General features: G+C 69.3%; 174 protein-coding genes and 10 pseudogenes. 98 read left to right on the forward strand and 86 right to left on the reverse strand.

The window, feature by feature from the left end; all coding sequences use genetic code 11:
* The first annotated feature begins 166 nt into the window (after positions 1-166).
* A complete protein-coding gene (locus G3I60_RS18555) occupies positions 167-796 on the forward strand; it encodes a hypothetical protein (protein WP_164294074.1) in 630 nt (209 codons plus the stop codon).
* 130 nt (positions 797-926) lie between these two features.
* Positions 927-1,490, forward strand: a complete 564-nt coding sequence (locus G3I60_RS18560; RefSeq protein ID WP_138355413.1) for a dihydrofolate reductase family protein — start codon at positions 927-929, stop codon at positions 1,488-1,490.
* 77 nt (positions 1,491-1,567) lie between these two features.
* Here the strand turns inward: G3I60_RS18560 and G3I60_RS18565 are convergent, their stop codons facing one another.
* Positions 1,568-1,738 carry a hydrophobic protein gene (locus G3I60_RS18565; protein WP_187145171.1) on the reverse strand — a complete coding sequence of 57 codons (171 nt, stop codon included), beginning with the start codon at positions 1,736-1,738 and terminating at the stop codon, positions 1,568-1,570.
* Between the two features lie 199 nt (positions 1,739-1,937).
* Between G3I60_RS18565 and G3I60_RS18570 the strand changes: the two genes are divergently transcribed.
* The 4 genes from G3I60_RS18570 (at position 1,938) to G3I60_RS18585 (ending at position 5,250) form a co-directional block, all read left to right on the forward strand.
* Positions 1,938-2,111 carry a CsbD family protein gene (locus G3I60_RS18570; protein ID WP_138355412.1) on the forward strand — a complete coding sequence of 58 codons (174 nt, stop codon included), beginning with the start codon at positions 1,938-1,940 and terminating at the stop codon, positions 2,109-2,111.
* Between the two features lie 346 nt (positions 2,112-2,457).
* Positions 2,458-2,937 carry a PadR family transcriptional regulator gene (locus G3I60_RS18575; RefSeq protein WP_244809688.1) on the forward strand — a complete coding sequence of 160 codons (480 nt, stop codon included), beginning with the start codon at positions 2,458-2,460 and terminating at the stop codon, positions 2,935-2,937.
* Positions 2,938-3,027: 90 nt separating this feature from the next.
* Complete coding sequence (locus tag G3I60_RS18580; protein WP_343241036.1) at positions 3,028-4,284, forward strand: DUF2306 domain-containing protein; 1,257 nt, start codon at positions 3,028-3,030, stop codon at positions 4,282-4,284.
* A 24-nt stretch (positions 4,285-4,308) separates the two neighbouring features.
* The gene (locus G3I60_RS18585) at positions 4,309-5,250 is read left to right on the forward strand and encodes a hypothetical protein (protein WP_164294075.1); all 942 of its coding nucleotides are present in this window, start codon (positions 4,309-4,311) and stop codon (positions 5,248-5,250) included.
* Between the two features lie 51 nt (positions 5,251-5,301).
* Here G3I60_RS18585 and G3I60_RS18590 read toward each other — a convergent pair whose 3' ends face one another.
* The 6 genes and pseudogenes from G3I60_RS18590 to G3I60_RS18615 form a co-directional block, all read right to left on the reverse strand.
* On the reverse strand, positions 5,302-5,625 hold the full coding sequence (locus G3I60_RS18590; protein ID WP_164294076.1) for a MerR family transcriptional regulator: 324 nt from the start codon (positions 5,623-5,625) through the stop codon (positions 5,302-5,304).
* Positions 5,626-6,234: 609 nt separating this feature from the next.
* Complete coding sequence (locus tag G3I60_RS18595) at positions 6,235-6,579, reverse strand: STAS domain-containing protein (protein ID WP_138355408.1); 345 nt, start codon at positions 6,577-6,579, stop codon at positions 6,235-6,237.
* On the reverse strand, positions 6,576-7,922 hold the full coding sequence (locus G3I60_RS18600) for a PP2C family protein-serine/threonine phosphatase (RefSeq protein ID WP_164294077.1): 1,347 nt from the start codon (positions 7,920-7,922) through the stop codon (positions 6,576-6,578). Before G3I60_RS18600 ends, G3I60_RS18595 begins: the two co-directional genes overlap by 4 nt.
* A complete protein-coding gene (locus G3I60_RS18605) occupies positions 7,922-8,731 on the reverse strand; it encodes an alpha/beta fold hydrolase (RefSeq protein WP_164294078.1) in 810 nt (269 codons plus the stop codon). The genes G3I60_RS18600 and G3I60_RS18605 overlap by 1 nt, the downstream gene beginning before the upstream one ends.
* 195 nt (positions 8,732-8,926) lie before the next feature.
* Positions 8,927-9,277 carry a PRC-barrel domain-containing protein gene (locus tag G3I60_RS18610; protein WP_164294079.1) on the reverse strand — a complete coding sequence of 117 codons (351 nt, stop codon included), beginning with the start codon at positions 9,275-9,277 and terminating at the stop codon, positions 8,927-8,929.
* A gap of 183 nt (positions 9,278-9,460) precedes the next feature.
* Positions 9,461-9,763: pseudogene (locus G3I60_RS18615) on the reverse strand (phosphotransferase); the annotation flags it as partial.
* A 315-nt stretch (positions 9,764-10,078) separates the two neighbouring features.
* Here G3I60_RS18615 and G3I60_RS18620 point away from each other — a divergent pair.
* The 5 genes and pseudogenes from G3I60_RS18620 to G3I60_RS18640 all read left to right on the forward strand — a co-directional run bounded on the left by G3I60_RS18620 (position 10,079) and on the right by G3I60_RS18640 (position 13,958).
* Positions 10,079-11,371, forward strand: a complete 1,293-nt coding sequence (locus G3I60_RS18620) for a serine/threonine-protein kinase (RefSeq protein WP_164294080.1) — start codon at positions 10,079-10,081, stop codon at positions 11,369-11,371.
* A gap of 251 nt (positions 11,372-11,622) precedes the next feature.
* Positions 11,623-11,853 (forward strand): annotated as a pseudogene (locus tag G3I60_RS18625) (thiamine pyrophosphate-requiring protein); the annotation flags it as partial.
* A complete protein-coding gene (locus G3I60_RS18630; RefSeq protein WP_239069975.1) occupies positions 11,850-12,392 on the forward strand; it encodes a DUF6328 family protein in 543 nt (180 codons plus the stop codon). The pseudogene G3I60_RS18625 and the gene G3I60_RS18630, both read left to right, overlap by 4 nt.
* Positions 12,393-12,530: 138 nt before the next feature.
* A complete protein-coding gene (locus tag G3I60_RS18635; RefSeq protein ID WP_164294081.1) occupies positions 12,531-12,797 on the forward strand; it encodes a WhiB family transcriptional regulator in 267 nt (88 codons plus the stop codon).
* A 180-nt stretch (positions 12,798-12,977) separates the two neighbouring features.
* Positions 12,978-13,958: an NADPH:quinone reductase gene (locus G3I60_RS18640; RefSeq protein WP_164294082.1), complete on the forward strand. Its 981-nt coding sequence runs from the start codon at positions 12,978-12,980 to the stop codon at positions 13,956-13,958.
* A 49-nt stretch (positions 13,959-14,007) separates the two neighbouring features.
* Here the strand turns inward: G3I60_RS18640 and G3I60_RS18645 are convergent, their stop codons facing one another.
* The gene (locus G3I60_RS18645) at positions 14,008-14,469 is read right to left on the reverse strand and encodes a MarR family winged helix-turn-helix transcriptional regulator (protein ID WP_138355400.1); all 462 of its coding nucleotides are present in this window, start codon (positions 14,467-14,469) and stop codon (positions 14,008-14,010) included.
* Positions 14,470-14,578: 109 nt separating this feature from the next.
* Here G3I60_RS18645 and G3I60_RS18650 point away from each other — a divergent pair, with 109 nt between their 5' ends.
* On the forward strand, positions 14,579-15,442 hold the full coding sequence (locus G3I60_RS18650; RefSeq protein WP_164294083.1) for an SDR family NAD(P)-dependent oxidoreductase: 864 nt from the start codon (positions 14,579-14,581) through the stop codon (positions 15,440-15,442).
* A gap of 73 nt (positions 15,443-15,515) precedes the next feature.
* On the opposite strand, the gene G3I60_RS18655 is transcribed toward G3I60_RS18650, so the two are convergent.
* The 4 genes from G3I60_RS18655 to G3I60_RS18670 all read right to left on the reverse strand — a co-directional run bounded on the left by G3I60_RS18655 (position 15,516) and on the right by G3I60_RS18670 (position 20,794).
* Complete coding sequence (locus G3I60_RS18655; protein ID WP_164294084.1) at positions 15,516-16,679, reverse strand: FAD-dependent monooxygenase; 1,164 nt, start codon at positions 16,677-16,679, stop codon at positions 15,516-15,518.
* A gap of 220 nt (positions 16,680-16,899) precedes the next feature.
* Positions 16,900-17,811: a DUF5829 family protein gene (locus G3I60_RS18660; protein WP_164294199.1), complete on the reverse strand. Its 912-nt coding sequence runs from the start codon at positions 17,809-17,811 to the stop codon at positions 16,900-16,902.
* Positions 17,812-18,035: 224 nt separating this feature from the next.
* Entirely contained in the window at positions 18,036-19,670 is a 1,635-nt protein-coding gene (locus G3I60_RS18665) for a hypothetical protein (RefSeq protein ID WP_164294085.1), read from the reverse strand.
* A 509-nt stretch (positions 19,671-20,179) separates the two neighbouring features.
* Entirely contained in the window at positions 20,180-20,794 is a 615-nt protein-coding gene (locus G3I60_RS18670) for a TetR/AcrR family transcriptional regulator (protein ID WP_164294086.1), read from the reverse strand.
* A 168-nt stretch (positions 20,795-20,962) separates the two neighbouring features.
* Between G3I60_RS18670 and G3I60_RS18675 the strand changes: the two genes are divergently transcribed.
* Positions 20,963-22,114, forward strand: coding sequence for an NAD(P)/FAD-dependent oxidoreductase (locus G3I60_RS18675; protein ID WP_164294087.1), 1,152 nt, complete (start codon positions 20,963-20,965; stop codon positions 22,112-22,114).
* Positions 22,115-22,213: 99 nt separating this feature from the next.
* Here G3I60_RS18675 and G3I60_RS18680 read toward each other — a convergent pair whose 3' ends face one another.
* On the reverse strand, positions 22,214-22,537 hold the full coding sequence (locus tag G3I60_RS18680) for a putative quinol monooxygenase (RefSeq protein WP_164294088.1): 324 nt from the start codon (positions 22,535-22,537) through the stop codon (positions 22,214-22,216).
* Between the two features lie 126 nt (positions 22,538-22,663).
* Positions 22,664-23,461 carry a DUF4232 domain-containing protein gene (locus G3I60_RS18685; protein ID WP_343241037.1) on the reverse strand — a complete coding sequence of 266 codons (798 nt, stop codon included), beginning with the start codon at positions 23,459-23,461 and terminating at the stop codon, positions 22,664-22,666.
* 438 nt (positions 23,462-23,899) lie between these two features.
* Here G3I60_RS18685 and pip point away from each other — a divergent pair, with 438 nt between their 5' ends.
* A complete protein-coding gene (gene pip, locus G3I60_RS18690; RefSeq protein ID WP_164294090.1) occupies positions 23,900-24,859 on the forward strand; it encodes a prolyl aminopeptidase in 960 nt (319 codons plus the stop codon).
* Positions 24,860-24,952: 93 nt separating this feature from the next.
* Here pip and G3I60_RS18695 read toward each other — a convergent pair whose 3' ends face one another.
* The 4 genes from G3I60_RS18695 to G3I60_RS18710 all read right to left on the reverse strand — a co-directional run bounded on the left by G3I60_RS18695 (position 24,953) and on the right by G3I60_RS18710 (position 28,795).
* Entirely contained in the window at positions 24,953-26,191 is a 1,239-nt protein-coding gene (locus G3I60_RS18695) for a cytochrome P450 (protein ID WP_164294091.1), read from the reverse strand.
* 53 nt (positions 26,192-26,244) lie between these two features.
* Positions 26,245-26,853, reverse strand: a complete 609-nt coding sequence (locus tag G3I60_RS18700; protein WP_164294092.1) for a hypothetical protein — start codon at positions 26,851-26,853, stop codon at positions 26,245-26,247.
* Positions 26,854-26,927: 74 nt separating this feature from the next.
* On the reverse strand, positions 26,928-27,608 hold the full coding sequence (locus G3I60_RS18705; RefSeq protein WP_138355385.1) for a response regulator transcription factor: 681 nt from the start codon (positions 27,606-27,608) through the stop codon (positions 26,928-26,930).
* The gene (locus tag G3I60_RS18710; RefSeq protein WP_164294093.1) at positions 27,605-28,795 is read right to left on the reverse strand and encodes a sensor histidine kinase; all 1,191 of its coding nucleotides are present in this window, start codon (positions 28,793-28,795) and stop codon (positions 27,605-27,607) included. The genes G3I60_RS18705 and G3I60_RS18710 overlap by 4 nt, the downstream gene beginning before the upstream one ends.
* Positions 28,796-29,047: 252 nt before the next feature.
* Between G3I60_RS18710 and G3I60_RS18715 the strand changes: the two genes are divergently transcribed.
* Complete coding sequence (locus G3I60_RS18715; protein ID WP_203673289.1) at positions 29,048-31,276, forward strand: MMPL family transporter; 2,229 nt, start codon at positions 29,048-29,050, stop codon at positions 31,274-31,276.
* Between the two features lie 189 nt (positions 31,277-31,465).
* Positions 31,466-32,326 carry a class I SAM-dependent methyltransferase gene (locus tag G3I60_RS18720; RefSeq protein WP_164294094.1) on the forward strand — a complete coding sequence of 287 codons (861 nt, stop codon included), beginning with the start codon at positions 31,466-31,468 and terminating at the stop codon, positions 32,324-32,326.
* Positions 32,327-32,458: 132 nt separating this feature from the next.
* Here the strand turns inward: G3I60_RS18720 and helR are convergent, their stop codons facing one another.
* Positions 32,459-34,615, reverse strand: a complete 2,157-nt coding sequence (helR, locus tag G3I60_RS18725; RefSeq protein ID WP_164294095.1) for an RNA polymerase recycling motor ATPase HelR — start codon at positions 34,613-34,615, stop codon at positions 32,459-32,461.
* A gap of 430 nt (positions 34,616-35,045) precedes the next feature.
* Between helR and G3I60_RS18730 the strand changes: the two genes are divergently transcribed.
* Complete coding sequence (locus G3I60_RS18730; protein ID WP_164294096.1) at positions 35,046-36,818, forward strand: serine/threonine protein kinase; 1,773 nt, start codon at positions 35,046-35,048, stop codon at positions 36,816-36,818.
* Positions 36,819-36,848: 30 nt separating this feature from the next.
* Here G3I60_RS18730 and G3I60_RS18735 read toward each other — a convergent pair whose 3' ends face one another.
* Positions 36,849-37,409, reverse strand: coding sequence for an isochorismatase family protein (locus tag G3I60_RS18735; RefSeq protein WP_164294097.1), 561 nt, complete (start codon positions 37,407-37,409; stop codon positions 36,849-36,851).
* Between the two features lie 293 nt (positions 37,410-37,702).
* On the opposite strand from G3I60_RS18735, the gene G3I60_RS18740 reads away from it, so the two are divergent.
* Positions 37,703-38,293: a hypothetical protein gene (locus tag G3I60_RS18740; protein WP_164294098.1), complete on the forward strand. Its 591-nt coding sequence runs from the start codon at positions 37,703-37,705 to the stop codon at positions 38,291-38,293.
* A gap of 199 nt (positions 38,294-38,492) precedes the next feature.
* Here the strand turns inward: G3I60_RS18740 and G3I60_RS18745 are convergent.
* From G3I60_RS18745 to G3I60_RS18765, 5 genes and pseudogenes are all read right to left on the reverse strand, one after another.
* Positions 38,493-38,717: pseudogene (locus tag G3I60_RS18745) on the reverse strand (alkene reductase); the annotation flags it as partial.
* An 83-nt stretch (positions 38,718-38,800) separates the two neighbouring features.
* Entirely contained in the window at positions 38,801-39,952 is a 1,152-nt protein-coding gene (locus G3I60_RS18750) for a CoA transferase (protein WP_164294099.1), read from the reverse strand.
* Between the two features lie 90 nt (positions 39,953-40,042).
* Positions 40,043-40,723, reverse strand: a complete 681-nt coding sequence (locus G3I60_RS18755) for a response regulator transcription factor (protein WP_138355377.1) — start codon at positions 40,721-40,723, stop codon at positions 40,043-40,045.
* Positions 40,720-41,871, reverse strand: coding sequence for a sensor histidine kinase (locus G3I60_RS18760; RefSeq protein ID WP_164294100.1), 1,152 nt, complete (start codon positions 41,869-41,871; stop codon positions 40,720-40,722). The genes G3I60_RS18755 and G3I60_RS18760 overlap by 4 nt, the downstream gene beginning before the upstream one ends.
* 119 nt (positions 41,872-41,990) lie before the next feature.
* Positions 41,991-42,644: a hypothetical protein gene (locus tag G3I60_RS18765; RefSeq protein ID WP_164294101.1), complete on the reverse strand. Its 654-nt coding sequence runs from the start codon at positions 42,642-42,644 to the stop codon at positions 41,991-41,993.
* A 284-nt stretch (positions 42,645-42,928) separates the two neighbouring features.
* Between G3I60_RS18765 and G3I60_RS18770 the strand changes: the two genes are divergently transcribed.
* Entirely contained in the window at positions 42,929-43,447 is a 519-nt protein-coding gene (locus G3I60_RS18770; protein ID WP_164294102.1) for a hypothetical protein, read from the forward strand.
* 156 nt (positions 43,448-43,603) lie between these two features.
* Here G3I60_RS18770 and G3I60_RS18775 read toward each other — a convergent pair whose 3' ends face one another.
* Complete coding sequence (locus G3I60_RS18775; RefSeq protein ID WP_138355445.1) at positions 43,604-43,942, reverse strand: DUF427 domain-containing protein; 339 nt, start codon at positions 43,940-43,942, stop codon at positions 43,604-43,606.
* A gap of 71 nt (positions 43,943-44,013) precedes the next feature.
* Positions 44,014-45,258 carry an MFS transporter gene (locus G3I60_RS18780; protein WP_239069977.1) on the reverse strand — a complete coding sequence of 415 codons (1,245 nt, stop codon included), beginning with the start codon at positions 45,256-45,258 and terminating at the stop codon, positions 44,014-44,016.
* 80 nt (positions 45,259-45,338) lie between these two features.
* On the opposite strand from G3I60_RS18780, the gene G3I60_RS18785 reads away from it, so the two are divergent.
* The 3 genes from G3I60_RS18785 (at position 45,339) to G3I60_RS18795 (ending at position 47,655) form a co-directional block, all read left to right on the forward strand.
* Complete coding sequence (locus G3I60_RS18785; RefSeq protein WP_244809682.1) at positions 45,339-45,917, forward strand: CGNR zinc finger domain-containing protein; 579 nt, start codon at positions 45,339-45,341, stop codon at positions 45,915-45,917.
* A 209-nt stretch (positions 45,918-46,126) separates the two neighbouring features.
* A complete protein-coding gene (locus G3I60_RS18790; protein ID WP_164294202.1) occupies positions 46,127-47,269 on the forward strand; it encodes a serine hydrolase in 1,143 nt (380 codons plus the stop codon).
* Positions 47,270-47,343: 74 nt separating this feature from the next.
* Entirely contained in the window at positions 47,344-47,655 is a 312-nt protein-coding gene (locus tag G3I60_RS18795) for a hypothetical protein (RefSeq protein WP_239069979.1), read from the forward strand.
* Here the strand turns inward: G3I60_RS18795 and G3I60_RS18800 are convergent.
* Positions 47,628-48,584, reverse strand: a complete 957-nt coding sequence (locus G3I60_RS18800; protein ID WP_138355374.1) for a GlxA family transcriptional regulator — start codon at positions 48,582-48,584, stop codon at positions 47,628-47,630. The genes G3I60_RS18795 and G3I60_RS18800 overlap by 28 nt on opposite strands.
* 125 nt (positions 48,585-48,709) lie before the next feature.
* Here G3I60_RS18800 and G3I60_RS18805 point away from each other — a divergent pair, with 125 nt between their 5' ends.
* Both G3I60_RS18805 and G3I60_RS18810 read left to right on the forward strand, forming a co-directional pair.
* Positions 48,710-49,642, forward strand: a complete 933-nt coding sequence (locus G3I60_RS18805; protein WP_138355441.1) for an NADP-dependent oxidoreductase — start codon at positions 48,710-48,712, stop codon at positions 49,640-49,642.
* Positions 49,643-49,682: 40 nt separating this feature from the next.
* Positions 49,683-50,357, forward strand: coding sequence for an alpha/beta fold hydrolase (locus tag G3I60_RS18810; RefSeq protein ID WP_164294103.1), 675 nt, complete (start codon positions 49,683-49,685; stop codon positions 50,355-50,357).
* Positions 50,358-50,389: 32 nt separating this feature from the next.
* On the opposite strand, the gene G3I60_RS18815 is transcribed toward G3I60_RS18810, so the two are convergent.
* From G3I60_RS18815 to G3I60_RS18825, 3 genes are all read right to left on the reverse strand, one after another.
* Positions 50,390-51,328 (reverse strand): AraC family transcriptional regulator, encoded by a 939-nt coding sequence (locus G3I60_RS18815; protein WP_164294104.1) that lies wholly within the window; start codon positions 51,326-51,328, stop codon positions 50,390-50,392.
* Positions 51,329-51,362: 34 nt separating this feature from the next.
* Positions 51,363-52,286 (reverse strand): NADP-dependent oxidoreductase, encoded by a 924-nt coding sequence (locus G3I60_RS18820; RefSeq protein WP_164294105.1) that lies wholly within the window; start codon positions 52,284-52,286, stop codon positions 51,363-51,365.
* A 170-nt stretch (positions 52,287-52,456) separates the two neighbouring features.
* Complete coding sequence (locus G3I60_RS18825; protein WP_239069981.1) at positions 52,457-53,383, reverse strand: DMT family transporter; 927 nt, start codon at positions 53,381-53,383, stop codon at positions 52,457-52,459.
* A gap of 83 nt (positions 53,384-53,466) precedes the next feature.
* Between G3I60_RS18825 and G3I60_RS18830 the strand changes: the two genes are divergently transcribed.
* Together G3I60_RS18830 and G3I60_RS18835 are read left to right on the forward strand one after the other, a co-directional pair.
* Entirely contained in the window at positions 53,467-54,405 is a 939-nt protein-coding gene (locus G3I60_RS18830; RefSeq protein ID WP_164294106.1) for a LysR family transcriptional regulator, read from the forward strand.
* Between the two features lie 103 nt (positions 54,406-54,508).
* The gene (locus G3I60_RS18835) at positions 54,509-55,027 is read left to right on the forward strand and encodes a GNAT family N-acetyltransferase (RefSeq protein ID WP_164294107.1); all 519 of its coding nucleotides are present in this window, start codon (positions 54,509-54,511) and stop codon (positions 55,025-55,027) included.
* A gap of 24 nt (positions 55,028-55,051) precedes the next feature.
* Here G3I60_RS18835 and G3I60_RS18840 read toward each other — a convergent pair whose 3' ends face one another.
* The 7 genes from G3I60_RS18840 to G3I60_RS18870 all read right to left on the reverse strand — a co-directional run bounded on the left by G3I60_RS18840 (position 55,052) and on the right by G3I60_RS18870 (position 63,885).
* Positions 55,052-56,341 (reverse strand): ATP-binding protein, encoded by a 1,290-nt coding sequence (locus tag G3I60_RS18840; protein ID WP_138355369.1) that lies wholly within the window; start codon positions 56,339-56,341, stop codon positions 55,052-55,054.
* 142 nt (positions 56,342-56,483) lie between these two features.
* Positions 56,484-57,422 (reverse strand): ATP-binding cassette domain-containing protein, encoded by a 939-nt coding sequence (locus G3I60_RS18845; protein WP_203673291.1) that lies wholly within the window; start codon positions 57,420-57,422, stop codon positions 56,484-56,486.
* Positions 57,419-58,465 carry an ABC transporter ATP-binding protein gene (locus G3I60_RS18850; protein ID WP_164294108.1) on the reverse strand — a complete coding sequence of 349 codons (1,047 nt, stop codon included), beginning with the start codon at positions 58,463-58,465 and terminating at the stop codon, positions 57,419-57,421. The genes G3I60_RS18845 and G3I60_RS18850 overlap by 4 nt, the downstream gene beginning before the upstream one ends.
* Positions 58,465-59,370: an ABC transporter permease gene (locus G3I60_RS18855; RefSeq protein ID WP_232485969.1), complete on the reverse strand. Its 906-nt coding sequence runs from the start codon at positions 59,368-59,370 to the stop codon at positions 58,465-58,467. The genes G3I60_RS18850 and G3I60_RS18855 overlap by 1 nt, the downstream gene beginning before the upstream one ends.
* Positions 59,367-60,383 (reverse strand): ABC transporter permease, encoded by a 1,017-nt coding sequence (locus G3I60_RS18860; RefSeq protein ID WP_198358903.1) that lies wholly within the window; start codon positions 60,381-60,383, stop codon positions 59,367-59,369. Before G3I60_RS18860 ends, G3I60_RS18855 begins: the two co-directional genes overlap by 4 nt.
* Entirely contained in the window at positions 60,380-62,077 is a 1,698-nt protein-coding gene (locus G3I60_RS18865; RefSeq protein WP_164294110.1) for an ABC transporter substrate-binding protein, read from the reverse strand. Before G3I60_RS18865 ends, G3I60_RS18860 begins: the two co-directional genes overlap by 4 nt.
* An 80-nt stretch (positions 62,078-62,157) precedes the next feature.
* The gene (locus G3I60_RS18870; protein WP_164607516.1) at positions 62,158-63,885 is read right to left on the reverse strand and encodes an amidohydrolase; all 1,728 of its coding nucleotides are present in this window, start codon (positions 63,883-63,885) and stop codon (positions 62,158-62,160) included.
* 129 nt (positions 63,886-64,014) lie between these two features.
* On the opposite strand from G3I60_RS18870, the gene G3I60_RS18875 reads away from it, so the two are divergent.
* Together G3I60_RS18875 and G3I60_RS18880 are read left to right on the forward strand one after the other, a co-directional pair.
* Positions 64,015-64,713, forward strand: coding sequence for a TetR/AcrR family transcriptional regulator (locus tag G3I60_RS18875; RefSeq protein ID WP_164294112.1), 699 nt, complete (start codon positions 64,015-64,017; stop codon positions 64,711-64,713).
* Positions 64,714-64,794: 81 nt separating this feature from the next.
* Positions 64,795-65,295 (forward strand): FAD-dependent oxidoreductase, encoded by a 501-nt coding sequence (locus tag G3I60_RS18880; protein ID WP_239069997.1) that lies wholly within the window; start codon positions 64,795-64,797, stop codon positions 65,293-65,295.
* A 225-nt stretch (positions 65,296-65,520) separates the two neighbouring features.
* On the opposite strand, the gene G3I60_RS18885 is transcribed toward G3I60_RS18880, so the two are convergent.
* On the reverse strand, positions 65,521-66,228 hold the full coding sequence (locus tag G3I60_RS18885; RefSeq protein ID WP_164294114.1) for an alpha/beta hydrolase: 708 nt from the start codon (positions 66,226-66,228) through the stop codon (positions 65,521-65,523).
* A 253-nt stretch (positions 66,229-66,481) separates the two neighbouring features.
* Here G3I60_RS18885 and G3I60_RS18890 point away from each other — a divergent pair, with 253 nt between their 5' ends.
* On the forward strand, positions 66,482-66,976 hold the full coding sequence (locus G3I60_RS18890) for a cupin domain-containing protein (protein WP_138355363.1): 495 nt from the start codon (positions 66,482-66,484) through the stop codon (positions 66,974-66,976).
* A 140-nt stretch (positions 66,977-67,116) separates the two neighbouring features.
* On the forward strand, positions 67,117-68,436 hold the full coding sequence (gene thrS / locus G3I60_RS18895; RefSeq protein ID WP_343241042.1) for a threonine--tRNA ligase: 1,320 nt from the start codon (positions 67,117-67,119) through the stop codon (positions 68,434-68,436).
* A gap of 131 nt (positions 68,437-68,567) precedes the next feature.
* Here the strand turns inward: thrS and G3I60_RS18900 are convergent, their stop codons facing one another.
* From G3I60_RS18900 to G3I60_RS18920, 5 genes are all read right to left on the reverse strand, one after another.
* On the reverse strand, positions 68,568-68,834 hold the full coding sequence (locus tag G3I60_RS18900) for a hypothetical protein (protein ID WP_164607518.1): 267 nt from the start codon (positions 68,832-68,834) through the stop codon (positions 68,568-68,570).
* 70 nt (positions 68,835-68,904) lie between these two features.
* Positions 68,905-69,876: a hypothetical protein gene (locus G3I60_RS18905; protein WP_164294116.1), complete on the reverse strand. Its 972-nt coding sequence runs from the start codon at positions 69,874-69,876 to the stop codon at positions 68,905-68,907.
* A gap of 71 nt (positions 69,877-69,947) precedes the next feature.
* The gene (locus tag G3I60_RS18910) at positions 69,948-70,766 is read right to left on the reverse strand and encodes a hypothetical protein (RefSeq protein ID WP_164294073.1); all 819 of its coding nucleotides are present in this window, start codon (positions 70,764-70,766) and stop codon (positions 69,948-69,950) included.
* A gap of 281 nt (positions 70,767-71,047) precedes the next feature.
* The gene (locus tag G3I60_RS18915) at positions 71,048-71,278 is read right to left on the reverse strand and encodes a hypothetical protein (RefSeq protein ID WP_164294117.1); all 231 of its coding nucleotides are present in this window, start codon (positions 71,276-71,278) and stop codon (positions 71,048-71,050) included.
* A gap of 39 nt (positions 71,279-71,317) precedes the next feature.
* Positions 71,318-72,085 (reverse strand): IclR family transcriptional regulator, encoded by a 768-nt coding sequence (locus tag G3I60_RS18920; RefSeq protein ID WP_138356638.1) that lies wholly within the window; start codon positions 72,083-72,085, stop codon positions 71,318-71,320.
* 318 nt (positions 72,086-72,403) lie between these two features.
* Between G3I60_RS18920 and G3I60_RS18925 the strand changes: the two genes are divergently transcribed.
* Positions 72,404-73,222, forward strand: a complete 819-nt coding sequence (locus tag G3I60_RS18925) for a DUF2785 domain-containing protein (protein ID WP_164294118.1) — start codon at positions 72,404-72,406, stop codon at positions 73,220-73,222.
* 68 nt (positions 73,223-73,290) lie between these two features.
* Here G3I60_RS18925 and G3I60_RS46815 read toward each other — a convergent pair whose 3' ends face one another.
* Positions 73,291-78,528: a neuraminidase-like domain-containing protein gene (locus tag G3I60_RS46815; protein WP_164294119.1), complete on the reverse strand. Its 5,238-nt coding sequence runs from the start codon at positions 78,526-78,528 to the stop codon at positions 73,291-73,293.
* A gap of 69 nt (positions 78,529-78,597) precedes the next feature.
* A complete protein-coding gene (locus G3I60_RS18935; protein ID WP_164294120.1) occupies positions 78,598-85,968 on the reverse strand; it encodes a SpvB/TcaC N-terminal domain-containing protein in 7,371 nt (2,456 codons plus the stop codon).
* A 228-nt stretch (positions 85,969-86,196) separates the two neighbouring features.
* On the opposite strand from G3I60_RS18935, the gene G3I60_RS18940 reads away from it, so the two are divergent.
* Positions 86,197-86,589, forward strand: a complete 393-nt coding sequence (locus tag G3I60_RS18940) for a molybdopterin-binding protein (protein ID WP_164294121.1) — start codon at positions 86,197-86,199, stop codon at positions 86,587-86,589.
* A 95-nt stretch (positions 86,590-86,684) separates the two neighbouring features.
* Positions 86,685-87,314, forward strand: a complete 630-nt coding sequence (locus G3I60_RS18945) for a dihydrofolate reductase family protein (protein ID WP_164607521.1) — start codon at positions 86,685-86,687, stop codon at positions 87,312-87,314.
* 19 nt (positions 87,315-87,333) lie between these two features.
* Here the strand turns inward: G3I60_RS18945 and G3I60_RS46430 are convergent, their stop codons facing one another.
* Both G3I60_RS46430 and G3I60_RS18950 read right to left on the reverse strand, forming a co-directional pair.
* Positions 87,334-87,465, reverse strand: a complete 132-nt coding sequence (locus G3I60_RS46430; protein ID WP_269285412.1) for a hypothetical protein — start codon at positions 87,463-87,465, stop codon at positions 87,334-87,336.
* Entirely contained in the window at positions 87,449-88,462 is a 1,014-nt protein-coding gene (locus G3I60_RS18950) for a hypothetical protein (protein WP_203673293.1), read from the reverse strand. Before G3I60_RS18950 ends, G3I60_RS46430 begins: the two co-directional genes overlap by 17 nt.
* A 29-nt stretch (positions 88,463-88,491) precedes the next feature.
* Between G3I60_RS18950 and G3I60_RS18955 the strand changes: the two genes are divergently transcribed.
* Positions 88,492-88,821, forward strand: coding sequence for a hypothetical protein (locus G3I60_RS18955; RefSeq protein WP_138356645.1), 330 nt, complete (start codon positions 88,492-88,494; stop codon positions 88,819-88,821).
* Positions 88,822-88,862: 41 nt separating this feature from the next.
* Here the strand turns inward: G3I60_RS18955 and G3I60_RS45530 are convergent.
* Positions 88,863-89,042, reverse strand: a pseudogene (locus G3I60_RS45530) (GNAT family N-acetyltransferase); the annotation flags it as partial.
* Positions 89,043-89,205: 163 nt separating this feature from the next.
* Between G3I60_RS45530 and G3I60_RS18960 the strand changes: the two are divergent.
* The 4 genes from G3I60_RS18960 to G3I60_RS18975 all read left to right on the forward strand — a co-directional run bounded on the left by G3I60_RS18960 (position 89,206) and on the right by G3I60_RS18975 (position 93,028).
* On the forward strand, positions 89,206-89,838 hold the full coding sequence (locus tag G3I60_RS18960) for an HAD domain-containing protein (protein WP_164294123.1): 633 nt from the start codon (positions 89,206-89,208) through the stop codon (positions 89,836-89,838).
* A gap of 82 nt (positions 89,839-89,920) precedes the next feature.
* The gene (locus tag G3I60_RS18965) at positions 89,921-90,484 is read left to right on the forward strand and encodes a hypothetical protein (protein WP_164607523.1); all 564 of its coding nucleotides are present in this window, start codon (positions 89,921-89,923) and stop codon (positions 90,482-90,484) included.
* A complete protein-coding gene (locus G3I60_RS18970) occupies positions 90,471-91,271 on the forward strand; it encodes a trypsin-like peptidase domain-containing protein (protein ID WP_164294125.1) in 801 nt (266 codons plus the stop codon). Before G3I60_RS18965 ends, G3I60_RS18970 begins: the two co-directional genes overlap by 14 nt.
* Before the next feature lie 41 nt (positions 91,272-91,312).
* Positions 91,313-93,028 carry a tetratricopeptide repeat protein gene (locus tag G3I60_RS18975; protein ID WP_164294126.1) on the forward strand — a complete coding sequence of 572 codons (1,716 nt, stop codon included), beginning with the start codon at positions 91,313-91,315 and terminating at the stop codon, positions 93,026-93,028.
* Here G3I60_RS18975 and G3I60_RS18980 read toward each other — a convergent pair.
* The gene (locus tag G3I60_RS18980; protein ID WP_164294127.1) at positions 93,000-93,410 is read right to left on the reverse strand and encodes an NUDIX domain-containing protein; all 411 of its coding nucleotides are present in this window, start codon (positions 93,408-93,410) and stop codon (positions 93,000-93,002) included. The two genes, G3I60_RS18975 and G3I60_RS18980, sit on opposite strands and share 29 nt — an antisense overlap.
* Positions 93,411-93,419: 9 nt before the next feature.
* Positions 93,420-94,310, reverse strand: coding sequence for a radical SAM protein (locus G3I60_RS18985; RefSeq protein ID WP_138356651.1), 891 nt, complete (start codon positions 94,308-94,310; stop codon positions 93,420-93,422).
* A gap of 266 nt (positions 94,311-94,576) precedes the next feature.
* Here G3I60_RS18985 and G3I60_RS18990 point away from each other — a divergent pair, with 266 nt between their 5' ends.
* Complete coding sequence (locus G3I60_RS18990) at positions 94,577-95,605, forward strand: phosphotransferase family protein (protein WP_164294128.1); 1,029 nt, start codon at positions 94,577-94,579, stop codon at positions 95,603-95,605.
* 63 nt (positions 95,606-95,668) lie between these two features.
* Here the strand turns inward: G3I60_RS18990 and G3I60_RS18995 are convergent, their stop codons facing one another.
* The gene (locus G3I60_RS18995; RefSeq protein ID WP_164607525.1) at positions 95,669-96,952 is read right to left on the reverse strand and encodes a glycoside hydrolase family 16 protein; all 1,284 of its coding nucleotides are present in this window, start codon (positions 96,950-96,952) and stop codon (positions 95,669-95,671) included.
* 709 nt (positions 96,953-97,661) lie between these two features.
* Between G3I60_RS18995 and G3I60_RS19000 the strand changes: the two genes are divergently transcribed.
* Entirely contained in the window at positions 97,662-99,218 is a 1,557-nt protein-coding gene (locus tag G3I60_RS19000) for a ThuA domain-containing protein (RefSeq protein WP_164294130.1), read from the forward strand.
* Positions 99,219-99,307: 89 nt separating this feature from the next.
* On the opposite strand, the gene G3I60_RS19005 is transcribed toward G3I60_RS19000, so the two are convergent.
* Positions 99,308-100,087 (reverse strand): hypothetical protein, encoded by a 780-nt coding sequence (locus G3I60_RS19005; RefSeq protein WP_164294131.1) that lies wholly within the window; start codon positions 100,085-100,087, stop codon positions 99,308-99,310.
* Positions 100,088-100,416: 329 nt separating this feature from the next.
* On the opposite strand from G3I60_RS19005, the gene G3I60_RS19010 reads away from it, so the two are divergent.
* Together G3I60_RS19010 and G3I60_RS19015 are read left to right on the forward strand one after the other, a co-directional pair.
* Positions 100,417-101,652, forward strand: coding sequence for a S8 family peptidase (locus tag G3I60_RS19010; protein ID WP_269285430.1), 1,236 nt, complete (start codon positions 100,417-100,419; stop codon positions 101,650-101,652).
* 229 nt (positions 101,653-101,881) lie between these two features.
* A complete protein-coding gene (locus G3I60_RS19015; RefSeq protein ID WP_138356657.1) occupies positions 101,882-102,661 on the forward strand; it encodes a VOC family protein in 780 nt (259 codons plus the stop codon).
* A 1,004-nt stretch (positions 102,662-103,665) separates the two neighbouring features.
* Here G3I60_RS19015 and G3I60_RS19020 read toward each other — a convergent pair.
* The 4 genes from G3I60_RS19020 to G3I60_RS19035 form a co-directional block, all read right to left on the reverse strand.
* Positions 103,666-104,457 carry a maleylpyruvate isomerase family mycothiol-dependent enzyme gene (locus tag G3I60_RS19020; RefSeq protein WP_164294133.1) on the reverse strand — a complete coding sequence of 264 codons (792 nt, stop codon included), beginning with the start codon at positions 104,455-104,457 and terminating at the stop codon, positions 103,666-103,668.
* 73 nt (positions 104,458-104,530) lie between these two features.
* Complete coding sequence (locus G3I60_RS19025; RefSeq protein WP_138356660.1) at positions 104,531-105,349, reverse strand: tyrosinase family protein; 819 nt, start codon at positions 105,347-105,349, stop codon at positions 104,531-104,533.
* Positions 105,350-105,447: 98 nt separating this feature from the next.
* Positions 105,448-105,858, reverse strand: a complete 411-nt coding sequence (locus tag G3I60_RS19030) for a tyrosinase cofactor (protein WP_164294134.1) — start codon at positions 105,856-105,858, stop codon at positions 105,448-105,450.
* A 572-nt stretch (positions 105,859-106,430) separates the two neighbouring features.
* Positions 106,431-106,715: a hypothetical protein gene (locus tag G3I60_RS19035; protein ID WP_138356662.1), complete on the reverse strand. Its 285-nt coding sequence runs from the start codon at positions 106,713-106,715 to the stop codon at positions 106,431-106,433.
* A gap of 215 nt (positions 106,716-106,930) precedes the next feature.
* Here G3I60_RS19035 and G3I60_RS19040 point away from each other — a divergent pair, with 215 nt between their 5' ends.
* The 4 genes from G3I60_RS19040 to G3I60_RS19055 all read left to right on the forward strand — a co-directional run bounded on the left by G3I60_RS19040 (position 106,931) and on the right by G3I60_RS19055 (position 111,917).
* Positions 106,931-108,124 (forward strand): EfeM/EfeO family lipoprotein, encoded by a 1,194-nt coding sequence (locus tag G3I60_RS19040; protein WP_343241958.1) that lies wholly within the window; start codon positions 106,931-106,933, stop codon positions 108,122-108,124.
* A complete protein-coding gene (gene efeB / locus G3I60_RS19045; protein ID WP_164294135.1) occupies positions 108,121-109,389 on the forward strand; it encodes an iron uptake transporter deferrochelatase/peroxidase subunit in 1,269 nt (422 codons plus the stop codon). Before G3I60_RS19040 ends, efeB begins: the two co-directional genes overlap by 4 nt.
* Before the next feature lie 184 nt (positions 109,390-109,573).
* Positions 109,574-111,448, forward strand: a complete 1,875-nt coding sequence (locus G3I60_RS19050) for a phospholipase C (RefSeq protein ID WP_164294136.1) — start codon at positions 109,574-109,576, stop codon at positions 111,446-111,448.
* Between the two features lie 124 nt (positions 111,449-111,572).
* Complete coding sequence (locus G3I60_RS19055; RefSeq protein ID WP_343241043.1) at positions 111,573-111,917, forward strand: hypothetical protein; 345 nt, start codon at positions 111,573-111,575, stop codon at positions 111,915-111,917.
* 32 nt (positions 111,918-111,949) lie between these two features.
* On the opposite strand, the gene G3I60_RS19060 is transcribed toward G3I60_RS19055, so the two are convergent.
* Positions 111,950-112,570 (reverse strand): TetR/AcrR family transcriptional regulator, encoded by a 621-nt coding sequence (locus G3I60_RS19060; protein WP_343241957.1) that lies wholly within the window; start codon positions 112,568-112,570, stop codon positions 111,950-111,952.
* Between the two features lie 53 nt (positions 112,571-112,623).
* Between G3I60_RS19060 and G3I60_RS19065 the strand changes: the two genes are divergently transcribed.
* From G3I60_RS19065 to G3I60_RS19075, 3 genes are all read left to right on the forward strand, one after another.
* Positions 112,624-113,952: an aldehyde dehydrogenase family protein gene (locus G3I60_RS19065; protein WP_164294137.1), complete on the forward strand. Its 1,329-nt coding sequence runs from the start codon at positions 112,624-112,626 to the stop codon at positions 113,950-113,952.
* Positions 113,953-114,079: 127 nt separating this feature from the next.
* Positions 114,080-115,228 (forward strand): serine hydrolase, encoded by a 1,149-nt coding sequence (locus G3I60_RS19070; RefSeq protein ID WP_164294138.1) that lies wholly within the window; start codon positions 114,080-114,082, stop codon positions 115,226-115,228.
* A 96-nt stretch (positions 115,229-115,324) separates the two neighbouring features.
* A complete protein-coding gene (locus G3I60_RS19075; protein ID WP_164294139.1) occupies positions 115,325-115,693 on the forward strand; it encodes a VOC family protein in 369 nt (122 codons plus the stop codon).
* Positions 115,694-115,758: 65 nt separating this feature from the next.
* Here G3I60_RS19075 and G3I60_RS19080 read toward each other — a convergent pair whose 3' ends face one another.
* Entirely contained in the window at positions 115,759-116,025 is a 267-nt protein-coding gene (locus G3I60_RS19080) for a DUF6295 family protein (protein ID WP_164294140.1), read from the reverse strand.
* A 2-nt stretch (positions 116,026-116,027) separates the two neighbouring features.
* On the reverse strand, positions 116,028-116,771 hold the full coding sequence (locus tag G3I60_RS19085) for a dienelactone hydrolase family protein (RefSeq protein WP_164294141.1): 744 nt from the start codon (positions 116,769-116,771) through the stop codon (positions 116,028-116,030).
* Between the two features lie 42 nt (positions 116,772-116,813).
* Here G3I60_RS19085 and G3I60_RS19090 point away from each other — a divergent pair, with 42 nt between their 5' ends.
* The 5 genes from G3I60_RS19090 to G3I60_RS19110 all read left to right on the forward strand — a co-directional run bounded on the left by G3I60_RS19090 (position 116,814) and on the right by G3I60_RS19110 (position 124,265).
* Positions 116,814-117,257, forward strand: coding sequence for a MarR family winged helix-turn-helix transcriptional regulator (locus G3I60_RS19090; RefSeq protein ID WP_138356671.1), 444 nt, complete (start codon positions 116,814-116,816; stop codon positions 117,255-117,257).
* A gap of 92 nt (positions 117,258-117,349) precedes the next feature.
* Positions 117,350-118,843, forward strand: coding sequence for a 3' terminal RNA ribose 2'-O-methyltransferase Hen1 (locus G3I60_RS19095; RefSeq protein WP_164294142.1), 1,494 nt, complete (start codon positions 117,350-117,352; stop codon positions 118,841-118,843).
* Positions 118,840-121,416: a polynucleotide kinase-phosphatase gene (locus tag G3I60_RS19100; RefSeq protein WP_164294143.1), complete on the forward strand. Its 2,577-nt coding sequence runs from the start codon at positions 118,840-118,842 to the stop codon at positions 121,414-121,416. The genes G3I60_RS19095 and G3I60_RS19100 overlap by 4 nt, the downstream gene beginning before the upstream one ends.
* Positions 121,417-121,666: 250 nt before the next feature.
* Entirely contained in the window at positions 121,667-122,035 is a 369-nt protein-coding gene (locus G3I60_RS19105; RefSeq protein ID WP_138356674.1) for a DUF805 domain-containing protein, read from the forward strand.
* A 232-nt stretch (positions 122,036-122,267) separates the two neighbouring features.
* Positions 122,268-124,265 carry a translation factor GTPase family protein gene (locus G3I60_RS19110; RefSeq protein ID WP_164294144.1) on the forward strand — a complete coding sequence of 666 codons (1,998 nt, stop codon included), beginning with the start codon at positions 122,268-122,270 and terminating at the stop codon, positions 124,263-124,265.
* A gap of 56 nt (positions 124,266-124,321) precedes the next feature.
* On the opposite strand, the gene G3I60_RS19115 is transcribed toward G3I60_RS19110, so the two are convergent.
* On the reverse strand, positions 124,322-124,915 hold the full coding sequence (locus G3I60_RS19115; RefSeq protein ID WP_164294145.1) for a TetR/AcrR family transcriptional regulator: 594 nt from the start codon (positions 124,913-124,915) through the stop codon (positions 124,322-124,324).
* Between the two features lie 92 nt (positions 124,916-125,007).
* Here G3I60_RS19115 and G3I60_RS19120 point away from each other — a divergent pair, with 92 nt between their 5' ends.
* Together G3I60_RS19120 and G3I60_RS19125 are read left to right on the forward strand one after the other, a co-directional pair.
* Positions 125,008-125,433: a nuclear transport factor 2 family protein gene (locus tag G3I60_RS19120; protein WP_164294146.1), complete on the forward strand. Its 426-nt coding sequence runs from the start codon at positions 125,008-125,010 to the stop codon at positions 125,431-125,433.
* The gene (locus tag G3I60_RS19125) at positions 125,430-126,284 is read left to right on the forward strand and encodes an NAD(P)H-binding protein (RefSeq protein ID WP_164607529.1); all 855 of its coding nucleotides are present in this window, start codon (positions 125,430-125,432) and stop codon (positions 126,282-126,284) included. The genes G3I60_RS19120 and G3I60_RS19125 overlap by 4 nt, the downstream gene beginning before the upstream one ends.
* 40 nt (positions 126,285-126,324) lie before the next feature.
* On the opposite strand, the gene G3I60_RS19130 is transcribed toward G3I60_RS19125, so the two are convergent.
* The gene (locus G3I60_RS19130) at positions 126,325-127,239 is read right to left on the reverse strand and encodes a S41 family peptidase (protein ID WP_164294148.1); all 915 of its coding nucleotides are present in this window, start codon (positions 127,237-127,239) and stop codon (positions 126,325-126,327) included.
* Between the two features lie 57 nt (positions 127,240-127,296).
* Here G3I60_RS19130 and G3I60_RS19135 point away from each other — a divergent pair, with 57 nt between their 5' ends.
* The gene (locus tag G3I60_RS19135) at positions 127,297-127,839 is read left to right on the forward strand and encodes a winged helix-turn-helix domain-containing protein (protein ID WP_164294149.1); all 543 of its coding nucleotides are present in this window, start codon (positions 127,297-127,299) and stop codon (positions 127,837-127,839) included.
* Here G3I60_RS19135 and G3I60_RS19140 read toward each other — a convergent pair.
* The gene (locus G3I60_RS19140) at positions 127,836-128,621 is read right to left on the reverse strand and encodes a VOC family protein (RefSeq protein ID WP_244809672.1); all 786 of its coding nucleotides are present in this window, start codon (positions 128,619-128,621) and stop codon (positions 127,836-127,838) included. The genes G3I60_RS19135 and G3I60_RS19140 overlap by 4 nt on opposite strands.
* Before the next feature lie 189 nt (positions 128,622-128,810).
* Positions 128,811-129,848, reverse strand: a complete 1,038-nt coding sequence (locus tag G3I60_RS19145) for a PHP domain-containing protein (protein WP_138356682.1) — start codon at positions 129,846-129,848, stop codon at positions 128,811-128,813.
* Between the two features lie 304 nt (positions 129,849-130,152).
* Here G3I60_RS19145 and asnB point away from each other — a divergent pair, with 304 nt between their 5' ends.
* Positions 130,153-131,976, forward strand: a complete 1,824-nt coding sequence (asnB, locus tag G3I60_RS19150; RefSeq protein WP_164607531.1) for an asparagine synthase (glutamine-hydrolyzing) — start codon at positions 130,153-130,155, stop codon at positions 131,974-131,976.
* Positions 131,977-132,077: 101 nt separating this feature from the next.
* Entirely contained in the window at positions 132,078-133,298 is a 1,221-nt protein-coding gene (locus G3I60_RS19155; protein ID WP_164607533.1) for an acetyl-CoA C-acyltransferase, read from the forward strand.
* A gap of 193 nt (positions 133,299-133,491) precedes the next feature.
* Here G3I60_RS19155 and G3I60_RS19160 read toward each other — a convergent pair whose 3' ends face one another.
* On the reverse strand, positions 133,492-134,706 hold the full coding sequence (locus G3I60_RS19160) for a site-specific integrase (protein ID WP_164294152.1): 1,215 nt from the start codon (positions 134,704-134,706) through the stop codon (positions 133,492-133,494).
* A 38-nt stretch (positions 134,707-134,744) separates the two neighbouring features.
* Positions 134,745-134,927, reverse strand: a complete 183-nt coding sequence (locus G3I60_RS19165) for a helix-turn-helix domain-containing protein (RefSeq protein ID WP_164294153.1) — start codon at positions 134,925-134,927, stop codon at positions 134,745-134,747.
* Positions 134,928-136,407: 1,480 nt separating this feature from the next.
* On the opposite strand from G3I60_RS19165, the gene G3I60_RS19170 reads away from it, so the two are divergent.
* Both G3I60_RS19170 and G3I60_RS19175 read left to right on the forward strand, forming a co-directional pair.
* Positions 136,408-137,028 (forward strand): hypothetical protein, encoded by a 621-nt coding sequence (locus tag G3I60_RS19170; RefSeq protein WP_164607534.1) that lies wholly within the window; start codon positions 136,408-136,410, stop codon positions 137,026-137,028.
* Between the two features lie 279 nt (positions 137,029-137,307).
* Positions 137,308-138,108 carry an IS5 family transposase gene (locus G3I60_RS19175; protein WP_164294208.1) on the forward strand — a complete coding sequence of 267 codons (801 nt, stop codon included), beginning with the start codon at positions 137,308-137,310 and terminating at the stop codon, positions 138,106-138,108.
* Between the two features lie 410 nt (positions 138,109-138,518).
* Here the strand turns inward: G3I60_RS19175 and G3I60_RS19180 are convergent, their stop codons facing one another.
* Entirely contained in the window at positions 138,519-139,142 is a 624-nt protein-coding gene (locus G3I60_RS19180) for a hypothetical protein (protein WP_164294155.1), read from the reverse strand.
* 569 nt (positions 139,143-139,711) lie between these two features.
* Between G3I60_RS19180 and G3I60_RS19185 the strand changes: the two genes are divergently transcribed.
* The 3 genes and pseudogenes from G3I60_RS19185 to G3I60_RS19195 all read left to right on the forward strand — a co-directional run bounded on the left by G3I60_RS19185 (position 139,712) and on the right by G3I60_RS19195 (position 144,143).
* Positions 139,712-140,077 carry a hypothetical protein gene (locus G3I60_RS19185; protein ID WP_164294156.1) on the forward strand — a complete coding sequence of 122 codons (366 nt, stop codon included), beginning with the start codon at positions 139,712-139,714 and terminating at the stop codon, positions 140,075-140,077.
* Positions 140,078-140,742: 665 nt separating this feature from the next.
* A complete protein-coding gene (locus tag G3I60_RS19190) occupies positions 140,743-142,917 on the forward strand; it encodes a discoidin domain-containing protein (RefSeq protein ID WP_164294157.1) in 2,175 nt (724 codons plus the stop codon).
* Between the two features lie 66 nt (positions 142,918-142,983).
* Positions 142,984-144,143, forward strand: a pseudogene (locus G3I60_RS19195) (IS3 family transposase).
* 530 nt (positions 144,144-144,673) lie between these two features.
* On the opposite strand, the gene G3I60_RS19200 reads toward G3I60_RS19195, so the two are convergent.
* Entirely contained in the window at positions 144,674-145,300 is a 627-nt protein-coding gene (locus tag G3I60_RS19200; protein WP_343241038.1) for a response regulator transcription factor, read from the reverse strand.
* Between the two features lie 252 nt (positions 145,301-145,552).
* Here G3I60_RS19200 and G3I60_RS19205 point away from each other — a divergent pair, with 252 nt between their 5' ends.
* Positions 145,553-145,882, forward strand: a complete 330-nt coding sequence (locus tag G3I60_RS19205) for a hypothetical protein (protein WP_164294159.1) — start codon at positions 145,553-145,555, stop codon at positions 145,880-145,882.
* Positions 145,883-145,898: 16 nt separating this feature from the next.
* The gene (locus G3I60_RS19210) at positions 145,899-146,057 is read left to right on the forward strand and encodes a hypothetical protein (protein ID WP_164294160.1); all 159 of its coding nucleotides are present in this window, start codon (positions 145,899-145,901) and stop codon (positions 146,055-146,057) included.
* A 376-nt stretch (positions 146,058-146,433) separates the two neighbouring features.
* Here G3I60_RS19210 and G3I60_RS19215 read toward each other — a convergent pair.
* Together G3I60_RS19215 and G3I60_RS19220 are read right to left on the reverse strand one after the other, a co-directional pair.
* A pseudogene (locus G3I60_RS19215) lies at positions 146,434-146,822 on the reverse strand (transposase); the annotation flags it as partial.
* 11 nt (positions 146,823-146,833) lie between these two features.
* The gene (locus G3I60_RS19220; RefSeq protein WP_239069984.1) at positions 146,834-147,337 is read right to left on the reverse strand and encodes a transposase; all 504 of its coding nucleotides are present in this window, start codon (positions 147,335-147,337) and stop codon (positions 146,834-146,836) included.
* Between the two features lie 191 nt (positions 147,338-147,528).
* Here G3I60_RS19220 and G3I60_RS19225 point away from each other — a divergent pair, with 191 nt between their 5' ends.
* On the forward strand, positions 147,529-148,068 hold the full coding sequence (locus G3I60_RS19225; protein WP_164294162.1) for a sensor histidine kinase: 540 nt from the start codon (positions 147,529-147,531) through the stop codon (positions 148,066-148,068).
* Between the two features lie 435 nt (positions 148,069-148,503).
* Here the strand turns inward: G3I60_RS19225 and G3I60_RS19230 are convergent, their stop codons facing one another.
* The 7 genes from G3I60_RS19230 to G3I60_RS19265 form a co-directional block, all read right to left on the reverse strand.
* Positions 148,504-148,743 (reverse strand): hypothetical protein, encoded by a 240-nt coding sequence (locus tag G3I60_RS19230; RefSeq protein WP_164294163.1) that lies wholly within the window; start codon positions 148,741-148,743, stop codon positions 148,504-148,506.
* Between the two features lie 94 nt (positions 148,744-148,837).
* Positions 148,838-150,187: a glycosyltransferase family 2 protein gene (locus G3I60_RS19235; RefSeq protein ID WP_164294164.1), complete on the reverse strand. Its 1,350-nt coding sequence runs from the start codon at positions 150,185-150,187 to the stop codon at positions 148,838-148,840.
* Position 150,188: 1 nt separating this feature from the next.
* Complete coding sequence (locus tag G3I60_RS19240; protein ID WP_164294165.1) at positions 150,189-152,309, reverse strand: ABC transporter transmembrane domain-containing protein; 2,121 nt, start codon at positions 152,307-152,309, stop codon at positions 150,189-150,191.
* A gap of 82 nt (positions 152,310-152,391) precedes the next feature.
* The gene (locus G3I60_RS19245) at positions 152,392-152,589 is read right to left on the reverse strand and encodes a hypothetical protein (RefSeq protein ID WP_164607537.1); all 198 of its coding nucleotides are present in this window, start codon (positions 152,587-152,589) and stop codon (positions 152,392-152,394) included.
* Between the two features lie 1,866 nt (positions 152,590-154,455).
* Positions 154,456-155,406 (reverse strand): hypothetical protein, encoded by a 951-nt coding sequence (locus G3I60_RS19255; RefSeq protein ID WP_343241039.1) that lies wholly within the window; start codon positions 155,404-155,406, stop codon positions 154,456-154,458.
* 231 nt (positions 155,407-155,637) lie between these two features.
* Complete coding sequence (locus G3I60_RS19260; protein ID WP_239069986.1) at positions 155,638-156,165, reverse strand: transposase; 528 nt, start codon at positions 156,163-156,165, stop codon at positions 155,638-155,640.
* Positions 156,162-156,701, reverse strand: coding sequence for a winged helix-turn-helix domain-containing protein (locus G3I60_RS19265; RefSeq protein ID WP_164294168.1), 540 nt, complete (start codon positions 156,699-156,701; stop codon positions 156,162-156,164). The genes G3I60_RS19260 and G3I60_RS19265 overlap by 4 nt, the downstream gene beginning before the upstream one ends.
* 544 nt (positions 156,702-157,245) lie before the next feature.
* Here G3I60_RS19265 and G3I60_RS19270 point away from each other — a divergent pair.
* Positions 157,246-158,262, forward strand: a complete 1,017-nt coding sequence (locus G3I60_RS19270; RefSeq protein ID WP_164607539.1) for an NAD-dependent epimerase/dehydratase family protein — start codon at positions 157,246-157,248, stop codon at positions 158,260-158,262.
* A gap of 6 nt (positions 158,263-158,268) precedes the next feature.
* Here G3I60_RS19270 and G3I60_RS19275 read toward each other — a convergent pair whose 3' ends face one another.
* Positions 158,269-159,597, reverse strand: coding sequence for a DNA-binding protein (locus tag G3I60_RS19275; RefSeq protein WP_164607541.1), 1,329 nt, complete (start codon positions 159,595-159,597; stop codon positions 158,269-158,271).
* A gap of 204 nt (positions 159,598-159,801) precedes the next feature.
* On the opposite strand from G3I60_RS19275, the gene G3I60_RS19280 reads away from it, so the two are divergent.
* From G3I60_RS19280 to G3I60_RS19290, 3 genes are all read left to right on the forward strand, one after another.
* Positions 159,802-160,353 (forward strand): ATP-binding protein, encoded by a 552-nt coding sequence (locus G3I60_RS19280; protein ID WP_164294171.1) that lies wholly within the window; start codon positions 159,802-159,804, stop codon positions 160,351-160,353.
* 126 nt (positions 160,354-160,479) lie between these two features.
* Positions 160,480-160,944: a hypothetical protein gene (locus G3I60_RS19285; protein WP_164294172.1), complete on the forward strand. Its 465-nt coding sequence runs from the start codon at positions 160,480-160,482 to the stop codon at positions 160,942-160,944.
* A 350-nt stretch (positions 160,945-161,294) separates the two neighbouring features.
* Positions 161,295-162,152: a Scr1 family TA system antitoxin-like transcriptional regulator gene (locus G3I60_RS19290; protein WP_164294173.1), complete on the forward strand. Its 858-nt coding sequence runs from the start codon at positions 161,295-161,297 to the stop codon at positions 162,150-162,152.
* 56 nt (positions 162,153-162,208) lie between these two features.
* Here G3I60_RS19290 and G3I60_RS44620 read toward each other — a convergent pair whose 3' ends face one another.
* Both G3I60_RS44620 and G3I60_RS19300 read right to left on the reverse strand, forming a co-directional pair.
* Positions 162,209-163,387 (reverse strand): helix-turn-helix domain-containing protein, encoded by a 1,179-nt coding sequence (locus G3I60_RS44620; protein WP_203673297.1) that lies wholly within the window; start codon positions 163,385-163,387, stop codon positions 162,209-162,211.
* A gap of 3 nt (positions 163,388-163,390) precedes the next feature.
* On the reverse strand, positions 163,391-163,852 hold the full coding sequence (locus G3I60_RS19300) for an NUDIX domain-containing protein (RefSeq protein ID WP_164294174.1): 462 nt from the start codon (positions 163,850-163,852) through the stop codon (positions 163,391-163,393).
* Positions 163,853-164,020: 168 nt separating this feature from the next.
* Here G3I60_RS19300 and G3I60_RS19305 point away from each other — a divergent pair, with 168 nt between their 5' ends.
* The 13 genes from G3I60_RS19305 to G3I60_RS19360 all read left to right on the forward strand — a co-directional run bounded on the left by G3I60_RS19305 (position 164,021) and on the right by G3I60_RS19360 (position 180,668).
* Positions 164,021-164,866, forward strand: a complete 846-nt coding sequence (locus tag G3I60_RS19305; protein ID WP_164294175.1) for a TauD/TfdA family dioxygenase — start codon at positions 164,021-164,023, stop codon at positions 164,864-164,866.
* 204 nt (positions 164,867-165,070) lie between these two features.
* A complete protein-coding gene (locus G3I60_RS19310; protein ID WP_164294176.1) occupies positions 165,071-165,253 on the forward strand; it encodes an FxLD family lanthipeptide in 183 nt (60 codons plus the stop codon).
* An 80-nt stretch (positions 165,254-165,333) separates the two neighbouring features.
* Positions 165,334-167,373 (forward strand): lantibiotic dehydratase family protein, encoded by a 2,040-nt coding sequence (locus tag G3I60_RS19315; protein ID WP_239069990.1) that lies wholly within the window; start codon positions 165,334-165,336, stop codon positions 167,371-167,373.
* Entirely contained in the window at positions 167,370-168,443 is a 1,074-nt protein-coding gene (locus tag G3I60_RS19320; RefSeq protein WP_164294177.1) for a lanthionine synthetase LanC family protein, read from the forward strand. The genes G3I60_RS19315 and G3I60_RS19320 overlap by 4 nt, the downstream gene beginning before the upstream one ends.
* 38 nt (positions 168,444-168,481) lie before the next feature.
* Complete coding sequence (gene fxlM, locus G3I60_RS19325; protein WP_164294178.1) at positions 168,482-170,530, forward strand: methyltransferase, FxLD system; 2,049 nt, start codon at positions 168,482-168,484, stop codon at positions 170,528-170,530.
* 134 nt (positions 170,531-170,664) lie between these two features.
* The gene (locus G3I60_RS19330) at positions 170,665-171,699 is read left to right on the forward strand and encodes a hypothetical protein (RefSeq protein WP_203673298.1); all 1,035 of its coding nucleotides are present in this window, start codon (positions 170,665-170,667) and stop codon (positions 171,697-171,699) included.
* Between the two features lie 354 nt (positions 171,700-172,053).
* Complete coding sequence (locus G3I60_RS19335) at positions 172,054-172,929, forward strand: aminoglycoside phosphotransferase family protein (RefSeq protein ID WP_164294179.1); 876 nt, start codon at positions 172,054-172,056, stop codon at positions 172,927-172,929.
* Positions 172,926-173,393, forward strand: a complete 468-nt coding sequence (locus G3I60_RS19340; RefSeq protein WP_164294180.1) for an NUDIX domain-containing protein — start codon at positions 172,926-172,928, stop codon at positions 173,391-173,393. The genes G3I60_RS19335 and G3I60_RS19340 overlap by 4 nt, the downstream gene beginning before the upstream one ends.
* A complete protein-coding gene (locus G3I60_RS19345; RefSeq protein ID WP_164294181.1) occupies positions 173,393-175,381 on the forward strand; it encodes an ABC transporter ATP-binding protein in 1,989 nt (662 codons plus the stop codon). The genes G3I60_RS19340 and G3I60_RS19345 overlap by 1 nt, the downstream gene beginning before the upstream one ends.
* A gap of 59 nt (positions 175,382-175,440) precedes the next feature.
* A complete protein-coding gene (gene fxlM / locus G3I60_RS19350; RefSeq protein ID WP_164294182.1) occupies positions 175,441-177,759 on the forward strand; it encodes a methyltransferase, FxLD system in 2,319 nt (772 codons plus the stop codon).
* A 180-nt stretch (positions 177,760-177,939) separates the two neighbouring features.
* A complete protein-coding gene (locus G3I60_RS46435) occupies positions 177,940-178,068 on the forward strand; it encodes a hypothetical protein (RefSeq protein WP_275405920.1) in 129 nt (42 codons plus the stop codon).
* A 113-nt stretch (positions 178,069-178,181) separates the two neighbouring features.
* Positions 178,182-178,955, forward strand: coding sequence for a PIG-L deacetylase family protein (locus tag G3I60_RS19355; protein ID WP_343241040.1), 774 nt, complete (start codon positions 178,182-178,184; stop codon positions 178,953-178,955).
* 60 nt (positions 178,956-179,015) lie between these two features.
* On the forward strand, positions 179,016-180,668 hold the full coding sequence (locus G3I60_RS19360; protein ID WP_239069991.1) for an NUDIX domain-containing protein: 1,653 nt from the start codon (positions 179,016-179,018) through the stop codon (positions 180,666-180,668).
* Between the two features lie 278 nt (positions 180,669-180,946).
* Here the strand turns inward: G3I60_RS19360 and G3I60_RS19370 are convergent.
* A pseudogene (locus G3I60_RS19370) lies at positions 180,947-181,756 on the reverse strand (IS5 family transposase).
* A 287-nt stretch (positions 181,757-182,043) separates the two neighbouring features.
* A complete protein-coding gene (locus G3I60_RS19375) occupies positions 182,044-183,396 on the reverse strand; it encodes an AfsR/SARP family transcriptional regulator (RefSeq protein ID WP_164294184.1) in 1,353 nt (450 codons plus the stop codon).
* Between the two features lie 327 nt (positions 183,397-183,723).
* On the opposite strand from G3I60_RS19375, the gene G3I60_RS19380 reads away from it, so the two are divergent.
* From G3I60_RS19380 to G3I60_RS19400, 5 genes and pseudogenes are all read left to right on the forward strand, one after another.
* Entirely contained in the window at positions 183,724-184,221 is a 498-nt protein-coding gene (locus tag G3I60_RS19380; protein WP_164294186.1) for a hypothetical protein, read from the forward strand.
* 75 nt (positions 184,222-184,296) lie between these two features.
* Positions 184,297-185,757 (forward strand): NlpC/P60 family protein, encoded by a 1,461-nt coding sequence (locus G3I60_RS19385; RefSeq protein WP_239069992.1) that lies wholly within the window; start codon positions 184,297-184,299, stop codon positions 185,755-185,757.
* Positions 185,758-185,787: 30 nt separating this feature from the next.
* Positions 185,788-186,171: a hypothetical protein gene (locus G3I60_RS19390; protein WP_164607543.1), complete on the forward strand. Its 384-nt coding sequence runs from the start codon at positions 185,788-185,790 to the stop codon at positions 186,169-186,171.
* A gap of 76 nt (positions 186,172-186,247) precedes the next feature.
* A pseudogene (locus G3I60_RS19395) lies at positions 186,248-186,718 on the forward strand (sigma-70 family RNA polymerase sigma factor); the annotation flags it as partial.
* A 563-nt stretch (positions 186,719-187,281) separates the two neighbouring features.
* Positions 187,282-187,623, forward strand: a complete 342-nt coding sequence (locus G3I60_RS19400; protein WP_164294188.1) for a hypothetical protein — start codon at positions 187,282-187,284, stop codon at positions 187,621-187,623.
* A gap of 135 nt (positions 187,624-187,758) precedes the next feature.
* On the opposite strand, the gene G3I60_RS19405 is transcribed toward G3I60_RS19400, so the two are convergent.
* The 3 genes and pseudogenes from G3I60_RS19405 to G3I60_RS19415 form a co-directional block, all read right to left on the reverse strand.
* Positions 187,759-187,947 (reverse strand): hypothetical protein, encoded by a 189-nt coding sequence (locus G3I60_RS19405; protein ID WP_164294189.1) that lies wholly within the window; start codon positions 187,945-187,947, stop codon positions 187,759-187,761.
* Positions 187,948-188,116: 169 nt separating this feature from the next.
* Positions 188,117-188,974, reverse strand: a pseudogene (locus G3I60_RS19410) (DUF4394 domain-containing protein).
* Between the two features lie 189 nt (positions 188,975-189,163).
* Positions 189,164-190,237 carry a HoxN/HupN/NixA family nickel/cobalt transporter gene (locus G3I60_RS19415; RefSeq protein WP_164294213.1) on the reverse strand — a complete coding sequence of 358 codons (1,074 nt, stop codon included), beginning with the start codon at positions 190,235-190,237 and terminating at the stop codon, positions 189,164-189,166.
* Between the two features lie 581 nt (positions 190,238-190,818).
* Between G3I60_RS19415 and G3I60_RS19420 the strand changes: the two genes are divergently transcribed.
* The 4 genes from G3I60_RS19420 to G3I60_RS19435 all read left to right on the forward strand — a co-directional run bounded on the left by G3I60_RS19420 (position 190,819) and on the right by G3I60_RS19435 (position 195,870).
* Entirely contained in the window at positions 190,819-192,264 is a 1,446-nt protein-coding gene (locus G3I60_RS19420) for a DUF4331 domain-containing protein (RefSeq protein WP_164294190.1), read from the forward strand.
* Positions 192,265-192,413: 149 nt separating this feature from the next.
* Positions 192,414-193,727 carry a tetratricopeptide repeat protein gene (locus G3I60_RS19425; protein ID WP_164294191.1) on the forward strand — a complete coding sequence of 438 codons (1,314 nt, stop codon included), beginning with the start codon at positions 192,414-192,416 and terminating at the stop codon, positions 193,725-193,727.
* Positions 193,724-195,505, forward strand: a complete 1,782-nt coding sequence (locus G3I60_RS19430; protein WP_164294192.1) for a nickel transporter — start codon at positions 193,724-193,726, stop codon at positions 195,503-195,505. The genes G3I60_RS19425 and G3I60_RS19430 overlap by 4 nt, the downstream gene beginning before the upstream one ends.
* 47 nt (positions 195,506-195,552) lie before the next feature.
* Entirely contained in the window at positions 195,553-195,870 is a 318-nt protein-coding gene (locus G3I60_RS19435) for a hypothetical protein (RefSeq protein ID WP_164294193.1), read from the forward strand.
* A 77-nt stretch (positions 195,871-195,947) separates the two neighbouring features.
* Here G3I60_RS19435 and G3I60_RS19440 read toward each other — a convergent pair whose 3' ends face one another.
* The gene (locus tag G3I60_RS19440; protein WP_164294194.1) at positions 195,948-196,529 is read right to left on the reverse strand and encodes a polysaccharide deacetylase family protein; all 582 of its coding nucleotides are present in this window, start codon (positions 196,527-196,529) and stop codon (positions 195,948-195,950) included.
* 768 nt (positions 196,530-197,297) lie between these two features.
* On the opposite strand from G3I60_RS19440, the gene G3I60_RS19445 reads away from it, so the two are divergent.
* The 5 genes and pseudogenes from G3I60_RS19445 to G3I60_RS45540 all read left to right on the forward strand — a co-directional run.
* Entirely contained in the window at positions 197,298-197,492 is a 195-nt protein-coding gene (locus G3I60_RS19445; protein ID WP_164294195.1) for a hypothetical protein, read from the forward strand.
* A 783-nt stretch (positions 197,493-198,275) separates the two neighbouring features.
* On the forward strand, positions 198,276-200,093 hold the full coding sequence (locus G3I60_RS19450) for a glycoside hydrolase family 15 protein (protein ID WP_164294196.1): 1,818 nt from the start codon (positions 198,276-198,278) through the stop codon (positions 200,091-200,093).
* 245 nt (positions 200,094-200,338) lie between these two features.
* Positions 200,339-201,835: a molybdopterin-dependent oxidoreductase gene (locus G3I60_RS19455; RefSeq protein ID WP_203673301.1), complete on the forward strand. Its 1,497-nt coding sequence runs from the start codon at positions 200,339-200,341 to the stop codon at positions 201,833-201,835.
* Complete coding sequence (locus G3I60_RS19460) at positions 201,832-202,410, forward strand: hypothetical protein (protein WP_343241041.1); 579 nt, start codon at positions 201,832-201,834, stop codon at positions 202,408-202,410. Before G3I60_RS19455 ends, G3I60_RS19460 begins: the two co-directional genes overlap by 4 nt.
* A 135-nt stretch (positions 202,411-202,545) precedes the next feature.
* Positions 202,546-202,650 (forward strand): annotated as a pseudogene (locus G3I60_RS45540) (glycosyltransferase); the annotation flags it as partial.

Consider the following 202,650-nt stretch of genomic DNA (forward strand, 5'->3'; position numbering starts at 1 on the left):
CATCGCCACACGCTTCGACAAGACACCCGAGAGCTACCTCGCCGGACTCGAACTCCGCGCCTCGATGATCTGGATCGACGACCTCCTACGAGCAACCCACTGATCACGACATCACACAGGCCCTAGTCCTCCTGCTGGTGCTCGGCCGAGGCCGCAGTGTGGGTGTATGAGCGACGATCAGCCGACTCCGCCACAGCAGCCCACGCCGCCTGAGCAGCCGTGGGGCTCCCCCAAAGGCGCCCAGACGGGGCCTCCCGAGCCTCCCTCAGGGGCCGGATGGCAGCATCGGAACCCTCCTCCCGGAGGGCAGGGCTGGCAGCAGCCGCCCGCCGGGCAGCCGCCGCACAACTACGGGCCGCCCGCCCCGCCGGAGAACAAGAGCAGATTCGGGCGGGGCTGCGTCTTCGGATGCCTGGGAGCGGTCGTCGCCGTCATCGCGCTCGTCGTCGTCCTGATCCTGGTGTTCGCCGGGACCAGCTCCAAGACCGATATCCCTTCGGTGACGAACAGCGACCACCCGCCTGCCGACGACGTCCGGATCACGGCCTGTGACGTGGACTCCACCGTGGGCCTCCCCACGGCCAGGTTGGAGATCACCAACCACTCCTCGAAGAGGTCGAGCTACGTCGTCACCGTGGAGTTCGACAAACCGGACGGCACCCGCGTCTCCGAGGGAATCACCGGCAGCACCAGCGTGGCTTCCGGCCAGAAGGTGCAGACGTCCGCGGCGGGCTCGGACCAGGTCAGCGGCACGATCACCTGCAAGGTCACCAACGTCAACCGGTTCGCCAGCTGAGCCACGTGCGGCGTGCCACGTGCCACGTGCGGGTGCGACAAGCCGCCGGCGGGGCTCCCAGCGATGACTTTCGGCGTTCGAGGCAGTCGTACAAGGGTCGGAACGAGCACCCTCGCAGGAGAGGCGAGACATGCGCACACTCGCGATCACCCAGAACATCACCGTCGACGGCTCGATCGAGATGCTCACGAACTGGTTCGACCCACAAGGCCAGGGCCAGATGGACATGGCCGACGTCCTGGAGGAGAGCCACCGGCAGGACCGCCGGGCCGACGCCCTGCTCCTGGGCCGGCAGACGTTCGAGGACTTTCGCGGCTACTGGCCGCGGCTGACCGACGACACCACGGGCATCTCCGACTACCTCAACCAGGTGCAGAAGTACGTCGTGTCCTCCTCCCTCACCGACCCGCAGTGGGAGAACTCGACCGTGCTGGCGGGCGACCCGATCAAGGAGGTGACCGCACTCAAGGCGCAGGAGGGCGGCAAGGACATCGTGCTCACCGGCAGCATCAGCCTGGCCCACTCGCTGATCAACGCGGGCCTTGTCGACGAGTACCGGCTATTCGTCTATCCGACGGTCCAGGGCCGCGGCCGCCGGCTCTTCCCCGAGGGGTACGAAGTCCCGCGACTGAAGCTGCTGGACTCGAAGGCATTTCGCAGCGGAATCACCCTGCAGCGCTACGCTCCGGCCTGAACGGAACCTGAACAGAAAAGGGTCGGGCCCCGGTAGTACCGGGGCCCGACCCTTTTCTGTGGTGTGCCGTGCGACCGCTACCAGCGGTACCAACGGCCGCGGCTACCGGAGGCACCGGAACCGCGCATGACGAAACCGAGCAGCCAGACCACCAGTACGACAACGGCAACCCACCACAGAATCTTCAGTGCGAAACCGGCACCGAAAAGAATCAGGGCGAGCAGTAGAACCAAAAGCAGTGGACCCATGGTTATCAACCTCCTGACCAGCGGATACCCCCGACTGAATCGTTCAGTCACCCGAATTTCCGCTCGTTGCGGCGCAGCGCCTCGGGCGGCGCGGACAGCAGGGTTCTGCTACCGATGGAATCGGAAAGAACGGGCATTGCCGTGGCCGACCTGGGTAGGCGGCCCAGTGCCACACCGGCACCGATCTTGGAGGAAACGCATGGGCACCGAAGACAAGGCCGAGAACACCGCGGACAAGGCCAAGGGCAAGATCAAGGAAGCCGCGGGCAAGACCGTCGGCAACGAACGCCTCGAAGCGGAAGGCAAGGCCGACCAGGCCAAGAGCGACGTCAAGCAGGCCGGCGAACACATCAAGGACGCCTTCAAGCACTGACCCACGAGCACCGCACGTCCCGGGGCCGCAGCCGTGAACGGTTGCGGCCCCGTGCGCTGTTCGGACGACCGGGCTACCGGCGGCGACCGCCCAACGGCCACCGCATTCCGCGCGCTGTACTACGCCGGGATCACGTCGGATGTCGACGGGAAGGCGTCGGAGGGCGCACGACTGCCCCCAGGCACACTGGAGTCGCGGCTCGGTCCCACTCTGAGCGCGACCGACCGTCCGGAGGACGACTCACCCGGCTACGGCGGCGCTTGAGCCGGCGCCGTACTCCCCCCGCCGGCCCCCGCGATACGGTCGTGACATGGCTGATGTGCGGTTGACTCCACCTTCGTTCCTCGTGCTCGGCATCATCGACAAGCTGGGCGAGGCCAGCCCGTACGACGTGAAGGTCGAGGCGGCCCGCACGGTGGCTCCGTTCTGGTCGATGCCCCATGCGCAGGTGTACGCGCAGTGCGACCGGCTGCTGGGAGCGGGCCTGTTGTCGGAGGTCCGGGACACCAACGCGCGGAACCGACGGGTGATGAAGGTGACGGCGGCCGGTAAGACCGCATTGGAGGAGTGGCTCGCCGACCCGGCCTTCGTACCGGTCGAGGCGCGCGAGCGCGGCATCCTGAAACTGTGGTTCGGCGCCAGACCGGAGGTCATCGCCCCGGTGCAGATCGCCGAGCACCATCGCACGCTCGCCGAGTACGAGGAACTCACCGGGAGCGTGGGCGACTTGCTCACGCGCGGGCAGCGCGAAGCGCTCGAGTTCGGGCTCCGCTACGAGCGCATGATGGTCGATTTCTGGCAGTGGGTGGATCAGCGCGGATCGTGATGCCGGGAAGGTTGACCACGACGGCGGATCGCCTCTACCTTCTCGATAGTCCAAAGAGGACTATCGAGGGTCGCGATCGAGGGAGCCGCCGTGCAGCGTCCGAGGAGCATCCCCTGGGCCCGCGTGGCCACGATCGCCCTCGTGGCCGTCTGCGTGGGCTACGCGCCGATGGCGATGACCGAGCTGTGGCCGTACGCGCGCCCCGGCGCCCCGGCCTTCGGGGAGTGGTTCCTGTCCCGCATGGTGTCCGGGCGCTATGTCGCCGACGCGGTCGCCACACGGGTCGGGCCGTACGGTCGCGTCCTGCTGCCGATGATCATCCACTCCGTCCTCGGCGGCGCGCTGATGCTGCTCGGGCCGGTCCAGTTCCTCACGGCGGTACGGCGGCGCACCCGTCTGCACCGTGCCACCGGGGTGGTGTTCGCGGTGACGGTCTACGTCTCGATGACCGGCGCGGCGATCTACCTGGTCCGTACGGCACCGGCTGACGCGTTCAGCGGGGCGGCGTTCTGGATCGATCTCACCACCATCCTGATCGGCACGGTGATGAGCGTGACGTTCGGCATCTTCGCGGCCGTCGGGAGCTTCCCCGACCTGCACCAACGGTGGATGCTGCTGTGCTACGGCTACCTCATGACCGCGCCGCTGCTGCGCTTCGAGTGGGGCGCGCTCCCCTGGTTCTTCCCGGGCCTGTCCATGGAGGAGATCAACCGGGTGGCGATCATGCATCTCGGTTCCGTGGTGGTGTTCGGTGCGCTGGTCGCGTCGCGGGCGATGGACCGGCGGACCTCCGTGACCGGGGTGACCGGGACCTGGGTGCCGACGCCCGTGCTCGTCGCGGCGCATCTCGCCGGCGCGGCCGCGATGGCCTGGATCGTCAGGTTCTACCTGAGCCGGGGCGCGGAAGGACATCGCCTTCTGGCGGCGTACCTGGTGCCGTATGCCGCGGCGTACACGGTCATGTTCGTGCGCCAGCGGAGCGCGGGCCGGAACCGGAGGAACTGGGCGCGTGAGGAGTGGCGCGTACATCTGGTGGGCCTGTGCCTGGCCCCGGCGTTCTCCGTCGCCGCGGCACTGCCCCTGGAGCGCTATCTGGATCTCGACCGGGCGACCGCCCTGTCGGCGGGAGTGGGCATCGGCTGCGGTGTGCTGGCCTTCGCGGCGACCGCCGTGGTCAGTCTGCGCGTCATGTACGGCCGCGAGCTGGTCAAGCGGCAGGGCCTGACCACCGCGCGCAGCACGCGCCAGGTCCCGTCGCCGACCGCGCACACCACCCTGGCCGTCGCACCGCACGCAGCACCGGTCGTCGCACCGCACGTAGCCCGGACCACCCGAGAGACGATCTGAGAGACGATCCGAGACGGAGTGCAGATGACCGAGGCAATGGATCTGTCCGGGACCACGGGTCCCGCTGTCACACCGGCGACGGATTCCGGTGGCCGTGAACTCACTCCGGCCGTAGCGATGCTGGCCGTCGCCGTGGCGATCGTCAGCCTCCTGGTCGGCGCGCTCATGGCCGCGGTCAGCCTCGCCGGCCACGCCTTCGGAGCCTGGAAGTCGCCCGAGGCGCTGACCCCCGGACTGATCGGTGCGGCGATGCTCGGCGTGTCGCCCGGCCTGCTGGTGATCGGCCGGGCCCGCGTCTGGGAGGAGGTCCGTACCCTCGTTCTCCCGCTTGCCGTGGTGCTCGTCGGCCTGCTCGGCGTGAGCCTGGGCAACGCCGGGAACCTCCAGTTGGCGGAAGGCGGGTCCGTGATCCTCGTCCTGTTCAGCCTCGGCTGGATCGTCGTGCTCGGCGTGCTCGCCGCAGCCGCGGTCGCGTGCGTCGGCTGGCAGTACACGAAGCCCGCCCTGCCGCTCAAGGAGCGGGTCACCCCGCTGCCGGGCTGGTCGAAGCCGCTCCTGGCCGTCCTTGGTTCATCATGGCTCGGCATCGGTGCGGGCCTGCTCGCCCGGCCGCGGTTCTGGGCCGACTTCGTTCCGTGGACGGTCAACCGGTCGGACGCGCAGGCACTCGGGGTCTGGGCCCTCGCGCTCGGCATCGGGGTCCTCGGCGCACTGGCCGAGGACGACCTGCACCGACTTCGCCCCGCGCTCCTCGCCGTCCCCGGCGTCGCGCTCGCCGCGGCTGTCGTGCTGGGCGTCCACGCATCCGACGTCGACTGGACATCGGGCCCCGGACTGTCCCTGACCTGCATGATCACCGGACTGCTGCTGACGGGCGCGACCGGAACCCGGCTCCTGTCCGCCGGCCCGGCTTCTCCGAGGGGGACCATCGAGGTGGCCACCGTGGAAGAGAGCGACCGGGGTTGAGCCGGACCGGTCATCGCACCGGATCGGCGCGCCCACCCGCCGGTGGAGGGATCAGTGGGAACGCCAGCGCAGTTCCTCGTTGAGCGCCAACGCCTCGTCGAGCTGGTCCTCGAGCGCCACGATGCCGCACGCTGTCTCGATCGTGGTGCCCTGGTCGACGAGCTCGCGGGCCCGGGCGGCGATGCGCAACTGGTAGCGGGAGTAGCGGCGGTGGCCGCCCTCGGACCGCAGTGGGGTGATCAGGCGGGCCTCACCGATCGCCCGCAGGAACGCGGCATTGGTGCCGATCATCTCGGCGGCCCGGCCCATGGTGTAGGCGGGGTAGTCCTCGTCGTCGAACCGGTCCGCTGGGGTCGCGGGCGGCTGCTCGCTCATCACACCTCTTCATGTCCGACGGTCATACGGCCTCCTGGAGAACACATGGAGGGGCCCCGGAAGCCGAACTCGGCTTCCGGGGCCCCAAAGGGCGGTTCAACACCATCTACATCTACCGGCGTCTGTACGCCGGTCCTGCCGTATCCGCACTGCCGCGCCGGGGGAACGCGGGGTGCGGGGATCGTGAATGCCTGACCGGGGACCACCTTCCAATCCGGGGCCTTGCGAGTGCCCACACGAACGCGACGTGTGAGCGATCCTGATGGCGTTGCTGCCGTACCTTCCTGCTCGAATCTGGACATCGGATCCTGCGGAACTGCTGGTACTCCAGAAACTGCGGTCCTGCACGGCGGCTCCTTGTCGAGCCGCCGGACCCGGCAACCAACCCTGCGACCATCCGCACTCACCGGCCGCCGGATTCCCTTGCCGTGCCCTGCACGCTGAGCGGCAGTTCGTGTCTGCCGCTCCTTGCTGTCTTCTTGGCTACGAGAGGAACATTACCCACACTCGGAATCGAATGTCTACCGCACCCACGGTAGATTTTCGTGTTGCCGAGAGTCAGGCATATTGCCCCAGGTCCAGGCCTTTGCGGGCGTCCGCAGGGGTCGGTCAGCCGACGGGGTCGGTGTCCGCGCCGGGCACGGGCTGGATGCGGAAGATCTGGTCCAGGCCGAGGAGGCGCAGGATGCGGACGGTGACCGCGGGGACCTCCGTCAGCACGATGTCGGCGCCTTGCTCATGGACCTGGTTGCGGGCGGCGATGAGCGCGGTGATGCCGCTGGAGTCGCAGAAGGTCAGGCCGCCGAAGTCCACGGTCAGCAGCTGGCCGGGCTGGAGGGCGATGAGGGCCACGGCGCCGCGGAACCGGCCGGCGCTGTCGTGGTCGAGATCGCCGGCCACCGCCAGGACCGAGCCCGCGGGTGTCCGTTGAGTGGTCAGGTGCAGATCGGTCATCGTGCCACGCCGGTGTGGGTGTCAGGGGCGGGAATACCGAGGGCGAGCAGGGCGGTGTCGTCGTCCAGACCGTCCCCGAAGCTCTCCAGCAGGCCGGTCATGGCGTTGACGGTCTGCTGCGCGCCGGCCGGCGCCAGGGTCCCGGCGAAGGCGTGCAGGGCGTCCTCGCTGTAGCGGGGGCCGTCGGCGGTGCGCGCCTCGGTCAGACCGTCGGTGTAGAGCAGCATCGTGTCGCCCGGGCGCAGGACGGTGGTGGCCGGGGTGAAGTGGGGGCGGGGCATGATGCCGACGAGCATGCCGCCGGGGGTGGGGAGGTAGTGCGCGGTGCCATCGGCGCGCAGCAGCAGTGCGGGTGGGTGGCCGCCGCTGGCCACCGTGACGTGGAGATCGCCGCCGCGCGGGGTGAGGGTGCCGGCGATGGTGGTGCAGTAGCGGGGATCGTTGCCGGTGTAGCGCTCGAGCAGCGCGGCGTTGAGGGTGTCCAGCGCCTGGGCCGGGTCGCCGGCGTGCAGGGACGCGGCGCGCAGCGTGTAGCGGATCAGCGAGGTGACCGCGGCGGCCTCGGGGCCCTTGCCGCAGACGTCGCCGAGGAAGAAGCCCCATCGGCCGTCGCCGAGTGCGAACAGGTCGTAGAAGTCGCCGCCGAGCTGGTCGGCGGAGGCGGTGTGGTAATACGCGGCGGCCTCCATGCCCGGCACCTCCGGCAGAGCCGGGGGCAGCAGGCTGTTCTGCAGGATGGCCAGGACCTGGTGCAGGCGCATCCGCTCGGCCTCGGCGATCTCCTGGGCCCGCTCGGCCTCCTTGCGGGCGCGCAGCAACTCCTGCTCGTAGGCGCGGCGGTCGCGGGCGTCGAAGACGGTGGTGCGGATCAGCAGCGGCTGCCCGTCCGTACCGGTCTTGACCACCGAGGTGACGAGGACCGGCAGACGGCTGCCGTCGGCGGCCTTGAGCTCCAGGGCGATTCCGGAGACCTGGCCCTGCATCGCCAGCAGTGGAGCGAAGTGGGTCTCGTGGTACAGCCGGCCGCCCACCGTCAGCAGATCCGCGAAGCGCTTGCGGCCGACCAGTTCGGCGCGGGTGTGGCCGAGCCAGTCCAGCAGCGTCGTGTTCACTTTGGCGATCCGGCCGTCGAGCAGCGTCGACAGGTATCCGCACGGAGCGTTGTCGTACAGGTCCTCGGCGCTGTCCTCCAACAGCGCCGAGAACTGCGCCCGCTCCGCGTCGTGCACGTCGTCGCCGGACGCGTCCGAGTCCTTGTCCTGCTCCCTGCCCTGCTCCTGGCCCTTGTCGTCGCGGGCGGAGCGGTCGGAGCGGTCGGATTCGCCGTCCGTGGTCCCGCACATCACCGGGCGGCGCCGGCGAACGCCGAGATCTCCCGGGCGGTGGCCTGCGGGGCGCTGAGCTGCGGACAGTGCCCGGTCGCCTCCAGCGTCACCAGTCGGCTGCCGGGCACGGCGGCATGCACGAACGCACCGACCTCTCGTGGGGCGATGGCGTCCTGCGCACACTCCAGCACCAGCGTGGGTACGCGGACCGACGCCAGCTCGGAGCGGGAGTCCGACAGGAACGTGGTGCGCGCGAACACCGCGGCCATGCCCGGATCGGTGGCACAGAAGCTGTTGGTCAGTTCCTGCCCGAGCTCGGGCCGGTCCGGGTTGCCCATGATGACCGGCGCCATCGCCGCCGACCAGCCCAGATAGTTGCTGTCCAACGACTCCAGCAGCTCATCGATGTCCGCGGCGCTGAACCCGCCGACGTAGTCGGTCCGCGGGTCGTCGATGTAGCAGGGCGAGGGCGCGACCATCACCAGCTTGCCGAACCGCTGCGGCTCGCGGGCCGCGGCGACCACCCCGACCATCGCGCTGACCGAGTGCCCCACGAACACCACGTCGGACAGCTCCAGCTCCGAACAGATCTCCAGCACGTCGGTCGCGTAACCGTCCAGCGAGCCGTAGCGCTGCTGGTCCCAGGCCGTCAGGTCCGAGCGCCCCGAGCCGACGTAGTCGAACAGCACCACCTGGAAGCGCTCGGCCAGCACCGGCACCACCAGACGCCACATGTTCTGGTCGCAGCCGAACCCGTGCGCCAGCATGATCACCGGCGCACCCGTTTGCCCGGTGACCGTCACGTTGTTCCTGCTGACCACGTCCATGCCCAACATCGTCCCACGGAAGGTCACACCGGCAACCGCCGCACGGCCGCACACAGGTCCGCGTACGAGACCACAGCGTGGTGTGAAGTGCGGCGGTGAACCAGGTGCGGGCGCAGCTGCGCCGGGTGGGTGACGCCGAGGGACGCCAAACCTTGGCGAGGCGAGGCGAGGCGCTGTGTCACGGCGGAACGTCGCTCAGGCTCGGTGGGTGGCGTAGTAGGCCTCGACCTGCTGGTGGTAGCCCGAGTGGCCGGTGTGCTTGTCCTTGTCGAACTCCGGGGCGTTCTTGATCTCGTCCTTGTCGCGGGCGACGTAGATCTTCCGCTCGGCGATGTCGATGGACTGGATCGTCCCCGCCGGGAGCAGGACGTGCTTGCCGAAGATCCACACTCCGGTGTCGACCACGATGTATGCGGCGCTGACCTCGTCGGAGTGCTTGTCGACCTTGCCGATGCTGCCGTTGGTCGCCTCGACCTTGAACCCGGTCAGGTCCGTTCCGGCCTGGTGACCCGACGCTGCCTGGTATCCCCACATGCTGTCAGTCACAAAGAGTCCTTCCGTCGTGGTGCAGTGGCGCGAGGGGACCCTTCCGGTCTGTTCGGTGGGTGACCCTCGAAAGGCGCCTGCCCTGCAACCTCCGGCACACACTCGCCCGATCCGCGGCGGGGCGAGACGGCCCGAAACGCGGCGCACACCCGCGCGGCGAGGTCGCTGGGGCGGCCCGCCGAGTCAGGCGCTGCCGAACCAGGTCTCGGCCAATGAGTCCAGCGTGTCCTCGGGCGGTGCCGGCAGCTCTCGGAAGTACCAGGGCAGGTTGCTGTAGACGTGCGGAAGCGTGTGCGCCATCAGCTCGTGAGGTGAGAAGGTCCGGCCGTAGGCAGCCATAACCCGGCCGAGCAGCCGCGGATCACCGCGCGAGACGAACAGGCCGACGGCGACGAATTCGTAGGCGCGGTCACCGAGCATGGCGGGCTCGATATCGAAGAGCCCGCTCAGCGTCCACCGGCTCGGATCCACCAGCAGGTGCTCCCGCGTCGCATGACCGCCTCGTCGCCGACAACGGCGTCCCACTCTTCGTCCGTACGCACGGCAGGCAGCATGTACCGGAGCGTAGGGGTCCCTGATCGCCCGCACGAATCGATTTCCCCGGGCCGACGCCGGACCATGCCGTGCTGCTCTCGTGGCCAACAGGCCCTGAACAGAAGGCCGGTGGGAATGCAAGTGGCCGGATGATGGCGGAACCGTGCGCCCCGGATCAGACTGATGTCGCACATCCCCGCCGTCCGCATGTGCCTCGAGGGGCCGGGTGGACGGCGGGCCACCGCAGGACGCAGTCAGGGAGATCGCATGACGGCCCACCCCCGCCGACCTCAGCACCCCGGCCCTCATGCCGGCGAGATCGTCGGCGGCCGCTACCGCCTGGACGAACTGCTGGGTGCGGGCGGCACCGCGGACGTCTTCCAGGGAACCGACCTGCAACTGCCGCGTGAGGTCGCGGTCAAGGTGTTCAGGCCCGGTGCGACCGCGGTGACAGCGGACGGATTCTGCAAGGAAGCGGTGCTCCTGGGCCAGCTCGCCCACCCTGCCCTCGTCCCTGTCTACGACATGGGACGGCACGAGGGCGGTGCCTACGTGGTGATGCATCTGGTCAAGGGCGTCACGTTGCGCGAACGGTTAACCGACGGCCCCCTCAGCGGCGAGCACGTGGCGCGCCTCGGCGTCCGACTGGCCTCCGCGCTGGCCCATGTACACGCGGCAGGCATCATCCACCGCGACGTGAAACCCTCCAACATCCTGATCGGCCCCGACGACGCCCCGTATCTGGCGGACTTCGGACTCTCCCGTCTCATCGACGAACCCACACGCGCCGAGCCGGGCACGATCGTCGGCACCATCCCATACCTGTCTCCCGAGCAGGTACTCGGCAAGGCTTCCGGACCCGCCAGTGACATCTACGGCCTGGGCCTGGTCCTGCTCGAAGCCCTCAAGGGCGAGCGGGAGTACCAGGGATCTTCCCCGGAGGTCGGCACCGCCCGACTGCTGCGCCCCCCGGAGATCTCCCGGTGCGTGCCCGAACCGCTGGCGTCCGTCATCGAAGCGATGACCCATGCCGATCCCGGCGCCCGGCCCGACGCCACCCGATGTGCCCAACTGCTCCAGGACGCGGCCGACCCGCCTCCCCTCGACACGGCGGACGCAACCGTCGTCGTGCCGTTGAGCGGCACGGCGCCCCACGGCACGCAATCCAGCTCCGGCCACCCCGCCCCTCCCCCGGGCCGGGCAGGTCTTCCGCGGCGACGGCGCGCTCTGCTCGCCGCGCTGGCGGCCGGTGTTCTCCTGGGCGCCGCCGGAGTCACCCTGTCGGCCCTGGATGATCGAACCGCCACCCCTGACGCGGCCGTCCGGCACCCCACACCCAGCAGCAGCCCTCCTGGCCTGTCGTCACCGTCGCACGGTGCTCCGCCCGCCCCGCCTTCCCCAGCGCCGCCCGAAACGGCGCCGGCGCACACCTCACGCCATCCATCGGCTTCATCGCGGGGCCCGGGAGCCTCCACCGCTGCAACCGGCAACGGCCACAAAAATGCCAAGGGGAAGGGCAAGGGGAAATCTCACGGCAAGGGTGGCAAATCCTCCGACTAGCACGCGCCTGGCGCGGTCGTTCGGCGGCCCGGCGCAACCTGGCGGCTCCGCCCTGAGGTTTGTCCCGGGCTGCGCGGGTTACGCGAACACCCTCATGACCCGCCGCGCGTCGAAGACCGACGCAGATCGAGGGGAGCCGCTCCATGAGCACAACGGTTTCGGACCGTCTGCTCGCCCGACTACGGGAGTGGGGTGTCGAGCAGGTCGGCCTCTACGACGCCAAGCTCGACCACGTCCCGGTGGTGGCCGCCGCCGCCTGGGACGCCGCGCTCACCGCCGATGGCCCCGTGGTGGTGGAGTTCCGCACGGATCCCGCCGTGCCGCCGATCCCGTCGCACGCCACCTGGGAGCAGATGGAGTCGACGGCGGCCGCGATCCTCAAGGGAGACAGCGACCGCGCCGATATGATCAAGCAAGGCGTCAAAGCCAAGATCCAGGAATTCCTCCCCGACAACCGCAAGAAGGCGGGCGAGCACGGATGACCCCACCCGCGGACCGCCCGCCGACACGCCACAACGAGGATCCGGATCAACGCGCCGACCGGCTATGGCTCGAACTGCTGCAGGAGGTGCGGGTCGCCGAGACCGGTGTGCAGATCCTGCTGGGGTTCCTGCTGACGGTGGCCTTCACGCCACGCTTCGCCGACCTGAACGGTTTCGACCGGAACATCTACATCACGACGGTCCTGCTGGGCGCCGCCGCGACGGGCGCTCTCATCGCACCCGTCTCCCTGCACCGCATCGTCGCGGGCCACCGGCTGAAGCCCGAGGCGGTGGTCTGGGGCTCCCGGTTCACCGTGGTCGGGCTGATTCTCCTGCTGGGCACGGTCGCCTCGGCGCTGCTGCTGATTCTGCGCGTGACCGCGTCCGGTACGACCGCCGTGGTGTGGGTGACCGTCATGGTGGCGTGGTTCGCGGTCTGCTGGTTCCTGCCGGCCGCCTGGCTGCGCCACCGGGAGCGGAGCGACTCGAACGGTCCGCGAGGACCCGAGGTGACGCAAGGATCCGAGCGGCCGTCGTAGGACGTGCCGGCAGTCCGTTGCATCCGGTGCCGCGGATCACTGAATGGATCACCGAAGTTGGGGCACGCGTGACCACACGGCATGGAGCGGGTCCGACCGGCGGATCCGCCGCCCGCGACACGCATCGGAGGGAATCCCATGAACTGGCGACACCGTGCGGCCTGTCGTGCAGAGGATCCCGAACTGTTCTTTCCCGTCGGCAGCTCCGGCCCGGCCCTGCTGCAGATCCAGCAGGCGAAGGCGGTGTGCCACCGCTGTCCGGTGCGGGAGGAGTGCCTGAGCTGGGCCCTCGAGGCCGGTCAGGACGCAGGCGTCTGGGGCGGGCTGAGCGAGGACGAACGACGTGCGGCGAAGCGCAGAGCGGCCCGCGGCCGTGCGATCGCCGCCCGCAAGGCCACGGACTGACCGGCTCGACACCCCCGGCACCCCTGCCGGCTCACCGGTGGGAGCCGATGGGCGCCCGACCGCGCCGTCCGAGAGCAGTGCACCTCCCCCACGCGGGATACGTGGTCTCTTGCACAGCACGCGCCGGGCACCACGCCTACTCTCGGAAGCACGCCCGCTCACCGGCCACGGAGGTTCCCCATGATCGCGTCCTGGTACGACCTGCAGGGCCCGGCCGCCGACGTCCTCCGGGTCGGTGAGCTGCCCGATCCGCAGCCCGGCCCCGGCGAGGTCCGGGTGCGTGTGCACGTGTCGGGCGTGAACCCCGGTGACACCAAGAAGCGCCAGGGCTGGCTCGGCTCGGCGATGCCCTACCCCCGGGTGATCCCGCACAGCGATGCCGCCGGTGTCGTCGACGCCGTCGGCGACGGAGTCGGCACCGTCCGCCCCGGCCAGCGGGTGTGGGTGTACGGCGCGCAGTCCTACCGGCCCTTCGGGACCGCCGCCCAGTACGCGGTCGTCCCGGAGCACTTGGCCGTGCCGCTGCCCGACCACCTCAGCGACGACCTGGGAGCGAGCCTGGGCATCCCCGGGATCACCGCCCACCGGGCCGTGTTCGGCGACGGTACGGTGGACGGCCGGATCGTCCTCGTGCAGGGCGTCCTCGGGGCCGTCGGCTCGGTGGCGGCCGTGCTGGCTCGCTGGGGCGGTGCGACCGTCATCGGCACCGTGACGCGCGGCAGCGACCTCCCCCACGTCGACCCGGCCGTGGTGTCCCACGCCGTCGCGCTGGACGAGGACGACCCGGCGAAGGCGATCCGCGCCCACGCACCGCAGGGCGTGCATCGCGTCATCGAGGTGGCCCTGTCCGACAACGCCGACCTGGACGCGGCGGTCGTCGCCGACCATGCCGTCATCGCCGCCTACGCCACCCGGACCGACCGGACCGAAGTGCCGTTCTGGCCGCTGCTGTTCGCCAACGTGACGCTGCGCCTGCTCGGCAGCGACGACTTCCCCCTGCCCGCCAAGCGGCAGGCCGTCCGCGACCTCACCGCCGCCGCTGCCGTCGGCGCTCTGACGGCGAACGTGAGCTGCCGCTACCCGCTGGAGGAGATCGCCAAGGCGCACGACCGCGTCGACGCCGGCGTACGCGGCCGCGTCCTGGTCACCCTCACCGACTGATTCCCCCTCGCGCGCAGGGCGACCGTCAGGCCGCGGAACCGGCGGGCGCTCAGTCGTCGCGGTGCTGTTTCAGCTTCTGCCAGACGGTCTCCAGTGACTGGATGTCGTCGTCGTCCAGGAGGTCGTTGAAGACCTCGGCCAGAGCCTGTCTGCGGGTGGCGTCGGCCGCCGCGAAGGCCTCTCGGCCGGCCGGAGTGAGGGTGATCCGCACCGAGCGGGCGTCGGATGGGGCGGTGCTGCGCTCGATCAGGCCACGGGCCTGCAGCGCGTCCGCGACGCGGGAGACCTGGCTGCGGCTGAGGAGGGTTTTCGCGCCGAGGTCGGACGCGGCCACCGGTTCGCTCTGGCCGTGCAGCCACAGCATCACCTCGAACCACGACAGCGGCAGGTCATGGGCGCGGACGAGGGCGCGGTCGACGCGCGCGGTGAGCGTGGTGCCGGCCCAGACCAGGCCGTAGAAGGCGTGATCCCGGGCGGCCAGATCACCCAGGTTTATGTCGGCTCGTGGCATGGCGCAATCCTACGCGATTTGCGTGCGTGCACACACAGACGTATGGTGTGTGTGCACGCACACTATATCCGGGGGTCATCTCCCGACCCCCGGCAGAGACGAGGCCCGCATGTCCGCCCAGCCCGCCCAGCCCCAGAAGACCGTCCTGATCACCGGCACCTCCTCCGGCATCGGCCTGGCGACCGCCGTGGCCGCGGCTCAGGCCGGATGGCTGACCGTCGCCACGATGCGCGACCCGGGCAAGGCCGACGCCCTGCGCAAGGCGGCCGCCGAGGCCGGAGTCACCGACCGCATCCAGATCAAGCGCCTGGACGTGGTCGACCCCGACTCCGTGGCCGACTGCCTGACCGAGGTCATCGCCGAGCACGGTCGGCTGGACGCGTTGGTCAACAACGCCGGAGCCGGACACGTGGGCACCATCGAACAGGGCACCGTCGCGGACGTCCGCGGGACGATGGAAGTGAACTTCTTCGGCGTCGTGGAGGTCACCCGGGCCGCGCTGCCCCACCTGCGGGCATCCCAGGGACGGGTGCTGACCGTCACCAGCGTCGGCGGCGTGGTCGGGCAGCCGTTCAACGAGGCCTACTGCGCTGCCAAGTTCGCGGTCGAAGGCTTCATGGAGTCCCTCGCCCCGGTGGCAGCCACCGTCGGCGTCTCGGTGACCGTGATCGAACCAGGCGCCGTGGCCAGCGAGTTCGTTGCCAGCCAGAGCCTCGACGTCCCGGCGCTGACCGCGGCAGCCGGACCGTACGGACCCGCCCTCCAGGCCTACATCGACCGGACCATGAAAGCCTTCGGCTCCGCGCAGACCCCGGCCCAGGCCGCCGCACCGATCATCGACGCCCTCACGGCGGACCGGCCGGCGTTCCGCGTCCAGACCTCCGACCGGGCCCGCGACTTCGTCGGCACCAAGCTCGCCGACCTCGACGGCTCCACCATCCAGAGCCTCACCGGCACCTGGGTGACCGGCTGACCCGGACGTCCCCGGTTCCACCGCGTCGACCGGCTGCGGAACGCCGGTCTCCGCCCCCCGGTAGCTGGTCCGATCAGTAGTCCTTCAGGACGAGGCCATTGACCACCTGGCCGAAGTCCTGGACCTCGATATCGGCGATGGCCTCACCTTGAGCAGCACCCGTCTCGGCCGCGATGCGGGCCATGTTGGTGAGGGCGAGCTGCTGGTTCTCCGCCACGTAGCCGCGCAGGGCGTCCTGATAGGCGGGGTAGGCGATCCGGTGGTCACCGTGGGCGGCCTTCAGTTCGCCCGCCAGCACGTAGGCACCGACCATGGCCATGCTGGTGCCCTGCCCCGACATGGGCGAACCGCAGTAACCGGCGTCACCGACCAGGACCACCCGCCCGCGCCACCACTGGTCCAGGTGGATCTGGCTCATCGAGTCGAAGTGGAAGTCGGGCGCGTCCCACATGTACTGCAGTGCACGGGGAAACTCCCAGCCGACATCGGACAGACGGTCGTGGACCAGCTTCTTCTGCGCCTCGGTGTCGCGGTAGTCGTAGTCGACAGGTTCCGGTGCCTCGAATCCCGCGAAGACCCGGATCTCGGCGTTGCCGCGGGCGGTCATGATCGCACCGCCTGCGGTGCCGCCCTGGTGCCAGACCTGCCAGCGGTCCAGCTCGAGGTAGTTGGGGGCGGTGAAGACCGACAGGTAGGTGCCGAGGTGGGTGATGTACTCGGACTCCGGGCCGAAGGCCAGCCGCCGGGTGTTGGAGTGCAGCCCGTCGGCGCCCACCACCAGGTCGAAGGTGCGCGGATCGGCGTTCTCAAAGGTGGCGTGGACCCCTTGCGCGTCCTGGGCAAGGGCGACGATGGAGTCGTCGAAGAGATACTCGACGCGGTCGACGGCGGCCCGGAAGAGCACCTGGCACAGGTCGTCGCGGAGGATCTCGACATCCGGGGTGGCGAATTCACCGCCGCTGATGGTGCCTTCCGTACTGCGGTAGAGCTCCTTACCGGTGGCGTCGACCATCGACATGCCTCGCATGTCGGTGGCCAGGCTCCGCAGCTCGTCCAGCACGCCCATCCGCTCGGCGACTTCCAGCGCCGGGCCGCGCACATCGACCGCCTGACCGCCCGGTCGAAAGGCAGGGGCGCGTTCCACGACGGTGACCTCGAAGCCGTACTCGGCCAGCCAGTAGGCGAGAGCCGGTCCGCCGATGCTGGCGCCGGAGATGAGGACGGTGCTGCTCTGCATGGTGTGCTCCTTGCGAGTGCCGCTCGGGCCGATCCCGTGCGCTGCTCAGAGACTCCCTGGGGCCGCGCACCGCGCGCTGACCGCTCGCTGACCATGGGTGGACGGACCTGGTGCGACTGGCTGGGCCACCGGCCTCATGAGGCCGGGCGACCCGCGCCGCAACGCGTAGGCGCCGTGCCGAAGCCGGCACGGCGCCTACAACGGATCCGCAGGATTCCGGTTACTTCGTGTCGCCGAAATTCCAGACGGCGCGGGGGCCGGGGCCGACGGTGAGCGTCGAGTGCCCGAGCCGCTCCTCGTGCCGGTACAGGACGGACCGGTTGAGCGACATCTCGACCTGGCGCAGACCCACCTTGTCGCGGGCGACAGCGTCGAGTCGGATCGTGGTGCCGCCGCCCTGCGCAACGACGCCGCCTGCCACGGAGTGCACGCGGAACCCGCCGGCCTTCAGCAACGGCACCGTACTGGCAAGGTCGCGTTCGGTGACCGCGAGACGGACCAGGGTCACATCGCGCATCAGATGGCTGCGGTAGTCGTCGGACAGGTACCGCTCCCGGCCGACGTCACCGGGGTAGCTGGCCGGCTCGGTCTTGCTGCGCGGGTCGGCGAAGTACTCCGGCAGGTACTCCATCCCCCAGGCGCCGAAAGTGTCGTACTGGTCGGTGGTGAACACCGCGTCGAACCACGGCACCGGCACGCCGTCGCCGAAGTCTCGCGTCTGGCGGAACCCGATCGGGTTGGGGGTCCCCTGATCCCGCAAGCGCTGGGTCACCGTCGCCAGGTCGCCGGCCCGCTCTGCTGAGACCCCCATCCCGGCGGAACCGAGAACAGAGTCCTGGCCGGGCAGATCGCCGATCCCGAACAGTTCGAGGTAGGTCTGGCGGCCCATCAGATAACGACCGGTCCAGGTCTCGCCGCCGGTACCCGTCGTGGTGCGGACCTGGAAGTTGGCGAAGTTCCGCAGGTATTCGGAGTGCTCGATGGCATCGGCCGTCTCGCGGTCGAACACGCCGTAGGCATGGTTGTAGAACAGCAACTGCCGATCGGACGACGTCCGGCTCTCCCCGGCCCACGCGGTCCCCACACCCCCCTGAACCACTCCGGTGAGAACCACAGCAAGAACCATGACCATGCGCAGCATTCGGCGAAGCAGCATGTAAATGATCGTAGGACGCAGGGGACCGCATTGGCTGCCGGTTCGAGCAAAGGCAGACCGCCATCGCGGAATCCGGCACAGGCCGCGGCATCGCCGTCCGGTGTCACCGCGGCCCCGCTCAGCGGTGACCGGGCGAGTTCCGCCAGGGGATCCCGCCCGGCCACGGGTGCGACAGGAGACCTGCCACAAGGGGCCGTCGATCAGGCGCTGCGTGTGGTCTTACGGCGGCGGGTGATGATCACGGCGCCGACGCCGAGCGCGAGCACGGTGGCTCCACCGGTAGCCGTCCAGGTCATCCCTTTGCCGCCACCGGATTCGGCGAGGCTGTCACCGGAATGGCTGCCGTCCGCTGACGGGCCGCCGTCCGCTGACGGGCCGCCGGACGACGCGGGCGTCTGTTCACCGGCCTTGCCCGCCTTGATGTAGAGCCGCGCAATGTTGTTCTCGTAGTCGGCGGTCGGATCCTCACGCGTGACGGCGACCATACCGGCGTACTGTCCGGAGACGGGCTGCAGCGGTGTGATGTGGAAGGCGAACTCCGCACGCTGACCGGGCTTGAGCGGCACGCGGCTGAAGCAGTGATAAATCATCACGTTCTGCGGAAGCGGATAGGCGGAGAGCCCTTCCGGACCTCCTTGGTTGCTGGTGCAGCCCTTCGGTGTTGCAGTCACCCGGACCGTCGACGGGAAGAGCACACTGATCCACACCGTGCCGTGGAAGTCGTCATCGACAGTGCTGAAGGCACTCGTTCCGGTGTTGCGTGCGACGAATGTCGCGACGGTGTCCTTGCCTGTCACGGAGCTGAGGGTGCCGCCCTCGGCGGAAATGTCCGTGACGTTTCCGGTGACCAAGTCGGTGTAGTAGAGGTTGTTGTAGGAGTCGATGTCGTGTGTCGCGTCCAGAGCGCGCGCACGGGACGCGGTGACCGGCACGAGGCTGAGCTCGTCGCCCGTACCCCGCTTGCCCTCCGGCTCACCGACCCAGTCGTCCCCCACGAGACCCGCGCCGTACTGGATCTGGTCCCCGTGCCCGCCGGCCGGGATGGCCAGCGTCAGAGGATCCTTGAGCTCCATCGTCTGGCCAGGCTTGATCACCGTGTCCTTGAAGGTGCAGTAGGCGCCGCTCTGACCGCGGTCGCTCTGCTCGTAGACGCAGTTGCTGTGGTTGCCCAGGACCGTGGCCACCTCGTACTGATCGTGCACGAACAACACGACGCCCTTGCCGTCCTGGCTGCCCAGGTTGGTGACACGCAAGGGGAGGGCGGTGTGCGCACCAGGGGCGGCCTTGATCGAGCGTCCCAGGTCGTTGAGGGCCAGATCCGGGCCGTCGCCCGCGGTCACCTTGACGGTGTCCTGTGGCACGTGCGGGTCGTGCGACTCCGTCGCATTCTTGGCGGTCACCTTGAAGATGACGTCGCCGCTCTCGCCGCCCTTCGCGCCGGCCGCGGCACGCACACCCACGGAGAAGCCACCTCTCGACTGTGCGTCGCTGAGAACGCAGAGCTCATGGAGGTGGTCGGTGGTGTATGAGCAACCTGCCGGGAGGGCGAGTTCTCCGAACCCACGCAGAGCGGATCCGTCGACCTCGACCTTGACGCCGCGCAGTAGGTCGCCGTTCGCAATCCAGCTCCGGAAGGTGAGACTCAACGGCCGGTAGCCGTCTCCGTGCCCGCCCGTGCGCAGCGGAACGGTCCGGGAGAAGCCGGTCTCGACAGAGAAAACGTCCTTGGAGGCGGCGTTGGCCGCAGTCGCGCCCGTGCCGATGGACACGCCGGCGAGGACTGCGAGGAACGCGGCGGCACCACTCAGGGCGCGCCGCGTGAATATTGGTGTCATCTCGTCCTTCAGTCACAGAAGTTTCACGGCGCATCGTAAGCCCCACCGGATTCCCCCTATTCTAAAGGCCGGACAAAGAAAGAAGGGAGGCAACTCCTCCGGATTGTCGAGGCGAACATTCCGCTTTTCGCTGATGAGCGGCATAGGCGACGCAAGAGAATGCCAGGACTGGTTCCGGCAAGGCATTGACGCGAAAGGTAGTGTCGTGATCGCTGTCACCGAGCGGCGGTTCGACGTACTGGTGCCACCACTCCGACCAGTGCCGCACCCGGCCGTGGCGCAGCAGGTGTTCCTCCAGTTCGGCGAACCGGGGCCGCAGGCACCGATCTCCACACCGATGGCGTTGCCGTGCAGTACGGCTTCCTCCTCGGCAGGCGCCGCCTCCGGCGCTCCTGGATCAGCGCCGGGCTCGGCCGGGTGGTCCGCGCGCGGGTCCCACTGGAAGACATCGCGGACGCACGGGGGGCGGTGCGGGCCGCAGCGAGAACGCGTTGACGCCGCGGAGTTGTTCAGTCGCCCGGCCGGCCGGCGTTCCACCCGTGTTCGAGGAGCTCGAAGGCGCGGATGAGCGCCTGGTAGGAGTCGGCCTGCCCGCGCACGGCGTGGGGGGCTTCGAGGGCGAAGTGGGCGAGGGCGGCGCACGTCGGATCGGCGGCTGGGGCTCCGGCCTCCTCGGCGATCGCGTGGGCGAGGGCGGTTTCGTGGCGCAGCCACATGCTCTGGCCGTAGTCGCGCAGGGCGGGGGTGCTGTCCACGAGGTTGCTGAAGGCGGCGAAACGGCCGTCGGTGTCGGCGGCGACGATCCGGTGGCGCAGGGCGTGCTCGCACAGCGCCGCGGGAATCGACTGGCCTTCGGCCCGTTGACGCACAGCGGCCAGCAGGAGTGCTTCCTGGTCGGTCTCCTCGTCGAAGACGAGGGCCTCCTTGACCGGGAAGTGCTTGAACAGCGTCGTGGTGGACACATCGGCCGCGTCCGCGATCTCCCGGATGCCGACCTGGTCGTATCCGCGCTCGAGGAACAGACGCAGGGCCGCATCGGCGAGCGCCTGACGGGTGGCGGCCTTCTTGCGCTCGCGGCGTCCTGCCGGCGCCTGCTGCGGAGTGCCGGTCGTCGTTTCGGTCATGCCGGCACTCTACTCCAAAGTTGAACAACTGCAAAAGTTGTACCGTTGCACTTATTGAGTTGATGTGCTCTTCTGAATGAGGGCCGCGGACGCTCCCCGGCTCATGAACCCCTCCTCCCGCGCTTCCCCACCCCTCGCACCCATCCGCACAGCGAACGGAGCACACCCATGAACACCACCACCCCTCGCATAGCGATCATCGGCGCCGGCCCCGGCGGCCTCGTCTGCGCCCGCATCCTCCAGCAGCACGGCCTGACCCCCACCGTCTACGACCTGGACGCCTCCCCCACCGCCCGCGACCAGGGCGGCACCCTCGACATGCACCCCGAATCCGGCCAGCACGCACTGCGCGCAGCCGGTCTCCTGGAGGAGTTCCTCACCCTGGCCCGCCCCGAGGGCCAGCAGGTGCGGCTGGTCAGCCGCGACGGACGCGTCCTGTTCGACGCCGCCCCGCCCGGGACCGACCCCGAAGTGGGCAACCCCGAGATCGACCGTGGCCAGTTGCGCGACCTTCTGCTCGACTCCCTCAAGCCGGACACCGTGCGATGGGGACACCAGCTCACCCGCGCCGCATCACTCGGCGACGAGGGCACCCACCGCCTGCACTTCACCGACGGCACCACCGCGGAAGTCGACCTCGTCATCGGCGCCGACGGCGCCTGGTCGAAGGTCCGCCGGCTCCTGTCCGACGCCCTGCCCGACTACACCGGCGTCACCTTCGTCGAGGCCGGCCTCGACGACGCCGACACCCGCCATCCCCAGCTCGCCGCCCTCACCGGCGACGGCACGATGCTGGCCCTCGACAACAACCAGGGGGTCATCGCCCAGCGCACCAGCGGCGGACACATCCGCACCTACCTCGGCATGCGCACCGACGAGAACTGGCACCAGCGGGCCGGACTCGACCTGACCGACGCCACCGCCGTACGCGAGGCCCTCCTCAAGGAGTTCGCCGGCTGGAGCCCCGACCTGCTCGCCTTCATCACCGACACCGACACCGGCTACGTCAACCGCCCTCTGTACGCCCTGCCCGTCCCCCACACCTGGCGCCACACCCCCGGCGTCACCCTGCTCGGCGACGCCGCCCACCTCATGTCCCCCTTCTCCGGCCTGGGCGCCAACCTCGCCATGCTCGACGGCGCCGACCTCGCCCGCGCCGTCATCAGGCACCCCACCATCGACGACGCGATCACCGCCTACGAGGACGTCCTGCTGCCCCGTTCCGTCGAAGCCGCCGAAGGAGCGGCGGAGGGCATCGACGGAGCCTTCGCTCCCGACAGCGCCGACCAGACGCTCGCCCACATGACCCAACACCACTGACGAACCAACCGAACCACAGCAGGAATCAGGCCGATGACCACCTTCGGCCATCATCGGACACGGCGGATCGCGGACTGATTCCGGCGGGAGAGCCCGCAGTCAGTCGATGGAGAGCTCGCCCATCGCACTCCAGCCGGTCGCGTCTTCGATCGTCGTGCTCACGATGTCGGGCGTACGGCGCAGCAGGGGGCGCATGCGCTCCAACGCCGCCCGGAAATGATCGGAGTTCACGTGCGCTGCGGCCGCGTCGTTCTGGAATGCCTCCACCAGAACGTAAGTGTTGGGCTCTTCGAGGCTACGCGACCACTCGAACCACAGATTGCCCGGCTCGGCCCGGGTGCCACTGGTGAAGGCGTCGACGTGCGTCGGCCACTCATCCGCATACTCGGGCTTCACGGGGAACTTGACGACAATAAAGATCATCCGGTGATTTTAGGCCATCCGGAACATCCTGCGCCGGGACACGCTCCTACCGGGAAACCCCAGGACATCCGGACAGTGGCAGAGCGGCGGAAGGACCCGGGCGCCTGAGCAGGCTGCTCTTCACGGTCACCTGGGGACGGCGGTCAGGGACGGCGGCGCCGGCCTGCCGGACGTGCCGCCGGTGACCGGCCCCATCGTGTCGTCCCTCTTCCAGGGGCCGACACCCAGCTTCCCTGTCGAGCCCAGGTCGAGTTCGGGGATCACCGTCATCGGGGCGGCACCGGGCTTCGCCCACACCCTCACGTACGGGGCGTTCACCGGATCGCCGGCGCCGGCTTCGTAGGTGTTGCGCCAGACCATATCGGCGTAAGCGCTCTCGCCCGGCTTCAGGACCAGTTGCTGGGGCACCCCGTCGGCTCCGGAGCTCGCGGTGATCGCGCTGCCGCCGTGGAGGACCTTCACGCTGCTGACGGGCTTGTGGCCCTCGTCGAGGATCTGAAGCTGCGGGTAGCCGTTGAGCCGGTAAGTCTGTGTACCGCAGTTCCGCAGGTGGAGACCAACGGCGCGCAGTCCCATGGCGGCGTCGCCCTTGTCGACGTACACACTCACTCCCGAGAGCGGACAGGCGCCACCCGCCGGGGCCGCTTCGGCGGTGGGGACGCTCCTGACCTTGGTGATCCGCACGCCTGCCTTACCCTTGGCCTTTCCGTCCGTATGCGAGTGCATCGCGTCGACAGCGAAGACCCGCTTCACGGACCGACCCGGTGCGACGGACGGAACCGTCTGCTCCATGGACGACGGTTCCCTGCCGGAGTCCGGCAGGAACGCGAAAGCGATCGTGTAGGTGAAGGGTTCGGCGCCGTGGTTGGTGACCTCGAACTCGGCGCAGGCGCTGGAACCGCTGCTGAATCCCGTGATCCTCACTCCGTCCTTCTCAAGACCGGAAGGGGATCCAGGCGGCGCCATATCGCTGGGCGCGACCCACGTGTCGGAGGACCGCGCGCCGCAGGATGCTGTGCCGGATGGATCCGCGGAGTCGGCTCCCTCCGCCCGTGGCGAGCCGCCGCCCGACGAGGCGACCCTCTGCGTTCCGCAAGCCGTGAGCACAAGAACGCCGGCCACGACGAGGGGAAGGGTGAGGGAGACGCTACGCATTCGGTGAGTCGATCAGGCTTGGACCGGGTCAGCCATGACGGGAGTCACAGCGGTGGTAACAGGCCTGTCACAGAAGGGAGGAGCCGTGCGGAGAGGGGCCTGACGAGGAGCCGGCCGTGCTCGCGGACCTGAGCTGAATCCGGTCGCGAAGGTAGTGTGAGCGGCTTGTGCCTGTTCGGGCGACCTCGTAGGAAAGAGAGTCAGACCATGGCCGCGCCTTACCCGCCGATCGAACCCTACGACCACGGCATGCTCCCCACCGGGGACGGCAACCTCGTCTACTGGGAGGCCTGCGGCAACCCCGACGGCAAGCCCGCCCTGGTCGTCCACGGGGGCCCCGGTTCGGGCTGCTCGACCGGCCGCCGCAGCTCCTTCGACCCGGAGCGCTACCGGATCATCCTCTTCGACCAGCGGGGATGTGGACGCAGCACACCCCACGCAAGCGATCCGGCCGCCGACATGGACCTCAACACCACCGAACACCTGATGGCCGACATGGAGCAGTTGCGCGAGCATCTCAATGTCGAACGGTGGCTGCTCTTCGGCAGCTCCTGGGGTTCCACGCTCAGCCTCGCCTACTCCGAGCGGTACCCGGAACGAGTTTCGGAGATCGTCCTCGTCGCCGTCACCAGCACTCGTCGCACCGAGATCGACTGGCTCTACCGGGGGGTGGGCCGCTTCTTCCCCGAGGCCTGGGAGCGGTTCCGCGACGGTGTTCCCACGGCCGACCGCGACGGTGACCTCGTCGGGGCGTACGCACGCCTCATGAACAACCCCGACCTAAACGTACGGACCAAGGCCGCGCTCGACTGGTGCGCCTGGGAGGACGCGGTCCTGTCCGCGGAACCCAACGGCGCACCCACCCCGTACAGCGACAGGCCGCCCCTCGCCATGCTCGCCTTCGTCCGGATCTGCGCGCACTACTTCGCACACGGAGCCTGGCTGGAGGAGGGCCAGCTGATCCGCGACGCGGGACGTCTGGCGAACATCCCCGGCGTCCTCATCCACGGCCGCCTCGACATGAGCGGACCGCTGGACACGGCCTGGGAACTCAGCCGCGCCTGGCCCGGCTCGGAATTGATCGTCATCGACGACTCGGGGCACAAGGGCAGCGCGACGATGAGCGCTGCACTGTACGAGACCTTCGAGCGGTTCGCGCCACGATGACCTCAACTGGCCCGGCTGGGCACGCCGGCCTGGCCGGGCCGGCGTGCATCGCGGCCAGGCCCCATGGTCAACGACCGGCGCTGTACGCGCCGTTCAGTACCGCACCGGGAGAGCGAGCAGTCCCCGGGCCCGCATCGAGGGCCGCCACCGCAGAGTGTCGGGTGGAACGTCGAGGGCGAGGTGGGGAAAGCGGTCGAGGAGCGCGATGAGGGCGATCTCGGTCTCCATGCGGGCCAGTGGCGCGCCGAGGCAGTAGTGGATGCCGTGCCCGAGGGCGAGGTGGCCGGTGGCGTCGCGGGTGATGTCGACGTGGTCGGGATCGGCGAACTGGCCGGGGTCACGGTTCGCCGCGGCCAGGGACAGCAGGACGGTCTCGCCGGCCGGGATCGTGACACCGCCGATGGCGATGTCCTCCAGTGGGAAGCGACGGATCGCCAGCGGTGCGGGCCCGTCGTGCCGGGCGAGCTCCGCGACCGCGCCGTCGACCCGGCCCGGTTCCGCCCGCAGCGCTTCGAGTTGGTCGGGGGCGGTCAGCAGGGCCAGGGTGGCGTTGCCGATGAGGTGGATGGTGTTTTCGTAGCCGGCGAACAGGATGAGGAAGACCAGTGACATCAACTCGTCCTCGCTGAGCCGGTCCTCGTCGCCCTCCCCGGCCCCGAAGCGGTCCTGATGGCTCTCGTCCCGTGCGGCGATCATCGCGGAGAGCAGGTCGTCGGCGGGGTGGGACCGCTTGTCGGCGATCAGGTGGGTGAAGTACCCCAGCATGCTCCCGACCGCTTCCTTGGCGCGCGAGGGCTGGGCGGGGTCCGGGGTGATGAGGGCATCGGTCCAGGACCGGAAGTCCTGGCGGTCGGCCGGAGCCACCCCGAGCAGGTCGCAGATGACGGTGATCGGCAGTGGGGCCGCGTACGAGGCGATCAGATCGGTACGACCGTGCGGGGCGATGGCGTCCAGCAGGTCGTCGGCGATCCGCCGGATCGGGGCGCGCAGCTCCTCGATCCGGCGGGGCGTGAACGCCTGCGAGACCAGTCGGCGGATACGGGTGTGGTCCGGCGGGTCCATGTTCAGCAGGTTCGCGTCCAACGCGGGCGGCAGGGCGAGTCCTTGGTAGCCGCCGGGCCGCGCGTTGCGCTTGTCCAGAGCGAGCCGCGGATCCGCCAGCGCCCGGCGCACATCGGCGTAGCGGGTGATCAGCCAGGCCGGCAGTCCGTCCGTACCGGTGATCCGGTGAACGGGCCCGGCCTCGCGCAACCGCGCGTACACGGCGTGCGGATCGTCGATCAGCTCGGCGGGGTCAAAGGACTGCGGAGGGCCGGACGTTGTGGTGGGCATGAACCCACCCTAGATTCCCCACCTCGCCATCTCACGTCCGGTAGCGCACCGAACTACCGCCTGCACAGGCGACCTGCGACGGCCCTGTGGACGGAGCAGTTCGGGATGTCCCGGAAACCCGACCGGCGGACGAGCGCTTCGTTCAAGACCGGGTGGCACCGTGCGATCGAGACTGCCCGCATGACCGAACGAACCTTCACCCCAGCACTGGGCCGTGTCGCCCGGGTGCGGGTGCGGGTGCGGGTGCGGGTGCGGGTGCGGCACCGCAATGGCGGGTCGGCATGGGGGACGCGCTGGTGGAGGTCATCGGCGCGGATGTGGCGAGCACCGTGGCCTCCAGCCTGGTCCTTCACCAATGTCCGGTCGTGATGAAGGGGCGAAGGCGCTGGGGTGACAGCCCGGCCGTCGCGGCGAGACCCGGCATCGGAACTGACCAGGGTCGTCATCGCCAGGATGCGATGCCGCGTCATCGGCGGCACGATCAGCGCCTTGGCGCGGTGGTGGGTGCCGTAAGCGTCCACCATGGTCACCTCGCCCTGGACGGCGATGGCGACTTGGAAGGCGGCGTGGGCATGCAGCGAGCCCGCCGCCGACGGGCCCCGGTACACGGCGTTGCCCTCGCGGATGGCGAATCCCGGCACCATCTCCGCCCCCACCTCCACACCCTCGATACTGCCAGGCAGACACGACACCAGCGGCCGGGTCCTGGAGATGGTGTCCTGTCCGGGGCCTGCCGCTAGTTCTGCTGGGTCTCCACGAGACCTGACTCGTAGGCGGCGATCACCGCTTGGGCTCGGTCCCGGACGCTGAGCTTGTCGAAGATGCTGGTGATGTAGTTCTTGACGGTGGAGACGGTGATGTCCAGCGCGCGGGCGATCTCCGCGTTGTCGAGGCCGGTGGCGATCAGGCGCCACACCTCGACCTCGCGGGGCGTGAGTTCATTGAGGCTGATCGGTGGCTTCTGCGGACGGTGCGGGGCTCTGACGTAGGTGGAGATGAGCCGGGTGAGCAGCCGGGGCGCGACGGTGGCCTCACCCGCGTGGACGATGTGGATCGCCGCGACGAGTTCCTCCGGGGAGATGTCCTTGGGCAGGAATCCGTAGGCGCCGGCGCGGAGCGCGCCCACGACGTACTCGTCCATGTCGAAGGTGCTCAGGGCCAGCACACGGCAGTCGGGGAGCGCGGCGGCGAGCTGCTCGGTCGCCTGGACACCGTCGAGGACGGGCATCCGGATGTCCATCACGACGACGTCCGGCCGGAAGCGGTGCGCGAGGGCGACGGCCTGTTCGCCGTCCTCAGCCTCGGCCACCACCTCGAACGCCGGGTCGGGGGAGAGGATGAGTGCCAGGCCGCGCCGTACCAGCGGCTGGTCGTCGGCGATCAGCACGCTGATCTTCTGCTGCGGGACTGCGCTCATCGGAGGAGTTCCGCTCTCTCATCCGCTGCCAGTGGCAGGCTGGCCGCCACCCTGAATCCGCCGCCGTCCAGCCCGCCGGTCTCCAGGGTGCCGCCCTGCAGGGCGACACGTTCGTGCATGCCGATCAGCCCGTAGCCGGTGCGGGACGCCGCTGCCGTTTCCAGCGCTCCCACGGGCACCAGCGCGCCCGCGCCGTCATCGAGGACCTCGACGTCAACGCGGTCCGGGAGATACGTCAGCTGTACCGACGCGCGGGCCCGGCCGGCGTGTTTGCGAGCGTTGGTGAGTGCTTCCTGTACGACCCGGAACACGGTGAGCCCGACGGTCGGCGGCAGTGGTCGCTCCTGGCCGCAGACCCGGAACTCGGTGGGCAGGCCGGCCAGCCGGGACTCGGTGACGATGCGGTCGATGTCATCGGCTCCGGGTTGGGGTGCGTGCGGCGCGAGCTCCGGTTCGTCGCCCGCGCGCAGGACGTCGAGGAGCTGGCGCATCTCGCCCAGGGCCATCCGCCCGGAGGACTCCAGGGTGAGCAGCGCGTCCCGCGCGGCTTCGGGGTTGCCCGCGAGGTTGGCTCGTGCCCCGCCGGCCATCAGCTGCATGGTGGTGATGTGGTGGGCCACGATGTCGTGCAGTTCCCGGGCGATGCGACGCCGTTCGTCGGCCACCGCTCGGTCGGCCAGCAACCTGCGGGTCGCCGCGACCTCCTGTTGCCAGCGCCTGACCACGATCGCCGTTATGACGACGATAAGGACGGCGAGGACATTGGCAAGGACGTCCGTCCTCGACGTGGTCCGCCCGAAACTCTGACTCAGCAGCGTCAGGAGCACCGTCACGATGGACACCACCGCTGTGATCGGACCGGAGCAGACCCGGGCCGCCGAGTACAGGCCCACCGTGATGACCGCTCCGAAGTGGCTCGGCAGCGACGAGGACAGATTCAGCACCGCGGTGAAGGCCAGCACGGCGATGAACGCCGGCATCGGATGGCTACGGCGGGCCAGCAGCGGCAGAGCGGACAGGACGACGAGAAGGACTCCAGGGACCGTGACGGAACCGTCCTCGGTCTGGCTGCCGATCAGGTAACCGAGAAGGTCCACGACTGCGGCCCCGACGGCAACGAGCCCGTCGTTGCGCGTCCACGGCAGCGCGCCGGGAATCAGTGGCGCGGTGTACCGGCGCGTTCGCATGGTGCCCCTCCCTGTTCTCGGCCCTCCGGGTGCTCCCCCGGGCGGACGACCTGCTGGCTGATCCATTCTCGCATCGGGCCGAGGGCCGTACATTCCCCCTGCGGCTGATCTTCGACCAGGACCACGGTCCTGGTCGGGGACCATTGCCGGACCCCGGACCCCTGATCGTGTTCATCCTCTGCTCGGACGATCTCCAGGGCCCCCGCGTGATGGTCTGGAAACCGGCCGGGATCCCCCGGCGATGAAGTCCATTTGCCGGAGGACACAGTGATCCGCGCCCTGACCGGATTCTCCACCAGAAACCCGTGGAAGGTCATCGCCGTCTGGGCGGTGCTGGGTATCGTTCTGACCGCTCTGAGTTCGACGTTGATCTATCGGGTCACCCAGAACCAGACCGGGGATTTCCTGCCCAAGACGTATGACTCGGCCGCCGCGCTGAAAATCGCCGAGGACCAATTCGGGGTGAAATCCGACGCCAATACGGTCACCGTGCTCGTCGCCCGACCGGACGGCAAGGCCCTCACCGCGGCGGACCAGCAGCGGGTCGGCGCCGAGGCCGAGAAACTCGGCCGGCACCGGGTCACCATGCCCAAACCCAAGGACGGCGGACCGTCCTTCCTGCTCAAGGACTATTCACAAACGCCCCGGGTCACCCCGGCAATGATGGCGCCCGACCGGAGTTTCGAGCTGCTCTCCGCAGAGCTGGTCGGCAATTCCACGGCCCCCGGAATGCAGGACCTCTACCGGGCCTTCCGGGATGACGCCCGCGCGCAATTCACCGACGCGGGAATGCGCACCGGATTCACCGGCGGCCTGGCCGACACCGTCGACACCACCGACGCCGGTGAGACCGCCTCGAAGATCACGTCGATGCTCGTCATCGGGCTCATCGTGCTGCTCAATGTGCTGGTCTTCCGCAGCGTTCTCGCGGCATTGCTGCCACTGCTCGCCGTCGTCTTCATCGGCGGTGCGGCGTCGGGTGCCGTCGTCGGCGCCGCGATGCTCACCGGAATCAAACTGGACCCGGGCACCCCCTCACTGATCAGTGTGGTCCTGCTCGGCATCGGCACCGACTACCTGCTGTTCCTGCTGTTCCGCTTCCGCGAACAGCTGCGGGCGCACCCGGAGCAGAACGCCCGCACGGTGGCCGGTGAGGTATCCGGCCGAGTGGGCAACGCCATCACCTCGGCGGCGCTGACCATCGTGGCCGCCTTCGCCACACTCGGGGTTGCGTCCTTCGGACAGTTCCGGGTGCTCGGTCCGGCCATCGCCGTCTCGGTCCTGGTCATGCTGCTGGGCAGTCTCACCTTGATGCCGGCCATGCTGGCGGCAGCCGGCCGCAAGATGTTCTGGCCCTCCCGGGCCCTCAAGCGCGAGCCCCGTCCGGGCTCTGCCGCCCGCTTGGGCGACCTGGTCGCACGCCGGCCGCTGATGATGCTCGTCGCCTCCGTCGTCATGCTGGGCGCGCTGTCCGCCGGGCTGGTCGGGATCCGGATGGACTACGGCCTGCACAACGGAGGACCGCAGACCGCGGCCGCGACCACCGCCACCGAGATCTCCCGTGCCCTGCCGGCCGGCGTATCGGACCCGACGAGCGTCTTCGTCACCGCCAAGGACGGCGGCACCCTGCGCTCGGACCGGCTCGACGCCCTCTCCCAGGCTCTCACCAAGGTCAAGGGCGTGGGCCAGGTGGGCAAGACCACCCTGAACCAGGACCACCGCGCCGCTCGGATCGACCTCTACCTGACAGCGGATCCGCAGAGCCAGCAGGCACGTGACCTGGTCTCCGGGCCGGTCCGGGATACGGTCGCCGCGCACACACCCACCGGTTTGACAGCACATGTCGGCGGGACGGCAGCGATCTTCGCCGACATATCGACCGCGGTCGACCATGACCTGAAGATCGTGTTCCCGGTCGCGGCCGTGCTGATCTCTCTGATCCTGCTCGTGCTGCTGCGAAGCCTGCTCGCGCCGATGATCCTCATGCTCTCCGTCGGCCTCGGCTTCGCCGCCACCCTCGGCGCCTCCACCCTGCTGTTCCAGCGCCTGTTGAACAAGCCGGGCGTCGCCTTCACCCTGCCCCTGGTGCTGTTCCTGTTCGTCGTCGCGCTGGGCACCGACTACAACATCCTGATCAGCGACCGCATACGGGAGGAGATGGAACGGCCGGGACCGGCCCGCGCAGCCGTGGCCCGTGCCGTACGGCACACCACGCCGGCCATCGCGACCGCGGGGCTGGTACTGGCCGGCTCCTTCGCGAGTCTCGCGGCCACTCCGTCGAGCCAGCAGGTCGGCTTCGCGACAGCCCTCGGCATCATGCTCTCCGCGTTCGTCCTGTCGATCGTGCTGGTGCCCGCACTGGCCGCCCTGCTCGGCCGCAGCATCTGGTGGCCGGTCCGCCCCGGCAAGCACGCAAGCCGTCACCCGCAACACCACACGAACGTGCCGACGCAGGAGCGTGACCGGATCCCGTCCTACTGACCGTGCAATCCACGGTGTCCCCGCTCACGAGCGGGGACACCCGCGCGCGGCCTGGTCAGCCGGCCTTGGACAGCGCCTGCGGTGCGTAGATCTCGACTGCATCCATCAGACGGCCCACCCTCCGAGTGGTCCCCGACCCGTCACCGACCGTCCCGGACGCCGGCCGCGCCGTGGAATCATCAGGATGTGATGGGCGACTGGGAGTGGGACGACACGCTGTTCCTCGGCACAGCCACCTACTACGGGCGCGGGAGGCTGCCCTACGCTCCCGGGCTCGCGGACCTGCTGGCCACGGCCGTACAGCTCGACGGGCGGGGGCGTTTGCTCGATGTGGGATGTGGTCCTGGCACCCTCGCCCTGAGCCTGGCGCACCTGTTCGGCGAGATCGTCGGTCTGGACCCGGACGGTGGAATGCTCGCCGAAGCCGAGCGCGGGGCCGCACGGGCGGGAGCGGCCCGAAAGGCGCGGTGGGTGCAGGCCCGGGCCGAGGAACTGCCCGTGGGTCTTGGAGAGTTCACCGTCGCGACGTTCGGCCAGTCCTTCCACTGGATGGATCGCGACCTGGTGGCGGCCACCGTCAGGGACATGCTCCGGCCCGGCGGGGCGCTGGTGCACATCTCCGACCTCAAGACGGAGATCCGAACCGTCAACGGACTTCCGTATCCAGCCGTGCCCTACGCCGCGATCGACACGCTGGTCAGGCACCACCTGGGACCGGTCCGACGAGCCGGGCGCGGGGTGCTGACGCACGGAACACCCGGTGATGAGGCGGCGGTGCTCACACGGGCCGGCTTCTCCGGCCCCCAACGCCATGTCGTCCCCGGCGGGCAAGCGCTGGAACGCACGTCCGACGACGTCGTCGCGTGGGCGTTCTCCATGTCGTCCTCGGCTCCCCATCTGTTCGGCCCGCACCGCGACGACTTCGAGGCGGATCTCCGTCGGCTACTGCGCGACGTGTCCCCGGCAGACCGGTTCTCCGAACGACAGCCGGGCACCGAGGTCTTCGTCTGGTGGAAGAGCCCCGCCGGGCCCGCACCGCTGCCGGCGTAACGCGGACCAACGGACCAGCGCGAACCAGCCGACCTGCGCGCCCACCCCGCGCGCAGGTCCGCTGCATCCGCACCGCGCATCGGCGGCGGCCTTCACCACCGCCGGGTGGCGCTCAGGTCGTCCTGGCCGAGGTCAGGAGCTCGTGAGGATGACGAGTTGCTGAGTCGCGCGGGTCATCGCGACATAGCGATCAACGGCTCCCTCGATGCCCGTGCCGAACGACTCCGGGTCGATGAGGACCACCAGGTCGAACTCGAGCCCCTTCGACAGCTCCGGGGTCAGCGACCGAACGCGGGATGTCGCCCGGAACGTGGGATCACCGATGACGCAGGCGATGCCTTCGTCATGGGCGGTGAGCCACGTGTCGAGGATCGAGTCCAGCTCCGCAACGGATCCATGGACGACGGGGAGATCGCTGCTGCGGATGGAGGTCGGCACATTGGCGTCCGGGAGTACGGTCCGGATGACCAGCTCGGCCTCCGTCATCACCTCTTCCGGCGTCCGGTAGTTGATGCTCAGGGAGGCCACGGTGATCCGGTCGAGCCCGACCCGCTCGAGCCGTTCCTGCCACGACTCCGTGAACCCGTGCCTGGCCTGGGCGCGGTCCCCGACGATGGTGAAGCTCCGGGACGGGCAGCGCAGCAGCAGCATCTGCCATTCGGCATCGGTCAGTTCCTGCGCCTCGTCCACGACGACGTGCGCGAACGGACCGGCCAGCACATCGGGTTCGGCGCCGACCAGTGCGCTCTCGTCGATCAGGGTGTCCTGCAGGTCCTGTCCGCGCAGCATCCCCACCGCGCCTTCGCTCTCGTCGATCAGCATGTTCTGCAGCAGGCTGTCGATGGCGGCGGCCCTGGTCGCGCGTTCGGCGGCGACGGCGGCCTCGTTCCGCCGCATGCGCCGGGACGCCTCCGGGTCGCCGAGCCGCTGCCGTGCCGCGTCCAGGAGCGGCAGGTCCGACACCGTCCAGGCCTCGGTCTGCGCGCGCTGCAGCTTGCGGACGTCATCGGGACCGAGCCAGGGCGCGCACTTGCGCAGATAGGCGGGCACCGACCACAGATCCGCGACGAGGTCGGTCGCCTCGACCAGGGGCCACGCCCGGTGGAGGGCCTTGAGCAGCGCCCTGTCCTGCAGCAGCGACCTCCGCAGCAGCTCGGGCGAGGCTTCGCTGTCGTCCTTGTCCATCAGGATCGTGAGCAGCTCCTCCATGATCTGTTCGTGTGCCTCGTTGTGCGGAGTGCCCTGCTCCACCGCTTCGAACGCGACGGCCCAATCACGGGGGCTCAGCCAGAGGTCGGACCAGTGGGTCGCGACCGTCATCCCCTTGGTGGGCGGCTCCTCGTAGATGCCGACGGCCGCCTCGATAGCCTTCACCAGGTCCGCGGACGACTTCAGACGGGCCACGTCCGGGTCGGGCTCGATCACTGCTCCGGCTCCCTCGGCGACGAGGTCCCGCAGGGTGCAGGTCTGCACGCCCTCCTCTCCGAGGCTGGGCAGGACATCGGCGACGTAGGCCAGGTAGGGCTGGTGCGGGCCGACGAACAGCACGCCGCCCCGACGGTGCCCGAGGCGGGGATCGGAGTAGAGGAGGTAGGCGGAGCGGTGCAGGGCGACGACGGTCTTCCCCGTACCCGGGCCGCCGTCGACGACGAGAGCGCCGCGGGATCCCGCCCTGATGACGGCGTCCTGGTCGGTCTGGATGGTGGAGAGCACGTCCCGCATCCGGGCCGACCGGTTGCTGCCCAGGCTGGCGATGAACGCGGACTGGTCGTCGAGCGCGGCGCGCCCTTCGAGCCCGTCGGCGGTGAACACCTCGTCCCAGTAGTCGCTGATCCGGCCGCGGGTCCAGCGGTACCTGCGGCGGCTCGCCAGACCCATCGGGTTGGCGTGGGTCGCCGCGAAGAACGGCTCAGCCGCAGGGGAACGCCAGTCGAGCAGCAGCCGGCGACCAGTGCTGTCGGTGAGGCCGAGTCGTCCGATGTACACCGGCTCGGAGTCTTCCGCACTGACGATGTGGCCCAGACACAGGTCGAGACCGAAGCGCCGCAGGGCGCGCAGCCGACCGGTCAGGCGGTGGATCTCCGTGTCGCGGTCCATCGCTCCGCGGCCGATGCCGCCGGGTGCCCTGCGCTCGGCGTCGAGGAGGGCGGACAGTTCGGCGATCGCCTGCTCGAGGCTCTCCGCGATGGCCGCGAAGTGCTGCTCGTCGCCGGCGATCATCGCCGGTTCCGCCTTGGGCGCGAGGCGGTCGGGAAGGTCGAACGCGCTGGTGGTGGTCAGAGGGTTCATGTTCATCGCCTCCGGTCCGAGGTCGCTGCCGCGACGGCCGGAGCGCACACCCGCATCCCGGTGCCGGGGACTCGCACCCGCAATGCGTATCCCATCACCACCGACTCGATGTCACCGCACGACCCGTAAACCGACAACAACACATGCACTTCGTGAATCTCCCATTTCTGCAGGTTATGACCTCGGCCCGTGATTGTGCCCCACGACCGGGGCCTTGCCGCAAGCCCCCCATTGCGCTATAAGTTGAAAGTGGCAAGGAGTGGGATTCCTCTCTGCCCTCCTCGCCCGCTCGGGCCGACAAGCCACCTGCAGCCGCCGAACGCGGCCTTCTCGTCCTCTTGAGCAAGTTCGCCGCATTTTCCTTGCTGCGCAAGCCAGTCCGGACGGGTTGGGTGCGTGATCGTCCCGCGTGTCTCGTAGGCTCCGGGCCATGAGTAACGGGGAATCCGGCAGACGGGTCATCGACGGGCGCTTCGAGCTGGAAGCGCGGCTCGGCAGCGGTGGCATGGGGCTGGTGTGGCGGGCACGCGATCTCGTGCTCGACCGGGCGGTGGCGCTCAAGGAAGTACGGCCGTCGGATCCCGGGCTGGCCGAGTACGACCCGCCCGCCGCAAGCCTGTTGCGGGCCCGGGTGCTGCGGGAGGCCCGTGCGCTGGCCCGGGTCGAGCATCCCAATGTGGTGACCATCCACCACGTCGTGGACGGCGGTGAGGGCACCTACCCTTGGCTCGTCATGGAGCTGGTGACCGGCGGATCGCTTCAGGACCGGCTCGCGCGCGGGCCGATGGAGCCGGTGGAGGCGGCTCTGCTGGGCCGCGAACTGCTGGCCGCGCTGCGGGCCGCGCACGCCGTGGGAATCCAGCACCGGGACGTCAAACCCCCCAACGTCCTGCTGCGCCCCGACGGGCGCCCGGTGCTCACCGACTTCGGCATTGCCGCGATCCGTGAGTCCACGGTCCTGACGGCCACCGGATCGATGATCGGTACCCCCGACTTCATGGCCCCCGAGCGGATCACCGGGGACGGCGGCGGGCCGAGTTCGGACCTGTGGTCCCTGGCGATGATGCTGTATGTGGCGGTGGAGGGCCATCACCCGCTGCGCAGGGCAACCACCCTGGCCACGCTGGCGGCCGTCCTCAGCGAGGAGCTTCCGCCACCGCGACAGGCCGGGCCGCTGACAGAATTCCTCAACGCCCTTCTGGTCAAGGACCCGGGCGACCGGCCGGACGCCGAGTCCCTGGACCGCATGCTGGCGGTCGCAGCCCAACAGCAGCCGACCGGACCGGTCTCCGGTCCTGGACCGGTGCAAGGACACGGACCCGTGCCCGAGGCAACGTCCTTCCGGCTGGGATCTCCCGTCGCCGAGCCCACGGCGGCCCGGCCGGGCGGTTTCGGGCCGCCCATGCCCCACGACGCCGTTCCCCACGGTGCCGGTTCCTCGGCCTATCCCTCACCCTATTCCTCGCACCCCTCCCCCTACGCCTCGCAGTACCCCTCGCCGGAGCCGGGCGCGACGCGCCCGTCCCTCGGCAACGAGCGGCGCAAGCTCCGTACGCGACGGGTGGCGATCGGCTCGGCGGTCTGCGGAACCGTGCTGACGGGCGTGCTGGTGTGGACGCTGCTCCCGGAGCAGAACGGCGACAACATCGTGTCCGGGAAGCCCGGCTCGGACGCCTCCACGTCACATTCGTCGGGTCCGGTACCGACCACCGCACCGTCCACGACGCAACCGGAGAAGGATCCGGTGAAGGTGAGCCTGCTGACGCCCGACGGCATCCGTGCGGCGATCAAGGAATTGAAGGCGCAGATGGGGACCGACAAGGTCGGCCGCTTCGTGGTCTACCCGGAGTACATCTCCGCCGAAGGCATGGTCAAGGGCAGCGCCACCCACTACGACAGCTACGACTACCGGGTCGGACAGGGCGTGACCCGCAGCACGATCAGCGGAACACTCATGGGCGGTGAACAGCCCGTCAGCCTGGACCTCTACAACTGGGACGCCCTGCCCGCCCTGCTCAGCCGGGCACAGAAGGACCTGAAAGTCCCCAAGCCCACGACGCGCTACCTCGTGCTCCGCCAGCCCAACGACATCTTCCACACCCCCGCGGGCATCGGCGTCTACCTTGCCGATGCCTACGACGGCGGTTACCTGGACGCAGATCCCAAGGGCAAGGTCACCAGGCTGATGCCCGCCGGTGACTAGCGGTCCTCCTCCGGGCCCCGTTCCCAGGCGTCAGGAGGTGCCACCGAAGTCGACGTCCTTGGTCGCGACCGTCCCGGCGGTCCGTCCCGGCGCCGTCTGGTAGGTCCAGTACAGGTTCGTGTGCGCGATGACTTGGTCCGGCGGCGGCGCGCCCCATTCCGACTGGTCCCCCGTCGTGTGGGCGTCACTGACGAGCGTCGCGTCGTACCCCCGCGCGAACGCGCCGTGGAGGGTCGAGCGGATGCATGCATCGGTCTCCGCACCGGCGACGACGAGCCGTCCGACTCCGAGGCCCGACAGCACGGTCTCCAGGGTGGTGTCCTCGAAGGCGTCGCCGTAGTTCTTCTCGACCAACGGCTCGGCCTCGCCCGGAGTCAGCTCGGGGACGATCCGCCAGCTGTCGCTCCCCCGCACCAGGTGCTCGTCGGAATGCTGGACCCAGACGACCGGGACGCGCTCCCCCCGCGCCTGCTCGACCAGGCTGCCGACATTGGCGACGACCGCGTCGCGCTCATGGGCTTCCTGGACGACGCCGACCTGCACATCGACGACGAGGAGTGCGGTGTTCGGTCGGTTCTCGAGTGTGGTCATGGGTCCTCCTGATCACGCTGGGTTCCTCGGGCCATCCACGGTAGACCCACCCACTGACAGCGAGGTCGATCACCGGCACGCGGCACCGGAACTCCGGCGGCATCGAGGAGACCTGTCGGCCCCCTCGCCACCTGCCGTCGCACGCCGGCCGGAACGTGTGCAGGGGGCCGCTCGGGTGTCGGAACTGCTCCATCCGGGCCCATGGGGCAGTAGAAGCCACCTCACTCGGGGCACAGCTCCTTCCGTGCCGGCGTCCCGCCGCACACCGCATCACGTCCCGATGGAGATCCCCCATGAAGTTGCGCACTGCCGCGTCAGCCGCCACGACCACGTTGGTTCTGCTCGCCCTGGCCTCCCCCGCCGTGGCACAGACCGCGCCGCCCGCCCCGACCGCCCCCGCCGCCGCCCCGGCCGCGTGTGCCAAGGAGCACCTGGCCTACCTCACAGCCGAGGACCAGGCGATGGCAGCCGCCATCCAGGCGGACACCGCACGGAAGGCGGCCGACGCGGCCGAGAAGGACGTCGCTGTCCTGAAGGAGAGCTCGCACGTGGCGGGCGACCTGGGAGCGCGGTACGGCTCGCAGGGGATGCAGGCCGGCATGGCGGTCTCCAAGGCCACCGACGCCCGGGATGCCGCGGCCACGGCCACGGCGCTCAAGAAGCTGGCGGAGCTCGCCAAGAGCAAGGGCGGCGCCGACGGCACCTACCAGTCCGACCGGCTGACGCGTCAGGCTGCCCTGGCGCAGAAGGCCACCAAGGCCAAGAACGCCATCACCCTCAACGCCACCGCCGACAAGGCCGAACTGGCCGCCATGACCGCGGTCAAGAACCTGGCAAAGCCCCGCACCCTGCTGGAAAGCTGCCTGAAGAAGGCCTCCGCCTGATCCTCCGGAGGGCACCACGGTGAGCAAGGCCCCTGGCAGTCCCGATGTCCCGGCGGAACCCACCGTCCGGAACTGCGCGGGACAGGTCCCGGCGACCTGGACCGATCACCGGCTGCCCTGACCGTCAGGTGCGGAGCGCCCATCCTGACGCCCCGCACCTGGCGGTTTCCCGCCCGGCTCGTTTCACACCCTGGTCCGCGGTGTCGCCCTCCTCGACGGCGTTGACACCGGATCCGGGCGAGATCCGCAGGCCGACCCGCTCCGGGCCGATGGCCTCGGCGACGGCCCGCACCACTTCGGTCGTGAAACGAATGCGTCCCTCCACCCCGCCGCCCCGCTCGTCGGTCCTGCGGTTGGTGTTCCGCGCCAGGAACTGGTGCAGCAGATGGCCGTTGGCGGAGTGCACCTCCACACCGGCGAAGCCTCGCGCGTCATGGCCCATGCGAGGACCGTAGTGCCCGCGGAATTCGGCTGTTCCCTCGGCCGGGACCGGTCCCGTCGCCTGGTTCACGAGTCCAGCCACGCACCGATCTCGTCGGTGTGCTCTCCCAGCCGGGGCGGCCGCCGGTCGTAACGGGGCGGGGTGCGGGACAGACCGATGGGGTTGGCCACGAGATGCATCGGCCGGTCGTCGGTGGCGATCGTGGCGCGCGGCGCGAGACCCAGGCGTTCAGCCAGCCCGAAGGCCTCCGCCAGGTCGTTCACCGGCCCGCACGGCACGCCCAGCGGTGTGAGGACCTCGAACCAGTCGGCTGCGGTGCGGCGTTCGAGCAGCCGGGAGAGCTGTCCGGCGAGCTCGTCGACGTGCGCGACCCGGCCGGTGTTGGTGGCGAACCGGGGGTCGGCCGCCAGCTCCGGTGCTTCCAGCCCGTGGCACAGGGCGGCGAACTGCCGGTCGTTGCCAACGGCGATCACCATCGGGCGGTCGGCGGCCGGGTAGACCTCGTACGGGGCGATCGAGGGATGCCGGTTCCCCATGATCCCCGGCACCGCGCCCGCCAGCGTGAAGCCGCCGGACTGGTTCACCAGACTGGACAGCAGGGACGACAGCAGATTGACCTCGACATGCTGTCCCTCGCCCGTCGCATCGCGGTGCCGCAGCGCGGCCAGCACGCCGATCGCGGCATGCAGGCCGGTGAGCACGTCCACGACGGCCACGCCCGTCTTCACCGGCTCCCCGGATTCCGGGCCCGTCACACTCATCAGTCCGCCGACCGCCTGCAGCAGCAGGTCGTAGCCGGGCAGGGCGGCGCCCTTGCCTGAACCGAAGCCGGTCACCGAGCAGTAGACGATGCCCGGGTTGACCGCGCGGGCCTGCTCGTAGGAGAGCCCGTACTTGGCCATGGTCCCCGGCCGGAAGTTCTCGAACACCACATCCGCCCGTCGGACCAGTTCCAGCGCCCGCCGACGGCCCGTCCCGTCGCGCAGATCGGCGGCGAAGGAGCGCTTGTTGCGGTTGACGGACAGGAAGTACGTGGCCTCCCCCTCGGCATGCGGCGGGCCCCACGCCCGGGTGTCGTCGCCGGTGTCGGGATGCTCGACCTTGACCACGTCCGCGCCGAGGTCGGCGAGGAGCATCGTGGCGTACGGGGCGGCCAGCACACGGCCGAAGTCGGCGATCAGAACGCCTGACAGCGGCAGTCGGACGGCATCGTTCACTGGGCACCTGCCTGGGAACTGGGGTGGTGGACGGGCGTTGCGCCGGTGGGGACTCCGCGCGAGGCCGCGGCAGGCCGAAGCGGAGTGCGGTCAGATCAGGCCGTGCTGCTGGGCGTAGCGGGTGGCCGCCGACCGGTCGCGGGAGCCGGTCTTGGCGAAGATCCGGTTGATGTGGGTCTTGACGGTGTTGCCGCTGAGGAAGAGCTCCGCGGCGATCTCGGTGTTGTTGCGACCGCGGCCGATCAGGGTGAGGATCTCCGCCTCGCGACGCGTCAGACCGTCCGGAAGTTCGGCGGGCGGTGCCTGCTCGGGCGGCTCCTCGGACTGCCGTGGGCCGGCCTGCGCGGCGGCCAGCAGGGTCGCCTGAACCTGAGGGTGGAGCACGCTGAGGCCGGCGGCGGCGCTGTGCAGGGTGTGGGCGATGTCCCGCCGGTCCGCGTCCTTCGTCAGGTAGCTGCGGGCGCCGGCCTGGAGCGTGTCGAGCACGGAGCGGTCGTCGGCATAGGTGGTCAGGACGACGATGGCCACCTCCGGGTGCTCGGCGGTCAGCCGCCGAGTGGCCTCGATGCCGTCCATCACGGGCATGTGCAGGTCGAGCAGGATCGCGTCCGGGTGGTGCCGGGCGACCAGGTCCAGAGCCTCCTGGCCGTCGGCGGCCGTGCCCACGACGTCGAGGTCCGGGAGCAGATCGAGCATGAGCGCGAGACCCTCCCGCACGCTGGCCTGGTCGTCGGCCACGATCACCCGCAGCGGCTTCTCCGGCGTGGTCATCGGGGAACCGTCGCGGTCACGGTCCAGCGCCTGCCGTCCGCGGCGTCCGCCGTGAGGGTGCCGCCGAGCAGCAGCAGGCGCTCCCGCATGCCTGTCAGGCCGTAACCGCCGTCGAGGGTCGCGAAGCCGTGCGCGGCCGCGGCTCCGAGCGGATTGGCGATACTCATGGTCACGTTGTCGTCCCCATAGGTCAGTGTGAGCGTCACCGGCTGGTGCGGCGCGTGCTTGGCGGCATTGACGAGGGACTCCTGGGCCGTACGCACCAGGGCCAGCGTCTGGTCCGGCGGCAGCGGTACCGGGCCGCCGTCCACCCGCAGGGCGACCGGTGTGCCGTGGCGCTGCTCGTGGGTGGCGGTCATCCGGGCCAGCTCCTCGTCAAGGGGGAGCGTGTCGGTGCGCAACGCGTGCACGGCACGGCGTGTTTCGGTCAGTCCGTCGGAGGCCATCCGCTGGGCCACCGCGAGCACGCCGTCCGCCCGTTCCACATCGGGGGTGTCGGCGAGGAGGGCGCGGGCGGCCTGGATCTGGATGCCGAGCGCGCCGATCGAGTGGGCCAGCACATCGTGGATCTCGCGGGCGATGCGTGTGCGTTCGTCGAGGACGGCACTGCGGCGCTGCTCGGCCCGCAGTTCCTCCGACCGGGCCCGCAGTTCCTCGGACTGGGCCAGCAGGGCCGCGCTCTGGTCCGCGCGGAGCCGGTAGGCCCGGCGGTTGAAGCCGGCCTGCAGGCCGAGCATCAGCAACAGCGGGATGCCGAGCGCCTTCGCCGGGCTCGCGTCGGTGATCAGGGCACCCGTCGCGGCCGCGACCACCCCGGCTCCGAAGACGGCCCAAGCGGCCGTCAACCGGGCCTCGGTGCCGGCGTCCATGACGGCGATCACGCCGAGCGCCACCAGGGAGGTGACGTCCTCCTGGGCGCACACCCCTGCGGCGACCACCGTGATCAGTCCGAGAAGCACCGGCAGCGCGGGTGCTGTGCCACTGCGGTTGATCACCGCCGCGCAGACCACCAGCAGGATCCCGCACAGGGCGTAAGCCGCGACGGTGACGGGAAGCGCCACCGGCCCGAGCGAGGCACGGAGGAAGATGTCGACCCCGATCAGGCCGTACGCCCCCGCCCTGATGAGCCAGGACACCGTGCGCAGCATGAGCTCACGATAGCGGTCACGATCACGGGGGGCCGTCACGCGGTCCGCGCCGCGGGGGCCGGCTGGCAGGACGGGGCGGCCGGACGCGACCGGGAGCTCCGCAGGGTGGAGTCCCATCACTACCTCCGGGTGGTCGGCCGGTCGTACGGGTTCGTCGGGTTCGACGGGTGTGAGGCGTTGGACGGGCCGGACGGGCTGGACGGGTGTGCAGAGTTGGACGGGCCGGACGGCTCGGAGGGGGTGCCCGTCAGTCCGTCAAGGCGCGAGTTGAGTTCCTGCAGACGGCCACCGAGGAAGACGGAACCGTCCTTCTCCTGGGCGAAGGGGATTCCGGACCGGTGAGCGCGCCGGGTGATCATGGCGGCCTGTGCCAGGCGGTTGATGCCGAGCATCAGCACGATGGGTGCGGAGGACGCGGCGACATGGGCTCCCATGGTGCTCGCGAGCAGCATCAGGGTGAGCCGGGAGCCGATCAGGGCCGCCCACAGCCACAGGCTGCGCGCCGGCATCTGGCCCCACAGGCCACCGTCGCGGTTGCGGAGCCGCATCATCGATCCCTGTCCGGTGCCGATCGCGGCGGCGATCACCGCGCCGACCACCAGCAGTGCCACGTCCGCGGGCTGCACCGCGCCGTGCCCGCCGAGCCGGGTCAGACCGACCACCGCCAGGACGGCCGGCAGCAGGATCACCCGCTTGCCCCGCAGCGGCTCTCCGAGCAGCTGGCGTCCGATCACGTAAGCCACGATCGCGATGACGGCAAGCACTTCCCACATGTCTGCGCCCTCCTTCTGTCGATGCGAGTGGCGGGCCGTCCAGCCCGACACCTGCGACGTTAGGGAGAGAGCCCCTGCTCGGGCGTCACACCGCGGGGTGAGGTCCGGGGTGACGTCCGGATCACCCCTGGAGCCGTATCGGGGCCCCGCAGGCTGCCTGGGTACTACGCGGGCCCGGACAGGTCGTACCCGATCTGGACCCGTGCTCCGATTCCGTCGGCGGCCGAACGGCCGAAGGTGAGGGCATCGCAGGAAATGCAGCCTTCACCCCCAGGGAGCACACCATGCTGTCGCAACTGACCGAGGCAATGATCGTCAACGGCGCCGTGCTGGTGGCCGTGCTGGAGAGCGACCTCGGCGGCCACCGCAAGATCGGCACGTTGCGGATCCTGCGGCCCGCGCTGATCGCCGGCGCTGTCATCCCGCTCTTCCTCGAGCGGCCGGCCACGCACGGCACCGGCCTGGTCCTCGAGATGGGCGCCATCGCCGTCGGATTCCTCTGCGGCCTGGCGGCCATCGGCCTGATGCGGGTCTACCGCAGCCCCCGGACGGGCCTGCCGGTCAGCGGCTCCGGAGCGCCGTACGCGCTTCTGTGGACCGCGGTCATCGGCGCCCGCGCCGCGTTCTCCTACGGATCGGCCCACTGGTTCCCGCGGCAGCTGACCGACTGGTGCGTGAGCCACGACGTCACCGGAGCGGCCATCACCGACGGGCTGATCTTCATGGCCGTGGCGATGCTGCTGACCCGCACCATCACGCTGGCGCACCGCGCCTACCGGCTGCCGGCCGTCGCCACCGCCTGAGCCGGACCACGTCCCCGGCCGACACACGCGAACCCCGGCTCCGTTCCGCCCTCAGGGCGGATCCGGAGCCGGGGTTCAGCGCGTCACGCCGGTGTACAAGCCCTGCCCGGCGGCCTCAGGAGCCTGACGGGCGGTCACGGACGCTGTGCGGAACGGTCATCCCGCCGTGACGACCTCGGTGTCGTAGAAGCAGAAGTGGTCCTTGATCGCGGCCACGTCGTCCTTCGGCTCCCGGTACGCCCAGACCAGGTCGGCCGCGCCGGGTACCGACCAGTACGACGCGTCCCCCTTGAACGGGCAGTGCGTGCTGGTGTCGGAGGCGGTGAGCAGCTCCGTGCGCACATCCTCGGGCGGCAGGTAGTAGCGCACCGGACAGCCCGTCTCGCGGAGCTCCAGCGGGCGACTGCTCTCCGCCAGGACCTGTCCGTCGCGCACGACACGTACCGGGGTCGTGCCCTCTTCGATGGTGATGCGGTGTCCATTCGTCATACCCAGTGCAGCGCCCGGGGGCGGTCGGTTCTTCCCTCTCCGGCCGCCCACCGGCACAACATTCGGCCTGCCGTTCCTCAAGAAATTCCGGGGACGGCGGCGAAATCCGCCACCCGCTGCTCCCGTCCCCGGGCGGCGAGCACCCGGGCGACCGACACCTGCCCGACGGCAAGCGCCACGGAGACGGCCGCCAGCCCCGACCACAGCACCGCCGGTCCCGCGTGTTCGAGGATCTGGGTGCTGACGATCGGCGCGGCGACGCCGGCGAAGCCCCAACTGATGCCGTAGACGGCCAAGTAGCGGCCGGTGCCACCGGGCGGGGCAAGGTCGGCGACAAGTGCGTAGGACCGTCCGAGGATCACCAGATCGCCCAGGCTCCAGACGACCGTGGCAGCCAGCGAGGCCGTCAAGGCGTGCGCTACCGCGTAACCGGCCATGCCGACCGCGAGCAGGACGTAGCCGAGCGCGACCGCCGCAGGCGCGGACAGGGCCGAGAGGCGCTGGACACGCAGCAGTGGCTGGGCGGCGACGATCGTCACCGCGGAGACCGTGAAGAGCACTCCCGCGTCCGCCGGTCGCATGCCGCGGCGCGCCAGGGACAGCGGAAGCGCCATCATCACCTGCAGGTACACCAGGGCGTACACGGTGCCGGACGCGAGCATGAGGAGCAGCACGCGATCGCGCCACGGCTTGATTCCGGCGGCAGGTTCGGGGGACGCCGGGCGGAGCGCGGCACGGCCACGTCGCACGGGACGGTCGGCGGGCAGAACGAACCGGATGATGACCGCGCAGACCAGACAGCTCAGTGCGTCGGCGACGAACAGCCAGCGCAGGTCCCACCGGCCCAGACCCGCCGCGATCAGACCGGCGCCCATCCCGCCGACGGCCAGGGCGGCGTTCAGCAGGCTGTAGGCGCGGACCCGGTCGGCGGGGCCGACGGAGTCGGCGATCATCGCCTGGCTCGGCGGTTCGTACAGCTCGAAGACCAGTCCCAGCAGCACGGCGAAGACCGCGACCTCCGCCAGCGAGCCCGCGGCGGCGATGCCGAGCTGGGCGACGGCGCAGCCGGCCAGGCCGAGGACGATGGTGCGACGCCGTCCGAGGTGGTCCGCGAGGCGGCCGCCCGCCAGGCGCGACGGGATCGTCGCGAGCCCGAAGGCGGCCGAGACCAGCCCGGCGGTGGCGACGCTCGCCCCGAAGTCCGTGCTGATGAGGACGGTGAGGAACGACAGGGAGAAAGCCCCGAGCCGGTTGATCGCCCGGGCGGCGAGCAGCAGCCAGACGGTGCGGGGCAGCCGGCCACCGCGCGCCATGAGTCCCATGCACGTCTCCGCATCCTCGTCACTGGTGAATCGACTATTGTCAGTGACGGACGTTAGGCCCGAAGGGAGTAACTGGTCAAGTGCTATTCGACAGTCACATGGCGATCCTGCTCGACGCGGCCGTTTCGCTCGTCAACGCGTTGACCGACGGCGAGGCGCGCGGCAAGCCGTTCACCGCACCGCGCGGTGCGGACCTCCCCGCCGCCGTCGATGCCGCGCTGACCGCGTCCAGCACCAGCCCGGGCACGATCGAACCGGCGCAGGCCGCGCACCTGGCCGGCACGGCGCAGAAACTGCGACTGGTCTTCGAGGGCGTGAGCGGCGGCCGCATGGATGACGCGGTCGCGGTGCTGAACGAGCTGCTGCTGTCGAACGGTGCCCGCCCGCAGCTGGACCGTGTCGAGGGCGAGCCCTGGCAGGTCCATTTCCATGGCGCGGACGACACCCTGGCGGTGGGGTGGAGCGCCGGCTGTGCGACCGGCCTGGCCATGGTCATCGGCGGCGACCTCGCCGGCCGCCTCGGCGTCTGCCAGGCGACCCAGTGCGATCGCGTCTACGTCGACACCTCACGCAACGCCGGCCGCCAGTTCTGCTCGACGGCCTGCCAGAACCGCTCCAAGACGGCCGCGTTCCGTGCGCGCCGGGCCACGAAGCCCTGAGCACACGTGATCCCGCGGGCAGGCTCCGTCGACGCGCTTGCACCCGGCCGAGGCAGATTCCTCGGCCGGATGGAGCACCGTGAAAGGTGCAGCCGGACGCGTCACCTGAAGCTGGGCACGTGAGTGCGAGGTCGGACCCCGCGCCACGCTCCCCGGGAGGTACGCACGTGCTGTCACGATCGTCCGGACGCCGCCACACCCGCCGCTTGATGCCGGTCGCCGTGGTGATCGCCGCCGCGGCAGCCGGCGGGCTCGTCCAGCCCGCGCACGCCGGGGACGAGGCCCGTCCCAACCCCGGCCAGGCGCTGCAGCGCAGCATCCAGAAGCTGGTCGACACCGCGGGCGGGCCGCCCGGAGTGATCGCCGTGCTCACGCGCGGTGACCGGACCGAGGTCTACCGGGCCGGAGTCGCCGACCTCAAGACCGGCAGCCCGCTGCACGCGACCGACCACATGCGGCTCGCGAGCGTCTCCAAGGCGTACAGCGGGGCGGTCGCCCTGCAGCTGGTGGACCAGGGGCGGCTCAAGCTCGACACCACGATCGGCGAGCGGCTTCCCTCGCTGCCCGCCGCCTGGTGCAAGGTGACGCTCCGCCAACTGCTCAACCACACCAGCGGACTGCCCGACTACACCGGCTCCGCCGAATTCCGGCGGCTCCTGGGCGTGGACCCGCACCACGTCTTCGATTCCCGTAAGTTGCTCGACTTCGTCGCCGACGAGCCGCTGGTCTTCCCGGCGGGCGCGCGGTACCAGTACTCCAACTCCGACAACATCGCCGTCGCGCTGATGGCCGAGGCAGCGACCGGCCGGCGCTACGAGGACCTCCTCAAGCAGCTCGTGTACCAGCCGCTGAACCTGCGGCGGACCAGCCTCCCGCAGGGCTTCCGGCTCCCCCGCCCCTACCTGCACGGCTACGCGGTCGACCCGCCCGCCCCGCCGGAGGACGTCACCGAGCTCTTCGGCTCCTCGGGCGTGTGGGCCTCCGGCGCCGTCGTGGCGACGCCGAACGACCTCACCGCGTTCATCCGCGGCTACGCCGGCGGCAGCCTCCTGTCACCGCAGACCCGCAAGCAGCAGCTGACCTTCGTCCCCGGCGGAGCGTCGGAACCGGCCGGCCCTGGAGTCAACGCGGCAGGTCTGTCGATCTTCCGCTACACCACCCGCTGCGGGATCCTCTACGGCCACACCGGCAACACCGCCGGCTACACCCAACTGGCCGCCGCCACCCCGGACGGCAAACGGTCCCTGACCTTCTCGATCACCACCCAGACCAGCAAGAGCATCAAGCCCGAGCTCCTCGCCCAGGTCCGCACCGTCCAGGAAGACTTCGCCTGCGCCCTGCTGCGTCACTGAGGTCCTGCGGCGACCGGCCGGGCGCGGCCGATGGGGCTGGTCCGGCCGGTCGTCCGTTCATACGAAATGGGGCCATGGATGCTGGAATCGCCGCGCTGCTCGGCGCCGCCGTAGGATCGCTCTCCACCCTCGGCGCCGCGATGGTGAACGGACGCTCTGCGGCACGCTCGCAGCTCGATCAGTGGCGCAGGCAGCATCGCCGGGACGCCTACGCGCACTGCCTCGCGGCTCTCCATCACCGTGACATCCCCATGGACGACGTGCTCGACGCACTCCGGTCACAAGGCTTCCTTCGGGAGTGTTCCGGCGACCGGGCGAACCGCGCCCGACACTTCGCACGGGACGTCGCGTACGCGCCTCAACGGGCGCGGAAGGCCTGGCGGTAGGCCGTCGGGGAGACGCCGATCGTGGTGGCGAGGTGTTGGCGGAGGGAGACGGCGGTGCCGAAGCCCGCGTGGGCGGCGACCTGGTCGACCGGCAGGTCGGTGGTTTCCAGCAGGCGTCGGGCGTGGCCGACGCGCTGTTGGGCGAGCCACTGGCCGGGGGGCATGCCGACCTCGTCGTGGAAGCGCCGGCAGAACGTCCGGACGCTCATGCGGGCGTGCTCCGCCAGTTCGGCAAGGGAGATGGGCCGCTGCAGCTGCTGCAGGGCCCAGTCGCGGGTCGCGGCGGTGGTGGCGGCCGAGGGCTGCGGCATCGGGCGCTCGATGTACTGGGCCTGGCCGCCCTCCCGCCAGGGGGGTACGACGCACAGCCGGGCCACCTGGTTGGCGATGTCACTGCCGTGGTCGCGGCGCACCAGGTGCAGGCAGAGGTCGATCCCGGCGGCCACACCGGCCGCCGTGAGGACCTGTCCGTCGTCGACGAACAGCACGTTCGCGTCGACCTGGATCTTCGGGAACGTGCGCTGGAAGTGGTCGGCCTCGTTCCAGTGGGTGGTCGCGGAGCGGCCGTCGAGCAGACCGGCCGCGGCCAGCACATAGGAGGCGGTGCAGATCGAGACGATGCGGGCTCCGGGCGGCAGAAGGGCAAGCGCCTGGGCCAACTCGTCGGGCAGCCAGTCCCGTTCCTCGTCGGGGCCGCAGGCGAAGGGCGGGATGACCAGTGTGTCGGCGCTCCGGAGCGCCTCGCTCCCATGGGCCACGGTGATGGTGAAGTCGGCGCTGGTGCTGACTGGTTCCCCGTCCAGACTGCAGGTGATGACCTCATACAGCGCTTCGCCGTCGCGCCCGGCGGCGGTGCCGAAGATTCTCATCGGAATGCTCAGTTCGAAGGGATAGACGCCTTCAAGGGCCAGGACCACGACACGATGCATGGCAAGATTCTTTCAGATGCTGGCAATCTTGCCACTCGTTCTTCATGGCGGAATGCGAAAACCTTGATCTCAACGGGCCACAGGGGCCCGGCGGAACAGGGGATCAGGGGATCAGGGGAATGACGATGCGTGCGATCGGCCAGGACGAGTTCGGCGGACCCGAGGTACTGAAGGTCATCGAGGTGGAGCGCCCGGAGCCCGGGCCGGCCGAGGTGCTGGTTCGGGTGCACGCGGCCGGGGTCAATCCGACCGACTCCTGGCACCGGGCCACCGGCGGCCTGGCCGGTACCGTGATCCGGCTCGGCTGGGACGTCTCCGGCGTCGTCGAGGCGGTCGGGTTCGGGGTGACCACACTCGCCCCCGGCGACGCGGTGTTCGGGATGCCGCGCCACCCCCTTCCGGCGGGCACCTACGCCGAGTACGTGACCTCCCCGGCCCGGCACCTGGTCCGCAAGCCCGCCGGACTGACCCATGTGCAGGCCGCCGCGCTGCCGCTGGCCGCGCTCACCGCCTGGCAGGCCCTGGTGGACGTCGCCGACGTGCGCCCCGGACAGCGCGTGCTGATCCACGCCGCGGCGGGCGGCGTCGGCCACCTCGCCGTCCAGATCGCCAAGGCCCGCGGCGCCCACGTCATCGGCACCGCCCGCTCGGCCAAACACGACTTCCTGCGCGGTCTCGGCGCGGACGAACTGGTCGACTACACCCAGGCCGACTTCGAGACCGCCCTCGAACCGGTCGACGTCGTGATCGACACGATCGGCGGCGAGTACGGGCCGCGCTCCCTGCGCACCCTGCGCGCGGGCGGCACCCTGGTCGCCCTCGCCTCCCCGGCCGAGGCGTACCTGGCGGACCAGGCCCGACCCCTCGGGCTGCGCGCCGCCTTCATGGTCGTCGAACCCGACCAGGCGGGCATGCGGGAGATCGCCGCCCTCGCCGAGACGGGCCTGCTGCGCCCCGAGATCGACACGGTGCTCCCGCTCGAACGGGCCGCCAAGGCCCATGAACTCGCCGACAGCCGCCGCACCACTGGCAAGATCGTCCTCACTGTCACCGACTGACCCGCATCGTCAACGACCGACCCGCATAAGGACTCGCCCGATGACCACGTTCGTCCTCATACCCGGCGCCTGGCACGGCGCATGGACCTTCGAACCGCTCGCCCGTCAGCTGCGCGCACACGGGCACCAGGCCTTCCCCCTGACCCTGACCGGGGTGGGCGACCGCAAGCACCTGCTCACCCACTCGGTCAATCTCGACACCCATATCGACGACGTCGTCAACCTTCTGACGGACCAGCAGATCACCGACGCCGTCCTCGTCGGGCACAGCTACGGCGGCATGGTGATCACCGGCGCCGCCGACCGCGTCCCCGAGCGGGTGGCCGGTCTGGTCTACGTCGACGCCATGGTCCCCGAGGACGGCGACTCGTGCTGGTCCCTGGTCACCGACCAGGAGCGCGAGTGGTATCTCAGCGGCGCGCACGAGACCGGCTTCACCAGTGCGCCACTCCCGTTCTTCGACCCCCGCGCCACTCCGCACCCGCTGGCCTCCCTGCTCCAGTCGGTCCGCCTGGCGGGCGGACTCGACCGGTTCCGGAGCAGGGACTACGTCTACGCCACCGGCTGGGACGGGCAATCCCCGTTCACCGGGCTCTACGAGCGACTGCTCGACGACCCCACCTGGCGCACGCACGCCCTGGCCTCCGGCCACAACGTGATGCGGGACGCTCCCGATGAGCTGCTGAAGGTCCTGTTGGCGAGCGCGGAGGACTGAGGAGCGGAGAGCAGAGGACGGGGCTACCGCCGTCAGGCCGCCCTGACCTGGCGGCGGTAGCCGCCCGGGGCCAGGCCGTACTCCCGCTTGAAGGCCTTGGCGAAGGCGAACTCCGAGCCGTAGCCGGTGCGGGCGGCGACCGTCGTGAGCGGAGCGTCGGACTCCCGCAGCAGACGGGCCGCGGTCGTCATGCGCCAGCGGGTCAGATACGCCATCGGCGGTTCGCCGACCAGCGCGGCGAACCGCCGGGCGAAGGCGGCACGGGACAGGCCCGCCCGTTCGGCCAGCGACTCGACCGTCCACTGGGCCGAGGGGTCGTCGTGCATCGCGGACAGGGCGGGCGCCACCGCCGAGTCGCCCAGGGCCGCCGCCCAGCCCTGGGCGGCAGCCGGTGGCTGGTCGTCGAGCCAGGCCCGCAGGATGTACAGGAGCAGCGAGTCGATCAGGGTGGGCACGATGCCGTCCGAGCCGATGCGCGGGTTCTCCAGCTCGTTGCCGAGCAGCTGGACGGCTGCGCTCAGCTCAGGGTGGCGGCCGTGCCGCGTCGCCAGATGGATCACCTCGGGCAGCTGCCGTACCAGGGGGTGCGGGCGGCCCTGGTCCAGGTGGTAGTTGCCGCACAGCAGGCTGGTCTCGGGGCCGTCGCCGCCGAGGGTGACCGAGCCGATCGGTGAACCGCCCTCGAACTGCTCGCCGTTGGGCTCCTCGGCCGGCGTCGAGGGATGGTCGGCGAGGATGTGGCCGCGTCCGTCCCGTAGGAAGACCACGTCGCCGGGGCTCAGCGGGATCGGCTTGAGACGCGACGACCCCTCGTCGAGCGGGATCAGCCAGCAGGTCCCGTACAGCACGACATGGAACCCGGCGCCCGCGACCGGCGGCAGCCGCAGGCCCCAGGGGGCGCGGCCGTTGGTCCGCACGGACGCCGGGTGCCCGGTGCGCATCGAGGCCAGCGCCTCGGTGAGGATGTCCATCCGGCCTCGCCCTTCCTGGTGCGGCCCGCTGTGGTCAGACCGTCAGGACAATCTTGCCCTGTACGTGCCCCGAGGCGACCAGCTCGTGTGCCTTGCCGACCTCCGCCAGGGGAAACGTCTCCTCGACGTACGGACGGATCAGCCCGGCGTCGACGAGCTCGGCGATTGCTTCGAGCGCGGCGTAGTCCGGCTCGACCGATACGCCGGCGAAGCGCCGCCCGGCCGCCTGGACACGTGCGGCGAGCTCCGGGTTGCCGTGCTCCAGGATGCTGATGAGCACGCCGCCGGGGCGCAGCACGCCGAGCGAGAGGTCGCCCTGGGCCGTGGAGTCGAGGACCACGTCGACGTCCTTGACGGCCTCGGTGAAGTCGGTGGTCCGGTAGTCGATGACCTCGTCGGCGCCGAGACCGCGGACGAAGTCGTGCCGGGCGGCACTGGCGATGGCGATCACATGGGCGCCGCGCGCCTTCGCGATCTGCACCGCGAAGTGGCCGACGCCACCGGCCGCCCGCTGGATCAGCACCCGGTCGCCCTTCGTGACCTCGGCGGCCTGCACCAGACCCTGCCAAGCGGTGAGCGCCGCGAGGGGGATGGCGGCGGCGTGCACATGGTCGATGGAGGCGGGCTTGCGGGCCACCTGACGGGACGGGACGGCCACGTACTCGGCGTACCCGGTGGCGGCACGGGGGAAGAACGGCATCCCGTACACCTCGTCGCCCACTTCGAACCTGGCGCCGGGGCCGGCCTCCTCCACCACTCCGGAGATGTCCCAGCCCACGCCGAACGGCGGCTCACCGAGCAGCGGGAAGGCGCCGGACCTGACGGCCACGTCCACCGGGTTGACCGCACTGGCGTGGACCTTGACGAGGACCTCACCGGACAGCGGCTTCGGCCGCTCGGTCTCCACGACCTCGAGGACCTCGGGACCGCCGAAGGACTTCTGGATGACTGCGCGCACGGTAACTCTCCCTGGGTTGGGTCCGGCTGGTGCCCGGCCCGGCTGCCTGCTTGATGTCCTCAACCCTAGGGAGATCGAATGAGCCGCAGAATAGCCTTCCGTCTCTGTTATATGTCCCAGCGTCTTTCCGAATGACTCTCTCAGCCATGCGTGCCGGGCGCCTTACGTACTCAGCCGTCGTCGACGACGACAGCCGGTGCCGCGGTGCGCGCGCCGGCGCGGGTGGCGCCGATTCCCGCGACCACGACGAATCCGACGCCGACCGCGGACGCCGGGCCGGGGATCTGCCCGAGGACGGCGAGGCCCACCGCGAGCGCGATGGCCGGCTCAAGGCTCATCAGGGTGCCGAAGGCCGTGGTGGTGAGCCGGCGCAGGGCGAGGAACTCCAGGCTGAACGGGAGCACCGGATGCAGCGCGGCCAGCGCCAGACCGGTGAGGATCAGCGGCCAGGTCACGTGGCCCAGTTCGGTCGGCGCGGCGAAGAACGTGGCGACGATGGCGGCGACCGGCATGGACAGGGCGAGGCCCTTCAGCCCGGTGACCTGGTCGCCCACCTTCTGGGTGAGCGCGATGTACACGGCCCAGCAGAGCGCGGCGGCCAGCGCGAACCCGACCCCGACGAGGTCGGTGCCGCCGTGCCAGGGCTCGGTGAGCAGCACCACCCCGACCCCGGCCGGCAGGGCCCATATCCTGCGCCCGCCCGCGGCGCCGTACAGGGACAGGCCGAGCGGCCCGAGGAACTCGAGCGCGCTGGCGGTGCCCAGCGGGATCCGGGTGACCGCGCACATGAAGAGCACCATCAGGCCGGCTGTCGCCGCGCCCAGGACGGTGCACGCCAGCAGGTCCTTCCGCGTGAAGTCCGACGGGCGGGGCCTGACCAGCACCAGGAGCAGGATTCCGGCCCAGGCGAGCCGCAGCCACGCGGTTCCCAGCGGACCGAGCTGGTCGAGCAGCGGGACCGACAACCCCAGGCCGAGCTGGACGCAGGACATGGACGCGACGGCCATGAGCGCTCCACCCCGGGCCCCGCCGGGCAGCCTGCCGAGGGCGGAGGGAGCCGCGGGAACGGTCGGAGCGGCGGTGGCTGCGGAGGTCATGGCTCCAGTAGAGGGCCGACACATCGTTGATGTCCACGTGGCGATCATGGACAGTCCGTTCAGGAATGCTGAACAATGACGGGATGGAGACACGGCGGCTGGAACTGTTGGCGGAACTGTCCCGGCTGGGGTCGATGCGGGCCGTCGCCGACGTTCTCGGCACCACGACCTCGACGGTGTCGCAACAGATCGCAGCCCTGTCCCGGGAGACGGGCACCGTGCTGGTGGAGCCCGACGGGCGCAGGGTGCGGCTGACGCCGGCAGGGCGCCGGCTGGCCGAACACGCGGTGACCATCCTCGCCGCGGTCGAAGCGGCGCGGCTCGACCTGGGCCCGGAAGCGGAACCCAACGGCACGATAAGGATCGCGGGATTCGCCACCGCCATCCGCAGCTTCCTGCTGCCGGTCATCACCGATCTCGCGGCGAGCCATCCACGGGTGCACATCCTGATCCGGGAGCACGAGCCCGCCGAGGCTCTCGCGCTGCTGACCGGCGACCAGACGGACCTGGCGCTGACCTACGACTACAACCTCGCTCCCGCGACCGTCGACCCGTCGTTGAGGGCGACACCGCTGTGGACGGCGACATGGGGTCTCGGCGTTCCCGCACTCGCCACCGCCTCGACCGCCCCCACCGGAACGGCCCAGGAGGTGTTCGCCGGGTTCCGCGACCACGACTGGATCGTCAACTCCCGCAACACCGCGGACGAGCACGTCATTCGCACGCTCGCCTCCATGGCCGGCTTCAGCCCCCGGATCACCCACCAGGCCGACAGTCTCGACCTCGTGCAGGACATGATCGCCGCGGGCCTGGGCGTGGGCCTGTTGCCCATCGGCCATGCCACCTACCCCGCCATCCGGATCCTGCCCCTCACCTCCCCCAGCGTCGAGTTGCACTCCTACGCCGTCGCCCGGCAGGGCCGGCTCAACTGGCCGCCGCTGGCCCTGGTCACCGGCCTCCTCACCGACCGCGCCGGGCGCATGACCCCGGGCCACGACGGTCTCGACGCACCGGGTCCGTGACCGGCCTCCGGGGGGCGTCGGCGCCACCACCCCGGACGATCACAGCAGGGTGAGTCATGCCGAACCAACGGGGCTCCGCGGCACCGGTGCGTAACCTTGCGCCATGCCTGTCATGCAACTCCTCGACCTCGGACATGCCCCGGCGCTGCTGGAGTTCGAGCAGAAGAACCGGACCTATTTCGCCGCGTCGATTCCCGACCGCGGCGACGACTACTTCGCCCACTTCGATGCCCGGCTCGATGAGCTGCTGACCGACCAGGCCGCAGGGCTGCTCTACTTTCACGTGCTGGTCGCCGACAACGGCGCGGTGCTGGGCCGGGTCAACCTGGTTGATGTGGAAGGGGGTTCGGCGGAACTCGGGTACCGGATCGCCGAGGAGGCCGCCGGGCGCGGGCTGGCCACCGCCGCTGTTCACCAGATCTGCGAACTGGCTGCCACGGAGTACGGCCTGACCACGCTGAGGGCCAGGACCACACTCGACAATGCCGGCTCCCGGGCAGTGCTGGCGCGAACGGGGTTCACGCCCATCGGCGACATCCAGCTGAGCGGTCGCCCAGGCCTCCGTTTCGTACGGGACCTGCCGGCAGCCCGGCAGAGCGACGACTCACCCGCCTCACCCTGAGGCGACCCTTGGGTCATGACGTGCTCAGAGGCGGGCGTGGGCGGTGATGTCCGCGCTGAACTCCTCGGTCATCGCGGGGGTGACGGTCGGCCGGCACTGGGCGATCGCCGCCAGGTAGTCACCGGTACTCGCCCCCGGCGGGCTCTGCATGCCCGCCCCGCCGCCGATCGACTCCAGATCCCGTTCGAAGGACGCCTGGGCAGCGGTGCGCGCCGCGTGCTCGATGTCCGCCGGGGTGAACAGCTCGCTGGCCACCACCAGAGCCGGCACCTCCACGTCGGGGCGGCCGCCGGTGTACCGGGACCAGATCGCCGAGCGGGCGGCCGCGTCCGGGGTACCGATCGGGATCAGGTAGTCGAAGCGGCCAGGACGCAGGAACGCCGGATCCAGGGAGCGGATGGAGTTCGTCGCGCACACCAGCAGCCGCTCGTCGCCCTCCCGGAATCCCGGGATGAGCTTGAGGAGTTCATTGGTCACCCCGTGCATACCGCCCGGCTGCACCGGCTCGGTGCGGACCGGGGCGACCTCCTCGACCTCGTCGATGAAGACCAGCACCCGCTCCAGCTCCGCGATCCGGGCGAAGGCGCTGCGGAGGGCGGCGGCGAGGTTGCCCTCGTCCGCCAGCCGGGAGGGCAGCAGCTCGACGAACGGCCAGCCGAGTTTGGACGCGATGCCCCGTGCGAACGTCGTCTTGCCGGTGCCGGGCGGGCCGAACAGGGCGATGGCACGCGGCGGCCGGACCCCGTGCCGGGCCGCCCTCTCGGGCTCCGCCAGCGGCAGCACGACCCGCCGCTCGATCAGGTCCTTCTCCGCTTCCATCCCGGCCACCTTGCCCCACAGGTCACCCGGCAGGAACCGGCCGCCGAGGTCCTCCAACAGGCTCGCCGCGGGGCCGTGCGACGGTTCGACCTTCTCGAAGTAGGCCACCGCGGGCTGCCGGGTGTAGCCGGCGTTCAGGAGGCCCTCGCCGAGCAGGTCCTCCTCGGGCAGCACATAGGCGATCCGGCCCACCCGCGCCGCGACGAGCCGCCGCTCCAGCTCCACCAGCAGGGCACTGGCCAGTCCTCGCCCGCGCCAGACCGAGGAGATCGCGATACGCATCACCCAGGCCCGCTCACCGGCCACGCACGCCAGCGCCGCGCCGATCGGGACGCCCTGGTGAACGGCGACCACCGCGGGCTGCCGGGACGTCAGCGCGCCGATGCACTCGGCGAGGGAGAAGACCGACTCCTGCCCGAGCTCGGCCGTGGTGTCGATCAGGTGGACCACTGCCGCGAGATCGCTCTCGCGGTAATCGTGGATGAGCCAGTTCACCGGTACCGCCCCTCGTCCGTGCCGTTTCGGTGAGGCTAGGGGCGGGGCCGGGGCGGGGCCCGCTCCACCGTGAACAATCCGGCCGGCCGAACGCTACGTTCCGTCCGTAGGACGCGGACCCCGCGGCCCCTATGCGCCGGACCTACGCGGTCGGGGCGGTCGGCGTGGTCGGGGCGGTCGGGGCGGTCGGGGAACCCGTATCGCCCGGGAGGACGTCGAGCGCGCGCCGCCGGCGGCCGATGGCGTCGGGGTCCCAGCCGGAGCGGGGTACGGAGGCCAGCAGCAGGCGGGTGTAGGGGTGCCGTGGCGCGGTGAGGAGATCGGCGACCGGTTGGTGTTCCATGGTCCTCCCCCGGTACATCACCAGCGCCTCGTCGCAGACGTAGCGCACCACCGCCAGGTCGTGGCTGACGAAGACCAGGCCGATGCCGGTGTCGCGGCGGATGTCCGACAGCAGGTTGAGCACCTGGGCCTGCACCGAGACGTCGAGTGCCGACACCGCTTCGTCGAGAACCAGAACAGCCGGTTCGACTGCCAACGCACGGGCGATGGCGGCGCGTTGGCGCTGACCGCCCGACAGCTGACGGGGCAGCGCCGCCGACTCGCGGTCGCCGAGGCCGACCTGGGCCAGGAGCTCCCTGACCCGGCCGGCCCTCGCCGAGCGGTCACCGCAGCCGTGCAGCCGCAGCACCCCGTCGATGGTCGTCCCGATGCTGATCCGGCCGTCCAGCGAGAGGTAGGGGTCCTGGAAGACGATCTGCACGGCCTTCGCGCGGGCGAGCCGTGCCGCCCGTCCGCGCACCGTCGCGGCGATCGGGGCGCCCTGGACCAGGATCTGTCCATGGTCGGGGCGTTCGAGACCGACGAGCATCCGCGCCGTGGTCGTCTTGCCCGAGCCGGACTCGCCGACCAGGCCAAGGGCCCCGCCGGGATGCAGGGAGAACGACAGATCGTTGACGGCGACCACATGGGTGCCGCCGGTGGAGTAGGTCTTGCGCAGACCGCTGACCTGGAGCAGCGGCCCTCCGGGCGATGCGGGGGCTGGGGTGGGCACAGGGGCGGGAGCGGGTGCGGTGTTCAACGGTCCTCCTCGCTGGGTGAGGCACAGACGGCCGCCATCAGCGGCCGGCCGCCGATCTCATCGGCCAGATGGCAGGCGACGAGCGCGGGGCCACGCTGCGCCGTGGACGCCGGGACCTGGACGGGGGCAGGCCGTGCCAGGTCGGGCGCCGTCCTGTCGCAGAGTCCCGGCCGGGCGTGCGGGCAGCGGGCGGCGAAGGAGCAGCCCGGTGCGGCTTCCAGCAGGCCCATGGGGACGCCGCGGATCGGCGTGAGTCGTCCGAGCGGTCCGTCCAGAGGCGGCGTCGAACCGAGCAGCCCGGCGGTATAAGGGTGCCGGGGCGCGGTGAGCAGTTCGGTCGCGGTCCCGGTCTCGACGATCCTCCCGGCGTACATGACGTAGATCCGGTCGCAGGTCGCTGCGGCGAGATCGATGTCGTGCGTGATCAGCAGCAGGCCGAGGCCGCGTTCGCGTTGCAGCCGGCGGAGGATCGCCATGATCTCCGCCTGGGTGGTCACATCGAGCGCCGTGGTGGGCTCGTCGCACAGCAGCAGCCGCGGCTCCGCCGTGAGCACTCCGGCGATCATGACGCGTTGCAGCATTCCGCCGGAGAGCTCGTGCGGGTACTGCCGCAGGTGCCGGGCGGGGTCCGGCAGCCCGACTGCGGTCAGGAGTTCCAGCGCGCGGGCGCCCGCCCGTGCCCTGGACCAGCCGCCGGTCAGCCGCAGTGACTCGGTGAGGAAGTCCCCGACGCGTCGCACCGGGTTGATGCCCGCCCGGGGGTCCTGGAAGATCATGGACGCCTTGCCGGTGCGCACCTCGCGCAGGCATCCGGCGTCCGCCCCGACCAGATCGGCCCCGTCGACGCGGACGTGACCGCCGATCGCCGCCCCGGCCGGGAACAGGCCCAGCGCGGCACGGGCCGTGACCGACTTCCCCGAGCCGGACTCCCCGACCAGCGCGACGGCCTCGCCGGCGGCGACGGTCAGGCTGACGCCGTCCAGGATCGGACGGGCCATGCCCGGCAGCGCCACACTCAGGTCGTTGAATTCGAGCAGCGGCATCAGGACTCCCTCCCCGCGAGCCGGTCGCCGAGGTTCTCCCCGACGACGTTGAAGGCGACCACGACCAGGACGACCGCGACGGCCGGAACGATCGCGGACAGCGGTTGTCCCTGGAGGACGGCTGCCTGCCCCTGGTTGATCATGGAGCCCCAGTCGGGTGTCGGCGGCTGCACGCCCAGGCCGAGGAACGACAGGGCCGCGAGGTCGAGCAGCGCGTACCCGAAGTTCACCGTCGACTGGGCGAGCACGGTCGGGGTGATGTTGGGCAGCAGCCGGCGGAAGGCGATGAACACCGCCGAGTGGCCCTGCACCTGGTAGGCGGCGATGTACGGCCGGGTCTTCTCCTGCGCGGTCAGACCGCGCACCAGACGGGCCGTGTAGGGCATGTACGCGATGGCCATGGCGAGCACCGGCGCGGTCAGTCCCTTGCCGAACAGGGCCACCGCGAGGATCGCCAGCAGCAGCGCGGGGAAGGCGAACAGGATGTCGAGCACCCGGCCGACCGCCGTGTCGACCCACCCGCCGCGCCACGCGGTGAACAGACCGACGGCGACCCCCAGAGTGGTGGAGAACAGCACCACGGCGAGCGGGCCGGCGAGGCTGGTGCGGGTGCCCTCGATCAGGGCCGAGAACGTGTCGTGCCCGCCCAGATCGGTGCCCAGCCAGTGGTCGGGGCCGGGCCCGGCGAAGCCGTTGCCCAGCTCGCCGAAGGTCGGGTCCTGCGGGGCGATCCAGGGCGCGAACAGAGCGATCAGGACGAAGAGGGCCAGAAGCAGCAGACAGCCGCGCATCAGCCAGCCGCCACCGGCCCGCCGCAGCCACACCAGCGGGAGTCGCAACCGGGACGGCGACGGAGCGGGTGGGTCGGCCCGGCGGTCGGCCATGGTGGAGGAAGGGGCATTCATCGTGCGCTCCCTGCTGCTGCCGCGACGCGCGGGTCGATCAGCGGATACACCAGGTCCACCAAGGTGTTGACGACGACGAACGCCGCGACCACCAGCAGCACGATCGCCTGGACCACCTGGAAGTCCATCTCGTTCACGGCCTGCACCAGCAGCGAACCCACCCCGGACATCCCGAACGCGGTCTCGACGATCGCGGTGCTCACCAGCATTCCCGAAACCAGCAGCCCGGAGACAGTGACGATGGGCCCCAGCGCGTTGCGCAGCACATGGCGCCGCACCACGGACGACTTGGACATCCCCCGGCTGAGCGCGACCTCGACGTGTTCACGGCGCAGCTCGTCCAGCATCGCCGAGCGCGTCACCCGCGTCACGAGTGCCATGAACGTCACCGACAGCGCGATGGCGGGAAGCACCACATGGTGCATCCGGTCCAGCAGACCGGTGCCGTTCCCGATCGTCGGGAACCAGCCCAGGCGTACGCCGAGCACCGAGCGGAGCGTGATCGCCGCGACGAAGGACGGCACCGCCGCCCCCACGGTGACCATCAGCAGCACCGCCGTGTCGGTGCGCGTTCCGCGCCGCAGCGCCCCGACGATCCCGGCGCCGACCCCCACGACCGCGATCATCAGCGCCGCCGTGCCCACCAGGAGCATCGAAGCGGGCAGCCGGGACCACAGCACCTGGTCGACGCTCTGGTGGAACAGGTACGAGCGGCCGAGGTCCCCTTGCAGCACGCCCTGCAACCAGTGCCAGTACCGCTCGGGGAACGGGTCGTTGAACCCGTACTGCTCCCGTATCGCGGCGATCTCCTGTGGGCTCGGGCTGCGACCGCGCACCAGGAAGCTGACCGGGTCGCCCGGTGCCAGGTACAGCGAGGAGAACACCACGAACGAGGTGACCAGCAGCGTCACCGCCATCGTGAGGAGCCTGCGCAGCGTCGACACCGCCAGGGCGCCGAACCTCCCGGCCCGCCTGGCACCGTCCACCGCGGTGGTCGCCAGGGCGGCTGTCATCCGCGGGCTCCGATCTCGGCGGCCCACGGGTAGTACAGGTAGGCGATGGACGGCTGGACCCCGGTGATCCGCTTGCCGAGGAAGACGCTCACCGGCTCGGTGTACAGCGGCAGCCAGGGCAGTTGCTCCATGGCCGTCTGCTGCGCCTTCCCGGTCGCGGCGGCCACCGCTGCCGGATCCTGGGCGACGGTGGCCTCGTCGATGGCCGCGTCGAACTGCGGGTTCGACCAGTTGCCGTAGTTGCTGAACGCGCCGGTCTGCAGCGATCCGTACATGTCCAGCGGGTCGGTGATGGACGTGTACCAGAAGGTGAGGAACAGATCGATGCCCTTGCGGGCGGCCGCGTCGGTGAACAGCGCCGTGTACTTGTCGGCGGAGATGGTGTCGATCTGCGGGTTCAGCCCGATGGCCTTGGCCGCCTGCGCGACGGCCTGGGTGATGATGGTGGTCTGGGAGTCCAGCGGGCTGCTGGCGATCACGACCTTCTGCCCGGCGACTCCGGCCTGGGCGGCCAGCGCCTTGGCCTTCACCGGGTCGTAGGGATAGCTCGGCAGCGCCTTGAGCAGTCCCTTGACGGTGGAGTCGGGTGTACCGCTCCAGGTGTTCGAACTGACCAGTGAGTCCGCGACATCGGCGACCCCGCCCGCGCCCGCCTTGACGATGCCCTTGCGGTCGATGGCCATCAGCAGGGCCTGCCGTACCCGGGCGTCGCCCAGCGGTCCCTTGAGGTTGTTGACGATCTCGGAAGCGACCGTGGTGTTCCGGCCGAAGTACAGCGTGCCCGCCTGGCTCGCCTTCAACTGGGCGTAGGCGTGCGGCGGGACCATCCAGCCACCGTCGACCTCACCGGTCTGGAAGGCGTTGACGCGGGTCGTCGGGTCGGACAGGAAGACGAACTTGACCTCGCCGGCCTTGGGCTTGAGCTTGGCGTCCCAGTACCCGTCGAAGCGCTTGAGCACCAGTGACTGGCCCGAGGTCCAGGACCCGAACGAGAAGGGTCCGGTACAGTTCACGCCCTTCGCCGGGTTGCCGTAGTCCTTGCCGTCCTTCTTGAGGGTGGCCGCGGACTCCACCGTGCCGGGACTCGCGGCAAGGTACTTGTTGAACGTCGAGTCCGGTGACTTGAGGCTGACGGTGACCTGCGACGGTCCGGTCCGGTCGATCGACTTCACATTGCGGAACGGGTAGGCCCAGTTGCTGGCCACCTCGGGGTCCAGGTTGCGGCGCAGCGAGGCGACGACGTCGTCGGCGGTGAGCGTCGTACCGTCGTGGAAGCGCACGCCGGAGCGGATCTGGTACACCCAGCTGGTCGGCGTGGGGTGGGTGTAGGAGGTCGCCAGGCCGGGTGAGGTCGTCAGGTCCGGGTTCCAGCGCAGCAGGCTCTCGCAGACGTTGGCGAGGATCTGGTTCGGCGGGTAGTCGAACGCGTAGGCGTAGTCGATCGAGGTCGGCTCGGCGAAGAGCGACCAGGTGAACGAGTTGACCGGGCCCGCGGCGGCCGGGGTCTTCGCCGTCAGCCGGTACGCGGCGTCGGCGGTCCCGGCCGGCGGGTGCGCCGTGCCGCTGCAGGCACTCAGGGTGGTGAGGGCGAGTGCGGCGGCCGCGGCGACGGCGGCGGTCAGGGTGCGGCGGACGGGTCGCCGCGCGGATCGCTGGTCAGGTCGCAGGACAGTTCTCGGACAGACTGCTGGCATGGTGTTCCTCCGTGAGTGGTGCGCCTGAGGGTGCGCGTGGGAACAGCGCGGGAACGGCTTCGGCGTGCGGGCGGCACAGCTCAGTCGGTCGCGGCGAAGACGAGCCGCCCGTCGATGTAGGTCCGCAGCACCCGGGTCTCGGCGATCTCCAGGGCGGGCCGCTCGAAGGGGTCCCGGTCCAGCACCACGAGGTCGGCGTACTTGCCCACCTCGACCGTCCCGGTGACGTCGTCGAGGTGGTTCACCCACGCGCTGCCCGCGGTGTAGGCGGTCAGGGCCTGGGCGAGCGTCAGTGCCTGCTCCGGGTAGAACGGCTTGGCGGGCTCCTGCGCGGTCGAACTGTCGGAGCTGTGGACGTCTTCGGCGGCGTCATGCGCCTGCGGAGCGTTGGGGGCTTCGGCGGGCACCGCCCGGTTGACCGCGACATGGATACCCCACATCGGGTTGGGGCTGCTCACCGACCAGTCGCTGCCGGCGACCAGCCGGGCGCCGGCCCGCAACAGGTCGCCGAACGGGTACTGCAGGGCGGCCCGCTCGGATCCGAGGAAGGGGATCGTCAGCTCGTCCATCTGCGGCTCGTGCGCCGCCCACAGTGCCTGGATGTTCGCGGCGGCCCCCAGCTCGGCGAAACGCCCCAGGTCATCGGGGTGGATCAGCTGCAGATGGGCCAGATGGTGGCGGTTGTCGTTGGTGCCGTTGGCCGCCTTGGCGCCGGCCAGCGCGTCGAGCGCCTCACGGACGGCCCGGTCCCCCAGCGCGTGGAAGTGGATCTGGAAGCCCGCTTCGTCGAGCACCCGCACGGCGTCGTCCAGCAGCTGAGGATCGACGAAACTGAGGCCGGAGTTGTCCGTGGCGCAGCCGCAGTGGTCGAGGTAGGGCTCCAGCAGGCCCGCGGTGAAGTTCTCCGCGATGCCGTCCTGCATGATCTTCACGGTGGTCGCGTTGAACCGCCCGACCTGGCCGGTTCGCCTGCGTTCCTCGAGCTCGGGAAGCTGCTCCAGCCCGCGCTCGCGGTCCCACCACAGGGCGCCGACCACCCTCGCCTGGAGCGACCCTTCGCCGGCCGCCCGCACATAGACGTCGAAATTGTCCGGGTTTCCGGGGAAGACGCCGATCATGGCGTCCTGCCAGGTGGTCACCCCGAGGGAGAACAGATACTCCTGCGCCACCAGCAGTCCGGCGAGCGCCTCGTCCGGTGTCGCGACGGGCAGGTGCGCGCCGACCAGGCCCACGGCACCCTCCTGAAGGGTGCCGGCCGGAGTGCCGTCCGGCTCCCGCTCGATCCGGCCGTCCACCGGGTCGGGGGTGTCACGGTCAACGCCGGCCAGCCGCAGTGCGAGCGAGTTGACCCAGGCGCCGTGGCCGTCCCGGTTGCTGAGCAGTACCGGCCGGTCGGGGACGATCGCGTCCAGCATCTCGCGGGTGGGAGTGCCGCCGGGGAAGACGTCCATGGACCAGCCACCGCCGGATATCCAGTCCGCGTCCGGGTTCGCCTTCGCGTACTCGGCGACCACCGCCAGATATCCCTCGACGGAACGCTCCTCGGACAGATCGCAGCGCAGCATCTGGACCCCGGCCACCGCCGGGTGCATGTGCGCGTCCTGGAAACCGGGGACGAGCAGGCCACCCGCGAGATCGACGACCTCGGTGTCCCCGTCGGCCAGGGCGCGGACCGACGTCTCGTCGGAGACCGCCAGGATCCGTCCGCCCCCGACCGCTACAGCGGCATCGATCGGCGCCGACGAGGTCCCGGTGAAGACCCGGCCCCCCACGAAGACGGTGTCGGCCCGCTGCCTGGTGTTCCCCATCGACGTACCCTCCGGCTCGGCGGGCCGGGCCCGCACTGCGTGTGTGTTGAGGAGGAGTGAACGGCAGCGCAACACTGTTGTCAACGGTGTTGCGCGCATTGGTGCGGGCGTCGTTAGACTGGCCGCACCATGCCGAATCCACACGCCGCCACCCCCGCCCGGACGAAGCGCGCCGGCGCGCAGTTGTCACCCGACGCGATCATCGAAGCGAGCCTGCGCATCGCGGCTCGCGGCAGCGCCGACGCCTTCACGGTCCGCCGCCTCGGCGAGGAGCTGAGCGCCGACCCGACCGCGATCTACCGACACTTCCGCGACAAGGACGAGTTGCTGCTGTCCGTCGCCGACCGGACGCTGGGAGAGGTGCTCGACGGCATCCCCGGCGGCCTCGACTGGAAGGGACGGCTGCGCGCCCTGGCCGCCGGCTCCCTGCGGGTCGCCCTCAAATACCCCGCGGTCGTGTCGGCCATGGCCAGCCGCACCACCCGGCGCACGAACGAGTTCCGCATCGTCGAACTCATCCTCGGAGCCGTCATGGAGGCCGGGCTCTCGGGCCAGGACGCGGCCGTCCACTACCGCATGGTCGGCGACTCCCTGCTGGCGCACGTCGGCCAGCGCGCCGCCTATCTGCTGTTCGACCCGGACGTACGGGCCGGTGACGAGTCCTCGTGGAACCGCGAGTACCGGCGGGTCGACGCCACCGCCTTCCCCAACATCACCCAACTCAGCTCCCAGCTGGCCGAAGTGACGGATGACCAGATCTTCGAAGCCAGGGTCGAGTCGCTGATCGCCGCGATCGAGCGGAAGGCCGAGGCCGTTCGCGGGGCATAACGCCACACGGGTCCGCCCGGATCCCCACGGATGGCCGAGCGTTGGCATTGCCGCGGTGGCGCAACGCTGTTGGCAACACTGATGTGCCAGCGCTTCACTCCCCCTCGACTCGGATACCCGCGGCGGGCTCCACCCCGCCGCCCGAGCGTCGGCGCGGGCCTCGCCGGCCTCCGCTGTGCGCACCAGCTGTGGAACCGTGGCAAGCCGGTGGCCGCGACCGTGTACGAGGCGGACACCACCCACCTCGGCGGCCGCTGCTGGTCCCCGCGCGGCTTCTTCGACAACGGCCAGGTCAGCGAGCACGGCGGGGCCTTCATCAGCTCGACCGACACGGCGATCCTCAAGCTCGCCGCGACCCTGGGCCTCAAGCGCGAGTACGCGAACGGCGGCGCGCTGGACACCGGTGACTACGTCGCCCGGATCAACAACAGCACCTACACCGGGGCCCAGCAGCAGAGCGACTGGGACGGCGACGTGTACAACGCCTTCAGCGCCTCGTACGACGCGGCGGGAACCGCCCGCTACAACCCCGGCACCTCGGCGCCTATCACTGCTACAAGGTCGGCCAGTACACCTCGTTAGCCGGCTACGCGGGCGTCCAGGAGGGGCCGGATCCACTTCGCCGACGAGCACACCGACGTCGACAACTCCACCCTGAACGCCGCGGTGGCCTCCGGCGAACGTGCCGCGAGCGAGATCACGACGCAGATCTGAACCTGTGGAACTCCTGAGGTGACCGCGCCGCATCAGGGCCCGGCAGGATCGCCGCTTCCCGCGAAGCTGCGATCCTGCCGTTGCGCACCGGCGTCACCGGCTGGACTCGGCGTGGTTGCAGATCCGGTAGGCCTCCAGATGTTCGACCAGTTCCTGCGGGTGGGCCAGCGCCGGGAGGTGGCCGCCGTCCATCTCGTCCGGGGTGAAGCCCAGCCGTTCCTGGACGACGCGGCGCTGGAAGTCGGCCGGGAAGAACCGGTCCTGCCGGCAGAGCAGGAACTTGGTCGGCACCTGCGGCCAGGTCGAGAGCGGCCAGGGCTTGAGGAAGGGCGCCTCGGCCTGGTCGAGGACCGGCCGCACCATCAGAGCGGCGGCCACATCCTCGGGAACATCGTGCAGGAAAGTGATCCGCGGATCGAACTCGGCATCCGGGTCACGCCCCTCCCGCACATCCAGCTCCCGTCTGGCACCGGGCTGCCCGGTGTTGGCCCACCAGTCCCCCGGCGACTCCCCCGGCGCGGGGACCATGGCCGCCACCAGCACCATCAGCTCCACCGGAACCCGCGCACAGACCAGCGGGGCGGTGAACCCGCCCATCGACTGCGCCACCAGCACCAGGTCCTTACGGTTACCGATGGCTTCCAGCACCACCTCGGTGTACTCCGCCAGCCCGGCCGTCTCGTCCGCGCACGGCAGATCCGGCGTCACCACGTCGTGCCCCCGGGCCCGCAGAAGCGGCACCACCCGGTGCCAGTACCAGGAGTCGGATCCCGCACCGGGAATCAGCACATAGGTCGCCATCGTCAGTCCTCACGCAGCCCGGCGACGCGCGTATCGAGCCGCCACAACGTTAGACGCTGCCACGGCCCGGAACTCATCGCACGCACTGTGATGCCGCGTCGCCGGACGCTTCACGCCGGATCCAGGCCCTCCGATTGACCCATCTTTCCTGCTCCGAAATGCACCCCGCACCAGGCCTATTGGTTGGCTAGAGTTATCTCATCAAGCAACGGAACAACCCCCGCGGCAACCGCCCGGAGCAGGGAGTACCACCGTGAACGCCAACGCACTGACGCCGGTTCTGACGCGCGCCGCCACCGCTGAGACCACCAGTGACCCGAGCAGCGTCATGACCCTTCTCGCCGACTGCGGCACCGACGGCAGCTCGCTGACGAGTTACCGCTCGCAGTTCACGGAGGGGGCGGTGGGTGCTCCGGCCCATTTTCACACGCGGGCCTCGGAGCTCTTCTTCGTCATCGGCGGTTCCCTGCAGGTGCTCGTCGATGACGAGGTGAAGATACTGAACGAGGGCGACCTTCTGCTCGTGCCGCCGCACACCCCGCACGCCTTCGCGGCGGCCCCCGGCGCCGAGGCCGACGTGCTGTTCGTGTTCACCCCCGGCATGCCGCGCTTCGACTACCTGCGGCTGCTCGGCCGGGTGATGCGCGGTGAGGCGAGCCCGCAGGAGATCAAGGACTCCTCCGAGCAGTACGACAACCACTACGTCGACAGCCCGGTGTGGCGCGCCGCTCTCGACGCGGCGAAGTAGTCCGAAGGGTTGAGCGCAGGGTTGGTGAGAGCCCTGCGCGCCATCGGAAAATGGGCCAGCGATGTCCGCCGCGCCTCTGCTAGCGTGGAACGCATGAAGCGCGCTGCTATGACGACGACGCCGGAGAGTGTCCCGGCGCGCTGACTGATGTCTTAGTCCGAAGCCCCGGGGCGAGTGCCCCGGGGCTTCGCCGTGGGGTCACTCGCCTCACTGTCCGCGAGGAGACCACGATGCATGATCACCGCAAGCTCGGTCGTGAGCTGGAACTGTTCGACACCGACCCGCTGATCGGTGCCGGGCTGCCGTACTGGCTGCCCAACGGTGCGACCGTGCGCCACGCGCTGGAGGAGTACATCCGCAACGCCGAACGGCGCGCGGGCTACCGGCACGTGTACTCGCCGGTGCTCGGCAAGCGGGAGCTCTATGAGATCTCGGGGCACTGGTCCCACTACAGCGACGACATGTTTCCACCGATGGACCTCGGCGGTGAGCAGGTCGTGCTGCGGCCGAGTCTGTGTCCGCACCATGCGGTGATCTACCGCTCGCGCTCCCGCAGTTACCGCGAGTTGCCGCTGCGTATGGCCGAACTAGGAGGCATGTACCGCTCCGAGCAGTCGGGCGTGCTCGGCGGGCTGACCCGCGTGCGGGCCATCCAGCTCAACGACGCGCACATCTTCTGCACCCTGGACCAGGTCGCCGACGAGGCCCGGTCGGCGCTGCAGATGATCCGCCGGGCGTACGAGGCGCTCGCCATCAGCCCGAGCCGCTACCGGCTCTCGCTCCCCGGCCCCGGCGGGAAGTACGTGGCCGCCCCGGAGATGTGGGAGCGGTCCACCGCCCTGCTGACCGAGGTCCTGGACCGCTCCGGCCTGCCCTACGAAGCCGCCGAGGGCGAGGCCGCGTTCTACGGACCCAAGATCGACGTCCAGGTCGTCGACGGCGCCGGCCGCGAGTCCACCCTGTCCACCATCCAGATCGACTTCCACCAGCCCGAGCAGTTCGATCTGCACTACATCGGCGCGGACGGCGCGAAACACCGGCCGGTCATGGTCCACCGGAGCATCATCGGCAGCGTCGAGCGTGCCGTCGCGCACCTCATCGAGCAGCACGGCGGCGCCTTCCCCGCCTGGCTCGCGCCCACCCAGCTCGTCGTTCTCCCGGTCTCCGACGCCGAGTTGCCGCAGGCCGCCGAACTCGTCCACCGCTGTCTCGACCAGGGGCTGCGCGCGGAACTCGCCGGGCCGGAGCGCGGCAGCCTGGGTGCGCGCATCCGGCTCGCACGGCTTGTGCCCTACCAGGCGGTGATCGGTGCCAAGGAGGCCGTCGACGACCAGGTCGCCCTGCGCCTGCGGGACGGCCGCCGCCTGGACGCCCTGCCCGCCGCGGAGGTGCTGGCCCGCATCTCCGCTCTCGTCGACGCTCACAGCACCGACCTGTGGGACGGCGACGCCAAAGCGTAGTGCGCGGTTCGACCCGGCCCGCGGTGGCATCGAGATGCGCCGGATCGGATGGCCTTGGCCAGGACCATCGCCAGGACCGTCCGATCCGGCGTCTCAGGCTCACCGCGGTCTGCCGCACAGGACCTACCGTGTCACCGGGTGTCGCCTTCCCAGTCCCAGTGATCCGGGTCACCCGCGCGGGGGCCGTAGAGGGCACGGCCCCCCGGGCCGAACCTGCCGATCTCGGTGATCAGCGCGGCACTTTCCTGCAGTTGCCGGTTCGTCCAGCCGGTGACGTCGAGGCGCAGTCCGTCCAGGGGACCGCCGACCAGTTCCCGGTATACGTGACCGGTCCGTGGCCCCGGATCCGGATCGTCATGGTCGGCACCGTAGACCCGGCGCCAGATCAGTTCACCCATGCCCATCAGCATTGCAGCCGGCACTGACACCGCGCCGAAATCGGCTGCCCGGACGCGGAGCCGGACCCCGTCATCCCGCGATGAGGCCGATGCGGATGGAGTCGTCGTAGGGGACGACCAGGGTCTCGCTGCTGCCGGCGATCCACTGCGCGGGGACGAGGAACAGCCTGCCGTTCGACTCGACCAGCAGGCGCAGCCCTCGGTAGCGGAAGCGGTAGGAGTCCTTCGCCGCGCCGGCGACCTCCGTCTGCTCAACTCCGCTGGGGGCATCCCGCAGGGGTTCCTTGGTGTAGAGCACGACCTCCGGACGGTGCTCGAGCGACGCCGCGTCGTCCAGCGCCCGGCCCCGGCCGTACGCGGCGGCGAAACTGTTGGCCGTCCAGAAAGAGCCGGCTACGACGATGACGGCGACCCAGGCCAGGGCATAGCGGCTGATGCGCCGGACAGCGGGGGACTCCAGCCAAACGGCGAGCTCACCGCTGTGCGCGGCGGGCGAAGGAGGCGCGGGCGGAGGCAGAGCAGGAGGCGGATCCGCGGACGGGTCGCCGACCGCCGCACGGTGCCGGTCCCAGCGGATGGCGAAGATGCGCAGCAGTCCGAGGCCGTAGGCGATCGCGAGGGCGCCGCACCCCAGACAGACCGGTGTCGTCGCGATCGTCTCGGTGCGCGCCACGCGCGGTATCAGGAGCCCGACGACGCCCCTGGTGAACACCAGCAGCCCGAGGAGAACGGTGAACAGCCCCACCCAACCGGTGATGGCGTCGCGATCCGAGGAGGACACCATCCAGCGGACCGTGGTGTGGGCGGCGATGACCAGCAGGCTGATGACCGCGAGGACGATGAGGGGCGGATAGACGACCTCCACGCCGTAGAGCAGCATCTCCTGCAACGACAGGTCGACCATGTCGAGGTAGACACCGAAGTAGCGGAAGCGCGCCGTCGTCGCCACGTAGCCGAAGTAGAACAGCAGGGTGGTCAGTGCGGTGGTCGGCGCGATGACGTTGGCCACCGTCCACAGGCGTGCCCAGATCTGGCTGTCCACGAGTGGAGCGTCGGGCTCCGGGGTCGGATTCGGTTCAGGATCCGGGGTCGGATTCGGTTCGGGGTCCGGGGTCACGTCCCGCCTTCGGAGGGCGTTGCCGAGTCGGACGGCGTCACTTCGGAGGGGTCACCGGTCGGCCCCTGCGTGTCGTCCGAGGCCGAATCCGACGGGTCGGGAGAATCGGTGCCACCGGCGGAAGCCGAGGAGTCCGGAGCAAAGGTCATCGTGCGTGTGGTGGTGACGAGCGCCGTCACGGGATGCCCGGAGGACGGCGCGTACTGCCCGCCGAGCAGCGAGCACGGGCGGGGTGAACGCGACACGCACCGCACGGTGACCTTGATGTCGAGTGTCGCCTTCCCGGCGCCGAGCCCGTCCGGCCTGGCGAACCGGATGCTGCAACCGTGCCTCGGCGCCTGCGAGGTCGGTTCCAGCATGGTCCCGGCCGAGCAGGCGTTCACCGGGTCCTTCACGTCCGGCGCACCGTCGCGGATGTTCCATGACGCCGGTTCGCCGTCGTCATCGAGTGCGCGCACCCCGCACGGCCGGTCGGAGATCTGTGCTTGCGCCCCCAGCACGCGGACCGACTCGAACTGCACGGGAACATCGGCATCGTTGTTGACGAGCACGAAACAGGCGTCCGCCCGGTAGCGGCCCTGACCGTCGGATTGGTCCAGCGGATAGACGTTGTCGACGGTCGGCCCGGAGATCCTGGCGATGCCGGACTGCCCCGGCCCACCGCTCCCGCCCGAGGAGCCCCCGGATCCCGAGGAACCGTCGCCTCCACCGCTGGACGACCCTTGCGATGCCGGGGAGGGTGAGTCGTCGGAGACGACCCGGATGATGCCGTAGACGCCGAAGATCAGGAGCAGGGCCGCTAACGCGGCAAGCATGACGTGAGTCCCTCGGTTCGCAGCCATGGAAAGTCCCCCTTGACCGGATGATAGGAGCCCACCCGTCCAAGGTGAAGAGGCCTGCCCGCGGCGAAGAGGGCACCCATCACTTCGCAGGGCCGGGTTCGCCGGAGGTCATCAGCCCCAGCGAACCGTCCGCCGCATTTGCTTGCGCCGCAGGAAGAGAGTGCCGATGCATCCGCACATGTGCGCACACCAGGGCGGACGACGACCTCGTCCTGCGCGACGGGACAGCGGACCTGGAGATCCGGGTCATCACCTCACCGGCGCCCGAACCCCTCGTCGAGACGCTGTTCACCGACGAGATGGTCGCCGTCGTTCACCGACGAGATGGTCGCCGTGGTCCGGCGCGGGCACCCCCTCGCCGGAAAGCCGCTCACCCCGGCCGCCTTCTGCGGCGCGCCGCACGTCCTGACGTCCCGGCGCGGCCGGCTGCGCGGGAGCAGGTACGTGCCGCTCTCGCCGACGACGCCGAGCCGGCGCCCGAGCACCGATGACGCACCACGCGCCGTGCCGGTCGGCGGACCCGCTCACCGGACGCGCAGCGACGCGCTGATGGCCTTGCCCGTCCGCTGCACGACATCCGCGAGCCGTTCCAGATGCTGTGCGGGATGCGTCAGGACACACAACGCCGCCACCGGGACATCGTCCGCGGCGTACAGCGGAACGGCCACACAGCACACTCCCGGCACCACCTCCTCCCGGTCGAACGCGGCACCGCGGTCCCGGATCGCCGCCGCTTCGCGAGGCCAGGACGCGGGGAGCCGGTCGAGCGGCAGAGCGCGGTCCGCCCCGGCCACCAGCACCTTGCCCGCCGCGGTGAACCACGGCCAGACCGTGCCGCTGCGTGGCGGTGGCACCACCGTGTTCTCGCCGGGCGTCCAGTCCAGTACCAGCGTCTGACCCTCGCGTAACGCGCTGATGCCCACGGTCGCGCCGGTCGCACCCAGCAGGCGGCGCACCGGCTCCCGCACCGCGGCCCGCAGCCCGGGATGCGGCTGCCACTCCTGCCCGAGCTGGAACATGCGCGGACCCATCCGGTATCCCCCGTGGCACCGCTCGACGGCGTTCAGCGCGACCAGTTGCTCCAGCAGCCGGTACGCGGTCGTCTTGGGCAGCCCGCACTCCGACGCGAGCCTCGTCAGTCCTGCCTCCCCGGCCCGGTCCACAGCCCCCAGCAGTCCGAATGCGCCCTGCAGCACACCACGCCCGCCGGCCCACGGCGGGAGATCCGCCAGGACCCCTGTCTCCGGCTCGTACGCGCCTGGCCGGTTCAACGGCTCGTTCAACTGCCTCATCGATGAGACCCCCGTCTCGATGCGATCACCACGCTGCCGGCGCCCCCCGTGGTGTCGTCGACCGACCCCCACGGCCGCGCGCGCCGCCCACCCTGACCGAACGCCGGCTCGTACCCCGCACCCCGGCTTCGCAGGGAATACGGTTCCGACGACACTCGAGTTCAGCACCGCGGAGCGTGAGTTCCGTACGCAGCGCGACGTGGACAGGTCGTAGTACGCCCGGCCCACGGGGTTGAGGCTCATCTCGCGGCGCGGAGGCGGAACCGAAAGCCGATCGCTTTCCTTGCCGGTCCTCGAGGGGCGTGGAAGGCTCGGGCGATGAGTACGGATCTTGTCGACTGGTCGTCGATCGCCGCCACGGATTTCCCGTTCCCCGCCGCCGTACCGGCCGCCCGGCTGGGCGACGAGCTGTCGGCCATGCTCGTGTCCCCCGACCCCGAAGTCCGGGACGAGCACGCCTACACCGCCGCCGCGCGATGGATACGCGAAGGTCACCTCGACGAGGTTCTGGAGGACCTCGGTGACACCGCCGCGGACCGTTTCACCCATCGGGAGATCCAGGCCAGGACCTTCGCGCCCCTCGTGCTCCGGTGCGTTCTGACCCGCGGACAGGCCGCCCCCGGCACGGTGCCGGAGACGGCCGCGGAGCGCTGGTACGCCGGCTTCGCCTCCTGGTACCCGTCGGAGCGCGACACCCGCGGCTGGGACGACTCCCTCGGCTGGCTGCACGCCGTCGCACACGGCGCCGACGCGGCCGCCGCGTTCGGACAGGCGCTGCCCGCCCGCCGCACCGAACTGCTGGAACTGTGCGCCCGCCGGATGACGGCCGAACACACCGCCTACCGCTACGCGCAGCTGGAGGATGCCCGTCTCGCCCACGCGCTCAGCCGTATCCTGCTCGCTCCGGACCTGACGGCCGAACAGGCCACCGGCTGGTTGGGCATCGTGACGGACGCCCTCGACGGTGGCGGCCCCGGCCCCGTTCCACCCTGGGCCTTCAACACCTTCGCCACGCTCCAGTCCCTGCATCTCCATCTCACCCGCGGCCTTGCCGACGGAGGCGTTCCACCGCACGCTCCGGTCGTCGCCGATCGTGTGGCCGCCGTCCTCCGGCTGCCCTACGGCTGGCTCGCCTGACGTTCATCGCACCGCCCGGACGGGCAGCCGCTGTGCGCGGCCGCCCGTCCGGGCGGATGGTCATCGGGTCAGGACGTCCAGGCCGGTCCCTGCCCGGTCCAGCTGATGACCAGCTGAATGTCGTCCAGCTTGCCGGCGTCGAACAGAGCAGCGGCGTCCTCGCCGAATCCGAGCAGCCAGTCTCCCCTGGGACTGGTTCCGGAGAGCGAGGCCCAGGTCGCGGCGTTGCCCCGCCGGGTGCTGGCCGTGCCTTCCGTGGTGGTGGCGCTTCCACCGCCCTTGATGCGACGCAGCGACAGCAGCGTGTTGGGCACCGGTTCACCACTGTCGAGCCGGACGGCGACCGCGGAGGTGACGAGGCCCGAGATCCCGACCGGGAAATCGATGTCCCGCAGGTTGAGCGTGACCGAGCGGGCCTTCGGGTCTGCGGGGTTGTTGAGGTCGTACCACTGGTCGGGGAAGTCGGTCGCCAGGCTGAACACCCGGTCCGAACCGCGCTCCCGGGATCCGTTGAACCGGTTGATCAGCTGGCTGCGGTAGCCGTCGTCGTACAGGGCCGTGTAGTCGATCGTGAGCATCACATCGGCGATCGCGGCGAAGTCGATCGGATTCGCGGCGGGCGGAAGGTGGAGTTCCCACGTGGTGTCCACGCCGCTGGACTCGAACGGCCGCAACATGTCGGCCTGGGCGTCGAGTTCGAAGACCCCGCTGGCGTTGACCGGTGACGTCAGAGCGACCACTCCGGGGTCGTGCCGCACCACGATGTCCTTGAAGCCGCTGTCCTGCCGGGTGGTCACCCGGGAGATGCCGTTGGAGGCCAGCGTGGCGCGAACGCCCCGCTCCGGCGGAAAGAGCCCGGCGATGCTGACGCGTACCTGGCTGATCATCCGGCAGAACTGACCGGGGAAATCACCGTCGAACAGGGACATCGGGGTGGCGAAGGCGATGGATCCGGTACGACGGAACTCCAGGAACTCCACCGGCATGAGCTGGGCGAGGGAGAACGTCTGGGACAGGTTGAGACGCCGGCGTTCCGACCGGAAGGCGTACTCCTCCAGGCCGCTCAGGTCCTGGCTGAGCCGTTCCGCTCCGGTCAGCCCCCGGCGATTGACCTGATTGCTGGTGTCGGTCGTCTCGGCCGGCGTCTGCCAGTAGTCGTTGCCGATCAGGGTCTGGGCCGATTCGGCCCGCTCAAAGGCCAGTTGCGCCTGCGCCAGCCGCGCGGTGGCGGTGGCCTGCTGCAGGAAGTACCGGTACGTCCCGCCGAGCGTGTTGCTCATCCACAGATACAGATCGGCGTTGGTGAACTGGTCGTTGAGGAACTTCAGCGTCGCTGTCGCCTGGTCGCGCTGGAGGGTGGCGATCGCCTGCTCCTGAGTCGCTATCGTCACCTGGTCGTTGGCCGTCACCATCTGCGCGGCCGCGACCAGTGAGTCCTGCTCGGCAGAGGTCTTCTGCAGGCGCCACTCGTCCTTGTGCTGCTCGATGCCGGCCTTGAGCTGGTTGGCATCCATCCGTGCCTGGAGGGTGTTCTCGTTGGCCTGGAAGATGCCCCTGCCGACAAGTCCGGCCGTGATGGACATCGCTATGGCCGGCCTGGCGCCGCCGGAGAAGACCGCACCCGCGAGGTCAGCCGCGTTGTACGCCTGCTGCAGGACACCGACCGCCGTGTCGACGGCGTTGATGGTGTTCCGGATGGATCTCATCTCGCCGTACTGGTCGAGGAGGTCGCGCTCGTACTGGTTCGGCGGCAGACCGATCTGCCGCTCGTAGGTCCTGACCATGACGTCGGCCTTGGCACGCTGGGCTGCCGCCGCCTTGACCGCGTCGTTGGCCTCCGTCACCCGACTGGTGGCGAGGCCGATCTGTGCGTTGGTCAGATCGATCCCCTTGCCCGCGTCGAAGGCCCGCAGGCTGCGATCGTCGTACTTCTCGAGTGCGGCGAGGTAGCCCGCCTCCATCTGGGTTGCCTGGGACACGAGTTGATGCGCCCGCTCCATCAGCGTCTTGAAGCGGAAGGGCGTGGGCTGGCTCACCGTGATCGTCCCGACGACACCTTGCGTACGGGGCATGCCCGCGATGTTCCGCCCCTGACGCAACTTGGCGAGCTGTACGTTCACCCGCGCCGACAGCGACTCCAGCTCCGGGATCGGCAGGATCGGCTCACCGGGATTCATCGGCTCGAGCGGGCGCAGCGCGGGAACGGAGAGCAGTCGGCGGGCGGCGAGGTAGAGGGTCCTGGCGTGGGCGACCGACTCATCCGTCTCGCGGCTGAATTCGGAGTCCGCGAAGTCGATGTGGCACCGGATCACCGCCAGCAGCGTGGCACGGGTGTAGGGGGCCGGACGGTTGTCCACGAGCCCAAACGGATCCAGCTTCTCCGTCCACTGGGGAGGGAATTTGAGATCGGGGCGGACCGCTGTCTCGGTGGCGATCCGGAGGTAGCAGGATTTGGCCACGCCGTCGTCGTACGGGTACACGAGCCAGTACCAGTCGAGCGCCGCACGGTAGTCACCGGCGGTCTGCAGCCGCTGGGCCAGCAGGAGAGGCACGGCCCAGAAGGTCTCCCGGTTCTCCGCGTCCGGCCTGCCCACCTGAAGCCTCCTGAGGTCGTCCTGGTGCGTGGCCGACCTGGGGGGATCAAGATATTTGAAGGCCGAGCCCGCGTAGTCGCCCGCCGCTTTCACGGCCTTCTGCGCGCTGAAGACGCCCGGCCCGCGGATGGCCTCGAAGAAGGCGGCCAGTTGCGGCCTGCCGCGCGGCACCAGCAGGGTCGGGTCGAGATTCCGCTCGGGAAACAGGAACGCCGTGGTGGCGGCCTGCCAGCTTCCCATTTCGCCCATCCAGACCCATGCGCGGGTGAACGTGTCCGGGTTGCCGAGTCTCCAGCTGAACGCGGGATGCGTCGGCAGCATCTCGCCGGATCTCTTGGCGGACAGGAGCGACTGAATGCTCTCCAGCGCCTGCTTGACGCGGGTGGTGCGCAGCGATCCGCCGGCGAGGACATCGACGAGGAACAGGGCCGTCATCTCCTCCCCGATGACACCCGTGGTCGTGGGTTTCAGGTCGTCGAGCAGGGCGTCGCGCAGAATCGGCAGGGCGACCTGCTCGGCCGCGATGACTGCCTGCCCGTTCCCTTCGATGATGTCCGCGCGCTGCGTGGTCCGGCTGCGCAGCACGGACTGCCAGTCGTGACGGGCATCGCTGTCGACGCGGTACGTGCTGACCCGCGGACCGGCACCGGAGAGGACGAAGTAGTCGGGGGAGAGCGCGAACGCGGTCTCCTGGGTCGTCCAGACCGGGAACAGCTGGCGCTTGTGGGCCCCGGTGAGGACCGAGACGGCGTCCTTCCACTCGGCGGCCGAGAGGTTCCCGGTGGCGGCGAGCCGGGCGAGCTTCCGCAGGAGGAGGAAACCGGGGCGGCTCAGTCCGACCGACGCGAGCAGGCCACTGATGTCGGCGCCCTGGTTCTCCTTGCTCTCCCAACGGGCGAGGTCGGCACCGGGCAACGCCTGGGTCACCATGGCCGTGAGTCCCAGGATCGCGGTGGCGGCATTGACGCGCAGTGCGTCGAGCATCTGCTCGTAGCCGGCGAGCGTCCCGGCTCGCTGCGTCAGCAACAGCCGGACGGGGTCACCGTTCGGACCCTCGATGACGTCGGCGGCGCTGATCACATCCGGGTCGGCGAGCACCCCGTACGCCCGCGGCGTCGTCGGGTGCTGGTCCTGATCGGCCCAGGACAGCGCCAGCCCGGCCAACTGCCAGGTGAGCAGCAGCGGGGTCGATGGCGTACGCAGCGGGTCGGACCGGGTGGTGGAGGTGAGACCGAAGAGGGTTTCCAGCGCCGCTTCGGTGAGGCCCGGGCCATCCAGTACCAGCTGGTCCAGCTCATCGGGTTTGGCCGCCGACAACCGGATGCCCAGTCGTGCCGCCAATGCCTGGCGAACGGCGGGCGCGGCGCCCCGGACCAGCCGCAGCTCCGCGTAGGAGGTGCCCACCGCGGCGAGCAGCGACGTGTACGCCGCATTGCGGTAGGCCTCCTCGCCTGCCGCTCCGGGCCCGGCAGGGGTCCCGGTGGCCGCGATGCGTGCCCGGAGCAGTTCCACGGGCACACGCAGTTGGTTGATGTCGACGTTGCCCTGGTCAGCGGCCGCGGACAGCGGCTGGCTCAGCCGGTCGAGCGGCTGGCCCAGAACACGGACAAGGGTGGCGGTGTCCAGCGACGCCTCCGGTGGTCCCGGAACCTTGACCTGCTCCTGGGCGAAGGACAGCAGGGCAACCAGATACTCCCGTTCGTTGAGCCGCTCCTCCAGCGTCTTCGGCTTGAAGTCGCTGATGACCACGACCGGGAACTCCGTCGGCTTGAGCATCGTGTTGCCTGCCGCGTCGGTCGCCCACACATAGATCGTGTGCGCGCCGAACCCTTTCAGCGGCACGTCGGCAAGCCATTTGCGGAAGTCGCCGGGGGTCAGTGCCTGCGCCGTCGTTCTGGTTCCTTCGGGACTCAGGGCCCAGGCCACCGCCGCTTTTCCGCCGATCATCCCGCTCTGGGGGTCCTCCGCGGTTCCGCTGATGTGCGCGGTCCCCTTCCCGTCCTTGTCACCGAGGGCGTCGGACTGCGGAACGACGGGCGCGCGGGGCAGTCCGATGTCACGGCCGGTTATCGTGCGGACCTTTGTCGACGAGAAATTGTTCTGGTCGCCGACGGTCACCGCGATCGGCCGCGGTCCCAGCGGCATGGAGCTGAGGTTGAGGGTCTTCTGGTACTGGGTGCTGGAAATCGTCTCTGCCGAAACGAACTGACCGTCCAGGGCGATACTGACCGTGACCGGGAAGAACTGGTCGGCCGGAATGCTGACCTTCAGGTCGACCGTCCCAGGGCTCTCCCCCAGATCGACCACCGCACCCTCGGCCGGCGCCGTCACCGTGAAGGCCGGCGGAACCGCCGCCGCCACCTGGACGTTGACCGGACCGGAGCGGACGATCTCCCCCTTGTCGGTGACCGCCTCAGCTGCGACCGTGTGGGTACCGGGCGTCGGGAACGTCAGAACGAAGTCTCCACCGCTCCGGTTCTCCCGTGCCTTCTCGACGCCGTCGACGCTGACGGCTGTCTGCACGTAGACGACGAGAGGAGTCGATATCCATTTCCCGTTGATGAAATCCCATCTGAAGCTCGCACCTCGGAAGGCATCCACCGTCACCGTGGCGGCAATTCCCGCCACCACCCGCCCGGCCGGCGCGGAAACGCTCACCGACTGCTTGATGGGGTCGGGCGTCGGTCCCGGCTGCTCGATGATGGACTCCACCGGCCCGCTGTCCCCAGCTGCATGCTCAAGGTCCTTCACAACAACTCCGTTTCCTACTGCTGTAGTTGCTCATCTGCTGGGAACACGGACCGGCTGCAGGCCCGCTGCGACTATCTGGGCGCGGGACGCGCTCGCCGCCGCCAGCGAGGCGTCGGGGGACCAGGCGGCGGCCCGCGCGCCGTAGAAGGCCTTGATGTCCTCGAAGTGCTGCGAAGGGGTACCTGTCCATGTCCCGTTGCCGGAGACGCCGATCTGGACGCCTCCGACGTTGGTGCGGTTGACGACGGCGCCGTTCTGGGCGCGGTTGAGATTGAGCGAAAACGCGGTCACGGCGGCGTGCTGGTCGTGGGTGAATCCGGCCACGCCCTGTTCGATGGCGAGGGCCGCCTGGTGGTTGGGGTTGCCGGAACGGGACGTGGTGCCGGCCGGGGCGTACGCCGCGGACTGGTGGATGTGGTGTCCCCCCGCTTCCCGGTAAGGCGCGATTCCGGGGCCGCTGACGGCGGGGGCCGGGGCCTCGGCAGCCGCGGGCCGCTCCGGTACCGGTTCGATGCTCGGTCGCGACGCGACCCCCACGCCCGCGCCGACCGCCCGGAACTGGTTGGTGTCGGCCGCGACGCCGCCGACCGCACTGAAGAGGCCGTTCACCATGTTCGCGCCCTGCATGTCGCCGGTCACACCGTAGTAAATGGCGCCCAACCCCATGCCGTTGCGGATCTCCGCGCCGGCGTAGAACTCCACCCGGAACAGATACGCCTTGCGTTCCGCTCTGGTCGAGGCCGAGCCGTCGGCCCACATCCTGAGCGTGCCGGCGTCCTGCGCCTCCGCGCGGGCATCGGCGGCGTTCTCCTTGGCGAAGTGGACCGCCAGAATCGCGTCCCGTGCCAGTGCCCCGTCCTGGGTGAACCTGGCCGCGCCAGGATTCATCAGGAAGGCGGTCCCGGCCTTCTCCGTGGTCGACCCAATGCCGTTGAACACCTCGTTGGAGTCGAGCTTCCCACTGCGGTCGGTGTCCCAGCCCATACTCCCTCCGGCGCCGGGTTCGGTGCCTCCGGGGTCGGTGAGGAGCAGCGGGTTGCCGAGGCAGTAGTCGTACGCGTTGGTCAGGGACTGCCCGGCCGCGGGATCGGCGGACTGCCAGCGGGCCAGCCAAGGGGCGTAGTAGCGGGCGCGGTGGTAGGCGAGACCGCTCTCCTCGTCGCGTTCCCGGCCCGTGAAGCGGTACCGCTTGCGGGTGAAGCTGCCGAAGGTGGTCTCGCCATAGGGGCTGTACTCCTCACGGTTGGTGAGGGCGCCGGTCTGGTCGATGACGGCGGTGGAACTGCCGAGGTGATCGGGAAGGTGGTAGGCGGCGGCAGGTCCCTGGTCGGCGGGATGTGCGGGGCCGATCCGGACCAGCGCGACGCGCTGGCGGGCGTCCATCACATGGACGTGGTTGTTCTCGGTCGCCGGGCCGGGCGTGGCAGCCGGCATCGCGGTCGTCGCCGCGGCCGCCCATCGGTGATGTTCGAAGATCTCGTCCAGATAGTGCGTGACCTCGACCGCGCCGCCCTGGCGGCGTACCAGTTTCTTCACCCGTCTGCCCGCCGCGTCGTAGAGGTACTGGGCGTGCACGGAGGGCTCGGCGCCCTCGGTCTGGGTGGCGAACGCCTTCAGACGGTCCGCGTGGTCCCACGCGAAGTGCCGGGAGGTGGTCTCCGAGACCGTGTTGCCGTTGGCGTCGAACCCGTAGGCGTACGGCGCGGTCCCGCTGTCCATGCGCTGCAGCCGGTTGGTGCCCGGAGTGACCGTGAACGCCCGACTGAATCCGCCGGTGCCGCGGTGCGCGAAGGCGAGCAGGTTTCCCGCCGCGTCGTAGCCGTAGGACTCGGCGTACGACTGGGCCTTCGTCATGTCGCTGCCGCGCGGCAGGTCGGTCCACGGGTCACCGATGGACGGCGACTGGTATTCGCGGCCGGTCGCCGAGAGCAGCCGGTACACCGGGTCGTACGTGAACTGCCGGTTGAGCGCGTCACCGCTGCCGAGCAGTTTGCGCAGCACCGGGTCACTCGTGGCCAGCGCGTCGGGATTGTTCGGGATGCCGCTGCCGGGCGCCCGATCACGGACCGCGAGGAGGTTCCCCGCGAGGTCGTAGTCGTAGCCGCAGTCCTGCAGCGCGGCTCCGGACGGCCGGTACGTCGAACCGGCCGCCTGCGTGTAGTGGTCGCTGCGCAGCCTGACGAGCCGGAACGTGTGCGCGTCGTACGCGTACCGGGTCATCACGCCGTTGCCGTAGGCGACGAGCACTCGCTGCCCCTTGGCGTCGTAGGCGATCCGCTGCACCTGGGCCGCGCCGTCGAGAGCGACCGCCTCCAGCGCGCCCGCCCTGTTGTACGTCGGACGCAGTTCCCTGCGGCGACCCTCGACGTCGGTCGGGAACAGATGACGCACGATGCGGTTGAGCGCGTCGTAGCCGGAAGTGGTGACGTAACCGGCCGTTTCGAGCAGTGCGGTGTCGTGTGCCGACTGGGTCTGGCCGGGGCCGGGTGTCCAGTCGGGCCGGAAGGGCACCACCTGCCAGCCCTTGTTCTTCGCCGCCGCGTAGGTGGCGAGGACCGGGGCGTCGGCGATCACCCGGCGGTTCGACTCCAGCACGTTGCCCTTGAAGTCGACCGCTGTGACGGTGACCAGGCCTGCTTCGTCATGGTGGCGTACCGGCTTGCCGAGCAGGTTCAGTGCCCGGGCGGCCGCACGGTCGGCGGCGGGCTGGGACGGGGTTCCGCCGTCGCCGTACTCGACCAGCTGACGCAACGTCACTCCGCTGGTCCGGTCGTCCCTGGCCCACACCCGGCTCGGCCGGTGCAGCAGGTCGAAGGCGCCGAGCGTCAACGCGCCCTTGGCGTCACGGCTCTCGGCCGCCTGCCCGAGGGCATCGGGCACCGTGTCACGACGCCCGGAGTCGCTGCCGTCCATCCGCCAGCGTCGCTGGGCCAGGTCGTAGCGGTAGGTGAAGGCGGTCCTGCCGAGTGGATCGGTGACCGAGGCCAGATTGCCCTGGATGTCGTACGCCGAGGTGACGACCAGCTGGTCGGCGGCGCCCGCGCCGTTGCGGGCGACAGTGCGGACGGTGCGGCCGAGGGCGTCATTCTCGGCGCTGGCCGGGGTGTTCCAGTGACCGCGGTACGCCGCGGCGGCATCGCCGTGGGTCCGGCCCGCGTTATCGTTCGAGTCATAGCTGTACGACTCCCACGGAGTCGCCGCGAACACCTCGGGAACGCCCAGGTCGGAGGGGATTCCGTACAGGACCCGTTGTTCGCTGCCGTCCGGGTTCAGCGTGCGCACGACCTGACCGCGCGGGTCCCGGAACATGGTGGTCCGCTGCCCCGTCGGGGCGTCGGCCGGCTGAGCGTAGTCGTAGCCGGTGGAGAAGAACGGCTCGTACTTCCGCACCACCCGCCCCTTGTTGTCGTAGATCTGCCAGCCGGAGACGACCACGTTGTCGGGGTCGGCCGGTCCGCGGGCGCGGCCGGTGGTCTCGCCGACCGCCGCGAGGTCCCCGGCGGGTATGACGCCGCCGCCGAAGGCCGGGTCGCCGAAGAGGGTGTCCTCGGCCTGGGTCCGGGACTGCAGCGTCCGGCCGAACCCGTCGGAGTACTCCACGGACACGATCACGTCGTCCAGTCGCCCGGCCGGCACATCGGCCTCCGTGTCGTGGTGCACCCGTCGGACGGTGCGTACCGACGCGGGCGTGCCGCGTTCCGCGAACGCCAGCAGGTCGTACGTCATCCGGGTCGCGGGCGCGGTGCGGTCGCCCTCGCCGTTCTTGCCGCGGGTGTACTGGGCGATGACGAACCCGGCCGGCGAGTACGTCACGGTGCTGGTGTTGCCGTTCGGGTCGGTCACCTCGCGGGGCCGCAGCAGCCGGTAGTCGTGCACCGCCGCGCCGGCCAGCCCGGCGGCGTCCGTCGCCAGGGCCGGCAGCAGGTCGTGCTGGTCGTAGACGATCTGGCTCTGCGCGCCCAGCGGGTCGAGCGACGCGACCGGCAGTCCTCGCGGCACCCGGCCGGCGACGTGCACGTCGTAGCGGCGCCGGGCGCCGGTCACGTAGTACCCGCCGGGCGATCCGGGCACGTCGGTGTCCGTGTAGTGCGTGTAGCCGGCGAGACCCGGCAGCGCCGCGCGGAACTCGGGCGGGTACTCCGCCGTCCACGCGGTGGCTCCGCCGAGGGTCAGGTAGACCGGCCGTGGGCCGATCGTGAGCGGGTCGCCGGGCGGATAGAGGGCGTTGAGGAAGGCATCCGTGAACGTGAGGGACTCGGTGCGGACCGGCAGCCCGTGGTTGCCGAGGGTACCGAGCGGCAGTCCGGTGAACGCGTCGCCGTCGTAGTACGTGCGGGCGTGGCCGATCACGCGCAGCGACAGACCGGCCTCCGTCGGGCCGGAAAGGATCGCGTCGCGCAGCTGCGCGACGCTGAGCCCGCCGTCGTTGACCACTTCGTAGCTGGTCGTCCGGCCCACCCGGTCGACCAGATAGTGGTCGGCGTCGTCGCGGCGGGAGTACTCGGTGGTGGCATACGTGGCCAGGTACGGCTGCGGTGCGGCGGTGACGGCGGCCATCGGGTCGCGGCCCCGGGGAACGGCGATGGAGATCTCCCCTGCCGGAAAGCCGTACCCGTCGTAGCCGCTGGGGACGGTGAACCGGGTCATCGGGTCGTCGCCGCGCTCGTACTGGGTGGTCCGGCTGCCGAGGCTGAACGGGAAGAAGATCCGTTCCCGGACGTCCGTCGACGCGCCCCCGGGCGGCACGGAAGACTCCTCCCTTACCCCGGAGATCGTCTCGGTGACGGTGTAGGGGCGGTGCTCGCGGTCGGTGCCGTCCAGACCGTACAGCTCCGTGCGCAGCAGCTGTCCGCGCAGCGTCCGCAGCGCGGCCCTGCGGGCGCTTCGGGGCAAGGCGGCCAGGAAGGCGGTCTGCCCCGGGGGGCGGGACAGCATCGGTACGTCCAGGCCGGAGTATTCGTGCCGCAGATCCAGTTCGGTCCACTCCCCCGCCTCCACGGCGGCGACCGGTCCCGGGTGGAACCAGCTCTTCGTGAGGGTGGGCGGCGAGAAGTGCCCGTCCGGCACGGCGCCGGGCCCTGTCGTGGGCGCCGTCCCGAACGATTCGCTGTCCAGCTGTTCGACCATCGCGAAGCCGCGGAACTCCCGCTCCACGCCGTCCCAATAGCCGTGGTGATAGCGGTACTTCGTGGTCAGCCGGCCGCCCGAGAGCGCGTCGCTCACCTCGACCCGGGACACCACCTGCACCGGGAACGGCAGGGTGGTGCGCCAGCGAGTCTCCGGATGGTGCTGGTCACGGAGGTACTCCTGCGTCGACGGCGCGTAGGTGACCTGGGTGGTGGCTCCGAGGTGGTTGTCCATACCGGTCAGCAGATGCGGCTTGACGCCACCGGCGAAGTCCAGGAAGCGCAGGTGCGGCCTCCCCCAACCGTCGTCGGCCCGGCTGAAGAGCAGGCCGGCCATCCCGGTTCCGTACAGGTCGGACAGCTGGAGCGAATCGCTTCCCGTGACGGCCGGAGTGCCGGTGATGGTGACCGGCTCTTCGGTCCAGGCGTTGCCGGACTGGTTGCCCCACAGCAGCACCCGCCCGTGGTCGACATGGATCAGGTCGGCCGCGCCGTCCCCGTCGACGTCGCCGAGCAGCACCCGGCGCGGATCGAAGCCGTCGGGCAGCCGGGGCGACCGGCGCATCGTCACCCGCGCTCCCCAGCGGCCATGGCCCTGGTTCGGCCAGTACGCGATGTTCCCGTTGCGGAGCAGCACGATGTCCTGCAGTCCGTCGCCGGTCATGTCCGCGAACCGCACCCGGGGATCCGCCAGATCCACGAGCGGTCCGGTGCTCTGTGAGGTGCGCTGCCACGCCTTGCGGGGGTCGGGATCGTTGAACCAGCACTCCAGGCGGGTACCCGAACGCAGCACGTCGGTGAGCCCGTCACCGTCCAGGTCGAGCAGTCTCACGTTCGGATCGGAGAGCCGGACCGACGGCGACTGCCGGTAGGGCCGGAACGAGCGATGGCTCCAGCCGCCCGCGAAAGTCATCGGGTAGTAGCCCGCGGTCGCACCGGAAGTCCGGCCGCCCGAGGTCACCACAGGCACGACCAGGTCGGCGCGGCCGTCACCGTCGGCGTCCATGAACCGCACCCCGGGATCGGCGAGGGACACCGGCGGTGCCTCGGCCATCTGCCGGGGAAGCTCGAACCGACCGCCGCCGGCGTTGCGCCAGACACGCTTCGTGGCCCCGAACTCGACCAGGTCGGGAAGTCCCGTCCCCCGCAGGTCGACCAGGGCCAGCGTCGGGTCGCCCAGCGACGCCGTCGGCAGGGCCGGCCCGGCCAGCGCTTCGAACCGGCGCACGGCCGGATCGAACCCCGAGTACCCGAAGGTCAGCGGCGGCAGGTTCTCCAGTAACGGGTCCTGGCCCGGCGGCAGATCCTGGCCGTCGATCCCGACCACGTCGACGCGGATGAGCAGTGAGACACCGTTGAACGCGGCCTGCTGGTAGGTGAACCGGCACTCCCGGGCCACCCGGGCGATGCCGTCCGCGGCGTGGGTGGTCACCCGGACGGTGCGGCAGCGCAACGACGTCCGCACCTCGAACCCGGACCGGTGGTCCGAGAACGCGTCGGGCCGCGACTCGTAGTCGAAGTCCACCGCGACGAGGAACGACGGTTCGGCCCGGTCTCCGTAGTCCGCGTAGGAGATCCGGGCGAGCAGCGGACTGTCCCACGCGTGCCCCGCCTCCTGGCCGTGGTCGCGCAGATAGTCGTAGCGGATCACGTTGCCCAGCGCGTCCTCGGTCCGGGTGATCCGCCACCCGAAGACCCGGCTCGCGTCATCGGGATCAGCGACCACTGCGGGGTCGCGCCAGGTGGCGTCCGCGGTGGCCGGACGGGGCGTCCCGTAACGGGTCAGCAGACCGTCCTTCCCGCGGACCTCCCAGTAGTTCCCGGAGGCGTCCCTGACGTGCTCGATCCGCGCGAACAGGCCCTCCGTCCGCGGCCGGTACCGCACCCGGCCCGGCCGGCCACCGTCGACGGGCACCAGATCCTCGGCCCCCGACAGGACGAACACATCGGCCCGGTCCGCCCCGGGCCCGGCGGGCCCGGCCGTCTCCGTGTCCGCGTATCGGGGAATGCCTCGGGACGTCTTGCGGGACACCCCCGGCAGGCTCAGCTGCCATCCCTGGCCGAACGGCCCGTTCCCGTTGCCGGTGCTGTATCCCAGCGACAGGTGCGGTGCCAATCCGAGCCGGCCGGCGGGGACCGTGATCGGCACCGTGCAATTCCCCGTCCCGGTGAACAGGTCCGGAGTGAACGTCTCCCCCATGCCGCCGACCGCACCGCCGCCTTTCGGCAGCGACAGCACCGCACCCTCCACCGTGGAATCCGCTCCGTCGCTCATGACCCGCCCCCGCTTCGACATCGCCGAATCCCACGAAGGAGTCGGACTGACGGTCTGCAGCATGGGAGTGACGGGAGCCCCCTGTCATGCCGCGTTCCGGTCAGCGGACCGGAGCACCGGCCACCGGTCGTGGGGCGGGTGGTGGCGTATCGCCCGGGGGTTCCAAAACCGTGTCCACCAGCGCTGCCGCCGACGGGGACGCGCGGAGTTGGGCTTAGTCTTCGGCTCATGGAGTCCTACACCATTGGTCAGGCGGCGAACCTGCTCGGCGTGAGCGTCGACACGGCGCGGCGCTGGGCGGATGCCGGCCGTTTTCCCACCCGTCGCGAGAACACCCGCCGGTTCGTCGACGGCCCGGACCTTGCCGCCTTCTGCGTCGAAGTCGCGCAGGAGGCCGCCGCGGAGAACGGCGAGGCGTACACATCCGCGCGCAACGCCTTCCCCGGCATCGTCACCGCGGTCAAGCTGGGCGACGTCGCCGCCCAGGTCGAGATCCAGGCCGGCCCGCACCGGCTGGTCTCACTGCTCACCCGAGAGGCCGTCGAGGAACTGCAACTGCAGGTCGGCATGCAGGCGACTGCCCGCGTGAAGTCCACCAGCGTCCATATCGATCTCGCCTGAGGGAGAATTCTCGGAGGAGCTGTCGATTCGGCCGTATCTCGTTCGACGCATAGGTGAGAGCGAAAAACAACGAGAGACGGACCAAGGAGAACGCCATGCCCAAGCTGCGCGCACACAACATCACGATCACCCTGGACGGCTACGCCACCGGCACGGGCCAGCGCCTGGACGCACCCTTCGGGGACGGCGTCGACGGTTTGCACGAGTGGATGTTCGCCGCGCTGCGCGCCCACGACGAGGGCACAGCGGGGATCGACGCCGACTACGTCGAGCGGGGCGACGAGAACATCGGCGCCACCATCATGGGCCGCAACATGTTCGGGCCCGTGCGGGGAGCGTGGCAGGACGAGTCATGGACCGGTTGGTGGGGCGACAACCCGCCCTTCCACCACGACGTGTTCGTCCGCACCCATCACCTGCGGCCGTCGTTGGCGATGAAGGGTGGAACGACCTTCCACTTCACCGACGAGCCCGCCGAGACGGTGCTGCGGCGGGCCTTCGAAGCCGCGGCGGGCCAGGACGTGCGCCTCGGCGGTGGCCCCGGCACCATCCAGCAGTACGTGCGTGCCGGGCTGCTCGACGAACTGCACCTGGTCGTCACGCCCATGCTCGCCGGGAAGGGCGTGCGCCTGTTCGACAACTGGGGCGACGCGATCGACGGCTACCAGGTGGCCGAGCAGGTCAGCTCGGCAGCGGTCACCCACGTCCGCCTGATCCGTCGCTGACGCGCGCCCCCGGCACCGCTCACTTGCGGCGGGACAGCGCGACCATGACCAGCACGAGGACACCGACCAGCAGCACAACCCCCACCACGGTGAGGACGACATGCCCGCCCGAGGAGGGCGGATCAGGAGCGACATCAGCCAGTAGAGACACGTGTGTTCTTCCCTTCGACGAGCCCGGCGACCGGAGCCGGGACCGGCCCCAGTCCCAGAATGAGCATCAACAGGACCGGAAACTCCAGATAGGCGTGGTAGCTCGCGATCGCCGCATACAGCGCCTTGCCCTGCGCGTAGTCCGTCGCGAACAGCGACGCGAGAGCCGCGGCCACGCCCAGGCCCAGCGCCCAGGCCCGCCAGCCGCGCAGTACCGGCACCCGTCGCTCGAACGACCGCGTCGCATCGGGCGCATAGCGCGGCAGGAACCAGACCCAGACCACGTAGTGCATGGTCTGCAGGAAGGCGAACACCGCGACGAAGCGCAGACTCACCGTCGAGTCCAGCCACGCCGGCGGTGTGTACGCGGCGGACAACCGGTCGGTCCAGGCCGTACCGGCGGCCAGCCAGTGGTCGAACGCCCCGGCCATCAGCAGTGCGGGCACCACCAGGACCCATCCGCACTGCACCGCACGGAAGGTGGCCCGCCCTTGCGGCAACCGGCGCGACCACTCCCACAGGAAGAGCAGCGGGACGACGTTGTGCAGATGCGTCAGCACCACGAAGTGGTAGGCAGGGAAGGCCAGTGAGGTGCCGGCCGCCGCCGCGAGCACGGCGACCGAGGCCACCAGGAGCGGCAGCCGGGAGCGCAGCGCGTGCGCACACGCGGTGCCCAGCAGCCCGTAGGCCAGCAGGATCTCGCCGGTGCGCGTCGCCGTCGACGGCGGCAGCAGGCGGCACACGACGATCCCCGTGATCAGCAGGCCCATCAGCCGCAGGAACGGCCCGCGCAGCACCCCTTCGAAGCGGCCGGCCACGTACCGCAGTTCCAGCACGTTGTGCAGGATTCCGAACGTCGCCAGCCCGATGACCGCTGTCCCGGCCGGCAGTCGCAACGCCGCCACGAGGGCGACGGCCGCCGCGCACAGGAACCCCACCACCGGCGCGGCACCCAGCCCCCGCACGGCGGGCAGGCCCGCCGCCTGCGCGCTCGCCATCCGTCCCCTCCCCGTGACACGATCCCGCCGTGCCGTACCTGTTCGCCCTCGCCCTGACGCTGCTCGTCGAGGTCCCTGTCTACATCGCGGCGCTCACCGTATCGGCCCGCGTCCGGCCGGCGCGCGCCGGTGCCGCCGCCCTGATGGTCAACTGTGTGACGCACCCGCCCCTCTGGTGGTTCCTCGCCCAGGTCCCGGCCGCCGACTACTGGGGATACTTCGCCGTGGCCGAGGCCACCGTATGCATGGTGGAGGCGCTGCTCCTCCGCCGTATGCTCCGGCTGAACGGCCCGGTCCCGTACGCGGCATCCGTGACGGCGAACGCGGCGTCGGTCATCGCGGGGTTCCTGCTGATCTGAGCGCATCCGACGCGGCAGCCCCGGCGTCGCACAGGATCGGATCAGTGCCGGCTCAGGTCCCATTCCCCGACCGTCTGGTCTCCGCTCATCTCACCCGTCGGCCGGACACCGAGCCCCAGGTAGAAGCGCTCGGGGCCGTCCTCGCCCGGGTGCCGGCTGGTCGTGAGTCGGGTGCCACCGCGGCGGCGGATCTCGGCGGCAACGGCCTCGACCGCAGGCCGGTCCAGGTCCTCCGGGCCGGTCCGTCATGTGTGCCCCCGCTGGCCGCCCGGGTGTTCGCTCGTGCCGTTCGTTGCCCACCACCGTAGTAGCCGCCGCTGACACACCAGTCGGTGGCTCGCGTCGAGCGACAGTCCCCGGCCAAGGGACCACTATCGTGCAACCGTGAACGGATCCGTCCAGTGCCCGCTGCTCTTCCTCGACGTCGACGGTCCGCTCATCCCGTTCGGGGCGACACCGCAACAGCATCCGAACGGCTATCCGACGTATCGGACGAGTACCGGCCCGCAGGGAGCCGGATCGCATCCGCTGTTGGCCAGGATCAATCCCGAGTACGGCCCCCGACTGGCCGCACTGCCGTGCGATCTGGTCTGGGCCACGACATGGATGGCCGACGCGAACGAGTGCATCGCCCCGCTGCTCGGCCTGCCGGATCTGCCGGTCGTGAACTGGCCCGAGCCCTCCGACGAGGACGAGGACCAGGACGAACGGAACAACCCGAACCAGCCGTATGATCCGGATGCTCTGGATGAGCGGGCCGGACTGCACTGGAAGACCCGCGCCCTCGTCGAATGGGCCGCAGGTCGCGCCTTCGTCTGGGTCGACGATGAGATCACCGACGCCGACCGCACCTGGGTCTCCGCACAGCATCAGGGACAAGCCCTCCTCCACCGGGTCGACCCCCGCTGGGGCTTGACCGACCGGGATTTCCTCGCTCTCGACGACTGGCTGCGCCGCACCGCCGGGCTGCCCCCGTCCCACGGCACGGGACATCCCCCGTCTCTGCCGACAGGCTGAAAATCGCTCACGGAGCCCTGTCCCGAACCGCACTTCGCTGATTACGGACCCGTACACCCGGGCTGGGCGCCACGATGGCGGCGTGAGACTGACTCCCCCTGAGGCCGTACTTATCGGAACAGCGCTGGGCGCCCTCGCCTCGCTCCTCAGCGTGGGGATCGCGCAGCGCTCCACGACCAGGCGTGAGCGCGAACATCGCGTCTGGGATCGGCGGATGGCGGTCTACGACGAATCCCTGATCCTGATCCACCGTATTGCCCACGACCGCGGGGAGATGGTCCGGACGGGAATCCTCCCCGAACGCCGGAATCCCCAGACCGACCGGGCGGACATCACCCCCGTACTGGCCAAGCTCGAGATCTATGGTTCCGATCAGCTCCTAGCGGCGCATGAAAAGACCTTCGAGGCCATGCGTGAGTGGATCAATGCCTGGGGTATATGGAAGACCCAGGAGGAGACCAACCCCCGGCGCTCCGACCGTGATCCCTTATGGGTGATCGTCACGGAGGGGGTCAGGAAGGCGGAGGAGGCGGACCGGCGCTTCGTGGAACTGCTGCGCGCGGAGGCGCGTGCCGATGGGCACGGAAAGCGCAAGGGGGTTCGATTCCGGAACCGAACGGGGGGCCCGACGCGTGACGCACAATGAGAACTTCATAGAGATATTCCGTGACGATCGCCTCCTGGGATTCGGGGTAAGACTGACACGGAACTTCGCTGTCACCGCCGAGCACTGCCTTCGGGATCGCCCTTCCGACAGTGAGCTGTTGAAGGTTCGCCTACCGGACGGCACGTTCGCGACGGGGCTGCTGAAGGATTACGACATACTGTCCGACCTGGCGTTACTGAGGCTTGGATTCCAGCAGCCGCCACCGCTTCCCGAAGCATTCTTCGATCGTGTGAAGCACGGCGACCCCTGGAAGGCCGTTCATCGATTATCGGACTCCGACGATTTTCTGTCCGGAAGTGTCGTCGATGTCTCCCTGCGTTACGGCAGTACGAAGCACAGGGTCGTCAACGCCCTCCGCCTGCAGTGCGACGGCCCGTGCGACGACCACCGCCAGTTCTCCGGCAGTCCGATCGAACGAGAAGCCCCTCATCGCGCATCCACCGTACTGGGCCTCCTCGTCAAGAGGCCGCCGTACTGCACGGCGCCGTCCGACTCGGCATTCGCCGTGACGATAGAGGAAGCTGTCCGCAGCCTGGCAGGTATCAGACTGGTCGTCCCGACGGGCGTATGGCCGGGCACCGGCGCCGGCTCGGCAGCGAACGGCACAACAGGGATCCAGACTTCCCCGCTCGTCAAGCCTTACGCCGTAGCGGAAGAAAGCGATCTGGAAGACGACTCCTCTTCCAGAAAGGCCATAGCGGAGGCCCTCGAAAAATCCGATCTGGGCGGCAACATATACCCGTTGTGGAGGGGACGGCTGTCATGACAGAACGATCACCCATGGGCGCCGGGGCTCCGGAAGGAAACGTGAACGCACTCGAGACCCTGAACGACGCCATAGAACTGGCGGAGGGCTACCTCCTGGAAGCCGGCGAATCCCGTCCGACGGGAGATGACCTCCTCGTACGGTTCGTGGCGTGTCTCCGCCACCGCGACCTGGTGGGGGAACCTCACCAGGCGATCGCTCAGCGACTCGCCCATTTCGCGAAGCTCCTGTCGGCCATCGGCCTGAAGCAGGGATCGCTGACCATAGCCGATCTGACCTTGCGCCATATGGAGATATCGGAGGCCGACCAGGAGATCTATCCCGCCGCCGTCTGGAACGACCTCGGCATGTTGCTGGCGGAACACGGTGATCTGGAGCGATCCCGGCTCGTCCTGAGCTGCGCCCTCAACAGGGCACGCCGCAGCGCCGCCCCTGAGCTCGCCCGGATCCTCTCCAACCTCAGTGCCGTGAGTCTGCGGGCGGACGACCTGGAGGACGCCCGAATATGGGCCGAACAGTCGGTGCGGGCCATGGGGAAGTACTGGAGCGTCGACAATCCGGAAGCCCGGCTGACCACCGACTGGGTGTTGCTCGAGATAGCCAGGATCCAGCAGGACCAGCCGGCCATCGGGCGAGCACTGGACGACTTCAGCACCTCGGCCGAGCAGTTCATTCGCGTCAAGGGAAGTGAACATCCGAGAGCCATCGCGGCGCTGGCGGCCCTGACCGCCGCGAAGTTCGAGGTGGCCGCAGCATCCGACGACACCGACGTCAGCGAACAGACCCTGGGTGATCTGGAGACCATCTCCCTGAACGCCTCGGCGATTCTCGGTTCCGACCATCGGCAGACCATCGTCACGCAGGCGTCCCTGGCGGAAGCAGAGTTCACTGCAGCGGAGCAAGGCCCGACGTTCGACGCTCGCAGGAAACGCGCCGTGGCCATGCTGGAGACAGTCGCGGACAACGCCTCGGCGACACTCGGCAGGGATCATCCCCAGACACGCGAAGTGCGCCGAAAACTCGCTGAATTGCGTGCCGCCGTGACACCCGCCCAGGAACTTCCCTACCTGATCGATCAGGTGTACCGACCTCAGCAGAACACCGAGCGCAACGAAGCGAAGAAGGCGGCGCTCACGAGGGAGCGATCCATCATCCGGCTGATCGCGCATGCCGGTGCCTCATATTTTCTCAGCCACGTGGATCTGTTCTACCCAGCGATCATTCGCGCTCTCGAACGACATATCCACTTCCATGTCGTGCTCAGCAGCCCATGGAACAGCCTGGCCGTCTTCAGCAAGCGGGACGCGACGACGGAGAAGGCCAACGTTCAGAACATCGTGGACCTCGTCGAGGACAGCCAGTACTACCTGGAAACGTTCCTCCCGGTGATCCAGTCCTACTTGAGGCTTCAGGAACAGTACGGAGACCTCATCGAGTTGCGGCTGACCCCGATGGACATCTCCGGGTCCACGCTCCTCACCACGGACATGGGATTCTTTGAACCCTATCTGACGGCCAACCCTGACTTCCGGACCCGTCGAGGACTGAGTGCCTTCGAGATCCGGTTCAGCCAGAGCAGCAGATATTACGACGACAGCGTGGCCGCATTCAATACCCAGTGGGAATTGGCCAGCACCTGGGGGCAGTTCGGCGCCCACGAGGAACAGCACAAGCAGATTCTTCGCGATGTGGTGTCCGCGCTGAGTGACGACAAGCCGGGAAGAGCCGTCAAGGAAGGTGCAGAGCGCCCGCGCTGAAACTTCGGACAACGCCGACCGAACCGACGAAGAGCGCCTCCGGCAACGCATCCAGCGGCCAGAACTCCCACCTCACACAGCGCTCCGGCTCGCATACCCGGATGTCGCCTTCAAACGCCAGCACCTCTACTCCGACCTGCATATGGTGATTCGCAGCCGGATCAGGATCCGTCACGCAGACGACCCGCGCGCCGATGGCGCGGACACCGGTCTCCTCCTCCAACTCCCGGCGGGCGGCCTCGATCAAGGTCTCACCCAGTTCGAGATGACCGCCGGGCAGTCCCCACGTGCCGGCACCGAAGGCATTGGCACGCAGTCCGAGGAGTACACGATCCCCGACCCGCACGATCGCCTGGACGCCTACCCGTACGTGCTCCGCCATCCCCGTCCCTCACGCATCAGGGTAGGTGTTCACGAAGTTGTCCATGTTTCTCGTCAGAGAAATCAGCTCCCCTGAGGGAAATGCGCCCTTCATCCCCTCCGAGCACTTCGCCAGCTCGTCGAACAAGTTTCCGATACGCCGCTCGCCGGCCTCGTCGACCACCACCATCTCGCAGTCCGGGTCGATGAAGAAGTAGCTGCCCGTGCGGGTGGAGTTCCGATAGACACGCAGAGTGACTCCACGCTCGGCAGCGGCCTTCTCGCACTTCCTGACCACTTCGTCGAAGTCCTCCTGGCTGACCGCGAGCCAGTCCCGATTGTCCGCACCGTAGTTGGTCTCGGACATCTGGTAGACCTTCCACACATCGGGAAGCCAGGAGTCCTCCTCAATCAGGTCGAGAACCCTTGAAGCCCCAGAAAGGTTGAGATGCGTGACAACCGTCCCCAATTTGACCTGAACCGGCTTGTGGTTCTTTCGCACTTCCGCGAGCAGCGCGAGTACCTTCTCACGATGCGGTGCGACGCCTGTCCGCAAGGCCGCGTGTTCGATGGGGTCCGCGGATTCCAGGGGCAGGGCGATCCAGGAGAGGCTGGGGAGGATGCGCTCCATCGTTCGCAGAGGCGCCAGCCCATTGGTACTGAGGACGACTCGCGGCCCCGGGTCTCCCGAGGGAGAGGATCGATGCAACGCGCCGACAAGGTCCGCCAGATAAGGCAGAAGCGTGGGCTCGCCCCCAGAAACCACCACTCCCTGCACGCAGGCATCTCGTAATACTTCGGCAACCCGCAGGGCGTCCCTTCGAGACATGGAGGGAACCTCATGCCTGGGCCCGAAACAGAAGGGACAAGTCAAGTTGCACCTGCCGATTGGCCGGAGGTCAACGAAGGCAGGAAGTTGCATGATGGGACTCTAAACCAAATCCGTAGCACTGAACGTGAACAATCGCAGCTCGAACTGAAGCCCGCAATGGGCCATCCACTCGCTCAAGATCACTCCCGTCACAGATCACGATCTCGTTGGACGCGCATGCTCGGAACATCAGTGCGATGATCAACAGCCGGGCCTGTCCGCCCCCCACCATGACGGCCCAGCCCGCTCGCAGCAGAGTGGAGCGCCAGGGTCCAGGGGCAGCCGGCCGGCGCGGAGCCGCATGGAAGGATGGGCCCATGGGATCGCGGCTGCCGTTCGGGGACGAGTTGAGGAGTGAACTGGGATCGCCCGGTCGCTCACGCAGACTGGGCAGCAGCCCCCGCTCACGTGTGTGGCGCGTTGAGCTGCCCGGAGCGTCGGCCGTGGTGAAGCAGTTCGTGGAGGGGCCCGACGCCGCCGAGCGGTACACACGTGAGGTGACCGCTCTGCGGCTGGCCGGCCAGGCCGCATCACCCGTGGTGCCCGCGCTGCTGGCCACCGATCCCGGCGAGCGTGTGGTGGTGCTGGAGCACTGGGAGCACCAACAACCCGCCGGCGACTGGATCGTCGACTACGCCGCCGCGCTGGCCCAGCTGCACACCACCACCGGTCCGCAGGATGTCGGCGTGCTCCCCCGCTGGCAGGGTCCGGGTCAGGACGACGTCGACGCGTTCCTCCGGTTGGCCGCGGTGCTGGAGGCTCCCGTGCCGCCCGGGGTGTCCGAAGAACTCGAAGCCCTCATCGACCGGCTCGACCGAGCACCCGGGCATGCGCTTCTGCACGGGGATCCGTGCCCTGGCAACGACCTGCACACCACGGCGGGAGTCAGGTTCATCGACTTCGAGCAGGCCTCGCTGGGCAGCGGCGTCATGGAGCTCGCCTATCTGCGCATCGGATTTCCCACCTGCTGGTGCGTCACCTCGGCGAACGAACCACTGCTGGAGCGGGCCGAGAACGCCTACCGAACCGCGTGGCGCGCGGCGACCGGATCGGAGATCCAGGGCGACCTCACCGATGCGTGCGCCGGCTGGCTGATCCGCGGCGACGCGCTGGTCCAGCGGGCACACCGCGACGGCACCGACCACCTGGCGCGTGTCCCGAGGCGGGACTGGAAGTGGGGTACGGCAACCGCTCGGCAGCGGCTCGTCCACCGACTCGGAGTCGTCGGCAGGATGGCCGCCGACCATGCCTCGCTCCAGGGCGTGAGCAGCCTCAGCACGGACATGCGTCAGCGGATGCTCGCCCGGTGGTCCGCGATTCAGCCGGTCCCGAGCGAACGACCGTAGCGCTCCGAGATGTGCCCGGCCGGCTCAAGGGCCGGCCGGGCACCTGACGTTCCGACGTGTCGGTCAGGTGGCGAGGTGCCACTGCTGGTTGGCGGCGGAGCTGTTGCAGGCCCAGATCTGGAGCCGGGTGCCGTTGGCGGAACTGGCGCCGGTGGCGTCCAGGCAGCGGCCCGATCCGGTGTTGACGAGGGTGCTTCCGGCGCCCGCGGTCCACTTCTGCGCTGCGGTGCCGTTGCAGTCGTAGAGCTGGATCTTGGTGCCGTCAGCGGTGCCCGCTGCGGTGACGTCCATGCACTTGCCGAGCGCTCGCAGGGTGCCGTCGGACGAGGAGGTCCAGGCCTGCGCGCCCGTTCCGTTGCAGTCGTAGAGCTGTACGGGCGTGCCGTTGGCGCTGTTCGACGCCGCTACGTCGACGCACTTGTTGCCGATTCCGGTGAGCGGGTGGCCGGCGCCGCCGCCCCCGGTGTCGCTGGTGGTGACGTGCACGTAGTCCACGACGAGCTGCTGCGGGAACGTGGTGCCGGAGTTGGGGTCGCCGGGCCAGTCACCGCCCACCGCGAGGTTGAGGAGCAGGTAGAAGGGGTGGTCGAACACCCAGCGGTTGCCGTTGAGGTCGGCGGGGGTGGCCGTCTCGTAGACGTTGCCGTCGACGGACCACTTGATGGAGTTCGGCGCCCAGTCGACGGCGAAGGTGTGGAAGGCGTCGGAGAAGCTCTGGCCGCCGGGGAGCGTGTAACCGGCACCGATGCCGCCGGCTCCGGAGTAGCCGGGGCCGTGGATGGTGCCGTGTACGGAACCGGGCTCGAAGCCGACGTTCTCCATGATGTCGATCTCACCACTGCCGGGCCAGCCGGCCGTGCCGATGTCGTTGCCGAGCATCCAGAACGCGGGCCACATGCCCTGGCCGCGCGGGAGTTTCATGCGGGTCTCGAAGTGGCCGTACGCCTGGGTGAACTTGGTGGGCGTGGAGAGCCGGGCGGAGGTGTACTGACAGGTGCCGTACCAGCACTGGTAGTTGGCCGGGTTCTCCTTGCGGGCGGTGATGACGAGATTGCCCTGGCCGTCGAGGGCAGCGTTGTGGTTGCCGCTCGTGTAGTACTCCCGCTCGTGGTTGTTGACGTTGTCGCCGGTCTCGTAGCCCCATTTGGAGCTGTCGACCGCGCTTCCCGCGGCACCGTTGAAGTCATCGGTGAACGTGGCGGCGGCCGCCGCGGGAGAGGTGTTCTCGGCTCCGGAGGCTTGGGGGGACAGCGCCTGCTGGAGCCAGCCGCAGAGCAGGAGCACGGCGGCGGCGAACAGTGCGAGGGGGCGGGGGCTGATGCGTCGGGTGGGGGGTGACGCCGACATGACGGGCTCCTCAGTGGGGGACGGTGGAAAGCCGGAAGGCAGTCGTGCTCCTCGCTTCACGGATGGGGGGCTGCGGGTTCCGGGCACAGAGACGACGGGGGGTAAGCACTCACGTCCTCGTCGTACGACAGAACATGACAGGGCATGACGGACGGGACATGGCGACACCTGGGCTACACATACCGGCCCGTGCGGGCACGCGGGTGCGAGGGTTCAGCTGAGGCAAGGTACCGCTTCCGGCGCCCCGCAGCGTCGGAACAGTCGGTACACGACAAGCCCCAGGCAGAGTCCCACGGTTGATGTACGGCCGGTCGAGGTGCGGCCCGAGCGGGTCGGGACAGTGTCCTGAAACGCTGTACGACCACGACCATGCTTGGACTAGACCACGGCGCTGTCAAGACCATGGCGCCCCCTTCCCGCCTTTCCTGGGCCATCAGTGCAGTACAGCGCCCCCATGGGTTGCGTGAGCCGCCGGCAATCGCCGGCGAGCGGCAACTGCGGGGCCTGTGCGAGGTCTTGACGGGGTCGTGTCCCCTCGGTTAAATCACCACCTGGATTAAGTCGTGAACAAAGTGGAGTCTTCTACTGATGCTCCGTCAGGAGAGCGTCGGTAGGCCGTCCGACCTGTTCGCTGCCGACGCCCGCACCTCGGTCTCTCCGCACGATCCCCCCACTGTCACTCCGCCGTGCTCAGGAGGAACCCCGTCCCATGTTGCGAACCCGCACGGCACTCCCCGTGCAACGCGTACTGATACGGCTGCTCGCGCTCTGCATGCTCCTGCTCGGCCTCACCGCCGTCCCGGACTCGGGCACCGCGCACGCGGCCCCCACCTTCAAGGTGCTGGCGTTCTACGACGGCACCTACGACGCCGCGCACATCAGCTTCGTCCACGAGGCCAACCAGTGGTTCCCGCAGCACGCCGCGGAGAACGGCTTCACGTACACCGCGACCAGTGACTGGAGCCAGCTCAACACCGCGAACCTGGCCAAGTACCAAGTGGTCCTGTTCCTGGACAACCACCCGCAGACCGCAGCCCAGCAGAGTGCGTTCAAGACGTACATGGACAACGGCGGCGGCTGGATGGGCTTCCACGTCTCGGCCTACAACGACTCCACTTCCAACAACTGGTCCTGGTACCACAACACCTTCCTGGGCACCGGCACCTTCAAGAGCAACACCTGGGGCCCGACGGCCGAGACGCTGAAGGTCGAGGACCGCGCACACCCGTCGATGGCAGGGCTGCCGGCCACCATCGCCTCGTCGGTCAGCGAGTGGTACAGCTGGAACAACGATCTGCGCCAGAACCCGAACATCGACATCCTGGCCTCCCTCGACCCGTCCACCTTCCCGGTCGGGACGGACCCCGCCCAGACCTGGAACAGCGGCTACTACCCGATCATCTGGACCAACCGCCAGTACAAGATGCTGTACGCGAACTTCGGTCACAACGCGATGAACTACGACACCAACACCGCGCTGTCGTCGACCTTCGCGAGCGCCCAGCAGAACCAGTTCCTCCTCAACGGCATCAAGTGGCTCGGTGGCGGCGGTGCGTCCAATCCGGGTGCCGGCTTCACGCTCGGCGTGACGCCCGCCTCGGGCACGGTGGCACCCGGCGCGTCGGCCACCGCCACGGTCACGACGGCCGTCACGTCCGGCGGTACGGCGCAGAGCGTGGCGCTGACCGCGAGCGGTGCCCCGTCGGGAGCGACCGTCTCGTTCAGCCCGGCCTCGGTGACCTCGGGAGGCGGCTCGACGCTGACCGTGGCCACGACCTCGGCGGTCGCACCGGGCACGTACCCCATCACCGTTACCGGCACCGGCTCGTCGGGTGCCCAGACAGCCACCTACAGCTTGACGGTGACGGGCACCGGCGGCGGCTCGGGTGCGATCACGGGCTACGGCGGTAAGTGCGTGGATGTGGCGGGTGCGAGTTCCACGAACGGTGCCGCGGTGCAGCTCTACGACTGCAACGGATCCGCCGCGCAGAGCTGGGCGGTGGGCGCGGACGGCAGCGTGAAGGCGCTGGGCAAGTGCATGGACGTCACTGCCGCCGGTACCGCGAACGGCACCAAGGTCCAGTTGTACGACTGCAACGGGACCACCGCTCAGAAGTGGACGCCGAGCACCAACAACACCCTGGTCAACGCTGGTTCCGGTCGCTGCCTCGACGCCTCGGGACCGAGTTCCGCCAACGGCACCCGGCTACAGATCTGGACCTGCAACAGCGCCGCCGCCAACCAGCAGTGGCATCTCCCCAGCTGAAGGACCGGTGTTCCCCCGGGTGAACCGGGGGAACACCGCTCGGTCGCGGAATTCACGACCCGGCGGATTTCACCCGGGTCGCTCGTCGATCAGGCGGTGTTCGCCCACACCGTGACGTTCAGTACGACATAGGCCGGCTGGGCCGACGAGATCGTGACGCCGGCCATTCTGCCGTTCTCGATCAGACAGAACGATGTTCCCGGAGCGCTGTCGGCCTGATTGGCGAACACGGTGTTACTCGCACAGGCCTCGTAATTGGGTGTGCTGCCGGCCGGAAGACTCAGCATCTTGTCCCCGTTGATGGGCACGAACACCAGATGGTCCGCGGGCGCGGCCGTGCCCAGATCCCCTAATCCCGTCGTGCTGAACTGGGACTGCGTGGGCTTCGTGGGGCCAAGGGGTATGGAGTGGCCAAAACCGAGATTGACGCTGTAGCTGCCGAGAACCGTTCCGTTGCTCGAGGCGGGCGGCGACTCCGGCGACGAAGTGGTCGGATCGGGTCCGGGAGTGGTCGGCGGGGTCGTCACCTTGGCCGGCGGCGCCGTGACGGTGATGGTCGGGCCAGGCTCGGGCGAGGCGACATTGTGGCCGACGACGGCGCCGACTCCGAAGGTCGCCAGCGCGGAGGCCAGCACGGTGACGATGCCGACGACGTTGGTCAGCAGTTCTCTGATGTTCGTCAGCGTCGTGTTGAGGTCGCTCCGGCCGGCGGCCGCGTTCGGCGGGGCACCCTCCGGTGGATTTACCGGTCGCGGCGGATTGCCCGGTCGCGGAATACCGGGCGTCGGATTGCCCGGGGCCGGATTGCCCGGGGTCGGATCGCTCGGCTCCGGAGCGCTCGGCCGTGTGGTGCCGGACTGATTGGACATGATCTGGTTCCCCCCAGAGTTTTGGACGGACTCGCGCCGTAGTCAGGTCCGGACTTTCCCCAAGATCACGCCGCGGAGCGCGAGATCCATTTCCTGGCCACTACGGCTCGAACACCCACTGGACAGATTAGGAGAAACCCTTATCCTCCACAGCACTTCTCGCAGACTGCCCCAAGGCACCCGCTACCGGCGAACTCATTCGGCCTGATTCGGTTTGCGTTCCCTTGACGGTGCGATCGAGGAGCGGGCCCGTGCCCCTGGCGCAGAAATTACGCGACTCGCGGCATATGACCTGGAATATGAATGTTCGCGCATGATTGCCTGCGCCAGTGAAAACCAGAAGCAAGCTCGCCATCGCGACCGCCGTCACCGCTGCCCTGGTGACCGCAGGTCCGCTGTCCGCCGCCGCGAAGCCCGGCCCCGCCGGGGCGGGCGCACCCGTTCTCGCGCCGCTCCGCGTCCCGGCGTCGTCCCCCATCGCCGACCAGTACATCGTCCAGCTCAAGCCGAAGGCCAACGTCGCCGATGCGGTGACCAAGTCCGGGGTGCCCTCCCTGTTCAGGTTCAGCAGGGTGCTCCGGGGCTTCGGCGCCAAGATGTCGGCCGCTCAGCTGGCCAAGGTCAGGGCGAACCCGAACGTCCTGGCCGTGGAGCAGGACGCCGAGTTCCGCGCGCCGGAGCCCGGCACCCCGGCGAAGACGACCGCGGCCGCCGGCGCGGTGGCGCCTTCGGCGTCCTGGGGCCTGGACCGGATCGACCAGCCGAACCTGCCGCTGGACAACACCTTCACCGTGACCGCCACGGGTGCCGGCGCCAACGCCTATGTCCTCGACTCCGGCATCGATTACAACCACAGTGAGTTCGAGGGCCGCGCCGTCCCCGGCTTCGACGCGTTCCCGTCCCAGGGGCGCAACGGAGCGGACTGCGAGGGACACGGCACCCACGTCGCGGGCACCATCGGCGGCAAGACGTACGGCGTCGCACGCCAGGCGACGCTGATCAGCGTCCGGGTCCTCGACTGTGCCGGCAAGAGCAGCAGTCTGAAAGTCATCGCCGGACTCGAATGGGCGGGAGCGAACGCGGCGATGAACCCCGGCAAGCCGGCGGTCCTCAACGCCTCACTCGGCGGCCCGGTGTCCTCCATGGTCAACAGCGCCGTCAGCTCCCTCCTTGACCTGGGCGTCCTGCCCGTCGTCGCGGCGGGGAACGAAGCGACCGACGCCTGCACCACCTCCCCGGCGTCGGCGGGGAGCGTCGTGGCCGTCGGCGCGAGCAACCGGCAGGACCAGGAGACCGACTTCTCCAACTACGGCAAGTGCGTGTCGCTCTACGCCCCCGGACAGGCCATCGTGTCGGCCAAGCTCGGCGGCGGCAGCGTCGCTCTGGACGGCACCTCCATGGCCTCTCCGCATGTCGCCGGGACCGCGCTGCTGTACAAGACCACCCACCCGGCCGCGACTCCGCAGGACATCACGGCCTGGTTGGCGGACACCGCCACCAAGGGCGTCCTGAGCTCGGTCAGCAAGACCTCCCCCAACAAGCTCTTGTTCACCGACGGCATCTGACCCGCCCAGGACCCGGACCCCGCACCGCGGACCCCGCACCGCGCGGCCGGCGGGCCGGCGGCTCCAGGCCCACAGGAGCCGCCGGCCCCCGTTTTCGAGGCCGCCGCTCCGCCATTCGCGATGTCCTCCGGTGGGCGTTTCGCTACGATCCGCTAGGGATCGTTCACCTCGGGGTGGATCTCCCCGCGCTCATGCTCCGACCGCATTCGCGAGAGGCAGGATCGTCACGATGCTCACGACCGACTTCACCACCGGCGCACCCAACTGGCTCGACCTCGCCAGCCCCGACACCACGGCGACGGCCGGCTTCTACGCGGCGGTCTTCGGCTGGACCTTCGAGTCCGCCGGCCCCGACGCGGGCGGCTACGGCTTGTTCCAGAAGGACGGCAAGACGGTCGCGGCCCTGGGGCAGCTCACCGAGGAGGGCGCCGCCCCGGCCTGGACGGTGTACTTCCGGACCCCGGACGCGGACGCCACCGCCAAGGCGGTCGAGCAGGCCGGTGGGACCGTGCGGGTCGAGCCCTTCGACGTCATGGACGCGGGACGGATGTCGTGCCTCACCGACCCGGGCGGCGCCGAGTTCGCCGTCTGGCAGCCGGGGGCGGTCAAAGGCCTGGAGAAGACGTCGGAACACAACACGCTGCTCTGGGTCGAGCTGCACGTTCCTGACCCGTCGGCCGCGCTGTCCTTCTACCGTTCGCTCTTCGGCTGGCGGTCGAGCGAGATGAAGATGCCCGGAATGACCTACACCGTGCTCTCCACCGCCGAGGGCGAGCAGGAGGACGCTTCGTTCGGCGGAATGGTCGCCGCCCAGGGGAGCATGGAGCCGCGCTGGATTCCGTACTTCGACGCGGCTGACGCGGACGACATCGTCACCCGGGTGCAGGAGAACGGCGGCACCGTCCTCGCACCCGCCGAGGACGTACCGGACGTCGGCCGGATCGCCTGGCTCGCCGACCCGTTCGGCGCGCCCTTCGCCGTCCTCAAGCCCCGCCCCCGAACTGCCTGACCCCATCGGGAGGGTGGTGCGGACCGGGGACCCCGGGCCGCAGCCGCATGAGTGGGTCAGCGAATCGATCATCATCGTCAGCAGCTGCTTCCGCCGGTCCCCGCCTCCGACGACCCAGATGTGCAGTTCCGCCGCCCCGTCCCGCACGGGCGTGGTCCGGGACACCTCGCCGACCTTGAGCACATCCCGCGAAGCCGCCGGCGTGGCCGCCATGAGAGCGACACACGCGACCGCGACGACGGAGGGCACCGCCCGGCCTGCCGTTCGGGCCCTCCCGGACCTGACTGCGGCCTGCTCCGACCGGGATCCCGAGCCCGGCGCCGGCCAGGTAGGCCGCCCAGGTGGCGAGCCCCACCGAGAAGCCGAGCAGCAACAGCGGGTCGATCGCTCCGATCCAGGTCAACGGCAGTGACCGGCTGCTGACGCCGGTGCCGAGGTCCAGGAACCGGCCCGCCACGAGTCCCAGGCCGAGAGCGAGCCCGACAAGTGCCGGCAGGCCCCGGACGTTCCCGCCGGCTCGCCGGAAATCGGCGTACCGCCGGCCCGAGACCGCCAGGAGCGCCGCCACCGCCGCACTCCACCCGACCTGCAGTGCGGTGGACCAGCTGTTGCCCGCATGGGACAGGCCCGACTCGGTGGTGGCCAGTGCCACATGACCCCACGCCACCTGCACGGCCAACCCGCCCGCCAGGGCTTCCACGACTCCGGGGCGCAACAGGACACGAGGTTGGGCCAGGGCCGCCGTCCGCGCCGGCCGGGAGGGATGCTTGGCCCACGCGGCACGCCACCACGGGATCCGTCAGCCACGTCGGCGGACGGGCCGGCGTGGCACGGGCGACCAGGGTGCGTAGTTCCTCGGCGAGCGCCGGGTCGGCCTGACCGGCGGGGGGAGGAAGTTGCCGGAACCTATGCCCTTCGGCGAGAACCCGCCGGACAGCGCCGGGACGGGCTCGGCCGGGTCGCGGTCGACGGGCCGATACCGCGTCGAAATCCGGGAGGGCGCGTCACCCGAAGCCGATGCGTTCCAGCCAGAAGTCGAGCAGTTCCACATCGCCGATGATCTCGATGCTCTCGGTGCGGACCGGAAGGCGTTTGTAGATGATCAGTAGGAGGTCGGACAGCGGGCCGCGTACGGCGACGGCGGCCTTTTCGTGGGCCCGGCGCCAGACGATGGCGTCGCCGGTGAGATCGATCAGCCACTCCGCCGCCGCCTGCGGCGGGGTGTCCGTGGCGTGGAAGTGCAGGGTGCGGCCGGGGCCGAGGAGTTCGCGCATCCAGGGGTGGACCTCGAAGTGCATCGGCAGAGCGCCGAGCTCCATCCACTCGTCGATGCCGTCGAGGGCGACCTCCTGCTCGGCGGTGAACTTCTTGCCGATCGCCAGGGTCGCGTCGGCCCGGTGGATGACCGTCTCGTGCAGGAACCGGCGCGCGTAGAACGCGGTGGTGCCCCCGGTGACCGGGGTCCACACCTTCGTGTCCGGCCCGGCGCCGCGCAGCGTTTCCGCCAGCTGCGCGGCGCCCTCGACGAGCCACGGTCCGAGCACCGCGGGATCCTCGTGGGTGTACGCGGACAGATCACGGAAGTGATCGTCCGGGATCGGCTCCAGGACCCGCTTCCGGACCACTTCCTCGGCCCAGCGCTGGCCGCCGCCGAGATGCCGCAGCAGCTGGCCGGCGTTCCACCCGGGGCAGGAGGGCACCGGGACCGTGAGGTCCGCACCCTCGATGGAGGCGTACAACAAGCCGGTCTGCGCGACGATCTCGGAGCAATAGCGGTCATGGCTCAAAGCGCTCATGACGTCACGATAGACCGCACCTCCGACAGCGCCACCGCTCCTGGTCCGCGCCTCCGCCGCCGGGCGGGTCAGGTCACGCGTACGTGTAGCGGGAGGTGTGGTCGAGCAGGTCGGCCGGAGTGATGTCGTTCCACGGCTTCATGGTGTCGCGCAGGTCGACGACGTCCGGCGTCCCCGCGGCCGGCAGGTACGGCGAGGTCGGGTGCAGTCGCTGCCAGTCCGCCCACAGCTTGTCTATGAAGCAGTGGTGCAGCCAGAACACCGGGTCGTTGGGCGACACGCCGGTGCCCATCTGGCCGCCGACCCACACATGGACCCGGTTGTGCAGATTGACTCCGCGCCAGCCCTCCAGGTGGTTGCGGAAGCCGTTCGACTGGCTGTTCCACGGCGCCATGTCGTACACGGGCATGGCGAGGACGGAATCGACCTCGGCCCGGGTCGGCAGGGGGCGGCCTCCGCCGCCGAGCTGGCGGCGCAGATAGTTGCGGGAGTCGACGCGGACGTTCACCGCCCACCGTCCGGAGTTGAAGGCGAACGGGCCGGTGGTCACCTGCGCGTCGCTGGCGCGCCCGTCGCCGCCGAGGAAGTCCGCGCCCCACAGGGAGGCGGACGCCGTACGGTCCCGGGTCCAGTCCCAGTACGGCAGCATGACCGAGGAGTCGACGGACTGCAGCGCCTGCTCGAACTCGAGAAGGAATCTGCGGTGCCAGGGCAGGAAGGACGGCGATCGGTGGCCGACCCGCTCCCCGTTGTCGACGTCGGACATGATGAACGCGTTGTGCGTGGTGACGAAATCGTCGTACCGGCCACTGCGCTTGAGTTCCAGTACGGCGTCGGTGAAGGCACGCTTCTGTGCGGCGGTGAGGTTCGCTTGGTTCTGACGGACTGCCATGAAGAGTCTTCGTCCTTTGCGGGTGGTTCGGGTTCCGACGGGTCGCGTCGCGACGGGTCGGATTAAGGTGCGGCGGTTCGGGTCGGGCGACGATCGGGTCAGACAGCGACCGGGACGAGCGCGGCGCCCTGCAGTTCGAGCACCGCGGCCCGGGCCGCAGCACGCGGCGTGGCGAACGTCTCGTAGTGGTTCACGACGCTGATCCAGGAGGAGTCGGCGTTCTGCATCACATGCAGTTCCTTGCCGTCCACGAACACCGCGTAGCCCGGCCCCCCGTGGTGGTGTCCGCCGGCGGCCTGCGGCGCGCCGTGTATGCGCCGGCCCCGGTAGGTCTCGTCGAACGCCTCAGGTCCGGTGTGCGGGACGGACCCCGCGGTGTTGTCGATGTCGTTCCCGGTGCCCCGGGCGGCCAGCGCCACCGGCAGGCCCAGCGCGACCCCGGTGAACGCGGCGGCGGCAACGCCGGTGACGGCGCCGCGCAGCACGCTGCGGCGGGTGAGTTCAGACATGTACGGCCCCCATCTTGTCGCCTTCGGGTACATCGACCCCAGAAGGCAGGAATCCCAACGGGTAGTCACATTTCGTGATCTCCCGACCGGGATGTTCGCAGGCGGCGGCCGCGAGTGGAAAGGAGTGTCTTACCCGTTGGCTCCTTACCGGACATTCCCTCGCAAGATGTGGAAAGTTGAACGGAGTGGATCTTGCAGAACGTCCGGCGCTATGCGGGTTCAGACGCGAAAATCTCCTGAATGAAGCCGAAGGAGCGACAAATCCTCGGGTTGTACGGGAATTATGGTGATGTCCCCCACCAAAAGATCACGACGCAAAAGTGTTCGACGGTGAGCAGCGGACCGGCCGCCAGGAGCGCCGCGGCGGCGGACGCGGAGGTGGATCACGAGGTGGATCACGGGCTGGATCAAACAGCGCGGCCGGGCCCCGAGGGCGCACCATCACGCCCCGGGACCCGGCCGTTGACCGGACTTCAACCATGACACCTGCGACGGATCACCCTCGTGGATCAGAACCACGGAGTGCAGCGCGCCGTTCGTTGCCGGCCTGCGCAGGGTGAAGGAACGCAGGCTCACGCCACGAGGCGGGGCGGCATCGTCCGGTCGACGTCGTCCAGGCTCAGGACGCACTGGGGCACGCTGGAGCCGAAGCGTGGCTGGTGGATGCGGATCTGGAACGGCTGGGCGGGGTCTTCCGGCAGTTCGGCCGTCAGCACACTCGACCCGGCGCGGACACGCTGGTGGGCGACTTCCTTGCCGTCGACCAACACCTCGACGTCACGGCTCACGCCGGAGCGGATGTTGACGGTGATCGAATGGCCGAGATGATCCAGGTGGAAATGATGTCGTCGGGGCACAGCGCACCTCCGGAGCGGACCTCACTACCAGCGTAAACCCGTCCTTCGACTCCCGCGCTTCGCCCTACCATGCAACGACGCCGCCTTCCCGCCGCCGACATCCTTGGAGGCCCGCTGTGCCCGGCCCCGTCTCCGACCCCGGCCAGGACACCGACGATCCTGCGGGGCAGGTCGGAGATCCTGGCCGGCCGCCGTGGCACCGACGCCGCCGGCAGGTGTGGCTGGCGGGAGGCGTGGTCGCCTCCGTGGCACTGATCGCGGGGGTCGCCCTGTGGGCGGGGTCGCCGGACGGCCCGCAGACGGCGGACGACCCCGCGCCGCCGCACGCGGACGATGGTCTGCCGCACACCTCCGTGGAGGTGTCGCGGAGCAGCTGCGGACAGGGATGGGTACACCCACAACCGGGGACGCAGGTGTTCGATCTCCGCAACACCTCCAGCGGGGCCGCCGAGGTCGACCTCCTGGATCCGGCCACCGGCGCGGTCTACGGCGAGGTGGAGGGGTTGGCGCCCGGCACGACCCGGCCGATGCGCGTGCTGCTGGGGAACGGTACGTACGCGTTCAAGTGCTTGCCCGACGACGCGGACGCCGTCACCGGTCCCACGGTACGGGTGAGCGGAGGGTCGGCCGCGCGGGGACCGGCCGCCGTGCCCGTGACGGCGCACGATCTCATCCCGCCGACGTTGGCCTACCAGCAGTGGATCCAGGCCGGAACCGTCGAGCTGGCGGAGCGGACCGCTGCGCTGAAGGACGCCGTCGACGCCGGCGACCTGGCGACGGCCCGGCGCGCGTGGCTGCCCGCGCATCTGGTCTACGAGCGGATGGGCGCGGCGTACGGAACGTTCGGGGACGCGGACTCCGCGATCAACGGAACGACGGCAGGGCTGCCCGGCGGCCTTGCCGACCCCGGCTTCGCGGGGTTCCACCGCGTCGAGTACGGGCTGTGGCACGGGGAGTCCGCGGCGTCGCTGCGCGGGCCCGCTGACGATCTCGCCGAGGCGGTGCGGGCGCTGCGGGACGGGTGGCCGCAGGAGCGGATGGATCCGGGGGATCTGGGGCTGCGCGCGCACGAGATCCTGGAGAACACCGTGCAGCGGGAACTGACCGGACGCACCGACTACGGCAGCGGCAGCAACCTCGCCACCGCCCGCGCCAATCTCGACGGGACACGTGAGCTGCTCGGCCGGCTGCGCCCGCTGCTGGCGACCCGGTTCCCTGAACTGCCGCGACTGGACGCCTGGTTGGACCGCACCCAGCACACCCTCGACTCCTTCGACCACGACGGGACCTGGGCTCCGCTGGGCACGCTGCCCCGCGCGGACCGGCAGCGGATCAACAGTGACATGAGTGAACTGGTGGAGCGGCTGGCCCCGGTGGCGGCCCTGTGCGATGTGCGGAGAACGACATGAGCCAGGTGCGACGACGCGGATTCCTGCGCGGTGCGGCCGCCGGTATCGGTACGGCGGTGGCCGGAGCCGCGGTGTCGGGAGCCGCCGTGTCGGACGCCGGGCCCAGCGCGGCCACGTCCGCCGCCGACTCCACGGACACGCCCACCGCGCCCGGTGACTTTCACGGTGCGCACCAGGGCGGAATCCTCACGCCGCCGCAGCGCGCCACGGCGATGGTCTCGTTCGACGTGACCGCCGAGGGCCGCCGGGAGCTGACGGAGCTCCTCCGTACGCTCACCGACCGGGCCCGGTTCCTGGCCGCCGGCGGGACCCCGCCCCCGGTCGGGATCACCGCACCGCCGTCCGACTCCGGCGTGCTCGGCCCGCAGCTCCCGTCGGGTGGTCTGACCGTCACGGCCGGGGTGGGGAGCTCCCTGTTCGACGGCCGCTTCGAACTGACGGACCTCAAGCCGTCGCGGCTGGGCGTGATGCCGTCGTTCCCCGACGACGATCTGGACCCGGCCTGGTGCCACGGCGATCTGAGCCTGCAGCTGTCCGCGTCCAGCCCGGACGTCGTGCTGCACGCGCTGCGCGACATCGTCCGCCACACCCGCGGCGGTCTGCAGGTGCGCTGGCGGATGGACGGCTTCACCAGCCCGCCCCGCCCGAGCGGCACGCCCCGCAACCACCTCGGGTTCAAGGACGGCACCGCCAACCCGGACACGGCGAAGGCGACCGAGGCGGACCGGCTGCTCTGGGTGGGCGCGGGCGCCGAACCGCGGTGGACCGCCGGCGGCACCTACCAGGTGGTGCGGCTGATCCGGATGCTCGTCGAGTTCTGGGACCGGGTCTCGATCACCGAGCAGGAACGGATGTTCGGCCGCAGCCGCGACACCGGCGCGCCGCTGGACGGTGACGCCGAGTTCGACGCGCCCAGGTACATGCAGGATCCCAAAGGCGATGTGATCCCGCTCGACAGTCATATCCGCCTCGCCAACCCCCGCACCCCGCAGACCGAGGGCCAGCGCATCCTGCGCCGCGGCTACAACTACGACCGGGGCATGGACAGCAACGGCAACCTCGACATGGGGCTGATCTTCTCCTGCTACCAGCAGGACCTGGTCCGGCAGTTCGAGACCGTGCAGAAGCGCCTCGCGGGCGAGCCGTTGGTGGACTACGTCCAGCCGTTCGGGGGCGGCTACTTCTTCGTCCTGCCCGGAGTCCGGGACCGCACCGACTGGCTGGGACGGGCCCTGCTCACCCAGAACCCGCATATACGCCCATAGCAGTCGAAGACTTCGGTGACGCCCCGCCCGGAACGGTCAACGGCAAGTCAAGCGTTGGCCTGTTGTTCCTGACCGGCTGTTCATCCGCACGACACTGATAGGCGGTCAGGGTGTCGCGGGCCGAACGAAGGATCGCGTTCCGTAACCTACATCGCGACCGGTCGACAGCGGAGGCTGACAGAACATGGGCAACGCAGGAAGAGCGACGGGTGCCGGACGCCGGGCCGCGCGCTGGGGAGCATGCGCAGGTGCCGCGGCACTCACCCTCCTCAGCGGGGCGGGCCCCGCCCGGGCGGACTCCCCCGACCACCACCCCGGCGGCGCGACGGCCACCCCGGTCAAGCATCTGGTGGTCATCTTCCAGGAGAACGTCTCGTTCGACCACTACTTCGGCACCTACCCGGTGGCGGCGAACACCGACGGTACGACGTTCACCGCGGACAAGCGCACCCCGAAGAACATCGACACCCTGCGCACCGCCGGCCTGCTGAAGAAGAACCCGAACCAGTACCTGCCCAAGCGCCTCGGCCCGGAGCAGGCCATGACCTGCGACCAGAACCACAACTACGGCCCCGAGCAGTACGCGGCCAACGGCGGCAAGGCCGACGAGTACGTCCAGAACACCGACTCCGGCAAGTGCTCCGGCAACCTGTTCGGCGAGCCCGGCCTGGTCATGGACTACTACGACGGCAACACCGTCACTGCGCTGTGGAACTATGCCCAGCACTACTCGCTCGGCGACAACTCCTACGGCACGACCTACGGACCGTCGACCCCCGGCGCCATCAATCTGATCTCCGCGCAGACCCACGGAGTGATCTCCGTCGACCCGGCCTCCGGCACCGAGCACCCGAAGCAGACGGCGACGCCCGACCCGTACGCCGTCGTCTCGCCCGACGCCAAGGGCGTCGGCACGTTGATCAACGACCCGGACCCGGCCTTCGACGACTGCTCGGACGCCGACCACAGCAGCAAGAACGCCCTCGCGGTTCTGCAGGGCCGCAACATCGGTGATCTGCTCAACGCCCAGAAGGTCAGCTGGGGCTGGTTCCAGGGCGGATTCCGCCCCAGTACCGCCTGGGACGGGCAGCAGGGCCACTACGCGAAGTGCGCCGGCACCACCCACGCCAACCTGGGCGGCGCCCAGGTCGTCGACTACAGCCCGCACCACTCGCCGTTCCAGTACTACAGGTCGACGTCGAACCCGCACCACCTGGCGCCCGCGAGCGTCGCCGAGATCGGCCACAACGGGCCGGCCAACCACAACTACGACCTCACCGACTTCGACAGCGCGCTGAAGGCGGGGAACCTGCCCTCGGTCAGCTTCCTCAAGGCGCCGGAATTCCAGGACGGCCACGCCGCCTACTCCGACCCGATCGATGAGCAGCACTTCCTCGTCGAGCAGATCAACAAGGTGCAGCAGTCGCCGCAGTGGAAGGACACCGCCGTTGTCGTCGCCTACGACGACTCCGACGGCTGGTACGACCATGCCTACGCCAAGCCGGCGAACGGCTCGAAGAACACCGCGATCGGCTCCAACGGCAAGACGGTCGACAGCCCCGCCTGCCAGGCCGGCCCCGCCGCGGCCGGTGGCTACGCCGACCGCTGCGGCCCCGGCACGCGTCAGCCGCTGCTGGTCATCTCCCCCTACAGCAAGGTCAACTCCGTTGACCACACCCGCACCGAGCAGGCCTCGATCACCCGGTTCATCGAGGACAACTGGCACACCGACCGCATCGGTGACGCCTCCTTCGACACCCGTGCCGGATCGCTCGCGTCGGCCTTCGACTTCCAGCACCCCAACGGCAAGCAGGTGCTGCTCAACACGGACGGCTCGGTGAAGTCCGTCAAGGACATCCCCAAGAACCCGGTGCCGGTGCCCGCGCCGTCAGCGTCCACGGGTCCGGCCAGCAACATGGCTCCGCAGACGCTCGCCGACACCGGTTCCTCCTCGGCCGTCCTTCCCTTCGGCATCACCGCCGGAGTACTCGCGGCCGGCGGCGCCGGCCTCGCGCTGCTGATCCACCGCCGCAAGGCCCGCACGAACACCGCGCGGTAGAGAACCCCGAAGGAAGGCCGCCCCCAGGGATCTTGGGGGCGGCCTTCGACTCGCCCAGCGCGTGGGTGGCGTGGTGGTGAGCGGGGTGAGTGTCTGGATGTCGTGACGGGCCCGGATCGCCGCGATCTCCGCCTGGTCGGGCGGACCTCCGGCGCCGAGCACGGCCGCGCGTGCGGTGCTCAGCCAGTTCCGGGCCGCCGTCGGGGAGCTGCCGGACGATCCGCGATGCGCCGTCATGGTGGCCGAGCTGACCGAGGCCAGCCCGGAGTTCCGGGCGTGGTGGGCGGAGTACCCGGTCCGCTATTTCCGCCCGGCCACAACGGCGATCGATCACCCCCGGATCGGGCGGCTGGACCTGGAGATCTCCCAGGTGCGCCCGGTCGAGGATCCCGACCTGCTGCTCGTCCTGCAGGTGCCGGTGGGCGAGGACGGTCTCCAACGGGTTCTCACACTGCTCGACGATGTCTGAAGGCGGGAGCGGACGGTCGGCGGACCCGGCGGTCAGGCGGGGCGGGCCCCGAGGGCTCGCAGCAGGAACGGGCGCAGTTCGCGGGCCATCGCCTCGCCCGTGGGTGACGGCGAGGACGGGCCGGGCGTCAGGAACACCCGGCTGACCATCGCTCCCACCACCAGGTCGGCCAGCACGTGCGTGTCCTCCAGGGGCGGGATGTCGCCCCGCCCGACCGCGCGCGCCACCAGCACGGCGGCCCGGTCCCGGACGGGCTGGACGACGGCGTCGTCGAGGACCTGGGCCAGCGCCGGGTTGTGGGCTGCCTCACCGATCAGGACGTGCAGCAGCCGGCCTCCCGGTCCGTCCAGGGTTCTCGCCTTGTCCCGCAGGAGCGCGGTGAGGTCCCCGTCGAGGGTGCCGGTGTCCTCGCCCGGTCCGAGGTCACGGGCCCACTGGGTGGCCGTGCCGATGACCAGGTCCTGCTTCGAGCTCCACCGGCGGTAGAGCGTCGCCGTGGACACGCCGGCCCGTTTGGCGACCTCGGCCGTCGTCAGCCCGCCGTAACCCTTCTCGTACAGGACCTCGAGGGTGGCTTCGAGCAGGACGCGGTCACGGCCGATGTCACGGCGCCTGCCCCGTACCGGGGAATCGTTCTCGGTGTGCTCGGTCACGTCATCAGGGTATACGAAACGAAAGCTTTTCGTTTTGTGTACCGTTGGGTCTCATGACACACCATGACGAAACCCCGGACCTGGACGCCGCCGGCGTCGTCGACCGCCTGCGCTCCGCCTTCGCCACCGGCCGCACCAAGCCGACGGCCTGGCGCCGCGCCCAGCTCGAAGCCCTGCGCACCCTCCTCGTGGACAACAGCGACGAGATCACCGCTGCTCTGCGATCGGACCTGGGAAAGGGCCTCAAGGAGGGCTACCGGACGGAGGTGGGCTTCACGATCAACGAGATCGACCACACCCTCGAACACCTCGACACCTGGCTGGCCCCGCGCCCCGCCGCGCTTCCCGACAAGCTCCTGCCGGCGCAGGCGTACGTCGTCCGTGACCCGCTCGGCGTGGTCCTGGTCATCGCGCCGTGGAACTATCCCCTCCAGCTCGCCCTGACGCCGGTGGTCGGAGCGCTGGCGGCCGGCAATTGCGTCGTCGTCAAGCCCAGCGAGCTGGCGCCCGCGACCTCCGCCGCGATGGCCCGGCTCCTCCCCCGCTACCTCGACACCGAGGCCGTGGCGGTCGTCGAAGGCGCGATCCCGGAGACCACCGCGCTGCTGGAGAAGCATTTCGACCACATCTTCTACACCGGCAACGGTGCCGTCGGCCGGATCGTCATGACCGCCGCCGCCAAGCACCTGACGCCGGTCACGCTGGAGCTCGGCGGCAAGAGCCCCGTGGTCCTCGACCAGGACGCCGATCTGGCCGCGGCGGCGCAGCGGATCGCGTTCGGGAAGTTCCTCAACGCCGGCCAGACCTGCGTCGCCCCCGACTACGTGCTGGCCATCGGCGACACGGCCAAGGCCGTCGAGCCGCACCTCGCCTCGGCCGTGCACGATCTGTACGGCGCCGACCCCGCCGCTTCCGCCGAATACGGGCGCATCGTCAACGAGCGGCACTTCGACCGGCTCACCGGCCTCCTCGACAGCGGACGCACCGTGACCGGCGGCACGCACGACCGCGCGACGCGTTACCTGGCACCCACCGTGCTCGCCGATGTCGCCCCCGACTCCCCCGTCATGAAGGAGGAGATCTTCGGCCCGGTCCTGCCCATCGTGTCCGTGCCGGACCTCGACGCCGCGATCGCGTTCATCAACGAGCGCGACAAGCCGCTCGCCCTGTACGCGTTCACCGCGTCCGACGACACCAAGCAGCGCCTGCTGACCGAGACCTCCTCCGGCGCGCTCACCTTCGGCATCCCGGTGGCTCACCTCACCGCCCCGGAACTCCCCTTCGGCGGCGTCGGCGAGAGCGGGATGGGCCGGTATCACGGCGAGTACTCGATCGACACCTTCAGCCACAGCAAGGCGGTGCTGGACAAGCCGCTGTCGTGACGGGGGCTTGGGCGGGCGGCTGGACCGGGGTCGCGCCGGGCCGGATCGAATCGGACGGCTCGGGACCGATGACTCCGTGCCGCGCCGGGAGTCCTAATTCCGACCGCACACTCGAGAAGGTGGACCGATGACGAACCTGCACACCATCCTGAAAACGCATGTCAGCGACGGACCGACGCCGGGAGCGGTGGGTCTGGTGGCCCGCGGCGACCAGGTGGAGGTGCAGGTCGTCGGTTCCGCCGACGTCGACGGCGTCTCTCCGATGGCGAGGGATTCGATCTTCCGCATCGCTTCGATCACCAAACCCGTGATTGCCGCGGCGCTCATGATGCTCGTCGACGACGGCCGGATCGCGCTGGACGACCCGGTCGGGCAGTGGCTGCCGGAACTGGCGTCGCCGATGGTCGTCCGTACCCCGGCCGGCCCGGTCGACGATGTGGTCCCGGCCGCCAGAGCGATCACGGTGGCCGATCTGCTCACCTTCCGCGCCGGGTACGGCTTCCCGTCCGACTTCTCGCTGCCCGCGGTCGGTCTGCTGTTCAGCGAGCTGAAGCAAGGACCGCCACAGCCGCAGCTCACCGCAGCGCCGGACGCCTGGATGGCGACGCTCGCCGGCATTCCGCTGCTCCACCAGCCGGGCGAGGTCTGGCTGTACAACACCTGCTCCGACATCCTGGGTGTGCTGATCGCCCGGGTTGCGGGCCGTCCGTTGCCCGAGTTCCTGGCCGACCGGCTCTTCGAGCCGCTCGGCATGGCCGACACTGGATTCGACGTACCGGCCGGCAAACTCGACCGGTTCACCAGCTACTACCGAACCGATCCGGCAGGCGGACTCGAGCTGGTCGACGCCCCCGACGGACAGTGGAGCAGCCCGCCGGCCTTCCCGTCCGGCGCCGGCGGACTGGTCTCGACCGTCGACGACTACTACGCCTTCGCCCGGCTGCTGCTCGCCGGCGGAACCGTCGACGGCCGCCGGTTGCTGTCCTCCGCATCGGTGCGGCAGATGACCACCGACCACCTCACCCGGTCGCAGCGCGATGCCGGCCGGCTGTTCCTCGAGGGCCAGGGCTGGGGCTTCGGCGGCTCCGTCGACGTCGCGGCCGTCGACCCGTGGAACGTGCCGGGACGCTACGGCTGGGTCGGCGGCACCGGAACGGCGGCGCACATCACCCCGCCCACCGGAGCGGTCACCATCCTGCTCAGCCAACTGGAGATGTCCGGCCCGACCCCGCCCGCCGTGATGCGGGACTTCTGGCGCTACGCGGCGGACGCCTGAGAGCCGGGGCCCGACGCGACGAGGGCTCCCCGTCCGCGCGGCTCAGTCGCTGTGCCGGTGCTGCCGCCGGCTGCCGGCGACTGCCAGAATCGGCCCATGCTGAGAATCGGCTCCATCGTGCTGGGTGTCTCGGACGTGCCGCGCGCGGCGGCCTTCTGGATGGAAGCCCTGGGATACGTGCCGCGTGAAGAGGCCGAGGACGACTGGGTGGTCCTGGTACCGGCGGAAGGCACCGGGGCACAGCTCTCACTCGGCCGCAGCGAGACGCCGGTCCAGGACCAGCCGCGGATCCATCTCGACCTCTACGCCGGAGACGCGGCCGACCAGGCCGCCGAGGTCGAGCGGTTGGTGTCCCTCGGCGCCGAGCGCGTCGACTGGGACTTCTATCCCGACGACGCGGATTTCATCGTGCTCGCCGACCCGGAGGGCAACCGCTTCTGCGTCATCGACACCACACACGGCTGACGAGCGCCCTACGGCTCCCGCCTGGTCAATCGTCGGCGGCCACGAGAAGGCTGAGCGACCCGCCGTCAGACCGCCAGCTCGGCCGGGACCGCCGCCAGGGCTTCCTGGATGGCGGCGATCAGCCGGCGGCCGGAATCCGCGGTCAGTTCGAGGGCGACGCGCGCCGAGGGGCCCTTGGAGGGGTCGGCGAAGTCGATGTTGAGGGTGTGCTCGGCCATGGCGTGCACGGGGTGGTCGAAGTACACCGTCACATCGGTGACATGGAACCAGGAGCCGTTCGGCCCCTTGGCGCTGCCGTCGACGGAGTCCTTGACGGTCGTGTAGGTGCACATGCTCAGGCCCCCAGGTGGTCGGCGTAGAAGGCGGTGATCCGTTCCCAGCCGTCGTTGGCCGCCGCCACGTTGTAGGCGGGGCGGTCCGTCGAGAAGAAGGCGTGGCCCGCGCCCTCATAGCTGTGGAACTCGAAGTCCTTGCCGTTGGCGGTCAGGATCTGCCCCAGTTCGGCCACCTGCTCGGGGGTGGGGTACTTGTCCTCGGCGCCGAACAGCCCGAGCAGCGGAGCGCGGAGCCGGGGCAGCTGGTCGACCAGGTTGGTGATCCGCAGCGGGAACTCCGCCGGCACGGTGCCGGTGACGAACGCGCCGTAGCAGTCCACCGCGGCGTCCAGGTCCAGGTTGCAGGCTGCCAGCACACTCTGCCGGCCGCCCGAGCAGTAGCCGATCACGCCGACCTTGCCGTTGCTGGTGGGCAGCGCCCGCAGGTGGGCCGCCGCGGCGGCGACGTCGCCGATCAGCCGCGCGTCCGGGACTCCGCCGTTCGCCCTGCCCACCGCCGCCGCGTCATCGGGAGCGGCGCCCGGTGCCTCGCGGAAGTAGAGGTTGGGGCAGATCGCGTCGTAGCCGAGCTCGGCGAAGCGGCGGACGATCTCCTTGGTGCCTCGGTCGTAGCCGGGCATGTGGTGGATGACGACCACACCACCACGCTGCTCCTGGCCGTGGGGCCGGGCCAGGTACGCCTCCATCTCGTCGCCGCCGTGCCCGGAGATCCGGATGGTTTCGGCAGTCAGGGAATCACTCATGAGACACCTATATCATAAGGGAGAACTGATAAGTTTATACTGATGACTGTGATGATCCAGAGTGACGCGGCACGCATCGCGGCCGACCTGCGCGCCTGTCTGGGGCCGATGGTTCGCAGACTGCGGCAGGTGAAGCCGGACGGCGAACTGACCCTGTCGCAGACCTCGGTACTGGTGCGGCTCGGCCGCGAAGGCCCCGCCGCCGCGGCCGAGCTCGCCGCGGGTGAGGGCATCCGCCCGCAGTCGATGTCCACGATCATCTCCGGGCTGCAGGAGCGTGGGCTGGTGGCCCGGGCTCCGGACCCGGACGACGGCCGCCGGATCGTGCTCTCGCTCACCGATGCGGGACGGGAAGGCCTGTTGGGGGCCCACAAGGAACGCGCCCGCCGGCTGACCCGGGCCATCTCCGAGGAACTGACCCCTGCCGAGCGGGCACAACTGGCCGCCGCCATCCCGCTGCTCGAGCGCATCGCCCGGAGCGTCTGACCACCGGGCCGTCGCTCCGCAGGGGGCGCCGAGCCTGTTCTGTCACCAAAAATGCCTGGTGGCAGCGGGTGAAGCCATTAATACTCGTGCATGTGTTCCTGACGATATCTCTCACCGGCAACGACGAGCGTCCCGCAACGGACCTCGGCTTCCTGCTGCACAAGCACCCGGAGAAGGCCCAGGCCTTCTCGACCTCCTACGGCGACGCGCACGTCTTCTACCCCGAGGCGTCCGCACAGATCTGCACGGCAGCGCTCCTGCTGGAGGTGGATCCGGTGGCGCTGGTGCGGCGTGCCAAGGGCACGGGCAAGGACCGGGGCGGGGCGCCCGACGCGGCGCTCGCGCAGTATGTGAACGACCGGCCGTACGCGGCCTCGTCACTGCTGGCCGTCGCGTTGCGCACGGTGTTCTCCAGCGCCCTGCGCGGAGAGTGCCGCACGCACCCCGAACGCGCCGCGGCCCCGCTGCCGCTGCGCATCGAGGTACCGGTGCTGCCCGCCCGCGGTGGCGCCGACCTGGTGCGGGCGCTGTTCGAGCCGCTGGGCTGGACCGTCGGAGCCGAACCCATCGCGCTGGACCCGCAGTTCCCCGAGTGGGGCGACTCGCGGTACGTACGGCTGACGCTGGAGGGTGAGCTGCGGCTGTCGGTCGCGCTGCGGCACCTGTATGTCCTGCTGCCGGTCCTGGACGACTCCAAGCACTACTGGATCTCGTCCGACGAGGTCGACAAACTGCTGCGCTTCGGTGAGGGCTGGCTGGAGAACCACCCCGAGCAGCAGCTGATCGCCAGCCGCTATCTGTCCCGCCGCCGGGCCCTGACGCGCCAGGCCATGGAGCGTCTGGAGCTGGCCCGGCTCGCGGACGCCGACGACATCGAGGTCGAGGAGATCGACAACGCGGTCGACGAGAGCACCGACACCGAGGAGAAGCCGGCGCCGCTGGCAGCTCAGCGGCGCGACGCGATCCTCGAAGCGCTGCGCTCCGCGGGCGCGGCCCGGGTGCTGGACCTCGGCTGCGGGCAGGGTCAGCTGGTCGGCGAACTGCTGAAGGACGTCCGCTTCTCCGAGATCGTCGGTGTCGACGTATCGGTGCGGGCGCTGCACACGGCGTCCCGCCGGCTGCTTCTGGAGCAGATGGGAGAACACCGGGCCGCCCGCGTCAAGCTCCTGCAGGGCTCGCTGACGTACACCGACACCCGGCTCAAGGGCTATGACGCCGCCGTGCTCAGCGAGGTCATCGAACACCTGGACCTGCCGCGGCTGCCGGCCCTGGAGTACGCCGTCTTCGGCGCCGCCCGGCCCGGGACCGTCATCGTCACGACACCGAACTCCGAGTACAACGTGCGGTGGGAGACGCTGCCCGCGGGACACGTCCGGCACGCGGACCACCGGTTCGAGTGGACCCGCGCGGAGTTCCGCGACTGGGCGGACCGCGTCGCGCAGCGGCACGGCTACGACGTGGCGTACGTCCCGGTAGGACCGGACGACCCCGAGGTCGGCCCGCCGACTCAGCTGGCGGCCTTCACCCGGAAATCCGACCAGACCTCACCGACCGCTCAGACCCCGAAGGAGGAGTCGGCCGCATGACCAGCAAGCGCACACTTCCCGTGACCGACCTGTCCCTCGTGGTCCTCATCGGAGCCACCGGCTCCGGCAAGTCGACGTTCGCCGCCCGTCACTTCAAGCCCACCGAGATCCTGTCCTCCGACTTCTGCCGCGGCCTGGTCAGCGACGACGAGAACGACCAGGGTTCCAGCCGTGACGCCTTCGAGGTGCTGCACTACATCGCGGGCAAGCGGCTCGCCGCAGGACGCCTGACCGTCATCGACGCGACCAGCGTCCAGAGCGAGAGCCGCAAGCAGCTCATCGGCCTCGCCCGCCAGTACGACGTGCTGCCGATCGCCATCGTCCTCGACGTGCCCGAGCAGATCTGCGCCGAGCGCAACGCCGCGCGCCCCGACCGGGCCGGCATGCCCAAGCACGTCGTCCAGCGCCACCAGCGCGAACTGCGCCGCTCCCTGCGCGGACTGGAGCGTGAGGGATTCCGCAAGGTGCACATCCTGCGCGGTACCGAGGAGATCGACGACGCCGAGATCGTCCTGGAGCGCCGCTACAACGACCTGCGGCACCTGAGCGGGCCGTTCGACATCATCGGCGACATCCACGGCTGCCGTTCCGAGCTGGAGACGCTGCTCAACAAGCTCGGCTACGCCCTGGAACGGGACGCGGCGGGCCGGCCGGTGGGCGCCGTGCACCCGCTCGGGCGCACCGCCGTTTTCGTCGGGGACCTCGTCGACCGCGGTCCCGACAGCCCCGGCGTGCTGCGCCTCGTCATGGGCATGGTCGCCGCCGGTTCGGCGCTGTGTGTGCCGGGCAACCACGAGAACAAGCTGGGCCGCTACCTCAAGGGCCGCAACGTGCAGCACACCCACGGGCTCGCCGAGACCATCGAGCAGTTGGACAAGATCTCCGGCGAGGAGCCGGAGTTCGCCGCCCGCGCGCTGGAGTTCATCGAGTCGCTCGTCAGCCACTACGTGCTCGACGAGAGCAAGCTCGTGGTCTGCCACGCCGGCCTGCCCGAGAAGTACCACGGCCGTACCTCCGGCCGGGTCCGCTCGCACGCGCTCTACGGCGACACCACAGGCGAGACCGACGAGTTCGGCCTGCCGGTCCGCTACCCGTGGGCCGAGGACTACCGGGGCCGCGCCACCGTCGTGTACGGGCACACGCCCGTCCCCGACACGTCGTGGATCAACAACACCATCTGCCTCGACACCGGCGCGGTGTTCGGCGGCAAGATGACCGCGCTGCGCTGGCCCGAGCGCGAACTCGTCGACGTGCCGGCCGAGCGCGTCTGGTACGAGCCGGTGAAGCCGCTCGTCACCGAGACACCGGGCGGCCACGACGGCCGGCCGCTGGACCTCGCCGACGTGGCGGGCCGTCGCGCGGTCGAGACGTCGCAGCACGGCAGGGTCGCGGTCCGCGAGGAGAACGCGGCCGCCGCGCTGGAGGTCATGAGCCGGTTCGCGGTCGACCCGCGGCTGCTCGCCTACCTGCCGCCGACGATGTCGCCCTGCGCGACCTCGCAGGAGGAGGGCTATCTGGAGCACCCGCACGAGGCCTTCGCGGCCTACCGCGCGGACGGTGTGCGCCAGGTGGTGTGCGAGGAGAAGCACATGGGCTCGCGCGCGGTGGCGCTGGTCTGCCGTGACGCGGAGGTGGCACGGGCACGCTTCGGTGTCACCGAGCCGGGGGTGAGCGGCGCGCTGCACACCCGCACCGGGCGCCCGTTCTTCGACGACCCGGCGGTCACCGAGCAGATCATGGCCCGCCTGCGGGAAGCCGTCACCACCGCCGGGCTGTGGGACGAACTGGAGACGGACTGGCTGCTGCTCGACGCCGAGTTGATGCCCTGGTCGCTGAAGGCGTCCGGTCTGCTGCGCCGGCAGTACGCCGCTGTGGGCGCCGCGTCGGGCGCGGTGTTCCCGGGCGCGATCGCCGCCCTGGAGGCAGCCTCCGCACGTGGCACCGCGGTGTCGGACCTGCTCGCGCGCCAGCGCGGCCGGGCCACCGACGCCAGCGCGTTCACCGACGCGTACCGGCGCTACTGCTGGCCGACCGAGGGCCTGGACGGGGTGCGTCTCGCGCCCTTCCAGATCCTGGCCGCCCAGGGCCGCAGCCTCGCCGCGCTCCCGCACGACGAGCAGCTCACGCTGATCGACCGCCTGGTCTCCAACGACCCGACGGGACTGCTGCAGGCGACCCGCCGGATCGTCGTCGACACCGCCGACGAGCAGTCGGTCGCGGCGGGTACCGAGTGGTGGCTGGAACTGACCGGCGCCGGCGGCGAGGGCATGGTCGTCAAGCCGCTCCAGGCCCTGGTCCGGGGCGGGAACGGGCGCCTCGTCCAGCCCGGCATCAAGTGCCGGGGCCGCGAGTACCTGCGGATCATCTACGGCCCCGAGTACACCCGTCCGGACAACCTCACCAAGCTGCGCTCCCGCTTCCTGGGCCACAAACGCTCACTCGCGCTGCGCGAGTACGCGCTCGGCCTGGAAGCCCTGGACCGGCTGTCGGCGGGCGAACCCCTGTGGCGTGTCCACGAGGCGGTCTTCGCGGTCCTGGCCCTGGAGTCAGAACCGGTCGACCCGAGGCTCTGACCGAAATCCCGGCCGGCGGGCAACAGCTTCCTTCCACGCGTCTCTTGAGCCCCCTGACCCTCCCGGTTCCCCTGGCGCCCAGGGGCCAGGGGGCCTCATAAGATCCGCGAGAAGCCTGCCCGCCGACCGGGACCAGCCGGTCCTCAACCAGGGGGACATTTCCCCTTGACCAGTGCACATCACCCCCATAAGGTTCTCCCGTCTGGCTTGATCCACTAGGACGGGCCTATCAGTCCTATGGGGGGACGAAATGCACTACTACCTCGACGTACTCAAGAAATATGCGGTATTCGGCGGGCGCGCACGGTGCCGGGAATACTGGATGTTCACCCTGTTCCACAGCATCATCATCGCCGCCCTGATGATCCTGGACTGGGCGATCGGATCGCCGTGGCTCGTACTGGTGTACATCGTTCCGACATTCCTTCCGGCCTTGGGAGTCACCGTCCGCCGGCTGCACGACAGCGGGCGCAGAGGGTGGTGGGTGCTCCTCGGAGCCGTCCCGCTCATTGGCGACATCTGTCTGCTGGTCATGCTGAGCGCCGACAGCGAGCAGCAGACGAACGCCTTCGGCCCGAACCCCAAGGCCGTCCCGGTGCGGGACGCCCACTTCGCCTGACCTTGAGCGGCCGATGCCGCCCGCATTTCTCCGACTGCCCGCCGGCCTCGCCGGTGGGCAGTCGGCGTTACGGTGCTTCGAACCCCGGGGCCATAAAGCGGTTGCCTCCCGGGGCGGCCGTCTGCTGCACTTCCCTTTGACAGCCCGATCGATCCAGGAGTCCCGATTATGTGCGGAACGTTCATGTCCATCCAGGAGGGAATTGCCATCTATCTCAAGGACATGACACCGAGTGCATACGCTGAACCTGGGAATCCTGGCGCATGTTGACGCCGGAAAGACAAGCCTGACCGAGCGGCTGCTCCACGCCGCAGGGGTCATCGACACGATCGGCAGTGTCGATGACGGCAGTACGCAGACCGATTCGATGTCGCTGGAACGGCAACGCGGCATCACCATCAAGTCCGCCGTCGCCTCGTTCGTCGTCGACGACGTCACCGTCAATCTGATCGACACCCCCGGCCACCCGGATTTCATCGCCGAGGTGGAGCGGGTGCTGAACGTGCTCGACGGAGCTGTGCTGGTCATCTCCGCCGTGGAGGGCGTGCAGGCGCAGACCCGTGTGCTGATGCGCACGCTGCAGCGGCTGGGGATTCCCACGCTGATCTTCGTCAACAAGATCGACCGCAGTGGGGCCCAGTACGACGACGTGCTCCGCAGCATCGCCGAGAAGCTGGCTCCGGCGAGCATCTCGATGGGCCCGGCCACCGCGCTCGGCACGCGCGGCGCAACGTCCCGGCCCTACAACGCCGCCGACGCCGATTTCAGGTCCGGGCTCGTGGATCTCCTCACCGGTCGCGACGAAGCGCTGCTGGCAGCGTATGTCGACGACGAGGCCGCGCTCTCCTGTCCCCGGCTGCGAGGCGAACTCGCGGCGCAGACGAAGCGGGCGCTGGTGCATCCGGTGTTCTTCGGCTCGGCGATCACCGGTGCGGGGGTCGATGCGCTGATCTCCGGGATCACCGAACTGCTGCCCACCGCCGAGGACGATGCCGACGGTCCGGTCTCGGGCACCGTCTTCAAGGTCGAACGGGGTTCTGCCGGGGAGAAGATCGCATACGTCCGGATGTTCTCGGGGACCGTGCGGGTGCGGGACCGCCTGCCGTTCCGTGGGGACGAGGAGGGGAAGGTCACCGCGCTCAGCGTCTACGAGCGCGGCTCGGACGTCCCGGGTGACGCCCTCACCGCGGGTCAGATCGGCAAGCTGTGGGGAATCGGCGAGGTCCGTATCGGTGACGCCATCGGCGTTCCGCGCGCGACGCGACCGGACAGTCACCACTTCGCCCCGCCGACCCTGGAGACGATCGTCGCGCCGCTTCGCCCCGCCGACAAGGGAGCACTGCACGTCGCCCTGACACAGCTCGCGGAGCAGGACCCGTTGATCAACCTGCGCCAGGACGATCTCCGCCAGGAGACCTCCGTCTCGCTCTACGGCGAAGTGCAGAAAGAGGTCATCCAGGCCACTTTGGCGAACGACTTCGGCGTCGACGTCGCGTTCCGCGAGACGACGACGATTCACATCGAACGGCCGGTCGGCACCGGCGCGGCCGCCGAGTTCATCCACGTCGATCCCAATCCGTTCCTCGCGACGGTGGGACTGCGCATCGACCCGGCGCCGGTCGGCAGTGGTGTCGGGTTCCGGCTGGAGGTCGAACTCGGCTCGATGCCGTACTCGTTCTTCAAGGCGGTCGAGGAGACCGTCAGGACGACGCTGGAGCAGGGGATTCACGGCTGGCAGGTCACCGACTGCACGGTCACCATGACGCATTCCGGCTATGCGGCACGGCAGAGTCACGCTCATGCCGTCTTCGACAAGAGCATGTCGAGCACCGCCGGGGACTTCCGCAACCTGACGCCTCTGGTGCTGATGAGCGCGCTGCAGCAGGCGGTGAGCCGGGTGTACGAGCCGATGCACCGGTTCGGCCTGGACATCCCCGCGGACATGTTCGGGCTGGTGCTGCCCGTGCTCGCACGGCTGCGGGCCGTACCGCAGACCTCGGCGGTACGGGGCTCGTCGTACGTGGTGGAGGGCGAGATCCCGGCCGCCTCGGTGCACGCACTGGAGCGGCAGCTGCCGTCGCTGACGCGCGGCGAAGGCGTACTCGAGTGCGCCTTCGACCACTACCAACCGGTCCGCGGTGCGGTCCCCGACCGGCCGCGGTCGGACCACGATCCGCTCCACCGCAGGGAGTACCTGATGCGGGTCACCCGCCGGGCGACCGGAGGGTGACGGCTCATCAGGGCCGACGACCACGGCCGAGGCCGCGCCCCGCACGGAACACCGGATCAGCCGTCCGTTGCCCGTGATCTCAGGACCCTGGCGGCGAAGGCCGCGAGGTGGGCCCGCAACTGCTCGCGAGACGTCCGCTGTTGGCCGACGAGGTGTTCCACGAGGTCGGCGCGGGTGGCGGCGAGCAGCGCGTGGGCGGTGAAGTCGCTGTCGGCGAATCCGGGAATCCGTTCCAGCGCGGTCCGGAGGGTGCCGTGCCACAGCTCGTAGTGCTCTGCCGCATAAGGGCTGTCGCCGCCGGTTCCTTCCAGCGCGAGGGCGAGGTGGCGGTTGTCGAGCTTGAAGCACAGAAGGGCGTCGAGGAGGGCGGGTACCCGCTGGAGGGGCGGGGTGGTGGGCCCCAGAGGTGGCGCCCCCTCCTCGGCGGCGAGCCGGATCGGCGCGAGCCGCGTCTCGTACAGCGCCTGGATCAGACCGGTGCGGTCGCCGAACCCCCGGAAGAGCGTTGCCTTGCCGACGCCGGCCGCCGCCGCGATGTCGGCCATGGTGACCGACTGAGGGCTCTCGCACTGGGCGAAGAGTGTGTCGGCGGCGGCGAGAACGGCCTCCCGGTTGCGCGTGGCGTCCGCGCGTGGCTTGCGTTCGGTCATGCGGTTCCTCCGGTTGCAAAGCGGACCCCGGGTCCGTATCGTCTCCCATATGAAACGGACCCACGGTCCGTATCGTACGGGATGGAGCAACCATGAGCGTGACCACCGCACCGGCGGACCTCTACCGCCACGGCCTGCAGCTACTGCTGGACAAGAACATCCCCGCCTGGACCGACCTGTGGGACGAGGACGGGATCCTCGAGTTCCCCTTCGCCCCGGACGGCTGGCCGAAGCGGCTGGAGGGCAAGGCGGCCGTCGCCGAGTACATGCGCGGCTACCCCGACCACATAGACCTGCACGACTTCCCCTCCGTGGAGATCCACCAGACCGTCGTCCCGGAGACCATCGTGGTCGAGATGCGCGCCGTGGGCCGCCTGGTGGAGACCGACGGCCCCTTCGAGATGACCTACATCGCCGTGGTCACCGTCAGGAACGGCCTCATCACCGGCTACCGCGACTACTGGAACCCGCTCGCCGTCCAGGACCCCGCCACCGACTTCGCCGGGAGCAACCGATGACCGGGTCCGAGAAGTTCACCCTGGTCATCGGTGCCACCGGCACCACCGGCAGCCGCGTCGCCGCGCGGCTGGCCGCCGAAGGGCGGCGCGTCAGGGCCGCCGGCCGACGCGCCACCCCCGTGGCCGGGGCCGTTCCCGTGCGGTTCGACTGGGACGACCCCACCTCCTTCGAAGCCGCGCTCGACGGCGCGGACCGGGTCTATCTCATCCCGCCGCTCGGCGCTCCGGACCCGGCAGCCGTCATGCTGCCCTTCCTCCGGCAGGCCCGCGCCGCCGGCGTCCACCGGGCGGTCCTGCTCGGCTCGTCGGCGATCCCCGCCGGCGGCCCCGCCGTGGGGCAGGTGCACCAGGCCCTGCCCGGCCTGTTCTCCGAGTGGGCGGTCCTGCGCCCCTCGTGGTTCATGCAGAACTTCACCGGCGACCACGCGCACGCCCGGACCATCAGAGCGGACGGGACCATCCGAACGGCGGCCGGTGAGGGCCGCGTCGGGTTCGTCGACGCCGACGACATCGCCGCCATCGCCGTACACGTACTGACCGCGGCACAGGCCCCGAACACCGACCTGATCATCACCGGGCCGCAGGCGCTGAGTTACGACGACATCGCCGCCGTCCTCACCCGGGCCACCGGCCGGACCGTCACCCATGACCGGCTGACCTACGAGCAGATGCGCGACCGCCTGGCCGCCGACATGCCCGCCGGGTTCGCCGCGATGCTCGCCGGCATGGACCGCGCCATCGCCTCAGGCGCCGAGGACCGCACCACCGACACCGTCCAGCGCCTCACCGGCCGCGCACCGCACAGCTTCCGCGCTTTCGCGGAACGGGAGTTGGACCGGATCCGGGGCTGAGGTCCCCCGGATCCCCGCCGCCGCGAGCCCGAGGGACGCGTCAGCCGGTAGCGTCCGTCAACCGGGTACGGGCCAGCGCGTGGGCGCGGTCGAGGGCGTCGGCAGCGGTGCAGACGACGTCCGGCTGTACGCCGGTGCCCTCCCAGTCGGTGCCGGAGACCGGGTTGATCGCGCGGCCGGTCGGGATGCTCGCCTCCAGATGCGGGTGCACCGTCCAGCCCTGGCGGGGATGCGCACCGCCGAGCGTCACCTCGCCGACGACAACGGCACGGCCCAACTGCTGCAGGTCGTAGGCCAGTTCCTCCGCAGCGGAGAAGGTGCTGCCGCTGGTCAGCACGTACAGCGGCTTGCTGCCGCCGAAGCGTGCTCCGGGGACGTACGGCAGGCTCCAGGACTGCCCGAACCGTTCACCGTCGCGCCAGTACATGGTGTTGAGGTGGGTGCGCTCATCGAGCAGGTAGCTGCAGACGAACGCGACCGTGTCCGGGTCCCCGCCGCGGTTGCCGCGCACGTCCAGAACGAGGGCGTCGGCCCGGGCGACCAGGGTGAGCGCGGCCGCCAGCGGCTCGGCGGCCCAGTCCAGCGGGAAGAGCATGGGAGTCAGCTCCAGCACGGCGACCCCGCCGTCCCGCAGCTCCACCCGCGGAACACCGCCGAGCGTGGCGTCGAAATCCCTGCGCATGGCGGCCAGGGCGGCAGCGCCCCGCTCCTTCGGCACCGGTTCGGTGTGATGGAGCAGCCGCAGGTGCCGGTCGCCGTTGACCGACTGCAGGTCGGTCGTGACCAGCCGGCTGAGCTCCTCCGCGCTGTCGACGTCGTACGCCCCCTCGGCGAGGCGCCGCCGCAACAGGGTCGCGAGGCGCTCGGCCTCTTCGGGGAAAACGTAGTGCTCCAGAACGAGTTGGGCCGTCTCCTCGACGACGGGAGCGGTACTGATCTGCGTCATGGTGGTCATGGCAGGGAGTAGAACACCGCTCTTCCAAAAGCGTCAAGAGTATTGGACACTTAGCTCATGCCCGAGCAACCGCCTTACCCCCCGACGCCTCAGGAAGTCCAGGAGATCGGCTCGCCGGAGCAGTTCGCGGCGCTCGCCCACCCGCTGCGCCAACGGCTGCTGTTCGCCCTGGGCCGTCGCCCCGCCACCATCAGCCAGCTCGCGGCGCACCTCGAGACCGCCAAGGGCAACGTCGCACACCACCTGAAGGTGCTGCGGACGGCCGGCCTCGTCCACGTCGCCGAGACCCGGCAGGTCCGGGGCGGCACCGAGCAGTACTACCAGCGCGTCGCCCGGCGCATGATCGTCGCCGAACCCGAGGCGGCCGGCACGGCGGCGATGCTCGGCGCCTTCGCCCAGGAGCTGGACCGCTCCCCCGCCGAGACCCATCTGACCCTGCGCCACTTGCACCTGAGCCCCGCCAAGGCGCAACGTCTCGGCGAAAGGCTGGCCCGGCTGATCGACGAGACCGAGGAGGACGCCGAGTCCGAACCGGTGCACGGCATGCTGTTCGCCCTGTACCAGCACGCACAGCTCCCCGAACCCGGCGGTTCGGCCTAGACCGTGTCCGACGGCTGGTGGGGCGTCGCTTCCTCCGGGCCGATCTCCGCGGTCTGTGCGGCGACGCTGAACAGCGTGCCTTCCGGATCCCGGAGGAGTGTCGCCAAACCCGGCGCGGTGTCGTCCGGCGCGCTGACGATCGCTCCGCCCGCCGCTTCGGCGCGTTCTGCGGCCATGTTCGGGTGGGGGGTTCTGAAGGTGACCTGCCAGCGCGGGCGGACCTTCGGGTCCGGGGCCTCCTCCACCGCTCCGCCGTGCAGGGCGGCCACCGTGCGGCCGTTGATGTCGACGAACACCTGGTCGTTCTCGTACCGCAGAGTGCAGCGCTCGGGTGGTTCGGTGTCCCAGCCCAGGGCCTCGCTGTAGAAGATCGCCGCCGCGAAGACATCCCGGGTGTGCAGCTCGATCCACAGACCCCGACCACCACCCCTGGGGGACCAGTGCGGCTCCCGTGGCCCTTCCCACAGGGCGAACGGCGCGCCTGCCGGATCGATGGCCCAGGCCACCCGGCCCGGACCGAACGGGAGTGGGCCGACGGCGACGGTACCGCCCCGTTCACGGATCCGCCCGGCGGCACGGTCCACGCTGTCGACCGCGAAGTGCACCGACCAGCAGGCCGGAACGCCGAAGGAGTGTCCTGTCTCGCCGAGACCGGCGATCGGTTCGCCGTCGCTGATCGCCTCGGCGTACTCGTCGAGCCCGAATCCGGGCCGGTACTGCCAGCCGAGCACGCGGTTGTAGAAGGCCTTGCTCGCCGGCAGGTCGGCGGCGGTCAGGGTCACCCAACACGGCGCTCCCTGGACCGCGCTTTCAGAAGGAGCCATGTCTGCAGCCTCGCCTCACGCAGGGGGACACCGTTCACTTTGCCACTGTTCATGCCTGTTCGCTGGCGTTGACACCCTTATGCCGCACGTGGACCCGGCAGCGGCCGCGGACCGTACCGCGAACGGCGGTCACGGCCGACAGGGTCGTCACGCAGAGTCACCGTCCGAGGGCGGCTTCCGGGTACGTGTCCACTCCGTGAGCTGGGGTGCGGTCCAGGTGTTGACGACCCGCTCCGCCGGCACTCCGCAGGTCTCGGCGCGCGCGCATCCCAGAATCTGCCAGTCGAGCTGACCGGGCGCGTGGGCGTCCGTGTCGACGGCGAAGAACACCCCGGCGTCGACGGCCTGGACCAGCAGGTCGCGCGGCGGGTCCAGCCGTTCCGGGCGGCTGTTGATCTCGACCGCCGTTCCGGCCTCCGCGCAGGCCGCGAAGACCTCTGCCGCGTCGAACTGCGACGGCGGGCGGTTCCGCCCCGACAGCAGACGGCCGGTGCAGTGCCCCAGGACGTCCATCAGCGGGTTGCCGACCGCATTGATCATGCGCCGGGTCATGGCGGGAGAGTCCATCCGCAGCTCGGAGTGGCTCGAGGCGACCACCAGATCGAGCTGGTCGAGCAGGTCGGGTTCCTGGTCGAGGGACCCGTCGGCGAGGATGTCGCACTCGATACCCGTCAGCAGGCGGAACGGAGCCCACCGCTCGTTCAGTTCGGCCACCACCTCCAGCTGCCGGCGCAGCCGCTCGGCCGTCAGTCCGTTGGCGATGGTCAGGCGGGGCGAGTGGTCGGTGAGCACAGCCCACTCGTGCCCGAGTTCCGCCGCGGTCCGGCCCATCGCCTCGATGGGGCTGCCGCCGTCCGACCAGTCCGAATGCAGATGGCAGTCGCCGCGCAGCAGGGCGCGCAGCGCCGTTCCGCCCTCCGCGAGCGGCGCCGCCGCCTCCGCCTCCAGCCGTTCGAGGTAGCCGGGCACAGCCCCGGCCAGCGCCTCTTTGACGACCTGGGCCGTCTTGGGACCGATGCCCTTCTCCGCCTGCAGCGTGCCGGCCGCCGACCGTGCGGCGACCTCCTCGGGCCCTAGCCCCGCGACCACCTCCGACGCCGTACGGAACGCATCCACCCGGTACGTCGCCGCTTGGGCGCGCTCCAGCAGAAAGGCGATCCGGTCCAGCGCCTTCACCGGTTCCATCGTGGCCTCCTCGGGCCGGCCGCCTGCCTCCGCCGGTCGCCGTCGCCGCGGGAGCGGCACGTCGGCGGGCCCGCCGCACCGTTCCACTCTCGCCCGGCACCGCTGCCGGCGCACCCCGGACGCCCTGCGCGCCGGATCACCGTGCTCCGACGGTGACCTGGTCGGGCCTTGATCGTTTCAGTGATGGCGGCCGGCGCAGTGAGTCCGGTCGCGGATCCGTACCCGCGGCCGGCACACGCGTCACGGGGCGGGGTCCTGGGATTTACAGCCTGCCGCGCGTGCGGAGGCGTGGGGAGTTTCACCGATGTGTGGGCTGGCCGGCTATGCCGGGTTCGCGGGTTGCGCGCCCTCGGGGACCGAAGAGGTCTCCCTCAAGGAGATGACGGAGACGCTGGCCTGCCGGGGGCCGGATGCCTCGGCTGCCTGGACCGGGGATGCGGCGGGGCTGGGGCACACCCGCCTGGCCACCGTCGACCTGATCGGCGGGCGTCAGCCGCTGGTGCTGACGCGGGGCGGGCGCACGGCTCTGGCGGTGGTGTTCACCGGTGAGGTGTACAACCACGCGGAGCTGCGGGCGGAACTGACCGCGCGCGGGCGCCGGTTCAGGACCCGCTGCGACAGCGAGGTGGTACTGCAGGCCGTCGACGCCTGGGGCGAACAGGCTCCGGCCCGCATGGAGGGGATGTTCGCGTACGCGGCATGGGAGCCCGCGCACCGGCGGCTGACCCTGGTGCGCGACCGGTTCGGGATCAAGCCGCTGTGCTACGCGCGGACCAGCGATGGGGTGGTGTTCGGCTCCGAGCCCAAGGCGGTGCTGGCGCACCCTGCCGTGCCGGCCCGGCTGGAGCTGGACGGGCTGCGGGAACTGTTGCTGTCCGCCCACCCGATGATCAAGACACCGGGGCGCAGCGCCTTCGCGGGGCTACGGGAGATCGAGCCCGGCACCGTGACGACCCTGACTCCCGACGGTGTGCGTACCCGCCGCTACTGGTCGCTGACGCCCGCCGAACACCGTGACGACCTTCCGACCACGGTGGAGCGGGTGCGCACCCTGCTGGGCCAGGCCGTCACCGGGCAGTTGCGGGCCGATGTCCCGGTCAGTGTCCTGCTGTCCGGCGGGCTGGACTCCAGCGCCATCGCCGCCCTGGCCCGCCCCGAGGTCGACGTCCTGCACACGCTGTCGGTGGACCTGGGCGCCGGCGCCTCCAGCCAGGACGCCATGGAGCGCGACCCGGACGGACCCTACGCCGACCTGATGGTGCGCCATCTCGACACCGCGCACCGCACGGTCGCCCCGGCGGCCCAGGATCTCGCGGATCCGTCCCACCGCTCCCGTGTCGGCTCTTTGCGCGACGGGTTGACGATGGGCGACTTCGACACGTCGCTGATGCTGCTGTTCCGCGCGGTCCGCGAGCACTTCCCGGTCACCCTGTCCGGAGAGGGGGCCGATGAAATCTTCGGCGGCTACCGCTGGTTCACCCCTCGGGTTGCGGCAGTAGAATCCTTTCCCTGGGACACCGTGCTGGACCGGGCGGACCTCACCCGGCTGCTCGACCCCGCTCTGGCCGCGGCTCTGGAACTGCCCGCGCACCGCGCCGACCTGCACGCGGCCGCAGCCGCCGAGATCGAGCACCTGCCGGGCACCACTCCCGGCGAGGCCGCGCTGCGCCGCGACAGCTACCTCAACCTGACCCGTTTCCTGCCCTGCCTGCTGGACCGCACCGACCGTCTCAGCATGGGCTCAGGCCTGGAGGTCCGGGTTCCTTTCCTTGACCACCGGCTGGTCGAGTACGTCTTCAACACCCCCTGGGAGTTCAAGACCTTCGACGGCCGCGAGAAGAGCCTGCTGCGCGCCGCCGTCGCGGACCTGCTCCCCCCACCGGTCCTGGCCCGCCGCAAGAGCCCCTATCCGATGGTCCGCGACCCCGCCTACCGTGCCGCGCTCACCGGTCAGGTCAGCCGGCTGCTCGCCACCGGAAGCCCGGCCACCGACCTGCTCGACGTGCGCGCGGTGCGGAGTCTGCTGCTGGAACCCTCCGGCACGAAACGTTTCCCCCGTGAGGGGCTGGAGCTCGTCCTGGACCTGGACCTGTGGCTGCGCACCCACCGGCCCGCTCTGCACCTCTGAATCTCCGCCCACCTCCGGACACGCGCCGGAACGTCTCCTGGCACTACGAACACCGCCCCGAACGTCCCCTCCCACCACCCCGATCGCACAGGATGTCCGCCATGCAGCACGCCGTGATCGTCTCCACCGTCCGCACACCCATCGGCCGCGCCCACAAGGGCTCGCTGGCCGAGGTGCGCCCCGACGACCTGCTCGCCCGTACCGTCGCCGAGGCCCTCGCCCGCGTTCCGGGGCTGCTACCGGAAAGCGTGGACGACCTGGTCGTCGGCTGTGCGCTGCCCGGCGGGGAGCAGGGGTTCAACATCGCCCGGATCGCCGCGATCCTGCTCGGCTGGGACCACGTCCCCGGCGTCACCGTCAACCGCTTCTGCACCTCCTCCCTGCAGGCCGTCCGCATGGCCGCCCAGGCCGTGCGCTGCGGTGACGCCGATGTCGTCGTCGCGGCCGGGGTCGAGTCCCAGTCCCGGCTCGCCCACGGCAGCTCGGACACCTGGCCCGGCACCGAGAACCCCGCCTTCGGAGTCGCCGGGCAGCGCACCGTCGAGCGCTCAGGCCCGGGCACGGCGCCCTGGAGCGACCCTCGGGACAAGGGCGGGACGCCCGACCCCTACATCCCGGTGGGTCTCGCCGCCGAGAACGTCGCCGACGTCTACGGCATCACCCGCACCGACATGGACGCCTACGCCGCCCGTTCCCACCGGCTCACCCAACTCGCCCTCGCCGAGAGCTTCCACTTCGGTGACATCGTCGCGGTGAAGAGCCCTGACGGTACGACCACCGCGACTGATGACTGCCCCCGCACCGGAGTGACCGAACGGACCCTCGCCGCCCTGCCGCCGCGCTTCCGTCCCGACGGCCGGATCACCGCGGGCAACAGCGCGCCACTGTCGGACGGAGCCGCGGCCGTCGTCGTGATGTCCGAGGAGTACGCCCGCGCCCACGGCCACATCCCGCTGGCCAGGATCCTCTCGACCGGCGTCAGCGCCGCCACACCCGAGACCGAAGGCCCGGCCCCGGTCGTCGCGACCCGGACGGCACTCGCGCGGGCCGGGCTGTCGCTGTCGGACCTCGACACCGTCGCCGGGAACGAGCCCTTCGCCGCCCAGGTCCTGGCCTACTGCGCCGAACTGGGCCTGGACCCCGAGCGGATGAACCCGCACGGCGGATCGATCGCCCTGGGCGAGCCGTACGGAGCGGCCGGGGCCCGGCTGACCACCACCGCGCTCACGGCGCTGCGCCATGACGACCGGAGCACCGCCCTGGTCAGCGTCGTCGCCGCGGGAGGTCAGGGCATGGCCATGGTCCTGGAGCGCACCTCGTAGACCGGTCCGCCGCCGACCGTGCGGCGGACCGCGCCCGGGCCGGGAACAGCGTCAACGACCTTGCAGGGACTTGACGTTGTTCCCGAACGCCACATGCAGAGCTCTCACCTGCTAGAGCACGGTTTCCGGGGCGAGTATCCCAGCACCAACCCAGCACGGGAGCGGCGTCCCAGCACAGCAGCGCAGGCACCGGTCAGGTCGCCTCTGCCAATGCCGACTGCATGATGCCTCGACATCGGTCCCATGACTCTGGAACGAGGTGACCGTAGATGTCGACCGTAGTCTTGATCGACTTGTGGCCGAGCCAGCGCGAGACCTCGTGAATCGGGATGCCGGCCGCCAGCGCGGTCGAAGCAAAAAAGTGCCTCAACGAGTGCGGATGGTATCGCGGCCTGCCCTCTGCATCGACCAAACCGGCGGCCACGCATGCCCTCTTGAAGTAATGGCCGTAGGTATTTGCGGTGGGCATGACCTCCCTCCCCGGTTCGCGAGGGGCGAAGAACACCTCGACCTGCCGAGTCTTCCCCACCGCATTCTGGAAAGTGAGCGGGATCGGAGCCCACACCTGAACATGGGCGTCGATCTCGGCGCAGAGGAAGGGGGCGGCCGGGACCTCGCGGTACTCCCCCTCTTCTCGGTGCTTCAGAGGTACGAGGCGAGCCTTGCAGTCCTCGCGATACGCCCTCCGGCTGACCTGCCAACGAACGCGGATCACGTCGCGGCGTAGGCACCCGACATGGAAGGCCAGAGCTTCGCTGACCCGCAACCCAGCCCCCGCCTGAAGCCAGACGGTCAACTTGTACCGCTGTGGCATGCACTCATGAAGACGGCGGACCTCGGGAAGAGTCGGAATCTCGGCCTCGTCGACTGCTTGGCTTCCGGCGGCGTTCTTCACATCCCTGGCCGGATCCTCCCGAATCCGTTTCTCCTCCTTCGCGGAGGCGAAAATGTGCTTCACCATCTTCATCCGGTCATGCACCGTGCTGGCCGCTAGCTCCTTGCCGATGGCCACCTGGAAGTGCTCAATGTCTCTCTTTGCTACCCCTGCGATCGACCTATGGCCGAGCATCGGCATGAGATGGTTATCGATAAAGCCCTTGTAATTTACATACGTAGACTCCGCAATTATTCGGCGGGCAAGCCAGTCCTCAGCATAGGCGCCCACTGTAATCTTGCCCGCATTGGGGTCAACGTAAAGACCGTCGTCCTTGTCGGTTTCGACCCTCGCCGCGAAGACATCGGCCCCGCCCGGACCCGTCTTCTTGGCGAAGGTTTTTTCGCGCTGACGCGCTGTCCTACCGCCCGGCTCGCGATATCGCACTGTCCACGAGTGGCCGCAACGGGGCTTCACGCAAGGATATGCGGCAGCCTTCGGATCAGACTTGCATCGCTGGAAAACCGTAGCCATGCGTGGCACCTTTCGGCTATATAACGGCAAAGCAGCCGTTACCCGTAGTTGTCATCAAGGTAAGCAATGATGTCGCGCTCGCGAAACCGCAGGAGGCGGCCGACTTTCTGAGCCTTGAGCCCCCATGCCCGATACTTGTTCTTCACGGTGATCTCGCTGACTTTCAGCCAGGCGGCAACTTCTTCCGGCGTAAGCAGGCGATTGCTCCCCCCGGCGGTCAACTCGTCACCTCTCCGCTTACCTCAGCGGAGCCATTCGGTCGACACTGCATTACGTGACTCTCCATCGGGCAAAGGCGCCGTTGCAGTTCAGCGACGGGCACCGCGGCGATCTGGGCAGCAGCGAACGGTGCCGTTCTCCTAAGTCACGACGACTGGCACAATGCGCTGCCCCGCTCCAGCTCCGCCGCCAAGCGCAGCTGATGCGAACCCTTCGATGGTCCCCACAATCGCCGGTTTGGCTAACCGGCGATTGTCGTCTATGTTGCGCGCCACATCAGCGGGTAAGGAAGCCGTCGGACCGGCCGCAGTCAGGAAGCCAGCCCTTCACGGACCCTGTGCCGGGGCCGCATGGTCCGTGACGACCTCCAGCAGGCCGTTCAGCGTTCAAGCTTCGCCCTCGACACGCGCAGTGACACCCACAGCACAGCTCGCATGGAAAGTTGCGGCTCCGGCAGCGCCGCTGATGTGTCTTGACCGCCGGGTCGCTGCGGTACCCACGTTGCAGGAGATCCTCATCTATAGGCTGGCTGCATAGACAGAGGGCATAGCGCGGTGGATACGGCGCGGCACTCCCCCGCCTTCTACCTAAATCACTCATCCCGCCGAGCATCGCGAGGTCGGGGAGACGAAGCAAGAGGATTGGATCGTAGGATTCAGCAAACGAGACTCCTAGGGCAAGGATGAGGACAGCGCGGCGAATCCTGCTGCAGTTCGGTGTCTCGAAAAATCTGGCACTCCCACACAGGGGCAATTACCTGTCCGCCCTGGTGGTTTTCCGGATCATGCAATGTTGGCATGCTTTCGGTGGAAGATTCCAGTCCTTGCGAGCTCTTTCTTGTCTGCCGTGGGCGAATACTCTCGACCGCGGGTCTTGGCGCCAGGACCGCAAGAAGGGTGTGTCTTCCAGGCGCTCCGCAGGAAGCTCGTGGTGTGGGGTTGAGTAGCCGTATCTCAACCGATCATGGAGCGTGCGGGTCGAACAGGTTTCCCAGCGGGGTGGTCTTCCGGCTCTACGCGCATGAGGGCGTCGGCTTCTTGGCGGCAGCAGACCGCTGATGAGCCATTGGGGTGTCCTTCGGGGCGGTCGGGGTTGTCCGCTTCGCTGGACCCGCAGGGTCACGGTGGAGATGCGAAGGCAAGCTCCGGCCGTCCTGGGCGGAGGTGCTGTACAGAACGGATCCCCCGAATGTCCTTGCGTATGCGACGAACGGCCGGTTCCGCTGTGGTGACGGCAGTATGCGGTCTGGGCCTGCTGCCCGGCCCCGCTCTGGCTACGGACCACCTCGCCGGGTCACGGGCCGCTGTGCCCGCGCCCACGGAGTTCCCCAAGCCCGGCCTCTACACGGCCAGCGTGCCTGAGGGGGCGACTGGCTTCACGCTGGTCCTCATCGGCGCGGGCGGCGGGGGCGGGGGCGGCGCGGAGGTCGACAGCGGAGGTGGAGGCGGAGCGGGCGCCCTGTCCGTGTGCACCGTCACCGGCGTGGCCCCCGGCACGACCTACTCCGTGACCGTTGCCGGCTACGGAGGTGCCGGCTACAGCATGAACCGAGACACCAGCCCTGCAACGCCTGGCGCCGCTGGGGCCGGCGGCTTCGGCGGGGGCCAACCCGGAGGGGAAGCCCCCAGCTTCATCGCGGCAATTGGTGGTGCGGGAGGAGGCGGCGGCGAAAGCACCATCCTTCAGGGCACCACCGTCATCGCCTCCGGCTCAGGTGGAGGCGGTGGAGGTGGTGCCGGTATCAGCTCCAACGATCCCAAGGGCGCTGTTGGCGGCAGGGGCGGCGGCAGCGGGGGAGGCGCTGGCGGTCTGGGCCCGGCCGATAAAGAGCACGGTGGCCAGGGCGGCGGCGGCACGGGATCCTGCCAGAGCCAGACCGGCACCAGCACCGCGGGTCTTGCTGGTTCCACCGGCCGCACTTATGACGAAGGTCAGGTTGCGACGCCTGGTGGAAAGCTGGGTGGCCAGCCCCCTGCCGGTATCAGCCCGCCGGCCAATGTCGGCACGGGTGGCGACGGCGGCCCCCGCATCAAATTCACTGAGGACACCGGCAATGGTCGCGTAGGCGGCGACGGCTATGCCGCCTTCGTCTGGACCAGCTGACCAGCGCTCAGAATCCCTGTCTCAACCGATCAGGGAACGTGCGGGTCGAACAGGGTTCCCGGCGGGGTGATCTTCCCGTTGTGCATGCATGAAGGCAGGGCCTCTTGGTAGTTCGGGGATGCGAAACCAGCCGAACTGTCCCAGGAGGCCCTGTTGTCCTATGTGTACGCGGTCGCGCCGGTCGATTTCAACTCGCCTGCCGTGTCGTGCGATTGTCTCGCCCACACGTACGGCAACGCGGCCGATCATCCGGAACGGACACCGTGCTATCCGTCGGACATGTCGGATGCGGAGTGGGCGGCGGTGCGGCCGTTGCTGCCCACCCCGGCCTGGCTGGAGAGGAAGGGCGGGCGGCCCGAGGGTTACTGCCACCGCCAGATGTTGGACGCGATCCGCTACCTGGTGGCGGGCGGGATTGCCTGGCGGGCGATGCCGGTGGACTTCCCTCACTGGGCCAGGGTCTACGCCTTCTTTCGCCGGTGGCGTCAAAACGAGCTGGTCACGGAGTTCCATGACCGGCTGCGCGGGCACGTCCGGGTGCGGGAGGGCCGGGAGGCCGAGCCGAGTGCGGGAATCATCGACGCGCAGTCGGTAAAGGGCGCCGCGACGGTGCCGGCCGCCTCACGCGGCTTCGACGGCGGAAAGATCATTAATGGGCGGAAGCGCCACGTGGTCACAGATTGCCTCGGCCTGCTCCTGGTCGTCGCGGTGACCGCCGCGAACGTCGGAGACCGCGAGGCAGCCGTGGGGTTGCTGGCCCGGCTGCGGTTGCTGCACCGGGAGATCACCCTGGTCTGGGCCGACGGCGGCTACACCGGCCAACTGGTCGGACGGTGCCGCGACCAGCTCGCGCTCACCCTGGAGATCGTGAAGCGCACCGATGACATGGAGGGGTTCGTCGTGCTGCCCAGGCGGTGGGTGGTGGAGAGAACGCTGGGCTGGCTCATGCAACACCGCCGACTGGCCCGCGACTACGAAGCTCGCCCACACCGCTCCGAAGCCATGATCCACCTCGCGATGATCAGTCTCATGACCCGCAGGCTCACCGGCGAATCCACTCCAACATGGCGCGGCGCATAAACCACTCCCAACCCGGCAATCCGGGATGAAACAACGGGATGAAACGCCCTCTGAGAGCTCGAACCCGCGACATCTGAGATCGGGCCGACTGCGATGCCCCGCAGAAGGTCCGGCATCGGACTGCCCGGGAGGTCACGTTATCGGCTGCCTCTGGCACCGATCCTGCACACATGCGTGTTGATGAAGGGGCCGGCGGCCTACGGTCGGCAAGGATCCGCAGGTGCGCGGGGCCCTGCACTGTGCCCGGTCCGGGCACAGTGCAGGGCGTGTTGCACAGCTCGCTATGGGTTCCTCAGAGTTCGCGCCTCGGTCGGAAGGAGGCGCGGCTCGGCAGGTGCAGATCCGGATGTTGTGGGAACCGGCGACGCCGTCGGCACCTGTGGGTGACGTCCGCGACGCCTGGCGTGCTGTTAGCAGGGCAGGGTGGTGTGTCCGGCGGCGCCGGTGGCGCCCGTGATGCCGTCCGCGGTCAACGTGGCAGCGGTGCCGTTGCCACCGTCGTTGCCGGGACACACCGGGCTTGCGGCGCCGCCGGCGCCACCGGTCCCGCCCTTGTGGGTACCGCCGGCCGTGGACGCGCCGCCCTTGCCGCCCTTGCCGCCTCCGATGCCGGTGCCGGCGTTGCCTACACCGCCCACACCGCCTTTGCCGCCGGTGCCGCCCTGGTTGGCAGCGCCCCCCGCGCCACCTGTGCCGCCGTTGCCGTTGGCACCGCCGGCTCCGCCCGCTCCACCGGCGCCACCGGTGCTTCCGAGGCCGTCGCCGTTTCCGCCGCCGCCGCCGTTACCGCCGTTGCCGTTCGCACCGGCCGCTCCACCAGTGCCACCCAGACCGCCGAGACCACCGTTGCTCCCCACCCCGTTGGCGCCGTTAGCACCGGGGACGCCCTGGGCGCCCAGGCTGCTGTGGATCCGGGAACCGTTCGCGTCGGAGTGGGCCGACGCGGACGCCAGGGTGGGGGTGGCGAGGCCGGCCACGGCGATCGCACTGATCAGGAGGGTCCGGGCAAGAGCGTTGGTGCGCAAGATGCGCATGAGGTACGCCTTTCGGTTTGTGCGCTCGGAGATACTCCCCGACCGGCACACCCACAACGTAGGCGGCAATGGCCCCACCTGCGCAGCACTAGATGATCAAATGTCTTGAAATAGAGAGATTCAGTGATGTCTGGCTCTAATTGCCCGCACCGAGAGGGTCGCCGCTGGGCCGGTGGAGCACGCTCCGCTACCGGCAAGCGGTTGTCGGCTGGACTCTGGCCGCTGCTCTGCAGGGGAGGACTGCCGGGAGATGCCGACCGATGCGTCGTCGTGCGGCCGCATCTGCGACCTGGGAAGAGAAACGTGCCCAGCGCCGAGGCCGGTCGGTAGAACGTGTGTAGGTTGTTCGCTTTTTGAGTCCTCGTCATAAGGCCGAAACTCATTCGGCCTGCTTGAGAGTGCAGAGGGGGTGGGAGCGTGGTCGGCTCTGGTGGGGGCCGCCCGTGGCCTGCCGTAGGACAAGTAGCCATCGCCTGCCGCGTGGTGGTGGGCCCGCCCTACGAGGCTCTGATCCGGCTCTGGTTCTGCCCTGCGTGGGTGCGTCCCCTTATGTGTGAGGAGTTCATTGCATGAAGCTTCGTCGTTCAGTCGCTACGTCCCTGGCCGCTTCGTTCCTGGTGGTCAGCGGTGGGTTGTTGACCGCGCCGTCAGCCGCCGCCGCTCCCGTTCCCCCCGATGCCGCAGCCTGCGTGGGTCTGCTCCAGGACGCGGCCACCAAGGCCGCGGCCTTCGCGGCCGCCAACGTCACGGCGGCGGCCAGCATGGCCGCCGCCCTGGTCATCGCTGCCAACCCGGCCGCCGCCCAAGCCACGGCAGCGGAAGCCCTCAAGGCCCAGGAGACGGCAAACGCCGCAGCGGCGGAGGCCCTCAAGACCGCAGCCGCCGCAGCCGGCTGCGTAGTGCCAGCTCCTGTCCCGCCGCTCCCCACCCCCTGACGCTCCCCCCAGGAGCACCACGCCGCCCATCAGGCGACGCTCCGTAGGAGACCGGCCTTGCGCGTGCGCTCGGATGCGCTGCGAGGTGGCTCTCGACGCTCATACGTTCCCGCAGCCGGCAACGCATCGCCCCTCGCTGTGCCGCGGATGCCGGCCGGGGCACACCGCCGCCATGAGAGTCGGCTCGGTGAGCCGACTCTCATGGCGGGAAGCAGGGCGGTTTCGTCACGCCCCGGAGTGTGAGTGCACCAGGTGTCCTTGCGGCGCGATGTCGGGGGGCACCTGGGTGTGGCAGGTCACGGTGTGCCGTTGGCTCCGTTCGCGCAGGGGCTGCCGCCGCCGAAGGTCCCTCCGGTGCCGCCGGTGCCGCCGTGGAAGAGCAGGCCCCCGGTGGCGTTGCCGCCGGCGCCGCCGATACCGCAGGCGCCATCTGCGCTGGCACCGGACTTGGCGCCGCCGTTGCCTCCGTTGCCGCCGGAGTTGAGGAGGCCTCCGGAGCTCAGGCCCCCGGCCCCGCCGATGCCTGCGGCGCCGCCCGGGTAAGCGCCGCCGGTGCTGCCGTTGCTGCCGTTGCCGCCGTTTCCGGCCTTTCCGCCCTTGCCTCCGTTGCCGGAGCTGTTGATCCCGCAGGCGCCGCCGTTACCGCCCGCGCCGCCGCCTCCCCCATGCGCGTCCCGATCTTCCGACGCCAGCTATTGTCCGGCGTGCTCACCGCGGCCCTCGCCGCCACCGCTTTGGTGGTCACGGCCGGCGCCACCCCCGCGCCCGCGGCCACCTGCGACACGGCCACGAACGTCGCCCTCAACAAACCCGCGACCGCGTCCTCCGTCCAAGGCAACGGTTACCTCCCCGCCAAAGCCGTCGACGGCGACACCGGCACCCGCTGGTCAAGTCAGGCCGCTGACCCGCAGTGGCTGCAGGTGGATCTCGGTCCCGGCACAACGGTCTGCCAGGTGGCCATCAACTGGCAGACCTCGTACACCAAGGCGTTCCGGCTGGAGCTGTCCGACGACGGCTCCAGCTGGAGCACGATCTACTCCACCGCCACGAACACCGGCGGCGTGCAGACCATCGACGCCACCGGCACCGGCCGATACCTGCGCCTGTACGCGACCCAGCGCAACAACGGCTACGGCGACTCCGTCAAGGAACTCACCGTCCACAGTGCCAACGGTGGCGGGGGCACCTGCCAGACCCCTCCGCCGGTCGCGCAGGACCTCGGACCGAACGTCGTCGTGTTCGATCCGTCGATGTCCAGCACGACCATCCAGAGCAGGCTGGACGCGATCTTCGCTCAAACCGAGACCGCTCAGTTCGGCGGCTACCGGTATGCGGTGATGTTCAAGGCCGGCACTTACCACGGCATCAACGTCAACACCGGCTTCTACACCTCGGTGATGGGTCTGGGCCGCAACCCTGACGACGTCACCATCAACGGTGACGTCACCGTCGACGCGGGTTGGCTCAAGGGCAACGCCACCCAAAACTTCTGGCGTTCGATCGAGAATCTGGCGATCGTGCCCAGTCATACAGCCGACCGCTGGGCGGTGGCGCAGGGAGCACCGATGCGCCGGGTCCACATCCGGGGTGACCTCTACCTGGCACCCAGCGGATACGGCTGGGCCAGCGGCGGCTACATCGCCGACGGCAGGATTGACGGCACTGTCGGCTCGTACTCCCAACAGCAGTGGTACACCCGGGACAGCCAGATCGGCGGCTGGACGAACAGTGTGTGGAACATGACCTTCTCCGGCGTGCAGGGCGCTCCGGCCACCAGCTTCCCGAAGCCCGCGTACACGACCCTGGCGACGACCCCCGTCGTGCGGGACAAGCCCTATCTCTACCTCAACGGCGACACCTACAACGTCTTCGTGCCGAACCTGCGCACCAACGCCTCCGGCACGACCTGGTCGGGTGGTTCGACGCCGGGCACCCCGGTACCACTGACCGAGTTCTACGTCGCCCGGGCGGCCGACTCCGCCGCCACCCTCAACAACGCCTTGGCCTGTGGGAAGAACCTGCTGTTCACCCCAGGCGCGTACCACCTGAGCCAGACGTTGAACGTGACCAGGCCCGACACCATCGTGCTCGGCATCGGCTATCCCACACTGATCCCGGACAACGGCGTCAGTGCCATGAACGTCGCCGACGTGGACGGCGTCAAGCTCGCCGGGTTGCTGTTCGACGCAGGCCCGGCCAACTCACCGAACCTGCTGCAGGTCGGGCCGGCCGGCGTGACCAACCGTCACACCACGAACCCCACCACCGTCCAGGACGTGTTCTTCCGCGTCGGCGGGGCGGGTCCGGGCAAGGTCACCACAGCGCTGGTCGTCAACAACGCCGACACGATCATCGACCATGTCTGGGCCTGGCGCGCCGACCACGGCTCGGGCGTCGGATGGGCGGTCAACCCTTCCGATACCGGCCTGATCGTCAACGGGTCCCACGTCTCCGCCTACGGCCTGTTCATCGAGCACTTCGAGAAATACGAGGTGGTCTGGAACGAGCAGGGCGGGCGCACGGTCTTCTTCCAGAACGAGATGCCCTACGACCCGCCGAGCCACGCCGCCTGGCGCAGTGACGGGCACGGGTACGCCGCCTACAAAGTGGCCGACACGGTCACCTCCCACGAGGCGTGGGGCCTGGGCTCCTACTGCTTGTTCACCGCCGATCCGAGCATCGTGGCCGACCGCGGCTTCGAAGCACCCGACAACCCGAACGTGCGGTTCCACGACATCTTCACCATCTCGCTCAGCAAGGGCTCCATCGCGCACGTCATCAACAACACCGGAGCGTCGACCGGCACCACGGGTCTGATGCAGGTTTGGGTGACAGGTTGACCTGCCCCACCTCTCAGGTTCCAGTTCTGCTGGCTAACTGACGGCCTTCACGAAAGGCTGCCGGACATGCCCCGCGCCTACCCCGCTGAGTTCCGCGCCCGCGCCGTCGCGTTGGTGCGGGCAGGAAAAGAACAGAAGCAGACGGCCGTTGACCTCGGCATCCATCCGGTCACGTTGGCGAAGTGGTTGCGCCAGGACGACATCGACAATGGCCGACGGCCTGGCAGGGTCTCGGAGGAGTCCGCAGAGCTGCGTGCAGCGCGGCGACGAATCCGCGAGCTGGAAACCGAGCTCGAGATCGTCAGTAAGGCCGCCAAGTTCCTCGGCGAGGACAAGCCGGCCCCAAAAGGCTGTACCCGGTGATCGACCGTCTCGTCGATGCCGGGGCACCAGTCGACCGATGCTGCCGGATCCTGGGGGTCGCCCGGCAGAACTACTACAAACACAAGCGCACCCCGACCACAGCGCGGCAGCTGCGACGGGAGTGGCTGACCGGGCTGATCCGGGAGGTCCACGTCGCCTCACGCGGCACTTACGGCTACCGCCGCGTCCACGCCGAGCTCACCCTGGGCATGGGCATCCAGGTGTGCTCGAGGACCGTGTCGGTGCTGATGACGCAGGCCGGGATCTACGGACTGCCCGGCCCGGTGCGGATCAAGCGCCTGCGGGGTGTCGTCACCGCCGATGACCTGGTCAACCGGAAGTTCCATCGGCTGCGTCCCAATGAGCTGTGGGTCACCGACATCACGCAACACCGCACCAGAGAAGGGTGGGTGTACTGCGCGGCGGTCCTGGACGCGTTCAGCCGCAGGATCGTGGGCTGGTCGATCGACTCCAGACAGGACTCCACCCTCGTGGTCAACGCGTTGGACATGGCCCTCCGCAACCGGCGCCCTGAACCAGGCGGGATAGTGCACGCCGATCACGGCACCCAGTTCACCTCCTGGGTCTTCGGGGAACGGATCCGCTCCGCCGGGCTCCTGCCATCGTTCGGCACGGTCGGAGACGGCCTGGACAACGCGATGATGGAGTCGTTCTGGTCCTCGATGCAGATCGAGCTGTTGAACCGCAAACGGTGGAAGACCCGGGTCGAGTTGGCGAACGCGATCTTCGAGTACATCGAGGTCTTCTACAACCGACAACGGCGCCACTCAGCACTGGGCTACCGCACCCCGATCGAGTACGAGCTACTCTCCGAACAAGACAGCATCCCCGCCGCCAGTTAGCCACCGCAGCTGGAACCCGAACCGTGGGGCAGGTCAAGCTGGAACCCGAACCGTGGGGCAGGTCAGGTCAGGTCAAGATGTCACCCGATCGTGCGGCAGACCCAAGCGATTGGCGTTCGGATGCCCCGGTGGGGGTCACGCCTCGTACGCAGGTGCTGGTGGTGGGGTGGGCATGAAAGGGGCCTTGACCTGGTCAAGGCCCGTCTCCTGGTCCAACCCCGACACTCGTACGATCGTGCGCCACGTCATCGACCATGCGGAGCTACAACGAGCCTCCCGCGCCAATCCCGGCGCCGAACCCGCCATCGTGGCTAGCGTACGGTGGCTGACTCCCCACCCCATTCTTCGTGTGTGACGTCATGCCTTCAGTGCAGCCACCTCAACAGCTCGCTGATGCAGGTTCCGCGCAGTCCGGTTGGCCAGGTGCGGCCTGATCCGATGGCGCATCGTGCGCAAGTGGCCGTCGCCTCGCGCTGAAGAGATCACGGCGTAGTCGTCGACGAGGGTCTCCCACGTCGCGCACGCGGGACTCACGGGCGGAGCAGTCCGGCTCTTTCGGCCTGGAGGGCGGCCTGGACCCGTCGCTCCACACCGAGTTTGCTGAGGAGGGACCGGACGTGGTCCTTCACAGTGCCAAGACTCAGGTGCAGCCGCCCTCCGATGGCCGCGTTCGACAGTCCGGCGGCCAGCAGCACGAGAACGTCGCGTTCGCGTGTGGTGAGCCGGCCGATGCCGGACGTTGCTGAGGTCCGGGTGATGTCTGCGAGGAACCGGGTGACGACGGCGTGGCTGACAGGGGACGACATCATCGTCCAGCCCTGTGCCAGGCTGCGAACCAGAGGGACGAGGCGTTCGGGCGCGGTGTCCTTGGGGATGTAGCCCGCTGCCCCGGAGGCCAGCGCCGTAGCCACGAATTCCTCGTTGCTGGACGCGGACAGTACGCAGACGGCCGGCGGGTTGGTCATGCGGCCGATTCCGGTGGACAGGGTGTCCGCGTCCGATGTGCAGCTGTCGAGCAGAACAACCCGGGGACGTTGTTCTTGAATGGTCTCGACGGCCTGGCCGACCGGGGAGCAGGCGACGACGTCGATATCGTCCGCCGCATCGAGAATGTGTTCCAGTCCGGCCCGGATCAGTGGTTCGTTATCGACGATCACTACTCGGATCATGGCGCTCCACGGTTGCCCCCACCGGTTCGAGTTCCCGCCTCCCAGCATAAGCCACGTCTCTGACCTGCGCATTCAAGGTGCCGTCGGGCACGTGAAACCATCCGACCGGATGGTTCGGTTCCAGCGCTTCGGCGGATGGGATCCATGGGGCAACCCGGAAATGATCATGACAGCCCAGTGGGTGCGGTCCCCTCATGTCATCCGACGTACGCCCCGCTGGAGAGTCAGGAAACGAACAACGTGAAGATGAAGATCCTTTCTGTGGCGTTGCTGGCGTCGATGGCGCTGGGTATCGCACCCGCGGCTCACGCGGTCGACGTCAATCAGGAGTACAACGTCTCGCACTGCTACTTCGACAAGTCGAAGTCCGGGGCGGAGAGGGCGAAGTACTGCAAGGCCCTGGAAGGTAAGCCGATGTCTGCGCTGACGAAGAACTGCCTGCTGAAGGCGGGCGTCGGCAGTGCGGCGGCATTGATCGTGGGTCGGGTCAACAAGAAGGCCGCTCGGGAGATAGTCAACAACACGGTGACGGCCGGTGCTGCGGCATGCCTGTCCTCCTTCATCAAGTAGACCGGAGCCGAACGCGATGCTGACCAAGATTCTTGTCTTCCTGCTGTGGTTGGCCGTCCTGGTGGTGGTCGACAGATTCCTGATCGACTCCCTCTGGTGGGACCTGGTGTTCACCGCTATCTGGGCGGGCCTGATGACGATCATCATGGGCAAGGTGGGACAACGGGAGTCGTAAACCCACGTCTGCAGCGCCGGGCCGGGCCCCTCGGGCTCGGCCCGGCGTCGGATTCCCGGCCACAGCGAGAACCATCGGGACAGACAGGCCCAGCTGGATACCACGCTTCGGAGGGCCAGCAGGCAGAGTTCACCGAAAATAGCGGTGGTTGCCCAAGGGGAGCGGGATAAGCCCAGCCTCCAGCCGTCGCCCAGCGGCGGAGGGCTTACGCCCTTCCCCGACCGCATGCGCTCGCTGACCGCACCCAGCAGCTCTGCCACGATGGGGTAAGTACAGCAGCGAAGTACAGCAACCGGCCCGACCAACAGTGACCGCGGACGACCCTTGTGCCACCTCTGACGTGCGTAGATGACCTCAGCGACCACCCTGCCCGTGATTCGTATCGGACGGTGAGGCGGCGGTAGCCGAAGAGCCAGGAGATCGACCGCTCGATCTTCCAGCGGTGCCGGCCGAGCCGCTCGCCGGACTCGATACCGGGGCGGGCGATCCGTGCGATGAGGTTCCGGCTGCGGAGCCAGCGGAGGTGCTCTGCGGAGTAGTACGCCTTCCACGGACCTTCACCGGCTTCCTCCGACGCGGTCCGCGCCGGGAGCGGATGGCGGGTATGCCCAGAATCAACGGCTTGAACGCCTGGCTGTCGTGCACGCTCGCGCCGGACACCGCGACGGCCAACGGCAGGCCCTGGGCCTCGGACAGCACATGGATTTTGCTGCCCTTCTTGCCGCGATCGACCGGATTCGGTCCGGTCAGCGAGCCCCCGAGGCTGCTATATCAAGTCAAGCTGCTTGAGGGAGGTCTTCAGTGGTGATCTGCTGTGCGGGCTGTTCTCCTCGTTCGAGGAGCTTGAAGAGCTGCCGACAGATCGCACGCTTGAGGCAGCGTTGTGCGTCTCTCGCGGTCTTTCCCTCGCTGATCCGCCGGGCGACGTAGGCACGGGTGGTCGGATCGAGGCGGATGCGGATCAGCGTGATCGTGTGGAGTGCCCGGTTGAGCTGCCGGTCTCCGCTGCGGTTGATCCTGTGCCGGTTGGTCAACCCTGATGAGGCGGGGATTGGCGCGACGCCCGCGAAGGCCGCAAACGCTGCCTCGGAGCGGAAGCGGCCGGTGTGTGACCAGCTGATCAGGATCTGGGCAGCGCTGATCGGTCCGACGCCCTGCAACGCCAGCAGTTCGGGGGCGACCGTACGAACGAGCGTGAGAAGCTCCGCTTCGAGCTCCTTCGCCTCAGAGCGCAGGGCTTCGATCCGCTGAGCGGCGCTTCGCAGGGCGCGAACGGTCATGCGGTGCTCGATGTCCTGGGTCGGCCGGTCCCGCAGCTTCGCTCAGTGCGCAATCTGGTCCCTGCTCTTCATGCCTCGGAGTTCGACGCGGAGCTCGTCGGGTGCCGAGATGATCAGAGCCTTGAGCAGGTTGATCGCAGCGGTGCAGGCCAGGACGGCTCGCCGCCCGCACGCTGGACGAGCTGCGGCAGATGGTCGGGGTCCTGCGCGCCTCCGGCGGCACCATCGACACCCGCGCCCCGCAACCCCGTCTCGCCGACCTGCCGCGCCTCATCGCCGACAGCGGCCTCACCGTCGAGGCGCACCTCGACATCGCCCTCACCGAGCCCTCGACGGCCTGGAACGACACCGTCCAGCGCGCCGCCTATCGGACGGTCCAAGAAGCTCTCACCAACGTCCGCAAACACGCGCCGGGAGCCGCCGTCACGGTGCGCCTGCACGACAACGACGACTACCTGCACATCGAGATCCGCAACACACCTCCCGACCCCGGCACACCGTCGCCGGATCTGCCCACCGGCGGACATGGCCTCACCGGACTGCACGAACGAGCCGCCCAGGCCGGCGGCACTCTCCACACGGGCCCCACCCCAGCAGGTGGTTACCTGCTCCGCGCCGCCTTCCCGGCGACCCGAGGGCGGCAGAGCGCGGCTGAACGCGAGGCGCTCGGCCCGCGTGGCGAACTTACCGGGTCCCCAGTAACAACGCGCCGCTGCGCGACTCCAGATTGACCTGGACGGCGAGAGCACTCACACCATCAAGAACGGCGAAATCCACCGACCGGTCAACTGGTTACGCCGGGCCAGGGAACTTGAGCAAGATCCTGTTACGAGCTCCAAAGGCGCCACCGGCCCATCGCGCTTCCCCAGCGACGGCTCGATGACCCTGTCCCCCGAACCGCAGACCTTGCCAGCGAAGCCCATTCGCACACGGTCAGCGACTCCCGGGATTCGAGATGTCCGCGAATTTGTGCATAGGGCCATGGGACTGACGACCGGACCGGATGGCCCGTAGTGATCGGGGACCACAGGTCGTCATCGACCATCCACCGCGCACTCGCACACCGCCGACGGACGAATCGTCCTACCGGACGCCGCCCGCCACCCCACACCCGCGGGATCTGTTACGAGCTCCAAGTGGTGCGAGGTGGCAAGCGAAGCCGGGTGTCACTGTGCGGCGTTGCCCTCTTCGCTGGCCTCAGTGACCTGGATCCAGCCCTGCGGCGACCTCGTGGTGTTGGCGATCCCCCGGTAGACCCGCCGCTTCCAGATGGTGCTGCCTTCGCCGTATCCGGGCAGGGCCTCGCGGGCCTCCTCCTCGCTGTCAAAGATGAATTCGCGCCCCTTCGGGTTCCGAATCTTCCATTCGTCCATGGGCATTCCCGCAAGACCGGGGCCGATCGACATGGCTACTCCCTTTGCAGTTTCTTGGTCTCAGGTTCTGGGTCGGTGTTGATGTCGTAGTGGGGTGAGGGCGGTGCCCGTCCGCGTCTGAGGGCCCTCAATTGGTGCCGGGCCGGCTACTTGTCGGCCGGGAGAGCGATGGGGCGCCGGGGGCTTGCGGACTCTCCCAGTCGGCCAGTACTCGTTGAAGCGCGGCCATGTCAGCGGCGAGAGTTGAGCCCGCGCCGTGGTCGAGGGCGGCCTGCAGGGCCGTGCGGATACGGTCGTAGCGTCCCGACGCGAGGGCGAGGAGTCCGTGGAGTTCGTGGAGTCGGCCGATCTGCCGGACGGTGGAGCGGGGGTTGTGCCGGGTGGCCTCCTCCACGTCGTCGGCAAGCCTGGAGAGCATGGCCAAGGCTCTGCTCATGGCGACGACGGTGCGGAAGTAGGCCGCTTCCGCCTCTCGTTGTGCCCTGTCCAAGAGGGGAGCGTAGGTCGCGATTTCGTCGGCACCTCCGAAGCGGAGCGCGAGTTCGCAGAGGAGTGCCCAGGTGTCCTGGCGACGGTCGGCGATGTAGTCGGGTGAGCCTTGCGGACAGAGGGTGAGCGATGCCTCCAGCCGTTCGAACAACTCCCGGGAGCGGGCAGGGTCAGTGGGGGCGTTCATCTCGGCCCGGATCTGGTAGAAGATCCACTTCGGGTTCTCCGGTTCCTGCCCACGGCACAGGTCCAGGAGCCGGGCGTGCCGATCGAGTTTGCTTTTGGCCTCGACCACCGCCGGCCGGTAGCCGAAGTGGTGGAAAAGACTGGTGAGGTGGACCGATTGGGGAGCGTTGCCTTGCCGGTCGTACGCGCGCTCGTGGATGCGGCCGCGGTAGCGCAGGGCGGTCTGTGCTCGCAGTACGCGTGGGAGGTCGGTATAGAGGCCTCCGACGTCGTCGGTGTCCAGGATCCGCGGGCATACGGCGAGATCGATGCCGGGGAGGAGGTGGTCCAGCAGTGCCAGGCCGCGTCGGATGGTCCCCGCGCTGGCGGCGGACAAGACCTCGTCGGCGTCGACCATCAGGATCCAGCCCTCCCTGACATGGTCGAATGCCAGGTTCCGCTGGTGGGCGAAGTCGTCGCGCCACGTGGCGTGGACCACGCGGGTGGGCACGGGTTGCTTCGTGACGATCTCCAGGGTCCCATCCGTGGAGCCCGAGTCGATGACGAGGACCTCATCGACGTCCCGTGCCAGAGCCCGGATGCAGTCGCCGACCCGTTCCTGCTCGTCGCAGGTGAGGACAACGGCGGTGATGCGTGGTCGGGACAGTGCCGGCGGCTGAGCCCCTGGGCTGGACATGTCTGCCGGGACCGTCAGCCCAGCGAGCTGTGGTGACAGGGCCCCGATCAGTCTCAGGTCCTCCGTCCACGTGGTGGGGGCGCCAGGGTCCCGGTGGGCGCGGGCCAGCAGTTCGTCGATGATCACGTCAGGTCCTCTCCGCCGGGATCGGATCGGGTGCCGGTGAGGGGCTGAGCTCCAGGATGCGGTCGAAGGCGAGGTCGGCCGCACCGGTGTGGGAGACGACCACCTTGGACGCGGGAAGGGCGGCGAGGTTCGCCCAGATCCGGCCGACCGTGTCGCGGTCTATCCCGCTGAACGCCTCGTCGAAGAGGTAGACGTCGGGATCGCGCAGGATGGCGCGGGCCAGGGCCAGGCGCTGGATCTGACCGCGTGACAACCCACTGCCGTCCTCACGCACCAACCAGTCCAGGCCGCCGGGAAGTTCCGCGAGGATAGTGTCGAAGCACGCCAGCCGGCACGCCCGCCTGATCTCGTCCTCGTCCTTGGCCTGCCCGAACGTGAGGTTCTCGCGGATGTCGGCGGCGAGTAGGAGTGCTGACTCGCCCACGTACAGGACGCGGTCCCTCACCGTCGCGTCGCTCAGCTCGCTCAGCGCGGTTCCGCCGATCCGTATGCTCCCGCCGTGGTTGGCGAAGAAGCCGGAGACGGCCTTCAGCGCGGTGCTCTTCCCACGGCCGTTGGGGCCGGCCAGGAGCAGGCTCGTGCCTTGACCGATCGTCAGGCTGACTTCCTTCACTGCGGGGTGCTCGGCTTCGGGATAGGTGACTGCCAGTCCGCTCACCTCGATGTCCGTGCTCGGGCAGACAGGCCGGCCTCCGTGCGGCGGCTCGCTCAACCTGGGGTCCTCGGCTTGGTTCATCACGTCGCGGTAGCGGCCGACCGCGGCGGACAGGTGCTGGAAGGTGATCTGCAGGGCGGCGATGGAGTCCACGGATGCCAAAAAGTATCCGGCCAGGGCGACGGAGGAGAAGATCTGGCCGACGCTGAGAGTTCCGGCGGCGCCTTGGTGGAGGCAGATCCAGACGACAAGGATGGTGGTGAGCCCAAGGTTGGCACTCTTCAGCACCGTATTGGTGTTGCCGAGCCGCCCCAGACGGCTCTCCGCTGCGATCCTGCGGTCAAGACGCTGGAGAACCCTGGTCGCCGCGAAGTCCCGCGCTGCGAAGGAGACGACCTGCTCGTAACCGCGCAGGACGTTGAAGAACTCCGCCTTGAGCGTCGCGTCGCGCTGCAGTGCCTCCTCCGCCGCCGTCCTGACCGAAGGGAACAGCAGACAGGAGGTGACGACGTTCACGGCAGCGGACACGCAGACCACAGCGAGCGCCATCGGATTGCTACCGGTCAGAAACGCGCCGACGCTCACGATGACACCCACATCGATGGCGGACCCTACGGTCGTGGACGCTACCAGCGTCTGGATCTCCTGGACGTCGTTGATCCGGCTCACCAGGTCGCCGACGCGCCGGCCGTTGTGGAAGAAGAGCGGCAGGCGCAGCAGCTTGCGGACGTAGTCCTCGGAGAGCCGGCGTTGCAGCGACTGCCCCAATGCGACGCTCATCCTTCCGCGCAGGTAGTTCACACCCGCGGCGGCCAGGATCGCGCCGGCGAAGGCAACCGCCATCACATCGACCGAACGGGTGGAGTGCTCACGCAACACCCGGTCGGCCGCGACCTGCAGGAAGATGCCGGTCAGCACTGCGACCAGGGCGACCACGGCGGTCAGGGCCAGGATGGTGATGAGGGTCGGCCAGTGGGCTTTGACCAACGGCCACAGCACGCGCTGCGAGCGCAGTTCGCCGATCCGCCCGCGCATCGACAGTCCGGCGGTGGCCGGGCCGGTAACGAGGGCGTGTCCTGAGAACACCTCCGCCAGGTCGGACGCGTCGATGACGGTCGGCCTGGAGAACAAGGGATCGCTCACGGTGAACCGGCCGCCCCGCACGGCGTGAACGACGATGAAGTGCGGCTGGCTGTCCACGTGCACCCGGACGATCGTCGGACCTGCCACGCCGACGGCCTGTTCGAGCTGGTCGATGTCCAGCAGCAGAAGTTCGCATTCGACACCGTAGTCGGTGAGAACGCGCCGGAGGCGGGCCAAGGTGGAGCCCCGGTGGCCGAGCCCGACCGAATCGCGGAGAACGATGGTTTCGATCAGCAGGCCATGGCGCCGCAGGACGGTCCGGGCGCAAGCCGGTCCGCAGTCGCTATCACCGCTCTGCTGCGTGTGGTACCGCCGGAAGTTCACTGCATGTCTTTCTGACGAGGCACCGTCCTCGGCCTGCGCCTTGAACAGTCCGCAGACCGAGGACGGGAATGCATTGCTGGGGTTACTTGCAGCTGCTGTTGTACAACTTCAGGTAATCAGTCGGGGTGCCGCCGCAGGAGACTACCGCCGAGGTAAAGCTGAGCGTGTAGATGTAGGCGCACTGGGCCTTGCTCAATTTCTTGCCTTCGCCTGCCACCTCGGCGGCCTCGGCGACGTCCAGCTGCGGAAAGCCCATGGATCGCAGACTTGCGAGACTCATATATAAATTCCTTTTTCCTCATGTGGGCACGTTGACGCCCTGAATTACTTTGTTACGCCACGTGAATCTGTCGCTGGAACCCGCACCAGCCGCGATGTGCCCCCGTTGGCAATCACGTTCCACATCTTCCCGCAGCGGCGAACTGCGGCTTTCTGAAATCCGCTCACGAAAATTCCTGAGTGGATCCCGCGTTCTTCATCCTGGCAGGGCGCAACTGCCTTGAGTACCCCGCAGTTCGGACGATAGAACCCCGTCGATCGGGGGGGTGTCTCGCCTGAAGGTGCCGTCTGTTTTCGTTTCATGCGGGCCGGCAGCGTCATGCATCGCCGCGATTGACTGGGGTCAGTTGATCGGATGCGTCTGTCCGGTCAGTGATCGCTGATGCGATGTGGGCCCGGATTGAACCACTGATGTCGGCCGATCAGGTCCAGGGACGACGGTGGGCCGACCACCGGAGGTCGACCCGATCGTGAGCACGAGACGTGACACGTCGTCGTGCGGAGCGGCGCGCACCTCACCGCGGATCCTCTCCGCACGGCAGCACCGGTGACCGCCGCTGTTCCCAGGCACTTTCCCTTGACGGCCACCCTGCCGCGCCTCCGGCTCCCGCTCCGGCTCCGGCTCCCGCACCGGCTCCCGCACCGGCTCCCGAACCGGCTCCCGCTCCGGCCGCGAACGACAGGGGGACGTGCGGTGCGCCTTGCCGTTGCCGGGGTTGCTTCCCATAATCACGCGGCCGGTCGCGCCGTCGGTGCGCGCCGCGTATCGAGGAGGCTCCATGCGCAAGAGAACACTCGGTCCACTGCTCGTCCTCGCCCTGCTCGTGCCCACCGTCTCGGCCTCGGGCCAGACCCTGTCACCCACGCCGGGGCCGGTGATCACCGCGCGGGCGGGCGGGCAAGCGGACGAGCGGCACCCTGCCGACGGGCGCAAGGTGATCCTGGACGCCGACATGGGTGAGCTGAACGATGACGCGGTCACCATGTTCATGATCGCCAAGCATCGGTCTGCAGGAACGCCGGTTTGGCTAACCGGCGATCGTCGGCTATGTTGCGGCGCCGCGTCAGCGCATCCGATCGCTTCCCGGGCTGGCCTCGATCACAAACAAACTGGTACAACTCACGGCCGAAGTCCCGTCGTACGTAACGATGACCAGCAGACTGTCGTCACTCAGGCGGTCAACTCCGGGGCATGGATCACGTGCCGAAATACAGCTTCGAGGTACCCCGCAAGCCCGCGAGGACCACCCGGCGCGATGCCAGCCGCAGTGCAGTACGGCCTCACTGAAGGAATCGGCTGCACAGGCGTAAGAAACGCCGCGGGGGGAATGAAACGGGCGGAGCGAATAACGGCATCCGGTAGACGACCCTCCTAGGCGACGGACCACGCTGACGAGACAGCCTCATGCGGCATAGAGCTGCGAATCAGGCACAGCCCCGACCAATCCGGAGCAGTTGCATCGTCTGACCTGGTATTTTCGGGACGCTTTACATTGACATGATCCCGGCGGCGGTATCCACTCTTTCGGTGATCTTTCTCGTCTGCCGTGAGCGAATTCCTGCGCCTGCGTCAACCGGTCCTGAATTGCGCCGCCACGCCGCTGCACATCCGTGCCGACTGAGACCAGTCGCAGCGACTGCGACCTTTCCACCACCTTCGGCACCGGCCCGGCCCACAGCCCGAACCGGGAACCGGTCTGACGCTCAACTCGCGCAAGATCACCGGCAGATCGGCTACTGAAGTTGAATGTGTGTTGTCGGTCAGCCACGTGTGATCAGGGGGCGTCCTGGTTCCAGCTGCGACTCAGCCCCTGGCTACGTTGTATACGTCGAATCCAACCTCTGGGTCCGCACTACCGCTGACGCGTCAGCATCCTCGGTCGTAGATCGCCCGCAGCCACGGTTCCTCGACGGCAGGCATCCGCGCGAGCGTGTACCGGAACCCTTCCGTGGACGGCCGGAACGGGTACCACCGGTGTGGCGGCAGCGGATCGTCCCGCTCCACACCCGCCGGCAGTCCTCCGACCACCGGCAGCCGGGTCCGGTGGGGTGGGAAGGCAAGTTCGGCCCAGAGCGCGGCGTCCATGGGTACCGGCACCCTCCCGGTGCGCGGCTGCCATATGTCTCCGGTCTGTGGATGGACCGGCACCAGCACCAGGTCGGCGGCCGGCTCGCCGAACTCCGGTCCCGCCAGGTCCAGTCGCTGCGCGCCGTCCCCGGCGGGCAGCAGCGCGTCAAGTGCACGGCCGAGGAGCTCAGCGACCGGCCCGGGCGCCACCTCGACCGGCTCGCCCCGGGCGGCCACCACCACCTGGGCGAGAGCCACGCCCGCTGGGATGTCCCGGAACTCGCTCAGCCGGTGCCACAGCGCGCCGGTGGCCAGCAGCTCCGACCACTCCATGACGGGCCGCTCCGGCGGCCCGGGCAGCCGCACCACCGCCTGCGGGATGAGCCGGACGACCTGCCAGCACCCGCAGTCGTCCATCCTCGTTCCGACCGGCAGATCGCAGCCCAGGCACGCAAGGTTCGGCCCGTCCCGCCCGTCGATCCCCATGCAGTAGCCCCCGGCCCGCTCGAGGATCAGCCCAGTGCCACGCATGTCGCCGGGCGCGAGGAGGATGGTTTCCGACGGTCCATTGGACAGCGCGCCGAACGGCGCGAAGCGCCCCCGCTCCCTTGCCTCGCACGCCCCGACCTCGTCCCACTGCCGCCATGGCGGCCCGTACGGTGCGGGGTCGACGGCGTAGGACCCGGACTCCAGCAGTGGCGGGTGCAGCCTCTCCCAGTGGGCGTCGGCCAGGTGAATCGGCAACGCCACCTCCGACACCGCCGCCGTCAGGACCGCACCGCAGCCCGCACACCCGAACACCGCCAAGCCGTCCCCTCCCGCCGTCGAAGCCCCTGTATCCCACCAAGGAGGCGGACCGGGGAGCAAGGGGTTTTCAGACGACGCTAAACGCCCGACTAATGGGCAAAGCACGCCTCGACGTCCCGGCCGCAGCTTCAGAAGGTCGGAAGCCGCGCCGCTAAATGTGGTTCGCACCGTCGGTCAGCTGTCCAGGGCCAGGCCGGAGCCGGCGAGGCAGCCGTTGATGACCTCTGGTCGGTACTGCAGCATCTTGAGCTTGCGCTTGACGGCCCGGGTGATCTGGCCGAGGTCGGCTACGGCGAGGTTGCCGCTGTCGCGCTTGACCAGTGACCAGACGCCCTCCTGCGGGTTCAAGTCCGGTGAGTAACTGGGAAGCTGGAAGACGGTGAGCCAGTCCGCGTGGTCGGCAATGAACTCGCGCATCGGTTCGACCAGGTGCATGCGCAGGTTGTCCCATACCAGCACGATCGGGCCGCCGAGCTGGATGTGCGCCCTGACCAGCAGGTCGCGAAGATCACGCCACCCAATCCCCTTCGGCTCGCCCTTGCGGCCCCGGTACTCGCGGACCGAGTAGAACATTCGGGACCGCTTCCCCGGCTTGTAGCAGGTCAGCCCGGCCATGGACACCCGGCCCGAGCCCCGGCCGCGGACCCGGACCACCGGGGTTGCGCCCTTACGCCCCCAGCTCCTCGCGCGCGGCGGTGTCATCGACTGTCCGGCTTCGTCCTCGAAGACGATCCAGCCGTCACACGCCGCCGCGGTGCTCTTACCCGCGGCCAGGTCTCCTTCTTCCAGACCTCGACCGCCGCGTCGTCGCGTTCGATCGCACGCCGGGCGGGCTGCTGCCAGGACCAGCCGTGCCGCTTCAGCAGCAGCCACGTGCCCTCCACGGTGTAGCTCACGTGAAACAGCCGGCCGATCAGCGTCTTGATCCGTGCCAGTGTCCACCGCTGGTCGACCCAGCCGTGGGCCAGCGGTCCGCGCTCCAGCTCCCGTTCCAGCCGGGCGATCTGCGCGTCGCTGAGCCTCGGCCGCCCGGGCGACCCCTTCGACAGGACCCCCGCTTCACCACGCTCGCGCCACTGGCGGCGCCACCGCTCCACCGATCGCTCACCGACCCGCAACGCGGCAGCGATCTCCCTGTTCTTCTGCCCGTCTTCGAAGCGCTTCACGGCCTGCAGCCGCACCCGCTCCCGCGCGGCCCTCCCGGCGTCGGTCAACCCGCCGCCCTGTGCGTACCTCACGCTCCAGGGCTACCGGAGCGGACCGGCCGCCGTCAGGCGAACGGCGCCGACATCACCCAATCAAGTTCAGTAGCGCGAAGTCGTGGCGCAACCCGTGTTGGCGCTGTTCTACCGGGGCGCTGAGCAGTTCGTCCGCAAGCCGGGCGGCAAGCGAACTATTTATCCTGCTCGACCGTCAAGGTGGGCCGCGAACGCGGGGTCCGGGCACGGGACGGCATGAGGCGCACCGTGCAGCGCGAGGGGGGGTTTACGTCGCGTACTGCACGGTGCGCCTGGTTCGGCGTGACCGGGGATCACGCCGACGGCCGACGCCACCGGGGGGAGGGGCGTCGGAGTCGGGAGCCGTTCGGCAGCCGGGCGGGGCAGCCCCGAGTGCCTCACATCTAACGAAGCGGACCGGGACCCAGAATCGTTACTGCTCGGCAGGGGTCTCAGGAGGCTGGGGCTTCGCAGCGGTCCGGGCCGGTGAACTGTCGGCGGCTCCGGCCTCACAGTGGACTGGTCTGGACACGGTCGCGGCCGACTCGCGAGAGGATCTGATGCCATGAGGCTTCTGGTGTTGGGTGGCACGTGGTTCCTGGGGAAGTGCGTGGTGGAGCAGGCTCTCGCCCGCGGCTGGGCGGTGACGACGTTCAATCGGGGGCGCTCCGGCGTGGATGTGCCGGGGGTCACGGCAGTGCGCGGTGACAGGGCGTTTCCCGAGGATCTCTCCAGGCTTGCCAGGCAAGGCGACTGGGATGCCGTGATCGACACTTCCAGTTCAGATCTCCCTCCACAGGATGTGCTCGTCGCGACCCGCGCTCTCGCTGGGCGAGCCGCGCGCTGGGTCCATCTGTCCACAGTGTCGGTTTACGCCGGGTGGCCACATCGTCCGCTCAGGGAAGACTCCGCGCTCCTGGACTGCCCGGCTGACGCGGATGAAACTTTCGGGTACACCGGTGCGGACGGCTCGCCCACCAAGTACGGATTTCAGAAGGCCGGCGGCGAGCGCGCCGTGGTGGAGACCTTCGGGGACCAGGCGGTGCTGCTGCGGCCCGGAGTGATTCTCGGGCCGGGGGAGTATGTCGGCCGATTGCCCTGGTGGTTGAACCGTGCCCGGTGTGGTGGTCGCGTTCTCGCCCCAGCACCGCCAGAGCGCCACATGCAGCCCGTGGATGTCCGTGATGTGGCACGGTTCGCATTGGATCAGGCGGCAGCGTCAAGCGGCGGCGCCTACAACGTCACTCACCCCGAGGGCATCACCTTCGAAGGCTTCCTGCAAGCTTGCATGGCGGTTACCGAGAGCCACGGGACGCTGGTTTGGGCGCAGCCGGAACTTCTTGTTCAGTACGAAGTGAAGCAGTGGACTGAACTGCCGCTGTGGCGTACCCACGCCGGGGTGTGGGCAGTGGATTCCTCTCGTGCCGTTGCGAGCGGTCTGCGCTGTCGGCCGGTCAGCGAGACGGTCGCGGAGACCTGGAGCTGGATCCAGGCCGCAGGACGTCCCGTCAACCATCCGAGATGGGCGGAACACGGGATCGACCCGGACAAAGAAGGAACAATTCTGACGAAGCTTCGCTGAGACAGATCACCCTTCCAACGCAGCGATCGGGAGTGCACCAACGCCGAGTTGAAGCTGTGTCGACTGCCGCGCGAAATCCTCCATCCGCTCGCCCAATTCGGCCGCCAGTGGAGCCGTACGGAACCGGTCTCCTGTCAGTCCAAGCCGGACTCGCGCGGTGCGGACGAGTAGACCGGTCACGCGTTGGTCCCTCGGAACTGCCCAGACTGCCTCAAGGGCTGCTGCCGCACCGTCGAGGTCGCCGCGCAGGAGACGCGCCGATGCCAGGTCGGCTGAGGCTCCCCCGACGATTGGAGCCGAGCGGTGTCGTGTGGGCTTGCTGGCTGCCAGTTCCAGAGCCCTTTGGGCCGCTGTCTCAGCCTGTGCGCCGTCGCCGAGCAGCAGGCAGGTGGAGCCATTGGACATCGCCAGGCGTTCCAGGCTGAAGCCGAATTCGCCGCCGATGTCGTCGTGCAGGAGGTCGGTGGCGCCGTGGCCATCTTCAACCGAGGCGTCCAGAGCCCGCTGCGTGGCGGCGGCATCGCGGAGGTGGCCGTACGCGCGGGCTTCGATGGCGGAGAGACGGCGGTGGGCGACTGCGCCAAGTCCATGGAAACTCTGGGCCCGGCGGGCGAGCCGGGCCGCTTGAGCGGGTTGACCGGAGAAGTAGGCGATATAGGCGAGGGCGCCGCCGGCGAACGCGCGCAGTGGATCGAACCGGGCGGTTTCCCCGTATAAAGCGGCCGAACGCGCAAGCCGCGTAGCGCCGTCGAGGAACCCCAGGTCAAAGGCGGCGGCGGACAGGAGGGCGCATGCCTGGCCAGCCACAAGCAGCAACTCCTGTTGCTGAGCGGGTACCTGAGTCCGGTCGCGCAGGTATTCGGCCGCTTCGCGCAGCTCCCGCGCCTTCCGGAAGACCTCGAATGCCGAGTGGCTGTTGTACTGGCCGGCGAGCTTGGCCACGTCCTCGCGTAGTTGGTCGAGGGTGGTATCGGAGATGGAGGCTGCTGCCGCGGCTCCGGCCTCGTTCTGTACGTCACGTGCGGTCATGTCGATCTCGTCTTCCAGGTGGAACGCGGGTGCAAGTCCTTCTGTGGAGGGGGGTAGCGCAAACAGGGCGGAGGCGTCGACTCCGAACAGGGCTTCCAGGACACGGCAAGTGTCCGGGCCTGGTAGTCCTGCGATTTTGCCAGCTGTCCAGCGCCGGAATTGTGACTCGCTGATCGTCGGATTCCTGGCGGATCCCTTGGTCAAGATCCGATCCGCCGTGCTGCGGAACCTGGTGGCGAAATCTGTGTATCGCCACTGCTTTTGATCCACCAAGACCTTCAACAGGGTCCTCGGTGCGTCACCCACATCGGCCTCCAGCTGTTCGATCGTCGAGCACCATCGACCTGCTTGCGCGACTTCCCTCGCATGAAGGGGATACCGCCGAGCGGAAGCGTGGCAAGACCGATTCCACACAAGCCACTTCGACGCTACCCGCGTGCCACCTTTGCCACTCGAATGGCACCCAGATGACACCCGCGGCGACATGGCGATGCGCCCCGCAGGGGCTGCATGCTGATCGCCACCGAAGAGCCGCTTCGTGCGGACCGGGCGATGTGGAAGGTGGAACTGATGATCGAGGCAACGACACGGCCGGGCGTCTCGGTCCTGGGCACCGGCGCCTGGAGCGCGGCCTCATCTATCTGCCGGGGAGACATCGCCATGGGCGAGGCGACTCCGTGGGGGGCGCTGGTCTCATTCCCACGCGAGGAACGTTGGGTTGGTCATGTGCGGCGGTTGGGGGCCGCGCATCTGAGGCTCTGGGACTTGCGGTTCCTGCAGAGCAGGGTGGAGCTGTTGATCTCCGAGATTGTCACCAACACGATTGAGCACGGCGAGGGCGGTGAAATCGTCTTCGCGCTTTGGTATTTCGAGGACGTGCACGAGATCCGGATGGACGTCAGCGACGGTAGCCCTTGCCGTGCGGTGGTTTTGGAGCCGGATGACGATTGTGAATCCGGGCGAGGCATGTTGCTCGTGGAGGCTCTGGCCGATCGCTGGGGGATCAGCACGGATGGTCTGCACATGCTGTGCACCATCGCGGTTGAGGGCGGCGACCAGTGACCACGCCCCTGATCGACGACCAGGCCCCGCGGCACCCTGGAGCTTCCCTCGCCACGAAGCGGAGCCCGGGTTCCAGAGGCGGAACAACACCTGGACGTCGAAGAGCTCAAGCGACTGCTGGCGGGGATGTACAAGTGGCAGGCCGCCGACGCAAGCTCCGGCCAGTCCGCCGGCGCGTCCGATGCCGAAGCGCCCGGCTCCGGAAGCACCGGCATCGTGCATGTGAAGGACCTGGCCAGCGCAGCACGGCCACCGGACCTGCTCCTGCTGGACGGAAATGTGGAGCTGGAGTGTGTACTCGTCCCCCGCGCCACTCCCCTGGACGCCGAAGAGGTTCGCCTGCTGATCCTGCTTCTGCGCGGTCATAGCACGAAACTGGCCGCCACCTTGGGCCAATGGGGCGGCACCCCTCTGGCGCTGGAGGTGGTGGTGATCCAGGCCGCCGACCGCCTGCAGGAGATGGACCAGGCCGGCGCCTCGATCACACCGGAGCGCTATGTGCACGCCCTGGCACAAGAGACGACACGGCTCCTGGGCTGCCTCCCTACCACTCATGCGGTCGCCACAGCCGATTTACCGGGCGGGCAATGACATGTCCCGTCACCGGAACACTCCGATCCGCCGGTTCATCGAGCGCCGCGCCGCCGCCCTCAAACGGAACCGAACCGCAGTGACGATCACGCTTCTGCTGCCCGCACCAGCGCTCTGGCTTCTGGTCGGCCTACCCCGCCCCTTCTCGTAAGGCCCGTGAACTGCCGCGCCTCCCTGGCAGTGTCCCCTGACCTGCCCGGGGGCGCGGCTCCACTCCTGCCGTACCGAACACCGCAGGGACCCGCAGCGCATCGACCGCGAGCCACCGAGGAGTACGAACCACCATGGGTCAGACACATAAGAGCCGGCGTTCCTCCGCTCCACACCTGGACCAAGTAGGAGCACGCCCAGTGTCCAGCCTCCTCGCGAAGCGCTTCGACAGGCCCCCGGCAGCCGGGGGCCTCGTGATCGGTGCCTACCTGGAAAGCCTGCGCCAGGCCAAGAACCTCGGCCTGGCGCAGGCCGCCAGCAGAATCGGGATGACCGGAAACCGACTGAACCGCATCGAGACCGGTCTGCCCCCGCTCCGCGACGACGAACTGAAGGACCTGCTGGATCTGTACCGGACCGTCTGTCCACCGCCGGAACGGGACGGTACACGGCGGCTGCTGGAGACTGCTGACGCGTGCAGTTGGGACGGATGCCAAGATGCGGGGCCTGGGTGGGTGGCCCGGCTCCGCGCATGCGAACAGGCCGCCGGCAGCCTCCGTATATGCACCCATGCGGTGCCGGGCATCTTCCAGACCTCTGGTTACGCGCTGGCGTATCAAAGGGCCCTCCCGCAGCGCCCGCTCCGCGCCTCCCGCATCGCAGCAACCCAGCGCGCCTTGCCTGTCGGCCACGGCAAGCACATCACCGTCTACCTCGATCAGCGCGTCCTCACGCTGGCATACGGCGGGCCAGCCACGATGGCGCAACAGCTCGCCCACCTGCTGAACGTCGCCCAACGAGGCGATGCAGAGATCTTGATCGTGCCCTACGAGGCTGCGGTTCTCGGACCTTCCGCGCCCCTGTCGATGCTGGAACTCCACGGACAGGCGCTCCTCATCGAGGAGTTCTTCGCCGCGGTGTACTCCACGGGTGACGACGCAGCTCGGTGCTGTCGCCAGTACCTGGAACCCGCTGCTGACGGGGCCCACACCGCCGCCCGCAGTCTGGACCTGCTCGACGCCGCCCAGCGCGCCTTCCAGCGGGAGAGCACCCGATGAATCCCCTCGCCGTCATATTTGCTCGCCCGCCCCGAGGGGCGCGCGGCGGGCACGTCTCACGCGGCCATCTCGGCTCGGATGCGGTCCAAAGCCTGCTCTGCTTCGCCCCGTATGTCCGGCAGCCGAGGCCCTGCTGTTCGGATGACGCGCTGGAGCTGATGCGGCAGACGTTGGCGGGCCGCCTCTTGGGTGGCGGTGCCCAGCGATTGGGCTGCTCCGCTGTGGTCGCCGGCCAGCAGCCGCACATGGCCCACTGTCACCGCCTCGATCACCCGCCACTGCGGGGCCGCGGTCGTGGCCGGCAATGGGCTGGCCTCTACCAGGCGTATGGCGATATCGGCTCGGCCGGTAGCGAGGAGGCCGCGCAGACGGATCTCGTACAGCGCGGCTGGGTTGAACAACGAGGTGTGCTCGGCTTGCTGCAGGAGCGTATCGGTCTCGCGCATCACGGAGTCGAACAAGGCAGTGTCACCCAACTCGCCTGCGGCGCGGGCGAGCAGCGGCAGCACGGCCGCGCGGGCAGCCCTGTCGGGTGCCAGGGCCGCGGCGTGGCGGAGCCGTTCGACGGCCGCTCCGGTCAGGCTGGCCTTGCGCAGCTCATTGCCGTGCATACGCAAGGCGTAGGACGCGAATGCGGCCTCGTCGAAGTACCGGGCAATGTGCAAGCCTTTGGCGGTCCAGCGCGCTGCGGTGTGCAGCCGCTCCTCGGGCAGGACGTTCCCAAGTGCCACACCGAGGCCGACGCGTGCTCGCGCGAGCAGATGCAAGACCTCCCGCTCGGAGTTTCCGTCCTCGACGCGAGCGTCCAGCCTGGCCACCAGGGGCCACAGTTCGGCGACTGCTGCGGAGGCATGGCCGGACTGGCGGGCGATCTCGGCGAGCCGGACGGTGGATTCGCCGAACTGCAGCATCGCCCGATGGTCGGTGGCGGCCGGGTCGGTGACACCCAGGACATGCGGTGGGAGCTGCAGGCATTCGGCGATGCGGCGTCGCGATTCCACATCGTCCAGGCGCCGCTTGCCCAGCTCGAAGAGCGAGATGTACGTCTTGTCGTATCCGAGCAACTCGCCGAGCTGCGTCTGGTTGAGTCCGTGCACGGATCGGTAGAAGCGCAGGATGGCGCCAAGGTTGCGGCTGGCGAGGGCCGCTTCGGCTTGCGGCGTGGCCCATCTCCACAGGGAGTGTTCAGGGGCCGGTCTGAGCAGGCCAGTTCGTTTCCCGTCCTCGCCGGCCACGGCCTACGGCTCCATGTGATCGCCCGACACGGGGGCGAACTGTGCGTACCAGGTCGCGATGGACTGCTTGTATCCGTCGGGCATCGTCAGGCCGGGCACCTCGGATACCGCGAACAGGCCCACCTGTTTATGTTCGGGGCTCATGATCGGTTCTCTTTCGGGCGTCAGGACGACGCAGCCGTACGTCACGATCAACACACGCCGGGCTGGAATGGGCTCGTACACCCAGGTGTCCAGCAGGCGGTCGGCTTTGACCTCCCAGCCGGTCTCTTCCTGGATCTCCCGTACCAATGCCGCTTCGCAGCTCGGGTCCGGGATTTGGCCCGTCGCTGCGTTTCCGATCTCCAGTCGCCCGCCCGGCAGCTCCCACTCCCGCCGCTCGTTCTTGAGCAGCAACACACGCCCGTGTGTATCGATGGCGACGCCCTTGACCGAGACCGGCCAGAGCGGAGGCGAGTACGGCATCCCGCTCCTCGAAGTACAGGGGGCAGCTCAGGTATCCGGAACGTAGCACGCGCCCGCCAACTGGTCGCCCAGCCCGATGGTTTGGCGTGGTCGACAATCTGTCGCTTTACCGGGCCGCCTTCGTCGCCGAACAGTGGATACACCGCCTCGTCCCGAAGGAGTCCCACGATGCGCCGAACCCCGATGCAGCCGTTCGCGCGCCATTTCGTCGACGTCTCGTCTCCCACCGCGCAGGACGAGATCGTTCAGCAGCTCGCAGAGGACGGACTCGTTACGGTGGCCGGCCTGTCCTCACGCACCGCGGTGTTGGCTTTCGCTTCGGGGATCATGACGATGGTCCCTCACCGTGACAGCGAATCCGACGGCCTGACCACCATCCGCAACGCCGGGCGGTCAGCCTCGCGGCCCGGGTTCGCCGGATTCGGATCGGGTGAACTGGCTCCGCACACCGAACGCTCCGGGATCCCGCTACCGCCCCGCCTGATGCTCCTGGTCTGCGCGCGACCCGCCGAGGCGGGAGGGGAGAGCCTTCTCGCCGACGGCCGACGGGTACACGGCGAACTGCTCCATCGCCAGCACGACGCCGTGCGGGCCCTGTCTCAGCCGCGGACCGCGTACTTCGGTGCGGGCGACGGACACGCGGCCGAGGTGTTCACCGTGCACGACGATGCCACCGTGTCTGTACGTCTGCGGTTCGACGGACTGGCACGGTTCAGTCCCCTCGTACAACCGTATCTGCCCCACCTGCGCTCCGCCGTCACCCGCGAGCAGCTTCGTCTACCCCTGCTCGCGGGGCAGGGATACCTCCTCGACAACCGGCGGTGGTTTCACGCCCGCAACGGCTTCACCGGCAACCGGGTCTGCTGGCGCGCATTGGGCGAAGCCCGCTGTAGCCTCCCGCGCGGCTTCGCACCCGAGCCCGTTTGGAAACAGCAACCGGACAGCTACTCCCCCGGGCGGCTCGCTGTCTTCATCCTCCGCAACGAATTTCCCACGCCATCCGGACAGGCGTAGCACCCCAGATCGCCGGCCCCGCCCGCAGGAGAACCCCGGCTCCCCCGCTGATGGATCCCCGGGCGGGGCCGGTGCGCCCGGCCTGGTCTGCCGAGCGGCTCCGACTTCCAGGCAACCAAGCCGCCAGGGTCACCTGACATCAAGCCCCGGAACCCAACCGGCTCCGGTATCCCGTACCACCAGCTACTACCCCAGGAGGCACGCATGACCACCATTGACATCGAGAAGGCGCTGGTTCCCGCGCAACAGCCGGCCCTCGACGACCTCGACCCGTTCGGGCTCGACATCTCCTTCATCGAAGGCACGCCAGCAACCGAGACGGTCCTGATGTGCAGCACGGGCGACACCTGCGGCAGCTCCTGCCCCAGCGCCTGCACCACCTCGTAAGCCGGGGCAGCCCGGCAGTGCGGGCCGGACGGGTGACTCGCCCGGCCCGCACCCGCGCCTTTCAAGAACGGAGTGTGGTGATGACGCGTGTACGACACAGCCTCTACCAGGGCATCGGGCGAGGGATGCTCCGCGCTGCGGTGCACCTCTCTGAGCCAGCCATGCCGCCCTGGCCGGGGCGAGCCGCCTCGCTCGAAGACTGGCGAACGTGGCTGCGACCTGTGTGGGCCGACGAGACCTTCCGGCAGACGGTGACTGCCGCCAGCCCGGACCTGGCCAGACAGGTGCAGGCGATCCTCGACGGCCGGTCCCCGAAGCTGCGCCGCGTACGCCGGGCTGCACTGGCACTGGCCCGCTACGCGATCCGGTACGCGCGCCGCTCCACTCCCTACGGCCTCTTTGCCGGCGTCGGGCCGATCGAGTTCGGGGACACGGCAACGGTCCGCTTCGGTGATCGGCACACGGCCGTTACCCGCCTCGACCCGGTGGCGCTCGATGAGGCGGTTACGGCATGGGAGGCGGATGGCACGCGGATGGCCGACGTCGACGTGCGTGTCAATACCCTCGCCCAGCAGCGCGACGAGCACATTTACGTGCCGTCCGAGGGCAATGCCGAGTTCCGCCTTCAGGCACGCAGTCCTGTGCTCAGGTTCGTACTCGACGCAGCACGCGCCCCCATCCGCTACTCCCTGCTGTCGGACAAGCTCGCCGCTGAGTTCCCGGAAACGTCCGAACACGCCCGCACCCAGCTCCTCGGAGAGCTGCTGCGGGTACGGCTGTTGCGGTCGTCGCTGCGCGCCCCCGCGACCGTCGTCGACCCCACCGACGCCTTACCGCCGGCGCTGCTCGCGCAGGCACGCGGCGGTGTACTGGCTACCGATTTGCGGCTGGACGCGGCGGTGCAGCTGCCGCTGGCGGTGCTGACCGAGGCGGAGACGGCCGCGACCGTCCTGGCCCGGCTCGCCATGCACCCGAACGGCACACCGTCCTGGCGCAGATGGGTTGAGACATTCATCGAACGCTACGGCGAGAACACTGCGGTGCCGGTGGAGGTGGCGACCGACCCCGAGCGAGGCGTGGGTTTCCCCGGTGGCTTTGTGAAGGTGGTCGAGCCTGCCCGTCCGATGTCCCGGCGCGATCGGGTCTTGCTGGAGCTGGCCGGGACTGCGGCCGTCGAAGGTGCACGCTCGGTGGCCCTGACCGGCGCGATGGTCGAGGAGCTGGAGGAGGCTGCGGAAACGCCCCGGCTCGTCGCGCCGCACCTCGAACTGGCCGCCCAACTCCATGCCTGCTCGCCCCAGGCCCTGGAGCAGGGCAGATTCCGGCTCCGGGTGATCACCGTCTCCCGTTCGGCCGGTTCGATGACGGGTCGGTTCTGGCATCTCCTCCCCAATACCGGCGCCGCGTGCCGGGATCTGGCCACGGTCGAGCCCGGTGCCGAGTTGGCCCAGCTCTCCTTCCACGCCGGGCGCATCCCGGCCGACCTGCTCACCCGTGCTCCGCGCGTGCTGCCCCGGATCGTCAGCGTCGGCGAGTTCCGCCACCCCGGCGACGGCGTGCTGTTCCCTTCAGACCTCGCTGTCAGCGTCCGCGACGGCCAACCCCGACTGGTCGAAATCGCCACCGGCACGCGCCTGGAACTCCTCGCGCCGACCGCGATCAACTTCCTGTGGAACAACTACACGCCGCCGATGGCCCGTTTCCTGGGCGAGATCAGCCGGGCCACCGCACCGCAGGTGACCTGGTTCGACTGGGGCGCAGCCTGGGCGCTTCCCTTTACCCCGGCGCTCACCTACCGGCGCACCATCCTCGCGAGTGCGCGGTGGAAAGTTCGGGCCAGGGATCTGCCTCGCCGGAACGCGACCTCGGAGGAGTGGGCCGAGCAACTGCACGCCTGGCGAGGCCGGTTCCGGGTGCCCGACCGCGTGCTGCTGGCCGAGGACGATCAACAGCTCCCCCTCGATCTCCGCCAGGACATGCACCTCGATCTGCTGCGCGCCCACCTGGACGCCAGCCCCATCGGCATCGCCACCCTGCACGAGGCTCCTCCGCCCGACGCCGAAGACTGGATCGGCGGCAGGGCCCACAGCCTCGTCCTTGCCCTGGCGGCACGCTCATGACGACTACGACGCTCCCGCCGCGTAAGCAGGACCTGTCCGAAGGTGCTCTCGGGATGGCGCTGCTGCACATCGAGCGCGGTGATCCGGCCGCTGCGCGGCGCCACCTCGCGCAGGCTGTCGCGCACGGAGTGAGCGCCGGCGGCAATGCGAGCTTGTTCCACGGCGCTCCCGCGCTGGAGTTCGTCCTCGCCCGCGCCGGACAAGCCAGCGCCAACGTCCGCGCCGTCGTCGACGGCGTGGTGGATGCCCGGCTGGCCGCAGCACAGCGGCGCCAGACCTCGGGGGCCCTGCCCCACCTCGCGGAATGGGACCACATCCGGGGCCTGGCCGGCCTGGGTGCACTGCTCCTGACGCGCGGAGCGCCTTCCGCCCTGCTGACCAACGTGTTGGCCTACTTGGTCTCTCTGTCACGGCCTGTCCGTGTCGAGGGCCGGGAGCTGCCGGGGTGGTGGTCTGCGGTCGGACCCGACGGTGAGGAAATGGCCGGCGGGTACGGCAACAACGGCATGGCGCACGGCATCGCCGGCCCTCTCGCGGTGCTCTCCCTTGCCGCACGGCAAGACTTCTTGGTGCCGGGGCAGCACGAGGCGATCGAGGTGTTCGCGCGCTGGCTGGACAGGTACGGCGGCAACTACTGGACCGCCCAGAACCATCTGGATGCCACTAATCCACCCTTGCCGGAGCTGGCACGCCAGTCCTGGTGCTACGGACGGCCGGGCATCGCCCGCGCCCAGCAGCTCGCCGCGCTCGCCCTGGGCGACGCGGCTCGACGCCAGACGGCCGAAGACACCGTCATACGCACGCTCACTGATCCCTGCCAGCTCGCCCGGATCACCGACGCCACGCTGTGCCACGGCTGGGCCGGCCTGATAACCCTCGCTCGCGCCGTCGCGGCCGACAGCCCGACCCCCGAGCGCTTCAACCCTGCGATCGCCGAACTGCACCAGCGCCTGGCCATCGACCTAGCCCGGCTACGCAAGCCCGGGTTCATGGAGGGCCGCAGCGGGGCGCAGCTCGCCCTCGACGCAAAGAACGCCACGAACTGGACCAGCGCGCTGCTGGTCACCTGACTACATACCGACTCCACCGGCAAGGAGCGCCCACGCGCATGAGCTTTGACGACGAACACCTGCCGATCACCCACGGCACGATCTGGTGGCACGCCAGCGTGGTCTTTCCCGGCGGCGCGGTGAGTCCCGAGGCCGCCCAGACCCTGTCGGCCGCGCTGCACGACCAGCGCTTCCACTTCCTGCGCAAGGACTCAGGGCTGCGCCTGCGCACCGAGCGTCCCTGCGCCGCCCTGCTGGACCGCCTCGTCGCCGAGCGGCAGGCCACCGGATGGGTCGGCGGCATCTACGAGCCGGAGACCGAAGCCTTCGGCGGCCCCGAGGGCATGGACGTGGCACACGACGTGTTCTGCGCCGACAGCCGCAGCGCCCTGCCCGAGACCGACAGCAAAGGCACCCGCGAGCGCTGCGTGATGCTGCTGTCCGCGATGATCCACCAAGCCGGCCTGGACCCGTTCGAGGCCGGAGACGTCTGGTCTCAATTCTCCGCCCTGCGTCCCCCCGTTACCCCGCCCGCCGGGCCGGCACGCGACCGCTCCGTGTCGGCCATGCGGCGCCTGATGAACGCAGACGCCGCCCGGCGGCCGAACGCCGAACCCGGCTGGGCCGAGCGCGTCGCTGCCTTCGAGGACGCCGGCCGTCGCCTGCGCCGGCTCGTCGCCGATGGACGACTGATACGCGGCCTGCGTGCTGTCCTCGCCCATCACGCGATCTTCGCGTTCAACCGCGCCGGGGTGTCTGCCGCCGAGCAAGCCGCCACAGCGTGGCTGGGCCGCCACGTCGCCTTTTCCACCGGGAATGACGACGTGTCTACCCGCCGGTCCGATTCCGCCGACCCTAGCCTCCCTCGAATGGAGACCACTGTGACAACCGCTACCGACCCCGCCGAACTGCGTGAATCCCTGGCGGACCGCCTCGTTGAGAGCGGTCACCTGCGCACGGGCGCCGTGATCGACGCCTTCCGTACCACCGACCGCCATGAGTTCCTGCCGGGCGTCGACCTGGAGTCGGCGTACAAGGAGGACGCGGTGCCGATCAAGCACGACGAGCACGGCGAGATGATCTCCTGCATCTCCGCCCCGTCCATCGTCGCCACCCAGCTCGAACAGCTGGGCGTCAAGCCCGGCCATAAGGTCCTGGAGGCCGGGGCCGCCACCGGCTACAACGCGAACCTGCTGGGGAAACTCGTCGGCCCTACCGGGCAGGTGTGGACCCTGGACGTCGACCAGGACCTCGTCGACGGTGCGAGCAAGAACCTCGCCCAGGCCGGTGCCACCAACGTCATCGCCGTGCTGGCCGACGGCGCCGCCGGCCTTCCCGAGCACGCCCCCTACGACCGCATCCAGTTCACCGTCGGCGCGGGCGACGTCCCCATGAAGTTGCTCGACCAGCTTGCGACTGGCGGACGCCTGGTCCTGCCCCTGCGCATCCGCGGCAGCATCAGCCGCAGCTTCGCCTTCGAACGCGACGGCGAGACCTGGAAGACCGTCTCCTGCGAGATGGCCACCTTCATTCCCCTGCGCAAGGGCGTCTGCAACGACCGCTACACCCTCGTGCCCATGACGGGCGAGGGCAACGTCCGCCTGGAAACCTTCAGCGAGCAGGACGTGGACCGCGACGCGCTCCGCACCGTCCTGGACCAACCACAGACCAAGATCTACACGGGCGTGAAGTTCCGCCAAGGATCGGCGTGGGAGTGGCTATACCTCTACCTGGCCTGTGTGCTCCCCAACGGCCTGTCGCGCCTGCCCGGTTCGCGTCCCGGGTTCACCCCGCACTTCGGCTGGGGCTCGATGGCCGCTCTCGACGGCGACTCCCTGGCTTACCTGACCATCCGAGCGGCCGAGGACGAGGAGGGTCGGTTCTGGGAGATCGGCGTCATCGGCCACGGCTCCCGCGGCGACGCGCTCGCCGAACGGGTCGTGAGCGAGATCCGCGACTGGAACGCGGGCGGCGGCAACAACGCGCCGGAGCCCCGATTCCGCATGGCCACCGGCGTCGCCCGCGACACTCTCACCGCTGCCGATCCGCGTTTCGTCATCGACAAGGCGTACAGCCGCCTCGTCGTCGACTGGCCGCGCCAGGGCTGAACATGATCCCCGCAATAGCCAGGCGCATTCCACTGGTCCGACGCTCGAAAGCGCCGGCGCTCCCGCTGGACGAGCGCATCACTCACCTCACCGGGCTGACCGTCGCGCCCGCAGGCGCCAGCCACCACGACCTGGTGGCTCGCGCCTGCGGGGTCCTCAACTACGCCGCGCTGATCGCGTCCGACGTCGGGATGCCCGACCTGGCAGCCGACCTGTGCTGGCGACAGCACCGGATCTTCGCCAGTGCCGGGCGCCTGGCGGGCGACATCGCCGTCATGTCGTTGATGCCGCTGGTCAATATCTCCCGGCTGCTGACCCGCGACGGCGACGGCGCAGCCGCCTACGACGTTCTCACCCGCCTCTACCGTGCCGCCCAGAAACGTGAAGCAGCCGTGATCCACGGCCGCACCGTCGACCTGGCGGCCCTGGTCCGTACTGACGCGGACCATCGGAAGGTCTGCGAGGAGCTATGGATCACGGTGCTCGTCGACGGCGCCCGCGCCCTGGCACGGATCGGCCGCTGGACCGAGGCCGCCGACGCCATGACCAAGCACCGCGGCATCGCCAACCGCCTCCTCGACGGCCGTCAGATCAAGATCATGTCCCTGATGGAACGCGGCCTCGGACAGGAAGCCCTGGATCTGATCGACTCCACCGTCCCCACCGAACCGTGGGAGAACACCGTCGCAGCCCTCCTGCGCGCCCATTGCCAGCCCACATCCTCGCCACTGCAACAGCAGGATCTGGACGTCGTCCTGCAGCAGGCAACCGCACTTGTCTCCGAGCCCGATCCGTCGACCGCGCTGTTTCAGACCAGAGTCGGTCTGAGCGCGTTGGAGTTGGACCCCGCCAGCATCATCCCGGCAGCCACCCTCCTGAGGTCCGCCGTCGCCGACGCGGCCAGACGAGACGCCTATGCCGCACGCGAGGTCCTGGATAGTCACGCCACACGGACCCGCCTGTCTAGTGAGCACAAGCAAAGCCTCAACGCAGTGATCACATCGTCTGGACTCGCCGCAGGCACGCTTCCCCGCGCCCACCTCCAGTCGCTCACCGACGCCGCCACCCTTGCCGAAGCAACGCTAAGCGATCTCCTCGCGCCTGGCCGCAGCACCAACCGAGAGGTGGGCACCGCCGGACAAGCCGCCCAGGCGACACCCTCACGCTGACCTGTCTCCGCAATCCCCCATAAGAAGTACCCAGACCCACAGGAGTGATCGAACGCAACATCACAGCGCAGCATCCTCAGTCGCATCAAGGGCGACCCCGCTATTCGAAATTCGGTTCTAGATTTCGCCCCTGCACACCCGTGACGGCGACAGGAACGGCCCAGTTACCCGATCACCTGTCCGCATCGCGCCCGAGGAGCACCCCATGCATCGCTTGCATCGCCTGCATCGTCCTGCGCTCGTTCATCCTGTGTTCGAAGATGCCGCTCCTTGCTCGTACACCTCCGCTCGCCCCGTTGGCTTCTGCACCGGATGCCTCACCGGCGGGTCCCGACCGGATACGAGGTACCTGGCATGACGGAGCCTGCAAGCCTTCCCGCGTCACTGGCCGCGTGGGTGGAATCGGTGGTGGGGCCGATCCAGGCCGTACGCGACACCGCCCACGCACGGACGAACTCACAGGTGTGGGAGGTGACCAGCCGAGCCGGCCGCCACTTCGTGAAGGTGGCCCCCAGCCCGGTCTTCTACACCCGCGAGACTCGCGCCTATCGTGAGGCCGTCCCACACCTCGGCTACGCCAACGCCCCTGCCCTGAAGGACAGCTCGCCCGAGCTGCTCGCCCTAATCCTCACCGCCGTGGACGGCGAACCCCTCAAGAGCGAGGCGTCACCCGCTCAGCGCCTCGCCGCACACGAGCAGGCCGGCCGACTCCTGCGCGGCTTCCACGAGGCGCTGCCGAACCATGCGGCCCAGGCCGAGGCCGCGCACGCCATCGAGGCCACGGTCACCGGGCTGGAGAAGCACCTTGCTGCCGCCAGCGACCACCTGTCCGGAACCGAAGCAGACATGCTCCGTCGCCTCGTCAGCACCCTCCCGGACCTCAGTCCGCTGCCGGCTGGACTTCTCCACGGGGACTTCTGGGAACGCAACATGCTCTGGAACGGCCGGTGCTGCGCGCTGATCGACTACGAACGCAGCACCCCGGGGCCGCTCGTCGCCGACTTCGTCAAACTCGCCACCGCCGTATGGCCCGAACACCCCGAACTGAGCACGGCGCTGTTCGCCGGATACGGGCGCCCGCTCTCCGCCCTTGAGGAACAGGCACTGGTGGCGTTCGCAGCGGCCGACGCGGCCAGCGCCCTCGCTTACGGCCTCCGCCACGGCGACACTCATGTGACCGCCCGCGGTCGGCTCACCGTCGAGCGCCTGGCGCAGGAGGGGCGACGATGAGCGACGAGCACCACCGGCTGATCGCGGACGTCGCCCAGGTCCTGCTGCGCGGGAACGGATCCGCCCTGTGCGTACGCAGGAAGCCCGATGCGGCGCTCGCGCCAGGCCAACTCACCGTCGTCGGGGGCCACCTGATGGCCGACGAACCGCTGGACCACGCGGCACGGCGAGAGGCGGAAGAAGAAACCGGAGTCCATATCAGCGACGTCCACCAGGAGTTTTGCGGGCTCGTCCACCATCGCGCTCCCGGGGGGATCGACAGGATCACCGCCGTGTTCCTGGCCCAGTCCTGGACCGGTGAGCCGCACAACGCCGAGCCGGACAAGCATGAAGGGCTCTTCTGGGTGTCGCTGGAGAAACCCCCGCCGGACTGTCATCACTACACGACGGCCATCTTCCAGATGCTCACCGAAGGCCCCTCGTACAGGGCGCTGGGCTGGCCCGCACCGGGAGGAGGCGCCTGATGAAGAGATTCTTCGGACGCGTACGAATGGCTGAACCCCGGGTCTCGGAGGCGGAGCAGGAGCTGTTCGGCGGCCCGCTGCGCTACGACATGGGCTGGTCAGAACACGAGAACGCACGCCTCGACTTGACCTTGCTGTCCGCGCTTCGCTCCATGCCGAAGCTGATCGGAGCGACGCTGCGGATGGCGTGGCACGCGAACCGACGCGCTCTGCTCACCGTCACGGCCAGCGAGATTGGACAGGGCATCGCAGCCGCTATCGGCCTGCTCGCCGTCAACAACGTCATGCACGCACTGCTTGGCGCGGGCACCTCGGTGGAACGGCTGCACGCGCTGGTGCCCGGCCTGCTCGCCGCCGCCGGTGCAGCCGTGATCAACTCGGCGCTGGCGGGATGGTCGACCTCACAGGCAGGCCGACTGGAGCCGCTGGTCGAGCGAATCGCCACCACGCAGTACCTGGCCGCCGCGGCGTCGGTGGAGCTGGAGGCCATCGAGGACCCGGTATTCCGGCGGCTGATCGACATCGCCCAGTACGGGGCCGCATCCGCCCGCCGCATGATCGGTGCCTGTGTCGCCGCATTGAACGGGACCATCTCCCTGATCTCCACGGCAGGCGTACTCACCGCCTTGGACCCCGGCCTGTTGCCGATGCTGCTCCTCATCGCGGCACCGCGCGGCTGGGGCGCGATGCGCGTGGCACAGGAACGCTACGTGTCGGTGATGAACTGGATCGAGCACGTGCGTGCCAGCCGCCTCATCGGCAACCTGCTCACCGAACGAAGTGCCGCCCAGGAAGTGCGGATCCACGCGGTCGGCGGCTTCCTCCTGAGCCGCTACGAGCGCATGGCCGAGAGCGCCGAAGCCGAGCAAGAACGGCTGGCGACAAGCAAGGCCGTCACCGAGTGGGTAGCTGCCGCAATGTCCGGTCTGGCCATGGCGGCGACCTACGGGATCATGTTCTGGCTGATCACGAGCGGGCATATGAGCCTTGCCGTCGCCGGCACCGCGGTCATCGCTGTCCGCTCCGGTTCGGCGAGCCTGGGCGTCTTGGTGATGAATGTGAACCAACTGCACGAGGAGTCTCTGTACGTTCGCGACCACTCCCGCTTCCTGGAGGAGGCCAGACGGCGGACCGTCCCCAGCGGGGGCGATCCCGTTCCCCCACACGTCAAGCAGGTCGACCTCGACCGGGTCACCTATCGCTATCCGGACCGCGAGACGCCCGCCTTGGACGCGGTGTCACTCACGCTGCCCATGGGCTCGGTCACCGCCGTCGTGGGCGAGAACGGCTCCGGTAAGAGCACTCTGATGAAGGTGTTGTCGGGGCTGTTGCTGCCGCAGGGCGGGACCGTGCGGTGGGGTTCTGCCGATGTGGCTTCACTGGACCGTGCCCAGGTCTTCGACCGCGTCTCGCTGCTCACGCAGGACTTCCAGCGCTGGCCGGTGACAGCTGGACTGAACATCCGGATCGGGCGTCCGTCCCATGACGCCGGCCCCGCAGACCTGCAGCCCTCCGTCGACTACGCGGGAGCGGGACCGGTCATCGCGAAGCTCCCTGACGGCCTGCGCAGCCTGCTGGCCCGAATGTTCCGCGGAGCCATCGAACTGTCCGGCGGGGAGTGGCAGAAGGTCGGCCTGGCCCGCACCCATTGGCGCAGCTCCACCTCCGAGGCGGACAGCGTTCTCATCGTGGACGAGCCCACCTCCGCATTGGACCCGCAAGCCGAGATCGCCGCGTTCGACCGCATCCGCCAGCTCGCGGCCCCGAACCGTGCCGTTGTCCTGGTCACCCACCGCATGTCCGGCGTCCGCCACGCCGACCGCATCTACGTCCTGCATCAAGGGCGCCTCGCCGAGCAAGGCACCCACGACCAACTCGTGGCCGCCCGGGGCCGCTATGCCGCGATGTTCGACGCCCAAGCCGCCCAGTACGCCCCCACACCCGCCATCCCACGCCCGAGCGCCCCCACCGTCGTGGACCCCGCATGACCGCCCGACCCGAAAGGCCCGCCGTGACCGCCCCGCCTTTCACGAACGAGGAGCGATGTATGGGAATCACCCAAACCGACTGGTCCGAGCACTACACCGGCGGACAAGGCTTCCGGCGACTCGGGGACGAGGAGAAGAGCCTGCTCATCGAGCACGCCCCGGCGCCTGAGGGCGCCCGCGCGCTCGACGTCGGCTGCGGAACCGGCGAGATGGCCGTCCACCTCGCCTCGCTCGGGTACACCGTTGACGCCGTGGACTTCGCCGAGGGCGCACTGGAGCGGGCCCGCGCGGAGCACGCCGGAGCGGCGGGGGTGCGCTGGCTGTGCCTGGACGTCGAGCATGACGACCTGGCCGACCTCGTCGAGGACGGCTACGACCTGGTCGTGCTGCGGTTGTCCATCGCCTTCCTCCGCGATCGTGCCCGTGTTCTGCGCCGTCTGGGCGCGCGGCTGCGCGAGGGCGGGGTGCTCTTCATCATCTCGCCGGTCGCGGAGCACACCGCACAGGAGCGGCGCCACATCGCGCTGGACGAGAGCGAACTCGCGGCGCTCACCGACGGGTTTGAGCATGTCGAGCGGTTCGCCGCGGAGGGCCTGGCGGTGCTGGTCCTGCGCGGGCCGGCCGGATCGTTCAGCGCGGAGGAGAACCTGCGGCCCGAGCCGCAGGCCGTTTTCGGTGCCGCGGTGGTGGTCACCGACGCGTTCGGCCGGGTCCTGCTGGGTCGCTCGACACGGGGCATGTGGGAGCTGCCCGGAGGCCGCATCGAAACGGGCGAAGCCGCACCGGTTGCCGCTGTGCGGGAGTTGGCGGAGGAGACCGGGCTGACGGCGCGCGTGCAGGACGCTTTTGTCATCACCGTGCTCCACGACGACCACCTCGATGTGCGCCGCGTCACCGCCGTGGTCCGCGTCACCAGCTGGGGCGGTGCACTGTCGCTGCCCGAGCCGCACCGCTTCGTGCGCTGGGAGTGGCACGACCTGAACGCCCTGGACACCCTCGGGAAGATCTTCGCGCCCAGCGCCCAGGCGCTCACCGCGGTGTGGCCCGGGCTGCTGCCGGGGCTGTCGCCTGTCCACTCTTACCCGTGCGCCACCGTGGTACCACCGGTGCCCGGTGAGCCGGCCGAAGCAGTCCGGTATCGCCAGCAGATGACGGAGATGGTCGTCGCTGGCGGCTGGGCCCCCTCCCATCCGGTCCGGAATGCGCTGCAGACCGTGCCTCGCCACCGCTTCGTCCCGGAAGTTAGCCTCGCGACCGCCTACGACGGCGGCGACCGTGCTGTCATCACCCGGCGCGACGAGGCTGGAACCGCGATCAGTTCGGTGTCCGCGGCCTGGCTGCAGGCCGACATGATCGAGCAACTCCGGCTGGAGCCGGGGATGACTGTGCTGGAAGTCGGATCGGGCGGCTACAACGGCGAGCTCCTAGCGCACGTCCTGGGACCGCGCGGGCGCGTGGTGACCGTGGACGTCGACCCCTACGTCGTGCACCGCACCCAGCGCCTGTGCACCGAAGCCGGCAGCAGCCGAGTCACCGCCGTCCTCGGCGACGGCGGACTTGGCGCGCCCGGTCACGTCCCTGCTGGCGGGTTCGACGGGGTGATGATCACCCACAACGCGGCTGACATCGCGCCGGCCTGGCGCGAGCAACTCCGTGAGGGCGCACGGCTGGTCGTGCCGCTGGAGATGGGCGGATACACCCGCTCTCTCACCCTGGTGCGGCGTGGCGACGTGCTGCACTGCGAGCACTGGACATACTGCGGGTTCGTGCGGGATCGCGGTGCCGCCGCCCGCACCGCTCCTGCCGTCCGTCTGGCCGACGGCGAGGTCACGGTGAGGTGGGAAGACGGTGAGCCCGGTGACACCGCCGGGCTCGAACAGGCGCTGCGCGGGGCGCGGTACGAGATCACCACCGGCCTCGTGGTCCGGGGTACCTTCAATTTCGAGACCTTGCAGGTCTACGCTGCGACCACGCTGCCGGGGTTCTGTCGGCTGGCCGCCGCGGAAGGGTCCACGCTGGTGGCGCAACAAGATGCGACGGCGATGCTGTCGGACGGCTCCCTCGCCTACCTGACCTACCGCAAGGTCAAGGACGCCCCGGATCCGGCCGACCGCCTCACCGAGTTCTTCATCCACGCCTACGGCCCAGCCGCCGCCGAGCTGGCGGAGCGCTTTGCCGACTGCGTGCGCACCTGGAACCAAAAGGTGCGCGAGCACGGCTACCCGCAGATGACCGTCCACCCGGCCGGCACCCCTGACGAGCAGCTGCCGGCTGGCGACGTACTGGACAAGCCCTCCGCGAGGCTCGTCTTCCAGTGGCCCGGCCGCGTTCCCGACGGCACGCAGGACCTGCTCGCGGCGGGCGGACGGCGTACCTGACTCCGCCGAGTCGATCCCTGCGGAATCCGAGCCACCAGAGGCCGGCGGGCCGCCGACCTCGTTCTCACTGTGCGCCCACCCTTCGTTCGCCGCGTACCTGACCGGGGAGGCGGCGAGTCTCCGGGGGCCGTCCGGCCGTTCGCCTCGGCCGGCGCCGGAGTCCTGACCGGCGCTAGCTCGGTGCCCACAGCGATGTGGAACTGCACCGCCATCCTGTGCCTGCCGCCCCGCCTGCTGCTGGTGACCCAGGTCGGCCGTCTGACGGCCATGCCTCTGGCTGCCGTCTCCCTCGTCCAAGAGGCAGCGTGACGCCACGCGTGGACGCAGTACCCGATGTCCTGGCCCAGGTGGTCCGCTCACCAGAGCCGGCCGCCCCCTGTCATCTGAACCGTCTCAGCCCACTGTGAGAGGGAATCCCGCCCGTGACGCCCCCCGCAACACCCTCCCTGCTCGGTGTGTTCGCCCATCCCGACGACGAAAGCCTCCTCGCCGGCGGGGTCCTCGCCCAGCACGCCGCCGCGCGAGCGCGCACCGCTGTCGTCACCATGACGTGGGCACCCGACAGCCCGCGAGCCGCCGAACTCGCCAACGTGTTGCTCGCACTCGGTGCGAGCGCGCCTCGCATAATCGGATACGGAGACGCCCGCAACCCGCAGGCGGCCCCAGGCCGCCCGCGGCTCGTCGACGCACCGCTGGACGAAGTGATCGCCGCCCTCGTCCACCAGATCCGTTCGTTCCGCCCCGACATCGTGGTGACGCACGACGCCCTGGGCCAGCTCACCGGTCACCCCGACCACCGCCGCACCCACCAGGCCGCACTCCTGGCCGTTCAGGACGCTGGGCTCGCGCACCTCTTCCCCGAAGCCGGTGAGCCCTGGCAACCGCGCGCCGTGTACTGCGCCACGCATCCCGAGTCCGGCATCGGCGATCTCGGACCGCTGCTGGAGGCCGTCGGCAAACGCGTACTCGCGACCCCGGACGCGTACGCCACCACGGCCGTCAACGTCACCCCCTGGCTGGAGCAGAAGTGGTCGGCGATCCTCGCGCACCGCGGGGAGGTCGCCCGTGAACGCGCGTTGCCCGGGATCCTCGCCCGCCTACCTGCGCAGACCCGTCAAAGGATCATCGCAACCGAGTACTTCTCCCGGCTCGCGACCGGGCCCGTCCCGGACGCACCTCACCGGCTCACCGCCTGACGCGGGCCTACAGCCTCAATCCACCCCCGGCCCCACCGGCCCCTTCTGACTCGGAGAGCCATGACGACCACCTCCGTTCCCGGCGAACTGCCCAGCAGCGCAATGACCGACGAGGCGTACGGCGCCCTGCGTGCCTCGGCCGCCCTGTGGGTCGGGACGTCCCTGCTGATCACCAACCAGCTCGGGCAGGTCCTCGTCCAACACGTCGACTATCGCGACACGTGTCTCTTGCCGGGCGGCGCCGTCGACAAGGGCGAGTCCCCCGCTCACGCCGCCGCCCGTGAACTGATGGAGGAGCTCGCCATCACCGCTGTCACCGACCAGGGCCTGGCCGTCGACTGGGTCTCCGCCGACAGCACCGGCGCGCCGGCGACCATGCGGTTTCCCGGCGAGATTCTGCACGTTTTCGACGGCGGCACCTGGGACGACGACCGGATCAGCGAAATCCATCTGCCGCCAAGCGAGATCACCGCGATCGAGTTCGTCGAGCCCGCACGGCTGCCCGACTTGCTCTCCCCGCCCGACGCCCGACGCGCCCTGTCCGCGTTGCCTGCCCGGCTCAACGCGGCCGGCACGGTGCTTCTGGAAAACGGCCTCCCGATCGCCCCCACCGTCCTCGACCGGCTTGGCGTCCTGCAGACCGCCCGCCCCACCTACCGCTACCCCTGGCATCAGGGGCCGGCCCCGCACGACCTCGCCGTCGCCCAGGTGTGGGCGTGGCTGTTCGCGCCGGACGGGCGCGTCCTCGTCCTCCTCGACCCCCACACAGGAGTCGCCATCCTGCCCGGCGGCACACCCGAGGAGCAGAACCAGGGCGACCCGGTATCCACCTGCGCCGCGAAGCCGAAGAGGAGGCGGCAGCCCGGTTCGGAGGCCCGCTGCTTTTGGGATACGTCACCGACCCCGCCATGCGGCGCGGATACCTGCGCTACGCCGCGGCACTCATCGGCGTCGACCCCGCTCGGCCCGATCCGGCCACCGGCCACACCTACACCCGCATCCTGGCCACCCCCGAACAGACCACGGACCTCTTCGACTGGGGCCCGGCGGCCTCCTACCAACTCGACGCCGTCCACCAGGCTCGCCGACAGCTCGGCCTCCCCCGGGCCGCCCGCCAACCCATCACCCAACTCACCGGCCCCGCTGCCTGGTAGCCGCCTGCTCCCCATCCACCACCCTCCCGAGGAACCCTCCATGAGCCCCTTGCCCCGCACACCGTCCACACCCGACGCCCCCGCTCCGCCCCCCGCGGCTGTTCCTAGCCCGTCCGCGCTCGCCCCGGGCACAGCTGCCACGGGCTTGGAATCGGAGCGCCGCACGGGGCACTGCCAGTGCGGTCACATCGCCTACGAGGTCCTTGGCACGCCGGACGACCCTCACCTGTGTTCCTGTGAACACGAAACGCGCATCTCCGGCGGCCCCGCCGTGCTCTGGGTTGGCTTCCGCAGGGACGGACTGACCTGGACCGGCCCCGGCCGCGAACCCACTTGGTTCGCGACCTACACCACCCTCAAGCGGGGCTTCTGCCCTCGTTGCGGAACCCATGTCATCTCCGTTGCCGCCGGCTCGGACATGATCATGGTGACCGGGTTCAGCCTCACCGACCAGACAGGCATCGAACCCGTCGGACACAGTTACCGCGAGTCGGCAGCACCGTGGATGACTGTCGCCCTCGCCCCCGACCCACGCGCCCCACGGCCCGCTACATCGTGACTCACTCCCGGTCAACCGGCCCCACGCGCCAAGCTGACCAGTCGCATTGTCGGGTCGTGCCTTCCGGCGTTCGCCAAGTAGGCCGTGGAAGACATTTAGTCTCCACGCCATGACGGCTTTGGGGGCATCGGTGCTGCCGTTGGCGCCCGGCACCGATCTTGAGGCCGTGCCCAACGAACGTGGTGAATCGAAAGCCGGGGACCCGCTGGGCTGCGGTATGACTGTCTCCCACACCTCGGCGACCCCGAAGGAAACCACCCTATGAACTCGTAACACGATCATTGTGACTGGGTGTTGAGTCGTCGCCAGCAGATGAGTCCGCAGGCGAGTGATACGAAGGCGTTGTGGACGTCGAGGCGTCGTTCCCAGCGGATGGCGAGGCGCTTGAACTGATGGCGCTGGGCGAAGGTCTGCTCGACGACGTAGCGGAAGCTTGCCGAGGCCGATGATGTTGCGTTCACCCTTGCGGGAGATGACTGGCAGGATGCGTCGGTTCCGCAGTTCACGGCGGTTGGGGTTGCTGTCGTAGCCCTTGTCGCCGAGGAGGGTGTCGGGGCGCTTGCGGGGGTGGCCAACGCGGCCGGCGACCAGCGGGACGCTGTCGACAAGGGCGAGGGTCTGCGTGACGTCGTTGACGTTGGCCGCGGTGGTGATCACATGGAACGGGATGCCGCCGCCGTCGCTGATGAGGTGGTGTTTGCTGCCGGTCTTGCGGCGGTCGACCGGCGACGGGCCGGTCGCCTCGCCCCATTTTTCGCGCGCACGTGGGAGGCGTCCACGCACGCACGCGTCCAGTCGATCTGCCCGGCCGCGTTCAACTCGGCCAGGAGTATGCGGTGCAGCTCCTCGAACACCGCCGCCTCCTGCCACCGCCCCAGGCGCCGCCAGCACCTCTGACCTGAGCCGAACCCGAGCTCAACGGGCAGTTGCTGCCACGTGATGCCGGTGTACAGGACGAACATGATGCCCTGCAGACAGCATCGATCGTCCACCGGACGCGGCCCCGGTGACCGTTCCAGCCAAGCCGGCAGCAGCGGCTCGATCCTGGCCCACAGCTCGTCATCCACGATCCACGGCTTGTTTCTCACACCATCACGAACGGACGAATCGTCACATCGGCCACGCCCCACCAGCAACGATCAACAAGATCGTCCTACGAGTTCTCAGCGACCTACATTGCCCATTACCACAACCCGCTTCGAGGTGGAAGCGTTGGCGTATCCGCCCAGCGCGGTCCGCAGCTTTCGGTGGAAGTGCGGCGAGGAGCTTGAGTTCCGTTGCCGCAAGGCCGCCCCTCCGGCTGACCCGGCTCTCCCGAGAGCGCGGGCTCATTTAGGGAGGTCGACAAGGGCAGCCGCGGGGTAGCGGTGACGGGTCAGGCCGGGCAGGTGGCCAGTTGGGGGTCGTCGTGGGTGCGTACCGCCGGCAGCCACGCGATGCCTCCGGGGACATCTGTCAGGTGTACGCGGAACCAGTTGGGGGTTCCCACCCCGTGTTCGTCTTCGATGCGCACACCGTTGGTCACCATGCAGTCGGCCATCAGGACGTCTCCGTGCCAGATGTGGTGCGCCACAACGTTGGTGGCCTCGTAGTTCGCATGCGGGTCCTTGGCCAGGCCCATGCGGCACGCAGGAAGCCGCTCGGACTGAGACTTGCAGTCACCGTCGACGTTGTATACGCGGACGGGTGCCAGGGGTCCGATCGGCAGGGACTGGGCCCGGACATGACTGGCGGTGCCGGCGTCGGCTGTAGGGGTGTGGGAGGCGCCGGAGCCCTGTTGCCCGATGGCGATGGCAGTTCCCGCCACGGCCGCGATGGTCGCGCCTGCCAGTGCCAGCCGGATCGGACGGCGCCACGGTCGGCGCGGGGCCGGAGCGGGGGCCGAGGTCACGCTGTCTGCCGCGGGGTCGTCGGTCTGTGGTGGATGTGGGGATGCCGCCGGTGGTACGGCGGCGCCGAGGGCGGAGTTCATCGCGGCTGTCGCCAGCGCGCGGTCGGCGCGAAGAATCGCCACGTGGATCGCGGATAGCTCGGGGCTGGGATCGAGACCGAGCTCGTCGGCCAGGAAGCGCCGCGTTTCGGCGTAGCGCTCGATCGCGTCGGCCTGGCGGCCGGTGCGGTACAGCGCGATCAGCAACTGCCCCACGAGCTGTTCCCGCTGCGGATTGGCCTCGACGAGTTCGGTCAGCATCGGCACGAGTTCCGATTCCTGACCGAGGTCGAGTCCACAGGCAGCCAGCTGCTGCCAGGCGTCCAGCCGCTCTTCGTGCAGGCGCGCCCGCGCCGGTTCCACGAAGGCGGCGTTGACACCGGACAGTGCGCTGCCGCGCCACAGCCCGAGCGCCGCGCGCAGGCTCTCCAAGGCTTGGGCGGACCGACGGTCCGCGATCTCTGTGGCGGCGTGACGCACTCGGGTCCGGAAGACCGCCAGGTCGAGTTCGTCCTCGCCCACCGTGCAGAGGTAGCCGTCGGTCGTGGTCTGGATCCGGTTCTCCGGGTCGGTCCCGCGCAGCGTCTGGCGCAGCGCGGAGACCGCGCTGTGGATCTGGGTCCGGGCGCTGGCCGGAGCGTCGTCGGCCCAGATCGCGTCGATCAGCCGATCGAGAGTTACCGATTGCCCCGCGTTCAGCAACAGATAGGCCAGCACCGCCCGTCGCTGCGGGCGTTCCACCTCGATCAGCCTGTCGGCGTCCCACACCTCGACCTGGCCCAGAACCGCGAACTGCATGGCTTTCCCCCGTCATAAGAACACCCGCTGCTGGGTGATCTTAGAGGCCGCGATCCGTCACCGGGAGCCTCTTCCGGGCCACCGCCTGGCTTGACTCCGGTACGACGGGCAGGCAGGCGGTCACTCCGAGCCGCCGGTATTCGTGCTGGTCCAGGCGGATAGCGGGGCCGCATAGCCGGCGGATAGCGGACGCATAGCGGCGCCCGGCCACAGTGAGGACGTCCCAGCCGGCGCGAGCAGATTCACAGGCGCCGGGTCCGGCTGGTCCGCCAGCTGCCGCGCCTCCGTGAGCGGCGGAACCGCACTCGTCCGAGAAGGAATTCAGATATGCCTACAGGGCTCCGCTCCATCTTCCGCCCCATCGCGACAATGGGCTCTCGCAAGATCAGCGCGCGTCATGCCATTGCCGCTGCGGCGACCACCGCCTGCCTAGCGGTGTTGCCGGTCGCCGTGCCGACCGCAGCGCATGCTGCCGGTGGCAGCTGCTGGGGTGGCCCGACCGTCAAGGACTACGCGGGCCGCGTTTTCGCCTCCCGCACCTGTCCCACCTGGACGGAGGCCCTTGTCATGGACGACCGGTGGCCTACGTCCCCCGCGATCGGGCGTCTGTTCGCGGCCAACAACTGGATGGTCTGTCAGGCCGTCGGACGGGACAACCCGCAGCTGGGCGGCGGCAGGAATACCTACTGGGTCTACACCCAGGGGGATGTCAGCTACAGCGACAAGAACGGCTGGGGTTGGGTTCCGGCCACAGCGTTCACCTACGGCGGCGACTGGCAGCCGATTCCCGGCGTGCCCTTGTGCGCTGCCGGATTCAACGGCTGACCGCCTCCAGGCGATCTCCGCCCCGCGGGGCGGAGCACGAATTCACCGGTGTTTTCCCAACAGGAAGGGATTCCTATGCGCGCAATGATGCGCAGTCTGGTGACGGCCGTGGTCCTGGCCGCGATGGCCTGCCTGCTGTCGTTGACGACAGGTGTGACGACGGCTTCCGCCGCGACGGCCTGCGAGGTACGGGGCCATCAGGACGACATTTCCGAGATAGCGAAGTCGATCGTCGCCAATGCCTGCGGTGTGACCGACGCCGGCACCTGGTACACGTGGACCGGCGGACATGGCGCCAAGCCGGGCCAGACCTACGGCGCCATAGACTGGAGCGATAAGGACAAATCGAAATTTGATCCGATCAGGCGGGGTTTTGACTGCTCCGGTCTGGTGCGCTGGGCACTGTCCGAGGCGTACGGATACGACATCGCCGGGTCCCCCGGCCTGACGAACAACATCTACGGGCTCTACCCGCCGGGCTCCCAGCGCTTCGGCGCCGAAGCCGGCCTCGACCCCCTGCTGCCGGGGGACATTCTGTTCTGGGGAAAGCCCGGGGCGATCCACCACGTCGCGATCTACCTCGGCGCCGGAAAGATGGTGGAGGCCAAGGAGTCGGACACTCTCCTCATGGTCTCCGACTTCCGGATGGGCGCGAAGAACGACTATGCCGGTGCGCTGCGCATGGCTCCGAAGGCCAACCCGCCGGGAGGTTCCCCCGGCGGGACCGGCAGCATCGGCCATGCCACCTGGGGCGATTCCCTGAACGTCCGTGCCCAGCCGAATACCGGCTCCTCGGTGGTCCGGACGATACCGGGCGGCACCAGCGTCTTCATCTCCTGCCAGGCTCACGCCCAGTCGATCACCGCGGAGGGCACGACCAACGACGCCTGGTCCTACCTCCCCGACCTGGGCGGCTGGATCACCAACATCTACCTCAAAGGGCCGGCCTGGGTGCCAGACGTGCCTTCCTGCGGTGATGTCCCATCCGGCGGCGCGGGCGGTGGAGGCAGTGGTGCCGCGCACGTCACCTGGGGCGACTCCCTGAACGTCCGCGCACAGCCGAACTCCGGCTCCACCGTGGTCACAACGATCCCCGGTGGCACCAGCGTCGTCATCTCCTGCCAGGCACACGCCCAGTCGATCACCGCCGAGGGCACGACCAACGACGCCTGGTCCTACCTCCCCGACCTGGGCGGCTGGATCACCAACATCTACCTCAAAGGCCCAGCCTGGATGACCGGCGTTCCCACCTGCGGAGGCACCGGCGGCTCGACCGGCAGCGGAATCGCACACGTCACCTGGGGCGACTCCCTGAACATCCGCTCGCAGCCGAACACTGGGGCTTCCGTGGTCCGGACGATCTCCGGCGGCACCAGCGTCATCATCTCCTGCCAGATGCACGCCCAGTCGCTCACCCTTGAGGGCACGACCAACGATGCCTGGTCCTATGTTCCCGATCTCGGTGGGTGGATCACCAACATCTACCTCAAAGGCCCCGCCTGGGTGACCGGCGTTCCCACGTGCGCCAGCGTCTAGTCCTCATCAACCTCATCCACGGAGAGTGCATTGATCCTCAATAAGCCGGCCCGAAGTGCCGTGAAGGCACTCGCGGCGACCGCCCTCGCCCTCGCCGCCACGATCACCGTCCCGGTCTCCAGCGCCCAGGCCGCCACCGGGTGCATCCGGGACGTCGACAACGGGGCATACATCTTCTGGTGCCACAACGTCTACCGCGCCCCGGTGTACAAGACCAGCACCACCAGCAGCGGCATCGTTGGCTACATGTACTCCACCAACAGCTGGTTCTCGTGCAGATACGACTACGGCGGCTACATCGGCGGCGGCCACCCCACTCGCTGGCTGTTCACCACGGCGGACAACGGCGCCCACGGCATGATGCGGGACACCGACATCTACGACGAGACCGACACGGTCCAGGTCTGCCCCTGAGAACCATCCTTCCGTGGCCTCGTCCGAAATGACTTCAGGGATGCGCCGCGCTCAAGGCGGCGGGTCTGCCGATCACATGATCAGCAGACCCGCCGAGCACTGCACCTGGCTGACGATCACCACAGCAGCACACACCACCGTCACCGCTCCGACTCAGGCCGCTGAGCCGCTGCCGTGGATCGAGGACGCAGGTAAGGTCGCCCCGGCCGACGCGCGGGAGCTGTCGAAGCTGTTCTTCGACCGCCTGCAGTCGCTCGAGGAAGGCACGCGGGAGTACCAGTAAGCCCGCAACACGCTCATCGAGCTGAACATCGCCGTGGTCACGTTCGTCGCGCCGCGGTTCCGCAACCGCCCCGAGCCGCGTGAGGACATCATCCAGGTCGGCACGATCGGCCTGATCAAGGCCATCGACCGGTTTGAACTGAGCCGCGAGGTCGAGTTCACGACCTTCGCCATCCCCTACATCTCCGGCGAGATCAAGCGGTTCTTCCGCGACACCAGCTGGGCCGTCCACGTCCCGCGCCGCCTGCAGGAACTGCGACTCGATCCGCAGGCGGAGTCGCCCTCGACTCCGACGCCGCCCTGTTCGAAGCCGACCACGGCAACCCGCAGGACGCCCTCACCATCGCCCGCCAAGGTCTGCGGACCCGCCCGTTCCTCGAATCCCACGACGCACTGGCCTGGGCCCTGCACACGAACGGCCGCGACTACGAAGCCCTGGCCGAATCGAACGAGGCACTCGACCAAGGCATCCGCAACGCCCTCTTCCACTACCACCGAGCCCTGATCCAACAGTCCCTCGGTGACAGCGCGGCAGCGCGGACGGATCTGACCCTGACCCTGACCATCAACTCCCGATTCAACCCGCTTCACGCCCCCAACGCGCGGGCCATTCTCGCCGCGCTTCCCAGCACTCCGTAACGAACCCGGCCCAGGTGGAAAGGCACGGCTGAGAGACCGTCAACCGCGTGAGCGCACCCACCTGGGCTGTCGGTGGCTGACGGCAAAGAGGTCCGCGCCCGTGCTGGCCTGGCACTTTGAGCAGCGCGCTGCGCTCCGGACGAGCCTCAGCCCGCCAGTCGGCCTCCGACGGCCCGTTAGTCTTCCTGGATGTATCAAGCTGTCGTCGGCTGTACGGACCCCGATCCACGGTTTCGTTTGGTCCAGCTCGTCGAGCGGGGCGATGCGCTGTTGCGGCAATTGGAACGCACCGCGCAATGCGTCGCGGCGGCTGACCGCCGTGAGGCTGTCAGCCCTTCCGCCGGGACACTGACCGCTATGAGGGAAGTCATCTCCATTTACCAGAAGATCGCGCAGCGGTACGTGGACGCGGACCTTGATGACGCTACGACGCTGCGGCACCTGGCCGACACACTCGACGGGACCACCCGCTGCGTGCGGCTACTGACCCCCCGGAACGGGCAACTGCCTAGCGTCACCTGCCGCCCTTGACTTCCTGCGCAACCTCTCAGACGCAGCCCGTGCTTCGTCGCGCATGATTGCGTAAACGACATTGCAGGCGTGGACGGCCACACGTGCGAGCGGGCGCGGGTACGTAGTAGTGCGGCGGCGTCTTCGACACAGAGGTCACTCGCCCGGGTTCGCCTGGGCGGATGCCAGCAGCAACCGGCCGGCCGGCGAACACCGGGCCGCCGCCGGGTCCTGCCCGGCCGGGGAGGAGATACTGGAGGACGCCAGCCGGACCTTTGAAGACCCTTGGGACTGGCCGAGGCGGACGGGGACGTCCAGCAGATGCTCCGCGGGAGCGGGGAGCACGCGGGCTGATCCGCGCACTGGGTGCAGGGCCACGCCTATGGCGCTGGTGGCCAGAGCGCTGCGAGTCCGGTGGGCTCGAACGAGGCCAGGCCGTGTGCCGGGGCAGGGATCCCGGCCGCGTTCGGTCTACTGGATGAAGCTGGCATCCATGCTGCCCAGCGGCTGGGAGTTAGTCCTGGGCCAAGGGGAGGGCGATGTCGAAGACCTGCTGGCCGGTGGGGAAGTTGCCGACGCGGTCGGCTTTTCCGTTCAGGACGTTGACGCGGTAGAAGCTGTAGGTGCCGCTCGCCTGCAGCGCGGCGAAGCCCCGGTTCGTTCCGGCCTTGGGCGAGTAGTAGATGTCGAAACCGGCCGACGGGCCCGCGTTGACTCCCAGACGGCCCGTGGGCGCGAGGGTTCCGGCGTTGGCCGGGGACTGCAGCGAGACGCGGTCATTGACGGTGTCGATGTCGAACAGTGACGTCGCGGTCGCGGTGTTCAGGTCGTTGTTGGTGTAGGCGGCGCCGGTGACACCAAGCGCGGTGGTGGGCGTGGTGGCGGGCGGGACGGCGGGGTTGGTCAGGGTGCCGTCGACGGTGGTGGTGAGAGGGGCGGCGGGATCGTCGATGTTGTGGCGCAGGTTCTGACCGGCATCGCTGATCACCCGCAGACGGTTGGCAGCCGGGTTGAAGTCGACGCCGAAGTTGTTGCCCTGCAGCGCCACGGTCAACTGCGAGACCTTGCTATCGTTCGCGTCGCGGTCGACAGTGTAGACGCCACCCTTGTCGCCGACGCCGTACAGCTTCCCCGTCTGAACACGGAAGTCGATCCCGACCAGCTTGGTGTCCCCCTGCAGGCCGTGCGCACGGCCGCCCGAGCGGAGCGACTACGGCGCGTCCTCGGAGAAGCTGACGAGCCGCTGGTCGACGGTGAGGCCCATCACCTTCAAGCCGTCACCGTGCCCGTCGCCTGCCGCCGCTGTGGTGGCCGACGCAAAGGGACAGGCCAACGCGAGCGCCAGAGCAGGAACGACTATCGCTGCACGCATACGAGTCTCCCAGGGGAAGCAGCCCGAACCGGACGCCGGGCGTCACTCCGTGACACAAACACACCAATTCCTGCACGGTGCGTCACGAAGACCGTCCGGAGGATGCCGCAGACCAGCACGCTCACACCGCCAGGTTCACGTTCGGTGACCGGCGTGAGCGCTGACGTACGGCCGGGGCCCGCGAGGGGTTCAGTCGGCGGAGGGCTCGGCGGAGTGCAGCCCGACTGTCCACTTCTCCTCGATGCGGCCGAACTTCCAGACCCCAATGGCGATGATCCAGGTGGTGAAGAACAGGCCGACGATGATGAAGCCGATGATGTTCAAATCCAGACCACCGACCCAGTCCCAGAACGGGCCGTGCAGATCGAGTTGGTCCGCGAGCAGTCCGAACAGTTCGACGGTCCCGATGATGAGAGCGACGGCGACGGACAGCCCGGTGATGGTGAGGTTGTAGTAGACCTTGCGGACCGGCTTGGAGAACGCCCAGCCGTAGGCGACGTTCATGAACGATCCGTCAATGGTGTCCAGCAGGGACATGCCTGCGGCGAACAAGACCGGCAGGCACAAAATCGCGTACCAGGGAAGCCCGGAGGCCGCGCCGGAACCGGCAAGGACCATCAGGGCGATCTCGGTGGCCGTGTCGAAGCCCAGGCCGAACAGCAGGCCGAGCGGATACATCTGCCAGGGCTTGGTGATCGACTTCATCACCCGTCCGAGCAAGCGGTTCATGAAGCCACGGTTGTTCAGTTGTTCCTGCAGGGCCACTTCGTCGAAGCGACCGGTGCGCATCTTCCGGAAGACTTTCCAGATCCCGGCCAGGATCACCAGATTGATGGCCGCGATGATGTAGAGGAAGGCGCCGGAGACGGTGGTGCCGATCAGGCCGGCCAGGTGGTGGAGCTTCGAATTGTCGTCCTGGACCGGCCTTGCAAGGGCCTTGATGCCCAGCGAGAGTAGGAACGCAAGGACGAAGACGATGCTGGAGTGGCCGAGGGAGAACCAGAAGCCCACCGAGAGCGGGCGCTTACCCTCACCCATGAGCTTGCGGGTGGTGTTGTCGATGGCCGCGATGTGGTCGGCGTCGAAAGCGTGCCGCATGCCGAGGGTGTACGCGGTCACCCCCATCCCGATGCCGAACGCCTTGGTGCCCACCGTGTAGTGCTCCGGTGCGACGATCACCACCAGCGTGAACCAGCCGATCACATGCAACGCCAGGATGAACGCGGCCATGCCGCCAAGGCGCGTCCATTCCTGCCTGGTCATCGATGTGCGCAGGCGCGCCCAGCGCGATACCGGCGCGACGAGAGTTGACGAAGGAGCGGGGGAGGTGGAGGTGAGCGCCATGGGACTGCTTTCTTCCGGTCCGGTCAGGCGTAGCTCATTCACCGTAGAAGCATGGAGTTCCTACTTGCAACTGATGCGCAGTAAAGAATAAGCAATCTACCGAACCGCGAGTCCGAGGCCACTCACAATATCGTCCACCTGTGCGACCGGGCGATGCCAACCCTCAAATGGCCGCATAAGTTCAGGCCAACGGCGATACCTTTATGGACCCGCTGGTTGGGGGTTCCGGTCGAGAGAATTAAACGCGTAATCCTCTTGCGCAGCACGGGATGCAGAGCAGAAACGATCATCCAGCCTCTTCGACCACCCGCATGACCTGGGCATCTTGATTCCTGGGCAGAAAATAGTCCCATTAAATCCATCGGCGGGGTGGCTGGAAAACTCTCTCCATTGAGTGGAGTTTCCTATCGGAGCCAATCCGCAGTGCGCTTGGCTCCGAAGAGCATGCGGAGGTCCAAACCTCCGAGACCGTCCCCACGTTCGCGAGAGAAAGAATCTTCATGACCGCAAACGCATCACCCGCCGGCAGCAGTCGGTGGAAGTCCGCGGCGATGCTGCTCGCGCTCGGTTCGGCAGTCGCCGGCGCCGCGCTGGCAGGGCCCGGCACGGGTGTCGGCCAGGCGTCCAGTCACCGGGAAGCACCGCTGATCGCGGCTGACCCGCAGGTCGACAACACCGACCTGTACGCGTTCACCAGCCCGGACAAGTCCGACACGGTGACGCTCACGGCCAACTGGATCCCGTTCCAGGAGCCGAACGGTGGGCCGAACTTCTATCCGTTCGCTGAGGACGCGCACTACGACATCAACATCGACAGCCAGGGCACCGGCAAGCCGGACCTGACCTACCGGTGGACGTTCCGCAACGAGGACCTGCGCGGCGAGAAGACGTTCCTGTACAACAACGGCGTCGTGAACAACCTCAACGACAAGACGCTGCTGTTCCGCCAGCACTACTGCCTGCAGGAGATCCGCGCGGGCAAGAAGCCGGTCACGCTCGTCGCGGACGGTATCGCCACGCCGTCCAACGTCGGCAAGGCGTCCATGCCGAACTACGGCAGGCTCCGCAACCAGGCCACGCAGAAGCTGCCCGGTGGCGGTCAGACCGTCGCCACGCAGGCCGCGGACCCGTTCTTCCTGGATCTGCGGGTCTTCGACCTGCTCTACGGAGGCGACCTCTCCGAGACCGGCCACAACACCCTGAACGGCTACAACGTCAACACGTTGTCCATCCAGGTGCCCAAGTCCAAGCTCGCCTACAAGGGCAACGCCAAGCGCAACCCGGTCATCGGCGTGTGGAGCTCCACCGAGCGGCGCACCATGCAGCTCAGCCCCGGCAAGCAGACCCCCACGGGCAAGTACGTGCAGGTCTCACGTCTGGGCAACCCGCTGGTCAACGAGGCCGTCGTGCCGGCAGGGCTGAAGAACGCCTTCAACGCGCTGCCGCCGTCGGAGGACCACAACCAGCCGAAGGTCGTCGCGAAGGTCCTCGACCCCGAGCTGCCCAAGCTCATCCAGGGCATCTACGGCATCCCGGCACCCGCCACCCCCCGCAAGGACCTCCAGGAGATCTTCCTGACGGGCATCGCGAAGGCGACCAACGGGCCGCTGGCCGTGGACCTGAACTCGCAGCTGATGAACCTCGACATCAACAAGAAGCGGTTCGTTCCCGCCGAGGAACTGCGGCTGAACATGTCGACACCGGTCACGGCCATGCCGGACCGGCTCGGCGTGCTCAACGGCGATTTCCAGGGCTTCCCCAACGGCCGCCGCATGGGTGACGACGTCATCGACATCGCCATCCAGGCGCTCGAAGGCGCCACTCCCGGTCACCTGATCCAGGCGCTGGCCGCCGGTGACGGCGTCAACGGGCCGGGCGCCCCGTTCGGGACCACGTTCCCGTACGTCGCCCTGCCGTACACCGGTTCGGTCAACCAGGCCGGCTAATCCCGGCTAGTCCCCCACAGGCCGGTGCGGGCCGACGCCACCTGCCCGCACCGGCCCTTGTCAACGATCCAGCCGCAGGTTCGTCCGCGCTGGGCCCGAATCTGTCGTTCATACCGGTACGCAACAACCGCTAATGAGGGATGTCGTTCATGCGCCGCCTCGCCCTGATCGCCACCGCCGCCGCGCTGTGTGCCGGCCTGACCGGATTCGCGGCACTGGAACACACCTCCAACTCCTCTCCCCCCACGGCGGCGCCCGCTCCGGCGGCCGACGCGGCCCATACCGCGCTGTCGATCGGTGCGGTGGTCAGCCAGCTCCAGGACAAGCTGCGCCTACAGCCGGCCGATGCCGCATCGTGGGCGCAACTGGGCTCCGCATACGTCGAGCAGGCCCGGCTCACCGTCGACCCGACGCTGTACCCCAAGGCGGAAACGGCATTGCGGCGCTCGCTGACGCTGCAACCGGACGTCAACACGACCGCGCAGACCGGCATGGCCGGACTCGCGAACGCCCGGCACCAGTTCACCCAGGCGCGCACCTGGGCCGATCAGGCCGTCGCCGGCGATCCGTACGCATGGGCCGCCTACGGGGCACTCACCGACGCCCTGACCCAACTCGGCGACGACGCCGGAGCCCAGGCCGCCGTCCAGCGGATGCTGGATCTGCACCCCTCGACCGCGTCCTTCACCCGCGCCTCCTACACGCTGGAACTGCAAGGCCGGACCGATGAGGCGGCACAAGCCCTCCAACGCGGACTGGAGGACGCGTCCAACCCGGCTGACCAGGCGTTCTGTCAGCACTACCTGGGCGAGCTGTCCTTCAACACGGGTTCCACCACGGTGGCGTTGACGCACTACCGCAAGGCGTTGGCGTTGGATCCGACCTACACCGCCGCCCTCGCCGGCGCCGCCCGCGCCGAGGCCGCGCTGGGCCGGACCGCCCAAGCCGTCACCGACTACCAGGCAGCCATCACCCGCGTCCCCCAACCCCAGTACGTGCTCGAACTCGGCGAACTCCTGGAGTCCCAGGGCCGCACCGCGGAGGCCCGCGCGCAGTACAGCGTCCTGGAGGCCGAGCAGAAGCTGTTCGCCGCCAACGGCGTCGTCGACGACCTGAACCTCGGCCAGTACCAGGCCGACCACGGCAACCCGCGGCTCGCCGTCACCTTGCTCACCGCCGAATGGGGCCGCCGCCACAGCGTGCTGGTCGCCGACGCCCTGAGCTGGGCCCTGCACCGGGCCGGACGAGACGAAGAAGCGCTGCCCCTGGCGAAAGAGGCCAACCGGCTCGGCTGGCGCGATGCCACGCTGCGCTACCACCGCGGCGTCATCGAACAGGCGATCGGCGACGACCAGGCCGCGCGTACCGACCTGACGGGCGCCCTGTCGGCCAACCCCGCCTTCTCCCCGCTGCGCGCACCCGACGCACAAGCGCGCCTGGCCCGCCTCCAAGGACAACGATGACCCGTATCCGTGCCCACTCACGACGCGCCGCACTTCTCCTCGCCGGGATCCCGGTGCTCTTCTTCCTGGCCGCACCGGTCGCGTCCGCCCACCCCTTGGGGAACTTCACCGTCAACCGGTACGACGGTCTGACGCTCCACTCCGACCGGGTCGATGACCTGGTGGTGGTGGACACCGCCGAGATCCCCACCCTCCAAGCCATGCCGGCCTTGGACAGCGATCACGACGGCCGGCTCAGCGCCGCCGAAGCCGCCACCCACGCCCGCACCACCTGCGCCACGATCGCCCGCGCAATCCGTGCGACCGCCCAACCCCAAGGGACCGGGTCCTCACGCGCCGTCTCGTTGCACCTCCAGGTCATGACGACCGACTACCGGCTCGTGCGGGGCCAGGCCGGTCTCGACACCGGCCGGCTCGAGTGCCGATTCAGCGCGCCCGCGGACCTGGGTGCCACCGGAACCCTCGAACTCACCACCGGGGTCGATCCGTCCCACATCGGCTGGCACGAGATCACCGCCCAGGGCGACGGGACGCGGATCGGCTCCTCGGACGTCCCCGCCGCCTCCATCTCCAACGAGCTGCGGAAGTACCCCGCCGACCTGCTGTCCAATCCGCCCGACGCCCGCCACACCCGCGTCACCCTCGGCAACGGCCCGGGGGCCGTCGCGGCGAACGCGCCGGGTTCGGGACTGCTGGGCGGCTGGTACGCGGCTCTGGACGCACGGTTGGGGTCCCTCACGGACCGGGACCGGCTCACCCTTCCCGTCGGACTGCTCGCCGTACTGCTGGCCCTCGTCCTGGGTGCGGGACATGCCGCGCTGCCCGGACACGGCAAGACCATTATGGCCGCCTACCTCGCCGGCCGGCAGGGCCGGCCGCGCGACGCGGTCACGGTCGCCACGACCGTCACTCTCACCCACACCGCGTCCGTCCTGGTCCTGGGCACCGCGCTGAGCGTCTCCTCCGCACTCGTCGGCGAACAGGCACTCGCCTGGCTCGGCACCATCAGCGGCCTCGTCATCATCGCCGCCGGAATCTGGCTCCTACCCGCAGCCCTCCGCACCGCGCGCACCCGGGCGGGGGCCCGGTCCGCGGACCGGGCCCCCGCACACGACGGCCACACCCACGGCAACCACGAGCACGGCCACGACCATCCGCACAGCCACGACGTGGCGGTCGCCGCCGCCGCCGAGCCCGTCGGAGCCGACGAACTCGTCACGGCTTCTGTCGGAAACCCGGCCGTCGCCGCAGCCGGCACGACGACAGAGGCAGCGCTCGCCACGGGACCCGAGTCACACCACGACCATGCGGCGCCGAGCGCTACTGCTCACCAGCACCACGAGCAGCGCCACCAAAGCCACAGTGGCCACGATCACCCACACGGCCACAGCCATGGGGGGCACGGGCACAGCCATGGGCTGTTCGGTCACCATCATCTCGGCGGGTCGAGCGGCCGTAAGAAGGGCGGCCTCATCGGGATCGGCATCGCCGGCGGCCTCGTACCCAGCCCCTCCGCCCTGGTCGTCCTGCTGGGCTCCATCGCCCTGGGCAGAACCGCCTTCGGCGTCGTCCTCGTCCTCTGCTACGGCCTGGGCATGGCCGCCACCCTCGCCGCCGCCGGCCTGCTCCTGCTGAAACTGCGCGACCGGATCCCGGCCCTGAACGGCGGACGGGCCGGCCGGCTCGCGACGTGGGGCGCACGCATCACCCCGCTGGGCACCGCACTACTCATCCTGGCCGTCGGGATGGGCACCGCACTGCGGGCCATGCCGCTGTGAACAGGCACCTCGGCCTCTCCATCACTCCGGAAAGCAGGAAGACCACCATGGCATCACGTGCTCGTACCCGCTGGGCCACCCTGTTCGTGCTCGGCGCGCTCGCCCTCACCGACTGCGGCTCCTCCGCCACACGCACCGGGGCACTCGACACCACCTCCGACAGCAAGAAACCCACCTGCCGAACCCACCAGAGCGTGCTGCCCAGCCAGGACTACACCGGGGGAAGTGATGCCAAGACCCTGGCCGTCCTGGCGATGATGAAGTACTACACCGCTAAGGGAACGCTGCCCTTCTGCGACACCAAGCCCGCCACCGCACAGGACATCGCCTGGGCCAAGCTCTACACCAACCTCACCAAGCCCTGACGGCACGGTCGCCCAGGAGTGCCTCAACCCCCGGACTTGTCTCCTGGCCTCCGCTGTGCTGGGTCGGTCGCGCGCGGTCACGGCGTGGTGAAGGTGTAGCCGGCGTCCAACAGACGTGGGATGTAGTCATTGAGAGCGGCAAGGGTCTGGGCCCGGTTTCCGCCACCGTCGTGATTGAGGATGATGGCCCCCGGCTTGACCGTGCTCAACACGGTCGAGGCAATGTAATTCTGGCCGGGGCATCGCCAATCCTGAGGATCCACGCTCCACGCCAGAGGACTCATCCCCAGCTGGAAACACGCATCCAGCGCCTTGGGAGAGAAGTCGCCACCAGGAGCACGGAACCAACGGGTACGGCATCCACCGGTGGCCCACTCGACGACGTCGCTGGTGCGCTCCAGTTCGTCGCGGACGCCCCCGGACGACAGACGACGCAGGTCGGGATGGGACCAGGTGTGGTTGGCGATCTGATGCCCGGCTTCATAGATCCGTGCGAGGACACTCGGGTTGTCAGCGGTGTTCTGACCCACCACCACGAACGTGGCACGGATGTCGTAGTGGGCCAGAAGCGCCAGAATCCTCGGGGTGTACTCCGTGTTCGGGCCATCGTCGAACGTCAGCGCGATGGCCGTGCGATCCGGGTTCGACAGTTCGTACAACGGTGACGTACGTAGAGCGGGTTCAGCCGGCTCAGCGGGAACGGGCACCGCCGCGGGGGGTGCCGCCGCGGCTGCTGGTGGAAGTGGCATGGCGTTTGTGGTCGGTGTGATGGACGTCCGGCCCGTACGAGTAGCGCCGGGTTCTCCCTCGGCAGGTTCGGCGAATTGGGCGCAGCCGGCCATCAGGAGGCTGACGCCGGTGGCCAGGATGAATCGTCGCGGCAACGCCTTCGGGACCGGTTCCATGCCCCGGTCTCTCACACCCCCGCAGGCCCGGACGGATAACCACACCGGCCCAGAGCGTGATTCAGCCGGGCAGACCGTTCCAGCGTGCCGGACGCGATGCCATCGAGTACAACCGGTCGGCGGAATCGCCCGTCCTCAGGGCCGGGCACCTCCCGGAACGCGTCAGTGATCATCCAGTTCGCCGTATCGCATCGGGCTGCCGTTTTGCCCCCTATGGGTCCAGCGGGAGAAGAGTGCCGCCGACAACGAGCGGGACGCGGAGTAGTGCGACAACAAGGCCTGGTGCTCGCGACGCTACCGGAACGGAGTCGGGCCCTGTGCCGGGGCAGGGATTCCGGTCGCGTTCGGTCCTGTTCGCCGGGGCAGCCAGCGTCCGGATGCCGCTTGTCCGCGAAACCGTGACGCGAGTTCGTCGCGACCTCTCCTGGTCCATCGCCTCGGACAACATTCCCTATTCGATGCAGCAGACCCGACAAGACGCCCCGTCGGACCCTTGCCGCGACCGACGGAACTCCCCCGCCCGTGACCGACCCCGCCGCACTCAACCGCACCCTTCACTACACCAACGACATCACCGGCGGTGACGTCGAGGCCATCGACGCATTCCTCGCGCCGCGGCTGGCCGAGCAGCGCGACGATCACTACGGCACGCCCGGCTACAAGATGGCCTTCGCCCTGGACAGCCTCGTGCAGGACGCGGCCAACACCGCCCGCTGACACCTGGACAAGCTGACCAAGGACGCCCTCCTCGACAGCCGGGACCGCCTGAGCTCCCGGCAGGACCTGCAACGCGCGTGGAACCGGCCGTGGAGCGCGGTCTACCCGTGGAACGCCGACACCGGCTACGACACCGCGCGCTGGAACCACCTGGACTACCTGGACCCGCAGGACCGGGCCCGCCAGGAGGCGATCGCCGCACAGGCCGAAGCCGAAATGGGTGCCGAGACCACCACCGCCCGAAAAGGTGACCCGCGATAAGCACCGACGCCTGCGGTACCTGACAGACTCCGCACGTCCGCCGCCCCGGGGACCGGCCGGCCGCCACCCCGTTGTTATGGGTGGCGGAGAAGCACCACCGTTCGTCGACCCACCCGCCGCTTGGCGTCGGTGCTGTCGCGCGCATCCACGTTGTGCAGACCTGCCACCCGTGAACTGTCCGGTATTGCACCGGACTGGATGGCGGCCGGACCTCTCCCCAAGGCCACCGACAGCAGCACGGACTACCTGCGCCGGCAGGTCCTGAACTCGCGCAACATCCGAAGTTGCCGCATCACGGACTGGGTCCTACCGCCAAGCGATGGGCCACTTGCAGATCGTTGCCGATTCCGCTCGACCCGCGCCGACCCCGGCGAGTTGACGCTCGGACGCGAGACTCACTCAGCGCAACTTTACGGCTATATATCGGAATTGATTGCATATGGTCCGTACCATGATTCAGTGACCATCCCGATGGCAACTGGCATGTTCCCAAGGCCCCCGACCGCAGGAGGCTGCAGGTGAGTGAGTGAGCGTCCGATCAATGACTACGCGGTTCTGTCGGACTGCCGGTCGGCCGCCCTGGTGGGCTCGGACGGGTCAGTGGACTGGTGGTGCCTGCCGCGTTTCGACAGTCCGGCAGTCTTCGCCTGCCTGCTTGACACCGATGCGGGTCATTGGTCCATTCGTCCGTGGGGAAGTACCGAGGTCAATCGGCGGTACCGGGACGGCGCCCTGGTGCTCGAGACGACGTTCCGCACCCGTACTGGGACGGTCGTCCTGGTGGATGCGCTCGCCGTGGGACGCAGAGAGCGAGGCCATGCGCTCGGCAGCGCATCCCCCGGGGCGCTCCTGCGGCAGGTCACCTGCAGCGAGGGCAGTGTGGTGGTTGAGGTCAGTTACGCGCCGCGGCCGGAATTCGGCCTGGTCCACCCTCTGATGTCGCCGGTCAAAGGAGGCCTTATTGCGCGCGGTGGCTCCCACAGCCTGATGCTGTCTGTACCGATCGAACTCGCGATCGAGCAGTCCACCGCCCGCTGCGAGATCATGATGCGAGCTGGTGACCGGCTCGACATGGCCTTGCACGCCCACCCCGCCTGGGGCGACGAGCCCAGACCGTGGAGCCGACGACGCATCCGACGGCGCCTGGCGGACACCACCAACAGCTGGCGATCCTGGACAGCGCTGCACCAGGCCTACCGCGGGCCGTGGCAGGAGCAGGTCGAGCACAGCGGGCGGGTACTGCAGGCGCTCACCTTCGCCCCGACGGGGGCGATCGTGGCGGCCGCCACCACCTCGCTCCCCGAGAGCATCGGCGGAGACCGCAACTGGGACTACCGCTACACCTGGGTACGCGACGCCAGACTCACCCTCCAAGCCCTGGCCACCGCATCCTGCGACATGGAAAAGGGCGCCTTCTTCGGTTTCCTCGCCCGCGCCGCAGCCACCCAGCTGCAGCGCGGCGTGGACCTACAGGTCATGTACGGCATCCGAGGCGAACGTGACCTGAGCGAACGGCCCATGCCCCACTTGACGGGATGGCGCCACAGCGCCCCGGTACGCACCGGCAACGACGCCTGGCGACAGCGGCAGCTGGACGTCTACGGCGAACTCCTCGACGCCGCCCACCAATGCCTGCCCAACGACACGCCGCTCGACCTGCCGGTCCGGACATTTCTCGTACAGGCGGTGGAGGCAGCGGCCCGCTGGTGGAGCGAACCCGATCAGGGCATCTGGGAGGTGCGCGGACCGAGCCGGCACTTCCTGCACTCCAAGCTCATGTGCTGGGTCGCCTTGGACCGTGCCATCGACATGGCACCGGCCCTACAAGCAGCCGATCGCGTCCAGGACTGGAAGGCCATCCGGGAGCAGATCCGCACCACGATCGAGGGAGAGGGCTGGAACGATCAGATGGGAGCGTTCTCCCAGGCATTCGGCAGCGAGGAACTGGACGCCTCCGCCCTCGTGCTGGCCCTGGTGGGATTCCTTCCCGGCAACGACCCCCGTGTGCGGTCAACCGTCGAAGCAATCCGATCGCAACTCACGGACGCGCGGGGGCTGGTACATCGCTACCTCAAAGACGACATGCCGACGCAGGAGGGCACTTTCCTGCTGTGCACTTTCTGGCTCGCCCACGCCCTGGCAATCAGCGGTGATGTCTCCGGAGCACGGCAGGTGTTCGAAACAGCTCTGGCCCAAGCCAACGATGTGGGCCTACTCGCTGAGGAAGTCTCCAGCGCCACGGGCGAAGCTCTTGGGAACTACCCGCAGGCCCTCAGCCACATTGGCCTGGTCAACGCCGCCCGCGCCATCCACGAAGCAGAAGGCAGCTCGCCGAGATAGCAGACGGTGCCCTGCTCTTGTGGCTCCCCGACAGGCCGGGGTAAGTCTCCGCCGCTGGTCGGTGGCCGACAAACCACTTCTATGGCCTGCAGGCGATCGGCGCCGCAGTGCGCCCCAGCCAGTGACGCACCCGGTGCCCCTTGCGGGCAGAACGGCGCGAACCGTAAGGAGTCGCTACCGCCGTGCGCCAATGGTTACGACGTACGGTCTTCCCGGACACTGTGTGTAACTGGGAAGGAACCGAGATGGACGCCCCTGACGACGGACAGGACGCCCGCCGCCCACCCCCCAAACCGCAGCCGCAGCCTCCGGCGGACGGGGCGAGCACACCGGCAGACAGCACCCCCGGGCAGCCAGCAGCGAAACCCCCGCCCAAAGCTACGCAGCAGCCCGATACCTCCCCCGCCAGTGCCAGCCCGGCGGCGAAGCCTGAGCGGCCTGGTCGGTTGCGTGCGTTGTTGGCGGCGGGCCCGCCGCCGGGTCCTGCCCGGCCGGGGTTCTGGCGCAGCCCGTTGCGCGGCCCGTGGCTGACATCCGTGTTCGGGTTGATTCTGCTCGTGGGTATCACGGTGATGTTCTTGACCGGGCTGCTGTCCTACGCCGCGTACAACCCGGACTTGTCGCCGGTCAATGACCAGACCCCGGACAAGGGGATTCTGGGGTTCTACTTGTTCTCCTGGCCCACCCACCCCTACTGGCTCTACCGGCTCCTGCAAGGCGTGCACGTCACGCTGGGAGTGGTACTGATCCCGATCCTGCTGGCCAAGCTGTGGTCGGTGATCCCCAAGCTGTTCTCGTGGCCTCCGGTGCGCTCGGTCAGCCACGCGCTGGAGCGCCTGGCACTGCTGCTCCTGGTGGGCGGCGCACTGTTCGAGTTCATCACGGGCATCCTCAACATCCAACTGCACTACATCTTCCCCGGCTCCTTCTACACCCTGCACTTCTACGGAGCATGGGTGTTCATCGGCGCGTTCGTCGTCCATATCGCCTTCCGCATTCCGACCGTGGTCCGCGCCCTGCGCAGCCGTCGGATGCGCACAGAGTTGCGCACCCCCCTGGGGCGGGCCGAGCCCGAACCCATGGACGCGACAGGTCTGGTCTCACCGCGGCCGGCCCCGCCGACGATGTCGCGACGCGGCGCGCTGGGGATGGTGGGCCTGGGATCCGCGGCCCTGCTGGTCGTCACGGCGGGGCAGAGCATCGGCGGGCCACTGCGCCGCGTCGCACTGCTGGCCCCGCACGGCGGCCCGAACCCTGGCTCGGGTCCAGGCGGCTTTCAGATCAACAAGACGGCGGCCGACGTCGGCATCCGGGCCCGTGACATCGGGCCGGAGTGGCGACTGACCGTACGCGCCGGCACCCGTCAGATCGTCCTCACCCGAGCCCAGGTCCTGGCGTTGCCGCAACACGGAGCCTCACTGCCGATCGCATGCGTGGAGGGATGGTCCACCGACAACCAGGACTGGTCCGGCGTGCGACTTGCCGACCTGGCCGCCCTTGTCGGCCTGCACGACCGCCCGCCGGGCGTCGCGGTGGAATCCGTACAGCGAGGCGGCGCCTTCCGGTCAACGGTGTTGCGGGACAACCAGGTCCGCGACTCCCGCTCGCTGCTGGCACTGCGGGTCAACGGCGCCGATCTCACCCCGGACCACGGCTACCCCGCCCGCATCATCGTCCCCGCCAACCCCGGCGTGCACAACACCAAATGGGTCACCCGCCTCACCTTCGGGAGCACCCTGTGAAAAGCGTCCGCGCGCGCTACGGCGCCTCCCCCCTGCACCTGCTGCTCATCCTGTGCTCCTTCGCCCTCACCGCATACGCAGGGACCCGACTCCTCAAAGGTGACACCCTCCGCATCGTGATCTGGTTCGTGGGAGCGGCCCTCATCCACGATCTGGTGCTGCTCCCCCTGTACACCGTCACCGACCGTGCGACACAAGCCCTTCTGGGCTCCCGCGGCGGTTCCGGGAAACACCACCGCACCCCAAAGCAGTGGATCAACTACCTGCGCGTGCCGACCTTCGTCGCACTGCTCCTGCTGATCACCTGGTACCCCCTGATCCTCAACAAGGTCCCCGGCTATCACCTAGCTACGGGCCTGCCCTCCGACGTATTCCTCGGCCGCTGGCTGCTCATCGCCGCCGCACTCTTCGCCGCCTCAGCCCTCTGCCTGATTACCTCCATGTGGCGCCAACGCACCCCGCGCCCCCAGCCACCGATGCAGACGGATCCTGGCGCACCGCCAACTGGCTCTCCATCTGCCGGACCAGGTCCTCAACCTCCACCTGGGCACAAGGCGCCGGATGACGAAGCCTGAAACGGTGTGACCACGTCTGGCTACACCGGACCTGCGACAACAACCTGACCGGAGTAGGCCTATAGAACTGGGGAATGAGGACGTCTGATTTTCGTAAGGGTTAAATGGGATAGATGTCGGTTTCTGCTTCGTAGGGTGAAGAGCGTGACCAACCCACCGACACCGCCCGTCGACGTCGTACTGCCGTGCCTGGACGAGGCCGGTGCCCTGCCCTGGGTGCTGGAGCGCATTCCGTCCGGC

The sequence above is a fragment of the Streptomyces sp. SID13666 genome (assembly GCF_010548325.1).
Lineage (GTDB): Bacteria > Actinomycetota > Actinomycetes > Streptomycetales > Streptomycetaceae > Actinacidiphila > Actinacidiphila fildesensis.

Bases quoted from the DNA above. Each gene is read 5' to 3' on its own strand.
- G3I60_RS18555 (WP_164294074.1), top strand. From the start codon at position 167: ATGAGCGACGATCAGCCGACTCCGCCACAGCAGCCCACGCCGCCTGAG.
- G3I60_RS18560 (WP_138355413.1), top strand. From the start codon at position 927: ATGCGCACACTCGCGATCACCCAGAACATCACCGTCGACGGCTCGATC.
- G3I60_RS18565 (WP_187145171.1), bottom strand. From the start codon at position 1,738: ATGGGTCCACTGCTTTTGGTTCTACTGCTCGCCCTGATTCTTTTCGGT.
- G3I60_RS18570 (WP_138355412.1), top strand. From the start codon at position 1,938: ATGGGCACCGAAGACAAGGCCGAGAACACCGCGGACAAGGCCAAGGGC.
- G3I60_RS18585 (WP_164294075.1), top strand. From the start codon at position 4,309: ATGACCGAGGCAATGGATCTGTCCGGGACCACGGGTCCCGCTGTCACA.
- G3I60_RS18590 (WP_164294076.1), bottom strand. From the start codon at position 5,625: ATGAGCGAGCAGCCGCCCGCGACCCCAGCGGACCGGTTCGACGACGAG.
- G3I60_RS18595 (WP_138355408.1), bottom strand. From the start codon at position 6,579: ATGACCGATCTGCACCTGACCACTCAACGGACACCCGCGGGCTCGGTC.
- G3I60_RS18600 (WP_164294077.1), bottom strand. From the start codon at position 7,922: ATGTGCGGGACCACGGACGGCGAATCCGACCGCTCCGACCGCTCCGCC.
- G3I60_RS18605 (WP_164294078.1), bottom strand. From the start codon at position 8,731: ATGGACGTGGTCAGCAGGAACAACGTGACGGTCACCGGGCAAACGGGT.
- G3I60_RS18620 (WP_164294080.1), top strand. From the start codon at position 10,079: ATGACGGCCCACCCCCGCCGACCTCAGCACCCCGGCCCTCATGCCGGC.
- G3I60_RS18630 (WP_239069975.1), top strand. From the start codon at position 11,850: ATGACCCCACCCGCGGACCGCCCGCCGACACGCCACAACGAGGATCCG.
- G3I60_RS18635 (WP_164294081.1), top strand. From the start codon at position 12,531: ATGAACTGGCGACACCGTGCGGCCTGTCGTGCAGAGGATCCCGAACTG.
- G3I60_RS18640 (WP_164294082.1), top strand. From the start codon at position 12,978: ATGATCGCGTCCTGGTACGACCTGCAGGGCCCGGCCGCCGACGTCCTC.
- G3I60_RS18645 (WP_138355400.1), bottom strand. From the start codon at position 14,469: ATGCCACGAGCCGACATAAACCTGGGTGATCTGGCCGCCCGGGATCAC.
- G3I60_RS18650 (WP_164294083.1), top strand. From the start codon at position 14,579: ATGTCCGCCCAGCCCGCCCAGCCCCAGAAGACCGTCCTGATCACCGGC.
- G3I60_RS18655 (WP_164294084.1), bottom strand. From the start codon at position 16,679: ATGCAGAGCAGCACCGTCCTCATCTCCGGCGCCAGCATCGGCGGACCG.
- G3I60_RS18660 (WP_164294199.1), bottom strand. From the start codon at position 17,811: ATGGTCATGGTTCTTGCTGTGGTTCTCACCGGAGTGGTTCAGGGGGGT.
- G3I60_RS18665 (WP_164294085.1), bottom strand. From the start codon at position 19,670: ATGACACCAATATTCACGCGGCGCGCCCTGAGTGGTGCCGCCGCGTTC.
- G3I60_RS18670 (WP_164294086.1), bottom strand. From the start codon at position 20,794: ATGACCGAAACGACGACCGGCACTCCGCAGCAGGCGCCGGCAGGACGC.
- G3I60_RS18675 (WP_164294087.1), top strand. From the start codon at position 20,963: ATGAACACCACCACCCCTCGCATAGCGATCATCGGCGCCGGCCCCGGC.
- G3I60_RS18680 (WP_164294088.1), bottom strand. From the start codon at position 22,537: ATGATCTTTATTGTCGTCAAGTTCCCCGTGAAGCCCGAGTATGCGGAT.
- pip (WP_164294090.1), top strand. From the start codon at position 23,900: ATGGCCGCGCCTTACCCGCCGATCGAACCCTACGACCACGGCATGCTC.
- G3I60_RS18695 (WP_164294091.1), bottom strand. From the start codon at position 26,191: ATGCCCACCACAACGTCCGGCCCTCCGCAGTCCTTTGACCCCGCCGAG.
- G3I60_RS18705 (WP_138355385.1), bottom strand. From the start codon at position 27,608: ATGAGCGCAGTCCCGCAGCAGAAGATCAGCGTGCTGATCGCCGACGAC.
- G3I60_RS18710 (WP_164294093.1), bottom strand. From the start codon at position 28,795: ATGCGAACGCGCCGGTACACCGCGCCACTGATTCCCGGCGCGCTGCCG.
- G3I60_RS18720 (WP_164294094.1), top strand. From the start codon at position 31,466: ATGGGCGACTGGGAGTGGGACGACACGCTGTTCCTCGGCACAGCCACC.
- helR (WP_164294095.1), bottom strand. From the start codon at position 34,615: ATGAACCCTCTGACCACCACCAGCGCGTTCGACCTTCCCGACCGCCTC.
- G3I60_RS18730 (WP_164294096.1), top strand. From the start codon at position 35,046: ATGAGTAACGGGGAATCCGGCAGACGGGTCATCGACGGGCGCTTCGAG.
- G3I60_RS18735 (WP_164294097.1), bottom strand. From the start codon at position 37,409: ATGACCACACTCGAGAACCGACCGAACACCGCACTCCTCGTCGTCGAT.
- G3I60_RS18740 (WP_164294098.1), top strand. From the start codon at position 37,703: ATGAAGTTGCGCACTGCCGCGTCAGCCGCCACGACCACGTTGGTTCTG.
- G3I60_RS18755 (WP_138355377.1), bottom strand. From the start codon at position 40,723: ATGACCACGCCGGAGAAGCCGCTGCGGGTGATCGTGGCCGACGACCAG.
- G3I60_RS18760 (WP_164294100.1), bottom strand. From the start codon at position 41,871: ATGCTGCGCACGGTGTCCTGGCTCATCAGGGCGGGGGCGTACGGCCTG.
- G3I60_RS18765 (WP_164294101.1), bottom strand. From the start codon at position 42,644: ATGTGGGAAGTGCTTGCCGTCATCGCGATCGTGGCTTACGTGATCGGA.
- G3I60_RS18770 (WP_164294102.1), top strand. From the start codon at position 42,929: ATGCTGTCGCAACTGACCGAGGCAATGATCGTCAACGGCGCCGTGCTG.
- G3I60_RS18780 (WP_239069977.1), bottom strand. From the start codon at position 45,258: ATGGGACTCATGGCGCGCGGTGGCCGGCTGCCCCGCACCGTCTGGCTG.
- G3I60_RS18790 (WP_164294202.1), top strand. From the start codon at position 46,127: ATGCCGGTCGCCGTGGTGATCGCCGCCGCGGCAGCCGGCGGGCTCGTC.
- G3I60_RS18795 (WP_239069979.1), top strand. From the start codon at position 47,344: ATGGATGCTGGAATCGCCGCGCTGCTCGGCGCCGCCGTAGGATCGCTC.
- G3I60_RS18800 (WP_138355374.1), bottom strand. From the start codon at position 48,584: ATGCATCGTGTCGTGGTCCTGGCCCTTGAAGGCGTCTATCCCTTCGAA.
- G3I60_RS18805 (WP_138355441.1), top strand. From the start codon at position 48,710: ATGCGTGCGATCGGCCAGGACGAGTTCGGCGGACCCGAGGTACTGAAG.
- G3I60_RS18810 (WP_164294103.1), top strand. From the start codon at position 49,683: ATGACCACGTTCGTCCTCATACCCGGCGCCTGGCACGGCGCATGGACC.
- G3I60_RS18815 (WP_164294104.1), bottom strand. From the start codon at position 51,328: ATGGACATCCTCACCGAGGCGCTGGCCTCGATGCGCACCGGGCACCCG.
- G3I60_RS18825 (WP_239069981.1), bottom strand. From the start codon at position 53,383: ATGACCTCCGCAGCCACCGCCGCTCCGACCGTTCCCGCGGCTCCCTCC.
- G3I60_RS18830 (WP_164294106.1), top strand. From the start codon at position 53,467: ATGGAGACACGGCGGCTGGAACTGTTGGCGGAACTGTCCCGGCTGGGG.
- G3I60_RS18835 (WP_164294107.1), top strand. From the start codon at position 54,509: ATGCCTGTCATGCAACTCCTCGACCTCGGACATGCCCCGGCGCTGCTG.
- G3I60_RS18850 (WP_164294108.1), bottom strand. From the start codon at position 58,465: ATGCCGCTGCTCGAATTCAACGACCTGAGTGTGGCGCTGCCGGGCATG.
- G3I60_RS18855 (WP_232485969.1), bottom strand. From the start codon at position 59,370: ATGAATGCCCCTTCCTCCACCATGGCCGACCGCCGGGCCGACCCACCC.
- G3I60_RS18860 (WP_198358903.1), bottom strand. From the start codon at position 60,383: ATGACAGCCGCCCTGGCGACCACCGCGGTGGACGGTGCCAGGCGGGCC.
- G3I60_RS18865 (WP_164294110.1), bottom strand. From the start codon at position 62,077: ATGCCAGCAGTCTGTCCGAGAACTGTCCTGCGACCTGACCAGCGATCC.
- G3I60_RS18870 (WP_164607516.1), bottom strand. From the start codon at position 63,885: ATGGGGAACACCAGGCAGCGGGCCGACACCGTCTTCGTGGGGGGCCGG.
- G3I60_RS18875 (WP_164294112.1), top strand. From the start codon at position 64,015: ATGCCGAATCCACACGCCGCCACCCCCGCCCGGACGAAGCGCGCCGGC.
- G3I60_RS18880 (WP_239069997.1), top strand. From the start codon at position 64,795: ATGTGCCAGCGCTTCACTCCCCCTCGACTCGGATACCCGCGGCGGGCT.
- G3I60_RS18885 (WP_164294114.1), bottom strand. From the start codon at position 66,228: ATGGCGACCTATGTGCTGATTCCCGGTGCGGGATCCGACTCCTGGTAC.
- G3I60_RS18900 (WP_164607518.1), bottom strand. From the start codon at position 68,834: ATGGGTGAACTGATCTGGCGCCGGGTCTACGGTGCCGACCATGACGAT.
- G3I60_RS18910 (WP_164294073.1), bottom strand. From the start codon at position 70,766: ATGCTTGCCGCGTTAGCGGCCCTGCTCCTGATCTTCGGCGTCTACGGC.
- G3I60_RS18920 (WP_138356638.1), bottom strand. From the start codon at position 72,085: ATGAGGCAGTTGAACGAGCCGTTGAACCGGCCAGGCGCGTACGAGCCG.
- G3I60_RS18925 (WP_164294118.1), top strand. From the start codon at position 72,404: ATGAGTACGGATCTTGTCGACTGGTCGTCGATCGCCGCCACGGATTTC.
- G3I60_RS18935 (WP_164294120.1), bottom strand. From the start codon at position 85,968: ATGAGCGACGGAGCGGATTCCACGGTGGAGGGTGCGGTGCTGTCGCTG.
- G3I60_RS18940 (WP_164294121.1), top strand. From the start codon at position 86,197: ATGGAGTCCTACACCATTGGTCAGGCGGCGAACCTGCTCGGCGTGAGC.
- G3I60_RS18945 (WP_164607521.1), top strand. From the start codon at position 86,685: ATGCCCAAGCTGCGCGCACACAACATCACGATCACCCTGGACGGCTAC.
- G3I60_RS18950 (WP_203673293.1), bottom strand. From the start codon at position 88,462: ATGGCGAGCGCGCAGGCGGCGGGCCTGCCCGCCGTGCGGGGGCTGGGT.
- G3I60_RS18980 (WP_164294127.1), bottom strand. From the start codon at position 93,410: ATGGCGGAGCACGTACGGGTAGGCGTCCAGGCGATCGTGCGGGTCGGG.
- G3I60_RS18985 (WP_138356651.1), bottom strand. From the start codon at position 94,310: ATGCAACTTCCTGCCTTCGTTGACCTCCGGCCAATCGGCAGGTGCAAC.
- G3I60_RS18990 (WP_164294128.1), top strand. From the start codon at position 94,577: ATGGGATCGCGGCTGCCGTTCGGGGACGAGTTGAGGAGTGAACTGGGA.
- G3I60_RS18995 (WP_164607525.1), bottom strand. From the start codon at position 96,952: ATGTCGGCGTCACCCCCCACCCGACGCATCAGCCCCCGCCCCCTCGCA.
- G3I60_RS19000 (WP_164294130.1), top strand. From the start codon at position 97,662: ATGTTGCGAACCCGCACGGCACTCCCCGTGCAACGCGTACTGATACGG.
- G3I60_RS19005 (WP_164294131.1), bottom strand. From the start codon at position 100,087: ATGTCCAATCAGTCCGGCACCACACGGCCGAGCGCTCCGGAGCCGAGC.
- G3I60_RS19015 (WP_138356657.1), top strand. From the start codon at position 101,882: ATGCTCACGACCGACTTCACCACCGGCGCACCCAACTGGCTCGACCTC.
- G3I60_RS19020 (WP_164294133.1), bottom strand. From the start codon at position 104,457: ATGAGCGCTTTGAGCCATGACCGCTATTGCTCCGAGATCGTCGCGCAG.
- G3I60_RS19025 (WP_138356660.1), bottom strand. From the start codon at position 105,349: ATGGCAGTCCGTCAGAACCAAGCGAACCTCACCGCCGCACAGAAGCGT.
- G3I60_RS19030 (WP_164294134.1), bottom strand. From the start codon at position 105,858: ATGTCTGAACTCACCCGCCGCAGCGTGCTGCGCGGCGCCGTCACCGGC.
- efeB (WP_164294135.1), top strand. From the start codon at position 108,121: ATGAGCCAGGTGCGACGACGCGGATTCCTGCGCGGTGCGGCCGCCGGT.
- G3I60_RS19050 (WP_164294136.1), top strand. From the start codon at position 109,574: ATGGGCAACGCAGGAAGAGCGACGGGTGCCGGACGCCGGGCCGCGCGC.
- G3I60_RS19065 (WP_164294137.1), top strand. From the start codon at position 112,624: ATGACACACCATGACGAAACCCCGGACCTGGACGCCGCCGGCGTCGTC.
- G3I60_RS19070 (WP_164294138.1), top strand. From the start codon at position 114,080: ATGACGAACCTGCACACCATCCTGAAAACGCATGTCAGCGACGGACCG.
- G3I60_RS19075 (WP_164294139.1), top strand. From the start codon at position 115,325: ATGCTGAGAATCGGCTCCATCGTGCTGGGTGTCTCGGACGTGCCGCGC.
- G3I60_RS19080 (WP_164294140.1), bottom strand. From the start codon at position 116,025: ATGTGCACCTACACGACCGTCAAGGACTCCGTCGACGGCAGCGCCAAG.
- G3I60_RS19085 (WP_164294141.1), bottom strand. From the start codon at position 116,771: ATGAGTGATTCCCTGACTGCCGAAACCATCCGGATCTCCGGGCACGGC.
- G3I60_RS19090 (WP_138356671.1), top strand. From the start codon at position 116,814: ATGACTGTGATGATCCAGAGTGACGCGGCACGCATCGCGGCCGACCTG.
- G3I60_RS19100 (WP_164294143.1), top strand. From the start codon at position 118,840: ATGACCAGCAAGCGCACACTTCCCGTGACCGACCTGTCCCTCGTGGTC.
- G3I60_RS19105 (WP_138356674.1), top strand. From the start codon at position 121,667: ATGCACTACTACCTCGACGTACTCAAGAAATATGCGGTATTCGGCGGG.
- G3I60_RS19115 (WP_164294145.1), bottom strand. From the start codon at position 124,915: ATGACCGAACGCAAGCCACGCGCGGACGCCACGCGCAACCGGGAGGCC.
- G3I60_RS19120 (WP_164294146.1), top strand. From the start codon at position 125,008: ATGAGCGTGACCACCGCACCGGCGGACCTCTACCGCCACGGCCTGCAG.
- G3I60_RS19125 (WP_164607529.1), top strand. From the start codon at position 125,430: ATGACCGGGTCCGAGAAGTTCACCCTGGTCATCGGTGCCACCGGCACC.
- G3I60_RS19130 (WP_164294148.1), bottom strand. From the start codon at position 127,239: ATGACCACCATGACGCAGATCAGTACCGCTCCCGTCGTCGAGGAGACG.
- G3I60_RS19135 (WP_164294149.1), top strand. From the start codon at position 127,297: ATGCCCGAGCAACCGCCTTACCCCCCGACGCCTCAGGAAGTCCAGGAG.
- G3I60_RS19145 (WP_138356682.1), bottom strand. From the start codon at position 129,848: ATGGAACCGGTGAAGGCGCTGGACCGGATCGCCTTTCTGCTGGAGCGC.
- asnB (WP_164607531.1), top strand. From the start codon at position 130,153: ATGTGTGGGCTGGCCGGCTATGCCGGGTTCGCGGGTTGCGCGCCCTCG.
- G3I60_RS19155 (WP_164607533.1), top strand. From the start codon at position 132,078: ATGCAGCACGCCGTGATCGTCTCCACCGTCCGCACACCCATCGGCCGC.
- G3I60_RS19160 (WP_164294152.1), bottom strand. From the start codon at position 134,706: ATGGCTACGGTTTTCCAGCGATGCAAGTCTGATCCGAAGGCTGCCGCA.
- G3I60_RS19175 (WP_164294208.1), top strand. From the start codon at position 137,308: ATGTCGGATGCGGAGTGGGCGGCGGTGCGGCCGTTGCTGCCCACCCCG.
- G3I60_RS19180 (WP_164294155.1), bottom strand. From the start codon at position 139,142: ATGCGCATCTTGCGCACCAACGCTCTTGCCCGGACCCTCCTGATCAGT.
- G3I60_RS19185 (WP_164294156.1), top strand. From the start codon at position 139,712: ATGAAGCTTCGTCGTTCAGTCGCTACGTCCCTGGCCGCTTCGTTCCTG.
- G3I60_RS19190 (WP_164294157.1), top strand. From the start codon at position 140,743: ATGCGCGTCCCGATCTTCCGACGCCAGCTATTGTCCGGCGTGCTCACC.
- G3I60_RS19210 (WP_164294160.1), top strand. From the start codon at position 145,899: ATGCTGACCAAGATTCTTGTCTTCCTGCTGTGGTTGGCCGTCCTGGTG.
- G3I60_RS19220 (WP_239069984.1), bottom strand. From the start codon at position 147,337: ATGACCGTTCGCGCCCTGCGAAGCGCCGCTCAGCGGATCGAAGCCCTG.
- G3I60_RS19225 (WP_164294162.1), top strand. From the start codon at position 147,529: ATGGTCGGGGTCCTGCGCGCCTCCGGCGGCACCATCGACACCCGCGCC.
- G3I60_RS19230 (WP_164294163.1), bottom strand. From the start codon at position 148,743: ATGTCGATCGGCCCCGGTCTTGCGGGAATGCCCATGGACGAATGGAAG.
- G3I60_RS19245 (WP_164607537.1), bottom strand. From the start codon at position 152,589: ATGAGTCTCGCAAGTCTGCGATCCATGGGCTTTCCGCAGCTGGACGTC.
- G3I60_RS19260 (WP_239069986.1), bottom strand. From the start codon at position 156,165: ATGACACCGCCGCGCGCGAGGAGCTGGGGGCGTAAGGGCGCAACCCCG.
- G3I60_RS19270 (WP_164607539.1), top strand. From the start codon at position 157,246: ATGAGGCTTCTGGTGTTGGGTGGCACGTGGTTCCTGGGGAAGTGCGTG.
- G3I60_RS19280 (WP_164294171.1), top strand. From the start codon at position 159,802: ATGCTGATCGCCACCGAAGAGCCGCTTCGTGCGGACCGGGCGATGTGG.
- G3I60_RS19285 (WP_164294172.1), top strand. From the start codon at position 160,480: ATGTACAAGTGGCAGGCCGCCGACGCAAGCTCCGGCCAGTCCGCCGGC.
- G3I60_RS19300 (WP_164294174.1), bottom strand. From the start codon at position 163,852: ATGCCGTACTCGCCTCCGCTCTGGCCGGTCTCGGTCAAGGGCGTCGCC.
- G3I60_RS19305 (WP_164294175.1), top strand. From the start codon at position 164,021: ATGCGCCGAACCCCGATGCAGCCGTTCGCGCGCCATTTCGTCGACGTC.
- G3I60_RS19310 (WP_164294176.1), top strand. From the start codon at position 165,071: ATGACCACCATTGACATCGAGAAGGCGCTGGTTCCCGCGCAACAGCCG.
- G3I60_RS19315 (WP_239069990.1), top strand. From the start codon at position 165,334: ATGACGCGTGTACGACACAGCCTCTACCAGGGCATCGGGCGAGGGATG.
- G3I60_RS19320 (WP_164294177.1), top strand. From the start codon at position 167,370: ATGACGACTACGACGCTCCCGCCGCGTAAGCAGGACCTGTCCGAAGGT.
- fxlM (WP_164294178.1), top strand. From the start codon at position 168,482: ATGAGCTTTGACGACGAACACCTGCCGATCACCCACGGCACGATCTGG.
- G3I60_RS19335 (WP_164294179.1), top strand. From the start codon at position 172,054: ATGACGGAGCCTGCAAGCCTTCCCGCGTCACTGGCCGCGTGGGTGGAA.
- G3I60_RS19340 (WP_164294180.1), top strand. From the start codon at position 172,926: ATGAGCGACGAGCACCACCGGCTGATCGCGGACGTCGCCCAGGTCCTG.
- G3I60_RS19345 (WP_164294181.1), top strand. From the start codon at position 173,393: ATGAAGAGATTCTTCGGACGCGTACGAATGGCTGAACCCCGGGTCTCG.
- fxlM (WP_164294182.1), top strand. From the start codon at position 175,441: ATGGGAATCACCCAAACCGACTGGTCCGAGCACTACACCGGCGGACAA.
- G3I60_RS19360 (WP_239069991.1), top strand. From the start codon at position 179,016: ATGACGACCACCTCCGTTCCCGGCGAACTGCCCAGCAGCGCAATGACC.
- G3I60_RS19375 (WP_164294184.1), bottom strand. From the start codon at position 183,396: ATGCAGTTCGCGGTTCTGGGCCAGGTCGAGGTGTGGGACGCCGACAGG.
- G3I60_RS19380 (WP_164294186.1), top strand. From the start codon at position 183,724: ATGCCTACAGGGCTCCGCTCCATCTTCCGCCCCATCGCGACAATGGGC.
- G3I60_RS19385 (WP_239069992.1), top strand. From the start codon at position 184,297: ATGCGCGCAATGATGCGCAGTCTGGTGACGGCCGTGGTCCTGGCCGCG.
- G3I60_RS19400 (WP_164294188.1), top strand. From the start codon at position 187,282: ATGTATCAAGCTGTCGTCGGCTGTACGGACCCCGATCCACGGTTTCGT.
- G3I60_RS19415 (WP_164294213.1), bottom strand. From the start codon at position 190,237: ATGACCAGGCAGGAATGGACGCGCCTTGGCGGCATGGCCGCGTTCATC.
- G3I60_RS19420 (WP_164294190.1), top strand. From the start codon at position 190,819: ATGACCGCAAACGCATCACCCGCCGGCAGCAGTCGGTGGAAGTCCGCG.
- G3I60_RS19425 (WP_164294191.1), top strand. From the start codon at position 192,414: ATGCGCCGCCTCGCCCTGATCGCCACCGCCGCCGCGCTGTGTGCCGGC.
- G3I60_RS19430 (WP_164294192.1), top strand. From the start codon at position 193,724: ATGACCCGTATCCGTGCCCACTCACGACGCGCCGCACTTCTCCTCGCC.
- G3I60_RS19435 (WP_164294193.1), top strand. From the start codon at position 195,553: ATGGCATCACGTGCTCGTACCCGCTGGGCCACCCTGTTCGTGCTCGGC.
- G3I60_RS19455 (WP_203673301.1), top strand. From the start codon at position 200,339: ATGGACGCCCCTGACGACGGACAGGACGCCCGCCGCCCACCCCCCAAA.